The 230,686-nt window shown below is 42.8% G+C and carries 155 protein-coding genes and 1 tRNA gene (2 of these 156 only partly in view); 50 read left to right on the top strand and 106 right to left on the bottom strand.

Going from position 1 to position 230,686, the window contains the following annotated elements; translation table 11 throughout:
- Positions 1-1,497, top strand: partial view of a glycoside hydrolase family 31 protein gene (locus QE417_RS05250; protein ID WP_311948030.1) — the 3' portion only. The gene continues 915 nt to the left of window position 1, outside the view; only the last 1,497 of its 2,412 coding nucleotides appear in the window; the start codon falls outside the window, past its left edge; its stop codon occupies positions 1,495-1,497.
- A gap of 61 nt (positions 1,498-1,558) precedes the next feature.
- On the opposite strand, the gene QE417_RS05255 is transcribed toward QE417_RS05250, so the two are convergent.
- From QE417_RS05255 to QE417_RS05300, 10 genes are all read right to left on the bottom strand, one after another.
- Positions 1,559-3,505: a glycoside hydrolase family 97 protein gene (locus QE417_RS05255; protein ID WP_311948032.1), complete on the bottom strand. Its 1,947-nt coding sequence runs from the start codon at positions 3,503-3,505 to the stop codon at positions 1,559-1,561.
- A 143-nt stretch (positions 3,506-3,648) separates the two neighbouring features.
- Positions 3,649-5,040 (bottom strand): glycoside hydrolase family 43 protein, encoded by a 1,392-nt coding sequence (locus QE417_RS05260; RefSeq protein WP_311948036.1) that lies wholly within the window; start codon positions 5,038-5,040, stop codon positions 3,649-3,651.
- Between the two features lie 10 nt (positions 5,041-5,050).
- Positions 5,051-6,820 (bottom strand): family 43 glycosylhydrolase, encoded by a 1,770-nt coding sequence (locus QE417_RS05265; RefSeq protein WP_311948038.1) that lies wholly within the window; start codon positions 6,818-6,820, stop codon positions 5,051-5,053.
- A 53-nt stretch (positions 6,821-6,873) separates the two neighbouring features.
- On the bottom strand, positions 6,874-7,746 hold the full coding sequence (locus QE417_RS05270) for a sialate O-acetylesterase (RefSeq protein WP_311948039.1): 873 nt from the start codon (positions 7,744-7,746) through the stop codon (positions 6,874-6,876).
- On the bottom strand, positions 7,743-8,633 hold the full coding sequence (locus QE417_RS05275) for an alpha/beta hydrolase (RefSeq protein WP_311948041.1): 891 nt from the start codon (positions 8,631-8,633) through the stop codon (positions 7,743-7,745). Before QE417_RS05275 ends, QE417_RS05270 begins: the two co-directional genes overlap by 4 nt.
- A 26-nt stretch (positions 8,634-8,659) precedes the next feature.
- Positions 8,660-9,922 (bottom strand): glycosyl hydrolase family 8, encoded by a 1,263-nt coding sequence (locus tag QE417_RS05280; protein ID WP_311948042.1) that lies wholly within the window; start codon positions 9,920-9,922, stop codon positions 8,660-8,662.
- A 21-nt stretch (positions 9,923-9,943) separates the two neighbouring features.
- The gene (locus QE417_RS05285; RefSeq protein WP_311948044.1) at positions 9,944-11,887 is read right to left on the bottom strand and encodes a family 43 glycosylhydrolase; all 1,944 of its coding nucleotides are present in this window, start codon (positions 11,885-11,887) and stop codon (positions 9,944-9,946) included.
- Between the two features lie 351 nt (positions 11,888-12,238).
- A complete protein-coding gene (locus tag QE417_RS05290) occupies positions 12,239-14,389 on the bottom strand; it encodes an alpha-glucuronidase family glycosyl hydrolase (RefSeq protein WP_311948046.1) in 2,151 nt (716 codons plus the stop codon).
- A 321-nt stretch (positions 14,390-14,710) separates the two neighbouring features.
- Complete coding sequence (locus QE417_RS05295; protein ID WP_311948048.1) at positions 14,711-16,057, bottom strand: family 43 glycosylhydrolase; 1,347 nt, start codon at positions 16,055-16,057, stop codon at positions 14,711-14,713.
- A gap of 44 nt (positions 16,058-16,101) precedes the next feature.
- Complete coding sequence (locus QE417_RS05300; RefSeq protein WP_311948049.1) at positions 16,102-17,688, bottom strand: glycoside hydrolase family 43 protein; 1,587 nt, start codon at positions 17,686-17,688, stop codon at positions 16,102-16,104.
- Between the two features lie 392 nt (positions 17,689-18,080).
- On the opposite strand from QE417_RS05300, the gene QE417_RS05305 reads away from it, so the two are divergent.
- Positions 18,081-19,751 carry a glycoside hydrolase family 43 protein gene (locus QE417_RS05305; protein WP_311948051.1) on the top strand — a complete coding sequence of 557 codons (1,671 nt, stop codon included), beginning with the start codon at positions 18,081-18,083 and terminating at the stop codon, positions 19,749-19,751.
- A 103-nt stretch (positions 19,752-19,854) separates the two neighbouring features.
- Here QE417_RS05305 and QE417_RS05310 read toward each other — a convergent pair whose 3' ends face one another.
- Positions 19,855-24,018, bottom strand: a complete 4,164-nt coding sequence (locus tag QE417_RS05310; RefSeq protein ID WP_311948053.1) for a hybrid sensor histidine kinase/response regulator transcription factor — start codon at positions 24,016-24,018, stop codon at positions 19,855-19,857.
- A 441-nt stretch (positions 24,019-24,459) separates the two neighbouring features.
- Between QE417_RS05310 and QE417_RS05315 the strand changes: the two genes are divergently transcribed.
- Both QE417_RS05315 and QE417_RS05320 read left to right on the top strand, forming a co-directional pair.
- Positions 24,460-24,750, top strand: coding sequence for a GntR family transcriptional regulator (locus tag QE417_RS05315; RefSeq protein WP_311948054.1), 291 nt, complete (start codon positions 24,460-24,462; stop codon positions 24,748-24,750).
- An 85-nt stretch (positions 24,751-24,835) separates the two neighbouring features.
- Complete coding sequence (locus QE417_RS05320) at positions 24,836-27,466, top strand: glycoside hydrolase family 3 C-terminal domain-containing protein (RefSeq protein WP_311948055.1); 2,631 nt, start codon at positions 24,836-24,838, stop codon at positions 27,464-27,466.
- Between the two features lie 161 nt (positions 27,467-27,627).
- On the opposite strand, the gene QE417_RS05325 is transcribed toward QE417_RS05320, so the two are convergent.
- From QE417_RS05325 to QE417_RS05345, 5 genes are all read right to left on the bottom strand, one after another.
- On the bottom strand, positions 27,628-28,659 hold the full coding sequence (locus QE417_RS05325; protein ID WP_311948057.1) for a DUF5627 domain-containing protein: 1,032 nt from the start codon (positions 28,657-28,659) through the stop codon (positions 27,628-27,630).
- Positions 28,660-28,691: 32 nt separating this feature from the next.
- Positions 28,692-30,464 (bottom strand): RagB/SusD family nutrient uptake outer membrane protein, encoded by a 1,773-nt coding sequence (locus tag QE417_RS05330; protein WP_311948058.1) that lies wholly within the window; start codon positions 30,462-30,464, stop codon positions 28,692-28,694.
- 23 nt (positions 30,465-30,487) lie between these two features.
- Complete coding sequence (locus tag QE417_RS05335) at positions 30,488-33,298, bottom strand: SusC/RagA family TonB-linked outer membrane protein (protein WP_311948060.1); 2,811 nt, start codon at positions 33,296-33,298, stop codon at positions 30,488-30,490.
- 74 nt (positions 33,299-33,372) lie between these two features.
- Positions 33,373-35,268, bottom strand: a complete 1,896-nt coding sequence (locus QE417_RS05340; RefSeq protein WP_311948063.1) for a RagB/SusD family nutrient uptake outer membrane protein — start codon at positions 35,266-35,268, stop codon at positions 33,373-33,375.
- Between the two features lie 11 nt (positions 35,269-35,279).
- On the bottom strand, positions 35,280-38,438 hold the full coding sequence (locus QE417_RS05345; protein ID WP_311948065.1) for a SusC/RagA family TonB-linked outer membrane protein: 3,159 nt from the start codon (positions 38,436-38,438) through the stop codon (positions 35,280-35,282).
- Positions 38,439-39,417: 979 nt separating this feature from the next.
- On the opposite strand from QE417_RS05345, the gene QE417_RS05350 reads away from it, so the two are divergent.
- A complete protein-coding gene (locus QE417_RS05350; RefSeq protein WP_311948067.1) occupies positions 39,418-39,954 on the top strand; it encodes a DinB family protein in 537 nt (178 codons plus the stop codon).
- Between the two features lie 104 nt (positions 39,955-40,058).
- Here the strand turns inward: QE417_RS05350 and QE417_RS05355 are convergent, their stop codons facing one another.
- The 5 genes from QE417_RS05355 to QE417_RS05375 form a co-directional block, all read right to left on the bottom strand.
- Positions 40,059-41,153 carry an endo-1,4-beta-xylanase gene (locus QE417_RS05355; RefSeq protein WP_311948069.1) on the bottom strand — a complete coding sequence of 365 codons (1,095 nt, stop codon included), beginning with the start codon at positions 41,151-41,153 and terminating at the stop codon, positions 40,059-40,061.
- Positions 41,154-41,339: 186 nt separating this feature from the next.
- Complete coding sequence (locus QE417_RS05360) at positions 41,340-43,940, bottom strand: glycoside hydrolase family 31 protein (RefSeq protein ID WP_311948071.1); 2,601 nt, start codon at positions 43,938-43,940, stop codon at positions 41,340-41,342.
- A gap of 120 nt (positions 43,941-44,060) precedes the next feature.
- A complete protein-coding gene (locus QE417_RS05365) occupies positions 44,061-45,983 on the bottom strand; it encodes a RagB/SusD family nutrient uptake outer membrane protein (RefSeq protein ID WP_311948074.1) in 1,923 nt (640 codons plus the stop codon).
- A gap of 10 nt (positions 45,984-45,993) precedes the next feature.
- The gene (locus QE417_RS05370) at positions 45,994-49,077 is read right to left on the bottom strand and encodes a SusC/RagA family TonB-linked outer membrane protein (protein ID WP_311948076.1); all 3,084 of its coding nucleotides are present in this window, start codon (positions 49,075-49,077) and stop codon (positions 45,994-45,996) included.
- A gap of 491 nt (positions 49,078-49,568) precedes the next feature.
- Complete coding sequence (locus QE417_RS05375) at positions 49,569-50,528, bottom strand: glycoside hydrolase family 43 protein (RefSeq protein ID WP_311948078.1); 960 nt, start codon at positions 50,526-50,528, stop codon at positions 49,569-49,571.
- Between the two features lie 304 nt (positions 50,529-50,832).
- On the opposite strand from QE417_RS05375, the gene QE417_RS05380 reads away from it, so the two are divergent.
- Positions 50,833-51,750 (top strand): poly(ethylene terephthalate) hydrolase family protein, encoded by a 918-nt coding sequence (locus tag QE417_RS05380; RefSeq protein WP_311948082.1) that lies wholly within the window; start codon positions 50,833-50,835, stop codon positions 51,748-51,750.
- Between the two features lie 177 nt (positions 51,751-51,927).
- On the opposite strand, the gene QE417_RS05385 is transcribed toward QE417_RS05380, so the two are convergent.
- Both QE417_RS05385 and QE417_RS05390 read right to left on the bottom strand, forming a co-directional pair.
- Positions 51,928-52,176: a glyceraldehyde 3-phosphate dehydrogenase NAD-binding domain-containing protein gene (locus QE417_RS05385; protein ID WP_311948085.1), complete on the bottom strand. Its 249-nt coding sequence runs from the start codon at positions 52,174-52,176 to the stop codon at positions 51,928-51,930.
- Between the two features lie 63 nt (positions 52,177-52,239).
- Positions 52,240-54,576 carry a histidine kinase dimerization/phosphoacceptor domain -containing protein gene (locus QE417_RS05390; protein ID WP_311948087.1) on the bottom strand — a complete coding sequence of 779 codons (2,337 nt, stop codon included), beginning with the start codon at positions 54,574-54,576 and terminating at the stop codon, positions 52,240-52,242.
- Between the two features lie 539 nt (positions 54,577-55,115).
- Here QE417_RS05390 and QE417_RS05395 point away from each other — a divergent pair.
- Positions 55,116-57,416: a histidine kinase dimerization/phosphoacceptor domain -containing protein gene (locus QE417_RS05395; RefSeq protein ID WP_311948090.1), complete on the top strand. Its 2,301-nt coding sequence runs from the start codon at positions 55,116-55,118 to the stop codon at positions 57,414-57,416.
- Between the two features lie 158 nt (positions 57,417-57,574).
- On the opposite strand, the gene QE417_RS05400 is transcribed toward QE417_RS05395, so the two are convergent.
- The 3 genes from QE417_RS05400 to QE417_RS05410 all read right to left on the bottom strand — a co-directional run bounded on the left by QE417_RS05400 (position 57,575) and on the right by QE417_RS05410 (position 61,209).
- Entirely contained in the window at positions 57,575-58,720 is a 1,146-nt protein-coding gene (locus QE417_RS05400; RefSeq protein WP_311948093.1) for an IS481 family transposase, read from the bottom strand.
- A 317-nt stretch (positions 58,721-59,037) separates the two neighbouring features.
- Positions 59,038-59,910, bottom strand: coding sequence for an alpha/beta fold hydrolase (locus tag QE417_RS05405; RefSeq protein ID WP_311948095.1), 873 nt, complete (start codon positions 59,908-59,910; stop codon positions 59,038-59,040).
- A gap of 411 nt (positions 59,911-60,321) precedes the next feature.
- Positions 60,322-61,209 (bottom strand): alpha/beta fold hydrolase, encoded by an 888-nt coding sequence (locus QE417_RS05410; protein WP_311948098.1) that lies wholly within the window; start codon positions 61,207-61,209, stop codon positions 60,322-60,324.
- A gap of 448 nt (positions 61,210-61,657) precedes the next feature.
- Between QE417_RS05410 and QE417_RS05415 the strand changes: the two genes are divergently transcribed.
- The 4 genes from QE417_RS05415 to QE417_RS05430 all read left to right on the top strand — a co-directional run bounded on the left by QE417_RS05415 (position 61,658) and on the right by QE417_RS05430 (position 66,609).
- Positions 61,658-62,443 (top strand): sensor histidine kinase, encoded by a 786-nt coding sequence (locus QE417_RS05415; RefSeq protein ID WP_311948101.1) that lies wholly within the window; start codon positions 61,658-61,660, stop codon positions 62,441-62,443.
- Between the two features lie 35 nt (positions 62,444-62,478).
- Positions 62,479-64,422: a sigma 54-interacting response regulator gene (locus tag QE417_RS05420; protein WP_311948103.1), complete on the top strand. Its 1,944-nt coding sequence runs from the start codon at positions 62,479-62,481 to the stop codon at positions 64,420-64,422.
- A gap of 299 nt (positions 64,423-64,721) precedes the next feature.
- Positions 64,722-65,561: an alpha/beta hydrolase gene (locus QE417_RS05425; RefSeq protein ID WP_311948106.1), complete on the top strand. Its 840-nt coding sequence runs from the start codon at positions 64,722-64,724 to the stop codon at positions 65,559-65,561.
- Positions 65,562-65,682: 121 nt separating this feature from the next.
- Positions 65,683-66,609 carry a LysR family transcriptional regulator gene (locus tag QE417_RS05430; RefSeq protein ID WP_311948108.1) on the top strand — a complete coding sequence of 309 codons (927 nt, stop codon included), beginning with the start codon at positions 65,683-65,685 and terminating at the stop codon, positions 66,607-66,609.
- A 256-nt stretch (positions 66,610-66,865) separates the two neighbouring features.
- Here the strand turns inward: QE417_RS05430 and QE417_RS05435 are convergent, their stop codons facing one another.
- The 8 genes from QE417_RS05435 to QE417_RS05470 all read right to left on the bottom strand — a co-directional run bounded on the left by QE417_RS05435 (position 66,866) and on the right by QE417_RS05470 (position 72,605).
- Complete coding sequence (locus tag QE417_RS05435; protein ID WP_311948110.1) at positions 66,866-67,291, bottom strand: DUF983 domain-containing protein; 426 nt, start codon at positions 67,289-67,291, stop codon at positions 66,866-66,868.
- A 74-nt stretch (positions 67,292-67,365) separates the two neighbouring features.
- Complete coding sequence (locus QE417_RS05440) at positions 67,366-67,977, bottom strand: pyridoxamine 5'-phosphate oxidase family protein (RefSeq protein WP_311948113.1); 612 nt, start codon at positions 67,975-67,977, stop codon at positions 67,366-67,368.
- 21 nt (positions 67,978-67,998) lie between these two features.
- The gene (locus tag QE417_RS05445) at positions 67,999-68,409 is read right to left on the bottom strand and encodes a nuclear transport factor 2 family protein (RefSeq protein ID WP_311948116.1); all 411 of its coding nucleotides are present in this window, start codon (positions 68,407-68,409) and stop codon (positions 67,999-68,001) included.
- 48 nt (positions 68,410-68,457) lie between these two features.
- On the bottom strand, positions 68,458-68,733 hold the full coding sequence (locus QE417_RS05450) for a hypothetical protein (RefSeq protein ID WP_311948118.1): 276 nt from the start codon (positions 68,731-68,733) through the stop codon (positions 68,458-68,460).
- A gap of 196 nt (positions 68,734-68,929) precedes the next feature.
- On the bottom strand, positions 68,930-70,129 hold the full coding sequence (locus QE417_RS05455; RefSeq protein WP_311948120.1) for an MFS transporter: 1,200 nt from the start codon (positions 70,127-70,129) through the stop codon (positions 68,930-68,932).
- Between the two features lie 124 nt (positions 70,130-70,253).
- Positions 70,254-70,787: a DsbA family protein gene (locus tag QE417_RS05460; RefSeq protein WP_311948122.1), complete on the bottom strand. Its 534-nt coding sequence runs from the start codon at positions 70,785-70,787 to the stop codon at positions 70,254-70,256.
- A gap of 151 nt (positions 70,788-70,938) precedes the next feature.
- Positions 70,939-71,310 carry a response regulator gene (locus QE417_RS05465; RefSeq protein ID WP_311948125.1) on the bottom strand — a complete coding sequence of 124 codons (372 nt, stop codon included), beginning with the start codon at positions 71,308-71,310 and terminating at the stop codon, positions 70,939-70,941.
- A gap of 281 nt (positions 71,311-71,591) precedes the next feature.
- Entirely contained in the window at positions 71,592-72,605 is a 1,014-nt protein-coding gene (locus QE417_RS05470; protein WP_311948128.1) for a proline iminopeptidase-family hydrolase, read from the bottom strand.
- A 384-nt stretch (positions 72,606-72,989) separates the two neighbouring features.
- Here QE417_RS05470 and QE417_RS05475 point away from each other — a divergent pair, with 384 nt between their 5' ends.
- A complete protein-coding gene (locus QE417_RS05475; protein WP_311948131.1) occupies positions 72,990-73,799 on the top strand; it encodes an alpha/beta fold hydrolase in 810 nt (269 codons plus the stop codon).
- 489 nt (positions 73,800-74,288) lie between these two features.
- Positions 74,289-75,161: an alpha/beta fold hydrolase gene (locus QE417_RS05480; protein WP_311948133.1), complete on the top strand. Its 873-nt coding sequence runs from the start codon at positions 74,289-74,291 to the stop codon at positions 75,159-75,161.
- Positions 75,162-75,219: 58 nt separating this feature from the next.
- Here QE417_RS05480 and QE417_RS05485 read toward each other — a convergent pair whose 3' ends face one another.
- Both QE417_RS05485 and QE417_RS05490 read right to left on the bottom strand, forming a co-directional pair.
- Positions 75,220-75,681: a hypothetical protein gene (locus QE417_RS05485; protein WP_311948134.1), complete on the bottom strand. Its 462-nt coding sequence runs from the start codon at positions 75,679-75,681 to the stop codon at positions 75,220-75,222.
- 134 nt (positions 75,682-75,815) lie between these two features.
- Positions 75,816-76,640 (bottom strand): sialate O-acetylesterase, encoded by an 825-nt coding sequence (locus QE417_RS05490; RefSeq protein ID WP_311948137.1) that lies wholly within the window; start codon positions 76,638-76,640, stop codon positions 75,816-75,818.
- A gap of 536 nt (positions 76,641-77,176) precedes the next feature.
- Between QE417_RS05490 and QE417_RS05495 the strand changes: the two genes are divergently transcribed.
- Positions 77,177-77,554, top strand: coding sequence for a VOC family protein (locus QE417_RS05495; RefSeq protein ID WP_311948139.1), 378 nt, complete (start codon positions 77,177-77,179; stop codon positions 77,552-77,554).
- Between the two features lie 44 nt (positions 77,555-77,598).
- On the opposite strand, the gene QE417_RS05500 is transcribed toward QE417_RS05495, so the two are convergent.
- The 15 genes from QE417_RS05500 to QE417_RS05570 form a co-directional block, all read right to left on the bottom strand.
- Positions 77,599-78,819 carry an alpha/beta hydrolase family protein gene (locus QE417_RS05500; RefSeq protein WP_311948141.1) on the bottom strand — a complete coding sequence of 407 codons (1,221 nt, stop codon included), beginning with the start codon at positions 78,817-78,819 and terminating at the stop codon, positions 77,599-77,601.
- Between the two features lie 95 nt (positions 78,820-78,914).
- Complete coding sequence (locus QE417_RS05505; RefSeq protein ID WP_311948143.1) at positions 78,915-80,450, bottom strand: DUF4832 domain-containing protein; 1,536 nt, start codon at positions 80,448-80,450, stop codon at positions 78,915-78,917.
- A gap of 61 nt (positions 80,451-80,511) precedes the next feature.
- A complete protein-coding gene (locus QE417_RS05510; protein WP_311948146.1) occupies positions 80,512-81,693 on the bottom strand; it encodes a SusE domain-containing protein in 1,182 nt (393 codons plus the stop codon).
- A 55-nt stretch (positions 81,694-81,748) separates the two neighbouring features.
- Positions 81,749-83,395 carry a RagB/SusD family nutrient uptake outer membrane protein gene (locus tag QE417_RS05515; protein ID WP_311948149.1) on the bottom strand — a complete coding sequence of 549 codons (1,647 nt, stop codon included), beginning with the start codon at positions 83,393-83,395 and terminating at the stop codon, positions 81,749-81,751.
- 17 nt (positions 83,396-83,412) lie between these two features.
- Complete coding sequence (locus QE417_RS05520) at positions 83,413-86,436, bottom strand: SusC/RagA family TonB-linked outer membrane protein (protein WP_311948151.1); 3,024 nt, start codon at positions 86,434-86,436, stop codon at positions 83,413-83,415.
- Between the two features lie 619 nt (positions 86,437-87,055).
- Positions 87,056-89,212 carry an alpha-galactosidase gene (locus QE417_RS05525; RefSeq protein ID WP_311948153.1) on the bottom strand — a complete coding sequence of 719 codons (2,157 nt, stop codon included), beginning with the start codon at positions 89,210-89,212 and terminating at the stop codon, positions 87,056-87,058.
- A 23-nt stretch (positions 89,213-89,235) separates the two neighbouring features.
- Positions 89,236-90,849: a glycoside hydrolase family 2 TIM barrel-domain containing protein gene (locus tag QE417_RS05530; RefSeq protein WP_311948156.1), complete on the bottom strand. Its 1,614-nt coding sequence runs from the start codon at positions 90,847-90,849 to the stop codon at positions 89,236-89,238.
- On the bottom strand, positions 90,812-91,582 hold the full coding sequence (locus tag QE417_RS05535; protein WP_311948159.1) for a sugar-binding domain-containing protein: 771 nt from the start codon (positions 91,580-91,582) through the stop codon (positions 90,812-90,814). The genes QE417_RS05530 and QE417_RS05535 overlap by 38 nt, the downstream gene beginning before the upstream one ends.
- An 18-nt stretch (positions 91,583-91,600) precedes the next feature.
- On the bottom strand, positions 91,601-93,823 hold the full coding sequence (bglX, locus tag QE417_RS05540) for a beta-glucosidase BglX (RefSeq protein ID WP_311948161.1): 2,223 nt from the start codon (positions 93,821-93,823) through the stop codon (positions 91,601-91,603).
- A gap of 38 nt (positions 93,824-93,861) precedes the next feature.
- Complete coding sequence (locus QE417_RS05545) at positions 93,862-96,153, bottom strand: glycoside hydrolase family 3 C-terminal domain-containing protein (RefSeq protein WP_311948163.1); 2,292 nt, start codon at positions 96,151-96,153, stop codon at positions 93,862-93,864.
- 13 nt (positions 96,154-96,166) lie between these two features.
- A complete protein-coding gene (locus QE417_RS05550; RefSeq protein WP_311948166.1) occupies positions 96,167-97,825 on the bottom strand; it encodes a RagB/SusD family nutrient uptake outer membrane protein in 1,659 nt (552 codons plus the stop codon).
- A gap of 19 nt (positions 97,826-97,844) precedes the next feature.
- Positions 97,845-99,866, bottom strand: coding sequence for a SusC/RagA family TonB-linked outer membrane protein (locus tag QE417_RS05555; RefSeq protein ID WP_311948167.1), 2,022 nt, complete (start codon positions 99,864-99,866; stop codon positions 97,845-97,847).
- Positions 99,835-100,893, bottom strand: a complete 1,059-nt coding sequence (locus QE417_RS05560) for a TonB-dependent receptor plug domain-containing protein (protein ID WP_311948169.1) — start codon at positions 100,891-100,893, stop codon at positions 99,835-99,837. Before QE417_RS05560 ends, QE417_RS05555 begins: the two co-directional genes overlap by 32 nt.
- Before the next feature lie 26 nt (positions 100,894-100,919).
- The gene (locus tag QE417_RS05565; protein WP_311948171.1) at positions 100,920-102,596 is read right to left on the bottom strand and encodes a RagB/SusD family nutrient uptake outer membrane protein; all 1,677 of its coding nucleotides are present in this window, start codon (positions 102,594-102,596) and stop codon (positions 100,920-100,922) included.
- Between the two features lie 17 nt (positions 102,597-102,613).
- A complete protein-coding gene (locus tag QE417_RS05570) occupies positions 102,614-105,811 on the bottom strand; it encodes a SusC/RagA family TonB-linked outer membrane protein (protein WP_311948173.1) in 3,198 nt (1,065 codons plus the stop codon).
- Between the two features lie 667 nt (positions 105,812-106,478).
- On the opposite strand from QE417_RS05570, the gene QE417_RS05575 reads away from it, so the two are divergent.
- The 3 genes from QE417_RS05575 to QE417_RS05585 are packed head-to-tail and all read left to right on the top strand — an operon-like array spanning position 106,479 to position 109,618.
- Positions 106,479-107,645, top strand: coding sequence for a glycoside hydrolase family 43 protein (locus QE417_RS05575; protein ID WP_311948175.1), 1,167 nt, complete (start codon positions 106,479-106,481; stop codon positions 107,643-107,645).
- Positions 107,642-108,484, top strand: coding sequence for a glycoside hydrolase family 16 protein (locus QE417_RS05580; RefSeq protein WP_311948176.1), 843 nt, complete (start codon positions 107,642-107,644; stop codon positions 108,482-108,484). The genes QE417_RS05575 and QE417_RS05580 overlap by 4 nt, the downstream gene beginning before the upstream one ends.
- A gap of 21 nt (positions 108,485-108,505) precedes the next feature.
- Entirely contained in the window at positions 108,506-109,618 is a 1,113-nt protein-coding gene (locus tag QE417_RS05585; RefSeq protein ID WP_311948177.1) for a glycoside hydrolase family 88/105 protein, read from the top strand.
- Positions 109,619-109,733: 115 nt separating this feature from the next.
- Here QE417_RS05585 and QE417_RS05590 read toward each other — a convergent pair whose 3' ends face one another.
- From QE417_RS05590 to QE417_RS05610, 5 genes are all read right to left on the bottom strand, one after another.
- Positions 109,734-113,813, bottom strand: coding sequence for a hybrid sensor histidine kinase/response regulator (locus QE417_RS05590; protein WP_311948179.1), 4,080 nt, complete (start codon positions 113,811-113,813; stop codon positions 109,734-109,736).
- Between the two features lie 190 nt (positions 113,814-114,003).
- Positions 114,004-115,122 (bottom strand): alginate lyase family protein, encoded by a 1,119-nt coding sequence (locus tag QE417_RS05595; RefSeq protein WP_311948181.1) that lies wholly within the window; start codon positions 115,120-115,122, stop codon positions 114,004-114,006.
- A gap of 161 nt (positions 115,123-115,283) precedes the next feature.
- Positions 115,284-116,210 carry a DUF4886 domain-containing protein gene (locus tag QE417_RS05600; RefSeq protein WP_311948183.1) on the bottom strand — a complete coding sequence of 309 codons (927 nt, stop codon included), beginning with the start codon at positions 116,208-116,210 and terminating at the stop codon, positions 115,284-115,286.
- 35 nt (positions 116,211-116,245) lie between these two features.
- Complete coding sequence (locus QE417_RS05605; protein WP_311948184.1) at positions 116,246-118,048, bottom strand: glycoside hydrolase family 2 protein; 1,803 nt, start codon at positions 118,046-118,048, stop codon at positions 116,246-116,248.
- 141 nt (positions 118,049-118,189) lie between these two features.
- A complete protein-coding gene (locus tag QE417_RS05610; protein WP_311948186.1) occupies positions 118,190-120,184 on the bottom strand; it encodes a DUF4832 domain-containing protein in 1,995 nt (664 codons plus the stop codon).
- 683 nt (positions 120,185-120,867) lie between these two features.
- Between QE417_RS05610 and QE417_RS05620 the strand changes: the two genes are divergently transcribed.
- Positions 120,868-122,013, top strand: a complete 1,146-nt coding sequence (locus QE417_RS05620; protein ID WP_311948188.1) for an IS481 family transposase — start codon at positions 120,868-120,870, stop codon at positions 122,011-122,013.
- A gap of 86 nt (positions 122,014-122,099) precedes the next feature.
- Here the strand turns inward: QE417_RS05620 and QE417_RS05625 are convergent, their stop codons facing one another.
- Positions 122,100-123,368 carry a phage integrase SAM-like domain-containing protein gene (locus QE417_RS05625; protein ID WP_311948189.1) on the bottom strand — a complete coding sequence of 423 codons (1,269 nt, stop codon included), beginning with the start codon at positions 123,366-123,368 and terminating at the stop codon, positions 122,100-122,102.
- Between the two features lie 173 nt (positions 123,369-123,541).
- Positions 123,542-123,615: transfer RNA gene (locus tag QE417_RS05630), tRNA-His, on the bottom strand.
- Positions 123,616-123,725: 110 nt separating this feature from the next.
- Here QE417_RS05630 and rnhA point away from each other — a divergent pair.
- Positions 123,726-124,193, top strand: a complete 468-nt coding sequence (rnhA, locus tag QE417_RS05635) for a ribonuclease HI (protein ID WP_311948191.1) — start codon at positions 123,726-123,728, stop codon at positions 124,191-124,193.
- 5 nt (positions 124,194-124,198) lie between these two features.
- On the opposite strand, the gene fbp is transcribed toward rnhA, so the two are convergent.
- The 7 genes from fbp to QE417_RS05670 all read right to left on the bottom strand — a co-directional run bounded on the left by fbp (position 124,199) and on the right by QE417_RS05670 (position 131,225).
- A complete protein-coding gene (gene fbp / locus QE417_RS05640; protein ID WP_311948192.1) occupies positions 124,199-125,248 on the bottom strand; it encodes a class 1 fructose-bisphosphatase in 1,050 nt (349 codons plus the stop codon).
- Between the two features lie 16 nt (positions 125,249-125,264).
- A complete protein-coding gene (locus QE417_RS05645; RefSeq protein ID WP_311954598.1) occupies positions 125,265-125,762 on the bottom strand; it encodes a metallophosphoesterase family protein in 498 nt (165 codons plus the stop codon).
- Positions 125,763-125,990: 228 nt separating this feature from the next.
- Entirely contained in the window at positions 125,991-126,701 is a 711-nt protein-coding gene (locus QE417_RS05650) for a tRNA1(Val) (adenine(37)-N6)-methyltransferase (protein WP_311948194.1), read from the bottom strand.
- A gap of 168 nt (positions 126,702-126,869) precedes the next feature.
- Complete coding sequence (gloA2, locus tag QE417_RS05655) at positions 126,870-127,259, bottom strand: SMU1112c/YaeR family gloxylase I-like metalloprotein (protein WP_311948196.1); 390 nt, start codon at positions 127,257-127,259, stop codon at positions 126,870-126,872.
- The gene (gene purL / locus QE417_RS05660; protein WP_311948198.1) at positions 127,259-129,481 is read right to left on the bottom strand and encodes a phosphoribosylformylglycinamidine synthase subunit PurL; all 2,223 of its coding nucleotides are present in this window, start codon (positions 129,479-129,481) and stop codon (positions 127,259-127,261) included. The genes gloA2 and purL overlap by 1 nt, the downstream gene beginning before the upstream one ends.
- Positions 129,482-129,691: 210 nt before the next feature.
- The gene (locus tag QE417_RS05665; RefSeq protein WP_311948201.1) at positions 129,692-130,435 is read right to left on the bottom strand and encodes a trypsin-like serine protease; all 744 of its coding nucleotides are present in this window, start codon (positions 130,433-130,435) and stop codon (positions 129,692-129,694) included.
- A gap of 205 nt (positions 130,436-130,640) precedes the next feature.
- Complete coding sequence (locus QE417_RS05670; protein ID WP_311948203.1) at positions 130,641-131,225, bottom strand: hypothetical protein; 585 nt, start codon at positions 131,223-131,225, stop codon at positions 130,641-130,643.
- 433 nt (positions 131,226-131,658) lie between these two features.
- Here QE417_RS05670 and QE417_RS05675 point away from each other — a divergent pair, with 433 nt between their 5' ends.
- A complete protein-coding gene (locus QE417_RS05675) occupies positions 131,659-132,141 on the top strand; it encodes a tetratricopeptide repeat protein (protein ID WP_311948204.1) in 483 nt (160 codons plus the stop codon).
- A 116-nt stretch (positions 132,142-132,257) separates the two neighbouring features.
- Here the strand turns inward: QE417_RS05675 and glgB are convergent, their stop codons facing one another.
- A complete protein-coding gene (glgB, locus tag QE417_RS05680; RefSeq protein WP_311948206.1) occupies positions 132,258-134,588 on the bottom strand; it encodes a 1,4-alpha-glucan branching protein GlgB in 2,331 nt (776 codons plus the stop codon).
- Positions 134,589-135,100: 512 nt separating this feature from the next.
- Between glgB and QE417_RS05685 the strand changes: the two genes are divergently transcribed.
- Positions 135,101-137,572, top strand: a complete 2,472-nt coding sequence (locus QE417_RS05685) for a glycoside hydrolase family 31 protein (protein WP_311948207.1) — start codon at positions 135,101-135,103, stop codon at positions 137,570-137,572.
- Positions 137,573-137,665: 93 nt separating this feature from the next.
- Here QE417_RS05685 and QE417_RS05690 read toward each other — a convergent pair whose 3' ends face one another.
- Both QE417_RS05690 and QE417_RS05695 read right to left on the bottom strand, forming a co-directional pair.
- The gene (locus QE417_RS05690; protein ID WP_311948209.1) at positions 137,666-140,035 is read right to left on the bottom strand and encodes an endonuclease MutS2; all 2,370 of its coding nucleotides are present in this window, start codon (positions 140,033-140,035) and stop codon (positions 137,666-137,668) included.
- Positions 140,035-140,580 carry a DUF4296 domain-containing protein gene (locus tag QE417_RS05695; RefSeq protein WP_311948211.1) on the bottom strand — a complete coding sequence of 182 codons (546 nt, stop codon included), beginning with the start codon at positions 140,578-140,580 and terminating at the stop codon, positions 140,035-140,037. The genes QE417_RS05690 and QE417_RS05695 overlap by 1 nt, the downstream gene beginning before the upstream one ends.
- Before the next feature lie 130 nt (positions 140,581-140,710).
- Between QE417_RS05695 and QE417_RS05700 the strand changes: the two genes are divergently transcribed.
- From QE417_RS05700 to QE417_RS05715, 4 genes are read left to right on the top strand one after another with little or no spacing between them, the layout of a single operon-like run.
- Complete coding sequence (locus tag QE417_RS05700) at positions 140,711-141,454, top strand: YggS family pyridoxal phosphate-dependent enzyme (protein WP_311948213.1); 744 nt, start codon at positions 140,711-140,713, stop codon at positions 141,452-141,454.
- 8 nt (positions 141,455-141,462) lie between these two features.
- Complete coding sequence (locus QE417_RS05705) at positions 141,463-141,936, top strand: GNAT family N-acetyltransferase (RefSeq protein WP_311948215.1); 474 nt, start codon at positions 141,463-141,465, stop codon at positions 141,934-141,936.
- Positions 141,933-142,739: a DUF3298 and DUF4163 domain-containing protein gene (locus QE417_RS05710; protein ID WP_311948217.1), complete on the top strand. Its 807-nt coding sequence runs from the start codon at positions 141,933-141,935 to the stop codon at positions 142,737-142,739. Before QE417_RS05705 ends, QE417_RS05710 begins: the two co-directional genes overlap by 4 nt.
- Positions 142,740-144,002 carry an aspartate kinase gene (locus tag QE417_RS05715; protein ID WP_311948218.1) on the top strand — a complete coding sequence of 421 codons (1,263 nt, stop codon included), beginning with the start codon at positions 142,740-142,742 and terminating at the stop codon, positions 144,000-144,002.
- Here the strand turns inward: QE417_RS05715 and QE417_RS05720 are convergent.
- Together QE417_RS05720 and QE417_RS05725 are read right to left on the bottom strand one after the other, a co-directional pair.
- A complete protein-coding gene (locus QE417_RS05720; protein WP_311948220.1) occupies positions 143,999-146,035 on the bottom strand; it encodes a tetratricopeptide repeat-containing sensor histidine kinase in 2,037 nt (678 codons plus the stop codon). The two genes, QE417_RS05715 and QE417_RS05720, sit on opposite strands and share 4 nt — an antisense overlap.
- 181 nt (positions 146,036-146,216) lie before the next feature.
- Positions 146,217-146,393 (bottom strand): hypothetical protein, encoded by a 177-nt coding sequence (locus tag QE417_RS05725; RefSeq protein ID WP_311948222.1) that lies wholly within the window; start codon positions 146,391-146,393, stop codon positions 146,217-146,219.
- Between the two features lie 217 nt (positions 146,394-146,610).
- Here QE417_RS05725 and QE417_RS05730 point away from each other — a divergent pair, with 217 nt between their 5' ends.
- The 3 genes from QE417_RS05730 (at position 146,611) to QE417_RS05740 (ending at position 150,030) form a co-directional block, all read left to right on the top strand.
- Positions 146,611-147,966 carry a glutamine synthetase family protein gene (locus QE417_RS05730; RefSeq protein ID WP_311948224.1) on the top strand — a complete coding sequence of 452 codons (1,356 nt, stop codon included), beginning with the start codon at positions 146,611-146,613 and terminating at the stop codon, positions 147,964-147,966.
- Positions 147,967-148,004: 38 nt separating this feature from the next.
- Positions 148,005-149,051, top strand: coding sequence for a hypothetical protein (locus QE417_RS05735; RefSeq protein WP_311948225.1), 1,047 nt, complete (start codon positions 148,005-148,007; stop codon positions 149,049-149,051).
- Between the two features lie 121 nt (positions 149,052-149,172).
- On the top strand, positions 149,173-150,030 hold the full coding sequence (locus tag QE417_RS05740) for an HAD-IIA family hydrolase (RefSeq protein ID WP_311948228.1): 858 nt from the start codon (positions 149,173-149,175) through the stop codon (positions 150,028-150,030).
- Between the two features lie 2 nt (positions 150,031-150,032).
- Here the strand turns inward: QE417_RS05740 and QE417_RS05745 are convergent, their stop codons facing one another.
- From QE417_RS05745 to QE417_RS05755, 3 genes are read right to left on the bottom strand one after another with little or no spacing between them, the layout of a single operon-like run.
- Positions 150,033-150,974: a metallophosphatase gene (locus tag QE417_RS05745; protein WP_311948229.1), complete on the bottom strand. Its 942-nt coding sequence runs from the start codon at positions 150,972-150,974 to the stop codon at positions 150,033-150,035.
- A complete protein-coding gene (locus tag QE417_RS05750; RefSeq protein WP_311948230.1) occupies positions 150,952-151,701 on the bottom strand; it encodes a 5'-nucleotidase in 750 nt (249 codons plus the stop codon). The genes QE417_RS05745 and QE417_RS05750 overlap by 23 nt, the downstream gene beginning before the upstream one ends.
- Positions 151,688-152,593, bottom strand: coding sequence for an NAD(P)/FAD-dependent oxidoreductase (locus tag QE417_RS05755; protein WP_311948231.1), 906 nt, complete (start codon positions 152,591-152,593; stop codon positions 151,688-151,690). Before QE417_RS05755 ends, QE417_RS05750 begins: the two co-directional genes overlap by 14 nt.
- 90 nt (positions 152,594-152,683) lie before the next feature.
- Between QE417_RS05755 and QE417_RS05760 the strand changes: the two genes are divergently transcribed.
- Positions 152,684-153,103, top strand: a complete 420-nt coding sequence (locus QE417_RS05760; RefSeq protein WP_311948233.1) for a Fur family transcriptional regulator — start codon at positions 152,684-152,686, stop codon at positions 153,101-153,103.
- Here QE417_RS05760 and QE417_RS05765 read toward each other — a convergent pair.
- Complete coding sequence (locus QE417_RS05765; protein WP_311948235.1) at positions 153,100-154,701, bottom strand: Na+/H+ antiporter; 1,602 nt, start codon at positions 154,699-154,701, stop codon at positions 153,100-153,102. The two genes, QE417_RS05760 and QE417_RS05765, sit on opposite strands and share 4 nt — an antisense overlap.
- Before the next feature lie 98 nt (positions 154,702-154,799).
- Positions 154,800-155,630, bottom strand: coding sequence for an adenylate/guanylate cyclase domain-containing protein (locus QE417_RS05770; RefSeq protein ID WP_311948236.1), 831 nt, complete (start codon positions 155,628-155,630; stop codon positions 154,800-154,802).
- A 242-nt stretch (positions 155,631-155,872) separates the two neighbouring features.
- Here QE417_RS05770 and QE417_RS05775 point away from each other — a divergent pair, with 242 nt between their 5' ends.
- The gene (locus QE417_RS05775; protein ID WP_311948238.1) at positions 155,873-157,015 is read left to right on the top strand and encodes a putative sensor domain DACNV-containing protein; all 1,143 of its coding nucleotides are present in this window, start codon (positions 155,873-155,875) and stop codon (positions 157,013-157,015) included.
- A gap of 556 nt (positions 157,016-157,571) precedes the next feature.
- Here QE417_RS05775 and QE417_RS05780 read toward each other — a convergent pair.
- The 3 genes from QE417_RS05780 to QE417_RS05790 form a co-directional block, all read right to left on the bottom strand.
- Positions 157,572-158,444: an IS3 family transposase gene (locus QE417_RS05780; RefSeq protein ID WP_311954588.1), complete on the bottom strand. Its 873-nt coding sequence runs from the start codon at positions 158,442-158,444 to the stop codon at positions 157,572-157,574.
- 2 nt (positions 158,445-158,446) lie between these two features.
- The gene (locus QE417_RS05785) at positions 158,447-158,752 is read right to left on the bottom strand and encodes a hypothetical protein (RefSeq protein WP_311947754.1); all 306 of its coding nucleotides are present in this window, start codon (positions 158,750-158,752) and stop codon (positions 158,447-158,449) included.
- Between the two features lie 111 nt (positions 158,753-158,863).
- A complete protein-coding gene (locus tag QE417_RS05790; RefSeq protein WP_311948240.1) occupies positions 158,864-159,331 on the bottom strand; it encodes a very short patch repair endonuclease in 468 nt (155 codons plus the stop codon).
- A 97-nt stretch (positions 159,332-159,428) separates the two neighbouring features.
- Here QE417_RS05790 and dcm point away from each other — a divergent pair, with 97 nt between their 5' ends.
- Entirely contained in the window at positions 159,429-160,679 is a 1,251-nt protein-coding gene (dcm, locus tag QE417_RS05795) for a DNA (cytosine-5-)-methyltransferase (protein ID WP_311948242.1), read from the top strand.
- Positions 160,680-160,681: 2 nt separating this feature from the next.
- Here dcm and QE417_RS05800 read toward each other — a convergent pair whose 3' ends face one another.
- Complete coding sequence (locus QE417_RS05800; RefSeq protein WP_311948244.1) at positions 160,682-161,446, bottom strand: Eco47II family restriction endonuclease; 765 nt, start codon at positions 161,444-161,446, stop codon at positions 160,682-160,684.
- Between the two features lie 362 nt (positions 161,447-161,808).
- On the opposite strand from QE417_RS05800, the gene QE417_RS05805 reads away from it, so the two are divergent.
- Together QE417_RS05805 and QE417_RS05810 are read left to right on the top strand one after the other, a co-directional pair.
- Positions 161,809-164,172: a glycoside hydrolase family 127 protein gene (locus QE417_RS05805; protein ID WP_311948246.1), complete on the top strand. Its 2,364-nt coding sequence runs from the start codon at positions 161,809-161,811 to the stop codon at positions 164,170-164,172.
- Positions 164,173-164,271: 99 nt separating this feature from the next.
- Positions 164,272-165,249: a hypothetical protein gene (locus QE417_RS05810; RefSeq protein WP_311948247.1), complete on the top strand. Its 978-nt coding sequence runs from the start codon at positions 164,272-164,274 to the stop codon at positions 165,247-165,249.
- A gap of 94 nt (positions 165,250-165,343) precedes the next feature.
- Here QE417_RS05810 and QE417_RS05815 read toward each other — a convergent pair whose 3' ends face one another.
- The 5 genes from QE417_RS05815 to QE417_RS05835 all read right to left on the bottom strand — a co-directional run bounded on the left by QE417_RS05815 (position 165,344) and on the right by QE417_RS05835 (position 174,302).
- Positions 165,344-165,739, bottom strand: a complete 396-nt coding sequence (locus tag QE417_RS05815) for a (R)-mandelonitrile lyase (protein ID WP_311948249.1) — start codon at positions 165,737-165,739, stop codon at positions 165,344-165,346.
- Between the two features lie 531 nt (positions 165,740-166,270).
- Complete coding sequence (locus QE417_RS05820) at positions 166,271-167,674, bottom strand: glycoside hydrolase family 30 protein (protein WP_311948251.1); 1,404 nt, start codon at positions 167,672-167,674, stop codon at positions 166,271-166,273.
- Between the two features lie 9 nt (positions 167,675-167,683).
- Positions 167,684-169,144 (bottom strand): glycoside hydrolase family 30 protein, encoded by a 1,461-nt coding sequence (locus QE417_RS05825; protein ID WP_311948253.1) that lies wholly within the window; start codon positions 169,142-169,144, stop codon positions 167,684-167,686.
- Between the two features lie 104 nt (positions 169,145-169,248).
- Positions 169,249-171,126: a RagB/SusD family nutrient uptake outer membrane protein gene (locus tag QE417_RS05830; protein ID WP_311948256.1), complete on the bottom strand. Its 1,878-nt coding sequence runs from the start codon at positions 171,124-171,126 to the stop codon at positions 169,249-169,251.
- 23 nt (positions 171,127-171,149) lie between these two features.
- Positions 171,150-174,302: a SusC/RagA family TonB-linked outer membrane protein gene (locus QE417_RS05835; protein WP_311948258.1), complete on the bottom strand. Its 3,153-nt coding sequence runs from the start codon at positions 174,300-174,302 to the stop codon at positions 171,150-171,152.
- Positions 174,303-174,982: 680 nt separating this feature from the next.
- Here QE417_RS05835 and QE417_RS05840 point away from each other — a divergent pair.
- Positions 174,983-176,935: a 7TM diverse intracellular signaling domain-containing protein gene (locus QE417_RS05840; protein WP_311948259.1), complete on the top strand. Its 1,953-nt coding sequence runs from the start codon at positions 174,983-174,985 to the stop codon at positions 176,933-176,935.
- A 122-nt stretch (positions 176,936-177,057) separates the two neighbouring features.
- Here the strand turns inward: QE417_RS05840 and QE417_RS05845 are convergent, their stop codons facing one another.
- Entirely contained in the window at positions 177,058-177,597 is a 540-nt protein-coding gene (locus tag QE417_RS05845; protein ID WP_311948261.1) for a YhcH/YjgK/YiaL family protein, read from the bottom strand.
- A gap of 93 nt (positions 177,598-177,690) precedes the next feature.
- On the opposite strand from QE417_RS05845, the gene QE417_RS05850 reads away from it, so the two are divergent.
- The gene (locus tag QE417_RS05850; RefSeq protein WP_311948262.1) at positions 177,691-178,200 is read left to right on the top strand and encodes an SMI1/KNR4 family protein; all 510 of its coding nucleotides are present in this window, start codon (positions 177,691-177,693) and stop codon (positions 178,198-178,200) included.
- A 61-nt stretch (positions 178,201-178,261) separates the two neighbouring features.
- Here QE417_RS05850 and QE417_RS05855 read toward each other — a convergent pair whose 3' ends face one another.
- On the bottom strand, positions 178,262-179,299 hold the full coding sequence (locus QE417_RS05855; protein WP_311948264.1) for a hypothetical protein: 1,038 nt from the start codon (positions 179,297-179,299) through the stop codon (positions 178,262-178,264).
- A gap of 707 nt (positions 179,300-180,006) precedes the next feature.
- On the opposite strand from QE417_RS05855, the gene QE417_RS05860 reads away from it, so the two are divergent.
- From QE417_RS05860 to fucP, 7 genes are all read left to right on the top strand, one after another.
- Entirely contained in the window at positions 180,007-181,167 is a 1,161-nt protein-coding gene (locus QE417_RS05860; protein ID WP_311948265.1) for an ABC transporter substrate-binding protein, read from the top strand.
- A complete protein-coding gene (locus tag QE417_RS05865) occupies positions 181,160-182,314 on the top strand; it encodes a CaiB/BaiF CoA transferase family protein (RefSeq protein ID WP_311948267.1) in 1,155 nt (384 codons plus the stop codon). The genes QE417_RS05860 and QE417_RS05865 overlap by 8 nt, the downstream gene beginning before the upstream one ends.
- Positions 182,311-183,366 (top strand): CaiB/BaiF CoA transferase family protein, encoded by a 1,056-nt coding sequence (locus tag QE417_RS05870; RefSeq protein WP_311948268.1) that lies wholly within the window; start codon positions 182,311-182,313, stop codon positions 183,364-183,366. Before QE417_RS05865 ends, QE417_RS05870 begins: the two co-directional genes overlap by 4 nt.
- Before the next feature lie 85 nt (positions 183,367-183,451).
- Positions 183,452-184,717, top strand: a complete 1,266-nt coding sequence (locus tag QE417_RS05875; protein ID WP_311948271.1) for an extracellular solute-binding protein — start codon at positions 183,452-183,454, stop codon at positions 184,715-184,717.
- Positions 184,701-185,774, top strand: a complete 1,074-nt coding sequence (locus tag QE417_RS05880) for a Gfo/Idh/MocA family protein (protein WP_311948273.1) — start codon at positions 184,701-184,703, stop codon at positions 185,772-185,774. Before QE417_RS05875 ends, QE417_RS05880 begins: the two co-directional genes overlap by 17 nt.
- Before the next feature lie 211 nt (positions 185,775-185,985).
- Complete coding sequence (locus QE417_RS05885; protein WP_311948275.1) at positions 185,986-186,429, top strand: MaoC family dehydratase; 444 nt, start codon at positions 185,986-185,988, stop codon at positions 186,427-186,429.
- A gap of 22 nt (positions 186,430-186,451) precedes the next feature.
- Entirely contained in the window at positions 186,452-187,762 is a 1,311-nt protein-coding gene (gene fucP / locus QE417_RS05890; RefSeq protein ID WP_311948278.1) for an L-fucose:H+ symporter permease, read from the top strand.
- Positions 187,763-187,997: 235 nt separating this feature from the next.
- Here the strand turns inward: fucP and QE417_RS05895 are convergent, their stop codons facing one another.
- The 3 genes from QE417_RS05895 to QE417_RS05905 form a co-directional block, all read right to left on the bottom strand.
- Entirely contained in the window at positions 187,998-188,348 is a 351-nt protein-coding gene (locus QE417_RS05895; RefSeq protein WP_311948280.1) for a hypothetical protein, read from the bottom strand.
- 132 nt (positions 188,349-188,480) lie between these two features.
- The gene (locus QE417_RS05900; protein WP_311948281.1) at positions 188,481-192,512 is read right to left on the bottom strand and encodes an ATP-binding protein; all 4,032 of its coding nucleotides are present in this window, start codon (positions 192,510-192,512) and stop codon (positions 188,481-188,483) included.
- Between the two features lie 277 nt (positions 192,513-192,789).
- Entirely contained in the window at positions 192,790-192,966 is a 177-nt protein-coding gene (locus tag QE417_RS05905; RefSeq protein ID WP_311948282.1) for an ATP-binding protein, read from the bottom strand.
- Positions 192,967-193,243: 277 nt separating this feature from the next.
- Here QE417_RS05905 and QE417_RS05910 point away from each other — a divergent pair, with 277 nt between their 5' ends.
- The 4 genes from QE417_RS05910 to QE417_RS05925 all read left to right on the top strand — a co-directional run bounded on the left by QE417_RS05910 (position 193,244) and on the right by QE417_RS05925 (position 195,891).
- Entirely contained in the window at positions 193,244-194,059 is an 816-nt protein-coding gene (locus QE417_RS05910; protein WP_311948284.1) for a sensor histidine kinase, read from the top strand.
- Positions 194,052-194,720, top strand: coding sequence for a response regulator transcription factor (locus tag QE417_RS05915; protein WP_311948286.1), 669 nt, complete (start codon positions 194,052-194,054; stop codon positions 194,718-194,720). The genes QE417_RS05910 and QE417_RS05915 overlap by 8 nt, the downstream gene beginning before the upstream one ends.
- 97 nt (positions 194,721-194,817) lie before the next feature.
- Positions 194,818-195,069: a hypothetical protein gene (locus QE417_RS05920; RefSeq protein ID WP_311948287.1), complete on the top strand. Its 252-nt coding sequence runs from the start codon at positions 194,818-194,820 to the stop codon at positions 195,067-195,069.
- Between the two features lie 54 nt (positions 195,070-195,123).
- Complete coding sequence (locus tag QE417_RS05925; RefSeq protein WP_311948290.1) at positions 195,124-195,891, top strand: DUF72 domain-containing protein; 768 nt, start codon at positions 195,124-195,126, stop codon at positions 195,889-195,891.
- Between the two features lie 69 nt (positions 195,892-195,960).
- Here QE417_RS05925 and QE417_RS05930 read toward each other — a convergent pair whose 3' ends face one another.
- The 13 genes from QE417_RS05930 to QE417_RS05990 all read right to left on the bottom strand — a co-directional run bounded on the left by QE417_RS05930 (position 195,961) and on the right by QE417_RS05990 (position 221,485).
- Positions 195,961-197,217, bottom strand: coding sequence for a pectate lyase family protein (locus QE417_RS05930; protein ID WP_311948293.1), 1,257 nt, complete (start codon positions 197,215-197,217; stop codon positions 195,961-195,963).
- An 18-nt stretch (positions 197,218-197,235) separates the two neighbouring features.
- On the bottom strand, positions 197,236-198,927 hold the full coding sequence (locus QE417_RS05935; RefSeq protein ID WP_311948295.1) for a RagB/SusD family nutrient uptake outer membrane protein: 1,692 nt from the start codon (positions 198,925-198,927) through the stop codon (positions 197,236-197,238).
- Between the two features lie 18 nt (positions 198,928-198,945).
- On the bottom strand, positions 198,946-202,128 hold the full coding sequence (locus QE417_RS05940; RefSeq protein ID WP_311948297.1) for a SusC/RagA family TonB-linked outer membrane protein: 3,183 nt from the start codon (positions 202,126-202,128) through the stop codon (positions 198,946-198,948).
- 39 nt (positions 202,129-202,167) lie between these two features.
- On the bottom strand, positions 202,168-203,595 hold the full coding sequence (locus QE417_RS05945; protein WP_311948299.1) for a fasciclin domain-containing protein: 1,428 nt from the start codon (positions 203,593-203,595) through the stop codon (positions 202,168-202,170).
- A 17-nt stretch (positions 203,596-203,612) separates the two neighbouring features.
- Positions 203,613-205,373 (bottom strand): fasciclin domain-containing protein, encoded by a 1,761-nt coding sequence (locus QE417_RS05950; protein WP_311948302.1) that lies wholly within the window; start codon positions 205,371-205,373, stop codon positions 203,613-203,615.
- Between the two features lie 21 nt (positions 205,374-205,394).
- A complete protein-coding gene (locus QE417_RS05955; RefSeq protein ID WP_311948305.1) occupies positions 205,395-206,870 on the bottom strand; it encodes a RagB/SusD family nutrient uptake outer membrane protein in 1,476 nt (491 codons plus the stop codon).
- Positions 206,871-206,900: 30 nt separating this feature from the next.
- A complete protein-coding gene (locus QE417_RS05960) occupies positions 206,901-210,155 on the bottom strand; it encodes a SusC/RagA family TonB-linked outer membrane protein (protein WP_311948306.1) in 3,255 nt (1,084 codons plus the stop codon).
- 94 nt (positions 210,156-210,249) lie between these two features.
- Positions 210,250-212,442, bottom strand: coding sequence for a fasciclin domain-containing protein (locus tag QE417_RS05965; RefSeq protein WP_311948308.1), 2,193 nt, complete (start codon positions 212,440-212,442; stop codon positions 210,250-210,252).
- A 309-nt stretch (positions 212,443-212,751) separates the two neighbouring features.
- Entirely contained in the window at positions 212,752-217,155 is a 4,404-nt protein-coding gene (locus tag QE417_RS05970) for a two-component regulator propeller domain-containing protein (protein WP_311948310.1), read from the bottom strand.
- A gap of 195 nt (positions 217,156-217,350) precedes the next feature.
- Positions 217,351-218,067 (bottom strand): DUF4932 domain-containing protein, encoded by a 717-nt coding sequence (locus tag QE417_RS05975; RefSeq protein ID WP_311948312.1) that lies wholly within the window; start codon positions 218,065-218,067, stop codon positions 217,351-217,353.
- A 281-nt stretch (positions 218,068-218,348) separates the two neighbouring features.
- The gene (locus QE417_RS05980) at positions 218,349-219,284 is read right to left on the bottom strand and encodes a sensor histidine kinase (protein WP_311948314.1); all 936 of its coding nucleotides are present in this window, start codon (positions 219,282-219,284) and stop codon (positions 218,349-218,351) included.
- On the bottom strand, positions 219,253-220,185 hold the full coding sequence (locus QE417_RS05985) for a PAS domain S-box protein (protein ID WP_311948316.1): 933 nt from the start codon (positions 220,183-220,185) through the stop codon (positions 219,253-219,255). The genes QE417_RS05980 and QE417_RS05985 overlap by 32 nt, the downstream gene beginning before the upstream one ends.
- Positions 220,186-220,426: 241 nt before the next feature.
- Positions 220,427-221,485, bottom strand: coding sequence for a glycoside hydrolase family 43 protein (locus tag QE417_RS05990; RefSeq protein WP_311948317.1), 1,059 nt, complete (start codon positions 221,483-221,485; stop codon positions 220,427-220,429).
- A 309-nt stretch (positions 221,486-221,794) separates the two neighbouring features.
- Between QE417_RS05990 and QE417_RS05995 the strand changes: the two genes are divergently transcribed.
- From QE417_RS05995 to QE417_RS06010, 4 genes are all read left to right on the top strand, one after another.
- The gene (locus QE417_RS05995) at positions 221,795-222,616 is read left to right on the top strand and encodes an alpha/beta fold hydrolase (RefSeq protein ID WP_311948319.1); all 822 of its coding nucleotides are present in this window, start codon (positions 221,795-221,797) and stop codon (positions 222,614-222,616) included.
- Between the two features lie 198 nt (positions 222,617-222,814).
- Positions 222,815-225,286, top strand: coding sequence for a sensor histidine kinase (locus tag QE417_RS06000; RefSeq protein WP_311948320.1), 2,472 nt, complete (start codon positions 222,815-222,817; stop codon positions 225,284-225,286).
- A gap of 11 nt (positions 225,287-225,297) precedes the next feature.
- Complete coding sequence (locus QE417_RS06005; RefSeq protein WP_311948322.1) at positions 225,298-225,648, top strand: DUF1622 domain-containing protein; 351 nt, start codon at positions 225,298-225,300, stop codon at positions 225,646-225,648.
- 91 nt (positions 225,649-225,739) lie between these two features.
- Positions 225,740-227,347: a Na+/H+ antiporter gene (locus QE417_RS06010; protein WP_311948324.1), complete on the top strand. Its 1,608-nt coding sequence runs from the start codon at positions 225,740-225,742 to the stop codon at positions 227,345-227,347.
- A 1-nt stretch (position 227,348) separates the two neighbouring features.
- Here QE417_RS06010 and QE417_RS06015 read toward each other — a convergent pair whose 3' ends face one another.
- The 4 genes in view from QE417_RS06015 to QE417_RS06030 are tightly spaced (at most 57 nt apart) and all read right to left on the bottom strand, a layout consistent with a single transcriptional unit that may run on beyond the window.
- Complete coding sequence (locus QE417_RS06015; protein WP_311948326.1) at positions 227,349-229,286, bottom strand: sigma 54-interacting response regulator; 1,938 nt, start codon at positions 229,284-229,286, stop codon at positions 227,349-227,351.
- A 57-nt stretch (positions 229,287-229,343) separates the two neighbouring features.
- Positions 229,344-230,009: a YoaK family protein gene (locus tag QE417_RS06020; RefSeq protein ID WP_311948328.1), complete on the bottom strand. Its 666-nt coding sequence runs from the start codon at positions 230,007-230,009 to the stop codon at positions 229,344-229,346.
- A gap of 7 nt (positions 230,010-230,016) precedes the next feature.
- Complete coding sequence (locus QE417_RS06025; RefSeq protein WP_311948331.1) at positions 230,017-230,490, bottom strand: Dps family protein; 474 nt, start codon at positions 230,488-230,490, stop codon at positions 230,017-230,019.
- An 11-nt stretch (positions 230,491-230,501) separates the two neighbouring features.
- Positions 230,502-230,686: the final stretch of a DoxX family protein gene (locus QE417_RS06030; protein ID WP_311948334.1), read on the bottom strand. It continues 259 nt past the right edge of the window; the window shows 185 of its 444 coding nt (coding positions 260-444); the start codon falls outside the window, past its right edge — the gene reads right to left on this strand; it ends in the stop codon at positions 230,502-230,504.

Consider the following 230,686-nt stretch of genomic DNA (forward strand, 5'->3'; position numbering starts at 1 on the left):
AACAACCCTAAAAAGATGATCAAAGATGTGCATGATATGAATGCACACATGATCATTTCCATATGGTCGTCGTTTGGTCCGCAAACAATGCAGTTTAAGGAAATGGAGGCCAAGGGTATGTTAATGAATTTTCAAACTTGGCCACAATCAGGTTCAGAAATATGGCCCCCTGTTATGAAATACCCGTCAGGGGTGAAAGTATATGATGCCTACAACCCGGCAGCCCGCGATATTTACTGGAGCTATTTAAATAAAGGCATCTTCTCGCTTGGCATGGATGGCTGGTGGATGGATTCGACAGAGCCCGACCATCTTGATTTTAAACCATCAGACCTGGACAATAAAACCTACCTGGGTTCATTTCGTAAGGTACGCAACGCCTACCCTTTAATGACCGTGGGTGGAGTTTCACAACACCAGCGTGAAACCGATTCTAAAAAACGTGTTTTCATACTTACCCGTTCGGCATTTGCCGGGCAGCAGCGTTATGGAGCCAACACATGGTCGGGGGATATTACCTCCTCATGGCAAACGTTTAAAAATCAAATCCCGGCAGGACTGAACTTTTCATTAAGTGGTTTGCCTTATTGGAACAGCGATATTGGCGGCTTCTTTTTAGGAAAATTCAACAAACGGAAACTTGACGACCCTGAATACAAAGAGCTTTACACACGCTGGGTAGAGTTTGGTGCTTTTTGCCCTATGATGCGTTCGCACGGGACAGACGCACCAAGGGAAATTTATCAATTTGGTACAAAAGGTACCCGCTATTACGATGCCATTGCAAAATACATCAACCTGCGATATAGCTTGTTACCATACATATACTCCACCTCGTGGGATGTTACCGCCCATCAATCAAGCATGATGAGGGCTTTATACATGGATTTCCCGGCCGATAAAGCCACCTGGAATGTAAACCATGAATACATGTTTGGTAAATCGATTTTAGTTTGCCCGGTTACTGATGCGCAATACGTTAAAAAATCTGGAACCGGCAACGATGCGATAATGGTTGAAGATTTTAGTAGCACTAAAAACCGGGAAGTTTATTTGCCGGCCGGTATTGAGTGGTTCGACTTATGGTCGGGTAAAAAGTTTGCAGGCGGTAAGAATGTAAGCATGGAAACCCCTTTAGACATTCAACCTGTATTTGTTAAAGCCGGTTCCATACTTCCGTGGGGGCCACAAGTTCAGTACGCTACCGAAAAAAGCTGGGATAATCTTGAAATGAGAATTTATGCGGGCAAGGATGCAGATTTTACCCTATACGAAGACGAGAACGACAATTACAATTACGAAAAAGGGAAATACAGCGAAATTAAGTTTCATTGGAACGATAAAACCCGCACACTTACCATTGGCGAACGCTCGGGCAAATTTACTGGTATGCTTAATACCCGCAAGTTTAACCTGGTGCTAAACCCTGTGGGAATTGAGCCGTTAACAGGCAAAAGCATTACCTACAACGGAAAGAAAACAAGTATAAAATTATAACCTACAAAAAAGGGTTGCCATAATAGGCAACCCTTTTTCTTTTGATAAAGGAGCTTGGAGCTTAGCGTAGCACAAACCCTCCCCTGGGCTGAATTTCAACGCTTATATTTCCTTTTTTATCTATCTGAATTTCTTTAACAGATGATTTCCTGTCTTTATCATCGGCATAAAGATTTACTTTTTTACCTGCCAGCATAGGAACTTTTAAATTCAACTTCTTAACTTCCTTTTCGGCATTTACACCGGCTACATACCAGGTGTTTTTATGGCGGCGGGCTATTACGGTATATTTGCCCGGGTAACCATCTATAAAAATAGTTTCGTCCCAGGTGGTTGGCATGCCTTTCATAAAGTCAATTTCAAACGCCGAAACATCGGTGAGGTTATTTGGGGTAAGTCCGAACATTTGCACCGGGTTTTGAAACAATACGGCGGTTGCCAGTTGGAAAACATCGGTAGTCAACCGTTCGTTACCCTTTTGGTTGCCTTTGTTCAAGAACTTGTTAAGTAGTACACCGCCAAACTCCATGCTGCCTACACTGTTGCGGATAAAGGGGTGAAGGGTGGCGTAAAATGCTTCCGATTCTCTTACCTGTTGTGAGAACACCAACATCTCAGATGCTAAAACCGCTTCGCTGCCTACATAGTTAGGATACATCACTTCCCATCCACGCGGCAGTGTGGTGCCATGGAAAAATATCATGAGGCCATACTCATTGGCATCGGTTAAAATATCCTCGTACAAACGCATGGTCTCCTGCTTATCGCCACCAAAAAAGTCGACTTTTAAGCCTTTAACACCTGCATCGCGCAGCCATTTCATTTCTTTTTTTCGTTCAACCGAGGTATTCATCTTATTGCGCGGACCAACAGGAGCATCATTATAAGGACCATTTGAATTGTACCAAAGCAGCACATCAACCCCTTTTGATTTGGCGTATTGCACCAATTCTTTCATACGGTCCTTGCCAATATTGGTATCCCAAAGGGCATCCATCAATATGTATTCAAACTTCAGGGTTGCAGCCAAATCGATGAACGAAACCTGGTCTTTATAATTCATGCTGTTATCCTGCCATAGTATCCAGCTCCATGTGGCACGGCCAAACTGGTAATCTTTGCTCGGCTCATATAAAGGCTCAACCACGTCAAATGGCACGGTAGTTTCAACAATAGGTTTCAGGCTGTTACCTACGGTAATGGTTCGCCAGGGTGTGGCTGCGGGTAGTGCCATGGCCGCACCCGTACTGCCAAAGCCGTTATTTTGTTTTGGGTTTGGAAACTCAACGGTGTACAATCCGTCGCTGGTACCATTGCTCAGGTGCGATGCGCAATACAAACTGCTTACGCCGGTTTCTGAAAGCAGCACCCAACCGTTGTTGCCCACATGAAACAATCCCGGAAATACGTAGCCTTCTTTGTTCGGGCCATTTTTGCCCATCGGTGCATCGGCCTCATAGCCGCTCTCATAACTTGGTGCAGAACGGGCAAAACCACCCATTGGCCCCATCATTGGCGATAAGAATATAGTAGTAGCTGCCGGAAATTTAAAGCCGGTGGCCTCCTGTTGTACAACGCAGGTCATGCGCTTATCCCAGGTAGGAATTTCGTACCGGAACGCCACATCATTATTACTCACCTGAAACACCAGGTCGAACTTTTGCTGCTTGGCATTTTCAAAACTGCATACCACTTTATTGGCTTCGTAACGCACTTCCGACTTTTTAATTTTGGCCTGCGTGTACTGTTTATCAACTTTACTTTCGGCACTTTTTAAGTATTTTAATCCGGTCGACAGATCACCTTCATTAGTCACAAAACCCAAAGGGGATTTTTCGAGCATGGTTTTGCCATTGAGCATCACTTCGTAAACCGGTTTACCATCGGCAACTGAAATAACCACTTTTAATTGCTTATCGGGGCTTTGAACCTGTATTTGTTGTGAATGTGCCCTTTGTGAAAATATGGAGGCAAATAAGAAAAATGAAAGGTATAAACTTTTCTTCATGAGTATGGATTGTTAGTTGGTTAGTTTTCAGTATGTGATATGAAGTAATAATGTGAGTAAATATGCTAATTGCATTTGAAAGAAGACATGATTCTATAAAAAACGATCAGCATATATAGCTTTAAGCACAGTAATTAAAGCAGTTAAAGTTTTTTGTTAAACTTCCACCAATCAAAGTAAAACAAATCCTTCTCACCTTTAAAAACGAAGTATAAATCGTGCGTTCCTGTCATTGATCTAACCGGGGTTGTTATGGTCTTAAATAAGTCCCCTTCTCCTGATCTATCGATATTTATTGAGCCCAGTAAGGGGCCATTTAATTGATCAACATGTATTTCAATTTTGCCGCCGTGTAAAGCAGCTACATTTACCTCAACCGATGATACGCCTGATGAAAGATCAACGCCCTGTACTTTTAAATAATCGCCGTTATTGATCGAACTTACATACAACCTATCGGCAATTTTATTGCCCTTATTCCAGGATATGTTTCTTTCCCATTCGGTAGTTTTTTCGGTTTTCAGGCCTTCGCTGTAAGCAATGGTTTCGGCTTCAACACGGGTGTATGGGTTTAACTTTACCAGTTGTTTTACTCCGGCTACTGACCAAAACGGCAATTGCTGAATGGTGCCGTCGGCATTGTAAGTTATCTTCTCGATGCATATCGATCGCCTTTCGTAATGCTTGGCCATAGTTTGCTTCATGATATTATAATTGAAACCAAACAAGTACGAATTGCCTTTATAATCAACAATACCCGGATGGTTGCCCGATGAGCGCTTATCGCCATCCATAATGCTGCCTTTGTAAACCCATGGCCCGGTAGGATTATCGCTCATGGCGTAACCAATACCTTCGGGGCAGCATGTAGAAGCGTAGGCCATATAATATTTACCTTTACGCTTAAATGCCCACGGGCCTTCCTGGTAATGAAATGCATCGGGCTTACCCTCAACCTTCGCAATAGATGGGTCTTTGATGATCTCTCCTGAGTAGGAAATCATGTCTTGATTCAATTTAACATAAAACAAGTTCGGATTGCCCCAGTATAAGTAGGCTTGCCCATCATCGTCTATCAAAACGGTTGGGTCAATATCCTGGTTGTTTTGTTTAACTAACGGCTTGCCTATCGGGTCTTTAAACGGTCCGTACGGACTATCAGCTACCAGTACTCCTATACCAACGCCGTTGGGCATGGGGCAATACAGATAAAACTTGCCGTTTCGTTGTACACATTGTGGTGCCCAGGCACCATTATCGTAAGGCACCCATTTAAAATCTTTAAGCGATGCTATCTCGCCGTGCTCCGTCCAGTTCACCATATCGGTTGAGGTATAGAGCAGCCAGTTTTGCATTTTAAAGCCGAACGCATCATCCTCATCGTGACTCGTATATAAAAACACGGTATCATGGTAAACCAACGGTGCCGGATCGGCCGTGTATTTTGTTTGAATGACCGGGTTTTGAGCATGGGCTTTTGTAAATGCTATTATTATGAGTATAAAAGCAAATAAACCTTTCAATATACTGTTCATGTTCATCATCTTATTGTTTAAGCTGCCACCAATCAAAATTGAATAGCTGACCATCTCCCCCTTTGAAAACCAAATAAACATCATGCACGTCGGTTAATTTGGTGGTTTTGGTAGATGTATTAATCCATTTATTAGCAGCAGTAGCTTTGTTAATTTTACAGGTGCCCAATAGAGGCCCATTAAGTTCATCAGCGTGTATTTCAATCATGCCGCCGTTTATGGGGGCAACACCGGCAGTAAAGGATGAAGAGCCTTTTTTGAGATCAATGCTTCTTACTTTGATGTAATCACCGTTATGAATATCAGTCACATAAATGCCCCTACCAGTTAAACTATCCTGCACAGTTTCTATGCCTTGCTCCCAGGCAATAGTTTCTGCCTGTACGCGCTGGTAAGGGTTTACTTTGCCAACGGCTTGGGTGATGCCTTTGGTAGGTGTAATGCGCGCTATTGAACCATCGGCATTGAACATGCATTCGTCAACACATACCGAACGGTCAAAACCTCCACCACCGCGCAATGCCCCGTTATGATAAAAGAGGTATGATTTGCCTTTGTAATCTATCAACCCCGGATGGTTTGTAAAGGCTCCGCCTTGCTTGATCACATCCATAATGGTATCCCTGTATTTCCACGGACCAACAGGACTTGTACTTGTGGAATAAGCCAGATGTTCGGGCACACCACCGGCCGGGTACAGCAAATAAAACAGGCTTTTTCGTTTGTATAGCCAAGGTCCTTCTTCGTAAGTGGTGAACCTTTTTTCGGTAGAATTTACAGTACCCTTTATTTTACCGGCAAACCATTCTTTTTTATCAGCCGGTACCGGTCTTATACCAATGGTAGCATCAAACGACATCATATCGGGATGAAGCTTCACCTGCCACAGATCGGCTTGCCCCCAATTGAGCCATACCTGCTTATCGGCATCGGTAATTATGGTTGGGTTTATATGATCACCTTCGGCATGCTCGCTAATCAACGGTTTGCCTAAAACATCAGTAAATGGCCCATTTGCCTGATCGCCTATACCTACGCCAATTACTTTTTTGCCCGTTGCTTTTTCTGTAGCGCTTACATACCAGTAATATTTGCTGTTGGCTTCACTTTTAATACTGTGTGAGTTTAAGCCATCAATTTCTTTTGCCCACTTGAAAGTATTATGCGCATTATGAATGCGCAACTTAAATGCTTCATCGGTAAGCGGTACTTTTACGATGCCAACGCTCTGATCATAAGAGATCATGTCTTTATTCAATTTTACATAATATAAGTGCGGGTTACCCCAATAAAGATAGGCCTGCCCATCATCATCAACAAAAACCGATGGGTCGATGTATCCCCATCCACCTATGATCATGGGTTTATTCAAAGCATCTTTAAACGGTCCGGTAGGACTATCGCCAACAGCAACGCCTATTGACATTCCGCCGTTTTTGGCATTTACGGGTACATACCAATAAAACTTCCCGTTTCTTTCGATACACTGCCCGGCCCAGGCATCTTTATTAGCCCAGCTAAAGTTTTTTAACGACAAGCCAGCTCCCCTGTCTGTCCAGTTCACCATGTCGGTGGTGGAGTATATGTGCCAGTCTTTCATTACAAACCAGGTGGCTTTGTCCTCGTCGTGGCCGGTGTATAAAAAAAGGGTGTCTTTATAAACCAGTGGTGCAGGGTCGGCTGTGTATATGGTTTGGATGATAGGGTTTTGAGCAAACAGGCTATCCGCTGTTGAACACAAACCAATAATCAAAAACAATACTTTGTATAAATTCTTCATCTGCTAATTCAGGATATTTTATTTAATTGTAATCAGTTCTTAAAATAACCTCTTTATTCCGGCTCGGGAATATTATAGCCAAGCAAAGCCAGCATTTTGGCACCATACCGTTTCCCGAGCTTGCGGCAACCGGCAGCATCAAAATGCAGGTGATCGGTGGCACAAGTGCAGCCTGCCGATGAGATGATGAAAGAGTTGGGTACAACCTCGGGTAGCTTGCCTATGATCTTATTCATCGAAGCGCAAATGCCGCCTTGATCGGCGTTGACCACCTCTCCGGCCAGCAAAGGAATTTGCGTTGGGTTAAGCGATAGATCCTGTACCAGATTATTATACACTCCTTTTACCTTTTGCGTCCATAGCGTATCGTTAACATTTGATTCGCCCTGATGTAACAAGATCCCTTTAATTACACCTTGTTTTTGTGCCATTTTAGCCAGATCGACCAATTGCCCGTAAGGGTTGCCGCTATACTCAACAACCATATTTTTAAGCCATTGCGGTCCACCGGCCACGTACGATTGATAGTTTATCTTATCAAACACCTCGATTTTTGAACCTGCAACTGATACGTTAATTACTCCAACGGTTACATCTTCAGGTAAGTTGGCTAACAGTGTTCGTCCAAAATAATCAGCCGGGGTAAGCCCGGTATTACAGCGGCAAAGCGGTGGTTGGGCGGTATACCAATTGCCTTTACTCCTGCCCTTTTCGGTGCAATCAACAGCCTGTAAAACTTTAAAGCGTTTATCAACCGTGGTGTCCTGCGGTTCAAAACGGGCGTTACCTTCCATGTTTGATTGCCCCAGGCACAAGAATATGTAGAACTTTGAATCCTGGGCTGATGCGGTTATGGTTACCAGCACCAGCAAAACAGCAGCCCCCCACTTAGCAATGCTGCGCATTATTGTACCGGCAAACTTCATTTGTTATCTGCTGCTTTATTCAAAAATACAGAAGGTGGAACCGGCTTGAAAATGAGTTGCGAGAACATATACAAACCGTTTTTCCATACTTTAAAATCATGAACGCCCGGCTCAATAAAGTACACATGAGGAACGCCTTTTTGCTCCAGGTATTCATGTGTGCGTTTGCTGAAACTGAGCAGCCCATCGCTTTCACCGCATGATATAAATAATAATTTCAGTTGTTTTTTAGCAGCCTCCGCATCGGGTACTAACTCCTCGGGTTTGCGGGTGTTGGGTGCCGATGAAAAGCCACCAACCCAGGCAAACTTGTCAAGGTTGCCCAACCCGAAGTTTAACGATTGCCCACCTCCCATTGAAAGACCAGCAATGGCCCTATGCTCGCGGTCTTTATTAACCGGGTAGGTTTTCTCAATGTAAGGGATCAGGTCGATCAACAGATCCTTCTCAAAAGTTGCAAAGGCGGCAACCTTATCGGCAGCCATGATATTACCGGTTGGACGGTCATCTTTCATAGCGCGGCCGTTAGGCATCACAATGATCATGGGAACTGCTTTGCCCTGCGCATACAGGTTATCCATAATTACCTGCGGTTGCCCGCCATTTAGCCATTCTTTTTCATCGCCGCCAATGCCATGTAAAAGGTAAAGCACCGGGTACTTTTTCTTTGCCGAATAACCCGGAGGCGTATACACCAAAGCCTTCCTGGTAGTACCTACTGTGTTGGAAGTGTAGGTAATGGAATCGAGCTTACCGTGTGGAATATCGGCTTTGACCTTATCAAACCCTTCGGTAGCAGGTTGCAGTGCTCCTTGCGCCGATGCAGCAAGTGCCATTACCGATAGCAAACCTGCAAAAAGGTATGGCTTAAGAGAAATCTTTTTCATGGTCATAAAATTTAAGTTTTGAAATTCTATTTAGATGTTGTTGGTGTAATCAACTGATATTTACCGCTTAGGTGCATTAAACTGAAGAGATACATTAAGCCATCGTAATAAGGGTCAAAGTATCCATCCTCATAAGGCTCTAACTTGGCGTTCCACAAGGCTTTCACAAAATCGGTGCTTTTCGGCTCATTGTTTATTAATGATGCAGTGGCCGCAGTGGCTACCAAGCCTATAGAGTGCCTAAGTTTTTTTACATCACCTGCCTGTAATATAAAATCGGGGCGCGAACCATCAAGGTTGAATTGATCTTCGAAAGTATTAATGCCTTTAGACCGCAAGAAACCCTGGAATCGTCGGGCATAATCTTCCTGCCATGCGCGGTCTTTGCCAAACCAAATGTAGTCCATGGCAATATTCATAGGCACACGCCACGAGTCGTACCTGAAAGCGGGCGGCATCCACGGAGTTGGATGTGGCTTGCCGCTAAATTCGGTATAATCGGCATTTAATCCGGTCACCGGGTCACATGCCCTGTGCAAAAACGCTCTCGAGGTATCGGCACAATCTTTATAAAACTGTTCATGCCCATCTTTGGCATACCGCACCCATACTTCATAAAAAGCAGGCAAGTGGTATGATGGATCGGTCCATAAATAATTCCGGCCTTCCGGCACAAAAGTGATCTGCTTATGCTCGGTATTAATGAGATTAAAAATATTACCGGTGCCATCCTTTTTCCACATCGCATCAAGTATCCGGCGGGCTTCGGCATAATAATTTATCCCGGTGTTGTTGCCCCAGCGGTTGGCAGCAAAAAGCAGACTGGTAATGTAATAAAGCTCTCCATCGGATGCCGAACCTTCTGAATTACGTTTCAGCGTTTCGGGGTTTATGCTCCAGGCAAAGTAACCTTCGCGGGGTCCGTTTTGATGTTGCAGGTGTTTTTTCGACCACCTCCAGATGCGGTCAAACACGTCCTTTTTATTCAGCTGCACAGCAACCATCATTCCATACGAAAGCCCTTCGGTGCGTGCATCATGATTTTTCACGTCGGATACATAAGCCATGGTATCGCCCACTTCAAAATATACCCGTTTAGGCCCTTCAAAAACATCATAGTAGGCCTTGGCAACCTTTTTATCGATCTCTTTTTGACTATACCCAACTTCCTTAAAAAGATTGCGGTATTGATTGGTTTGTGCCGCAGGTTTCCGTTGCTGTGCTATAACAACAAACGGGCATAATAAAGCGGCGATAGTTAATGTTTGTAATCTCTTTATTAAATACACAATGCTATAAATTGATGGTAACTAATCAATGAACCTGATACTCTTAATGGAAACACTTTGAGCCGCGCCCGGCAAAAACCGTACAAATACATCATGCTGGCCGGTCGTCTTTTTAATGCTCCTTTGCGATAGTTTCCATTGAGAAGCTCCCTCACCTTTAAGGGAAAATGAAGCCAGCAACTTTCCCATTTCAATATCATCTGCCCATATTTCTAACTTTGCGCTACCTATGCCTGATGTGTTTATGGAGATGGCCGACGGCGATACATTTCCCATTTCCACACCCGAAAGCATGAACCAGCCGCCGTTATTGGTAGTGGTTGTTACTGTGCCATCTTTGCGTTCGACCCCATAATAGTTGCTGAAGCCTACGGCAGGCAGGTCCGATTTTCCATCTTTACAAATAAACAGATCGAATGAGGCAGGCTTACCTTCGGCAAATAAGCCAACGCTTGTGCCAACCCAACTGTTAAAATTTGGCTGCGCTTTATCAAGGTTTATAGCACTTATGGGTTGGCCGAGCGAGGTCCATATTTTACCATCGGCACTGCAATAGCCGGTAAGTTGGTGCTCGTTACGTTCTAATTTCAACCATACCACATCTCCAAAAGTGTTGGGTACCGACCGCACGGCCGTGTCCATTTTGAAGATGATCTTCTTGCCGCCATCATACCCCGAATAAAGTTTAACCGTAACTTTTTGATTGCCGTTACTCACGTAAAATCCGGCTTGCTCTGCCGGTGCCGATGCATTCAAGTCAACTTTGGTTACTGCAGAATACCAGTGATCGGTTTCCTTTTGCATAATGTGTGCACGACTGGTATCGGGTGTTAAAGTGATCCACCCTTTTTTTGTATTTAACGAATAGCTTTCGGCGGCTTTTTTTGTGAGGAAATGCCAAGGCAAACCTAAAGTTGATTCATCAAAATAATCCGATTCCACACTGCGCCAGCTAATGCCTCCCTGCGGTAGATTGGGCTTAACAACCGGCTGCGTGGTTGGTGCCATTCCCCATGGGCGATCGCCCTCCCATGTTACCGGGTATAAGGCAGTTTGGCGGCCAAGACCCGACCAATCATCATTATCATATTTTTCGTAGCTCTGTCCAATTGTCCACCAAGAGCCATCTTTGAGCTGCACAGGTGCCGCAATATGATTGGGTCTGCGAAAGCCTACTTTAGCATCGGTGATGGGCTTGAAGAAATTGCCTAATCGTTCCCATTTGGTAGAGTCGGCCGTTAACGCTGAAGCTTTTAATACGTACTGACCTCCCGAAACATCACCTGCGGGGAAATAGTAATAGATCCCATTGCGCTTACTCATCACAGGACCTTCGGCCCAGCTGTATTGCAGTTTGGCATTTATCCAGTCGAGGTTAATTACCTTGTCGGTAAGTTGCCCATCCTTACCCAGTGCCTGTAGCCTGTTTACTTTTTGGCCATTTTTAATAATCATGTAGGGTTTACCATCATTATCAACAAATATTGAGTTATCATACCCCAGCGGACCTGTCTCAGCATTGGTTTTAACTTGCACCGGTGCCGACCACGGTCCCTTTGGCGAATCAGCTTTACAAAACCACTGCCCTCCTGCCGAAAAGTATATCCAGTAAGAACCATAGAAATAGGTAATTGCCCCCTGCCAGATACCGGCCGAAGGACGATCGCTAACCCACTTTGCTGCCGGGGCGGTAAGCACCCTGCTTATTACTTCCCAATGCACCAGATCTTTTGAATGGTAAATGGGCAGGTAAGGGTTAAAATGAAATGTTGAACCACAATGATAAAAATCATCGCCAACTTTGAGCAATGTCGGGTCTGGATGATCGCCGGGTAAAACAGGGTTTGCATAGGTTTGAACCGATTGGTAAAATGCTTTATCGGCTTCGGGCTTAACTTGTGCCGTTGAACCCAAATAACATGATAATAAAATGCCTAATGCCCCCAGTGGGTATAATTTATTCATAGTAATTATATAACCCTTGGTAGGGCTGATTGAATTGGTTAGTAGTTTGAATTGACAGTGAACGAGAAGCCGTGATAAACTTGCATTATCTAAAGCGCTCTTATTTAAATTATCGCTTAACCCAAAACGTTTACCATTTTGAGTTAAGCGAAAGTAGGCCAATACCCCCTGCTAATAAATACTCAATTGTTCAAAAACAGGAGAAGTTTGTTTAAGCAAGGCAGCTATCATTCTATCAACCTGAAAACAACAATATCCTATACTAAAAACAGCAAAAACTACGCTTGAACAAATTTCTGTGATAGTTGAACGTATTTTTAAGACACCTATATTGAACATTTATATCATGTACTAATTTACTCCCAGCCCTGGTACGTTAGGGAATTTCAACGAGCGATAATATTGCAGATCATGCTCGGGTTTTGGATACTTGGGGTCGATAGGCATTTTAGAAAAAGTTTGGAAGTATAACACACAGGAGTTGCGCCAGCGTACAGCTTCTTCATATTGAACGGCCATCAATTGCTCCACCTCATTAAACCGTACCGGGTCAACATAGGGCTGCATGCCTTTCCAAACTTGCTGCATATCTTTTACGGCATCTACACCAGTGTAATATCTTGCAACCATCTCATTCCACAGCGTTTTGCCCGAACGCATTTTATAGTTCCACGGCAAATGATGAAACCAAAGCAAATACTCATCAGGACAATTTTCAAGCTTACCAAAGTAGTCCCTAACTTCAGGGTAGTACTGGGCTACGGCATTGCTACCTGTAGCCGTACGATCAAAACCCACGCCGAGGCTATCGGCCTTATGGTAGTATACTGCTGTCCAGTCTGCTCGCCCTATATTGTCTGTCCAGGGGCCGGGACCATAATGCCCGTTAGCGCCCATAATGTGATGTAAGCCAAGCGGTGTCATATAGTTCACCGCATTTTCACGCGAGCGCATCATCTGGTCTTTCATCGGTTTTATGAAACGCTCGTCGTTAGTAAAAGTCATGCGCAGCCAGTCGTCGGCAATTTGTGCGGCATCGGCCTGTGGGTTCCATGCAATCCGTCCAAAGCTGTACCAATTAGATTGGGCAAACGGATGCCCGCACCAGTTTACATCGGTACCAATGTTAGCTACACCGGCCATAGCGGTTAGCTTCTTAGGCAGGTATTTACCTTCTAATATATTAGCTACCGTGGTGCCCTCCCCTTTTGCATAGGTATCAGCATCAAGGCATTCTTTAAATAATGGAGCTTCGTATACCAGGTGTGTAGAAAAACCAAGATACTCCTGTGTAAGCTGCACTTCGAGCATTAAAGGTGTTTGAGATAATGCACCAAATAAGGGGTGGAAAGGCTCGCGGGGCTGAAAATCGATAGCGCCATTTTTAACCTGTACAATTACATTATCATTAAATTTACCATCCAGAGGCTTAAACTCGTTGTAAGCCTGTTTAGCACGGTCATCGGGCACATTATTATCGTAAACAAACGCACGCCACATTACAATTCCTTTGTGCGGAGCCAACGCCTCGCCCAGCATATTAGCACCATCGGCATGGTTTCGTCCGTAGGTTTGCGGGCCTGGTTGTCCTTCTGAATTTGCTTTAACCAGGAATCCTCCAAAATCGGGGATGGATTTGTATATCTCAGCAGCCTTGTCTTTCCACCATTTTTTCACGGTATCATCTAATGGGTCTGCTGTTTTTAAACCGCCTAACTCAACCGGACTGCTGAATTTTACCGACAGGTATACTTTAATGCCATAAGGCCTGAATGCGTCGGCCAGGGCTTTAGCTTTTTCAATATAAGCCGGCGTAAGCATAATAATATTGGCATTTACATTATTAAGCACCGTGCCATTAATGCCTACCGAGGCGTTAGCCCGGGCATAATCTATATACTTTTGATCGATATAACCCGGCAATTTGTGCCAGTTCCAGATAGAAAACCCGGCATAGCCACGCTCTACGGTACGATTAGGATTATCCCAGTGATTTAACACCCGTACCATAGTTTTTGGCCGCTCCGTAATGTTAAGCTGATCGATGTTTTTACCTGTTTGCATTTGTTTTAAAAAAGCAAACACGCCGTATAATACACCCAAATCAGTTTCGGCAGATACAACTACCACTTTACGGGTACCTTGAACTATGGTATTAATCACAAATCCGTCGTCCGATAGATCACCTGGTTGTACCAGTTTTCGCAACTCGCCTATTTGGTTAAGCTTTCCTATTACAAGGTTACCTTGCGCCAATGCCACTTGAGCCGGAACAATATTGAGCAAGCCTTTTGAACCCATCCATAGCTCCTGGTGAGCGGCTTTTAATTGCGGTGAGCCTGATGCAAAAAACACTTTGCTCAAAACCGTACGGTATTGTATTGCTACTTCAGTGTTTTGTACAGGCCTGTAGTTAAGCCACAGATCGTAATCACTTTGTGCATAAGCTCCGCTTAAACAAACTATAAAACCAATGGTGGCAATAATGTGTCGTAAATTCATAAGGAATAATTGGTAGTAAACTGCGTTACAAGTCTTCGCAATCGATTGTAAATATAATTACTAAATAATTCACTTTGACATTTTTGGTGTGATTTTATTGAAATGTACCCTTATAAAGAAACTAAAAAGGCGATTTTTATATTATTAAACCTCATTTTTCTCACACACTATCAACGTGACCCACGGTTTAATTTAATTGGTTTAGAAGGACAGCGCAAGGCTGTCCTTCATATTTTAAAAACCTATAATCGATCCGCTTTTTGCACATACCTTACTAAGTGCTTTATTGAAATATTGGGAATCAGATTTACACTCAATAATTTATTGAAATTTCAACCAATCAATATTTACAGGGGTGTTGCTTTCTGAAACAATAAATAAATCATGCATACCTTTTACCGGGTTGATAACCGGATGATTACTGAGTGTCCATTCTTTACTTTCCTTTAAACGAATGCGTGCTATTGGTTTACCTGTTGGTTTGCCCGAGTATATGGCCAACTGCGCACCTGCCGAACCCATCGCCATTATCGAAAGCTTTTTAGGATTGTTTTTAAAGTCAACTGTATTGTAACGCAACCAGGCACCCTTACCATTTAACATGGTCATCCAGCCATTAAATTTGTTGGCGGTATCAATAAAATCAACTTTTACGCCGTTGTTACTTATTGCATTGTAACGGTCGATCTGTATTTTACCTGATGCCTGAGTTATGCCTATTCCGCGCAGTGTAGGCATAACTTTGCGAATAGTGCCATCTTTTTCAAAAAACAAACTGTCGGCACGAATAGACCGGTTTTTATCAAATGAAGGCGACAAGTCTTTATCGTGATAAAACAAATACCACTGGTTTTTAAAGTTGATAATGGAATGGTGATTAGTCCAGCAACCACTGGCCGATTCATCCATAATTACCCCTTTAAATGTGAACGGACCAAGCGGCGAATTTGATGTAGCGTATTCTAAACGCTCAGTTTTATTGGCAACGTGCGGATAGGTTAAGTAATAAATACCCGCGCGTTCAAACATATATGGCCCCTCTTTTAGCCCTTTGTCGGGCAACTCTCCCAATGTTTTAGGTTCTGTGGCCAGTTCCAGCATGTTTTCTTTAAGCTTGGCACCGTAAATATTACCCTGCGACCAGTATAAATAAGCCTGTCCGTCTTTATCCATAAAAACGTTTGGATCAATACCACGTACACCCTGTATACCTTCGGCCTGTGGTTTAAACGGCCCGTAGGGCTTATCGGCAACTGCTACACCAATGCCAAAAGGCTTACGTTCACCCTCTCCTTTAACCGTGGCAGGGAAATAAAAATAATACTTTCCATTTCGAAAAACGCAATCGGGTGCCCACATGCTGTAAGCGGCAGGATCGGCCCAGGGCACCTGGGTTTGGCTAACGATCATGCCGTGGTCTGTCCAGTTTGTTAAATCGGCCGATGAAAACACATGATAGTCTTCCATGCAAAACCAACCTACCCTGCCTTTACCCGGTTGTGCACGAATATCATGCGACGGGTAAACATACACCCGGCCATCAAATACCCGTGCCGAAGGATCGGCGGTAAACTGATTGGTGATAAGCGGGTTTTGAGCTGAAGAACTTGCAGGAATGATGCAGATCAGCCCAATGCCAGTAAAAAGATGTAATAAATATTTTTTCATGAGAGGATGCAGTTGTATACTTCGAAGATGGATTTATAAAATGTTTAATTGTGCGAACTGATGCTATCGCTTATTCTGAAATAATCAACATCAACGTATCCGCCCACAGCTGCCGTAGCATAATTAAATATGCCAAAACGGTAGCCCATAAAATGTGGTATGGTGTAGGCCATTTGTAGAGTTGTACCTATTAGCGTCCAGGTATTACCATCCAAACTATAATAGAAATAGGCTTTATCGGTACGGTTTTTAAAATCACATTCGGCCTTTAGATAAATCTTATTTTGTGTAAGCGGCAAAGTAGCGGCTTCAACAGGAGTTTTGGTTTGCCCGTTAACCATGACGATGTGTTTTTTGCCATCCAGCATTTTCACACCTACCCATCCGTATCGTTGCTGCAAAAGTAGCAGTCCGGCACAGTCGCCATCTTTCATTTTTGAAACATCAATAGCTATTGACCCCGAACTTACCGGGCCAATGGTACGTTGCGTAAGCGTATTCCGGGCCAGCATAATGGATGTATCAATTCGTCCGGTTGTTAAACGCAGGTAGCCTGCACGGGCATTTACCGACCATAGTGTATTATCAGGGTTATGATTCCACTGCCAAATCAATGGCAAAGCCGCATCTCCCTTACGCCTCGAAAACTCATCGGATGCAACCAATGACGGGATGAGGCCTTTGCTTGCCGGTAAATCGAGCGTTTCGAGTACTTTACCATTTACACCCAAAACCGGCCAGCCGTTTTCCCAGGTAACAGGTACCATGTAAGGTATACGGCCTACCGCTCCATTATCCCTAAAAAGATATGCATACCATTTGTCTTCAGGTGTGCTAATCAATCCGCCCTGGGCTACACCTTTATCCTGCAAGGCAATGCGCCCTTCGTAAGGCCCTGTCAATTTATCGGCACGGTGAATTATAACCGTGCGCATACCTCCTTTTGGCCAGCTGATATTGAAAAGATAATACTTGCCTTTAACTTTGAACAGCTGCGACCCTTCGGCAGGTAAACCGCCATCGGTACCTGATATAGCTGTTGCATTTTCAATTATTGTCTGCGGTTTAAAATCGGGGTTAAGACCAGTTAAATCGCTGTTTAGCTGGGCCAGCATAATGCGCCCGCTGCCATAAAGCATATAAGCCTTGCCATCTTCATCAAAAAATAAAGAATGATCGTGTAATGCCGGTTTGAATGATGTTACCTTCCAGGGGCCATTTTCGATATTATTTGTACTGTAGATGTAAGTGGTGTTGGTAGTGCCTGAAAAGGTACTTACATAATACTTACCCTTATGCTCGCGCAAACTGCTCGCCCATGAACCGCGCCCGTAAGTGCTTTTGCCATTTATCAAATCCAGTTCGTTTGTGTGTGCCAGCGTATCATAAGCATAACCCACCATCGACCAATTTACCAGGTCTTTTGATTTCATGATGGGTAAACCCGGGCTCATGTGCATGGTAGTGCTGCTCATGTAATAAACATTACCCACCCTGATCATTGAAAGATCTGGAACATCAGCATAAACTGTTGGGTTTGATGCTTTTTGTGCAATCACATTATTAGTTACTCCTACGGCTATACCGAGTAAGCACAATGCGCCCAACGCACTTTTTTTAAAAATAAACATTTATAGGTCAATTGGTTAATGAACGTATTAGGTATTGTACATTTAAATAGCATGACCATGAATATCGGCAGGTAAGAGAGCTGACATTCATGGCTTTAAAAGCCTATGGTTACAAATGCTAATAAACATTAAAACACATCAAATTAACTATACAAATGTTCAATATGCTTGGCTAAATGTTCATTAATTAAATGAGAATGACTGCAACGCCATTTCAAAAGTATATTATTAAGTATTTTGAATAGTTGAGTTAGCAAATCTTTTGTGCTGTATTAGCTAAGCTTAAACATAACTACCTGTGATTTGAACATTTGAACAGCACGCTAACCTATTACTCAGGTAATTTTATAACCAAGACTAACTGATTATTTATCTTACTTATTTACTACAAAATGGTAAAATCTTTTTTTTGTATTGCTGCATTAATTTGTGGCTTACAGGCTGCTGTATTAGCTCAAGCGCAGGTTACAAACCCTATCCTATCCGGCTTTTACCCCGACCCAAGTATTGTTAGGGTTGATAAGGATTATTACCTCGTTAACTCCACATTTGCTTACTTCCCGGGTATACCGGTTTTTCATAGTAAGGACTTAAAAAACTGGGAACAAGTTGGCAACGTGATAGACAGACCGACACAGATGACCTTTATGGGCGACCGTGTTACCCGCGGACTATTTGCACCAGCCATTAATTACCATAAGGGTACTTATTATATCACCTGTACGCAAATTGACCAAAAAGGAAACTTTATAATGACGGCTAAAAATCCGGCTGGCCCATGGAGCGACCCAACATGGTTGCCTCAGGTACGCGGTATCGATCCATCATTGTTTTTTGACCAGGATAAAGCTTATGTAGTGTACAATGGAGATGCGCCGGATAATAAATCATTATACAGCGGGCATCGCACCATACGCATGTACGAGCTTGATCCAACAACTTTAAAGGTAACCGGCGAAAACCAGATACTGGTAAATGGCGGTGTTGACATTACTAAAAAACCGGTTTGGATTGAAGGCCCACATATTATGAAAGTAGGTAACTGGTATTATTTATATGCTGCCGAAGGCGGCACCTCGGTCAATCACTCTGAAGTAGTTTTTCGTAGTAAAACCGTAAACGGCCCATACGTACCTTATGAAAAAAACCCGATCTTAACGCAAAGAGATTTACCCGCTGACCGGAAAAATCCTATTACATCGGCGGGCCACGCCGAGTTTGTAACCGGGCCCGATGGTAAAACTTATGCTGTATTCTTGGCTGTGCGCCCTTACGAGGGTAATTATTATAACACTGGGCGTGAAACTTTTCTGGCTCCGGTAGCATGGAAAGATGAATGGCCGGTTATTAACCCCGATAGCAAAGAAATTCCATACAAATTCACGCTGCCTTATCCCGAGGTTAAACTTGCCAATCAAAAACCTCAAAGCGGTAACTTTGCGTACCAAACCAATTTTTCTAAAGGCATTGATGCATCGTTCCTGTTTTTGCGCACTCACGAACCAGGCTGGCTTACAACCAATAAAACCGGTGGCTTAACCATGCTTTTAAGCAAAGAAACCTGTATGGGTAAAGGCCATCCATCATTTGTAGGTAAACGTCAACAGCATATTAAGTGTGAGGCTACAACAACTTTAAAGTTCAATGCCAATAGCCAAAATGAAAAAGCCGGTTTGCTGGCATTTCAGGATGAGCGGCATTTTTATTTTGCCTGCCGCTCAAAAGACAGTGCAGGGCATGCCGTTGTACAGTTATATAAATCTTCAGCCACTGCTGAAAAAATGGAACTAATGGCCGAGCAGGTATTAAAACAGCCAAACGAAGACTTAAAACTAAGAGTTACAGCCAACGGCGATACATATGGTTTTGATTATGCAGAAGGAAAACAAAACTGGCAGGTTTTAAAAGACCAGGTTGATGGGAAGTTTTTGAGCACACAGGTAGCAGGTGGCTTTATTGGTACTTTGTTTGCACTATACGGCACCTCAGCAGGCTCGGAATCGAACAATAAGACTACATTTAAAGATCTTTCGTACAAAGGAGACGACGACATATATAAATAATTGCCTTTTACAATTCATTACAAAACAAAGGCCGCTTTGCAAAAAGTGGCCTTTGTTTTTACTTGTATTCTTAATTAAGAGTGGTAACCAGTAATAATTTTAACTAAGACGCCACATCTGTTTTAGAGCGTACAGGTTTTCTTTTTTGACTTACATATTCAGATGGTAGCATTTGGTATTTAGCCTTGAATGATTTGGCAAAGTAATTTGGCGTGGCAAATCCTACGGTGTACGCAATCTGGGCAATATTTAGATCGCTATTCTCCAACAGCATGGCGGCCTTTTCCAATTTAATGGATCTGATAAACTCTACTGGGGAAAGCCCCGTTATTTCCAGCAATTTATTGTACAGCGATCCCCGGCTCATGCCAATATGCCTGCTCAAATCTTCAACCGATAGCTGTGTATTAGTTAAATTCTCTTCGATGTACTTTAGTACCGATCTTAATAACCTTTCGTTACCCGATTCTACCTTAAGCTCGGTTGTGGCCAATTTAACCTGTTTGGTGTATGTGTTTTTTAAGGTACGGTTTAAGGTAAGCAAGTTTTTAATACGTACATTAAGTATATCAAAGCTAAAAGGCTTATTTAAATAATCGTTTGCGCCCGAAGCTAACCCTTTGAGTTGTTTCTCTTCGCCTGATGATGCAGTGAGCAGAATAACAGGAATATGACCTGTTCTTTTATCTCCTTTAATTTTCTGACTTAGCTCCAATCCATCCATGTATGGCATCATCACATCACTTACAACCAGTTCGGGGTGGCTGGCTAAGGTTTTTTGCCAACCTTCTTTACCGTTAGCTGCCTCAATAACCCTGTAATGCGATTTCAGGTTATCACGCAAGAAAAATCGAAAATCCTCATTGTCTTCCACTATCAATATCAATGGCAAATTATCATTTCCTAACACTTCATGTTCTGTTAACTCATTAGACAGGCGGACATCCGGTTTTAAATCTACCTCATCAATAGCGGGCTCCTTTGCAAGAGGTTCAGCCTCGATTAGTATATCAGGCTCAACCGTTTGGAACGGCAACTCAATCCTGAAAGTTGTTCCTACTCCCTCTGTGCTATTAACACTAATTTGCCCGCCATGCATTTGTACAAATTCGCGCACGATGGACAGGCCTATACCGCTACCCTGATCAGGTACTGCGCTTGAACTCTTACTTTGATAAAATCGCTCAAAAATTAATGCCTGGCTGTTCTTTTCTATCCCTACCCCGGTGTCGGAAACTTCAATAATAAGTGTGTTCTCTGTATCGCCCTCCAACGAATGTTGTAGGTATGTAACCAACATCACCTTGCCTCCCCCCGAACTAAATTTAAAGGCATTAGACAGCAGATTGAAAAGTATACGTTCCAGTTTATTAGGATCATAGGCCATATGCAATCGGTCAACCGAGGTATTGATAATGAATGCGATCTGCTTCTTCTCAGACAAGTCCTGAAATGACTCGCAAACCTCAAGGATAAATGAAATTACATCTCCCTTAATTAAATTCAGCTTCAATTCACGCTCTTCAATTTTCCTAAAATCAAGTAATTGATTAACCAGGTTAAGTAAGCGGCGTGTATTTCTTTTAACCACTTTTAATTGAATGATCGAATCGCCGTCCAAATTCTTCTGGTTCATCATTTTATCAACCGGACCCATAATTAATGAGATAGGTGTACGGAGATCGTGACTAAGATTTGTGAGAAATTTAATTTTTAACCGGTCTAACTCGTGCAGACGTTCGGCCTCTCTTTTGCTATGTTCCTGTGTAAACTCGCGTTTAAGTTTTTGAATGCCACGGTAACGGATAACTAACAGTGAAGATATAGCCAACCCAACATAAAAAAGGTAAGCCCATATGGTCATCCAGAAAGGCGGATCGATACGTATTTCTAATAAAGCCGGTTTATTGTTCCATATTCCGTCGTTATTACTCGCTTTAACCTCAAAAACATATGTGCCTGGACTTAAGTTAGTATAGTAAGCAGTTGTTTTTGTACCCGCGTTTATCCAGTCTTTATCAAATCCTTTTAACCGGTATTGGTAGCGGTTTTGCCGGGGACTGGTAAAATTTAATGCAACAAAACTAATAGAGAAGTTTTGCTTGTAAGTAAGCGTAGCGTTTTTAGCAACTGAAATATCCGCATCAAGCATAGTTGAATCTGTACCTGAAATAGTTTTATTGCCTACTTTAAGTTCGGTAAAAATAATTTCGGGCACACGCCTGTTAAATTTAATAGCCTGTGGGTCAATAAAGTTAAGCCCTTCCCCTCCTCCAAAATACAGTGTACCATTTTTTGCAAGCAAGCCTGCACCATTTTTAAAAGAACTAAACTGCAATCCGTTATAGTAGCTGTAATTTGTAATCCTACCGTTTGATGGGGTTAGCCAGCTTACGCCTTTGTTCGTGCTCATCCATATTCTGCCATTACGGTCTTGTAACAAGGCATGAATAACACCGTCGGCAAGCCCGTTTTTATCAGTAAGCAGCTCAATCTTCTTTAAACTTGCGTTTATTTTCATTAATCCATCGCCTGCGGTACCAACCCACATGTTGCCATTCTGGTCTTCAGCGAATGTATTGATTTTATTACTTGGCAATGCTCCGCTAAACTGGTTTAATGCTTCAAAATTTCGCTTACGCGGGTCATATACAGCTATTCCAGTACCATATGATCCAACCCACATACGGCCTTGCTTATCTTCTTCCAGTGCCCTTATATAACCATTCAAGGGTATAAACTGCATATTTTCACCTTCTATAGGCGGGCCATATTTTAAGAATGATTTTGTGCGTGGATCATAAACATTTACCCCACCACCATTGGTACCAACCCACATACGGCCTGCCTTGTCTTCCTTTAAGCAAAATACTTCATTGCTGTTCAAAGCCTGGTCGGTACTTCCTTTAGCAAAATGAGTTATACTTCCATTGGCAGGGTCGAGCCTGAAAAGTCCTGATTGATAAGTACCTATCCATAAACTACGGTCGCGGCTGCGTTCAAGTGCAAGTATTTTGAGGTTTGATGACTCAACCCCGGGCACATGTAATGGAATGTGTTCAAAAAGGCCGGTAGTGGGATGATAAATACTCAGGCCTCCACCATCGGTACCTACATATATATCACCATTATCTCCATAAGCCAATGAACTTACAAATGGAGCATTAAGGCCAAAAACATCATATGGGTTGCTTTTTTTTAAGCTAAAAAATGTTAGGTTTCTATCGTATTTATTAATACCTGCATCATATGTGCCTATCCAGGTAATACCGTCGCGGTCGTTCAAAATGCTCTTAACAACACGTCCGGATATGCTCGACACATCGCGCCCCACCGGAAAATAATGCCGCATGTTGCCTGTTTTTATATCCAGGATGTTCAGGCCATCTTCGGTGCCTATCCACAGGTTGTTTGCATTATCGGCACTTATTGTATAAATAGTATTATCGCTTAATGCGCGCGGCCCGTTACCAGTTGTTATGTTATTAAAATTATTGTTAACACGGCTATAATTGCTTAAGCCGCTGTTTGTACCAAACCATAAACTGCCCAATTTATCCTCAGTAATAGTTTTAACCAAATCTGAGCAAATGGTTTTTTCATCTCCGTTACGATGTTTGTAAGCAGTAAAATCTTTTCTATTTGCGTTGTGGCTAAACAAGCCATACTTTGTTCCGATCCATATCAACCCTGTTCTGTCTGCATAAACAGATAGAACCTCCCCGCGCCCAACTTGCCAAGGCACTTTTTTATCATTACCAAATTTAGTTACCTGGTTAGTGCGCGGATTAAGCATATTGAGCCCACCTAATGTGGCAACCCAAATATTGCCTTTATTATCGCTGCAAATGCCTTTTATGTTGCCGCTTGATAAACCGTCTCCAATTAAACTTTCCTTGTAATGGAAAAAATTATTCTTACGCCGGTCGTATAAATGCAGCCCTGCGCTGGTGCCTACCCATAGCCTGCCCTGCTTATCTTCATGTAAGCTCGAAACCTCGTTGCTACGGATGCTGGTTGAATCTTTAATATCATGCCGGTAGATCACAAAATTTAAACCGTTAAATTTTGTAAGCCCGTCTTCAGTAGCAAACCATAGCAGGCCGTAACTGTCTTTTAAAAATGCATTAATAGTATTTGAAGGCAAACCATCCTTTGATGTAATTGAAGTAAAGTGTAGTTCCTGTTGTTGAGCATGTAAGCTTTGCTGAAGCAAAAGCATGAATATTAAGCTCACTAATAGGCGGTAGTGTAATGGTCTTATCATAAAAGGTGTTAAAACACAGAGCTATGAGCTAAGATATTCTTTTTTCAAAACAACTTATAGTTTTAAAAACAAACACTTAACTGAAGAACTGATGCTTTTTTTAATTGGTTTAGCAAATATAGACTAAACCTATTCAATGCTCATGGAACTAATGTATTTTTTGATGCGACTATAGTTTAGTCAAAAGTTGCATACGCATAACCGATTTATTTATAAAATACAATAAGTCAAATACTTATACCAAACACTGCTTCTTTTTAATCGCAATAGATTTCAACATTTGTAATAATTATTGTTTAACTGAAAGAAAACGCTATAAACATTCTTTGCCTACTTATGCAGAAATGAATATTAGGTCATGGCCAGCATTTAATAGCTTTACTTATGTTTTAACACAGCAAGGCTTATTAGCTATTTGAGTAATTTCCTAACCAAAAAAGTATGTTACCTATAACCATGATCAATTGGATTCCCAATTACTTGTCAAACATGCCGCTACATTTGCAGCTGGCAAAATCAGTAAAGCAAAGAATTATTAATCAAACACTCCGGTATGGTCAAATCCTCCCTGCAACAAAAGATATTGGCATACGGCTTGGTATTTCTGCACAAATCATAAAATCTGCATATATTGAGTTGCAAAATGAAAGCCTTGGGTTATTACAGAACAACGGAACTTTTGCAATAACCATTAAAACCCAGGTAATGAAGATAAATACACTGCATTCCTGAAAAACCATTTAAAATTATAAACCAACCATTTAACACCCGGTGATTTGTACCGGCTTAACCTGTTACAACCAAAACTTATTGTAAAATGAGGAGATCGACTATTTTTTACTCACTAATTTTAATATCAGTAATGGGCTTATGCCTGGCATTTGATACTCCCCGTACCGGGGATTTAAAGTTTAGAAATCCGGCGCTTAGTATTGAAGAGCGTGTTAATGATTTAGTATCAAAACTAACTCTTGAAGAAAAGGTTGGGCAAATGCTTAATGCCGCGCCTGCCGTTGAGCGCTTGGGCATACCCGCCTACAACTGGTGGAACGAAAGCCTGCACGGTATTGCCCGCACGCCTTTTAAGGTAACCGTTTACCCGCAAGCTATTGCCATGGCAGCAACTTTTGATACCAATAGCATGCACCGCATGGCCGAGTATACTGCTGATGAAGGGCGTGCGGTTTATAACGAAAGCGTTAAGGCCGGACACCGTGGTATTTATCTGGGGTTAACTTACTGGACGCCCAATATCAACATTTTCAGAGATCCGCGCTGGGGACGTGGACAGGAAACTTATGGTGAAGACCCTTATTTAACTGCTAATATAGGTGCATCATTTGTGCGTGGTTTGCAAGGTACTGATCCGGTTTACCTTAAAGCGGCGGCATGTGCCAAGCATTATGCCGTTCACAGCGGACCAGAATCATCACGTCATGAGTTTAATGCAGAAGCTACCGATTACGACCTGTGGGATACTTACCTGCCTGCCTTTCATAAGTTAGTTGTTGATACCAAGGTGGCCGGCGTAATGTGTGCTTACAACGCTTTTAAAGGTCAGCCATGCTGCGGAAGCGATTTGCTTTTAAACAACATCCTTCGTAATAAATGGAAATTTACCGGTTACCTTACTTCTGATTGCGGTGGTATTGACGACTTTTACCAAAAACACAAAACCCATGCCTCGGCCGAAGACGCCGCTGCAGATGCCGTTTTACATGGCACCGATATTGAATGCGGTAACGTGACTTACAAATCTCTTTTAGGTGCAGTGCAGCATGGTAAAATTTCCGAAAAGCAACTTGATATTTCATTAAAACGCTTATTTACCATTCGTTTCAGATTGGGAATGTTTGATCCTCCGGCCAAAAATAAGTACGCCAAAATTGGTGCAGAAATGCTGGAGACGCCTGAGCATAAAGCCCACGCATTAAAAATGGCCCACCAGTCTATTGTATTACTCAAAAATCAAAACAATGTATTGCCCTTGAGCAAGCATTTAAAAAAAGTAGCAGTAATTGGCCCCAATGCCGATAACCCTATCAGTGTTTTAGGTAATTACAATGGTACACCATCTGAAATTAGTACACCATACAAAGCCATTAAAGCCAAATTGGGCAATAACGCCGAAGTTTATTATGATCAGGGCATAAGCTATACCAGCGAAAGTTACACCCGTAATATTGACTTAGGCGAGTTAGGCACCATAAACGGCCAAAAGGGTTTTAAGGCAGAATACTGGCAAAACGGAACATTAAACGGTCAGCCTGCCGTTACCCGCCAGGAAACGGCCATTAATTATATATGGCGCGATGGTACTTTTGTTGTGGGACAAGTAAGCCAAAAGAATTTTTCGGCTCGTTGGTCAACTAATTATGTTGCAGCAAGCAATGATGATATTAGTTTTGAACTTACAGGAAACAAGCCTTATAAACTTATAATAGATAACGAAGAGCGCACATTAAGCGGAGAGCCCGATGGTTTTGGCCCTAAAACTTATACCTTAAAAGCAAAAAAAGGCCAATCATACCAGGTTGTTATTGAGTACCGCCAAACCGAGGGACGGGCAACTTTTAGTTTCAAATCGGGCGTGGCCATTAAAGCGGATGTAAATGCAATTGCGCAAAGTGTTAAAGATGCAGATGCCATCATTTTCGTGGGCGGAATATCACCTCAACTCGAAGGTGAAGAAATGCGTGTAAATGAAAAAGGATTTAACGGCGGCGACAGGACTTCGATAGAGTTACCTAAGGTACAAACCGATTTACTTAAAGCGCTTCAATCAACTGGTAAGCCTGTTGTTTTTGTAATGATGACCGGCAGTGCCATCGCAGTGCCGTGGGAAGCAGAAAACGTACCGGCAATAGTAAACGCCTGGTACGGCGGTCAATCTGCCGGTACGGCATTGGCCGATGTGCTTTTTGGGGATTATAATCCTGCTGGCCGCTTACCGGTAACCTTTTACAGGAGCGATAAGGATCTACCTCCGTTTGAAGATTATACCATGAAGAACCGTACTTACCGTTACTTTACAGGTAAACCGCTTTATGCTTTTGGGCATGGCCTTAGCTATAGCAAATTCAACTATGGTTCGTTACAAATACCTGCCACTGCAGCGCATGGTAAAAATGTGCTTGTTAAGGTAAAGGTTACAAATACCAGTAAAATTGACGGCGAAGAGGTTACTCAATTATACATTACCCATCAGGGATTAAAAACACGTGTACCCATACGTGCACTTAAAGGCTTCCAACGTAACCTCGTTAAAGCCGGCGCAACTAAGGAAATATCATTTGTACTAAAACCTCAAGATCTCCTGATAACAGCACAAGATGGAGAACAGAAATTTATGCCGGGTACAATTACCATTAGTGTTGGCGGTAGCCAGCCAACTCAAGTATCAGCTTCAACCAGGCAAACCATTAGTAAATCTGTTTTACTTAGATAAATAATAACATCAACAAAAAGGCTTGAGCAATTGCTCAAGCCTTTTTGTTGAAAAATTACTGGCAATCGGGTTCAAATTAGCCCAATCATCATGTATCCATAACAAATCAGGCCTGATAATAAGTACAGGCCTGATTTGTTGTTGTTCTAATAATTTGTTACTTACTTCTTCTCAACGTCAAAGTATTCGGCTTTAATACCTCTGTCTCTTACAACTAAGGTATCTTTAGTAGCATATTTAATGTTCTGCACTTTATAATTTAGTGTGTAATCGAGATAAATGGCACTTCGAGCTGATCCACCTATACTGTTCTTTTCTCCGTTTGAAACAAATTTACCGGTTCCGGCAATGTCAAAATCGGTGGAATTGCCGGTTACGGTACAGGTTCCATTATCGGCAAAGGTTAAAACCAGAGTTACGTTCACATTAGTGCCCGATGTGTTTTTAATAGTAAGTGGCAGGTTCACACTTTTTAACGAGGTAGTAACTGCGTTAACCACCTGGTTATTTTCGACGTATTGGGCATGGCGAAGCGATGTACTTACTGTGCCATTAGCTTGGGTAATTTGGTCAACACCTCTACGTAAATAGTTTGCATGCCATGGGTTTACATATTTAACGCCATACAACACATAATCTTTAGGGGCTGGCGACCAATTTAACGCCACCACGCGCGACGGATTTGTAACCGTTGCTTTTCCACTCAATATAGAATCGGCTCCGGCAACTTTAGTCATTACCAAAGGGATAACATAATTGCGGGTTAACGCCTTGGGGTCAGCAAAAAAAGCATCTGTCAATTGTACCTCTACCCCACCTAAAATACTGCCTTTAGGTATGGTGATCTGATTGGATGCCAAACGATAGTATTGTGCAGGCATGGCTTCAATTTTAGAGCCGCCGCCACTGTAAAACAGATTAGTCAGCAGGCTTTCATCCACCCTAAAGTCGATCAGCACATCCTGTTTACTGTCATAAACTCCCCCTAAAGTGGCCTTAATAGAAATTTTGCGCTGATTGTCTAACGTATTATCTACAAACAAATCCTCTCCCAAAACAACGGTACGTAAAGGATACTGGCTGGCAAAATATACGGTTGAATAATCAAAATCAGGAAATACGGCATCCTTATTACATGATGCCAGTAAACCTGCCCCTAACACTAATCTCGTTAATATTCTATTGATTTTCATGTGATTTACAATTTTTAAATTAGATCAAATTATTATCTCCAGCCCTGATTTTGTATGAGCTGGTTGTACTTTAAAACTTCGGAGTTAGGGATTGGGCCATAGTACATATAGCTTTGGTAATTACGGGTTTCCACATTAAAAGGCGTGTATACCCCGGCATTTACATCAAGTCCACGAGTTATTTCGTTTAGCTTAGGCAAATCAACTTTCCAACGGCGAAGGTCCCAAAAACGGAAGCTCTCGAAACACAGTTCAATGCGACGTTCATTGCGTATCAATTCACGCATTTTAACCTGATCTGCCCGGCACTCTTCCAGGTATGGGTCGGTATTTAAGTTTAATGATCTTTTGCGTATTGCTTTGATGACATCATAGGCCGAGTAAGATCTTGTTCCGGTTCCAGATGGTCCATAAGCCTCATTAGCAGCTTCGGCATAATCAAGGTACATCTCGGTATAGCGAATGCGCGGATTGTAGTGATTTTTACCGGTTAAAGAATTGGGGTTACGGTTTACATCCATCCGCAACCGCTTTTTCATGTAATAGCCGGTACGGGTTGAGGTGCTCCTGGTATTAATACCGTTATCGGTACCCGAGAGGCTGCCTGTACGTATAACCGCGTTTGATACACCAGCAGTGCTTCCATCATAAATAATGTACCTGGCAAATCGTGGATCTCTGTTTGCATACGGTGCTGCAGCATTGTAATTTGCACTAACATGATTAATTGGATAACCGTTAGCCATAGGAAAGGCATCTACCAGGTTTTGTGTTGGATTCATGTTGCCACTACCAAACAAGGTTGGCGGAAAATGTAAACCCTCCTGCGTGCCATCATTGGTTACAATGTTCTCGCGCCAAAGCATTTCGGGTGGGTTAACGCCGCTTCCTACTGCATCAATTTCGGCAGTGTTGGTAAAGTATGTCCAGCCGTTTGCGGGCAAGCCGTTCACGCCGCCTTTATAATCAATTACTGCTCCTGCATAATCAGCCGCATTTGCCCAGGTAGTTGTGTTAGAGCTGTTTTGAAAAGCCGGACTTGCCGCCAACAGCGCCACTCTTGCCCTGAATGCCTTAGCAATCAATCCGTTGAACAACAGCCTGGCCGTTTGCCCCATTACGCGGTTGTAAGTTTCGCGATTTTGGGTATAAGGCTTAAAGCGATCGGGCACAGCTACGCCAGTGGCAATATCATTATATTCAACCGGCAAATAAAGCTCGGCGCTATCCAAATCCTTATGAATTTGCTTTACGCAGGCGTCAAAACTGGCACGGGGAATATTATAATTCGCTTGCCCGCTTTGGTATTCGGTAAGTATAGGCACTCCGGTAAGCTGCCCATTACTTGCAATACCGCCGTGGTTACGCAGCAAAAAGTACAAGTAGAGTGCCCGCAAGCCAAAAGCCTCTCCCCGCATGCGCAGGTTAAACAGCTTTGATGCCTCAGGGTCGGCCGCCCATTTTACTTTGTTTGAGTTTTCCAAAAACAGGTTGATGTACTGCGTTCCTTCGTATGACTGGTTCCATACCGAAGTTGGGTTATTAGATGCCGTCCATGAACCGGTGGCTATTTGTAAATACGTATTGTTAAGTAAGTTAGTTACGGCATCATCTGTGGCATAATCAGAGTTATCGTAATAAGTAGGTATGGTTCGGTAAGCATTCATCAGAAATCCTTGTGCAAAATTTGCATCGTTATACATCTGATCAAGCGTCTTGAGGTTCTCGGGCTCGGGGTCTAATATCTTCTTGCAACTTGCCATAGACAGCAGAGCCAATCCGAAAGTAATTATCTTAAGTTTCATAATAGTTATGCTTTACTTGGTCATTAAAATGAAGCTTTTGCGCCTATATTAAAAAATCGGGTTTGGGGTGCTGTACCTATGTTAGTTTCCATTAACTCGCGCTCTTTTGAGAACACAAACAGGTTATCACCCTGTACATACACGCTCAAGCCATGAACAAAAGATTTCAGGAACATCTCTGATTTAAAATCATAGGTAAGTTGTACCCTGCGCACATCAAACCGGTTGGTTTTATACATCCAATAAGTTGAATTGCGGAAGTTGTTGTTACTGGTTGTGGTTAAACGCGGATAAGTGGCTGAATTTTTAGTTGCCTCGGTCCAACGGCCTTGTACAATCTCAGAGTATTTAGTACTACCACCAACCCAATAGTATGAGCTGTTTTTGAAACCAATAGCACCCGTATTACCGGCACCTAACGCAAACAACGATAGGTTTTTCCATTTAACGGTAAGGTTAACCCCATAGTTGAAAGGTGCAGCTGCCCAGCCGTTGCGACCAAGGTCAACCTGGTCGCGGTTATCAATGGTGCCGTCGCCGTTAACATCTTTGTATTTAATGTCGCCGGGTTTTACCGCACCAAATGTTTGCCTTGGCGAATTATCAATTTCAGCCTGGCTCTGGAACAATCCTTCGCTAATGAAACCGAAATAAGCATCTAAAGGCTTACCTGTACGGGCCAGGTAGTCTTGTTCAGGCGTTTCGTCTCTTCTTACCACATTTGATTTGTAAAACATACCGGTAACACCAAGTGAGTAGTGCACCTGTCCAATTTTATTGTTCAGGTTTACTGCAAAATCAAAACCGGTATGTTTTTCTTTACCAAAGTTTATCCAGGGGCGAAAATCTCCCGAACCTGAAAAGTAAGACGGGTAAATGGTTAAACCGCGGGCAAGCAGCCCATCAGTAGTTTGCGAAAAATAATTGGCCTCTACCGAGATGAGGTTTTTAAATAACGACCCGTCAAATCCAAATCTGAACTCGTTACGCTTAATAAAGGTTAAATCCCTGTTATCTGCCTGGCCCGAAAGGGTTGTACGTCCACCGGCTACGTTATCGCGCCATTGGTACCAGCCGCCAAATGTGGCAGTGTTGCTGTAATAGCCTTGATACAGGTAATAATCAACCGGCTCGGCGGTGTTATTTGCACGATAGCCTGTAACATCTAAATCCTGATTAACGGAAGCGTATGAGCCGTTTATTTTAAAGTTATCTATAAATGATAGGTTATCCTTTACAAACTTCTCTTCGCTTATACGCCATCCGAGTGTTACTGTGGGTGATATGGCATCACGTTTGCCGGGAGGTAATTTGGCTGAATGTACCAGTGCGCCCGAAAAATCTACATAGTACTTTTTGCGGAAGTTATAGGTAGCCTGAAAACCTAAGTTGGTATTAAGGATGGGTTGATAGTCACTTCCCCCTTCATTATCAATATCACTGGAGAATTGGGTTTTATACCACCAACCCAACACGGTTGCCTTTACCTGATGGTCTTGTGCAAAAGTGCGGTCGTAATCAAACTGCGATTTGAACGACATGGTTTGTGTGTAGGTAGACCTGCCCACAAATTCGTTAGTGGAATTTTTATCTTCACCAAAACGTTCTAATGCTGTGATTATGTCCTGCCCGTTAACGGTTGACCATGTTGGCCGGTAGGTTGCATAAGGTAGTGTGTAGCCCTCCGAATATAAAGAGGAATAATCCATACTGGTACCGGTTTTAAAACTTAACCCTTTCAGTATCGAACCTAAATCGGCTTTTAAATTTAGGTTGTACAGGAATGTGCTTGATTTAGTTTTGATGTAACCTGCGGCCAGCATATCAGAAAATACGTTGGTTGGATTAGTGCTTTGACCACCAAGCAAAAACTTACCATCGATAATATGATTACTGTTGTTTACAATGGTTTGCAATGCCGGATTGTTAGGATCGAGCATGCTGATAGGAATGAGCGGCGAAAACCTGTTAAAATTTGGCGCTACTGTTGAAGTTGCCCCCCAAAAGTTGCCCCTGCCAACATAATTGCTTGTGCTTATGGCCACAGCATCGGCCGAGGCGCTTAACCATTTGGCAATGTTCATATCAACGTTTCCCCTTACATTAAAAGCAAAATCGTTATTGTTTTTTTGCTCTCCGTATTTTACCAGGCTGTTGTTATAAGTCAAACCAATATTGGTGTAGTAGCGCGCTACATCATTTCCACCTGATACTTCTGTGGTTAGATCTGACCGGAAATAGGTTTTCTTTAAATACTCCGAGCTAAAAAAATCAACATCAGGGTACCGGTACGGGTTAGTGCCTGCCCGGGTATTATTAATTACATCCTGGCTATATCCAGCGCCCGAGGTTGGTATACCGTCGTTAGTAAGGGCTTCGTTATACAAGGTCATATAATCGGCCGAGTTTAGGTATTTTGGATAGCCCTTAGGCACAAACAAACCCGTATTGGCGCGTACATCAATAGTTAAGGGTTTAATGCTGCCGCGTTTGGTGGTAATTAATACCGCTCCTTTTGCAGCGGTACTGCCATACAATACTACTGCGCTGGCACCTTTCAACACGGTAATAGATTGTACCTCAACCATACGTACATCGGTAGCGCGGCGAGGTATACCATCAACCAATATTAGCGGCGCCTGGCCCCAAATGTTGCCGGTATAACCGCTTACCAGGCTTTGCAAGTTATCTAAACTACCTACTGCATAGTTTTTCTTTAACAGTTCGGCTACGTTAACTGTTGATACACCGCCAAGCAGGTCATCTTTGGCTACCGTTCGGAATGCTACATTTACCAAACTGTCCTGTTTTTCCTGTGCGTGAGCTCCTGCCATGCTTAACAAAAAAGCAGCAGCCAGAACACAACAGGTTTTTATATTTTTATTCATCATTGTTTGTCGAATTTTAATTACCAACCTGGATTCTGTTTAAACTCCTTGTACATGTTCACATCCTCTAACCTGAACGGTAACCAGTAGTGCCTTTCACCCAATTGTCTTTCAAATAATACTACCTCCCTGTAGTTATTTACGCGTGCATTGCGCGGATCGGCGTATATCTGAGCGTTAGGCGTAGCCCTGTCAAACTCGATGGATTTTTTATAGGTATAAGGGCGTTGCGTTAAAAGCAACCAGCGGCGTAAGTCGTTAAAACGGTGGCCTTCAAACGCCAGTTCAACGGCACGCTCGCGGCGTAACTCGCTCATAAATTCGGTGGTTGAACCCTGGTATTTAGCAGCTATATTGGGTACACCGGCACGGTTACGAATTTTATTTACCGCTGCTAATGCAGTAAGCGTATAACCGGGGGCTATACTTTGAGGGGTACCGTATCCATTGGCCGTTGCCTCGGCATACATCAGGTACACATCAGCCAGTCGCATTAAGCTTAATATAAGTGTGTTGTTTTCGCGGTACCCGTCAAAATCATTCAGCAGTTTGGCTGTTAATTTGGAATTCATATAACCGGTCCAAACTTTTTTATTACCATCGGCCGTACGGAACAGGCCGCCGCTAAAAAGACTTGCATACTGCCTGAATTCGTTATTGTTAACACTTTGCGCGCCCGACACGCATTTTTCACCATCGATCATTATATCGTTATAAAAACGAGGGTCGCGGTTACGCCAAGGGTACGCCGGATCATAGCCGCTTTCAGGGTCAGCCTTTTCCGGGTCGGGAATAGGTAAGCCGTTGGCCATACCATAATAATCAACATAATTGGCTGTGGGGTAAACCTTTATACCATTTGGCAATATGGTAATAGGACGATAATCGGTCACCTGGTTCCAGCGCCAGCGTCCGGCTGCCTCGGTAAGGTTCTCCAGCATAATAGCTTCTTTCAGCCCCGGCGTTTTACCATTTTGGTTGAAGGTGTAAATTACGTCGCGTATTTGTGAATACGGCGCCAACTCATAACGTTGGGTTGATTCAATTAACTGAAGCATTTGGGCAAATACATCAGCTGCTTTCTTACAGTAATCTGCATTATAAGTGCTGCTACCGGTTGATTCCCTGTTCATTAAAGGGCTGCCTGCAAACAGGTAATTTTTGGCCAAAAAGCCCAAAGCCATTATTTTATTGATCCGCTGGTTGTTATTGCCGCTTGTTTGTTGCCCCACGGTGGTTAAATCCCAGTGTACGGGCAGCAAATCAGCTGCTTTCTTTAAATCGGCCGCCGCCCTGTCGGCAGTAGCCTGATAACTAAGACGTGATATTTTAATAACCTCGTCTGTAGGGAAAACCTGATCAACATATGGAAGCCCGCCCCAGTACTGCATTAAACAGAAGTGATAGAAGCCCCTGAAAAAGTACAATTGGCCGGCTATAAGGTCTTTTTCTTCCTGCGTGGCTTCGGTTAGCTTATCTAAATTGGCAAGCCCAACATTCGCTTTGCGTATGGCATACCATGATAAGCCCCACAAGTTTCCTTTGTTTCTGTGGGTATCTGTTCCTATGCCTACGGTAGGGTTACCTCCCGGCCCAAGGAAATTATATAAAGTACCAGTCCAGGCAAGATAATTGCCCTGGTCAATATGGTATGATATTAAACGGGTTTCGCCAAGTTCCCAAAACTCATCTTCGCCCAGGTTAAATGAGTTGTGAGACTGATTTACACTCAGTAGCGGAAGACAGTTATACAACTCCTCGGTAAAGCCCTGAAAATTGCGGAAGTTCTTATAGGGGTCGGTTTCCTCAATGTCGGCCAATGGCGATCTTTCGAGGTACTTTTTACATGAACTAAGTGAGCCGCTGCCCAATACGATGATAACAGGCAACAAAATTTTAGTTAAGATATTTTTCATCTTCTTATAAATTATAAGGTTATATCAAGACCCAGGTTGAAACGTCTGACAGTAGGATAAGCACCATTGCTCGAATCGCCGTTAGCAGAACTAAAGTTAGATTCGCGGTCATCGGGCATTTTTGTCCAAAGCAGGAGGTTATTTCCGTTTACATACAACCGGCAATTTTTTAAACCTATTTTGCTGACGAGTTTAGTTGGAAGCATGTAGCCAATTTCAGCGTTTTTTAAACGCACATAAGAGGCATCATAAAAATATCGGGTACCGTTACTGCCATGAGCATCTAACACTACATAACGAGAAGGTGGAACCTCGCCCCCGCCGTCTTGCAAGAACCAAAAAGGTTTTTCTACGAATATGAGGTTACTTTTTCCCTGGAAATTAGGAAACTGTATTTGTCGTGTTACATTGTTTACGGCATAGAACTGCACAAAAATGCTGAAGCGCTTCCATTCAAAACCCACATTTAGGTTATAGGTGTTTTGAGGATTACCGGTGTAACCAAAAGGTGCCCTGTCCTTGTCATCTATTAAACCGTCGCCATTAAAATCGATGATATTGTAATCACCCGGTAAACGGTTTTGGTTGTTGGCTAAACGGGTTGTGCTCCCGTAAATATCATCCCAACTTTGTAAAAAACCATTATCAATAAACGTACGGGTTTGGCCTATGGCATAACCTGCTAACTTTTGGTACGAAGGAGTTAACTCCGGATCATCGCGAAAGTTGGTAACGTTTTGAGCATGCGTAACAGCAGCATTAGCCCACATACGTGCATTTTTTCCTAACGGCTGATTGAAAGCGAGTTCTATTTCGTAACCCTTACTAACTACCTCCCCAAGGTTTGCGCTTGGGGCGCTTGGCAATTCAGGGGTACCAAAGCCATAAAACGAAGGTATAGCCCTGGCATTACCACCAATTACAATGTTGCTTCGTTTGTCTCTGAAAATATCTACGCTACCTGTAATCTTTCCTTTCAAAAAGCTGTAGTTAAAACCTAAGTTTCGCTTCTCCACCGTTTCCCATGAAAGGTTTGGATTACCCATTGTACCTACACGATAAATGGTGTAAGGTGAAGCCACTACCTGGTTACCAGCCTGTGAGGTGGTGCCGGAGTATTGATAAGAATCGCGGAATGGCCAACGTGGGCTATTAAAACCGTCATCACCTATCCGGCCCCAAGAGGCACGAACTTTCAGCAAGTCAACAAAAGTTAATTTGCTCATAAATTTTTCGTTGCTGATTACCCAGCCACCTGATACTGACGGAAAAAAAGCAAACCTATAATCGGGACCGAATTTTTCGGAGCCGTTATAAGCACCGTTTGCCTCAAACAAATACTTTGATTTAAAGGCATAGGTGGTACGAAACACCCAATCTTCGCGGTAATTAGCAAACACACTGCCACGCGCTGATTTTTGACGCTGTAAAAGCCCCATAGCGGTTACATCATGGTAACCAAAGGTACGGGCGTAGTTTAACTGTAACTGGTAGTTAGTATTACGGTAAGTAGCATTTTTATCTACCTCCCCAGGTGCAACACTCCAGGCTATGGCTTCGGTAAAATCAAACTGGGTACCGGTATTGCGGCTTTGCTCATAAGCGGTTAAACCCGATAAAGGGAAAATATATTTACGTTGGGCCGCATTGTTTTGATCGTTGATTCCGCGTCTTCTTTCTAAAAACGTATTATCGAGTGATACACTTGCTCTAAAGCTCAAGCCCTTTGTAAGCATATCCAGCTTTTGTTGCAAAATAAAATCGGTAGTAAGCTGCGTGCTTGTTCTTTTTTCGACACCTGAATAGGCTAACCAAAATGCCGCATTTGGCTGATCTTGCGTGGCGGTTGGGTAATAGCCGTATGTCCCATCTGAATAAATTGGTCTGAAGGTATCAGGCGCTGTACGATAGGCTGATGACCATATAGAGCCATCACCATCGGCCATGTTGTAAGGCAATTGCCTTACCCCGTTAGAGCCAAATAATTTGGTAGAAAACAGCGTTGTTTTGGTTAGGTTAAAATCGAGGTTACTGCGAACGTTGGTACGGTTGTATCCAAAGTTCGATTCGTAGCCCCTGTTATTAGGGAAAGTTTTAAACAAATCCCCTTCCCTAACCAAGTCAACTCCAGCAAAATATTTTACAAATTTAGAACCGCCCGATACATTTGCCGCTGTATTGTATGACATGGCATGGCTTTTAAAAAGCTCTTTTTCCCAATCAACGTTAGGGTACCGGTCCCACTCATCAGCATTTAAAGGGTTACGGTACTTATCAATCATTTCCTTGGGCATATAACCCGCCCAGGTATTAGGATCAACTATCGACTCTCTTTCAAAAATCTTGTTCCTGATCATTAAGGCGTCGTAAGAGTCATACTTTTCAGGCAGCCTTGAAGCAATTTTTGTGGTAACGTTAGATCTTACCTGCACCTGGGGTTTACCCTCCGCTCCTTGTTTAGTGGTTACCAATATTACGCCGTTGGCACCACGTACACCATACACCGCCGTGGCCGATGCATCTTTTAATACAGATACGCTTTCTACCGAAGAAATATCAATTGAACTGATAGAGCGCTCAATGCCGTCAACCAATATCAGCGGCGAACTATTATTCCATGAACTTTGCCCCCTGATGAGTATCTGTGGATCTTCGGCTCCGGGCATACCTGTTGATGAACTGGTTACTACACCCGGCAAATTACCGGTTAAAGCCATGCCAAGGTTGGTTACACCGCCTGTACGTTCTAAAACTTTGCCTGTGGTTTGTGTGATAGCACCTACCACGCTAATTTTTTTCTGCTGCCCGTAACCTACCACCACAACTTCGTTCATGGTTTTATTAGCATCTTCCAGGATGACCTTGTTATCAGAATCACTTGATATTTTGATTTCCTTGGTCACCAGGCCAACGTATGACACCACCACAATCACATTATCACCGGAAACTGTTAATGCAAATTTTCCGTTAATATCGGTAATGGTCTTTCGGGGGTTGTTGCCTTTGGTAGCAACGGTGGCACCAATTACAGGCTCTCCTGTTTTGTCGGTTACAGTACCTCTTAGTGTAACGGTGCTTTGCGCATGAGTAACCAAAGTATTGAAAAACAGAAGCAACGCCAGCAATGGAATTTTGCAGAGCTGCGTATTTTTATTTTTGATTATAATCATAAAAGGTTAATTATAAATAAGGTTATGCCATTGATATGGCTTATATATCTTACAGACATATGCTTTATAAGCAATGCCATTTATGGGTCAATTAAATTGCTTCATGATTCTTAGTAATCTGAAAGTCAATTCAATAATTAAGATTTGGGGTAGTTTGGTTGAGGAGAATTATTTCATACATTTGGTTAGTGTTGATATTTTGTTGATACTATGCAAAAAGAGCCCATTAACATCCTTCTAAAGGTGTTTTAACTTGTGTGAGAAACTTGCGGGCTTGAATTGATAACCGGTAGTACTGGAATACTGCCGGTTTTTTTATGTGTAACTATTTCTTCATTTCACTAATTGGGTTAGGTGTGTTTATAATGGTTTTTAACAATAACTACTTGCATACAATCGATTGTATACAAGTAGTTAGAGTTTATGGTATAATGCTTGAAAACATTGCAGATGTTAACTGTGATTTACTATTTAAATCACCTAAAATAACACGTGTATATACATCTGTCTGCATGGAGTAGTTAAGCAATTTGGTTTGTACAGGTTTATTCATAAGGTTTAAATCAGGTTTAGAAATAGCTTCAAAAGGTAAACTAATAACAGCTTACTATTTTGCCGCATGCGTTTTATAACTGGTTGATACAACGGGCAGACATTTGGATGGCTACGCGTATTGTTTTATAATTTAGTTAGTCAAAACTATGCTTACACAGTAATGAGCAATAGCACTATTGTATAAATTAATCACCATTATGTTTAATATTTTGTTGCATAGTTGATATGAAGCCAACTTTAATACATCATAAACCCTTAATAACTAATATATTATTACAAACACAACTTAATAACGAGCCTTTAAAAATTCATGATTGTATAAATGTTGTTTTATGAATATAATATCCATAAAACAACATTAGTGTAATTGCAAGTACAATTAAGCTACAGGCGGCGTAAAAATTAACAAATAAACACGAACACGATGAACAAACTAATAAACGACATTTTGTGGAACCAATTTGGTGCAAGCATTGACATGCTTATTAACGTGGTATCAAATTGTGATGACAATTATTTTCAAACCCATAAAAGGTTTTATTACATTACTTATCACAGTATTATTTTTTTAGACTATTATTTGAGTATTCCCCCAAGTGAGTTTTCTCCTATGCTTCCGTTTACTCAAAAAGAATTGGATGACCGGCCAGCGGAAGCAATTGATGACTTAATACCTGATAAAATTTATACAAAACAAGAGCTCTTAAACTATCTTGACCATAACCGGCAGAAATGTAATCAATTAATTTATTCGCTAAATGAGGGCAGCCTTCATGATAGATTTAAAGAAGGCGACCAGCCCGGTGATATGGATTACCCGGTTTTAGAAATTATACTCTATAATTTACGCCATACACAACATCACACTGCACAATTAAATATATTATTGAGGCAGGATTTAGATAAACATATGGAATGGTCATTTAGGGCAGGCGATTTAAAAACAAACTATAAGGATTAACTTTACTAATTAAACAACAATGGCCACTCTTTTAGAGTAGCCATTGTTAATCATGATTTTTGCCAATTATAGCAGCGTATGATGTTTAGGTTGCTATGAGATATTTATTTTGAAAAATTCACTACTTCCCAATACGCCTTTTTAGGTTGCAGATCGGCATCAAATAACAGCGGATAGTTTTTGCGTCCCCTGCCATTAAGCCAGGTGTAACGGTCAGATACATTCCAAAAAGTTACCCCGGTAATTTGCTTGCGGTACTGGCGAAACACGTCAAATATCATTTTATATTTTTCCATTTGCTGCTGTTCCATCTCAGGTGTAAATGTTGAATTAGCAACCTGCTCCTGGCCTTGAATTAGCTGTCCACCCTGTCTTCCTGCATAAACAGAGATATCCATCTCGGTAAACTGCACCTGCAAGCCCAAAGCCGAAAATTCTTTGATCGATTTTTCGAGTTCCTCACGGCTTGGGGTTGATACAGACCAGTGTGCCTGCAAACCCACCCCATGTATAGGTACTTTCTTGGCTAAAAGGCTTTTTAGCAATTTTAATATTTTATCACGTTTTGCTGGAATTTCAGTGTTATAATCGTTGTAGAAAAGTACAGCTTTAGGATCGGCTTCGTGCGCATATTCAAATGCTTTGGCAATAAAGTCCTCGCCGCATATCTGGTACCATTTTGATTTACGCAGGTAAGTTGAATCATCGGCAATAGCCTCATTAACTACATCCCAAGCATATATTTTGCCTTTGTAACGGGTAACTACCTCATGTATGTGATCGTGCAAACGTTTTAGTAATACTTCTTTACTAACATCTTTACCGGCAGTATCAACAAAAAGCCAGCGAGGGGTTTGTGCATGCCAGCATAAGGTATGCCCACGAACTTTTAAATTGTTGCGCTGTGCAAATGCAACTATACTATCCGCATCGTTCCAAAAAAAGCGATTCTCCTGCGGATGAATAGGCCCTATCTTCATCGCATTTTCGGGCGTTATGCTGGCAAATTCTTTTTGAATAAGGCCCGCCTCTTCACTTTTCAATTCCCGTGGCGTTACAGCAACACCTATTGGGAAATACTTTTTGTAAACATCTTTTAAGCCTTTTTCGCGCTCCTGAAATTTAATAGTTAGGGCTGTGGTTATTAAAGTTGTTATAGCCGCAATAGCGAGCAAGCTTTTTTGAGCAATTTTACTCATTATTTAAAATTGTTAAAATGGTTAAGCGGTGTGGTTTAGAATAATTAAAAAACAACTGATGATATTGGTTTATTAGTTCATCATCATAAACTGAACGAGGGCAAAATTATACTGTGCAACTACCCTAACAGTGTACAATTGTTTAAAATGCTGTTAAATATGTATGCATTTGTGTTGTAAAATACGCTATCTTCTATTGATGGTTAGTTTTTGCCCCTTATATGCAACCGTCTTAGGTTTATTTAGCCCTGATGAATTTTTATCATCTATCCAAACCACATTAAAAACATATTGAATTGGCGCACCATTATAACTTCCTTTCGCTTTATCAATTGTTAGGCTTTGGTTTCTCTCGTTCCAATGCAATCCTATTTGCCTGGATTTTCCTTTTTCATAATTGTAATTATCACCTTCATCATTATACAGGGTAAAGTTTCCATAAGCTCCGGTATAAATTCTTATTTCCAAAGTATCGGCCGGGGTTTGTGAGGCATACTGAATAACTTTTCCCATTGGTATTATTGAGCCCGATTTAACAAATAGCGGTATTTTATCTTGTGGTGAGGCAGCTACTACAGTTTGCCCACCTGGGTATGCTTTGCCGGTCCAAAAGTCAAACCATTTATAATCTTTAGGTAAATAAACGCTCCGCTCTTTTATGCCCGGCTCGGTAACAGGCGCCACAAGGAACGACCTCCCGAACATATATTCATAAGCCTGCCCCACCGCTGTTTGATCATTTTTAAAGTCCATTACCAACGGGCGCATTAATGTAGAACCGCTACTGGACACCTGCCAGCCCTCTGAATATATGTATGGTAATAAGCGGTAACGCAGGTTAAGCATAGTGCGCATGTTGGCTTCTACCTGTTCGCCGTATTTCCAGGGCTCGGTTTCAGTTTGATAACCGTGAATACGGAATATCGGATTAAACGCTCCCCACTGAAACCAACGGGTGAGTATATCGTGATATTTAGGATCGCTATACTGCGAAGCCCCCGGCCTGAAAAAACCGCCTATATCAGTAGTCCAATAAGGCATACCGGTTAGGGCATAGTTTAAGCCTGCAACTATTTGACGCTTATAAGTATCCCAGTCCCAACCAATATCGCCCGACCAGTTAATGGTGCCATAACGTTGCTGCCCCGGGTAGGCCGAACGCGTTAAAATTGCTACCCGTTTATTAGAATCGGTTGCCCGCTGACCATTGTATATAGCCTTGCTTACCAATAACGGATAAGTTAGCCTGTAAAAATCACCTAAACCATAATATGTTTTTTTACCGGCAAGCGCATCATTTTCAGGTTCGGTGGCATCCATCCACCATGAATCTACTCCATACTTAAATAAGTTTTCATTCAACGCGTTCCAATGCGTTTTACCGGTTTCGGGGTTAAAAATATCTATCCAAGGGCTATTAGGGATGTATAAGTTTTTATCTATATAAGGTTTAGCCACTTCCGAACGCTTATCCAGATTTTCCCATACCGATAGCGAAAAATGGGCGTTAAGATCGTGGAGCTTCTTAATAAATTTTTCTGGCTCAGGATAATGTGTTTCATCAAACTTAGGAACGCCCCAGCCATACTTGCCCCAGTATTGCCAATCTTGCACAATTACATCAACGGGTAGTTTTCGTCTTCTAAACTCTTCAATAGTATTAACCAAATGTTCACCAGATGTATAGCGCTCGCGGCATTGCCAAAAGCCATAAGCCCATTTAGGCAGCATTGGTACGTTGCCCGAAAGATTGCGGTAACTTTTTATAACCTCATCGGCGCTACTACCATAAAACACTACATAATCCAAATTCTGTGCGTTGGGCGAACTGAAAGTTGTTTGATTACCTGCCTTTTTAAATGATAATTTAGGCGTATTAGTTGCTTTACAAACCACCTGAACCGAATGCTCGCCTGCCTTTAGCTTTATTAATTTGCCAACTGCCGGAGGTAACCATTGGTTTGATTGGTCAATTTGTGGAACATCATCTATAATTACCAAATGGCGGTTATCCATATCTCCCAAATCGAGCATGAAGGAATACTCGCCATCGTGCTTTACTGTAAACTTACCTGTATACAGCGACTGTCGCTGCGATATACGCCGGGTTCCAGATGTAGTAGTTACATCTGCTTCCTTTTTGTCGGCAGATGCAGAATCTTTTTTTGTTAAGGTTATAACCTGGTCGGCAGGATTAAATTCAGTTAAACCATACTGATGCCATAATATACCAAAGCCCCTGCTTGAATATAGAAACGGTATACTGATTTGAGAATTGACCTGTATAAGCTTGCGACTGATATTTTTGAGGTTGTATTGACCGTCCTGAAATTGCCCAAGCCCAAACAGGTATTCATTAGCAGGTGAATCAAAACTTTGTTCAGCAATGTAGCAGGCTTCGCCGTGTATTGAACTTGTATCAAGCTTCCTCGAACCAGGCATCTCGCTAAGAAATGTCTTACCGTTTTTATCACTATATGCAATTTTACCAGTGGCCTTGTTAAATGTTACAGTAACAGCTATTGTACTTAGCGAAATTTGTGCAGGTGTTTCCTTAACTTTAAAATAAGGAACTGAGGGTTTATTCACAAATACCAATTCGCGCTCTTCCACTCTCGTTTTGATCCATTGTATTCTGATGGCCTTATCCAACATTGGAATAATTGACAATTTTCCGTTTCCTACATTAATTTCAAGCCTGTCTTTAAACACCATGTGTGCTTTGTACGACTGTGCATTTGTAAAAAGAGGAAATATCAGAAAGAATAACAGGAGCTTGATTTTCATACACGTTCTTAAAAAAATAATTAATCAATTAACGAGCAATCAACATAAATTATGCAGTAGCTCATAAAAAAGGCTGCCCTTACGGACAGCCTTACTACTACATATTAACTAAAGTAATCATTAATAACCAGGATTTTGGTAGGCAGCTTTTTCGGCAGCAGAGGCTACCATGTTATCTAACTGCCCTTGCGGTATAGGGCGCAGATATAAATGATTATCAATAACACGGGTTACCGTTACCGGAGTATGATCGCCAAACGTTGGACCACAAATTGTAAATGTTTTGGCAACTTGTCCCCAGGTTTGGGTACGTATTAAATCAAGCCAACGGCCACCTTCGCCATAATACTCACGTGAGCGCTCGGCCAAAATGTAATTTATATCGATAGTTGCAGGTGTTGCAGTAATCATTGCAGCGCTGTTATCTTCAACTTTAATAACATTTCCGTTGTTGCTAAAACGCCATTTTCCTGCTCTTGCACGTATAACGTTTATTAACTCACGTGCCGATTTACCAGCTTTTGGCACGGCACCTTTTACCGCAGCTTCGGCCGCAATAAAGTACAGCTCAGAAAATTTAGCAATTGGATAAGGACGGGTGCTACCAGCATTTGGCTGACCTAAACCAGTACCATTATCGGTACGGTAAGGACCCATTTTCCAAAGACCAGGATACATAATACGGCTTATACCGCTTGGGTTAACAACCCAATCAGCTCTTCCGGGCAATACACCTGCTCCCACATTACCGTTAGCCGCTGCATAAACTACTGCAGAGTTATCATTATCTAAAAATGACAGTACAGCGCTACCCGGGGTAATAGGCAATCCGTTTGCATTAGGCAAAGTTGCCGAGGTACTGCCGCCTTTTTGCCAGTTTCCGCGATATACGGTTGTAAATGTTCCGTCGTATCTTGAATCGTTGGTTTTATCGGCAAAGGTATTTTTAAATACTTCAATTGGTGGAGCCATACGTACCCATGGGCGGCCCAATGGCTGTTCGGCAGCACGTAACACTGAGTTTTCAGGACCACTTTTAAGTGTTGGATAATTCCAGGTCATCATCCAGCCCGCAAAGTTATCAGGCGCACCACCGCTACCAAATGTTAAACTGCCGCCGTTGTATTTCTCGCTGGCCTGAGTGTGGTCTGCGTATAATACAATTTCGCTGTTACGGTCGTTTGAACCAAGGTTAACATCATAATACGTTGGCTGCAGTTTAAAGAATGATCCAGGATCATCAATACCGGTGGTGGCTACATCATACGCCTGCTGAAAATACCAGTTGGCATCATGCGAGTCAGGATCGGTACGGTTTGCAGCCGGATAAGTTGGTATGCTGTTTGGGTTTTGTAACCACCAGCCATAAGTTAAATATGCTTTTGAAAGCATTAAGCGTGCTGCGGTTTTGGTTAAACCACCAGTTACGCGTCCAACTGCGGGCAAATCTTTAATGGCTTGCAACAAATCAGGAAATACAGCCTTGGTATATACTTCGGGCACGGTATTACGTTTTGAATTGGTTGAAGGATTGATATTGAACTTTAAATCACCCGAGCCCAAATCAAGCGGAACGCCGCCAAATGTTTGTACCAGCAAAAAGTAGTAATAAGCACGAAAGAATCTTGCTTCGGCAATTAAGGCGGGAGAAATACCTACAGTAGAAGCATTTTCAATTACCCCGCTGGCAGTGTTTATAGTAGGATATGATTCGCCCCATAATATACTGCTTGGGAAACTTGTTGACTGTATTATACCAACACCCGAGCAATCATAATCTTTAAAGTTACCGTCGGCGCTTTGGCCCCATGTAGCTTCATCGGTACCGGTAACGCCCGAGTTATAATAATAGGCCTGGCCGTATACATTACGTAAACGGGCATACATAGCTGTTAACCCGCCATTAACGCCCTGCTCAGTTTTAAAAAAATCAGGGGTGAATGTAGCTCTCGGTGTTTCATCGAGTATTTTGCTGCAACCTGCCGATAAAAAGAGGGCAAATAGCGCAGATCCTATAATGGTTTTAGTTTTTAAATTTTTCATCACTATTCACTTAAAATGACACATTCAGTCCAAGAATAAAATTACGGGTAGAAGGCGTGTTAGTGCCAATAGTTAACAAGCGGCGCTGCGATTGAGGAAGAGCCACGGCTGCATTCTCATTACCATAAGAGTTTGTTTCTGGGTCCATACCCGATTCTTTATGATAAGGCGAGAATAATACAAAGGCATTTTGCACGGTGAAATATGCACGTGCTCTAAATGTACTTACTTTAGGCATCAGCTTGTTTAAGTCATAACCTAATGTAATAGTACGTATTTTTAGATACGATGCATCAAAATAGCCCAGTGTACTACCATATTTAGGGTTATCGCCTGATAAAATGCCACCTGGCTTAGGGTATCTCGCACCGGTATTTGATGGCGTCCAATAATCAACATTAATATTGTTACGACGACCGGTAAGCAAGTTAAGGTAACCACCCGATCCGTAAAGCGTACTGTTTAAAATACCGCCACTTTTAAATACACCAACCATATTAAAATCAAAGCCTTTGTAAGCTAAGCGGGTATTAAAGCCACCTTGAAAATCAGGGTCGGTCTCAATAATCTGGCGGTCGGCTGCACCTATAGGTCGTACAGGCTGGCCGTTGGCATTGTAATCGCCAGTGTATTTAACTTTAATCATACCAACGTTACCGCCCGGTTCCAAAACGCTAAGGTATTGATCGCCCTGCTGCCATAAACCCTGGTATTGGTAATCAAAAATAGAGTTAATGTTATAACCTACAAACCAGCTGTTACCTTCGTTTCGGTCTTGACCTGAGGTAAGTGCCACCAATTTATTCCGGTTAAGATACAAGTTAACACCTAAGTCCCAAGTAAGGCCTTTGGGGTTATCCAGGATGGTTCCGTTTAAAGCTAACTCCACGCCTCTGTTTTGGCTACGGCCAACATTGGCAGTAATGGCGCTCACACCGGCTGTTGATGGCAAAGCCTGATCGAGAAGTAAGTTTTTGGTGTTAGTTAAGTAATACTCTACCCTACCAGTTAACCGGTGCTTAAGTACCGAAAAATCAATAGCCGCATTCCATGTATCTGAATATTCCCATCCTAAGGCGTCGTTAGGAGTGCGGGTAACATCATAACCAGTAGCAAAGTTTGAATCGCCGAAGTTGTATTGGCGAATACCTAAAGTACCCAAAGTTTGGTAAGGCCCCACTGCCTGGTTAGCAGTTTGGCCGTAACCGCCGGTAATTTTTAAGTTATCGAGGAATGAAATGCCTTTGGCAAACGATTCATTAGTTATATTCCAGCCTGCAGAAACAGCCGGGAACCTTTTCCATTTTTTACCTGGCGCTAAACGCGATGAACCATCAGCTCTTAAAGTAGCACTTAAAAAGTAACGGTTGTCGTATGCATATAACACACGTCCCATCCATGAATTTAAACCGGTAACCTGGTATACACCATCGCCAATAACCGGATCAACCAATGCCTGACCCAAATTATAAAACTGGAAAGCATCTGAAGGAATGTTACGGGCAGTCATGAATGAACTGTTGAATTTATTTTGCTCGGCCGAGTATAATGCCAATACGTTGATGCTATGTTTTTCAGCAAAAGTACGGTCATAGGTAAGCAGGTTTTCAACCGTCCAGTGGTAGTTGTGCGAGTTGTCTACACGACCTCTTGAAAGTTCGGTTACGTTGGTGCTGCCCACGCCCTGGCCGGTATAGCTACCGTAATTTGATTGCCTGTAATCTAAACCAAGGTTAAGGCGGTATTTTAAACCTTTAACACCCGGAATTTTCACTTCGCCATACATAGAATTGTAAGATGCAAAAGCCCTTGTTTCGTCAAGCCATTTGTCTTGCAGGCCCTCTACCACGCCACGGGTAAAAACATAGCTCTCATCAAGCGGCATTTTAATGGTTCTTTTTAAGCTACCATCGGCATTATAAGGGTTTGCCAGTGGCGAGTTGCTCAGGTTACCATAAATACCAACCTGGTTACCTTGGGTAAGGTTGTAATTGCTATTGTTTGTAAAACCAACTTTTACATATTGGCCTACTGCCTGATCAACCGAAGCACGGAATGTATAACGTGTGTAACGTTGTGTTGGAATAACGCCTTGGTTTTGATAATAGCCACCACCAAAATTGTAAGCGCCACCTTTGCTTCCGCCTGATACGCCTACATCGTGGCTGTTTACATACCCGGTTCTGTACAATAGGTCTTGCCAATCGGTGTTAACATTATCAGCCTCATCAATACCTGGTGTAGTATATAAATTGGCCGCTTTACGTAATGCTAAAAACTCCGGGCCGTTCATCATATCATAACGTGCAAACACTGTTTGTGCACCTGCATAAGCATTATAGGTAATTTTAGCATCTGCTCCGGCTTGCCCCCTATTGGTAGTAACCAAAATTACACCATTGGCACCACGCGAACCGTAAATAGCAGTTGCCGACGCATCTTTTAAGATGTCGATGCTTTTTACATCGTTAGGGTTAATGTCGCCGAGGTTACCCACAAACGGAATACCGTCTAGCACAATTAACGGGTCGTTGCTGGCAGTTAGCGAGCGCTGACCACGAATAAGGATCTGCATGTTAGCACCCGGCTTAGTATTGGTTTGGGTAAGCTCAACGCCTGGTAAGCGACCTTGCAATGCTTGCGAAATATTTGGCGCAGGCACATCGCGTAATTTTTCACCACCTATTGAGGCTACCGAACCGGTAACTGCTTCACGGCGTTGTGTGCCGTAACCTATTACTACAACCTCGGTTAGGTCTTTGCCACTTGCACGGCCTAAGGCAATAGCACCTACGTTAGCGGTTTCTGGGGTAATATTTTTAATTACATCGGTGTAGCCTATAAATGATATAGTAATACTCTTTGTTCCGTTCGGAACGTTTAAGGTAAAATTACCATCAACCGTGGCTGAAGTTGCGGTTGTTGTACCTGTGATGCTGACAGTAGCACCGGCCAGGGGCTCGTTTTTTTCATCAACCACTTTTCCTTTTACCGGAAAAGTTTGAGCATAAGTTGCTATAGAAATAATGTTCAGCAAAATAATCAGCGAACAATACTTCCAATATTTTATATTATTAAGTCGAATTTTTCTCATGTTTTATTGGATTTAAACTGTGCATTCAATTGGTTCATAGCTACGTGTCCTTGACAGCAGCAGGGAATGAAAAAGTTTATGTCTTCATCTCTATCAGGTAATTTATTTACCATTTCAATATAGCGTCTTGTTGAATTAGATTTCCTGCAATCGATTACAAAAAATCTTATAAATTAATAGGCTAAATCACAAATGGCAAAACGGCTTATAAAATTTAATTGGTTTATATTTTTAATTGGTGTTGAATGTAACAAAAAAGTTAACAAGCAACGGTGCTAATTTCAGTGATTTGATATTTGTGGAATATCTTTTTTGACTAAAATGATGGAATAATTGTTCAAATAAATGTTGCACATATATAACATTTGAGCAAAAATTAGCATAATGCAGCTATTTAAGAAGGTTTTTATCAAATCTCTTATAATCTTAATTAAGAAAAATAGACTTTCTAAAATTGGCTAATCATACCAATCCGGCACATGCCCTCATAATTATTTCGCAGGCTTTACCCCTTCAGTTGTCTGTACAATTTCTTTAATTGTTCCATCAGGATTATAATACATGTAATCAACACAAATTGACCGGCGATAACTGCCACCGGTTGGCAAGGAGCCATTATGATAGAAGAAATAGGATTTGCCTTTAAAATCAATTATACCCGGATGAGTGGTAAAACTATTAGGCACATTTTTTTGAATGATGCCTCGATAGGTCCAAGGACCAGCCGGATTAGTTGCCGTACAATACTCGATCATTTCGGGTTTAGTACCGGCACTGGCATATACAAGATAGTATAATTTTTCACGCTTATACACCCACGGACCTTCAATATAATTTTGTGGTTTGAATACTGAAATCTGTCCGTCCATCTCGATCATATTTTTCTTGAGTTTAACCCATTTACAACTGCCGTTGCCCCAAAATAAATAAGCTTGCCCGTCATCGTCAATAAATACAGTTGGATCAATATCTTTCCAGCCATGCTTGGTGTCGGTTGTCATTTCGTGGGTGATAAGGGCTTTGCCAATGGCATCTTTAAAAGGCCCGGTAGGACTATCGGAAACAGCAACTCCTATGGCTGAGCCACCTTTGCTATCGGCATTACTTTTATGAAAGGTAGAAACAAACCAATAAAACTTCCCATCGCGCTCAATACACTGTGCGGCATAAGCATCACCTGTAGCCCACGAAAAAGTTTGGGGGGAAAGCAAAACGCCATGATCTTTCCAGTTCACCATGTCTTTTGAAGAGAAAACATGCCAATCGGGCATTTTGTAATTAGTAGCCGTTACCGATGCAGTATCATGCCCGGTATATAAATAAACTGTTCCTTTGTGAACTATTGGAGCAGGGTCGGCAGTAAAAATGTCTTTAATAATTGGGTTTTGTGCTTTTAAGCTGAAACTAATAATCACTGTAAGTAACAGGGCTAATAAATTTTTCTTCATCATTATAATTGGTTTATGTTGGTGCCCTTCAAGGCAAGCATTTGCGGGCATGGTTTATAAGGTATACTTCAAAAATAGGCTCAAATCATAATCATCTGTGCGCTTATTGTATAAATATCAGCAATATATGTATAGTAGTTATATAATTTTATTATTGTCATAAGGTGTATGCAACCTGCGGTTTAAACATAAATCACACAAATTTTAACATCTGTGCAATAAACCATTTTACCAGCATGCTATATTTGATTAACCAATTAGTACACGCATAAAGTGTGGTTTTAAATTACATCACATACCTAAAATTATGATCAATTTATTAAAATCCGGCCTTAGAGTGGTTGCGTTTACATTATTCGCTGCTTCCCCTTTTGCGATTTACGCACAAGCCAACACTCCTGATAAAGCAACCTCACGGGTAATTGAAGATGGTGGCACAGGCGCATATAAAGCTATAATGCTACAAGAAAGCTCCTTACCAACCCACACTATTTTCCGGCCGCAGGATTTAAAACCATTTGGCCGTAAAGAAAAACTTCCAATTATTGCCTGGGGAAACGGGGCTTGTGCTAATTCGCCATGGGAACACCTCAACTTTTTATCGGAAGTAGCCTCGCACGGGTTCCTGGTGGTAGCCATTGGCCCTATGCCACAGGAGGGCGAAAAAGGCAGCGGTCGGTCGGTATCATCACAAATGACGGATGCTATTAACTGGACTATTGCACAAAACAGCGATAAAAGCAGTCCGTTATTTAACAAGCTGGATATAACAAAAATTGCAGTAAGTGGTATGTCATGTGGTGGATTGCAAACATTAGAAGTGGCACCCGATCCAAGAATTACTACTGCTGTTGTTTGCAATAGCGGCATTTTGGGTCAACCGGGTAGCGGGATGCCGGGCATGCCTGCCCTTACAAAAGATCAATTGCTAAAGTTACATACCCCTACCCTATACTTGTTAGGCGGAGAAAAAGATATTGCCTATAAAAACGGCATGGATGACTTTAAGCGTATTAACCACGTACCCGTGTTTGTGGCTAATTTAGATGTTGGCCACGGTGGAACATACAGCAAACCCCATGGAGGCGAATTTGCCAAAGTAGCAACAGCCTGGTACCAATGGCAGTTAAAGGGTGATAGAACTGCCGGTTTGTTGTTTAACGGAAATCCGGCAGGTATTTCCAAATACCCTCAATGGACTTCGGAAAAGAAAAACTTAGATTAACTCTCGCTAAACAATACACCATTAAACCTATAATATTTATTTCAAATATTCACTGTTGCACTGGCAACCGTTTTAACCTGCGGTACAAACAGGGCACAAACACCATCAACCAATATGGTAGATGACTTTAAGCTATATACCTTTAACCAACCGGAATAAGAGTATCTACTGGTAAATTCACAGCGATATGCCAGATTCCGCGTAAAAGCACCCCAAGCCGATAGTATACGGATAGGCATTGGCCTTGGCGGGCGGCACTAAACTTAGCCAGCGACCATAATTAGTGTCTACGGCAAATAATGCACCAAGTGTTTTCAGTTCCTTTACGTCTGCCACAGCATGCGGAACAAATATTTTTTTGTCAAGTGCTATCCTTAACAATTGCCGGCCAATACGGCCAAAGCCAAAAATGGTTATCTTTTTCATAAGCTTGATGGTTAATATATACTTGGTATTGAACTATATCTTTTTAGTTGATCTGTGATTGAATTAACAGTGATTGGTTTCCGCAATAGCAGTTACCATTGCCAAATCTGATAACAGCACAGGGAATTCGATGGAAATAGTCACGCCATCATCATCAATGATATTAAATGTGCCGTGAAGCTGCCCTGCGAGCCCCCTGATCAAAGTCATGCCCAGCGAATTAGCTTTTTCTAACACAAAGTTTACCGGCAGCCCAACTCCATTGTCACTGATGCAAATCTTGATCTGTTGTGCGATCTTTTTTACCGTTATAGTTATCTCACCGGTAAGGCCGTCAGGAAATGCATATTTAAATGCATTGGTAACTGCCTCGTTCAATATAATACCCACAGGAATTGCCTGTGACACGTCCAACATGATCGAATCAATATTAAGCCGAACTTTAACACTGTTCCCTTGCATATTTATAGCATAGTCAAGGGAATTTACCATTTCAGCTATATAGCATTTCAAGTCAATTTCCGTTACATTATCTGTTTTAAATAATTGATCATGTATCAGTGCAATTGACCTAACCCGGTTCTGTCCCTCTATTATGGCCTGCTGTGCACTATCATTAGCCATATATGCCGATTGTGATTGCAACAGGTTCATAACGATCTGCAAATTGTTCTTAACCCTATGGTTGACCTCTTTGATCAAAAGATCCTTATCATTTAAGAGCACATCTTTTTCCAGTAACAACTCATCTTTGTCGCCAATAAGGTGGTTCTTTTCATTAACCAGGTGCTGTAGTTCCATGTTCTGATGATTTATTTCCGATCTCTGCTCCAGCAACAGCGCATTGCTTCGCTGTTTGAGCCGGTACTGGCTGTAAACCAATGCAGTAATAATTGCCAGCATAATACACCCCACAATCACCACTTTCTGAATCAGTTGGTTTCGTTTCAATAAATTGTCTTTTACCAGTGCCTGTTTGTTCAATGCTTCAATCTTATCGTTTCTCTTTTCAGTATCGTTTTCTATATTTAGTAATGAAATCTGGTAGGCCTTAGTTACATTCAGCCCGGAATCGATTATTTTTTGAACCTGCTGATAATGTTTAAAAGCTGATCTGAAATCGCCTCTGATTGAATCCAAACTGTAGTAAACACGTTCTCTTGCCCTGTTATTAAGCGGTGTGCGGTTTACGGCCGGAATTGCCGCCTGCAGATCGGCGTAATGATAGGCCATATCGATTTGACGGGTATCCAAATAATAATTAGCAAGAATTCCGTAGTATACAACAAGTTCATTATAACTGTCTGGCGATAGTTCTGCTAAATCCTTTATTAATTTTTGCGCATATATTGCCGCTTTTTTATACTGTTTTGCCCATGTCAGGTTATTCAAATAGCATCCTGTTACCAACATTTTCCCATAACCTTCTGGGTAATATTTTTCCATCTCCGCTAACAGTGGCAAGGCTTTAGGAAATTTATTGAGGCGGGTGTGTTGAATGGCTAAAGCGTATGCCACCGTTGTAATGTAATCGGGGTCATTGTAACGCCTGGCAATCTTTAACGCCTTTAAAGAATAAGGAAGTGCCTGGCGATAGTTTGTCATATTCATATAAACTGTGGCCAAGTTGTGGTATATACTGCATAACTTAAGCGTTGAATCGCCTACAGCCTCTGCGGTTTTGATGGCTAAAAGACTGTATTTAACTGCATCTGGGTAATCTCCCAGGCCATTTGATGTACGTGCTATCATCCAGTAAATTCCATGAACGGCCTTATTGCCAAGAACTTTATTCACGTTCAAGGCTTCGAATAAAAGTTTAATGGCCTCTGTTTTTTTATTAGCGAGGAAACACATTTCGGCATCTATCTCCAGTGCTGCGGCAAGCCTTTGCATATTATTTTCCTGCCTGAAAATCGCAGTTGCATTACTGTAATAATATGTTTTTAGTCGCAGGCTATCTGGAATATGAACCGGGTAACATTCGGCAATCGCCATGTAAGCCTCGGCAATGCCATTTTTATTTTTTACTTTTTTTGAAAAAGCCAGTGCCACTTGTGCAAGCTTAAAACCCATAGCCGGTTTTCTTTTTTGACTAAAACATACAGATCTTAGTACCATAGCGTTGATAACGCCTTCCGTAAAATTAATTTTACGGCTTTCTCTTTCCGCCATAACGCCAAAGTTCATTGCCGAATCAATCGTTTCGGCTTTGTCTCCTGATCTGTATAAAATGGCACGCCCTAATGCCAGTTGAACCCTTATCATTTCAGGCCCCTCCTTACTACTGCTCAACTTTTCCCACAATCCGCTTTCCGGACCGTCATTGGGGTTATTTCTTTGGGCTGATACAGGTGTTGAAATCAGGACCAAAAAGATCAGTTGGTAAATTATCTTCATGCACTTTAAAAGACTTTTGGTTAGCATTTACCGAATTTTGAAGTGCCAATTTATTGCTGCTTTAGCACAATGGGTAATTACCTGTTTGATAACTCTTATAAGATTTCTGATAAAAAACCTCCTTTCTAAAAAACATCATTTAAGATTAAGATGAATGGCCTTAGCTACCACCTGGGCTGCGGGAATTGACCATCATTTTCTTATAGCTGTTTTACATGAAGCCCGACTGTCTTTGAGCTGATCCTTAATTCAAATCCAGTAATCTAAAATCCCTGGGGAAGTGATGGTTATACGGTCATCTATGGCAGGGTAAGGGGCGGATACCAGTCTTTTTTATCAGGAAATGATAACTGTTATTTGTATTTTTATAACGCATTAAGAGCAATCAGGCGCATTGCTAATTTTACAACGATCAATTGCATAATCTTTAGTCAGGGTTAGGACACGGGGTATGTGTGAGTTTATTCCTAAGTTGCTATTGTATTATATTTGGGCTTTAAATGTTCCCTACTTATTTAAACCTATCGTCAACACAATTCATGAAAAACGCATTTTTATGCATTTTCTTACTGCTAACTGCAATACCGGCACTGGCGCAAACCAGTAATCTGGATGAATTGCCCATGCCCGTCTTACGCCAAAAACTGGCGACAAGCACGAACGATACGAATAAAGTTCAGGTACAACTTGCCTTAGGTCATTTGATGCTTCAAAAGCCTGTTTCAGTTGAGCGAGATATTGATTCGGCGAGAAAATTCGCCTCCCAAGCTTCGGTTCTCAGCCGTCAACTTAACTATCATTTTGGAATAATCAATTCCATGTTGCTTAATTCAGAGATCGCTACCAATCAGGGCGATCGGGAAACAGGTTTAAAGATTGCCCAAAACGTATTAGCCTTTTCTCAAAAGCATCATAACAGCGATGGCGAGGCAAGATCTTATCATCTTATAGCACAGTGCTACCAGCGTTCGGATCCCGTAGAACTTCATAAACGGATATTTTACATTAATAAGTCCATAGCCATCTTCAGGAAGAACCGGAATGCCCTTTGGCTTTCTTATCTCCTGACCGCAAATGCGGACCTTTTATTTCAGGCAGGACGAACGACGGAAGGACTCAGATTATTGTTCGAGGCGCTGAATCTTGGAAAAGGTGTAAGCCGCAGAACTGTCGAGGGGATCTACTGGAACATCGGGAGGACATCGTTCAGGTTAGGAGATTACACTAATGCACTAAAATATAACTTATTAGCTCTCAGGACGGCGAGGGAGGTTAATGATACCACCTTGCAGATAAGCGTTATTAACCATTTTATTGCCTCGACATATATTAAAATGCAAGATTATGGCCGTGCAATTCCATACTCGCTCGAGGTGCTGAAATTGGCAAAACGCTACAACGACAGCGACTTTGTTAATACAGAGTTGCCGGTACTTGCATCAGAATATATGCACAACAAACAGGTTTCAAAAGCATTGAGCATACTCAATGAATTGAAAAGCCGTGCTCATAGTAATTTGGAAAATCTATCGGTAAGCGTAGATTTTCTAAATAATTTGATTTATGCCAAACGCCTGGTAGAGGCTGATCAATATGCACAGGAGGTTAAAAGGTTATTAGCGCTAATACCCCCTGATAATCTTAAAGAAGTTATGAATGCATATAATGCGCTTGCATCCTATTATTCCGAGACTGGTCAGGTTAAACAGGCCTATCATTATACAGAATTATACGCTAACATGGCACACAAGCTAAATTATATAGCAGGCATCAGAACAGCCGAATACCGTTACTACAAGCTGGTATCTTTAAAAGGCGATTTGAAGTCGGCCATGGCGCATTTACTTAAAGAACAGGAGATAAAGGACTCCATCGATAATGCTGAAAAAGCTTATCAGATCTCCCTGCTGCATATTGAAAATGAAACACTGGAAAAAAACAGGCATATCGACTCGCTTACCCGGCAGGCACAGATAAAAGACAGCAAACTGAAGCGAAATCAATTAATTCAGAATGTAACTATTGCCGGCGCTGTTATGCTGCTGACCATTACCGGTTTAATTTACAGTCGTTACAGATTAAAGCAACGCAGTAATAATTTACTTACGCTACAAAAATCGGAGATTGATGAGAAAAACACCGCCCTGCAGCACCTGGTAATAGACAAGAATGAGCTTTTGGAAGATAAAGACAGGTTATTACTGGAGAAAGATTTGCTGTTAAAAGAGGTTAACCATAGAGTAAAAAATAACTTGCAAATTGTGATGAACCTGCTGCATTCGCAATCTGTTTATCTGTCAAACGAAAGCGCACAACAAGCTATTCTGGAAAGCCAAAACAGGGTAAGGTCTATCGCTCTTATTCATGACCAACTTTACAAAACCGAACATATTTCACAGATCAATCTCTCGTCCTATATTAAAGAATTAATCCTTTCGCTGGACGATTCCTTGAATCAGAAAACCAACAATGTGGCCATTGTGTGCAATATTGAAAATATTGCCCTGGATGTGTCACAGGCCATTCCACTTGGTATCGTATTAAATGAGATGGTTACCAATGCACTTAAATACGCCTTTCCGAATGATAAAATCGGAAGCATTAAAATAGTAGTTAAACAAACCGGAAGTTTTATAGAGATGCAGATCAGTGATAATGGAGTAGGTTTGCCTGCAGACTTCGATTTAGAAAGTACAAAAACCCTTGGAATCACCCTATTAAAAGGACTAACGGCACAGTTAAAAGGAACGTTTGCTGCTGAAAACAATAACGGACTGACGATCACTTTAAGATTCCCTGTTGAAGTTCCCATTAATCAGGCACAATTGCTAAACACTTAATACACAAGCCTATTCAGTATTGCTGATCAGTATAATATCCTTTGGAGTATTATCCGTAATGCTCAGTTTTTCGATGATAACCTTATTTGTGTATTTAAAACCGTAAAAATAAAGGATAAACTGTAATAGCCACTACTTGATCTGACAGTTAGGTGGTTTTATAAGTTGTCAGCTGTGATTTGTGAATATAGCTTTTTCTCGTCTAAATGCATCGACTCAGATTCTTCTGAGCACTTTTTGTGGGGGCTCTGAAGAATCTGGTCTTCGGCGAGTCTCTCCAATAACTTTTCCTGCGCCAATGGAATGCTGTCGATCAGCGTTTGCATAGGTGTTTTGCCAAAGCAGTATTTTCCACTATGTGTCCGCTCATTATTGTAACCAGTCATCCACCTATCCAGATCTGCCTGCAATTCAGCAATGCTACGATAGATCTTTTTTCGGAAAGCAATAGCATAGAACTCATCCTGGATGGTGCGGTGAAAGCGCTCACAGATACCATTGGTTTGTGGACTTTTAGCCTTTGTTTTGGTGTGGTCTATATCTTCGATTGCCAGGTATAACTGGAACTCATGCTGCTCTCTTGCGCCACAATATTCTGTCCCTCTGTCGGTAAGTATCCGTAATAAGCGCAGGTCATGTTGTTCGTAAAACGGCACCACTTTATCATTGAGCATCTCTGCTGCTACGAGTGCATTCTTTCGGTCGTATAGCTTGGTAAAGGCTACTTTAGCGTAAGTGTCGATAAATGTTTGCTGGTAAATATGGCCAACACCTTTAATATTACCAACATAATAAGTATCCTGCGCACCGAGATAGCCAGGATGGTGTGTTTCTATTTCGCCATGCGCTTTCTTTTCTTCTTTAGCCTTCTCCAACGCAACTACCTGTGCTTCGGTTAATACCAACCCTTCTTGTGCCGACTTAGCTTCTAATGCCTTTAAACGAAGCTTAAAGGTTTGCAGATCGTGACGTAACCAAATACTTCTTACTCCCCCGGGAGATATTAATATGCCTTGCTTTTTAAGCTCGTTGGATACCCTTAACTGGCCTAAAGCAGGTTGGTCTATGGCCATTGTAACGACAGCCTTTTCTATATGCTCTTCTACCCGGTTCTTTAAGATCGGCTTCCGCCTGCTGATCTCTTGTAAGGCCAGTTCGCCACCCTGGTCATAAAGTTCCTTGAACCTGTAGAAGCTATCACGGGAATAGCCCATCACTTTACAGGCTTGTGATACGTTTCCTAAATGCTGGGCAAGCTCCAGTATGCCCATCTTGTTTTTGATGATCTTTGCTTGGGTTGTCATAATACTAATCTCTGTTACGTGTTTTAAATTATTGTAACTGTCAGATTAAATTGTGACTATCTCAGAAAACATAGGAGTTCCTCCTGTTGCCTCATTTATTAGGCTAACATACGCAGACTCTTTTTACTACAATTATTGGCCCGGCGTAAGCAAACCATGCAACTGGTTCCAGATATGATTTGGATAGATGAACTCATGGCTTGTAGCAGATGCTTAGGTGTGGCAACCTTCACAAACAATACAAGATCAGGTTTAAGAAGTCTCCCGCCATTTTTGCGGGAGAACTCCTTTTTATAGGTTGTTGTGAATTATACGGGTTATTTTTTAACCTTCCTATCCAGAAAATCTTTGATCTTTTCACCAATTTCATTGCCGTGGCTCTCCAGTGCGAAGTGACCGGCGTCAAACAGGTGATATTCCAGATTTTTGACATCTTTCTTGTAAGCTTCGGCACCGCTTACCGGAAAAATATAGTCGTTCTTTCCATAAACGATCAGCATTTCCGGGTTATGGTCGCGGAAGTATTGTTGCCACTCCGGATATTTAGGCGGATTGGTACCGTAATCGTAAAACATGTCGAGTTGTATCTGTCCGTTCTCCGGTCTTTCCAGGTGACGAAGGTCCATTTCCCAGTTATCAGGACTGATCACCGAGGTATCTGGCACGCCATGTGTATACTGCCATTTCAAACCATCCGGGTTGTGGAAAGTACTCAAGGTATGTTCGGCTTCTTTATCATTATGATCGGCCCAGTAAGCTTTGAACGGGTCCCAGAAAGTTTCAAGACCTTCTTCATAGGCACAACCATTTTGAACAATAAGCGTATCAATCCTTTCAGGGTGCTTCGAAGCAATTCTCCAGCCTACCGGAGCGCCATAGTCCATCAGGTACAAACTGTATTTGTTAATATTTAACTTGCTCAGCAACTCTTCAATAATTACTGCATAATTGTCAAAAGTATAGTCAAATTCAGCAATAGGAGGTTGTTCGCTTCTGCCGTAACCCGGGTAGTCGGCTGCAATTAAATGATACTTGTCAGATAACTGATCGATCAGGTTCCTGAACATAAAAGACGATGCGGGGTATCCGTGAAGTAGCACCAATGTTGGGGCATCTTTAGGTCCAGCTTCGCGGTAAAAGATGTTGACACCATTGACGTCAGTAAAGTGGTAAGTTGTTTGATTTTTCATGATTCGAAAAAATTTAAGGATTTAAGATTTTGGGGTAAAATTCTCACCGGATCATTGATCATCACCAGCGACATTTCAAAAGTAGACACCCCTTAACATTTTCGTATATCATGCTAATGATACATGTTATCATTAAATTGATACACACCATATAAACCTCACTTATAACCACTTACCACCACTAAAGCCATTTATAACCCCATGTTTAAAGGCAGATAAAAATCAATCCCATACAAGGGGCGGTTCATTTTTCAAATCAACCGCCAGCAAGTGTTTGCGCGGCAAAAAAATACCGCCGGGATAGCCGGCGGTATTAATTATCAAACGAAATCAGAGGTCTTTTTTTAGATATCAGGAATGCGTCTTCTACAGAACTTGTATTATCTCATTCGCTTACGTGCCAGGGTTACTTTACAGTTTTTCCTGCAAAAAAGACCGAATCAGCTGCGCAATCTCACTCCCATATTCTTCAAGCAAAAAATGTCCCCCGTCGAATAAATGTAGCTCTGCATCCGGCAACTCTTTTTGATAGGCCAAAGCCCCGGAACCCGGAAAGATAGTATCGTTTTTACCCCAGGCAATCAACACCGGCGGTTGGTGCTCGCGGAGATAGCTCTGCCATTCAGGATACCTGGGGAAATTGCTGCTGTAATTGGCAAACAGTATTTTTTGAACAGCTTTTTTACCCGGCTGTTCAAAAAAGAAATGATCCATATAGTAACTGTCCGGACTTATATTATCCGAATGCAGGGTACCTGAAACATATTGCTCTTTAATGCCTTCGAGCGACATCATATATTCGATTGCTGCATCTAAGCCTGCAAAGTCCTCAGCTGCTGTCATTGCACCAATTTTTTGCACATCCGGCCCAAGGCCTTCTAAAAATACATTAGCGTTTTGGATGATCAGGCTTTTTACCAGTTCGGGCCTTTTTTTTATAATCCGGAACCCGACCGGACCGCCGTAGTCCTGCATATAAAAGCTTAGATGTTGTAGTTTAAGCGTATCAATAAATTGCTCTATAATTTGTGCCAAATGGTCAAACGAATACTCAAATTCAGAAGGTTGCGGGCAACTGCTATAGCCAAAACCGGGATAGTCGGGCGCAATCAAGTGATACTCCGGCGAAAGCTGTTCGATCAGGTTGCGGAACATGTGAGATGATGACGGGAAACCGTGAAGCAATAAGATAGTGGGCTTCTGCGGATCACCGGCCTCCCGGTAAAACAGTTCTACGCCTTCAACCTCTACGGTTTTATAACGAACGCCAAGGGCATTGATTTGGTCAGCTATTTTCATTTGTTTTTTGTTTTGCTCCTGTGATTGACTTGCGGAAAGCAACCGGCTGATTAATATTAATTCAGGTCAAACCTAAGTCGATTTGCAGGTACTGGTATACCAGTTATATAGTAACTGGTATTAGTTTTATAATAAGCTGCCCTTCGAAAAACGATTTGTAGTTGCCTATAATTTTTATGATAACAGTTATAAGCTGTATGATGGACCCCATAAATTTTGAATAAAGCACGATTGGTACCTTTAGCCCTACATTTACTATGCAATGGAACACAACTATTTAGAAAAAATTTCGCGGCAATATGTCATTGCATATTACTGGTACCAACAGCATTACCGGCATTTATTGCTATGATTTCTACATACCACATCGATAGTCGAGGCGATAAAACAGATCGCGGCACTAAGCCAACTTTCTAAAAATTTATTCTTTCATCATGAAGTCACTCCTATGCTAACCGATATAAATTTAAAAATTGCGGGAGGAGCACTATTACTCATCATAATTGTACTTTTATTACAACTTTACCGTACCAGGCGCAACTACAAACGGTTGCTGCAAGCCGGGCAACGGGAACTTGATCAAAAAAACGTATTTATCGAAACGCTGAACAGCGATCATGACAAATTGCTCAAAGAAAAGGAATGGTTAATTAAGGAAGTACAACACCGGGTTAAGAACAGCCTTCAGGTGGTAACCAGCTTACTTTATTCACAGTCGCTTTATTTGGAAGATGGGGCGGCCATACAAGCCATTAAAGATAGTTTACGACGCATGCAGGCAATATCTCTAATGCATCAAAAACTTTACCAGGACAACAATACGAGCACCATTTTAATGCCGGAATACATAGATGAGCTGGTAGCCTATTTGCATGAAAGTTTTGACGCAGATGACCATATTGTTTTTGAATGCGCTATAGAGCCAATAGAGCTTGACGTATCGCAGGTGCTCCCTTTAGGACTTATCTTCACTGAGGGTATAGTGAATGCTATAAAGTATGCCTTTTTAAAGGGGCAACAGGGAATTGTGCGCCTGTACCTGCAACATGATGGCCCGGGACATTTGATGCTTAAAATATCGGATAACGGGATTGGTATACCGGCAGGCCTAAACACCATGGAACATAACTCGCTGGGGCTTGACCTGATCAAGGGTTTGTCAAAGCAATTGAAGGGCAACTTCCGGATAGAAAATAACAATGGTGTGCATATCACTGTGCGGTTTGCTGTTTAACAAACATGAAAGTTAATAAATTTGCATAAGCGAATATGAATAAGAAAATACTGATAGTTGAAGATGAGTTTGTGGTAGCGAATGCATTACGCCTTACTTTGGAACAGGCAGGCTATATGGTTTCCGGCATTGCCTCTTCAGCAGAAGAAGCTGATCAGTTGCTGCAAATTCAGAGACCAGACCTTGTGCTTTTGGATATTCAACTGAACGGAAAGCGCTCGGGCATAGACCTGGCCGCTAAGCTCAATGAAGATGATATCGCTTTCATCTATCTGTCTGCAAATTCCAGCCAAAAGATACTTGAAGAGGCCAAGGCCACTGATCCTTACGGGTTTTTGGTTAAACCATTCAGAGAAAAAGACATGCTGGTAACGCTCGATATTGCGTTATACCGGCAACGAAATGCCCTGGAATTCAGATTGCAGCAGGAAGTACTTTTGCAGAAACACCTGGCAGATATTGGTGATGAAATTTCGGATGCTAAGCAAAAGCTCTTGAAAGTTGCCCAGGCCATCAGGGTATTTATACCATTTGATATTGTTGTTGCTGGTAGTCGCCCGGCAAATGCCACCCAATTTACCGATTACGGATATTTAAGAATTGGATATGATGAATACCAGTATATACGTGAAAATGAATTAATGACCATTGCAGGCCTGAGCAGCAGCAGCCTTTCGGCAATACTCCAAGACAATTACCAGGCTATTGGTACCAGAGGTTACGAAGAAATATCAGACGAGCATACTGTATTTACGCCCTTACAAAAGATATGGCTTAATAGCTTCAAAATGAGTTCATCCCTCATGTTCTCGGTGATTACCCGCAACGGAACAATGGTAGATTATAGCTTTTATAGCCGTGAGCGCAATGTGTATAAGCAAAAACATGCAGCCGTATTAAAGCTTTTCAGAAAGTGTTTGACTAACGTAACCGACAAAATGAAGTTGTCGGGCACAAAACCTATCACTAACAGTGTTGCGCCCGGTGCAGAGCCGAACCTCCGGGAATTTAAAGGTATCATAGGCAAACATCCGCTCTTGCTGGCGGCTTTAGATCTTGCAACACAGGTAGCACCTTACAATACGTCTGTGTTAATACTGGGCGAAAGCGGAACAGGAAAAGAAAAGATAGCACATGCCATCCACGATCTGTCATCCAGAAAAAACGGCCCGTTCATTGAAGTTAATTGCGGCGCTATACCTCCTACGCTCATAGAATCAGAGTTGTTTGGTCACGAAAAAGGCGCATTTACAGGAGCTACTGAAAAACGAAAAGGAAGATTTGAGCAGGCCGAAGGAGGCACTGTTTTTTTGGATGAAATTGGAGAACTCCCTTTAGAAATGCAGGTTAAACTGTTACGCGTATTACAGGAAAAAGAAATAAATTACGTAGGGAGCAATACCCCAAAAAAGGTGGATGTACGTATAGTGGCCGCAACCAACCGTAACCTGGAGAAAGAAGTTGCTGATGGCAATTTCAGGCTTGACCTGTATTATCGTTTGAATGTATTTCCAATAACATTGCCGCCTTTGCGAGAGAGAAAAAGTGACATTTTAGATCTGAGCACCTTTTTTGCCCACAAATTCTGCAATAGTTTTCAAAAAGAGTTCAATGGTATTTCGGCATCAATGATAGATGCCATGCTGGCTTATGAGTGGCCGGGCAATATTCGGGAACTGGAGAACGTGTTGGAACGATCTGTTATACTCAACAGCGGAAATTCGGAATTGGAATTAAAGCAGCACCTTACCGGTGCCACCCCAAAACAGCCTGGCAATGCCGTTATTGAAACACTTGAAGATGTTAAAAACTCACAGCGCCAAACCGAAAAAGCATATCTCATTTCTATACTCAAAAAAACTGAGGGACGCATTCGGGGCAACAATGGCGCAGCAGAACTGCTTAACCTTAAACCCACCACCCTGGAATCAAGAATAGCTAAATTAGGTATTACGAAGGAAGACTATTCAGGCTCGTGAAAATTTAAATTCTGAGAAACATTACGAACACCTTTCATAGTAAAAGAACAATCTTCATTGGAATCTTAACAGTACAGGCTTCAGTTTGAAAGCCAAAAAGCTCATTCGGCATCGCTTAACTCCATTTTTTTCAGAGAACAATCCGAATCGCCTCCGAATTTTTCGGAGACGAGTAACACTTCATGGTTTTAATTAAACACACCATCATTTTAAAACATTGATTATTAATATTTTATAACATATAAAATTTAGACAGCCGAATATATTTTTTGTGGCACGTGTTTGACTATGGTATAGTCATGCAAACAACCAATCAACCAAAACCAGCAACATTCATCAATCAAAAAGGGCAGCAAGTTTATTATCGCAACTGGGTGCCCGAAGGTAAACCAAAAGGCATTGTGCTCATCATCCACGGGTTAAATTCACATGGTGGATATTACCAAAATTTTGCCGCCGAGCTGGTAGATAATGGATTTGAAGTTTACGCTATGGACCTTGCCGGCCGCGGTCGGTCGGAAGGAGAACGTTACTATATTGCCGATTATCACAATGTGTTTGCAGACATTGATGTATTGATGAATATCGCCAGCGCTGCGTGTCCTTCAAAACCTGTATTTCTGTTTGGTCACAGCGCAGGTGGCGTTTTTGCATCTGCTTATGCAATCGAAAACCAATTCAAGCTGCAGGGCCTTATTTCGGAAAGCTTTGCCTTTAAAATCCCGGCTCCTGCTTTCGCACTTGCGGCCATTAAATTTTTGGCGCGCATAATACCGCACACCAGGCTTGTTAAACTAAATAATAAAGATTTCTCGCGCGATAGTTCATTCGTGCTAAAAATGGATAAAGATCCGCTTTTGGACAACGAAAAACAGCCAGCCAAAACCATGCAGCAACTTTTGCTTGCGTCCGAATATCTAAAACAAGGAATGCCTGCAATTAAGCTTCCCATTTTAATACTTCACGGTACAGCAGATAAAGCCACTGAGCCTGCGGGAAGCGATTATTTCATGAAACATGCGTCGTCGGCCGAAAAGCAGCTTAAACTTTATGAAGGGCACTATCATGACTTGCTGAATGACAGGTATAACGGAATAGTTAGCAGGGATATCTTGCACTGGCTGAATCAAAGGGTTTAATTCTTTGATACCACTGTATATACGATACCTAAAAAGTGTATAAACACTCCTTGTGCCCGGTCACAAACATGGCCCAAGGTTCGCTCCCAATAAATATTAAAACCCTTAAATCCTATACTCTATGATCAATTTAGAATGGTTCAGAACCTTTAAAGTTATTTATGAAGCAGGAACGCTTTCAGCGGCAGCACAAACCTTATTTATTTCCCAGCCAGGCGTTAGTCTTCATCTCAGTTCGCTGGAATCCTATGCCGGGCATCGCCTTTTTGATCGTGATACCCGAAAAATGGTAGCAACAGAGCGTGGTACGATGCTTTATAACTTCATTATTGACCATATGAACAAGCTTGAAGAGGCAGAACATAATCTGCACCGGAAATCAAAAATAGAAAAACCAACCGTGAGTATAGGGATGTCTACCGGCATCTTCCAGTATATGCTCGAAGCTCACATTTCTGACCTGCCTTTCAACCTGGTGACCAGGTTTGGCGATTATGCTCAAATGCTTCAAGAACTAAACAACGGGACTTTAGACTTAATTTTGACCCCTCAAAAAGGCAATCAGCATAATCTTGATTATAAACCATTCGCCAAAGAAAGGTTTGTTCTGATATGTGGTAACCAAACGGACACCACTGCGTTTGATGAACTGCTATTAAAGGGTGACCGGCCCGCATTGAAGGATTGGCTTGCCATTCAAAACTGGTACACCACAGCTTCTGATCTGGAACACCTCAACCGCTTCTGGGCTGCAAGTTTTGCAACCTTACCAAGCTTCAGGCCCAAATATGTTTTACCATCACTTGGTTCAATTCTGCGTTGCATGGCAACAGGAAAGGGATTTGCCGTGGTTCCTGATTTTCTTTGCTGTAACGAGATGGCGGGTAATTCTATCAAAATAGCCTGGGAAGGAAGCCCGCCTGTAGAAGATACATTGTATTTTGGCAAACGTAAGAATACCGCTTACCCTGAAGAGATCAAATACCTGGAAGACATTTTAACAAAGAACTGGCCGAAATGCCCAGAAAAGTTAACCCCGGAAAATTGATATGCATCACAAACCAATAAACATCCGTTTAAACTCAATATAATACAGCAGAATTTTGGTTGAAGCCTTACCGCAAAGGCAACATGTTAGGCAACCGAAATTTTAGAATCTAAAGCGAATACCCAATGGCAAAATCATGCTTGTTTGCCGTTTACCCGGCAAGCAAGCAGATCTTCGAGATGTTTTATTAATTGCTGCCTCTTCAAGCACCGTTAACACTATTACCGTATTCCTAAATCTATAACCATCAATTGAGCTACGAAGTATGCTCCTTACGATAGTCGGGCCGGGCGCGTTCCTGCTCGAAGTTTACCCCGGGTGTTAACCAGAATAAAAGGATGATGCGTGAATATTGAAAAGTAAACGGCCAAAAGAGAAAAGCAGGAATTAACGTAGCTGCAATATATACCCAAGGGTTCCAACTATGGGTAACCAGGTAGGTGGTCATTGCAAATGTTAGCATAATAGCTACATTCATTGCATAGCTCACAAACATGGCTACATAAAAATACCCCGGCTCAATCTCAAACTGAAAGTTGCAATGCGGACACCTTTCATTCATTTTTTGACCAATGATAGTTGTAGGACTCGCCAAAAACATATTGCCCGTGCGGCATTTGGGACATTTGCCGTGCAGCGCTGCCTTAAATTCAGAATGCGTGTAACTGGGTTCAATATTCATTTTATTATCTTCCTTTCTATGGTGAGGGTTAATTTACAGTTGTTGGCAAACCGGTCAATTAATTCGCAGCGGGCTTAATCTGCTTGTGAGAGCCGTAAACGCTTGACCTCTTCCTCCAGGGATTTTATGTATCCATTTCTTTCCGCAAATGCTGCTTCTATTTCTTCCAAAGTGTATCTCGGGGTTATATGTTGCGGGCAATTCCAGTTGTAACCCTTTACCGTAAAAAGTAACATGCGTTCTGCTTTATGTTTATAGCCTGCCGGGTCAAGTTGCTCAAAAAGCTCCGGGTTCTCCGTAATCCCAACGATCTTTATATCTGCAAATAGCTTAAGCCGGGCACGTTGCGGGTAATCCATCATAATTAACGACACCTTAGGATTTTCGGCTGCATTTCCAACGGAGATGTATTGCCTGTTACCACTAAAATCAACCACACCAAGTGTTGACTCATCAATTACCCTGATGAAACCTTTTGGCCCTCCCCTGTGCTGTATGTAAGGGTAACCCGATTGACTGATACTGGCCATATAAAAGCTATCCCTGCTGCTGATGAATTGCTCTTCAGACTCCGTGAGGCCGCCTTCATGATACCCGTTTTCAATCCTTTCATAGGCTGTACGGCTCCCATACATTTCTTGTAATTTCTTTACCGCGTCGGTAAATGCAATTTGCTCATAGTTCATATGTCCGTACACTTATACAGTTTACAAAGTCTTTTCATTCTCACCAATAGCAAGATCATTGATGCTGGCATAGCGTTTCTGCATGAGGCCGTTTTCATCAAACTCCCAAAGTTCGTTACCATAGCTTCTGTACCATTGACCTGCAGCATCCTGCCATTCATAATAAAAACGTACGGCTATCCGGTTATCATGAAAACTCCAAAGTTCTTTCTTAAGCTTATAATGAAGTTCTTTTTGCCATTTGTTGGTTAAAAACGCTTTTATTTCTGCCCTGCCGTTAATAAATTCAGCGCGATTCCTCCATTCGGTATCAACAGTGTAAGCCAAGCAAACCCGCTCCGGGTCGCGGCTGTTCCAGGCATCTTCCGCCATTTGAACCTTTTGTAACGCTGTTTCTAAATTGAATGGCGGTAGTGGTGCTCTTTGTTCCATACAAGGGTATATATTATTATTTTATTCGGTAATAGCCAATCAGACTATTTATCCGTTGATTCCCTTAATTACCGGCTTAGCTTCCGGATCAAATTCATACTTGTCACAGCGGTCTTCATACCAATCCTTCACAAACTGCTCCTGGCTTTCCAGGTAAGTTTCTATGGCGGGTATACCTTCTGCATGGTTATCTCCGTCAACTAACCGCGGCGCGTTGATATTATTATTATCGATAATGAACTCGTACTTTAAAGAGGTTCGGTCCAGCCGCTCCTTCCAGCCGGTTATATCATGGCCTTTTTCGGGGTAAAATATTGTAATCATTTTGCTATTATTTTTTAATATCTGTACAGAATGTTTCCTACGCATTACAAGGTACATCATGGTTTGGCCAATAGCGTTAACTTTGTAAAAATGCGATTGTTAAGGTTAATCAAGCACCTTGAATGCGATGCAATGTAGATAGAAAACCCTCATTTATTCTTCATTTTAATATCAGATAAGTTATAAGCATTATCATTTAAATATTACTGAGAGGAATAACCGGTATAACTTTACTTACGCCTGCATTCCATACACGGCGCGAGGTGTACGCCAGCGCCAACACCAGTAAGATCAAAAACAACATTGCGGCCGCTAAATCAACACTGAGCAGTGCAAGCATTATTAGGGGACCTGTGCCATAACCAGCAAAAAGGATTGCTGACCCTTTTGCCACAGGCTCTATTGGTGATGAACCTACCCGGGGCAGTTTGAGTATACCGATAAATAAAGGCTGACTACAACCAAAACCAATTGACATAATGCCTAATAAGCATTCGGCCAACCACAAAGGCAAGCTTACCATTAATGCCAAAAGACCGGCAATGGTAACACCAAGTGAGGCGTAAAGGATAGTTATTACCTTTTTATCAAGCCGGTAAAAATACATAAGCAGGGTAACCACAAAGCCAGGCAAGCCGAAAATAAACAGATCAGTTGCTATTTGAAATTCATCTAACCCGTAATGAGTGGTGAAGTAATGACTGATCCAGACGAATACACCGGAGTGGAACACGCCCGTTAAATAAACAAAGCTGTAATTATACCTGCTTTTCCAATCAGATGGTGACCTGCCTGCAGCTTTTATTACAAATGGTTCTACTCCGTCATACCGCTCCCGCCTATCTTCCCATATATAAATCAATAAAAGTAAGGCTGCAAGCGTCCTGATGATCCTGTAAAGGCATCTCCATCCAATGAGTTCGTTCAACCATCCTCCCAAACTTGGCCCAAATGTCATACCTGTGGCTAATGCAAAAATGACCAGCACCATATATTTCAACGACCGCTTATGCTGATGAGGCCGTAGAGACAACAATATTGCCGAGGGCAGCATGGCACCGGTTGCAAGGCCTGTTAGTGCCCTGATCGTTAAAAAGCCAGTAGCAGAGGTGACTATACTAAGCAAATAGGTGCCGGCACACAGCGCAATTAGGGAAAAAACAAAATAGTCTCGCGGATTTATTGCGGGCTTTATAAAAATCATTGCACTTGCGGAGATGGCAAACGGAATAGCAAAGGCAGGTACAGCGAGATTAATTAACGACGAACTGAGATCAACCGACAGGCTGGGAGACAAAGGAGCAATGAGATAAGCCTGAAACATCAGCAGCATACATGCTGCGGCAGGGATAGCCTCAACCCATTGATAACCTTGTTTGATATGTTCTTGTTTCATACCTCTAATTTCGCCGGGAGAAGGCTTGAGTGCATATCATATTAATGATATGTGAAATAATCAAATTAATGCTACGGGCGCAATTAACAATGAAAGCTTATTCACTGAAACATAACTTTCACAGTCAATCCTCCAAAATAATGGAGATTAACACGTACAGATCAGCAGCACAACCATGGAACTGCTTTCCGTTGATAAAAAAGCCAGGCGTTGTAGTTAAGCCGCTTTCCGTTCCCAACTTAAAGTCCATATTGATTTTGGAGTGAACATCTTTACTGATGGAATCCGTTACGAATTTAATGTCATTAAGTCCCAGTTTTTCAGCAAGCTCCATGAAAAGATCATCATTTAATTTGCCCTGATTGCCCATTACAGCATGATGCATTTCCCAGTACTTCCCTTGTTTGCCTGCGGCCTCCACCGCACAAGCAGCATCAAAAGCATAGGGATGCAAATTGAGCAACGGATAATTGCGGAAGGTAAATGAAACTTGCTGCCCGTATTCACGCAAAAGCTCGAGCATAACAGGCCTGGCTGCCCGTGATAAAGGACATTGAAAATCTCCATATTGTATGATACGTATCTTCGGATTATCTGCACCAAGGAAATGCTCATCCATTGAAATAGTCTCTTTTAACAGTGCCATATCGATTTTCATTTATTTAACTTGTTTTACTTCTATGGTTCATAACCTTAACCATTCTCTTTCGAAGATCAACAGTAAGCCCAAGGATTGAAAATCATTTGCCTTATACATCTTATCATTATTTTTATAAAAACCGCTCAGACTACGTTAACCGATCGTCGCCTCAATCATACTGGTACAAAAGGTTGGTGTACTTGTCAACTGTTGCATAAAGATGTGCCAGATCAAAAGGCTTACAAATGCAGTCATCAAATCCGTGAGCATTATAAGTTTCGCCGATGTTATTACTACAACTCAAGGCAATTACGGGCAATGTGGGGTACAAACGTTTAATATGGCTGCACCATTTGATGCATAACTTGCCGGCATAAGCAAAATCTAAGAGGATCAGACCTGGTTTGTGATGCCCGATCAAAGCCATCATATCAATATTCAAATTATGGATACCTACTACAACAAAACCTTGCATTTCGAGGGAAAGACAAATAATTTCCAGTAAGTCGGGATCGGGATCAAATATCAGGATAGTTTTCATCGGTCAGGTAAGCAGGTATAGGTTACAAACAACTCTTCAAATTTCGTTTTGTATTGCCTAACCTAAAAATCAACACACTGATAAGTGCTATAAATGCGCTGATAGACACTTGTTGAATACATTAATCAGGAAATTTAAATCCTGTTATGTTTAAAAGTTACGCCACGCCAACATTCATTTTAATCTGTTCCAGGCAGTAATCTGCCATAATATCCTGATAATAAAAAAATCAAAAGCCCCGCACAACATGGTTATGCGGGGCTTTTAAGCTTTACTTTAATTTACTTTGCATCAGCTTTAAATTTGCCCTCGTCTACTTCTTTTAAAAATGTAGTAAGGCTATTAAAATAGCATTGCTGGTCGTCATACATAGCCATATGGCTACCTTCGGGGCATAGGTATGTACGGCTATTAGGCAATAAGCGCCCTTCTTTTTTCATACTTTCCGGATTCATTTCATCGTAAACCCCGCCAAGCACCAACGCGGGGATTTTTATATCGGCTAATTTGGACCAAAAATCCCAGTCCTTAAAATTCCCCGTAACATGAAATTCGTCCACACCCTGCATCTGAACATAAATTGTTTGATTTGCTTTTTTGAATGCCCGGGTCAATGGTTCCGGCCATTGGTCTATAGGCAGGCGGCAAATCACCTTTGTATAAAGCTTATCCATTAGCAGGTCTGTATACTTTGGTGTTGTGTAGGCTTTACGCCTGTCCAGCGAATCATATATAGCCCTGTCGCGGGCGGTAAACAACTTCTTTTTAAGCGTGGCCGAATAATCAACATAATCCCCAATACTTGCTGTCATGTTTGAAAACACGACACCCTTAACGTGAGACTGATATTTATGGAGGTATTCCATAGCTAACAAGGTACCCCATGAGTGCCCTACAATGTAAAAACCCTCTAAGCCCAACCCCTTGCGTACCTGCTCTACCTCTTCAACATAACGCTTAGTATTCCATAAGGAGGTATCAGCCGGCGCATCTGAGTTACCGCAACCTAATTGGTCATAGTAGTAAATTTCCATGCCTTCCTTAGGCAGGAAGTCGTCGAAGCACTCCATATAATCATGTGAAAAACCCGGCCCTCCGTGCAGCAGCAATACCTTAATCTTTCCATTGCCAACCTTCTTTGTCCATACCTTAAATTTCCCGTCAACACTAATTAGCCGGTTTCCCCCTGTTTTAATGCTGTCAGCAGTAGTGTTACCCATTGCAGGATCAGCTTGCTGCGGTTGTTTACAAGCGAGTAATGCGGCCATAACAACCAATAAAATTTGCCTTTTCATAAATAAATGTTAAAAATTAAAAGTACCAAAGCCTAATCTTCTTGTGTTAAACGGGATAATATTAACCGGCATTAACAACATGCATACGGTCGTACTGTAAACCTATAAAATACCGCCCGACAGGCGCATGGATACAAAGACTAAATAACTGATTAACCGTAGTTTTCTTTCATCATTTATCTAATGAGAGTTATTATCAGGGTGATGTCAAACAGTGCCTCAAGGTTATAAAAATCGAATACTTTCGTAAACGCTTTGTAAGACATCCTTTCGTTTACAAGCCGCTTATAGCAGGCCATGCAGGCATATAAAGTATACCCTGCCGGGCACACCCCATTAGAAAAGCACACTAAACATTATATACTTAATACTAATATTAAAATCATGAAAACAACAGTTTTTAAATCAGCTGCCATGAGCATATCGGCAATGATTATCCTGCTCTTATCCACCTCTCTTCCGGGAGTAGCGCAACAAAAACCGGCACTGAATGATGCTGAAAAACCGACCATAATTCTCGTTCACGGGGCTTTTGCCGATGGTTCTTCCTGGAATAAGGTTATACCCATCCTTCAAAAAAAGGGTTATCAGGCTATTGCCGTACAAAATCCGCTTACATCTTTAGGCGATGATGTAGCAGCGGTTGAACGTGCCATTTCAGAAGTAAAGGGCAAAGTAATTTTAGTGGGCCACTCGTGGGGCGGAGTGGTAATTACCCAGGCTGGTAACAATGACAAAGTTAAAGCGCTGGTGTATGTTGCCGCCTACGCGCCAAGCGAAGGCCAAAGTATTGACAGCATCAGTCGGGAAGCCTATGCCGAAAGAAAAATTCTGAATGTTCCTGGTTTTAACGATCCGGTAATTACCGATGGATATATTCGTTTAAAGGAAGATGCGATCATCAAATATTTTGCACAAGACCTCCCTTTACAGGAAGCTAAAAACATAGCCGCAGGCCAAGGCCGGTTTCATGTAAGTACATTAACGGCAAAAATTACTGTTCCCGCCTGGAAAAGTAAACCCAGCTTTTACGTGGTAGCAGATCATGATCAAATTATATCTCCGCAGGTTGAAGCTGAAATGGCTAAGAAAATACATGCCACCACCGTCCACATCCCTGCAAGCCATGTTGCCATGCTATCCAAACCCGCAGAGGTGGCAGAAGTTATATTCAAGGCCGCAGGTGTCAAATAAGCTTGTACTATAAACATAGGGAACTTACCGATTAGCTGCAGGCAGTAACATTGGTAAATATTGCTTGATCTTATTTATTAAGCAACCTATCATAAAAGCATTAAGCCGGCATCCAGTTGGCTTAATCCTTTTGCATATCAAAAATTCCACGCGTGAAAACGCCATCAGTTAGTTAATGGTAAATCCTAAAATTGCCTCTATCAGGTATAAAAAAAACGATTGCAAATAGAAAAGTTCAATCAATTTTGATTTATACTGTGGGTGAAAATTTCTAAAAAAGGCTACTGATAGATACCTTGAAGTAACATAAAATTGATAACTGTTATCACCCAGGTAATACTCACATGCTGTCAAGGCCAGATTAGTTAACTTTACCTTTGTAAGGTAAAGTTCAGATTCAACCCATGCGACAATTTTGAAAATCAGAAAACGGACCAGTTATGTTCCTAAGATGTAGTGTAATAAAAATAGTAGCGCATAATTTATATAATGCATAATAATACCACTTATAACTACATCGATATAGCCGGAGTTAATATTTTTTATCGTGAGGCCGGACCTAAAGATGCTCCTACCCTACTATTATTACATGGCTACCCCTCATCTTCTTTCATGTTCAAAAACCTGATCAGCGACCTTTGTGACCAATATCATTTGATCGCTCCTGATTATCCCGGTTTTGGCAAAAGCGAACAGCCAGCAGTTGCTGATTTTGATTATACATTTGACAATTATGCGTTTATAATTGAAGAGCTGCTGACCAAGTTGAATATTGACAAATACAGCTTGTACATGATGGATTATGGTGCGCCTTTGGGCTATCGTATAGCTGCAAAATATCCGGAAAGAATAGATACGTTAATTGTTCAGAATGGGTGCGCTTATGAAGAAGGCCTTGATACGTTTTGGGAACCCATCAAGGCTTACTGGCATGACAGAAATAATAAGGAAGCGGAAAACATACTCCGCAGTTTCATCCATCCTGACGGATTGAAGTGGCAGTATACACACGGTGTGCCCGACCATTCGGTTGTCAGTCCTGATAACTGGGAAATGGACCTCCGGCACCTCGAGAAACCAGGGAATGCGCAAATACAACTTGATCTGATCTATAATTACAGGACTAACCCGCCTAAATACCCCGAATGGCAACGATATTTTCAGGATCATAACCCGGAAATGCTGATCGTGTACGGTAAAAACGACTACATATTTCCGGCATCAGTTGCGGAGGCTTACAAGAAAGATGTAAAAAATTTAGAATGCCATTTGTTTGATACCGGGCATTTTGCGTTAGAAAGCCATGGTACACAAATTTCGGCAACGATCATTAACTTTCTGAAGCGGAAAATTATCCGATGAATCAATAGTGCTGCAATAAATACTTTTGCATACTGCATTTATTCAAATTATCTTCTTATTAATAATTGTCACGTATTTTTAAACTATCGGTTCTGAACGAGGATGCAGGGAATCCTTCAACGTTATATAACTCGCCAACAACCCACTCGTTAAAGGCATAGCGCACGTTTAAAGGTTCCTTTACCTGGTCGTTCCATACTTCTATGCCTTCGGCAGTAATTTTTGCCTTTGCGGGGTAAAATATGTTATCTGCACCGGCTATTTTAAAAGTGGTCAGGTCTTTTCCATGAGAGGTAAGGCCCAATTGTGCATTATCAAAATTTAAGATGATGTGACTGTTTTTGATAACTTTTGAATGATATACCGGACTGGCAAAAGGCAATCCTCTGATTTGATAGGCATTGGCCAGTGCCCAAAATGCTAATCGTTTGCCTACTGTTACCTTATCGGGCGGATGTATAAAGTACTCGGCACCCAAATCCATAGTTACAGCCATACCACTGTTGGGTATCAGTTTCATTACTTGTAATTGCGACTCGTGCAGGCGTTGCGGACCTTTGTTGTACTATCCCGGCCATAATGGTAGGGTGCAATTTGCACATAATAAAAAGGCAATTCTCCGCGGCCCCAATCCTTACGCCACCCGGCTACCATTTACGAAAAGAGGCTTTTATACCTATCTGCCGCATCTTTATTAGCCTCTCCCTGGTACCAAATAAACCCTTTAATGGCATAATTTCTTACCGGGAGTACCATACCGTTATACAATGCCGTAGGCGGCTGGCGATCGACGGTTGGGGGTGGAAGTTGCATTGGCAGTTCAATGTCGGGGTGTTGCATAATAGATGCCTTATCCATCCAGGCTTCTATCTTAGTACCTCCCCATGAGGAGAAAATTAGTCCTACGGGTACTTTAAGGCATTGCTGCAGCATCAACCCAAACTGGTATGCCACGGCACTAAAATTGCCTACACTTTCAGTATCTGCCTGTTTCCACTCACCTTGGCAAGTATTTAATGGCGTTAATGATGCGATGCGCGCTACGGTAAATAAGCGCATGTTAGGATTGTTAGCGTTCAATAATAGTTCTGCGGAATTTGTAACCGGCTGATTTTTCCATCCCCGCACGGGCATTTCCATATTTGATTGACCGGAACAAAACCATACCTCCCCAATCAACACGTTAGTGAGCGCAAGTTCTTCACCATCGCTAAGGCTTATGTTGTAAGGTCCTCCGGCAGCGGGAGTATTAATGATAATATGCCAAGTACAGTCTTTGTTTATAAGGGCTTTGTACTGCCTCTTGCTCCAGGATGTGATGAGCTGTACACTTCCCTTGCGAGTACTTTTACCCCAAAGCCTAACTTTAGCTTTTTGCTGCAGCACCATATCAGAACTTACCAGTGCAGGCAATATAATGCGCCCGTAACTGCATAATGCTATGAGCATGAACAATAAAAGCACAGGTAACCGTTTCATACAAATATGTGCAGATTCATTTTGACAATAATTACTTTGTGGCGTTCAGATTAGTCTTAAATAAGCCGTTGGGTATTTTAACATCCGAGTTTTCAATGTGTAGATGCTAACTCCGTGGTTCCGATAGATATCAGGACAGTTTAATTAAATTACAAAGCGCGCTACCTGGATATTCTCACTTTTAAGAAATAGATCATGTTAGCTTAGGAGTATCATGATTCCCCTCTCGTGAAGAACGTGCTATCTTGCTAAACGCTTACTTCAAATAGTCTTCGATTTAAATCCATTTACGATATCTATTCTAACTTCGAAAGTCACTCTCATAGTTATAAATTAATTGCCGGTCTACAAACAGACCTTTTTGACAGTTTATTATCCATCACAACCATGATCGAAAATCACCAGTATTTGTTTCAAAAAGTACCTAATCTGGCCAAGGATATTCCTGATCTACCTGCAATCTTCTGTACTTTAGCAGTCTGCAATCAATCTTTTATAAAATATTCGGTTTCGAACTGATACAATAACTTATGGATATGAAATTTACGCTGGACACGATCATCTTTTACGTTCAAAATGTAGACCAGTTAAAAGCTTTTTACAAGGAAACTTTCAATCTTGAAATAATTGAAGAATACCAATCGTTATGGGCGCTTTTAAATGCGGGGCCTTGCAAGTTAGGGCTTCATAAAATTGGTGAAAAGTATTTGAACGAACTAAAGACAGACGTTAAGTTTGAAAATAATACCAAAATCGTTTTTGAAATAAATGATGACATTAATAAAGTCAGGACGCTTTTTGTTGATCAGAACATTGTAATGAGAGAAATAAAAACTTTTGACAATTATGATTATTGGTTATGCGATGGAGAAGACCCTGAAGGCAATGTTTTCCAATTAAAGCAAAAAAAATAGTTGCAGGATTGAATGTACTTAAAGCAAACTCGCCAAACACTAATTTATTTCTTGTAATGATAGTCGGCAAAGCGTACGAAATTCTCCCAATCATACACGTTCAAATCATGAATACCTTTACGAAGATGATAACCAATGTTTGATTTTATTATTGGAGAGTCGGCAGGTGGCAGTTCGGGTGTTAGTGCTGTGTTTTTATTATACAATTTATAAACCGGGAGTGCATTAATTAGTGATAAGTAAGACCCACGCGGATCGGCCCACCTGTCGTCGACAGCGTTAGTAGTGTATACCGGGCGGGGTGCCATTAAGGCAATCAGCATATGTTGGTCTACGGGTAAATCATTCACCCGATTACTATATTGTTTGTAAGTATCGGCAAACCAGTATCCAAACTGTTTATTAATTAAACTTATGGTTTCGCCATATTGCCTGCGCGCTAATGAAGCGCCCGTACTCCCCGAACAGCTGCTGAAAACCAAGGCGAAACGCTGATCAAGCGCCCCGGCCCATAGCGAAGTTTTTCCTCCCCGTGAATGACCTACCAGGGCTACTTTATGTACATCAATATCTTTATCCGTTTCAAAATAATCCATAACCCTGCTGGCCGCCCATGCCCACGCGCCTATTGCTTTCATGCCGTCTTCCTGAGCTAATAATTCGGGGTAAAGCTGATCGAGCACACCATGCTGGTAAGCATCTTTTTTATCGGGTGCGGCATCGCCCACATGGAAGGCTGCAATGGCATACCCTTTTTCAACAAGCATTTCGGCGGGCCAAAAGTTGCTTTTTACCAGGCGCGTTGGGTCGGTGTTTCGTTTACTGCGGTTATTGATCAATAAAAACACCGGTGCGGGTTTTTTGCGGTTATTAGGCACAAACATAACGAAGGGTATATCAACCTGTTTCCCCTTATTCCAGATGTGAATGGTTACTTCTTTTAAGCTTGCGCGGCCGTCCATAGCATCGGGCATATGATTGGTTAATTCAAACCTTATGCTGTCAAAACCAGCAGGCGTTTGCCCATAAACATTTTTTTTGAATAACGATATTATCTCGGCCCTCCGCTCATTTTCCCAGTCTTTTTTACTTTTAACCGTTTTACCATTTAGCGTCAACAGTACATCGGGCAATGTGTAAGAAGGCACGGCCGCTTCATCATAATTTACTACTTCACCCATAAACGTGTCTGTTTTTTGAGCGTAAGCGAAGTCATTACCTATTAGATAAAGCAATGTGGTTAAAATCCAAAGTTTGTATTTCATTCAACGTTAAATAATTGTATTAATGAAAACTTGTACTTAAAGTAACAGCGCTATGGCCTGCAACCATAGCGCTGATTATTATATACTTTTGATAGTTATTGCACTTGCACATTTAACAATTTAAGCCACCCTGCAGCGGTTAAATCACCATTAACAGCAAGCTTAATACCGGGTTCTTTCTCCTTTTGGGTATCAACAATGGCAACAGCCCATGTGTATGTACCTGCGGGCAAATCTACTTTGGCTTTTAACTCGTAAGATGCCGGGGTATTTTTAAGCCAGGTTGAAGGCTCGGCCTTGTCATCAACAAAAATCTTTTTTACAACACCCGAAGCATCAAGCAAGGCGAAGGCAACTTTGTATTTGTAATTCCATTGCGGTATGTTGTTAGGAAAGTAGCCCCAGCCCATGTTACGCCAGCGGTGGGTAATGGTAGATTCTTCGCCGCTTTTAACGGTTTCGGGCAGATAAACCCTGTCAGGGTATAAGCGGTAACCACCCTCAGAGGTAAAGCGCTGCACTAACGAGAATGACTTGGTAAACCAGCTATCAATTTCACCAACCCTGAAATCCATCATGTTTACCGCAGCCTCTAACGATGCATCAAACTCCCCCTGGCGCACATCTTCGGGATGGTCTTGTCTGTATTTTTTGCTTGGGTCGGTCCAGTAGCTGTGTGTACCGGTGGTTATCCAGCCACCTTCCATAATAATGGGGCGTTTAAAGTTCCATGTTTTGGCAAACGCTTTTTCCCAGCTTTGGTAATAATCGGTCATACCAAAGGCATCCTGGCGCACGCTATAGCCTTTGTTAATGGCTTTAACCAGTAACCTATCGCTGTTTGCATTTGCCGAACCCCAGCTTGCCGGGTGACCAATTAAACGGTGGTAATTAATTACCAACGGAACTTTAGTGAACTGCTGGCTATACAAATCAGTAACCCAGTCAAACACTTCCTCTTTAAGCCTTTCGGTATTGGCAGTAACTGTGGCACCCACCTCCTCGTAAATTACGTTGTGTGCCTCGCCCCATTTACCTAAGCCATAGGCATCAATAAATGCCGTTTTTTTAGGGTCGTTAAAATCAGCAGCCAGTGCGGCAATAAACTTGGCGTAGTACTGTTTAAAAACAGCATCCTGCGGGTAAGGCGTTCTACGTAAGGGGAACGAAGCGTTTTCGAGGTAATATTTGGCCCCGGCATCAAAAACGAATTGGGGTGTATTAAGGCCTTGATCGCGCCCATCAACATTTATGCGGAAAGCAATAGGTACCCCGCGGCTCTCGGCTCCACTGATAAGTTTACCTAAGGCCGAGTTTGGGTCGCGCCAGGCATATACGCCATCGCTTGGGTTAAGCTTAGCCCAACTTGTACGTATATAGCAGGCCGAAGCATAATCAATTGCCTTAACGGTTTTACCTAAATCGGGCACGTAGTAAGTCATGTCCCAATAGCTTTCATTGTCTCCGCCGGCATACATCACCCAACCGTTCATTGGGTTACGAAACACCGTACTGCGGTTATAATTGGGCTTTACCAGCGTGCCTGATGTGGCAGCAGTATCTTTTTCCGAATCCTTTTTGCAGGATACAGACGCTACGCACAATAACGCAGTCACAATTTTTAAAAGCATTACTTTATAGTTTGAAGTTATCATTTTGAGCATCTTTTAGTATAAATTGATACTTGGTTATTTATCTCCTGTCGGCCTGTATGGTCATGTTCCGTAAATCGAAAACCACAATATTGGCCCCTGTGGGTATGGTGTAGTAAGAGTTGCGCTGTGCGCTGGTTGAACCACCTGAAAGCGGAGCAACTGTACCCAAAACAAGCGGAAGTTCCTGCTGCGTTCCGGTGGCAGTAAGCGGGCAACTGAATGCGTAGGCCAGATTCTTGTTGTTATCGTTACCTCCGTACACAATAAACTTGGTTTTGCCTACGCGGGCGCCACTGTACACCAGCACCTGCGGATCGGCGATGCTCACCGTACAATCCATTTTAATAGGTGTTCCAAAATTGTTGATAGCACCATGCATCCATAACTCCGAAATTGTGGTTGTAAAGGTGCTCCACTGTACCACTTTGGGGGCAAGTGCTTTTGCAGGCGAATAAATAGTTGCGGTATTTTTTTGCAGATTAATTACTACACGGTATTCACCGGCGGTTTCTATTTTCCAGGCAAATGGAGTTTCGGCTAATTTTACACCGGTCGCGGTTCCGTCTTTTAATGCGGTGCTTGCATCGGTGGCGGTCGCATAGAATGTTTTGCCGCTATTTTCCATAGTGATTTGCAGGTCGCCGGGTTGCAGGTTAAGTACAAAGGCATACTGGTTGAGGTCTTCCAGCGTTTTTTGCATTTCAATTCTGTTGGCACCTACGGCGCTGCCCCCTACCGATACTTTGGTTGGCACAACATTAATTTTAACGGTACGCACTTCCGGCGCTTCAAAGGTGGCGCCGCCTTCCCATTGGGCAGTTACCCTAAACTCCAGCGTAAACGGTTTATTGGTGGCAACTTTCCATTTTTGGTTTGCCCAGTTCATGAGTTGCTCCGAAGTAAAGCTTTTGCTGAAAACGCCATCGTCTTCATAGGTCATAATGGCGGTAGATGATCCAAAATTGTTGCCCACCACATCCAGCTTGGTAATGTAGGTTACCATGTGATCATCCGACTGCGACCGGGCTTTTTCCCAGTTAAACGTTAAAATGTTTTTGCCGCCGTTATTTTCATCCAACGAAATATTTTCGGCCGAAGCCTTGAGCGCCAATGTTTCCTGAGGTTTTTCAATATCATTGATTTCATGCTTGCAGGCACTAAAACAGGCAATTACGAGCATTAGACACCATGCGTTAAATAAATATTTAACTCTTTTCATACTACAATTTCTTTAAATCCTTGTGATTCATATTTGGGTTGATATTTTCGGCTGATTACTTTCCATACCCCGGGTTTTGCGGGAAAGGGGCGTCGCGGTTGGCATCAATAATTGATTGTGGTATTGGCCATAAAATATTGTTGGTTGTTATTTTACCGCTGATGGCCGTATTGTAGGTTTTCACCCTTTCAACCAGTTTATTGGTACGCACCAGTGTAAAGCGTCGGCTCTCCTCGCCCACCAGTTCGCGTATGCGCTCGTCGAGCAGGAAATCCATGGTCATTTGGCCTGCGTTGATAACCGATGCGCCGGCACGTTTACGCACCTCATTAACCGCATCGGCAGCCTTACCCGGATTGTTTTGACCAAGGTAAGCTTCGGCGAGCAACAGGTAAGTTTCGGCCAAACGGAACTTCATGCGGTCTTTATAGCTGCCGGTAAGGCTCAGGTTTTCGGCACGGCCATAAAAGAATTTAGTAATAGCCGGAAACAAGCTTTTGGTTGAGAACCAGGTTTGCTCGGTAATACTGGCTTTTTTACCAACCAATGCTGCCTCATTAGGATTGTTATAATACCAGTTGCGTTTGATGTTGTAATTAGAGTTACGAATGTCGGTCGACTCAAAAATACCTGCAACGTTGCCACTTGCAGTAGTGCCGGTAGTACCCACCCACCATTTCATAGGTGTTAATTGCGCCAAACCACGGCCTCCTAAGGTATCGGCCAGTACAAAACCTGTAATGTCAGGATATTTGGGAATCCATGCACGGCGTGTCCAGTCATCAGAGTTGGTGCCACCACCAATAACGTTAAATTCAAATTGTAATACCCAGATGCTTTCTTTGTTGCCGTTTTTGAGCCTGTTTTGGTTGTTCTCCACGAACAAATCGCTAAACACATCGCCGGCTTTATCCTTACTTGCGCCAAAACGGGTTTTCATGAGGCTGTAGTTGCCGCTGTTTATTACGGCTAAGGCTGCCTGTTCGGCTAATTGATACTGCCCTTGCATAAGGTACATTTCGCTCAGTAAATGACTGGCTGCCCATTTGGTTACTTTACCATCTTTAACCTGATCGGGATTAGCTGGCAGGTTTTCGGCAGCAAATTTCAGATCATCAACAATGTGGCCTAATACCTCGGCTTTAGGCGTACGGGTAAAGTTAAGTTTAAAATCGTACAAAATGGTTTCCACATAAGGCACATCGCCATATAAATAAACCAGCGTGCGATAGGCATATGCCCTAAAAAAACGCGCTTCTGCCTGGAAACGAACCTTATCGGTGGGCGAATCCCAGTTGGTGTTTTTCTCAGAATAAACCAACATTAAGTTGGCCGACGAAATAAGGCTGTAAGCCCAGTTCCAGTACGAACCTACAAAGCGCTCGGCCGGTGTTAGCGTTAAGTTGGCGAAGGCTGTTAATGAGGCATCGCTGTTAATTACATCGGCAATATCGGTAGCGGCCTGTAAGGCTTCATACGGACAAGCGCCATTGTGCAAGTATGCACCTCCCTCGCCAAAGGTATTATACTCTGAACGGGTAAGCGCGTACAAACCTGCGCTGCCCACTTCAAAGCCATAGGTACTGGTAAAAGTATTGGTTGGAGCCAGTTCGGTTTTAAGCTCTTCGGTTAAAAATTTTTTACACCCGCCTAATGAGATGAGTACAATAAGCGATAGGCTTGCTTTTATAATTTTTTTCATTTTTGCGTGGTTTTAAATTAGAAGTTTACGTTTAGGCCAAACACTAATAAGCGGGCAGTTGGGTAAGATGCCATCCAGGTATTATCATAGTTAAGCACCTGCCTTATATTAGAGAAAGTGTACAGGTTGTTTACGCTGAGGTTCATATCAACCGCGCTAACCCCAAGTTTGCGGGCAAAATTTGTGTTGAGTTTATAACCAAATGTTACATTCCTGATTTGTACATAATTTACCTTTTTGTAAAAGCCATGCCCAAACGTGTTGTTATAACCCGGCGATACGATGGTAGCTTCGGGGTTTTCGGGTGTCCAATAGTTAGCGTTATGCACGTAGTTGGTTATTCCGAAGGTCCATGAGCCAAGGTTGGCCATGTTGTCATCGCGCCAAACCCCAAAAGTTCCGGTTGCCAGGGCCGACATGTAAAAGTTTTTATAGCTCACCCGGTTAGCCAATGAGGCCGTATAACGAGGCATTTTTGAGCCTATGATCTTCCTGTCACTGGTATTAATAAAGCCGTTACCATCAACATCCTGCAATTTGGCCGAGCCGGGGGCTGCGCCGGTTTGCGCCTCGCGCTGATTTTCGCTGGCATCGGTATAAAAAAACTGGTCGCCACGTTGCCAAATGCCTACCATGTTGTAGTCGTAAAACACACGTAGCGGCTTGCCTATAAACCAGTTGTTGTTAATATCATCCAAACCGTCGCCACGCAGTTCAATAATCTTATCACGGTCGAACGAGAAAACCACTGTTGAGTTCCACTTAAAGTCTTTATGGCTGATGTTGGTGGTATTTAGCGTAACCTCTAAACCCTGGTTCTGGGTTTCGCCAACGTTGTCCCATATACGGCTGTAACCGTTCATGATTGGCACGGTGCGGGTCATGAGGAGGTCTTTGGTACGCGAGCGGTACATATCAACACTACCGCTAACCCGGTTGTTAAACAATTGAAAATCGATACCGATGTTACCTGTGTAGGTGGTTTCCCATTTCAGATTGGGGTTACCTACGCCGTCGCCGGCCAAATAAGCGGTGTTAACAGCGGTGCCACCATCGCCCCAAATGTATTTTACGCTTGAGTAAAGACGATCGAGCGTGCGGTATGGCGTAATGGCCTGGTTACCATTTGCACCGTACGACAGGCGTAGCTTTAGCATGCCTAACCAGTTTACCTTATTTTTCAGGAAGCTCTCCTCGCCAATATGCCAGGCCAATGCGGCCGACGGGAAGAAGGCATATTTATTATTTACCCCAAATACCGAAGCACCATCAGACCGGCCGGTAAACGTGGCTATATACCTGCCCTTGTAACCGTAATTTAAACGGCCCATGTATGATAGTAATGCTGTCTCTGAAAGACTTGAAGTGTTAGTGATGTTACGCGCAGCCGTATTCATCATAAAGTAGCTGGTATCGTCGGTTACAAAGCCTTCGGCGCTTTGAGAGGAGCCTACACTCTTGGTTTGCTGCACACTGAAGAGGCCGGTTGCATCAAAGCGGTGGTCGCCTATCTGACGTTCATATTTCAGAATGTTTTCCCAGGTATAATCATTGTAGTGGCTGTTGCTGATACTGGCACGGCCGCCTACTAATCCGGCCTGCTCGCGGCCGTCAAACGTATCGCGACCATAATAGGTGCCGGTAAAACCGCTACGGTAATTGTAGCCAAAGTTTGTGCGAGCCGATAAGCCTTTAAGCGGTAATTGGATATTGGCATAAGTTGACAGGAAAAAGTTACGGTTAATGCGATCCTGATCGGCATTTACGTTGCGCATTGGGTTTACAATGAGCGAGTACTCCATTGGCTCGGGCACATAATAACCGGCAGCATCTTTATAACTGCCGTAGGGGCTTTGCTTTATAGCATGCTCAATATTAGGCTGAACGCCGCCATCGCTGCGTTGTGTATATTGCGTACCAACGCCTATGGTTAACCACTTATTAAAGGTTTGGTCAATGTTAGCAGTCATATTCAGGCGGGTAAGGGTTGAGTTGTATACCACACCGTCCTGCTTTAAAGCCGCCACTGCCGCCATGTATTTGGTAGATTCGGTACCGCCCGAAATGCTGAGTTGATGATCGGTGGTTATTGCTTTTCTGAAAATATAGCTCTGCCAATCGTTTGTAATGCCTTTTACGTAATTACCGCGCTCGGTAACACTGATAATATTTCCGGCAACAGGATCGAGCTGATCGCCGGTGTAACCTTCTCGCAAACGGCCAATGTCTTGCTGAAAGCGGATAAACTCGTTTGGCCCCATTACATCAATACGTTGCATAGGTTCGGCTACTCCTAACTGACCGCGATAACTAACCTGCGGTTTGCCCAACATACCCCGTTTGGTTTGAATAAGGATAACGCCGTTTGAACCGCGCGAACCATAAATGGCCACTGCCGAAGCATCTTTTAGTACGGTAAGGTTTTCAACGTTATTGGGGTCAATATCAACCAGCGAACCGCTGTACGGAATACCATCTAACACAATTAAGGGTGAGTTATTGGCCGAAAGCGAGTTTTCGCCGCGAATGAGCAGCGATTGGTCTTGCCCCGGAGCAGCATTGGAGGTAGTAATGTTAAAACCGGCAACCTGGCCCACCAAACGGTCCATAAGGTTTGGGGTCGATACCATGCCCAATTGTTCTTTACCCACCACGGCAAGGCCGCCGGTTAGGTCTTTCTTTTTGGCAGTACCATAACCTACTACTACCAGTTGGTCGAGCACCTTGTCGCCACTCATGGTAATATTAATTACGCCCGACGATGGCACTTTTGCTTCCTGGGCATCAAAGCCCACGTATGTAAAAACAAGGGTAGCCGCGGGCGATGCCTGTATGTTAAAATTACCTTCAGAATTGGTTTGTGTACCCGTTGAAGATCCTTTAACCATTACCGATACGCCAACCAATGGTGCCTTACCCAAATCGGTAACCTTACCTGTAACTTTTATTGGGGTTTGTTGTGCGTAACTGTAATTTACGGCCAGCGCCAGCACAACGAGCAGTAGCCAGTTTTTAAAATTGATGTATACTTTTTTTCTCATTTAAAATTTGATATGGTGAGTATGTGTTTGCAATTTGTGGTCAATAGAAGTGCAGGCCACTACTAAAGCAGCTTTAATTGTGGAGAAAGCTTGCGCATGCCCCCGTAAATAATTTTTGATTTAAACCTTACCGGTGTTAGTTTGCAAAAGCTTAACTAAACCGTTTACAAAAACTATGTGGTTAACTGTACGATTGATGCTGCGCGCGATTTATATAAGCGGCACGAGCAAATAAAGACGGTGTAGATCTTTTGCCATAATTTAAGAGTTTGTTTGGTTTTGAATTAATTAACTGGTGAAGCAAATTTGTTGAGTAAATGCTCATCCGTAGCCCCATAAATCAATCATTTAGGGGGTACTTTTTCACCAAATGGTTAAAAATCACCCTTTTTATAAGATTATAGCGAGCAAAACACCCGAGTAATAACACTGTAAATCAACTATTTACATCACACAGCAGGCAGCTTTCTAATCAACGAAAAATATTTAACCTTGATAATGACATAGTTATGCCTGTATAATTATCTGCAATCAAGACGAACGTGCCAGGATCCCCGCTACAAACAAAAAAATGCGGGCACCACCGATGCCCGCACTTTAATAATAGCGTTAGTTTTTGCTATTGCGCCGTTATTTCGACAATTGAACTGGTAAGCGCTTTTAAATGCCAGCTGTTTAAATCGAGCCCAACCTTCATTAAAAAATCGCCGGTGTAAACGCGGCCATTATCAGGCAGGATGGGCTTGGCCCCTGTCATCATGTTTATTTCTTCTACCTTATATTTTTTATTGGCATCAAGTCCTGCCAGTTTTACGCGGTTAACAGTTTCACGTTCGCGAATATTGAGGTTGTAGTTGAATAATACAGCTTTTGATTTGACGCTATCCACATACATCAGCACCGCGCGATTTTCTTCATAGGGTGATATAAGGCGGTATAAATCACCATACCATATCACATTGCTTAAACGTTTGTAATTTTTAATGGCCAGCTTGCTGAATGTCAGCTCATCGGGCGTCATTTTCTTTACATCAATATCGTACCCCAGCTTGCCCATCATAGCTACATCGGTACGAAACTTAAGCGGCTGCTTACCCCACGAGGTAACGTGCGAAGCTATCACATTGGCCGGGTAAAAATTGCTGTACCCCCACTGCATGTACACCCGCTCCAACGGATCGGTATTGTCGCTGGCCCAAAACTCGGTGAAATATTTGAGTGCTTCATAGTCGATACGGCTGCCGCCACCCGAGCACAACATAATGGGTAAATGCGGGTGTTTTGCGCGTAAACGCGTGAAAACTTTGTACAAATTAAGAACGTAATCAACATACAGGTTCGATTGCTTGTCCTTTAAATACGGCGACCAGGTGTTGGTCATGATGCGGTTACAATCCCATTTAATAAACCCAAGGCCAGGATTTTTGCTGATGAGATCGTCCATAGTTTGATAAACAAAATCGGCCACTGCGGGGTTAGCCAAATCGAGCACCATTTGGTTGCGTTGCTCATTTTCGGCACGGTTTGGTAAACGCAAAACCCAGTCGGGGTGCTTTTCATAAAGCTCACTTTTAGGGTTCACCATTTCGGGTTCAATCCAAATACCAAATTTGGTTCCTTTGGCTTCGGCCTGTTTAATGAGGTTGCCTATGCCATTGGGGAGTTTGGTTTTGGTGGGCTGCCAATCGCCCAAACCCGCTTTATCATTACTACGCGGGTATTTGTTGCCAAACCAGCCATCGTCGAGCAAAAACAGATCAACACCGAGATTAACGGCATCGTCAAATAAGCCGCTTAGCTTTTGTTCATCGAAATTAAAAAAAGTTGTTTCCCAGTTATTAAGCAGCACCAGGCGGGGTTTGTTGCCGTCCATTACATCATGGTTACGTGCCCAGCTATGCAAATTACGACTGGCCTGCCCCCTGCCGCTGGCCGAATAGGTAAAGATAAATGCAGGCGTAGTAAACGTTTTACCCGCCGCCAACTTATAAGCCGAAGCATACGGATTTATACCCGAAATAACCCGCAATGCATTGTTTTGATCGGTTTCGAAATGAAATTTGAAGTTACCTGTCCAAGCCAGGGTGCCAGCAATTACCTCGCCGCTGGTTTCATCGGACTGTTTACCCAACGATAATAAAAACAGCGGGCTTTGGTACATGGCTGCACGCGTACCCAGCTTGCTATCAATTTCCTTAATACCACTGGTCAATTTCGATTCCTGCATTTTCATTTCGGCAGCCCAATCGCCGTGGTATTGGGTCAGCCAGTATTCGCGCGCATCAAAATGCAGCATGGATGAGGCGTAATCGTTGAGAGTTATTTCCCCTTTTTCACCGTTGATGATTTCGGTCCAGCTCTTTATTACATCCTCTTTAGTGTAGGCCTGGTAATGTAGCTTAACGGTAATGGGATATTTAGGATCTTTAAGCGTAACAATTGTTTCGGTACTACCCGAAGTAGATTGCTCGGTTTTTTGCTCAACAAATAACAGCTCGAGCGATGGGTTGCTATCGGTATGAGTTATGCGTATAGCCGGTTGAAACGAATCTTCCATACCGCCACCTATGTAGGCTTCCTTACCCTGTGGCAGGATGTTATTATCGGCGGCGTTGGCAAGCTTGGTGCTGAGATAGTTTTGATACACCCGGCCGTTTTTGCCCACGCTGAGCACCAATGAGGTATGGTTGGTTTCAATTACAATGCGCTGATTGGTTTGAGCCTGCAAACCGGAACACGCCAATAGCAGTGCAATAAAAATGTTATATTTCTTCATCAGGTATAATTCTTCAGGTATATTTAATTGGTGTTGAGGGTTAGTACCCCACTTTTTAGCCCAGTGCCCGATGCCTTTATTTGCACCTTACCGGCTGTACGTTTGCTACGCAAAACTAATAAACACCGGCCATCATTTACGCGGCGATGATTAGCAACAAAATGCTCATCGCCCATGCGGTTGTTATTGGCAACTCCTGCAATGGTGGCCGTGCCGTTCAGGTCAAATTTAATATCATTTGTGGCTTCCTGCACTACCAGGCCATTTTTGTCAACCACGGTTACGGTAATGTAGGCTAAGTCAATTCCGTTGGCATTAAAATGCGTAGAATCTGTTTGTAATATAATACGTTCGGGCTTGCCCGTGGTTTTTGCCTCGTCGGTAGCTATTGGCTTACCATTTTTACGGGCAATGGCCTTAATGGTACCTGGTTCGTAAGTTACCTCCCAACTTATTTTATGTTTGGGAAAATCCTTCATTTGCTTAACACCAACCGATTTATTATTGACGAACAGTTCCACTTCATCGCCCGTGGTAAAGGTATACAGGGTGAGTTTTTGGCCCGGTTTCCAATTCCAGCTATCACTTATTTTAATGGTGTTCATAAACACGTCATTCCAAACCCGCGACTCGCTTGCCGAAGCATCGAAGACGGCAATCTTAACCATCGGCTCTTCGGTGTAAAGGCTTTGAATGTAATAGGTAATCGGTTTCCAAAAGTCGCACCAGTCAATCAAGCCATTCCAACCTTTAGAGGGCCATTTGAATGATTCGCCAATGTAATCCGTTCCGCCCCAGTAAAACTGCCCGCAGGCGTAGCTGTGGTCGTAGTTAAAAAAGTTTTCGCCGCCGTTATCGGTGGTCATTTCACTTTCGAGGAATATGAGTTGCGGGAATTTAGGATGGTCGCGCTTATAAAATCTCGACATGTAATTATCGCTCATTACATCCATATGGAAAGCCATGGGCACCGGGCTGTCCTCATCGCGCGATGGATACAGGCCGCAGGTTACCTTGCGCGATGGGTCGGCCTGATGCACAAAATCAACCATTTTATTAATTAGTACTACAAATGCCGTGTCTTTGTATTCCTGCTTTACGGCAACCTCGTTGCCCACGCTCCAAATAAATACGCTGGGATGGTTGCGGTCGCGTTTAATAAACCAGGCTAAATCGGGTTGCCAGTGCTGTTTAAAGTCTTCGCCCGGGCCATAGTATTCGCTGCTCCATTTGTCAAATGCTTCATCGAAAACGAGTATGCCCAGTTCATCACACATATCCAATACCGACTTTGTGTATGGGTTATGCGCTAACCTGATGGCGTTTACACCCATTTTTTTCAACCCGAGCAAGCGGCGCTTATAACCTTTATCAAAAGCTGCTGCCCCCAACGGACCTAAATCATGGTGAATGTTTACACCATTCAAAAACACCTTCCGCCCGTTGAGCAGGAAACCCTGTTCGGGCGTAAAATCGACTGTACGGATACCGAAACGGCTATAATACACATCGCGCAGATTATTGCCCAAGCTTACATAGCTTTTAACGTGATAAAGTTTAGGTGTATTTATATCCCAAATAACAGGATTGCTAATGGTTTTATACTGCTGATAGTTGTAAGTTTGATGCGCACGCAAAAGGCACCGCGCTTAGCATTGAACCAACTTCTTTACCTTCGGACGAAATTATAACGGTTTTCAACGTAGCTAACACAGCGGTATCGGCCTTGTTAACTACTTCAGTTTGTACTGATATTTTTGCCTGGTTATTACTAATAAACGGTGTAGTTATGTAAGTCCCGTTTTCAACAATATGCAACGGGGCTTTAACATGCAGCCAAACGTTGCGGTAAATACCTTCACCTGTATACCAGCGCGAACTTTGTTTGTAAGTATTATCGTACCGTACGGCGATGGTATTAGTTTGGCCCGCAACCATGTGTTTGGTCACATCATATGTAAAGCCGGTATAACCGTTAAGGTGTTTGCCTAAATAAATACCATTCACCCAAACTTCGGCGGCACGGTATACGCCTTCAAACTCAATGCTTATAATTTTGCCTTTTGCACTGGCCGGTACAAACAATACTTTACGGTACCAACCAATATGTCGCGGGCGAAATCCGTTTTGGCGTGTGCCGCTTACGGTATCAAAACCACCGGCAATACTGCCATCATGAGGCAAGTGCACGGTTTGCCATTTGGTATCGGTAAACGTCTTTTCCTTTGCGGCTGGGTTGTCGCCAATAAAAAACTTCCAGTCGAAGTTAATGAGGCTATCTCTGTGTGAAATAGTTTGCGCGGAAAGTTTATGTATACCGACCGCAAATATCAAAGCAAACCCAACGAGTAATTTAGTGTAAATGTTCATAGTGATGGCTTTGAAGTGCTACTTGAGTTCAAAATCGGCCTGAAGTTTCAGATCGTCGGATGCGCCGCCAATCATCACTTTGAATTTGCCCGGTTCCGAGTCCCATTTCAGTTGTTGGTTATAAAACGACAACGTTTCGTTATCAATAGTAAAAGTGATAGATTTTGATTCGCCGGGGTTTAAGACCACTTTTTGGAAACCTTTTAACTTTTTGGTTGGCTGTACTACCGAAGCCACAGGGTCGTGAATGTATAATTGCACCACTTCTTCGCCTGCACGGCTGCCGGTGTTGGTCAGCGTAAAACCGGCGGTTATTTTGCCGTTTTTAGCCATAGTGGTTTTGTCGAGCTTTAAATCGGAGTACTTGAAGGTAGTATAACTTAAGCCGTACCCAAAGGCAAAGCGCGGCGCATTGGGTACATCAATATACCCTGTTTGATATTGGAAAACATTGGCATTATAAGGGTGACCAGTTTTATAATCATTATACGTTAACGGAATTTGCCCCACCGAGCGCGGGAAGGTTACCGGTAACTTTCCGGAAGGATTGACAGCGCCCGTCAATACATCAGCAATGGCATTACCGGCCTGGTCGCCCAGGAACCATGCATATAATACAGCATTAGCCTTATTGGCAATGTTATTAAATATAAGCGGACGACCAGCCATCAGCACAGCTACAACAGGTTTACCGGTTGACTGCACCGCTGTAAACAAATCATCCTGACTGCCGGGTAAACCAATTTCGGCACGCGAGCGCGATTCGCCGCTTTGGTCGTAAGCTTCGCCTAAAGCCATAATTACCAAATCGGCGTTTTTAGCTGCTTTCACAGCTTCGGCAAAGCCTGTGGTATCGTTGGTTTTTATAGGTGCTCCTTTAACATAAGTGATGCGTACATCTTGTCCAAGCTTTTGCTGTAAGCCTTTGAGCAGTGTAACTACCCTTTCGGCCTCGTTAGCACCGGCCCAGGCACCTTGCATATCGCGTTTCGAATCGGCAAGCGGACCAATAAGGGCAATGTTTTTAACCGTTTTTTGTATTGGCAAAACTGCATCCTGGTTCTTAAGCAGCACTATTGATTTTTGTGCAACTTTAAGCGTTGCCTTTACGTGTTCGGGGTTATTTAGCTCGGTTTTCTCACGTTCTTCGTTACAAAAACGGTAAGGGTCTTCAAATAATCCCAACTCAAATTTCTTAACCAAAATGCGTTTAACGGCATCATCAATTAATGTTATGCTTACCTGTTTGGTAGTTACAAGTTCCTTTAAATGTTCGAGATAGCTGTAGCTCATCATATCCATGTCGCACCCCGAAATGATGGCTTTCAACGCAGCATCTTTTTTATTGCCCACGTATCCCCACTTTATCATTTGGTCTATTGAACCCCAATCGCTCACCACAAACCCGCTGTACTTCCATTTACCTTTCAAAATATCGCGTTGCAGGTAATTGCTGGCGGCGGTAGGCACCCCATTAAGGGTATTAAACGAACTCATAAACGTGGCAGCCCCGGCATCAACCGCAGCCTTAAACGGCGGCAAATAGATTTCCCAAAGCTGGTGGTCGCTCATTTCCACATCATTATAATCGCGCCCCGATGATGAAGCACCATAAGCGGCAAAGTGTTTGGCACAAGCCATTACAGCATCTAAACCACCCAGTTTTTCGCCCTGAAAGCCCAGTACGCGGGCTTTAGCTATATAATTTCCTAAATAAGTATCTTCTCCGGCACCTTCCATAATACGGCCCCAGCGTGGGTCGCGGGCAATGTCAACCATGGGTGCAAAAGTCCAGTGCAGGCCAACGGCGGCCGCCTCTTTGGCGGCTATGTGTGCCGACAAGCGAATGAGATCCATATCCCACGTGGCCGACTCGGCCAGCGGTACCGGGAAAATGGTTTTATAGCCATGTATTACATCCATACCAAAAAGCAGCGGTATTTTAAGGCGCGATTGCATGGCCACCTCCTGCACATGGCGGGTGTTTTGCACACCCTGCACGTTAAGCATAGAGCCTACTTTGCCCAGTTTAATATCATTGAGCATATTGGCGTTTTGCTTAACCAACGGACCTGTTACCTCGCGGCCTGAGTATTGGTTGAGCTGACCTATTTTTTCATCGAGCGTCATGAGGCGTATAACCGAATCAACCCTTTGGTTGATGGTTTTACGCTGCGCAACGGCACTCCATTGTATACCCGCAAGCGCCAGGCTTATAATGCTTATTTTAACTTTGTACATTCAAATGTTGTTATTCGTATTATTAGTAGTAAAGGCGGTTAAGGTTTGATTACTTTGATTGGAGCCTGCGGATGCAAAACTGAATTTACCTTTTGGGTAATCACGGCTTTACCCATGCTGAAGTTAGCCGTTTGCTTAATTTGCCTTGACGAGCTCCCAATCTTGAAGGTATAAGTGCCAGCTTCGGCTACCCAGGCATTTTGGTTGTTATCAAAAGACGCTAAAGCGGAAACAGGTAGCTCAAAAGAGATGAGTTGCGATTCGCCCGGTTGTAAAAGCTTGGTTTTACTGAAAGCCTTGAGTTCCTGCATAGGCTTATCCATTGTTTTGGCAGGTGCCGAAATATAAAGCTGCACCACCTCTTTACCAGCAACCTTGCCTTTATTGGTTATAGTTAACGATGCCGAAACCTTGTCTTTTACAGCGTGGTTAATTTTTACTGAACCGAAGCTGAAAGTGGTGTACGACAAGCCATAGCCAAACTCGTAAGCAGGCTGAATTTTGAATGTATCAAAATAACGGTAGCCTACATAAATGCCTTCTTCATGTATAACATCGGTAGGGTTATCAACAGGCGTACCCGGGAAGTTTTTGGCCGATGGGATATCATCATAATTTTGCGCAAACGTATCAGGCAATTTACCCGATGGATTTACCTTACCGCTCAATACATCGGTAATAGCGTCGCCTCCTTCCATACCCGGTTGCCAGACCAATACAATGGCATCGGCTTTATCTTTCCAGCCTTTGATATCTATCGGGCTGCAAATATTGAGGACAATTATTAATTTTTTGTTTTGGCGATGAAATGCTTCGGATGTACGCTCAATAAGCGAAAGTTCGGTTGGCTTGAGGTAATAATCGTAATCAAGATCACGGTCTTTGGTTTCGCCGCTGTTACGGCCTATGGTAAGTACGGCAACTTCGCATTCATTTGCTTTTTTGTTGATGAGCTCATCTGATACAGGAAACTCTTTGTTCCAGTTACGGTAGTTTGAATTGTACTGCCCGTACGGGCCTGATATTTCTTTATCCAGTTCGTACCCGGCATTGGTTAAGCCCTTGGCCACTGATACAGTGTAGGCCTTATTTACATCGCCGCTACCCCATCCGCCTGCAATAAGTGCATAGCTGATGTTACCAAACAAGGCAACCTTACCTTGTTTTTTTTGCAATGGCAACGCTTCTTTATCATTCTTGAGCAGCACCAAACCCTCAGTTGCGGCCTCGCGCGATATTTGTGCGTGGGCTTTTAAATCGGGGTTATTGCTGAATTTATAGTTTGCAAAACTTGGCGTGCGCACAATGATATTTAGTATACGCTCCACGTTAGCATCAAGCAACTTTATGTCAAGCGAGTCGTTTTTTACGGCTGATATAATGCGCTGAATTTGCTTGTTGTTGCCCGGCATTATCATGTCATTTCCGGCTTTCATTTGCTCAACCCAGTTAGTGGCCTTGCCGCCCCAATCGGTCATTACGTAGCCTTTAAAGTTCCACTCGTTGCGAAGTAAAGTTGTGAGCAGATCTTTACGTTCAGACGTATGTGTGCCGTTAAGTAGGTTATAAGATGACATCACCGTCCATGGCGAAGACTTTTTGATAGCAATCTCGAAACCTTTGAGGTAGATCTCGCGCAGGGTACGTTCATCAATGTGGGCATTAACACCAGCACGATTGGCCTCCTGGTTATTGGCCACAAAGTGTTTTATGGATGTGCCTACCGCGTTAGATTGTATACCGTTAATGATACCCGCAGCAATTTCGCCGGTTAAAACCGGGTCTTCGGAGTAATACTCAAAATTACGCCCTCCCAGCGGGTTACGGTGAATGTTTACGCCGGGTGCCAGTATAATATCGGCTCCAAACTCTTTAACCTCGTTACCAAAGGCTTCGCCAACACGTTTAACTACTTCGGGGTTCCAGGTTGAGGCCAACGTGGTACCCGACGGAAAAGCGGTAGCAAAGTATTTATGCTCATCATTTTTGCGCTTCACATCCATGCGTACCCCGGCAGGGCCATCGGCCAAAACAATGGCCGGTATGCCTAAACGTGGTATGGCATTGGTTGTGCCGGCAGCTCCTGGAATACGGAAAGCGGTGTTACCCACCATCGATCCATCGGTAAATGCAGAGGGAGCGGCATCGCGCCCTCCCCCTATAACCATTAAAGCTTTTTCTTCGAGCGTCATGGCGGCAACCACTTCTTTAACAGAGTTTTTTCCCAGCTTAGGTGCTTTATCTTGGGCAACTGAAACTGTTATATTAAACAGGACAATGGCAACAAACGTACCTACAAGCTTTAACGACATGGAATTTTTATAGAACATTGATATAGGTTTATTAATTATAGCCGGGATTTTGCTTCAGCTTATCGGCTTTATCTATTTCGGATTGCTGTAACGGGTACAGGTAATTTTTAGCGCTAAATACCCTGTTTTCGATAACAAAAGGTGTGTAATTAAGCGTAGTGCCCGATTTGGTTATCTTCATACCGCGCACAGGGCCGTTAAAATAAGTTTCACCCTGTTTCCAGCGGCGTACATCATAAAAGCGCTGCTCTTCAAAACAAAGCTCCACACGGCGTTCGTTGCGTATACGCTCACGCATGTCTGTTTGGCTTAGTCCGGCTGGCAATGCAGGCATTTGTGCCCGTACACGCACCGCATTAACAGCATCATACACCGGCTGGGTTGGGCCCGATACTTCGTTCAGGGCTTCGGCATAAATTAATAAGGTTTCGGCATACCTGAAAAACACCCATGGGCGGCGTACGTTGGTTATGGTAGTCACATTATAGGTAGCATTACCGCTTAAAAACTTACGCAGGTAATAGCCCGATTTGGTACTGTTTACGTTAGTAAGCACATTATCTAATCCGCCGTCAAAAGTTTCCACGTTACGGGTTAAACTGCCGGTTTTAAATGAGGCACCGTTGTAAACAATAAATTGGTTTAGGCGGGTATCGCGGTTTAAATAAGGGTTTTGCGGGTTGTAGCCTGATGTTGGATCAGTTATGGGTTTACCGTTACGCATCTCGAAGGCATCAACCAAATCCTGCGTAGGGTTGGTACGGCCCAGGCCACCTGTAAAACCAATAGGTGCGTTATTAGACTCAATGGTATTAATTGATCCTGCCGGAGTAGCAAATATTACTTCCCTATTGTAAGATGTAGCCGTGTTGGTATAATCCCAAAGGTTAGGGTAATCAGTAGCGCTTAATAGCCCGTGCTTATTCAGGTCTATAAGTGCTTTGGCCGCATTGGCCGCATTTTGCCAACGGGTTAAATCATTAACGGTGTTGTAAAGCGGGCTGGCATATATCAACAGTGCTTTTGCTTTAAGCGCCATGCCGGCTGCTTTGGTAGCACGGCCGTAATTGGCGGCATCCCAATCGCGGGTTGAGGCAGCAGGTATTTGATTGATGGCCGAATCGCAATCGGTAGTTATCGATTTTACTACATCGTCAACCGAATTGCGGGGCAGGTTTAAATCCTCGCCCACCTCAAATGAACGGTTAGCCAGCACAATTTGCCCGTATCTTTTAAATAACTCAAAATGATACATGGCTCTCAGGAAAAATGCCTCGCCGCGTAAGCCCGTTAAATCGCTCACCGGGTAAATAGTACTCGTAGGCGATTTTTCTAAAAATACGTTGGCCACCCGCAAACCAGTATACAGGTTGGTATACTGCTCGTCAATGGTGCGCAACGGCCCCCAGGTGCCGTTGTTTATGATATTGATGCTGCTATTGAGGTTCGAGTTTACGGCCTCATCGCTTGCGCTGGCCAGCAAAGCCCCCGCATTGTCTACGTTATAGCGGCCAAGCAGGTAATTATATCCCTGGTTAAGATATTCGCGCACGCGGCGGTCTGTTATCCAAATGGATTCTTCGGTAATAGGGCCTTCGGTATATGATGGCTCAAAAAAGTCTTTGCTACAGCCCGAAAGCGCCATAAGCAGCAACATTGCGCCGTATATATGATGTAATTGCTTCTTCATAATGTATGAGCTTATTGGGTTAAAATTTTACATTAAGTCCCAGTGTATAGGTTTTGAGGTACGGATAATTGCCTGCCCTGCCTGCCATGGTGGTTTCAGGGTCGATGCCGTAATCTTTAAGTTTTGAGAATGTTAACAGGTTATAACCTCCCACAAAAAAGCGGGCACGTTGCATGTGCAATTTGTAGGTTAGCCTTTGTGGCAGCGTTACGCCAAGCTCTACCGTACGCAGTTTGATATAATTACCCGAGCGCAGCCAAAAATCGGAGCTGGCATTATTGTTAGCGTTGTCGCTTAAGGCCGTGCGCGGAAACTTCGCGGTTGCTGCAGTTGCGGGTGTCCATGCATCAAGTGATAGCTGGTTAAGCGCGTTTGGACCTGCATAAACTACCGGCCTAATGTCGACCGTGCGGCCAGACACTCCCTGAAACTGTGTGCTGATATCAAACAGCTTATAGCTGATGTTGAAGCCAAAACCGTAATATACATTAGGGATATCAGTATAATTGGTGGCAACGGCATCGCGGCTGTCAATGACATTATCGCCGTTTATGTCTTTGTATTTAATGTCTCCCGGTACTACCAAACCCGAAAGCGATTGTTTAGGACTGGCGTTTATTTCATCCTGCGACTGAAACAGGCCATCAGATACATAAAAGCGTTTAGTGCCTGATGAAGTAACGTTACCAATATTGTAACCCAGTGGTGATTGATAAGAAATAATTCCGGGTAACGACTGCTCCAACAGTTTGTTGGCTGCATAAGTAAAGTTACCATTAAGGCTTACATTCAGGCTTTTAAAGTTTTTTGTGTAGATAACATTCATATCAACACCCTTGCTGTTAACTTTGCCGGAGTTAACCGAACTTACCCCTACACCCAATATGCCCGGCAGGTTTGAACTGCCCAAAATATCGGTACGGGTTTCGTTAAAATAATCGGCAGAGAGGTTAATGGCATTATCAAAAAAGCCTAAATCGGCACCAACGTTAAGGCGGTTAATTTTTTCCCAGGTAGTTAAAGGGTTTCCTGTTGGGCTTACCTCGTAAGCAGTTGTGGTGCTTGAAAATGATGAACCTAAAATTGGTCCCGCGCCACGGGTAAATAACGCGCGGTAAGGCAAACGTACCAGATTACCATTGGCGTCATAAGTTGGGCCAATGTTGCCATTACGACCATAGGAGGCACGCAGCTTTAAATAACTGATAGCTTTTACGCTTTTAAAGAAATCCTCATCAGAGGCTAACCAACCTATTGTTCCGGCCGGGAAGAAACCAAACCGGCGGCCGGGTGCATAGTTTTCAGAACCCGAATAGCTGCCGGTAAAGCCTAAAAAGTAACGGTTTTTAAAGCCATAATCCACACGGCCAACATACAGGCGCTCGTTGTAATCAATACGATCAACCGCGGCACTGGTGCCCTGTTGTGCGCGGGCCGAAGCGTTTATTTTATGATCGCCTGTGGTACGGTCGTAATCAAACCCGGCCCACACCTCGTTATTTTTGGTGCTTGTACCAAAACCTGCAAACTGGTAAGCCAGTACCGCCGGTGTGCGGAAGGTTTGCGCAGGTGTTAAAGTTTGGTTTGTAACTGCATAGTTTTGGGTAAAGCCGTAAGTGTAGTTGCCATAGTTATCATAAGAAAAAAACACATTTGCCGACAAACCCGGAGTCACAAAATCGAGCTTTTGCTTAGCCGATATGGTTGCCTGTAATACGTTGGTTATAGCCTTGTACACACCACTATTTTGCAACTGCCCCAGCGGGTTGGTTTGGTAAACCGATGTACCGCCATAAGTGCCATCCTGGTTTAGTATAGGGAAAGCATTGGGCGGAAGCGTAAACAAACTGGTAAGCACCGCCGCCGAACCACCTCCGCCGCCACCTATAGGATCGGTACGGCGCTCGCTGCGCACACCGGCCAGTAATGAAAAGCTTAAGGTTTTAGTTACTTCATAATCAAGGTTTACCCTAAAGTTGTAACGCTTGTAATTGGTGTTTGAATTGTAATCATCGGTTTGGGGTATTCTTAAATAAGCCATTTTGGTCATAATAACTTATATTGGTAAAGTAGCGTATCTTTTCGCTGCCGCCACCTAATGATACGGCGTAACGTTGCACCGGCGCAGTTTTATTTAAAAACCTGTCGATGTAGTTATTATCAGGAAATAAATAAGGATTGCTTTGATTTTGATAAGCAGTAAGTGCTGCCTGATCATAAGCCGGGGCTTGACCGGCATTGGTTAATCCCTGATTGTACAGCGTAGCAAAATTGTACGAGTTTAACGGCTTAATCAGGTTTTCAACCTTTTGAAAGCCACCTTGAATATCAAAGTTTATAAAATTTTGGTTAGCCCTGCCATGGCGGGTGTTCACCAGTATTACGCCATTGCCGCCAATAAGGCCATACCAGTTTAACGCTGCCGCATCCTTTAGCACGGTTACGCTTTCAATTTCGTTGAGGTCCATATCGCTGAAATCGCGCTCAACACCATCAACCAACAACACCGGGTTTGAACCTTGAGCATATGATGATTTACCGCGCACCTGAAAAGTTAAATTTTCGGTGCCGGGCTGGCTGCCGGTTTGCTGCACCAGTAAACCACTGAAACGACCGGCCAGCATACTTGATAAATTGCTCACCGGTATTTTAGGAAAATCATCGGTTTTAAAGGCACTAACAGCATAATTAAGCTCGCGACGGGTGCGCTTGCCAAAGGGTATATCAACTATCTCATCATAATACCCGCTACCATTGGTACCTGTTAATACTACGTTCAAGTGCGGCTGATCTTTTACTGCTACATGCAATTCCTTGTAACCGTCTCTTTTGAAAACCAACGAGTCTTCGGCCATGCATTTAATGGCAAACTCACCACTCCTGTTCGAGCTTGCGCGTACGTTAGTGCCCATCACCGTAACTTCTACGGCGTCAACAGCAGCACCTTTGGTATTGGTAATTTTGCCGTCGTAAGTTTTAATGCTCAGGGTCTGGGCTTGTATCCCGAGGCTCATCAGCAGTACTGAGAGGCTCATGAACAAACCAAAACACTTTATATATCTTGTCATGTTATTTCTTTGTTTAATGTCACCAATTAATTCCAACCCGGATTTTGCTTCAAGGCACCCGAGGTTTTATTCATTTCAGCACGAGGGATGGGATACAGGTGCATAAAATCCTGAAACACCTTTTGGAAAGTGGGTAGTTCAACCACATTATAAGTGAAAGAATTATCGGCATTTTTAATCACCTTCATTCCTTTCATGGGTTGCGCTACCAGTTCGGGACCTTTCTTCCAGCGGAGTATATCCCACCAGCGCATATCCTCAAAAGCAAACTCAACGGCACGCTCGTTACGTATACGGTCGCGCATTTGTGCCTGGGTTAAGCCGGTTGGCAATTTGGGCATACCGGCACGCTGCCTGATGGCATCCACCGCATCGTAAACGGCTTGTACAGGGCCTTCGGCCTCGTTAAGCGCTTCGGCATAGTTAATCAGCACTTCTGCGTAGCGGTAATACACAAAGTTGAGCAAAGCACTGGCGGTTGAGCCGGAGCGTGATGTTTCGGGCCAAAGGCGTTTGAGGTAATAACTGGTTTTGGTGATGGAAATAGCCGTACCATTATCGGTGCCATAAGTAACGGTTCCGGATGCATTTGGATTGGTTTGCCAGGTTTGCACCGCCCTACCCTGCCAGGTAACGCCGTTATAAAGTATGTTTACATAAAAGCGCGGGTCGCGGTTGGTATATGGCGCTTGCGGATTATAGCCCGATGTTGGATCCGTTATAGCCTTACCGTTGTTCATCTCATACAAATCAACATGGTTTTGTGTAGGAGATAGATTAGACTGCTGACCACCATAACTGATAGGCACCAAAAAATCGCTGATGTAAGTACCAATGTACGAGCGACCGCCGCGTGGCCATATACGGATATACTCGCGTGACGACGATAACTGTAAGACGTTGGCATAGCTGGTTTCGAGCCCAAACTTGTTTAAATTAATAATGTCCAAAGCTGCATCGGCAGCTTTTTTCCACTTGGTTACATCATTGGCTGAGTTATTAAGCGGACTTGCAGCAAATAACAATACACGGGCTTTAAGTGCCATTGCAGCAGCACCGGTTGCGCGATTAGCTTGCGCTGCAGGGTTGGGCCAATCGGCGTTGGTTTGCGGTAATAACGTTATGGCCTGGTCTAAATCGCCCAGTATCTGGTTAAGAGTAGCGTCAAACGAGGCGCGTGGCTGGTCATCGGCAGCCTCGGTAAAATCCTGGGGTTTAGTAAGCAATACTACGCCACCGTAACGTTTAATCAGTTCCGAATAAAAGTAAGCACGCAGGTACAATTGCTCGCCTTTGATGTAATTGGCGTTAAAATCAGCCGTCCATGGTGTTTTATCCATATTGGCCAGCGTAACGTTCGCATTACGTATACCACGATACATTTGCGTGTAAATGCTGTTAACATCGGCTGCACCGCCATCCAAAAAAAGCCCGCGGTTCATCACCGCAACCTCGGTTTGGGCATTGTTGGCTATCGACTCGTCAGAAAACTGCGAGGTCATGCCCTTATAGCCGCTCAAACGGCCGTAATCATTTATGCTGAAAGTGTAGCTGTTATCGGCATAGCGTGATGCCAGCAGCGGGTCTTGAAAAACCTTCTCAATATCGGTTTGAATGCCTACGTCGCGTTGCAAAAAGTCTTTTTTACAAGCAGTGGCCGATATGACGAATATAGCAAGCAGTGATAGCTTTAAAGTTTTCATGTTCAATGTTTTAGGATTTAAAATGATAGGTTTAATCCAAAATTGACAATCTTGGTAGTTGGGATAACCGTAGTTGCATAGTTGTAAGTACCTCCCACTATATTATTTTCCGGGTCTACGCCATAAAACTTGGTCCAGGTAATGAGGTTTTGCCCGCTCACAATTACGGTGAGGTTGGTTAACTTCAGTTTATCTGTAATTTTTTTAGGTAAACTGTATGCCAATTGTATGTTACGCAATTTGATGTACGAAGCATCCTGCAAAAAGAAGTCATTAAGCGTTTCGTTAGGATTGGGAGCCAATCCGGGACGCATGGCCGGCCATGTGGGGTTGGGGTTGGTTGGTGTCCAGCGGCCTAACATAGGTTTGTAGTATTGGTTTAAGCCACCTCCGTAAAAAATAACATTTGAGCTTACATTATCAACCGCGTTAAACTGAACAGATAACTGGAACCCCTTGTAACCTGCCTGCAGGTTTAAACCAGCGTTATATTCAGGAATGTTAGGGTGCCCGATAGGCATTTGGTCTAAACTGGTGATTTGTCCGTCGCCGTTAACGTCGTCATACTTCAAATCGCCGGGAATTGATTTTACACTGGTCAAATTATTCACCGGGCTTTTATCAATATCGGCTTGGTTAGCATAATAACCTAAAACGTGGTAACCATAGTAGGTGCCAATAGGCGTACCTGTATTTCGGAGGTTTGCAAGCTGTCCGGGAGCTTCATCTAATACCTTGCGGGTATTGCGGGCAAAGCTAAAGTTACCTGATATTGAATAGGTTATCTTATTATCGCGATTTTGGTACATGGCAGATAGCTCATAACCATGGTTAGTGTTTACACCGTAATTGGTGTTTGGCACAGTTGCACCGTAAGTACCAAAACTGGTATTGTTACGGCTAATCAGTATATCTGAACGGCGGTCGTCAAAAATATCGGCGGTAAAATTCAGCTTATCTTTAAACAACGAGATATCTAAACCCAGGTTGCGTTTGAGCGAAATTTCGAAACTAACCATAGGGTTACCATATTGCGTTTGGATGTAGGTGGGAGCACTAAACACACTGCTCGGATTTCCGAAGGGTACCGATGTGCCCGCACCAAAGTTATCCTGGTAATAAAAGCGCCCGGTTCCGGGGCTGGGTATACCTACCCTACCAATTGATCCACGTATTTTAAGCAACGTGAGCCACTCCACCTTTTTCATGAAATCCTCATTGGCAATGTTATAGCCAATAGTTGCCGCCGGGAAAAAACCATACCTGTAGCCTTTTGCATAGTTTTCGGAGCCATTGTAGGTAGCATTACCGGTGAAAAAGTACTTGCCGGCATAATTATAAGTCACCTGTGATATGATGCCCTGGTTAGCAAACGGTGCACTGGCATTAACCGAGCTTTGCAGCTCGCGCTGGCCAATTACGTTAGCGCTTACTGCATGTTGGCCAAATGAGCGGTTGTAATTCAAAAATAACTGCAAATTGGTTTTGGTGAAACCGGTACGCGTATAAGCCGGAGCGCCTAAGAAATCGTTATATGACGTTGAATAAGGTGTAAGTGCCAGCGTATTACGGTTAAGTTCGTAATAGCCTACACTGCCGCGCTGTAACTTTCCGGTATTAAAGGTGGCATCATATCCAAACTGTGCTTTAAATGATAGACCCTTAGTTACAAAATCGAGCTTTTGGTTGAAGGTAAAAATACTTTCAGACACGTTGATATCAGTAAAAGCGTAGCCATTGTAGGTTAGAAATGCATAAGGGTTTACACTATTGGTACCCAGCAAATTCATATTTACAATGTGATTGTAGGTATTATCGAGCGTGAGAATACGTGGATCGGTGGAGTTGGTATACTCTGGAAAGAAAGGTAAACCCCACGATGCAATTTTTAACGAACGGCCAACTAACCCTTCAATACCATTGGCAACAACACCGCTTGGCTCGTTTGATTCGCTCATACCTGCCGGGCTGTAGCGGTGCTCGTTACGGCCGGCAAGGTTAACCTCAAAATTGGTGGTACTTGTAATATCAAAATTCACCCTTGCCCTAAAGTTATAGCGGTTGTAGCTGGGCGTAGTGCTGTAATTTAAGGGTGTTTTAAACTTTTTAAAGTTACCGTCTTCAAACTGGTGACCGAAGGATGTAAAATACTTGATTTTTTGCGTACCGCCCGAAACGGTTAAGTTTTGCTGATTCTGTGTCCAGGCATTGCGCACCAGTTCCGAGTACCAGTCCACATCAGGGTATAATAATGGGTTACCGGTGCCGTCTTTAAATTTCTGCAAATCTGCATCTGTAAAAGTGCGGGGTTCGCCTACGTTGATTTGGCCTTCTGTATAAACTAAAGCACTTTCGTAAGCGCGTAAAATCTCCGGCCGGGCAGTTGGGCTTACAATACCGGCATTGGCGGTAAAGGTAACTTTGGCAGGTCCTTCTTTACCGCGTTTGGTGGTCACCACAATTACACCGTTAGCACCTTTTAAACCATACAACGCTGTGGACGCTGCGTCTTTCAGGATGTTGATATTTTCAATTTCATTCGGGTCAATGTCTCCAAAGGAAGTGCGTTCCACCCCGTCTACAATAATCAGGGCTGTTGCCGTTGGCGATACACGCCCCCTGATATATAAATTGGCACTGTTAAAACCCGGGCGACCCTGCGATTGCTGCACGATAAGTCCCGGTACCGCACCGGCCAAAGCCTGAGTTACGTTGGTTACCGGGGCTTTTAGTATTTCCTTTCCTGATATGGTACTAATGGCGGCCGTTACATCGCTGCGGCGTTGCGAGGTGTAGCCGTTTACAACCACCTCGGTTAATGAGTTTTGCTTTGATGCGAGCGTGATGCTAAGCTGAAGGCTATTGCCAATGGCTACTTCCTTATTGCCAAAGCCCAAACTCGTAACCACAAGTACAGCGCCCTTAGGTACATTTAAGGTAAACTGGCCCGTAGCATCTGTTTGAGTACCGGTATTGGTACCTTTTATTTTAACATTTGCCCCTACTATGGGCTGGCCACTTTCATCTCTAACGGTTCCTTTTACAGGAGTGCCCGCCTGAAAAAAAGCAGCATGAGTAAGCGTGGTTTTGTTATGCACAGCATTGCCTGCCGAAGCCTGACCATGCGCGCACAACAGCAACGCTATTGCCGAGATTATGGCCGTTGCCTGCCTGGTTATTAAATAGCGCGTGCTTTTAAATTGATTTGAGTACATCTTCTTATCATAAGTTTAAATTGGTTAATAGAGTAACTGCTGCGCAAGCACAGACCAGCTTAAGGCCACAATATTTTTTACTTACTGGAGCGCCTATGAAGAGACAAAGTATTAGCCCGGGTTTAAACCCTTGCAAAGTTGGGCAGTGCCGACGTTGCCGTGTAGCATGCTTCACCATACCGGCTTGTTAAGCGGGGAGCATTCAATGCAAGTAAAAATGCTTGCGTAGACCATAGGTTGGAGGCCGTAGAAATTTGATGTAGATCTTCTACCATAATTTAGGATTTGTTTGGTTTTTTAATAATTGATTGGTGAAGCAAATTTGTTGAGTAAATGCACAACCGTAGCGCCTCAAATCAACCATTTAGGGGGTACTTTTTCGTCAATTAGTTAAAATCATTGTTTTAACGCCCCTACCTTACAGTGTAAACCAGTAAGAGTAAACTGCAGGAGCCGGTTTTACATATACAAGGCAATGTATACACCGCTAACTTAAGGCGGGTTTACTTACGCGCCAAACAATAAAATCAGTTAAAATTTAACCAACTGGTTTGTAATAACATTTATTTATGCAGGCTGCTTAAAATTTAGCACTTATCTGATGGATTTGCCCCCCATGTGTTCGGGCTATTGGTTACAAATTGGAGTTCTCAAATTATTCTGATTTATGAACCTATCAAGAAGGAAAAAATCACATCTGTTTCCTGTTTTAATGGCAGCAAGCTTGCTGTTTGGAGTTTTACCAAAGGCTTACTCCCAGGCAACCAATTTTAAACCAGGAGCCATTTGGCCCGATAATAAAGGCGTACACATTAACGCGCACGGTGGCGGTATTTTATACCAAAATGGCACTTATTACTGGTTTGGAGAACACAAAGTTGGTGGCGAAGCGGGTAACGTTGCCCAGGTTGGTGTTCACGCCTATTCATCAAGAGATTTGTACAACTGGACCGATGAAGGCATTGCCCTGAAAGTATCTGATGATAAAACCAGCGATATTGCCAAAGGCTGTATTTTAGAAAGGCCCAAAGTGGTTTACAATACTAAAACTAAAAAGTATGTAATGTGGTTTCACCTGGAGTTGTTAGGAAAAGGTTACGGTGCCGCCCGCACAGGCGTTGCCATAGCCGATAAAGTTACCGGCCCTTTTAAATTTTTACGCAGCTACCGCCCAAATGCAGGACGTATGCCCTATTACCCTGCCGGCACACCTGCTGCCGCACAAATTAACGCACAGCATCCTGCCAACAAAAGCGACGTTATTTTTATGCGCGATTTCCCTGGCGGACAAATGGCCCGCGACATGACCGTTTTTGTTGACGACGACGGCAAAGCATACCACGTTTTTTCATCCGAAGAAAACAACACCCTTCACCTTGCCGAGCTTAGTGATGATTACACCAGCCATACCGGTAAATTTGTGCGCATATACATAGGCCAGCAAACCGAGGCGCCTGCCTTATTTAAAAACAACGGTAAATACTACATGATAGGCTCGGGCTGTACAGGCTGGGCGCCTAACCCGGCGCGCTGGTTTACAGCAACCTCTATTTGGGGACCATGGACGTTTGAAGGCAATCCATGTGTTGGCGCTGGCGCGCAAAAAACTTTCGGCGGTCAAAGTACACACGTATTACCCGTTTCCGGTAAAAAAAATGCTTTTATCTTCATGGCCGATAAATGGGCTCCTAAAGATGCCATTGACGGCCGTCATATATGGTTGCCCATTGTTTTTAATGGTAACAATATTGAAATTAACTGGCTTGATGAATGGAACCTTGACTATTTTGACAAGCAGCCAACCCAAACTCAACCATCCGAAAAAAGCAAATGATATATAAATACCTGCTGCCTTTTATGGTGTTAGCAACATTAAAAACAACTGCTCAAACCGTTAACCCTGATACAGCTGGGGGATATAAACTGGTATGGGCGGATGAATTTAACCAAAACGGCGCACCCGACAGCAATAACTGGAGCTACGAGCGGGGTTTTGAACGCAATGAAGAACATCAATGGTATCAGCCGGATAATGCCTGGTGTGACAACGGTTTGCTTATTATTGAGGCTCGCCGCGAAACAAAGGATAATCCCAATTATGAAGCCGGTAGCAGCGAATGGCGTAGAAATCGCCCGAAAGCGTACTATACTTCATCAAGCCTTAAAAGCAGGGGAAAGCAGTCGTGGCAATACGGGCGCTTTGTAATGCGAGGCAAAATTGACATTAGCAATGGTATGTGGCCCGCCTGGTGGACTTTGGGCATCAAAGGCCGTTGGCCTGCAACGGGTGAAATAGATATTATGGAGTTTTACCGTAAAAAACTGTTAGCCAACATGGTGCATCTTGGAGCCGACCAAAAGGACGAGTGGTTTAGCAAAACCCGCAATATTGATTCACTGGGGGGCCAAAAATGGGCTTCGCAATTTCATATATGGCGCATGGACTGGGACGAGAAAGCAATTGCGCTATATGTTGATGATATGCTGATGGTTAAAGTTGAAACCGAAAAGCTGGTTAATAAAGATGGATTGGGGACAAACCCGTTTAAGCAGCCGCACTATATGCTGCTCAACCTTGCCATTGGCGGCCAGCAAGGTGGCGACCCGTCAAAAACTCAGTTTCCTAAACGTTTTGAGGTAGATTATGTACGTGTTTACCAAAAAAACCAATAACATACCAACCAATTTATTTAAATGAAATTTTCAAAAAACATATTAACCGTCGCCATATTTATCCTTGCAGGATTTAACGCCTTCTCGCAAAAAAACACAAAGGCTAAAGCGGCTGAAGTGGTAAAAGAAATGCAGCGCGTAGCCGACTGGCAGGTAAACAAATGGAATACCGACGGCTTTAAATACCACAAAGCCGACTGGACCTTGGGTGCCTGCTACACCGGAATATTTGCATTGGGTGCCTTGCCCGGCAACGAAAAGTACCTGGATGTATTAGTAAAAATTGGCAACGATTTAAGCTGGAACACCGGCCGCAGGCGCTTTTATGCCGATGATTACTGCGTGGCACAAACCTACTCGCAATTATATTTAAAATACAAGGAGCCTAAAATGATCGCTCCTTTCACGGCGTTGGCCGATAGTATAGTGGTTAAACCACATACCGAGCCATTAAACTGGAAGAATAATATAGCCATGCGCGAGTGGGCCTGGTGCGATGCCTTATTTATGGGTCCGCCGGCTTTAAGCTATTTGAGCGTTGCCACGGGCGATGAAAAGTACACCAACACCGCCATTAAATTATGGTGGAAAACCACAGAGTTTTTGTACGACCCGGCTGAGAAACTGTATTTCCGCGATGAAACTTTTTTAAATAAGAAGGAAAAGAACGGGCAAAAAGTATTTTGGTCGAGAGGCAATGGCTGGGTAATGGCCGGCCTGGTACGTTTGCTTGAGGGTACGCCTGCTAATCATCCTGATCGTAAAAAGCTTGAAAATCTTTATAAGGATATGGCCGCGCGCATTGTTTCATTACAACAACCTGACGGCAGCTGGCATGCCTCGCTCCTCGACCCTGAAAGTTATCCTATTAAAGAAATGAGCGGTACCGGGTTTTACTGCTATTCGTTAGCGTGGGGAGTTAACCATGGCCTGCTTAATAAGAAAACTTATTGGCCCGCTGTTGAAAAAGCCTGGACAGCACTAAAATCGGCTGTACAACCCGATGGCATGTTAGGTTACGTGCAGCCCATAGGTGCAAGCCCCGATAAGGTTGATTCTACCAGCACCGAAGTTTACGGTGTTGGCGCATTCCTGCTTAGCGGCAGCGAGATTTATAAGAACATTTTAAAATAACACCACACCCAACCTCAATCTTATACAGTACGCCCCTTGCTTAAATATGAGCAAGGGGCTTTTATTTTGTGGATGTTCCAAGTTGCAAAGGAAAGATGTAATGAAAAGAAATTAACTACAGATTTACCTTAACCCTCTTTTTAAATACTTTACGGTTACGTTTGGCAAAATCGGATGGCGTCATCTCAAACAGCTTAACAAACTGCATCCTGAAATACTTAGCATTGTTAAAGCCGGTTTCGAAGGCGACCTCATTTATGTTGTATTCGGTATTAATGAGTAGTTCGGCAGCTTTGCGCAACCTTATTAAGCGGATAAAACCGTTGATGGTATACCCCGACATCGACTTTACCTTTCGGTATAAATTGGAATGGCTCATACCAATTTCTGAAGCCAGCACTTTAATGCTAAAATTAGGGTTGGTAATGTGCTTTTCAACTATGGTGATACACTTCTGCAAAAAGTCTTTATACTCTTCGGATATGGCCACATTGTTTGATTGCAGCGTAACCTCGTTATAAAAATAGCTGCGCAAATTATTACGTGTGTTAAGCAGGTTGGCTACACGTGCCAGCAGCAGTTCTTTTTCAAACGGCTTGCTAATGTAATCGTCGGCACCGCAATCAAGCCCTTTCAACTTATTTTCGGATGATGAACTTGCGGTGAGCAATATTACCGGTATGTAGCTGAGCGATACATCCTGCCGGAGCCAATCGCACCACTCAATACCCGTCATGCCCGACATCATTACGTCGCACAGCACCAAATCGGGTAGTTTATCTTTCACCATATCCATGGCTTCCTCGCCGCTTGCGGCTTCGTAAACAATATACTGCGGACTAAACACCGAGCGGATGTAGCTCCTGATCTCAGCATCGTCATCTATAGTTAAAATGGCTTTTCGGTCGGTAAAAATATTTTCGGCCTTAAACTCTTCTTCGGGTTGCACTTCAGCTGTAAGAACATGGTCGTCTGTTACCAATTCGTTTATAAACAAGGCTTCGGGCTGATGGGTGGACACAATTATGTCGGGAGCAAAATGCTCTTTACCATTTAAAAGGGCCAGTGTGAACGTGGTGCCTTTATTCAGTTCGCTATTATAAGTAAGGCTGCCCTGGTGCTCATCGGCAAACTGGCGTGCCAAATACAGGCCGATACCGAAACCTGCTTTAACCGGCCGTCCTTCTGAGCGCGACTGATAGTATTTTTCGAACAAGCGTTCACCTTCCTGTTGTGGTATACCACAGCCGGTATCGGTTACCGCTATTTCTACGCCTGCGGTTGTTTCGGTTATAGCAATGGTAACTTTACCAGCCGGCGGTGTAAATTTTATAGCGTTTGATATCAAGTTGAACAAAATGATCTCCAACTTTTCACTGTCGGCATATATCATCAGTTCTTTATCTTCCTGAGCTAAAAACTCATACTCGAGCCCGGCCGATTTTGCCTGCTGCTTAAAGCATAAATAAACCTCGTTGCACAAACGGTAAATATTTACCGGCGATACACGCAACTGCACCGTACCCGAATCGGCCTTGCGGAAGAGCAATAACTGATCGACCAAACTTAGCAAACGCCTTGCGTTACGATGAACAGTGTTTAGGCCTTTATCATCAGTATTCAGGCGCAGCATATCACGTATTGGGTTGATAATAAGCGATATTGGTGTACGAAACTCGTGCGATATGCTGGTAAAAAACTCCAGTCGCTTCTCGTTAATTTCCCGCTCTTTTTCCTGTATAATTTTTTGTTTTTTGGCATCGGCAACGGCCAGCTTAACTTCGTACTTTAAACGGGTTTGTTTAACACGGTATGAAACAAAAATATAAACCAATGTTGCAAAAATAAGCACGTAGGCCACATAAGCCCACCAACTTAAGTACCAGGGCGGTAAAACAATGAGGTGTATAGCCACCTGCTTTTTCACCCAGCTTCCATCACGGTTGGTGCAGTTAATTTTAAAAGTATAGTTGCCGGGAGCCAGGTTAGTGTATGTGGCACTCCTAACGTTGCCTGCGTTGATCCAGCCCCTGTCCCACCCTTCCATTTTGTAGCGGTAGTTTATGCGCTCGGCGTAAGGATAATCAATAGCGGTAAAATCAAACGTAAAAACAGCCTTATCATAAGGCACCTTAAGCTCAGTTGCCTCGTTGTTGGTACGTTTGGTTATAAACTGTGGCGATTGCGCAATGGGTTGGTTATTTACCTTTAAGCCAGAGAGCACAATATTAGGATCGGACCGTGTTTGCGATATATTTTGCGGATTAAATATGCATAAGCCCTTAATACTGCCGAAGGCAAGTTCGCCCGAGTGCAGCGCTAAGGACGCATTAAAGTTAAATTCGTTAGATGGCAAGCCATTAGCCTGAGAGTAGGTATTAAATTTTCGTGTTTTAATGTTAAAACACGAAAGGCCGTTATAAGTACTTATCCATAAATTACCGGCTTTATCTTCCTCAATGTTAAGCACATGATTATTGCCCAGGCCATCGTCGGTAGTGTATTTTTTGATGATGCGTTTATTTTTGCGGTCAAACAAAATAAGCCCGGCCTCGGTACCTACCCAAAAATCGCCCATGCTATCCTCAAAAACCGAACGTACCGGTTTGTCCATTCCAAAGCGTTCGTATTTCTTATGATCTAAATCAATCCGTATCAGGTTCCACCAGTCGCCACCCCAGTACTGCCCGCTCTTATCGGCTTTAAGCACCAGCAGGTTGTTTAGTTTTTCTTCATAAAGCTCAAACCGGTTTGCAGCCGTGTTAAATACGTATAAACCGTTTTGTATAGAACCCGCCCAAAGCCGTCCCTGTTTATCAGTTTCGAGCAGCCAAAAAGTATATGAAGTACGATTATTTGCTGGGTTTATACCTTCGTATTTTATAAAGCGGCCGTTAGCGTACCTGCCAATGCCACCATCATACGATGCCACCCATATATTACCTTTAGCATCCTTTTTAATGCTGGTAATAAAATTACCCGGAAGCGAAGCATTATCGCCAGCGCGGTGAGTAAAATTGGTAAATTGGTTGGCAGGCCTATCCCATATACTGAGCCCTCCGCCGTCAGTACCTATCCAAAGCCTTTGGGGCGATTCTTCGAGCAACGATAACACGAAGTTGTTTACCAGGCTGTTTGAAGATGACGAGTTATAAGATATGTTTTTGAAGTTAGCAATGTGCGGGTCGAGAATATTGATACCGCCGCGCAAGGTGCCTACCCACTTCCTTGATTCTTTATCGCAATACAAAGCAGCTACAGCATTGCTTGTTAAATAATGCGAACCATTGCCGTTGGTAAGATAACTAAACTTGCCCGTGGTGGTATTAAGTATATTAACCCCACCCCCATCCGTGGCCACCCATAACTCATTGGTCCCGCCCTTTATCATGCTGGTAAACCTTTGGGAGGTAAGCTGGCCGGTTATTACGGTGTAATGATTTTGGGTTGTTTTGGCTGCAACTTTATAACTACTTAAACCCGCCGAGTTGGCTATCCAAAGGGTTTGTGCATCAAACAACATGCAATAAGCCGAATGTATGCGTGCATCAACAAGCTTAATTTTTTGCAGCTTTTTATCGTAAATGCATAACCCAATGTTTTCAATTATTAACCAAAGATCATGGTTAGTATCAATGGCCAATGAGGAGATATTATAATGGCTTGCTAAAGGAGTGTTAATAAGCCTGCCAATGCTTTTGCTATCATGCTTGTATAAAATGAGGCCTTTTTGCTCTACCGATACAAATACATTGCCCGATAGGTCGGCCTTAATTTCTTTGATGTTGCCCCTTACCGGTACAACTGTATTATTAACTTTATATTTAGCAGCTATGAACCTGCCCGATGCCGGGTTATATATGCTCAGGCCTTGTTGTGTGCCTACCCATAGCCGGTATTGCGCATCTTCGGCAATGCAGTTTACCCAATTATGTACGAGTGTACTGGTATCTCCGCTACGGTTTCTGAATATTTTAAACTCATAGCCATCATAACGGTTAAGCCCGTCATAAGTACCAAACCACATAAAACCGTTATGGTCCTGAAATATGCTTCTGACCGCGCTGTTTGATAAGCCATTTTCGATGCCGAGATAGTTTATAACCTGCTTTTGCTGCGCGACTGAAGAACATACGGTCAACGTAACAAAAAAGCTTAGCAACCACACGGTCCTCACAACATTTAATAGCCTCATAACCCCCGAAAGTATAATAATTGGTTGGTGCAGCAATAATCAATAGCTTACCGTTATGACTACTCATAACTTAACAGAAACAGGAGAGCTTTGCCGTTGGTTTATAATGCTGAACGCACTGCCAATATATAAAATATTTGCTTAATGCATCATTAAAGGCATAATTTGATTATTTAAGGCAACCAACCTTTTACTGTTTATAGCCATCAAGTTTAACGGGTAGCAGCGTGGGGAAAGTCCAGGCGAAATCATGGCGGGCGTATACAATTGGGCGGTGAGGTGATACATAGGCATCATACTCCGGGTTAGGGTATATGAAGTGCATAGCCTCGAGCAAATTGGCGGGCCAAAAATCAACAGCAGGGTTTGTAGACTTACCGATGTTTGGATTTTTAAACCAAGTCCATTCATCAGGGTGTTGGTTATAGTATAACAAGTAATCGATAGCTTTTTTTACCGATGCTCCATCTTTTTCGAGCATAAACATATTATCGCCGGTGGTATTGTATATTACCCACATAGAGGCTGTTAAAGGAGCAAGTGAAAAATAGGCGTACCAAATACCGTTGGCTCCGCGCTTTACTTCTTCAACCATGTGCCCGTCGGGGGCTATTTTATTAAACAGATCGGCTTTGATCATTGCCGTTGTTTTTTTAATATCGTCTGTATCGCCAATAAAACAATCCCCTAAAACAGTGGCCAAACGCGCCCAATCGCCCGAGTTGTTGTTGCGGTAACGAATGCTGTGCGCAGCATGTATGAATACGTTTTTTACCCATCCGGTAAATTTGTCTTTATCTGCAGGTTTCCAATCCTTGTATGGTTTCATCAGCTCGGCAGCCATTAACAATGCCGATCCCGAATAGCTCATCACCAGCGAGCCATCAAGCTCTGAATAGGTTTTGTTGATGCCAGCCCAACTGTTTAAAAAGTAAAGAGCTTTTTGAGCATAAACTTTTTTGCCTGTAAACTGCCACGCTAAGGCACAGCTGTAAGCACTAAAAGCATCTGTTTGCAAGGCTAACGATTTCCCCTGGTGCTCCTGTTTTTGCTGGTAAAAACCGGGCACTTTAAAATCTTCGACGGCATGATGATTTACCAACAGGGCGCTATCTGCTTTTTGAATGAGTTGGTTGTAGGCCGATAGGTAAGGCTCCTTTTTGGCTTTAATTTGTTGTTTCACAAAATCGAGCTGGGCTTTAGGGTGCATGCCAGAAGGCTCATCAAACGCAAAGCAATGAACGGTAATTACAGAAAAGTAAACAACGAGGCTCCATTTTATAAATTGGCGAAGCGAAGAAAATCTCATAATTTAAAACGGTTTGATTTTTTTAGCACATACTTACAGGTATGGCATTTACTGGTTCTCAAAACTAACCAGTATAAGGTTACTTCAGGCACGCTTAACCGCATTTGCCGAATTTACTTCCCTCAATTGACGATTTTACCACCGCAAAGCTTTTTGAGCGATCATTGCTTTCCCCCCTTTACAGCGGCTGTTGCTGCGGCTTTAAGTTGTGCAGCAAATTCGTCAGACACGCTTTGGGGCTTAAATTTCATTTGAGTTACCGGTTTATTAAATAATACGGCGTACCACACTAACCCGCCTAAGTATTTGCCGGCATCATTAGCATGGTGCGAATCAAAATTAAGTTTACCGTTACTCCAGCTGTAACCTGCATGTAATGAATTTTGCTCATGCGGCAATGCCGGGTAAACAGCCTTTAACGGGTCGAAACTTTCATCCTTTTTAAAAGATGTTTTAGGGTTGCTGCCAATCAACCAAAACGCATCGCCGGTTGGAATGATGTTTAAGTTGAGCTCCCTGGCCATAAGATGGTAAGCAGCGCGCGACTTTTCATACATTTCCTTTTCGGTTTGTGCCAGCTTACCGTTATCAACCTCTCCAAAAGACTTTGAATCGGACCGATAAGCCCACGTTTGATGTAATAAAATACGTGCCTTGGGCTGATATTGCCTGATTAGCGCATACAGTTGCTGTGCATAAGGTTTATAAGTATTTAAATTGCCCGACAACATGGAGTACTGCTGCATGGTTATTACATCCCACTCACTATCAGACAAAAGCATGCGCAACGATTTGTCGCCTTCGTAAGGCTTACCTTTGGGGTTTTCAGGTTCGGCACTATTAAGCTCGGCAAGCTGCCAGTGCCTTTGTAACGGACACCCCGGAAGTTCGGCATGCCCGAATACTATGTTGTTCCCATCATCCTTAGCTATTTGCGGTAGAAAAGTTGATGCATTTTGCGAGAAACTATTGCCGATGAGTAATACCCGTAACGTTTTTTTTGATGAAATGCTACCGGTTTGTGCGTTGCTAACCAAGCCGGTTACTACCAATACAACGCTTAAAAACCATTTAAAAAATTGCCTCATATATATGTTTTTATAATTAAGTTATTGATGATTATTTAATTTTGCGTCGCCTTTAAATCCTGCTTTTGTTTTTGCTCATAAAACCGGCGCATTACATACCATGCTTTCTTTTTAAAGCCCTTGTCGGATAATAGTCCCTTGCGGTTCCACCCTTCCTGAAATTGTGCGTGCATGCGGCCGGGGGCTCTAAAATCGGCCAGTATCCAGGGGCAGGTACCCCGCAAAAAAGGTATCTTTTTAAACATCTCGATGTTGTCTTTATACAGTTGTTCCTGGTGTTCTTCGGTCCATAAACTGGCGGTGTCTTTAGAGCCGTGATTGCCATACATGGCTTCGCTGCCAAACTCCGAAAAGATAAGCGGCTTGTTAAAGTTACTTTTCCATATTACGTTACCCGGCCCGGCAGGCCAGCTTTGATACCAGCCCATATACTTGTTTACGGCCAGCACATCTAAACTTTCGCTCAAGGGGTCGTCGATCACTATCTCGTTCCTGCTGTTCTTAAAATGGTCATAGGCCGACGAAATCAATCTTGATGGATCGGCCTTGCGGGCATCGGCAGCCATTTGTTTAAGGGTGGCATTACGTGCGGGAGATGGAGCCGTTTCGTTCGATAAACTCCAGATGATAATACCGCAGCGGTTTTTATCACGATCAATCATTTCCCCAAGCATCATATTGGCTTTACCTAATATTTCGGGATTGGTAAATTGGATACCCTGCCATACAGGTATTTCTTCCCACATCATAAATCCCATTTCTTCGGCCAGGCGAACGGTTTGCTCGCTTTGCGGATAGTGGGCCAAACGTATAAAGTTGCAACCAAGCTCTTTAGCCCAGGTTAACAACATACGCGAATCCGTTTCGGACGATGCCCTTCCCTGCCGCTGCGGAACCTCTTCATGAAAACTGATGCCACGCAAAAAAACCGGCCTGCCGTTCAGTACTATATCCCTTCCCTTAACTTCAATGCTGCGGAAACCTATCTTATCTTCTACCGTATCGGCACTGCTGCTTATTTTTACCTTGTAAAGCTTTGGCTTTGCGGGCGACCATAATACCAGCTTTGCATTCAAATTAATTAAAGCACGGCCGTTAGTATCAGTTTTGAAAGTCTTATCAATTCCCGCTCCAGGTATTGCAAGTTTAATATGTTGCGGCTTCCTGCTGCTGTTTTGTACCCAGCCTTGTATTTGGTTCGGGGAACCTTTTTGCAACTGAATAAAATAATCGGTTATATAATCTTCGGGGGTTTCGGCAATGTTTACGCTGCGGGTTATGCCGCCATAGTTCCACCAATCAAATTTACGTGCAGGAATAGCATCCGCCCGGCGTTCGTTATTCGCTTTAACTACTAACAGGTTGAGGCCGCTTTTTATCTGATCGGTAACTTCAAAATTAAAAGAATTAAAGCCGCCTTCGTGGCTGCCTATTTTTTGTCCGTTGAGGTATATGTCGCTACGGTAGCTTACTGCGCCGAAGCTCAGGAAAACGTGCTTGCCCGGCTTTTTTGTGTAATTAAAATCGCGTTTGTACCAAATGGTGCCTTCATAATATTTAAGTTCGGCCCTTTGTGAGTTCCAGTCGCCGGGTACGTTAAGCGTTTGGCTGTTATCAAAAGAAAACTCAGTAAAGTCGGTTGCCCCCGCGGGTTTTTTATTTGCGCTTATGGCCGTTGCGCTACCGCTGTCATACCAGTCAATAATCACGTTCCACTTGCCGTCGAGGTTTTGAACGTTGCGGCCGGTTAAATTTACATTACTGTTTTGTGCATAGCCGCTGATGCCTGATAAAACCAGCATTAAAAAAACATAGTACTTTATTTCACTAACTCTCATAATATTATCCGGAGTGTTGCAATGAGCTATAATATCCCTTTGGTTTTCAAATTATATAGGTAATAAAAAATGCTACCAGGCCTAATATACATGTAAGGCCTGGTAGCTCAATTAACTTAGTGAGTTGATTAATAATAGTATTTAATTTAGCGTGAAGGTTTCCCAGCCGCTAATGGTTGCGCGGTTACACTTCATTACCGATTGCCCGTCTTCAGAAGAAATATAATTACCATTATTTCCTCTAAGTGAAATTCTACCGTTTGCGTTTACAATCCAATCGAATTTCTCCCAATCACTAATGGTAGTTCGTTTACAGGTGATGCCGGTAGTTGCCCCGTTTTCAGATGACACGTACTTGTCCATACTTTTAAGTGCAACTTTTCCTCCGCCTGCGTCAACAATGGTAAAGGTTTCCCAGGTTGATGCTGATGTACGGTTACACATCATGGACGACTGGCCGTTTTCGCCGGATGCAAAAAGGTTGTTAGAGCCCCGCAGTTTAATGCTTTGACCAACTGGAGGTGCGGTAACTGCAGTTTGCACCTGTAGGCTGCCAAGTTTAAGCCAGCCGTTAGACACGTCACCGGTAACTGCCAGCGATATACCTGGTTTATTAGCATCAGTTTTATCGATAATGGCTATGGCCCATGTGTAGGTGCCGGGAGCTAAATCAACCGATGTTGTGGTAAGGTTGTAAGTAGTCGGCGCACCTTTAATCCACTTAGAGGGGTCGCTGTTATTATCAATAAAAAGCTTTTTTACTACGTTGGAGCCATCCAAAATGGCGAAGGCCACTTTGTATTTATAATTCCATTGCGGAATATTATTAGGGCAATACCCCCATCCCATATTTACCCACCTGTGGCTAAGCGAAGCCGTTGCACCGGCGGTAACGGTTTCAGGCAATGATACTTCATCAGGGTATAAGCGGTAGCCACCCTCTGTAATAAAGCGCTGCACAAGCGGAAAGCTGGTTTGAAACCACGAGGCTGCTTCGCCAACCCTGAAATCCATCATGTTTACCGCTGCCACCTGTGATGCATTAAACTCGCCAAGGCGTACATCTTCAGGATGTCCTTCGCGGTAATTGCCGCTCGGATCAATCCAATAGCGGTGCGTACCGGTGGTTATCCAGCCACCCTCCATAATAATGGGGCGTTTATGCTTCCATGTTGCTGCAAAGGCACGTTCCCAGCTTTGATAGTAGTCGGTCATGCCAAATGCATCCTGCCTAAGGCTGTAACCTTTATTAATGGCACTTTCGAGCAAAGCCGTGGTATTTGCATTAGGCGCTCCCCAGCTTGCTGGGTGGCCAACCAAACGGTGGTAATTAATTACTAAAGGCACTTTAGTAAACTGCTGGGTGTATAAGGTGGTAATCCAATCCAAAACCTGTGCTTTTAGCGTTTCGGTATTGCTGCCATTTGAGGTGGCCGGGTCTTCGTAAATAGTGTTGTGCGCTTCGCCCCATTTGCCCAAACCGTAGGCATCAATGAATGCCGTTTTTTTAGGGTCGTTAAAATCACTGGCTAACGCGGCGATGAACTTGGTATAGTATTGTTTAAAAACAGGATCTTGCGGGTAAGGTGTACGCCTTAACGGAAAGGATGCGTTTTCGAGGTAATATTGTGCACCTGCATCAAACACAAATTGTGGCGTGTTAAGTCCCTGGTCGCGCCCGTCAACCACAATACGAAAGGCAATAGGTAATCCCCGGGTTGCGGCTCCTTTTATTAAGTTACCTAATGTTGAATTTGGATCGCGCCAGGCATACACCCCGTCGGCCGGGTTAAGTTTAGCCCAACTGGTGCGAATGTAGCAGGCCGAAGCATAATCAATAGCCTTAACAGGGTTAGCCACCCCGGGCACGGTATAGGTCTTGTCCCAGTAAGTTTGATCACTGTTGCCCCCTGCATAAAGTACCCAGCCGTTCATCGGATTGCGGAGGATCGCTGTACTGTTGTAAGCAGGCATTAGCACCATATTGCCGGCAATAGCGGCTACGCTTTTCCCGGCCACTTTACTATTAACATCGGGGTCGCCTTCGGCAAGCCTTTTAGAGCAGGCAACTGAATACAGGCTAAGGTATGCCATAACAGCAAGCCTGCCCAGCTTTTTAAAGTTTAGTTTTCTCATGGTTAAAAAAATTTAGATTTATTGGTTTTAATTGGCGAACAGAAATCAACAAAACTTTAGCCCTTGAGCCGGAAAAAAATTGGTTTAAAACTTAGTACGCCTGCACTGTTGCAAGTGGAATGAAATGTAAAAAAGGTTTACAGAAGCGTAATGCACACCGGATATACACAGGAAGACATACTTAATAAGTACAAACTTAAAGACTACCCTTGAGGTGAAGCATCCACAAATTCATCAATTAGAGGCTACATTTTCGGCATGTAGCGTTTGAAAGTCAGAGGAGAAGATTTTAAAAGGTTTCTTTTTAGAGCTTGGCAAATACCACCATGATAATTATTCTGGGATCAGAATAACGCAATAATTGGAGAGTAATGGGTGTACTGATTTAGCAGTTTTTAATGTTAATAAAACGCATTAGTTTACAACAAATAAGGGATCAGTCCGAATTATTGGGGGGGGGATACATTTTCAGGCATAGATATTAGCGAGTCTGAACAGGAAGAAAGTAGTGTCTCTAACGCCTCTTGAAGTAGCCCTGAAAGCTTTGATCTTGGCGTTGAATGATTCCCGATGCGTTTGTGCTGCGGTTATCAAAGAAGTTCAGGATAGATTCATAATGTGAGATAGTCACAATTTAATCTGACAGTTACAATAATTTAAAACACGTAACAGAGATTAGTATTATGACAACCCAAGCAAAGATCATCAAAAACAAGATGGGCATATTGGAGCTTGCCCAGCATTTAGGAAACGTATCACAGGCCTGTAAAGTGATGGGCTACTCACGTGATAGCTTCTACAGGTTCAAGGAACTTTATGACCAGGGCGGCGAACTTGCCCTTCAGGAAATCAGCAGACGGAAGCCGATCTTAAAGAACCGTGTAGAAGAGCATGTAGAGCAAGCTGTTGTTGCAATGGCCATAGATCAACCGGCTTTAGGCCAGTTAAGGGTGTCCAATGAGCTTAAAAAGCAAGGCATATTAATATCTCCCGGGGGAGTAAGAAGTATCTGGTTGCGCCACGATCTGCAAACCTTTAAGCTTCGTTTAAAGGCATTAGAAGCCAAATCGGCACAGGAAGGATTGGTGTTAACCGAAGCACAGGTAGTTGCTTTAGAAAAGGCTAAAGAAGAAAAGAAAGCACATGGTGAAATAGAAACACACCATCCCGGCTATCTGGGTGCACAGGACACTTACTATGTCGGCAACATCAAAGGTGTTGGCCATATTTACCAGCAAACATTTATTGATACTTATGCTAAAGTGGCCTTTACTAAACTATATGACAGAAAGAATGCACTGGTAGCAGCAGAGATGCTCAATGATAAAGTGGTGCCGTTTTACGAGCAACATGACCTGCGTTTATTACGGATACTTACCGACACAGGGACAGAATATTGCGGCTCAAGAGAGCAGCATGAGTTCCAGTTATACCTGGCCATTGAAGATATAGACCATACTAAAACAAAAGCTAAAAGTCCACAAACCAATGGGATCTGCGAGCGGTTTCACCGCACTATTCAGGATGAGTTCTATGCTATTGCTTTCCGAAAAAAGATCTATCGTAGCATTGCTGAATTGCAGGCAGATCTGGATAGGTGGATGACTGGTTACAATAATGAGCGGACACATAGTGGAAAATACTGCTTTGGCAAAACACCAATGCAAACATTTACTGATAGCATTCCGATGGCACAGGAAAAGTTATTGGAGAGACTCGCCGAAGACCAGATTCTTCAGAGCCCCCACAAAAAGCGCTCAGAAGAATCTGAGTCGATGCCGTTAGACGAGAAAAAGCTATATTCACAAATCACATCTGACAACTTATAAAACCACCTAACTGTCAGATCAAGTAGTGGCTATTACACTTAAAGCATTTTTAAGTTGCAATTAAATGTTCATAGATTTCCCCATAATTAATCGACATTATTATTATCCTGCATTTTAATAATTCTTGTGACTGCTAGCTGTACCTCGTCTATAATTTTCCAATCAGGCTTAATGTATATATCAGTAGTCCTTGTACTTTGATCAATGTGGTTTAGCGCAAAACCAACGTCATCTTTTGAAAAACGGCATTCATTTCTTGCGATGCTACCGAATGAATGACGAGCACAATACAAAGTCAATGAATGAATACCTAAAGCCTCACCAATTTCTTTCAATCCCTTATTCAATGCTTTGTTAAAATTATTGGATTCGGAGTATCTATCTTGCAAGCGGTCGATATATCTGAACAATAGTGGGGATGCCTCTGAAATAATTTTTATGCTTATAAAAGCACTATCTTTTCGTCTTGTGCTTGTTTTTGATCTATTATAGTTAACCCTGCTTTTTATAATGTTCGACTTACGAAGGTTATAAATATCTTTAGCATTCATACCGCACAGGTAAAACGACAAAAGAAAAATATCCTTTGCTAATTCTGCACGGGAACCTGGAACACATTCAAACTCACGAATTTTAAAGAGTTGCTCAATAGTTAGCGCACGTTTTGCAGTCATCGGAGCCTCGATCACCTTGTGTTTTTTGAATGGGTAATACTTGATCCTGATTATTCCACGGTCTTCATCATTAAATCTATCCCTTGCTGCATTAAATAATGTTCTAAGATCTCGCATATGGTTATGAAGCCCAGAATCAGATAAACCCTTGCTTATGTAATTGACTTCGTTACCAAGTTGATTTCTGCGTTTAAATCTTCTCTCCTTTCGCAGATACTTTTCATAGTCGGGTAACATTAGAGCATTTATCCTATCGATCTCGACCTTCTGACTTCCGAAATAATCACATAAGCTATTCGTAACTGTTAAAATAGGATAGGCATTACCTTTCCTTCCTTGGGCTATCAACTCCGCTATGTATTGCCTGGCAAAAGCAATTATATCAATTACATTATTTTCTTCGACCTGGGTAAGACAGTTTGCTAACTCTTTTACATCATAATGGATAAGCCGACTATCAAGCTCTAACAATCTCATTCGATATTTAGCGATTTCCGTGGATATCACGGAGAGCAGAAATTTATCCTTAATGGAAAGATTTTTTTTAAGCTGCCTTTCGTGGGCAAAATGATTGGTGTTGATGTAAGTGACCTTGCGGTTGTGAGTTAATCGGTACTTAATATTGTAAGTGCCGTCTTCCTTTTTGTGGTGTTTGAGGACCATTTCCTTAATGGTAGCCATAATGACGAATTACGTTGTAAAACATTTGTAAAACATTTTCGTCAAGTTGGGCAGTTTTTCGTGTTTAACACAACGCATCAGGTTTAATCCTGACGAACATGTTTTTATTGAAAAACTGCCCTTAGGGCATAAAAAAAGCCCTTTTACTACTGTAAAAAGACTTTTTAGAAATGGGTAAATGATGGGGCTCGAACCCACGACCCTCGGTACCACAAACCGATGCTCTAACCAACTGAGCTACATCTACCGTGTTAGCGGGTACAAAAATAGAAATCTTTATGCAGTTTGCAAACCCTTTTTTTAAATAATTATTAAAGGCTTCAAAACGGGCATTTTAACTATTTTTGCAGCCTATTTATGATCGAGATTTTTACAGATGGCGCTTCGAGCGGTAACCCCGGACCGGGTGGATATGGCGTAGTATTGCGTGCAGGCCAGCATTACAAAGAACTTTCAGAAGGCTTTCGCAAAACCACTAATAACCGTATGGAACTGCTTGCTGTTATTAAAGGCCTCGAAGCCTTGAAAGCTCCCGGACAGCAGGTAACTGTTTTCTCTGATTCGAAATACGTGATAGACTCTATTGAAAAGCGCTGGCTTAATGGCTGGGTTGCTAAAGGCTTTGCTGGTAAAAAAAACAAAGACCTGTGGTTGCGCTACCTCGACATAAGCAAATTGCACAAGGTGCGCTTTGTATGGGTTAAGGGCCACGCCGGCCACCCCGAAAACGAAAGATGCGACCAACTTGCAGTGGCCGCATCTAAACAAAAAGAATTATTAATCGACTCAGTATTTGAGGTAGAGAACGCGAGAGGCAACTCTTAACAACATTATTGAATTACAACTTCTCCCTCAAAGTTGCGCTTGGTAATTTGTGGCGAAAAGCAGGCCAGCATTTCTTCGGCCTTGTTTACCATATTTGTAGATCCTATGATTATGGCCGAACGCTGATGCAACTCTTTTACCTCAAGCTCTAAAATACGCTCATAGCCGTTGGTTGCCTTCCCTCCTGCCTGCTCAACTATAAATGCAATAGGGTTACACTCGTACACCAGGCGCAGTTTACCATTGGGTGCCTGGGCTGTAATTGGGTACATAAATATACCGCCTTTAATAAGCGTACGGTGAATATCGGCCACCATGGAGCCGGTATATCGAGAGGTGTACGGACGATGGGTTGCATCATCTTCCACCTGGCAGTATTTAATGTATTTTTTTATACCATCGGGAAAATGTGCATAGTAGCCCTCGTTTATTGAATAAATATTGCCATCCTTAGGCACGGTCATATCCGGGTGCGACAGGCAAAACTCACCAATTGAAGGATCGAGCGTGAAACCGTTTACGCCTTTACCGGTGGTATATACCAGCATGGTCGACGATCCGTATACCACATATCCGGCTGCAATTTGCTCTACTCCACGCTGTAAAACATCAACCATGGTAGCCTTTCCCTCGGTTGATTTACGGCGATAGATAGAGAAGATAGTACCCACCCCTACGTTCACATCAATGTTAGATGAACCGTCCAGAGGGTCGATTGCCACAATGTATTTAGCGTTTTTTGATATTTCGGAGTCAATGTATATATATTCGTCATTTTCTTCAGATACCACGATGCAGCATTCGCCGCCACTTTGCAGGGCTGCTATAAACTGTTCGTTGGCGTAAACATCCAGTTTCTTCTGGCCTTCTCCCTGTATGTTGGTCGTTCCGGCTTCCCCTAAAATATCAACCAAACCGGCCTTGTTAATTTCGCGGTTAACTATTTTGGCCGCAATGGCTATGTCTCGCAGCAAGCGCGACAACTCTCCTTTGGCAAAAGGGAAGTCGGCCTGTTTTTCTATAATAAATTGTCCTAACGTTTTTGCTGCTTTCATAGGCTTAGTGTATTAATTACATATTATTTTTAAGTTCCACGACTTCCAAGTTATGAATATTTTTCGAGGAAACACAAAATTTCATCAATGTTTTAACTTTATGCCAACCTTGTTTTCCGGCCGCCCCGGGGTTTAAATGCAAACAATTGATTTTTTTATCGAAAATAACTTTCAATATATGAGAGTGTCCGCTAATAAATAATCCAGGAGGGTTAGTGTAAATAATACGCTTTACATCGGGGCTGTATTTATCAGGATATCCGCCAATATGCGTCATCCAAACATCAAGGTCTTCGCACATAAAACGCATATGTTCCGGGAACGTCTGGCGTATTTCTTTACCATCAATATTACCATAAACCCCCTTCAAGGGTTTAAACGCCGCCAACTGATCTACAAGTTCTATGGTACCAAAATCGCCTGCGTGCCAAATTTCATCACAATCGGCAAAATGTTTAAATACGGCATCATCCAGATAGCCGTGAGTATCAGATAGTAAACCTATACGGGTCATAAGCTTAATTGTAAGGTAGTTAAATAGTTTGAGGCGGCTTGTCATGTACTGGCATGGGGCGGTGCCCCACTCATCTCGGCCACGTCATTGCGAGGAACGAAGCAATCTCTGAACTTTGCATTAACATCTTGCATCCGCAGAGGTTGCTTCGTTCCTCGCTATGACGGGTTTTTGATTTAAAAAATCGTCAAAAAGTTTCCGCCGTTGGCTGTGTCATCACAGTAAGTCTTAAAATATCGTCAAAAAATCTTTAAGCAATTCACGATATTCATCTGTGTAAACCTTAGGCTCGCTGTAAATACTGTAACGCTGGTATTTAATATTAGTTTGATGTCTGCCAAAAGCCAGTATCTCACGGTGCGCATCATAATGCGGGTATGAGTGAATGCTGACAACCTGCTGTAAGAACAATCCATACAGGTTGGCCAGTTGCTTTACCAGTTTAGCAGTAGCCAAAGGCAGGATAAGCCATAAAACACCATTATTGCTTAAATGCTGTGCGCTGGTGCTAACCAATTCCTCAAAAAAGCTATCATCAGCGTGTTTTGCCAAGGTTTTATGCGCTCCCACAGATGGTAATGATTGTATGTAGAATGGTGGATTGGAAACGATCATATCGAACCGCTTGTCAGCATTACCAGCAAAATATTGCTGAAACGATTGCCCGTAAACTTTAACTCTGTCTGCAAAATCCGAAGCAGCAAAGTTCATTTCGGCGGTTTTCGCGGCAGTAGCATCCATTTCTACCGCACTAATACGGGCTTGCTCAAAACGCTGTGCCAGCATTAATGCAATTACGCCTGTGCCCGTTCCTATGTCCAATATTTTTTCAGCATGGCTTGCATTTGCAATGGCGCCCAGCAGTACGCCGTCGGTATTCACCTTCATGGCGCAACCGCTTTGATCGATGCTGAATTTTTTAAAATGGAATATGGACATGGGGCTTATATTCAATTCCCCCCTCTTGAGAGGGGGCGCGTATGACAGTGCGAGGGAAGGGGTGTGTAATTAGAGGATTTTTAAACTGGAAGGACACACCCCTGCCCCTCTCAAGAGGGGAATCCTTCGCTCATGCCTATGGCCTCACTCACTCACTCACTCACTCACTCACTCTTCGTATAACTCCAGCGGCAGGCCATCAGGGTCGGCAAAAAAGGTGAAGCGGCGGCCGGTGTATTCATCTATCCTTATATCTTCGGTGTCTATGCCGTAACTATTTAAATGCGATACCGATGCTTCTATATCCTCAACCGCAAAGGCCAGGTGGCGTAAACCTGCTGCCTCGGGGCGTGATGGCCTGGGAGCCGGGTTAGGGAACGAAAAAAGCTCGATCTGGTATTGCCCTGCAACAGCCAGATCGAGCTTGTATGATTGCCTTTCGGCACGGTAAATTTCCTGCACTAAGGTTAAGCCCAATATCTCTACATAAAACCGTTTACTTTGCTCATAATTAGTGCAAATAATGGCAATATGGTGTATGTGCTTTAATCCAAGCATTATTCGCCCAGTGCTACGTGCAATACGTTATCGTATACTAATTTAATATCGGTAATGTGGCCGTAAAGCTCTTCGTCAACATTTAATGCGCCGTTGGTTACGGTACCCAGGAGGGTGTATTCCACTTCGCTGGTAGCCATTAGTTCGGTAAAGCGGTCTTGCTCTTCGGGAGAAACACTCACTACCACCCTGCCCTGTGCCTCACCAAACAGGAAAGCATCCTTACGGAAATCGGTATCGGTAGCAATATCAAAACCTAAGCCCAGCGACATCGACGATTCTAACAGCGCCACATACAAACCACCATCGGCCACATCATGTGCCGATTGGATAGCCTTGCTCAAGATCAGTTGCTTGATCACCTGCTGCATGTTATACTCTTCATCTAAATCGAAATAAGGGGCTGGTGATGCCGATATTTTATGGTACGAGGCAAGGTATTGAGACGACGCAATATCGTTTTGCGATTGGCCAATAAGGTAAACAAAGTCGCCCGGCTGTTTAAAGTCGGCCGTCATGATGTTATCCTTATCATCCAGCACGCCCAGCATACCAATAGTTGGCGTAGGGAACACCGGCCCTTCATCGCTCGATTGGTTATAGAAACTCACGTTACCACCGGTTACCGGGGTTTCAAATTTGCGGCAGGCTTCGCCCATACCTTTAATGGCGCCCACAAACTGCCAGAAAACCTCGGGCACGTAAGGATTACCAAAGTTTAAGCAGTTGGTAATAGCCACCGGCTCACCACCCGAACACACAATGTTACGTGCAGCCTCGGCTACGGCAATAGCACAACCTTTTTGCGGGTCGGCGTTTACGTAGCGTGAGTTACAATCAACCGTTAAGGCGATAGCCTTGTTAGTGCCTTTAACAGCTACCACAGCGGCATCGCTCGGGCGGTTGGTGGTCATGGTTGATGTACCTACCATGCTGTCATATTGGTCGGTTACCCAACGTTTTGAGGCAATATTTGGGTGAGCAATTAAATGCTCAGCAACATCTACTAAATTTTCGGGAACAGGTACGCTGTTTATGTCGAACTTTTGATATTCGGCATAATAAGCAGGCTCACGATACTCGCGTTCGTAAACCGGGGCACCGCCGCCCAATACCAAATCGTCGGCAGGTACGTCGGCTACTTTTTCGCCGTTCATAAAGTACTCCAGGCGCTTGGTATCGGTAACTTCACCTATCTGCACACAGTTCAGATCCCACTTATCAAACACGGCTTGTACAGCAGCCTCGCGGCCTTTTTGCACCACGATAAGCATACGCTCCTGCGATTCTGATAACAGGATCTCGAACGGTTTCATATTTTCCTGGCGGGTTGGCACTTTATCCAGCCAAATTACCATACCATGCTCGCCCTTGGCCGACATTTCAGAATTTGAACAGATAATACCTGCCGCACCCATATCCTGCATACCTATTACGGCACCGGTTTTAATTACTTCTAACGAAGCCTCGAGTAATAATTTCTCCTGGAACGGATCGCCCACCTGCACGGCAGGTAAATCATTCACCGAATCTTCGGTTATATTTTTAGAGGCAAAAGCAGCCCCGTGTATACCGTCTTTACCGGTTGACGAACCCACGATGTAAACCGGGTTACCCACACCATATGATGTAGCCGAAACCATATCGCCAGCCATTAATATACCGGCCGACATGGCGTTTACCAACGGGTTAACGTTATAGCATTCATCAAAAAACAGCTCGCCGCCTACGGTTGGAATACCGAAAGCGTTACCGTAATCGCCAATACCTTTCACCACACCTTTAACCAACCATTTGGTACGGTCGAGGCTAAGATCGCCAAAACGAAGCGAATTTAACTGTGCTATTGGACGAGCACCCATGGTAAAAATATCGCGGTTAATACCGCCCACACCCGTTGCCGCACCTTGATAAGGCTCCAAAGCCGAAGGGTGATTGTGCGACTCAATTTTGAAGGCACAGCCAATGCCATCGCCCAAATCTACCACACCGGCATTTTCTTCACCTGCTTTGGCCAGCATGCGACTGCCATCACGTGGTAAAGTTTTAAGCCATTTAATGGAGTTTTTGTATGAGCAGTGCTCGCTCCACATTACCGAAAATATAGACAGTTCGGTAAAGTTGGGAACGCGGCCCAGTATTTCTTTTATACGCTCAAACTCTTCGGGTAAGAGGCCAAGATCTTTGGCCGTGTCAACAGTAGTAAGTTGGTCTTGCTCCACTATATTGTGTTTTGATGGATGAAAACGCAAAATTAGAAAAATGAAGGGAAACGTGGCATTTAAATTTCGATTTATACTTACAAAGCAGTTTCCATCCTGACGGACGTTAAGTAGGGATCAATAAAGCGGTTACACATGTTCAATTTAACAGGCATAAGCAGCCATCACACATACTTATGCCATGTAGGAGAAAATAACCTAAATCAATGGTTACTTGTTTTTTGGCAATTCTGCCACAAATTTTGCCAGGCCATCAATAGAGCATGGAGAAAAATACTTTTTATTTGTAGTGGGGTCAAGTGTTGCTCCGGAAACTATACCAACCACTAATCCTTGTTTATCAATTACCGGTGCGCCGCTCAATCCTCCAAATTGTTCTGGCACAATAATGTCTTTTAACAAAAGGCGATTTCCTATCGATTTATAATATTCAAATTCATACACCCGTTGACTTCCCTCTTCCATTTTTCGGGTCCAGCCAATTACATACATTTTTTCTCCCGGAGTTAACGGTGTTGTTCGCACCTCTAAAGGTTTTACGTTTGAATGATTTGTTTTTATGGAAAATAAGAGCCAGTCTTCCTGATAAATGGATGCATCATTGAGCTTCGCCGAGTGATCTTCATTTAACAGTTTATCAGTAACTACTAACTGTTCTTTTTTATCTAAAGGATATAAGCTCCAGTTTTTAATTTGATTACTAAATATTAGTGTTTTCATTTCATCTGTTTTAATAAATTTTACCAGATGTTTGGCAGTTACAGCAAAGGTATCTGCGTTAAATTTAATCAAAAAGCCACAACTAAACCTCGGTTGATCGTATTTGGAATGAACAAAATCAATTTTGTTGGTGAGCGCAATATCTGCGAATTTTTCTTTCGACGATCTGTTCTGGGCACATCCTGATGTTGACAGTAATAAAAGAATTAATAGGTATCTGTTTGTAAACTGCATGTGGTAAGATTTGATAAATTAAATATATGCAATTTAACTAAGCTTTATCTTTTGCAAACATTTACTTCTATATCTGCAAGTTGCTAAAAATGAGCAAAGGCATTATGAAGGAATTTCAACCGTTAAAAGCTTAAATTTATACAAAGTAAAAAGCCGCTTCCCAATCAGGAAACGGCTCAAATATTATTCACCCTTCAGGCAGGGGTTATATCCCTTCGGTACCCGGCTCATGCCCTATCATACGACCGGTTGTACGGCCTTGCGGGCGTGAACTAAAATCGGTTTTAGGATTACCCTCAGCCGGAAACTCGTGCGTGCGCGGTGGGGTAACATCAGTTTGCTCGCTGTACGAGGCGTCATTACCTTCTTGCGGCTGGCGCACTTCCTGCTCACTTGGATAGCCTAATTTTTCGTCGGCAGCTTCCTCGCGCTCAGGCAATTCATCTGGGTCATTGGCATCAAAAGATTGCTCGTTCACATCCTCAAACTCTTCATCTTCCTCCTCTAACTCAGCCCTCAATGGCTCATCAAGATCTTCATCATCTTCGTCATCTAAAGCAGGTTCGTAGCCTGGCACCACGTCCTCGTCTAAATCCTCTTCTTCATCATCCAGGCCTAAATCCTCGTCCTCTTCATCCAAATCCAGATCATCATCATAATCGTCTTCATCCGGGTCAGGCGTTTCGGCTCTTAACAGCCTGTCGCGATCCATTTCATCACGGTCAAACCTGCCGTGCTGGGTTGCTGTTTCCTGTTCCGTAGTCCAGGTATCTTGATCAAATGCTAACATAGGTTCTCTTGTTTATGGTGTTATGTAATAAACTTGCAAGTCCGATGCTTTGTTTTAATTAATAAGAAAAAGTAAATAAATATTGGTTTGTAGAAAGTTCAAAAATAGCATTACATCAAGTCACTGTCTTTTTTTTACATGATACACTTTGTTGGCCATATAAAACAGCAGCAAAACAGATAATAAATAAACAAAAGCATTACGATAATTCACTGCCGGCTACTCGGCACAATTTGAATTATTACCAATATCAGCCACATTATACCACCAATAAGGTACACGTGTAAGAGTATGAAACTTATATTTTGAAAGGTTTACAGCATTAATTGTTTAACCTGTGCTAAGCAATTAATGTTTTATTTTGAAGTTATAATATGGCGGGTTTCGGCAATTATGTATATTGCCTTTTTACACCCTATTAATTATAAAAGCCATGCAAAACTGGGAAGATATTTATTTAGAGGCCGAAGAAGCCATACGTAACGCTAATTACTTGCAGGCTAAACAATTGTTGGAGAACATCATATTAGATGAACCATCAACCGCACAGGCGCACAACTCGCTGGGATGGCTGTACCGTACCCAGTTTGATGATTATGCCCGTGCCGAAAATCATTACAAGGCTGCCATTAAAAGCAACCCGCAATATCCGCATGCTTATATTAATTTGATTGTGTTGTACACCAACCTTGAGCAGTGGGATAAAGCCCGCGATATTGCCGCCACGGCCATATTACGTCCGCTGGTTGATAAGGCGCTGATTAGCTACCGCCTGGGTATACTCGAGGAGTACAATCAAAACTTTGAAGAAGCCATTAACTATTACAAAAAGGCCATAAAATTGTGCCTCAACTTTGACTCGATTGAGGATTATAAGCGGGCCATTACTAATTGCGAGTATAAAGCGACTTTGTAAAGCCCCAGAGACAAGAAACAAGAGCCAGGAACCAAAACTTTACTAAAAGTTTCTTGATTCCTGGCTCTTTAATTTTATTCCTTTTTTTCTTGGCTTTTGGTTCTTAGCTCTTGTCTCTATACTAAAGCCATCACCACTGCTCCCAGCGGTGGAATAGTTACCTTGATCGAATCTTCCTTACCGTGCCATTTTTTCTTTTCGGAGGTTAGCGGGTATGGATTGTTTACGCCGCTGCCCCAATACTCTTTAGCATCGGAGTTGAATATTTCATGCCACTGGCCTTCTTGAGGCACGCCTATGCGGAAATCATAGTGTACGTTTGGTGTCATGTTGAGTACAACTACCAGGTTATGTTCTACATAATGGCCTTTACGTACATACACCAATATCGAATCATTGGCATTGCCGCCGTCTATCCACTCAAAACCTTCGGGGCTAAATGCTTTTTCGTAAAGTGCGGGCTGGGTGCGGTACAGGTTGTTTAAGCTTTTTACGGCTTCCTGCATACCCGAGTGTGGCGCAAACTGGGTTACCCACCAATCTAACGATTTGCCGAACGCCCATTCGGAGTTTTGTCCAAATTCGCCCCCCATAAACAGCAGCTTGGCACCGGGATGGGTAAACATATAGCTGTATAGTAAACGCAGGTTGGCATAGCGCTGCCACTCATCGCCCGGCATTTTGCACAGCATCGATTGTTTGCCGTATACCACTTCATCGTGCGAGAAAGGCAGCATGAAGTTCTCGGTAAAGGAGTATATCAAACTAAACGTAATTTCGTTATGATGATGCTTGCGGTATATGGGGTCGAGTTGGAAATAGTCCAAACTATCGTGCATCCAGCCCATCATCCATTTCATGCCAAAGCCTAAACCACCTGTATAAACAGGTTTGGTTACGCCACTAAAAGAGGTTGACTCTTCGGCAATGGTTTGCACATCAGGAAAATGGCTGTAAACCGCCATGTTAAACTCTTTCAAAAAGTCGATAGCCTCGAGGTTGTGGTTGCCACCAAAATAGTTAGGCTCCCACTCGCCGTGCTTGCGCGAATAATCGAGATAGAGCATAGATGCCACACCATCAACACGCAAACCATCGGCATGATAACGCTCAAGCCAAAAAATGGCGCTGCTAATGAGGAATGATTTCACCTCATTGCGGCCATAATTAAATATATAGGAAGTCCAGTCGGGGTGGTAACCTTTGCGTACATCTTCGTGCTCGTAAAGGTGTGTACCATCAAAATGGTACAGGGCGTGGGCATCGCCCGGGAAGTGCGACGGTACCCAATCCAAAATTACACCGATCCCCTCCTCATGAAAACGCTCAATTAAATGCATCAATTGCTGCGGCGAACCATAGCGCGATGTAGCGGCAAAATAGCCTATTACCTGGTAGCCCCAGCTGGGATAAAACGGATGCTCCATTATAGGCATAAACTCCACGTGAGTAAAACCCATTTTTTTAACGTACGGCACCAGGCGGTCGGCCAGTTGGTCGTAGGTTAAAAAACTGTCCGGACTTTCAGTACTGCGCGCCCACGAACCTAAGTGCACCTCGTAAACCGAATATGGCTTGTCCAGCGCATTGTGAGAGTACCGGTTTTGCATCCAGTTTTGGTCTTTCCACTCATAATAGGTATTGGCCACTACCGATGCCGTTTGAGGCGGCTGCTCTAATTGCAGAGCGTATGGATCGGCCTTCTCCAGCTTTTCACCGTTGTGCGAGTGGATAAAATATTTATACACCTCACCATTGCCAATATTCGGAATAAAACCTTCCCAAATACCTGAACCATCCCAACGGTGGTTAAGGCCGTGGCTGCCTTTGTTCCAGCCGTTAAAATTACCTGTTACCGATACGTATTGTGCATTAGGCGCCCAAACGGCAAAATAGGTACCCACCACATTTTTGTGAGTAACCACGTGCGAACCCAGTTTTTCGTACAGTTTAAAGTGCTTACCGCCTTTAAAAAGGTCAATATCAAAATCGGTAAAACGGCTGTATGGCTCAACCGCATTTAGCGTTTCGGGTACGGCATCAGTACTCTGCGTGTTGGGTATTACAGGTAACAATGTTTTTTTTGACTTGGTAGCGGCCTTTTGCTTTTTTTCTTCAACTGCCGTTTTAATCTCGGCAATTGAGATTTCTTGTACCAAAGGCTCTCCCTTTTGCTTTTTAGGCTTGGCTTCCTTTATAGCTACGGGTTCCGGTGATGCTTCTGCCGGTTTTGGAGCCTTAGTAGCTTTGGGCTTCACGGTTTTAACCGGTTCTGATTCGGGAAAGGCTTGGACAGGTTGTTCGGCCTTAGTTTTTTTTGATTTGGCAGCCTTTACCGGCTTACTTTCAGGAAAGGTAGCTATACCGGCTTCGGGCTGTGGTACAATAGTAGCTTTGCTACCGGCTTTAGTGGTTGCAGGTTTAGTTTTATCAAATTTCTTTGCCATAGTAGATTGGTCCTTGCAGACGATAGTTCATAGTAAATACGCACAACACAAATCTTTTTCGAAATTATAACGGTTTTACTCTTTAAAGTTGAACACGGCAATTCGCGCCTTGTTTTACCTGTTTACAATACTAATGAATTTTATTAAACAAGAGCCTGCAAGCAAAAAATATAAGCATTATATAACACAAATAATATATAGCTTAAATCTTGATTACAAAACACTTTTCACAATCAAAACTTAATTAAAATTTAACATTAACCACAAACATCCAAATTTCAAAATCTAATAAATTCCCAAACGATGTAATTTTCCAACATAAACCGCAAAATCATCCTCAAAAAACAAAAAATTTAAACGGTTGACGATTTTTCTTTTTACTTTTCGGTCTGTTTTAGCACATAAGCAAGCGTTAGTATATTGTTGCCCTGCATTGCGGCTTAATTATTGGTAAATTTTACACTTAAGCATCGCAGCAGGCAAGTATTATCAACAAACACTAATTATTTTAAATGGAAGATAATATCCCCCCTATAGAGCCGATTCCCGAATCGCCTGCCGTTAAATTAATTGAGCAGGAAGAAGAAGTTTTTCAGCACGTAAATAACCCGGTACTGGGTTTAAAACCTATTGTAAAAAAATACCTGGCCGCTCCTACCGGTGTGGTACAAAAAGGGAATAAATTCTTTATTACCGATGGTGAGGCTACCGTAGAAATTACCGTTGTAACCGATGAGATCATCCGCGTGCGTTTAGCGCCTCACAGCGTTTTCCTCGAAGAGTTTTCGTACGCCGTGCCCAAGCTCGAGAGCAAGGTTTCGGTTTTCCATTTGTATGATGAAGAGGCAGAATACCGCATATCAACCAGTACGGTTAATTGCCACATTAGTAAAAAAGACTTCTTCGTATCATTCTCTGACAGCCAAAACCACGTAACCAGTGCCGATGCTGTGCCTATGCACTGGGAAGAAAACATTCAGTTTGGCGGATATTATGTTTTCGGCACCAAGGTTTGCCACACTGAGGAAGCATTTTTTGGTTTGGGCGATAAACCTACCGACCTTAACCTGCGCGGCAAACGCTTTGTAAACTGGAACACCGATGCTTACTCTTTTGCCTGGAACCAGGACCCTATTTACCGTAGCATACCTTTTTACATCAGCTTAAACGAAGGCATCGCACACGGTATTTTCTTTGATAATACCTTTAAAGCGCACTTTGATTTTGGCTCAGAGGACCGTGATAAAACCAGTTTTTGGGCCGATGGCGGCGAGCTGCAATACTATTATATACACGGCCCTAACATGATGGATGTGGTAAAACGCTACCATTTGTTAACCGGTACACATCCTATGCCGCCGCTTTGGGCACTGGGCTATCATCAATGCCGCTGGAGCTATTACCCCGAATCGAAGGTAATGAAGGTGGCCAAAGGCTTCCGCGAAAACCAAATCCCGTGTGATGGTATCTACCTCGACATTGACTACATGGACGGCTACCGTTGCTTTACCTGGAACCGCAAGTATTTTCCTGATCCTAAAAAGATGATCAAAGAGCTTGCCGCCGATGGTTTTAAAACCGTGGTAATTATTGACCCGGGTATACGTGTAGATGATAATTACTGGGTATTTAAAGAGGGTAAGGAGAAACGCTATTTTTGCCGCCGTTGCGATGATTACTTTATGGAGGGCCATGTATGGCCGGGCCGTTGCCAGTTCCCCGATTTTACCAACCCCGAGGTACGCGAATGGTGGGGAACCCTGTTTGACGAATTGGTACAATTAGGCGTTGCCGGTGTTTGGAACGATATGAACGAACCTGCCGTTTTCGGTGCAGGAACCTTCCCTGATGATGTGCGCCACCAGTACGATGGTTACCGTGGCTCGCACCGTAAGGCACACAATATATACGGTATGCAAATGGTACGCGCCACCTACGAGGGTATGCGCAAGCTAATGAAAAACAAGCGTCCGTTTACCATTACCCGTGCTGGTTACTCGGGCGTACAGCGCTTTACCTCGGTTTGGACGGGCGATAACGTGGCCTCGTGGGAACACCTGCGTTTGGGTAACGTGCAGTGCCAGCGCCTATCTATGTCGGGCATACCGTTTTGCGGTACCGATATTGGCGGCTTCAGTGGCGAGCCCGATGGCGAACTGTTTACCCGATGGATACAAATGGGCACTTTTTCGCCGTTTATGCGTGCGCACTCGGCCGGTGATACCAAGGAGCGCGAGCCGTGGAGCTTTGGTGAACCATATACCGCCATTAACCGTAAATTTATTGAGCTGCGCTACAAACTGATACCATACCTGTACTCTACTTTTTGGGAGCATCACCGCTATGGTTTTCCTATACTGCGCCCGGTGGTAATGCAGGAGCAGGACGAAATTAACAACCAGGCCCGCCAGGATGAATTTACCTACGGCGATAAAATTTTGGTTTGCCCGGTAATGGAACCTGGTCAAATTAGCCGTAATGTTTATTTGCCTAAAGGCAACTGGTTTGGGTACTGGGACAACGAACCGATTGAAGGCGGCCGGGAAATTGAAGTTTCCACCCCGTTAGAAACTATTCCGCTGTTTGTAAAAGCAGGTTCGGTTATACCCGAATACCCCGTAATGCAATACGTGGGCGAAAAGGAAATTGAAGAGGTTAAACTGAACGTTTATTACAGCGAGGCTATTGCCAACTCCTTCTTTTTTGAAGATTACGGCGAAACCTTTGCCTACGAGCAAGACATTTACTCCGAAAAGAAATTTGTAGTAAGCGGCAAGCCCACCAGCATGACCATTGAGCAAAGCATGGAAGGCCTTTATACCCCACGTTACGAAAACTATCATTTCAACGTTGCCGGCTTACCATTCAAGCCCACAAAAATTATAGCCGACGGTAAGGAAGTAACCGACTTTACTTTTGACGACACGCTAAAATTACTCGACTTTAAGTTTACCAAAAACTTTAAGCATATTGAAATAGCGTAGAGTTTTTGGCATTTGGCACAAAAAAAGCAGCAAACCTAAAATAGGGATGCTGCTTTTTTTATGCTATTATTATCCGGTTTATTTAAAATATCTCTATTTCAAATAAACATAGGTAATACCATCACCACCCCTGTCCGGGTGCTCGTCTTCCATATGGCTTACTTCGTTGTATTTTTTTAGATAGCCGCGTATTAGTTTTCGTAAAATGCCATCGCCTTTGCCATGGATGATCCTCAGATTACCAAAACTCATCATTATAGCGCGGTCTAAAAGTTTTTCAATAGCATGAATGGCATCTTCTCCGCGCATACCGCGCACATCAATTTCAGGGCTAAAACCTGCCATATCACTGGTTGATGATGCACTTGTGCCGGCACGTCGAATTTCCTTCGGAACTTCTTTACGCGATACCTTTTCTACTCGTTTGCGCTTGGCTACAGTACGTAAATCGCCAATGGCTATAATGATATTGTCTTTTGCAATTTCAATTACCTGACCCGTGGTACTCGTGTCGGTTAGCTTTACCCAATCGCCTACTTTTATTTCTTCATCGGCGGCTTGTTTGGCAGCGGTGGTTTCTGTTTTAATCGTATTCTTCTGTACCTCTCGGCTAAGGTTTTCGCGTAGAGCACGGGTCTTCTCTTTATCGGCCTGATTGCTTTTTATTTCGGCAATGGTATTTTCAACCAGCTTGTTGGCATTGATGATTATATCCTTAGCCTGCTGTTTGGCATCTTTAATAAGAGCGCGTTGATTTTCTTCGAGGTAGTTTTTAAGCTTTTCGTTTTCGGCCAACAGGTCATCAACACGCTTTTGCTGGCGGTTAAGTTGTACTTTGGTGTCGTATATCTCCTTTTTCTCGCGCTCTAAATCAATCAAAAGAGTATCTACCTTTTTCTGGCCATCACTAATTTTATTTTTAGCCAAACTAAGTACCTGCGGCGGCAAACCAATTTTCTGTGCAATTTCAAATGCATACGAACTGCCCGGCTTACCCACCTCTAATTGGTAAAGCGGTTTCATCTGCACGTTATCAAACAGCATCGAAGCATTCTCGATACCCTCTGTATTACTCGAAAATATTTTAAGGTTTGAGTAGTGTGTAGTTACCATGCCCCTTACCTTTTTATGGTTGAGCGATTCGAGTACGGCTTCGGCAATTGGGCCGCCAAACTGCGGGTCGGTACCGGTACCAAACTCATCTATCAGGATCATGGTTTTGCCGTTGGCCATCTCTACAAAGTGCTTCATTTTACTCAAATGTGCACTGTATGTACTTAAATCACTCTCGATAGACTGGTCGTCGCCTATATCTACAAACAATTGCTTAAATACCCCTGCAGTACTACTTGGATCAGCCGGGATAAGCAAGCCGGCCTGTACCATCATTTGCAATAACCCCACGGTTTTCATACAAACCGATTTACCACCGGCATTAGGCCCCGATACAGTTATGATGCGCACCCCCTCATCAATGCGCACGTTAAGCGGTACAACCGATTTTTGCTCTTTCTTAAAGCTCAGGAACAATAACGGGTGACGGGCATTAATTAAATTAAATCGGGCTTCGTTAACCACCGCTGGCATACCCGCCTCAATATCAATTGCAAACAGAGCTTTTGCACGTACAAAATCAAGCTTGGTTAGCAAGCCGTGGTACGATAGCAACAGCGGCACATACGGGCGTAGTTCGTCGGTTAGCTGGGTGAGTATTTTAACAATTTCGCGGCGGCGCTCAAACTCCAGATCGCGGATGCGGTTGTTGAGCGTAAAAACCTCCTCGGGCTCCATGTAAACGGTTTGCCCCGTGGCCGATTCATCATGGATAAAACCTTTGAGTTTACGCTTGTTTTCGGCCAGTAAAGGAATACACAAACGGCCGTCGCGTATGGTTAATGATCCGTCGGCCGTCCAGCCGTTTGAACTGGCGCTTTTAAATATTTGGTCAATTTTGCGACGGGCTTCTTGCTCGGCTTTACTCATGCCCGAAGTAATTTCCTGCAACTCGCGCGATGCATTGGGGCGTATCTTGCCCTTAGCATCCAACACCATATCTATCTTTTTGAGGATAGTTTTCTCGATAGGCAAGTGTTCAAACAGGGCTTCGAGGTTAGTGTATTGGCCTTCGCGCTCGTTAAAGTAGCCTATTACCGCAAATACGGTAGTTAGTGAGGTTTGTATCTGGAAAAATTCTTCTTCACTTAAAAAAGCCCCCTCCAACCTAACTTTGTTGGCCAGAGTTTTTATATCATAAAAATTATTGATGGGCAGCGCCGCATCATTTAGCAGTATATTCTTAAACTCGTTTGCCTGACTCAGAAACTTGTGTATCTGGTCGTAATTATTCATCACCTGAATTTTATCAACCATTTGCTGGCCCATAACGCTCAGGCAGTGCGCTTTTATCAGTTCCTTTACTTCGGTAAAACCTAACTTATCAGCACTATTATCAGGATATAACATTATATAACTTTCGTTTTTTGTTTTTTGGCGACACTATCTGTCTTCAGCTTTTTACGTATCAAGTCGGCCTTTCCTTTGCTGGTTTTGGCAATCGAATCATTTTTACGCTTCTCGGCCTTCTTTACCGAGTCGGCCATTTTTTTAGCCTTGGCCGCCATAATTTTAGTTTGCTTAACCCGCTCTAACGAATCCGCTTTAGCTATCACTTTTAACGACGAGTCGCTTTTGGCTTTCAATATGTCAGTTACTTTTACATAAACTTCGTACAGTTGGTCGGGCTCGTTTGCGTACCAGGCAAAGCTCTTTTTAAATTGAACACTATCGGTTTTATGCTGCTTAAACACGGCATCATACTGGTTGAAACCATATTTAAATAAACTATCGGGCATTTGAGCCACATTAGCCAGGTTTCCATCAACCAAATGCACATCAACTAACAGGGGCACCATTTGCTTTGGACTGAGTATACCATCGGGCCTGCCGGGTTTACATGCTGCCAGCAAAATAACGGGCACTAAAAAAAACAAGACTTTATATATACGCATTCTGTAATTTAGCAGGCTCAAAGGCCCCACCCCGGCCCTCCCCGTAAGGGAGGGTGCAGATACACCTCTTTTTGGAGATGTTAAGTGTTGCTTATGATTCTTTATTTTAATGAGCAAATTTACGCAATAAATGAGCATTACCGATAATATTAATAGTGTTAAACGCGAACTTGATAAGGTTAGTGTAACCCTGGTTGCAGTGTCTAAAACCAAGCCAGTAAGTGACATCCAAGAGGCTTACAATGCAGGTCAGCGCATTTTTGGCGAAAACCAGGTGCAGGAGTTGGTAGAAAAGCATGAAGCCTTACCTAAAGACATTGAATGGCATTTGGTTGGGCACCTGCAAACCAATAAGGTTAAATACATAGCACCTTTCATCAGTCTAATTCAGTCGGTTGATAGTTTGAAATTGCTTCAGGAGATCAATAAACATGCTGAGAAAAATAAACGGGTAATTGACTGCCTGTTACAGGTTTATATTGCCGACGAAGAAACTAAATACGGCTTAGGATTTGATGAGGTGATTGAACTTTTACGCTCGGAAGAATTTGCCCAGTTGAAAAACATTCGCCTACGCGGCCTTATGGGTATTGCCACTAATACTGATAGTGAAAAGCAGATTAAAGAAGAGTTTTATGAATTAGATACATTTTTTGACGGCATTACGCAAAGCTATTTCAGGAAAGAGGATAGTTTTGACACGCTATCGATGGGTATGTCGAGCGACTATAGAATTGCCATTGAGCAAGGCAGCACCATGGTGCGTTTAGGTAGCACAATTTTTGGCGACCGGGTATACGCAGCACCTGCGCACATTAAAGGAGATAAGTTTACCAAGTCTTCAAACGAAGAAAATAATCAGGAAGAGGCCTAAACTTAGTTATGAAAGCACATTTAAGAGTAGCCCGCAAGCAAGATTGCCCGCGTTTACTGGAATTGATAAAAGAGTTGGCAATATTTGAACGTGCCCCGCAGGAAGTAACCGTTTCCCTTGAGCATTTTGAGGAAGCTGGCTTTGGTGCCAAACCAGTTTGGAAAGCATTTGTTGTAGAGGTTGATAATTTTATAGTTGGCTTTGCGCTGTATTATGTTCGTTACTCAACATGGAAAGGCAGCCGTCTTTACCTGGAAGACCTTATTGTGACCGAGGTAATGCGAGGAAGAGGCATAGGCAAAATGTTGTTTAACCGAATGATACAGGAGGCCCGCGAATTAGGCTATAACGGTATGACCTGGCAGGTACTTGACTGGAACGAACCAGCTATAAAATTTTATAAAAAGTACGAAGCAGGTTTAGAGGCCGGTTGGCTCAATGCTTCATTAACAACCGAGCAGATACTTAATTATAAGTTATGAACGCAAAACATTTATTACTGATAGCCGCAATTGGAGCAAGTGTGACCGCCTGTACAAATGGTAAGAGTACCTCACTAAAACCCGATGTGTGGCAAGACACCCTCACCTATCAGTTTAAAACGGTAAACGCAAAAGCCGATGATTGTGCGGGCAAGCCCGATAGCGCCTGTACCACGATAAAATTTAAATATCCTGCGTTTGATAACCAGCCCCTGCTTAATGATACTGTGGTTAATGGTTTGGCTACATTACTCGATAAGCAAAAAGGCATTGCCGGTTTACAGCGTTTAGCCTGGCAGTTTTTACAGGATTATAAAGACTTTAAAAAGCAAAATCCAACATCTCCTGCGTTTTTTGAGTTAGATAGTAAAGTAAATATTATACGCCAGGATAGCAGCTTAATTGGCTTAGAGTATAATGGCTACCAATATACCGGTGGAGCACATGGCGCTACCTTAATACGCTACCTTAACTGGGATGTTACGGCTAAAAAGAAGCTATTACTGAACGATATTTTTAAACCCGGTTACGAGGCAGAGATTAATAAAATTGCCGAAAAAATATTCCGTAAGCAGGAAAACCTGAGTGAGACTGCTTCACTGGCTGATAATTACTTCTTTAAAGATGCAAAGTTCAGCCTTAATCAGAACTTTTTGATTACGCCCATAGGTATTAAGTTTTTGTACAACCAGTATGAAATTAAGCCCTATGCCGCAGGTCAAACCAGTTTAGAGATCCCTTACGAACAAATTAAAACATTGCTGAAACCCGGAACGGTTACAGCCCGATATACTCAAGAATAAATGCTGGTATTTAAGTTTGGAGGCGCATCAGTTAAAGATGCTGCCGGAGTTGCCAATTTAGCCCATGTGGTGCAAAAGTATGCGCATGAGCAATTGCTCATTGTGGTATCGGCCATGGGTAAAACCACCAACGCGTTAGAAAAACTGGCTAAAGCATATTTCAACCATGCTGATGATGTGCATGAACTTTACGAAGAAGTAAAGCAATATCACTACACCATTATGCACCAACTGTTTGAAGATGGGCACCCGGTGTTTGATGAAGTGAACAATACTTTTGTGGAGATTGACTGGATGCTGGAGGATGAGCCGGTTGATACGTATGATTTTATTTATGACCAGCTGGTATCAGTAGGTGAATTACTTTCAACCCGAATAGTTAACGCTTACCTGGCACAAACCGGGCTTAACAGCAAATGGCTGGATGTACGTGGCTATATTCACACCGATAATACCTACCGCGAGGGCACCGTGGATTGGGATAAAACCAGCGCCAACATTCAGGCCGAAATTCCGGGCATGCTGAGCAAAAACATCGTGGTAACACAAGGTTTTTTAGGCGGAACATCTGAAAACTTTACCACCACGCTGGGACGTGAAGGTTCGGACTACACGGCATCTATATTTGCAGCATGTTTACAAGCCCAATCTGTTACCACCTGGAAAGATGTTCCCGGTGTACTGAATGCCGATCCTAAAATTTTTCAAGATACCGTAAAATTCGACGAGCTATCGTACACCGAGGCTATGGAGATGACCTACTATGGAGCTACGGTTATTCACCCGAAAACCATAAAACCGTTGCAAAATGCAGGTATACCGCTACTGGTAAAACCATTTGGCAATCCTGATGCACCCGGGACCCGTATTTGTGAAACGGCTAATCAGCAGTTTGCAAAAGCAATTATCATTATTAAGCAAAATCAGGTATTGGTATCAGTATCGTCTAAAGACCATTCCTTTATTTCTGAAAACATCCTAAGCAAGGTATATCAACTGTTTGCTCAAAATCAGGTAAAAATAAACCTACTGCAAACATCGGCCCTAAGCCTGTCGGTGTGCTTTGATTTAGTTGAGGAACGGTTTGAAAAACTTTTAAGTCAGCTTAACCAGGAGTTTAACGTAAAATACAATAGCGCGCTCGAATTGATTACCTTGCGCCACTACGAACCAGAAGTGCTTAAACAATTAACTGAAGGCAAGAAGGTTTTGTTAGAACAAACCAGCCGAAATACGGCTCAGGTAGTGGTAGCTATAAATTAAATATTGGCGCTGCTTGCCTTAGCATCGGGTAAATTGACAGGTAAGCCCGGTACGGTAACTTTAAATAGAGGGAGCGCAAAATAGAAGGTTGAACCTTTGTTCACTTCACTTTCTACCCAAATACAGCCCTTATTAAGGTCGATAAATTCTTTACACATTACCAGGCCTAAACTGGTACCCGTTTCATTATGGGTACCTTTAGTACTGGCATTACCAACATTAAAAAGCCTTGCAATACGCTCAGGCTTTATGCCCACTCCATTATCAGTAATCGAAAATATCACCTCCGATGCTTTATAACTAACCTCAGCATCAATAATCACCACACCTCCCGACGCCGTAAATTTAACCGCATTGGCAAGCAGGTTACGCACTATAAACTCAAAATGATTAGGGTCCACAGTGATAGCCATATTATCAACAACTTTATCAAGAATGGTTATCCGCTTTTTATCGGCATTAGCGGTTATCAGGTCCACAACGCGTGCTATGGCTTGCTTAGGTTCCACGATCATGCTGTTAAGGCGTACACCATTTAGCTGCATTTCGCCCCATTTAAGTAACATATTCAGGGTTTCTAATGATACGTTGCTGGCAGCAGTAATTTTTTTAACCAGCATAATTCGTTCGGCTGGCTCAATGTCTTCATCCTCCAGTAAAAACATTAAATCTATCACAGATGCAAATGGGGTACGCAAATCGTGCGCTAAAACCGAAAATAGTTTATCCTTAACATTATTTGACTCTTCCAAACTGTTGTTAGCCTGGTTAAGCAATCTGTTAAGTTTGCGGCTACGATAAAAGTTGTAGCCAACCACCCCTATTATTAATACACAGGCAGCACTTAACCCTACATAAATTTTAGATTCAAGCTTTTGGCGGGTGTTTTCTAATTTAAGGGCACTAACACGTGCATTTGATTTATAAAGCTCATAATCAGATTGTAAGCTAACTACTTGCTTAGCCATGTTCTTATAAAAGAAACTATCTGCTAACGCATTTTGCTGCTCTTTCATGAGCAATGCTGCTTCAAAATTACGTTGAGATTTATAAAGGTCGGCCAGGCGGCTTAAAACTTCAATTTCCTGCTTATGGGCACCTTTTTCTCGCACTAACTCCAATGCCTGTTTAAAGTAGTATATGGCTTGTTTGGCGTTTAAGGCTCCGTAGGTATCGCCCAAACCGGTAAGGGTTTGAAACTCGCGCAAATAGTTCTGTATTTTGCGGGCTTTAGTTAACGCTTCTTTTTGCAGTTGGATGGACTTGTTTTTATTGCCTTCCTTATTATAAACCTTAGCCAGGTTATTAGTTAGCGTAATATTTAGTCCCTGATATTGTGGCACATCGCTTAGCGCAATACCTTTTTCAAGGTAAGCTTTTGCCTTTTCGTCTATACCCAACTCGCGGTAAATGATACCGTAATTGTTGTAAATATTGAGAGAAAGATTTGAAAACGGAATAGTTTGATTAATGCCTTCGGCAATATTGAGGTATTTTAAAGCAACATCAAATTTGCGTTGGCCAACATATCCCTCGGCAACTGTAAGGTAAGCCTCCATTTTGCCCGGCATATTGTTACTGCGTTCGGCAACTTCTAAAGAGCGAAGAAAATAGCCTATTGCTTTATCATAATTTCCTTTACGTAGCTCTACCACGCCCAAACGAATGATGATAGCAGCTTCGCCTACTGCATTCTTCTTTTTGCGGTACATTGCTAACGCTTCCATATACTTCAATTTCGAAGCATCAAATTCGCCCAGGTTATCATCAATCATGCCCAAATGATTAAGCATCATGGCATAGCCATTTAAATCATTAGTTTTTTGAGCGAGAGCGATAGCTTGTTTAGCAAAAAAAGTAGCCGAATCGGGTTTGGAGTACCTATACCGTTTTACCAGTTTATCGTAATCAGCAATGGTGAGGGCATTATTGTGCGATACTGCCGGCAAAGAAGCGGCAGGTTGTGCTTTTACCGAACCATAAGTAAGGTTAAGCACCAGTAAAATCAATAGCACAAATCTCAACAGGGGCATTGCTGCAGTACCGTAAATATAGGGTAATAACTACTTGCTTTTACGTATACCATTTAAATTTGTTGTAACCGTAAATGTTATTTCGGCAACATCAAATCTCGTCAACAAATTTAATTAAAAATAAAGTACAAACAAAAAAGCCATCCTGAAGATGGCTTTTTTATTAAATTATAAGCATTGCTTATGATTTTTTTCCGCGTTGTCCACGGTCGTTATCTTTGTTTGAGGTTACAAATGATGGTTGTCCACCGCTGTTACTAACACCTTTTGATTTTTGCACTTCGCGTTGGTTGGCAAATTTACGGTCGGCAGTTGAAGAACCTTGTCCGTTGTTGTTTACATTTTCTTGATTTTTCATGATAGTTTCATTTTTAGATTTACAATATCATTTTGAAGAAACTCTGTTGCTTTTTTAAAACAGCCAAGCATCTTCATCACTATTAAAACAATAACCATACCGATAATTAACCTTAATTTTAAAAAATCACCATACCAATAAAAGCAACAGCATTAAATCTTTTGGCTATATTACTACGTATACTTAAATTGCGTTTAAGCGTAACCTTACACCCATTATGGATAAACAGCAGATACTCCAGTATTTAAGCCAAAATAATATACACCATATCAAATTTGCTTTTGCCGATATAGACGGTATTTTACGCGGAAAAGTAATTCACCGTAAAAAGTTTGAAGCGGGCTTAACCGATGGCTACGGCTTTTGTGATGTAGTTTTTGGCTGGGACAGTGATGATGAAGGTTATGATAATGTGCAGGTAACCGGCTGGCATACCGGCTACCCTGATAAACCCTGCCGTATTGATTTATCTACTTTTCGCACCATACCCTGGCAAAATAGTATCCCATTCTTTTTGGGAGATTTTAGTGGAGACGGCAACGAACAGGTTCCATGCCCGCGCACATTGCTCAAGCACATAGCTCAACAATGTACCGATATGGGCTACCACCCTGAGTTTGCGCAGGAATTTGAATGGTTCAACTTTAGCGAAACGCCCAAATCATTAGAGCAAAAAGGCTTTACCAATATGGAACCGCTTACGCCGGGCATGTTCGGCTATTCTATGCTTCGTTTATCGCAGCAAAGCGATTTTTATTTCGATTTGATAAACCTGCTCGAAGAATTTGGTATTCCCATTGAAGGTTTGCATACCGAAACAGGTCCCGGGGTATACGAAGCGGCCATTATACACGACCATGTTGTTGCCGCTGCTGACAAAGCCGCCTTATTAAAAAATGCAATTAAAGAAATTGCATCTAAACACGGTATAGTGGCCACCTTCATGGCCAAATGGAGCCACAATTTACCCGGATGCAGCGGACATGTACATCAAAGCTTATGGGACATGAACAAAACTACCAACTTATTTTACAACGAGGCCGATGAGCACAACATGAGCGATTTGATGAAGCATTACCTGGCCGGTCAGCTTTATTGTCTGCCACACATTATACCCATGTACGCACCTACAATTAACAGCTACAAACGTTTAGTTGAGGGAGCCTGGGCACCAACCACTATTACCTGGGGAATTGATAACCGCACAACGGCACTACGCGTATTAAACCACTCGCATGATTATACCCGATTGGAAACCCGCATACCTGGAGCGGATAGTAATCCCTATTTGGCATTATCGGCCGCACTGGCATCAGGTTTGTATGGTATAAAACATAAATTACCCTTAACATTGCCGCCCGTTGATGGAAATGGCTACAATTATAAAAGCAACGGTAGTATAGCCGCCAACCTTTATGAAGCAGCCACAACCATGAAAAACTCGGCGGTGGCTAAGGAGTTGTTTGGCGATGTTTTTACCGAGCATTTTACCAACACCCGCATTTGGGAATGGCGTCAGTTTAGCCGCCACGTTACCGACTGGGAGTTGAAACGTTATTTTGAAATTATATGATGATTTGCTGCTGACCACAGCAAATTTTAAAACCAATTATGGACCACGAATTAAGCAGGCAAATCGTAAGAAAAGCATGGGAAGGATACGATGCCTCAAAAATTATCCGCAGCATTGACGACATCAGCGCCAATGTATCAACCAATTTAGTATTCAGGCTAACTTTTGAAGATGATGATATTGTAATTGCCAAGCTATCGAGCTTTGGCAAGTACGATTACTTTAAAGAAGATCACCGTATTATACACAGCCTGAGTAATAACCTGTTGTATCCGTACGAAAACTTCCTGGCTAAATCGTTACTCAAAAATAACCGGGTTTACATTTATCGCCATCGTGGTGGAGGTATGGATGCATGGGTTGTGTTTTACAATCCAACCCGTATTATGGAACGCCTGCCACGCCGTTTAGAGGACAACCATATTAAAAAATTTGCGCAGCAAACAGCCAAGTTTCATAAGGCTTGTGCAAGGGCCAGCAAGGTGATTCCCAAATCATCGAAAACGATGCGGACGGATATTAATAACCTGCTCGATCAGATTAATGAAGATGAAAGCAGGTTTGGCACCCGCAGCCAGGTTGACCAACTACGCTACCATTGCGATAAATACCTGAAAGGCCGTGCTAAATACGCCGCCAATACTTTTGAAACTATACCGGTATTTATTGACTGGAACATTGGCAATTTTTCGGTAACGCACAAACAGGAACTCTACTCGCGCTGGGATTACGATTGGTTCAGGATGACTAACCGTATCATGGATTTTTACTTTTTCAGCCGTGTGATATCTGATGTGGGCGACCGTACCGTATTTAGCTATTACATTACCACGTTAACAGAGAAGCGTTTCATACAGTTTTTGGAAGAATACCACAAGCATAACCCGCTTACCGTTAACGAAGTATATTTTATGAAAGAAGCATATCGCTTTTTTATATTAAATTACGTTATAAAAGATGGCAAGCACTTTTTTCATGAGCAGTATGCGGTAAAACTACAGCAGGAAGCCTATGATATTTACCTGCCATCGGTAGAACGCGATTTTGATGCCGAAGTGATACTGAAGGCGTTGAAGTTGAAGTGATAATTACTCCAAATTGTCATCTCGTACGATAGTGAGAGATCTTTTAGAACCGATCAGCTAATCGCTTTGAAAAGATTTCTCGTTCCTCGAAATAACAGTTTTGGTTTTGCAGCTCATACCTATGATAAAAACTACTGATTTTAAAAGCATAGCCGATCGTTACAAAGTAATTTTTTTCGACTCATTTGGGGTAATTAAAAACTACTGGGGACTGGTACCAGGCATGCGCGATACGTTTGATTATCTCGAAGCCAATCAAAAGGAATACTACATTGTAACTAACGATGCCTCGCGTAGTCCGCAGCAGCTGGCAGCTTCGTTTGTAAAGCTGGGTTTAGAGATGATCACAGCCGATAAAATCATATCATCGGGTATGCTGGCTAAAGAGTATCTCGATTTAAAGGTGGATGGCGGTAGCGTAGCATTTTTAGGAACCGATGATTCGGCTCACTATATTGAAAATGCGGGATTGCATACTATACCCGTACGTGATATTACAGATGAAAACATCAATCAGGTAAACGGTTTAGTATTTATGGATGATGAAGGTTTTAACTGGTTTAGCGATCTGAACAAAGCGGTTAACCTGTTGCGCAAAAGAAATATTCCGGCTATAGTGGCCAATACCGATTTTGCCTATCCGCTCAACATGAACGATGTAGCTATAGCCGTGGGCGCGTTAGCTAATATGATCGAACATGTGGTGGGTAAAAGATTCATTCGCTTTGGCAAGCCCGATTCACAGATGTTTATGTTTGCTTACGATTTGGTGCGCGAAAAGATGGAGATCAGCAAAAAGGACATCCTTATGGTGGGTGACACTCTTCATACCGATATTTTGGGTGGCAACAAATTTGGCTTAGATACCGTTCTGGTGTTTTCGGGCAATGTTAAACCCGAAGATGCCGAAACAGCCATATCTTCCACAGGTATTGTGCCCACCTACATTTGCGATACAGCAGTTATCAAAATTGACTAAAATTAAATAGTATTCGTAATTTGATATTGCGAAGCTTGCTTAGTTTTCTTACCGCTACGTTTCTCAAAATAATAATCTATACGGCCTAAATTAATACCGGCCCAGCCTACCTGGCTTATGGTAGTTATTTGCCCGTCGAGATTTTTAATATCCGCAGGCTGGTCTAAAAACGTATGCGTATGGCCACCAATAACAAGGTCGATATTGCGGGTTTGAGCTGCCAGTACTTTATCTGATACCTTATTTTCTTTGTACGAGTAACCTAAATGCGAAAGGCATATCACCAAATCGCAATTCAATTCATTCTTAAGTATCGATGCCGTTTCATTACCCTTTTTTATAGGATCGAGGTATACGGTTTCTTTGTAGTTGCGTGGGTCAACTAACCCGGCCAGTTCAATGCCTAAACCAAACACACCTACCTTTAAACCTTTTTTATTGAAAACTTTGTAAGGCAGAGTTGATTTGTTCATTACGGTATTACTGAAATCATAATTGCTCAATAATATCGGGAAGTTAGCATTGGGCAGTTGCTTGTAAAAACCTTCAATACCGTTGTCAAAATCATGGTTACCCATTGTGGCTGCATCATAGCCCATCTCGCTCATCAGCTTCAGTTCTAATTCACCGCCAAAAAGGTTAAAATATGGCGTTCCCTGAAATATATCACCGGCATCCAGCAAGAGCACGTTATCCTGCTCGAAACGTATCTTTTTGATTAATGCCGAACGCCTTGCAGCGCCGCCTAAGCCCTGAAACTTCGAACCATCCATCGGGAACGGTTCAATGCGGCTATGCACATCATTGGTATGCAAAATGGTTAAACGCTGCACATCACCTGCCGCCAAAGCATCTAACGAATAAGCGCTCAATGCCGCCGAGGCCGCAATTATGCTACCGGCTTTTATAAACTGCCTGCGGTTAGTTTTTTGTAATTCTTCCATCTAATTGCACATTTATAGTTTTACCGGCTGCGGTTTGTTGTTTTACGTAGTTAATTAGCGCATCGCGCACGCGCAAACCAATATTTTTGCGTTCAACAGGCGTTGCCATGCCTTTGGTATTATCGCCACCATTGGCCAGGTAATCTGATGTAAGTACAGTGTAGGTTCTATTTGGGTTAAAGAGGCTGCCGTTGATGATAATTTCGGCAGGTTGCCTGTTTTTAATTGTCATTCGTAAACCGTTTACCGGCTGGCCCCCACTGGCCGCAATAAAATTGAGCAATTGCTGTACATCAGTACCTTTGAGTTTGAGCAACACCAGTTCATTTTCAAAAGGCATCAGCTCAAATATATTATCCAGCGTAACATTCCCTTTAGGTATAGCATAACGCAAACCACCTTTGGTGGTAGGTATAGCAAAATCAAAGCTCGCTATTTTACGTGCCTCGGCTGCTGTGGCATCCGCATAAAAATTGCCTAAATAGGTCTCGGCCGAATCACTTTTGGGCATTGCAATAGCACTTTGGCCTAAAACAGCGTTCATTTGGGCTTCCATTTTCTGCTTGTAAGGCAAATAAGTTTTTATTACTCCCGAATCAACTGCTAACGTACTATCCATATGGTACTCCCCCCTCCCCGATTTTACCAGCGCGTAATGCGACTGGCAACCGGCAAAAGCAGCAAGCAGTATTAATATTAAAAGAGCCTTTAAATTAAAAATCTTCATTAATCAATTCTTTATTAATAAACGCGGCCGCTGCCATTCCGCCACGCACCGCACTGGCCACCGAACGTAACGGGTCAACACAATCTCCCGCGGCATACACACCATTAACATTGGTTTTGCCAAAGCCATCGTTTTTAATGTGACCACTTTCGGTCAATTCGCAACCTAATAACATGGGCAGTTCGCAGTGTTGCTTAAATGGCAAATGTGCATATAAAGCAGCTAAAGGCAGTTTGCTACCATCGGCTAATTTTACATTAGTTATTATGCCATTTTGATGCACAACTTCGGCAACAGGTGTTTCTATAATGTTAATTTGGTGTGATTTTAGCTTAGATGTTTGTTCATCTGTTAAGGTTGATGCACCGTTGGTAAATAACGTTACCCCGCCTGCCCAGTGGCTAATCATTTTCACGTATTCGTACCCTCCATCACCATTGCCAAAAACACCGGTTGCTTGTCCGCGAACCTCGTAGCCATGACAATAAGGGCAGTGGATAACCGTAATTCCCCAACATTCGACGAAGCCTTTAATATTAGGCATCACATCGGCAATTCCGGTTGCAAACAATAGCTTCCTTGCATTGAATTTACGGCCAAATATAGTGCTAATCTCAAACAAATCTGCGTTTTTAACAGCGCTGCTTGCTGTGTCTTCTAAAAATTCTAATGTAGGATATGCAGCCAGTTGCGCTTTAGCCTCGGCCGCTATTTGAGCCGGGGTATGTCCATCGTGTGTTAAAAAATTATGCGAGTGTGGCGTTTGACGGTTACATGGTTTACCGCCGTCAACCACTAATACTTTACGTAGCGAACGTCCCAGCGTCATAGCGGCCTGCAAACCGGCATAGCTTCCACCTATAATAATTACATCGTGTGTAGTTGATTCCATATGTGTAAATGTTTGACAGCAAAATTACACAAACGCAACTTAGTTGCATTTGAAATTTCTATCTTTGTTTTGTCATAAATCAATACTGCTTTGGAAAACAAATTTGCAGGCATACTTTCAAAACATGAGCTCAAGGTGACTCAAGCCAGGTTGCTGGTGCTTGGTATAATTTCAAAAGCAAAGTCGGCCGTGTCGCAACCTCAGATAGAAAACCATTTAAATGGAAAAGTGGACCGGGTGACATTGTATCGCATATTAAGCGCGTTTGAGCAAAAAGGGATTTTGCACAAGGTAATAGATCTCAACGGAACTGCGAATTATGCCATGTGTTCCTCAAAATGTACCAAACATGCACATCACGATAAACACTTTCATTTTAACTGCACACAATGCTTTAAAGTGTATTGCATGAATGATTTTAGTTTACCCCCTGTTCAGCTGCCTGCGGGTTTCGCAGCACAAGACATCAATTTGACTATAACAGGTGTTTGTAAGGAATGTAATGCTTAAAGTTCAAACTGCTGGCGCAATTTTTCTTCTTCTAAATCTAACTGTGCAACATATTTTTTTATCACCTCTTCTTCAAACTCAGGTTTAAGGTTAAGTTCTTGAAGTTTATGACGCTGCACCTCAATCACGTGCTTAAATGCATCATGAAATTTAGTCTTGTTTTTCAGTGCTTCTTCTTCGCTGCGCTCGTGCCTGCCATCAACATATTCTAACTCATTTGATAGGCGGGCTTTTAGTTCTTTTAAAAGCTGATTATTAATCATGTCATCCTGATATTCCTTTTCCAGCAAAGCTAAAGCAACATTTTTCATTGCTGATTTTACCTGCGCCTCCTGCTCGTGCTCCGGGATGAGGTAGTCGCGCTCGGGTTCGCCAAACTTGCGGATAACCCAAGGCAAGGTTAATCCTTGGAAAACCAGCGTTACCAGTATCACAATAAAAGTAATAAAAATAATAAGCTCGCGATGAGGGAAAGGCTGCCCACTTTTTAAAACCAGCGGAATAGATAAGGCCGATGCCAGCGATACTACACCCCGCATACCCGCCCAGCCAAAAACTATAGGTCCGCGCCAGCCCGGCCTGCTATCGGCCGTTTGAATAAACCGACTCATGAACATGGTAAATACCGATGCCCCAAGCGTACTCAGCAAACGTATTACAATAACTGCTGCCGATATAATGAGTCCGTATTTAACGGCATCGCTTACATTATTGCTAACAGCCTTTACAACCGTAGTAAATCCCAGGCCAATGAGTAAAAACACAAACCCATTAAACAAAAAGCCTATGGTTTGCCAAACGTTCACACTTTGTAACCGGCTTACATTATTAAGTATAACATGGCTTCGGTTTGATAAATACAGCCCCCCGGTTACCACTGCCAACACTCCCGAAAAATGAAAATGCTCGGCAACTATGTACATAATGTACGGTTCTACAAAGGTTAGCACAGTATCGATACTTGCCGTGGTGGGCATCCAGCGGTGCAAGGCATAAAACACTAAGCCAATAATTAAACCAATGGCTATGCCCATAACCACTACTTCCAAAAATTTGAGCGAGGCCTCTCCTACCGAGAAACTCCCGGTAAGTACGGCTACCAACGCAAAACGGTATACAATTAAACTCGACGCATCGTTCAACAAACTTTCGCCCTCAATAATGGCTTGCGCGCGTTTTGTCACTTTAACTTCTTTTAATATTGAGGTGGCCGAAACCGCATCGGGAGGTGAAATTATTCCACCTAATAAAAACCCTAAGGCTAATGTAAAACCGGGTATAAGTTGATGCGATATTACTGCTATTACAGCCGATGTGATGATTACAATAGGAAAGGCAAATGAGGCGATAACCCGGCGCCATTTCCAAAAATCTTTCCACGAAGTTTGCCAGGCCGCATCATAAAGTAATGGCGGCAGGAAGATGAGAAAAATGAGTTCAGGATCGATATTGATAGCGGGCAGCGACGGTATAAAACTTAAGCCCAAACCTCCTAAAACCAATACAATAGGATAAGAAACCTTTATCTTTTGTGCCAGCATTACCAGCAGCATAATAACGAGCAACAGGCATAGGTAAAAGAAAAAGTGTTGGTGCATAAGTTTTCGCCTAAAACAGTATCATGCTAAAAATAAGAAATTAATAAGAGAATTGTTTGCTGCTGCACGCTTAACCTGTATAACAAAAAAGGCAGGTGTTAACCTGCCATTGCTATAAAGTAGTCCATCATATCATCGCCGCTTGGCTTTTGGTTATAAGGTTGCCCCATTAAGCGCACCTGTACAGGTTCAGATATTCCTTTGAGTTTGATGTGACGGCTTTCAATGTCGCCGCCGGGCATATTGAGTAAACGATAGGCATCTTCCGAGATCAGCAGGTCGTTATTTAAATCTTTTGTTTTTGATTGCAGGCGTGATGCAATGTTAACCGGCAAACCCATTATGGTAAGGTGGTCGTTGTAATCAATATCATACATACCCACCAATACATTGCCCTGATGTAAACCGATGCCTATTTCAAAATTCAAATTAAAGTATGGTTGGGCATACGTAGCATTAAATACCTCTAAATCATGAAATATAGCCATCGATGCATCAACAGACGCTTTAACGGCAAATTCAACGTCCGAATTTAAACCAAAGGCTGCGTATATGCTATCGCCCTGGGTTTCGATAATACGTCCGCCTGCTTCACGAATGGAATCGTTAAATAGCGCAAACAGCTTACGGATCACATAAATTACATCATAAGCCGAGCGCTGCTCCATAAACGGGGTAAAGTTGCGTATGTCTAAAAACATGAGAGCCAACTGCTTTTCTTCGCCGGCTACGTTGTTTTGCTGAACGTAATCGGTGTAAAACGGCTTGGCAAATTCAGTTTGGCTCTGCTCATTTAGCGTATTGCTAACCTGAACCGGCGTATTAACGTTATTTATTTCGGGAATTGTGATATTGGCCTTTACCGGCAAAGCCGCAGTATGGCGTAAAGTATCACGATGTTTTTTGCAGATAGGTATATTTAGTTTCATTAGTTGCTTGTTTTAAGTAATACAAATGTAGCCCGGTAAATAAGGCGTCCGTTTGCAATATTCGAACGAATAATTGCAAAATTCAAAGATTGTAACCGATTATGTATTAAGTATGACGAACCCATACCAAACAAACATTAACCCGACAATTGCCCGATTTTTGATGATGTAATTCATCTATTTTTACATCAATATTGCGCTGTTGTTACAGCGTAATGCTATCATTGTAAAAACACGCACCTATGTTCTCCGAACCGTCTTATCTGGCTGCACGCATGGTGGCCGAAACCATTGAAACGCACTTTGCCGACCACCTGGCCGCCGCCCGCCTGCTTGGCGAAACCGACCTTGCTACAGCATGCAGCTCCAATATTATTGAAGCGGTAATTGATGTGGCATTTTGGGCAAGTTTGCGCCGTGAGGAAGGGCATTCGGTAAGTATATCAATGGCTGTTTTACAGCCCGAACAGGCCGGTAAACCTTTGGTGTTTGGGCAGCGGCTAAGGCTTACGCCCTATAACCTGGTTAAGTTGGCCCCGGCGGTTGAGCAACCCGGCATACACCTGGGCATATGGCACGAGAACGACGAACTTTACATTTGGGGAACCACCCACAGCGTACCAGGCATATGCTTTGTATTAGAGGTTGTTGAACCTGGTTTGCTGGTTATTAAGCACCGCCGTTTGGCCGGTTTTGGCAAGTTTGTAAACATTGCTGTTTTGCAGGGCGACCAGATCAAAGTTCTCGACGAAAAATCGATGGGGATTGCGGAGTGCCCTGCCCTGCATGCCTCACTCATGAACATGGCGTTACCCTCGTTTATGGGCGAAACATTTAACATTTTGCTCCAGCTATCATCGGCCATGAGGCTGCACCGGAGGGGTGGTTTGGTGCTCATTGTTCCGCGCAATACGGAGGGCTGGAAAGACTCGATAGTACACCCCATTAAGTACGAAGTTACCCCGCCCTATACCGTTATTGCCGATTTAATGCTGCACACGGAGCAGGAGCGCAATAAGTTTGAGTGGCAGGAATCACTCTTACAGGCCCTTGATATTATAGGCGGGTTTACCGCGGTAGATGGCGCCACCGTGATTACACAACAATATGATTTACTGGCTTTTGGAGCCAAAATAGCCCGTGCCGCCACCAGCATACCGGTCGAACAGGTGATTATCACCGAACCCGTATCGGGCGTACAGGCTACCCGTATACACCCTGCCCAAAACGGCGGAACCCGGCATTTGGCCGCCGCCCAGTTTGTGCACGATCAACATGATTCGGTAGCTTTGGTGGCCTCGCAGGATGGCCAATTTACAGTTTTTGCATGGTCGGAAAAGTTGCAGATGGTGCATGCGCACCGGATAGACGTGCTGTTGATGTGATTGAGGAGCGGGGGTTTAGGAGCGGGGAGCGGGTTTGTCAAAATCACAATCAATTGATTATGAGTGTATTTTATAAAATATCAAACCCCACAATACAAACACACAAGCCCAGGCTCAGGTAATAACCCATAAATTTACATGCGTTGATTGGGTTGTACGATGCACTTAATTCCCTCCCCCGGGAGGGTTAGGGAGGGGTTTATACAATTTGCTTAACTCATAAACCCCTGCCCGCACTACACTTTCCTTCACGCCCCTGCCCAGGGAGGGCGTATGTACAATGGTAGGCTTTTACGCTCGCCGACCGCTCCAAAAGCCTCGCTCCCCCTGCCCGCTATTTGCACCTGAAAACCTTGAAATCACCCCGTGGTTTCCCGTTTTTGCCGGTTTTTTGCGGGGTGTTTAATTTAGTGTTTCATAGAAATATATTTAACACCTTGAACGCTGTTGAACGGGTTGAACACCTTGAACACTGACCCGTCCTGAAAAAAGTTTACACTTTGTGTGGTTAATACTGTTATTGATTTACACTTTAAAGGTACGTACTAAAATAAGTTTACACAACATCCGCATACTGTTGCTTTACCGGGTAGTAATTCTGCCACCTTCGTTTGATCGGCCCTGTCAGCCTGTGGGCTTGTTCAGGTGTCATCATATCCAGGCTACTGTGCGGGCGCAGGGTATTATAGATAATAACAGCCTGCCTGATGCTTTGCCTGGCACTGCTGATATCTGCGTATCTTTCCTGCAATAGTTCCATCTTGAGGATCCCGTTAACCCGTTCTGCAATGGCATTGTCGCGCGGGTTACCACTTTGCGTCATGCTGATAGAGATCCCATTTTGCTTTAATAACTCCGTATATGCCCCGCTGCAGTATTGTATGCCCCGGTCCGAATGATGCACCAGGGGATGGTTTCCTTCCCGTTGCTTCAGTGCCATCTTTAAAGCCTGCAGGCAATTGTCCGTAGAAAGGTCATGGCTCATTGAAAAGCCAATGACCTTTCGGCTGTAAGCATCTGTTACCAGGCTCAGATAGGCAAAGCCTTCCCCCATGCGGATATAGGTAATATCGCTCACCCAAAGCTGGCCCGGACGGTCTATAACCATCTCTTTTACCAGGTCCGGGTACTTCCTGAAGCGGTGGTAGGAAAACGTGGTGCGTGCATGACGGCGCTTCTGCCGCACCAGCAGCCCGCTTTCCCGTAACAACACAAAGAATGCATCACGGCCTATAGCCGGCTGCAGCAGTGAAAACAGCTTCCTCGTCCCTATACGGGGTTGCTCCCTGCGGTAAGCCAGTACCTGCTGGACGAGCTCTTCCTGGCCGAAGCTCCGACGTTCCGTTGCTTTTAAATACTGATAATAAGCTTGTGTGCTGTAACCAAGCAGTCCGCACAGTTCACGCAAGCCACGTGAATGTGCCGTTATACTTACTCCGACCGCCTGATGCCAGACTTTTTTCTGATGTTAGTGCCCAGCTCCTGATCTGCTATATCGATGATATTGTTCAACAGTTCGTTCCTTAAACGCTCCTTGCGCAGCAGCTCTCTGAGCTGTGCTACATCATCAGGCATGGACGTGTCCTGCTCTTCCTGGGTTTTTTTAATGGGGTGCTCTTTTTTCACAATTCGATGGATAGTAGCCGCAGAGGTACTATACTTTTTGGCTAAGCTACGAAAACTTAGCCCGTGCGTGATCCGGTCATGAAGGATCTTCGCTATCTGGCTCTTGTTCATGGTTACACTTTCTGTTTTTATTGTGTAAACCTTAGCCAGGACAAGTCACACTGACAGGATTGTGCGGGTAGTTATGAGTTAAGAAGTATATTTTTGAGTTTGGAATTCCAATCACACTCCTTCCATTTTTTCAGAGACAACTTTAACACACCCCAATACATCCTTCTTTATTTGCTTCTCCCAAAATCTTATAACTGTATACCCCATTAATTTAAGTTTAAGATTATTTGCTTCATCTCTTTGCATATTACGCTCAATTTTCGCAATCCAAAACTCTCTGTTGGACTTGATTTTCGCCCGCTTTTTATCCCATTCGTATCCGTGCCAGAACTCGCCATCTATAAAAACAATTATTTTATACTTGTTGATTACGATGTCTGGATTACCAGGAAGTGCTTTATTATGAAGTCTAAAGCGTATACCGGATGCCCAAAGTGCTTTTCTAAAGAGAATTTCTGGCCGTGTATTTTTAGACTTTATTTTAGACATTAAAATACTCCGAGATTTGGTAGTATAAAATCCGTTCACCTCATTAAAACGAGGAACCTTGATTATTTCTTTATCCTCGTAATTAACCATTATTAAAATTGTGGAAAACTAATTTTATTAGCATAGCAAAAACAATTTTACTTATAATATATTTGTAACCATGTGTAAGGTTGTTTAACATGGTTATATGAAAAAAGTTTATACAATTTCAGAAGCAGCAGATATTCTTGGTAAAAGTAAGGAAACACTTAGAAGATGGGATAAAAGCGGCAAACTATGCGCTGTAAGAGAACCCATGAGTAATTATAGAGTTTACAAAAAGGAGCAACTAATGATTTTTGACGAATTTGAGCAATCGTACAAAAGAGAAGTAAAAGAAATACAACCAACTGATAATTACACAGTTCTTGAACTATTTGCTGGAGCAGGCGGCCTTGCAATCGGGCTTGAACAAGCAGGATTAAAATGTGTCGCCTTAAACGAACTTGACCATTGGGCTGCAGAAACACTAAGAGTTAACAGGCCTAATTGGAATGTTATTGAAGGAGATATAAGGAACCTGTCATTCTCTCATTTACGTAATAAAGTTGATGTTGTAACAGGCGGTTTCCCTTGCCAGGCATTTAGTTATGCTGGAAAAAAATTAGGGCTACAAGATGCAAGGGGAACATTATTTTATGAATTTGCACGTGTAGTACAAGAAACCTCCCCCGCAATATGTATAGGTGAGAACGTAAGAGGCCTCTTGAACCATGATAGTGGCCGTACCTTAAAAGGGATGATATCAATTCTAGATGAAATTGGGTATCGGGTTTTAGAACCAAAAATCCTGAAAGCCATATATTATAATGTACCACAAAAGAGGGAAAGACTTATTTTAGTTGGTGTAAGAAAAGATATCACTGTTGATTTTGAATATCCGCAGAGTAACAATAAGATATACACTTTAAAAGATGCCTTAAAAAAAGGGGAACTTTTTAATTGCGATGTCCCTGATTCCGCTGGAAGTAAATATCCAATTAGTAAACAAAACATTTTGGACTTAGTACCAGCAGGGGGCTATTGGAGAGACTTACCATTAGAGCTTCAAAAAAAGTATATGCAAAAAAGCTTCTATTTAGGAGGAGGGAAAACAGGTATTGCAAGACGTATAAGCTGGGATGAACCTTGCTTAACTCTTACTTGTAGTCCCGCTCAAAAACAAACTGAGAGGTGTCATCCTGAGGAAACAAGGCCTTTTACAGTACGAGAGTATGCCCGGATTCAAACATTCCCAGATGATTGGAGATTTACCGGGGCTGTAAATCAACAATATAAACAAATTGGAAATGCAGTACCAGTTAATTTAGCAAAAGCGATAGGAATATCCATAGTAAATTTTCTTAATGAGAAAAAAATGTCAGACACTCACACCCATGCTGAAGTTATGCAGGCATAGCATTACAATTTATCCACCCCTAAATAATATGTAAAATTTTCAAACGTGATTTGGTCAAGGATTGAACGCTGTGATTTATCTGCACGACTTTTTATTTCAGATAATGCAGAATGTTCAATCACTTTGTCTTGTTTTTCAATTGTAGATAAATAGTCTTTTATTGCAAAGGGTAAAGCTTTATATAATTGTATCAAAGCATCATCTTCACCTGATAGCATATTATAAAACTGGTCTCCTGAAATCATAAATACACGGGTATGATTATACTCCCTACCATTAATATTACCCGACCAATTTTTGTTAAAACTTCCTTTGGCTAAAACTTGCACCCAGTAACATTTTGCTTTTTTGTAAGTATCGGCATACTTTGCAAGCTTTTGATATAAGCTTTCAGCAGCGCTACTATTCATCGTATTATGCTTGTTTTTAATATCGGCAAACAACGAATTGTCAACAGCCTTTATGTCAAATCCACTCAGTTTTCCAACCTCATAACCATTTATTCCTCCCAGAATTTGTTCATGAAAAGTACCAATCGAATTATTTATAGATTTATCAATTTGTCTTAATATCTCGGTATCAACTAAATCATCTTGGTCAATTTCATTAAAATTACTATCAAATGTTAGTTTAATTGTATCTACTTTATTTGCATAAAACCTTCCACTACTTATACTGTTTTTAGCCTTAATATAAGATTGGTGAAGACCTGAAATACATTTTAACAAATGTTCATCTGATATATAATTGAGATACTTATTTTTCATGAGAATATGACAATATAAAACACAAAGTAAATAGTTAAATTTATTAAACAAACATTTTTGATATTTTCCTTTACTTCAACTAAGCTTTTGAAAATCCTTTCTTCCCAACATAATCCTATATAATAATAAGCACCGGACGGAATTACACATGCCAGTAACACCTTCCAAAGGTGGTTTTAATTTCCAGACTTGCTTACTCCTATTGAAGATGAAACGAATGAACAGAGGCATGAGTTAAATAAATGCAGCCTTTTACCCCATCCCCCGCCCCTATTATTTTCACAATCGGTTGCAAATATCGTGCAGGTTGCTTACAATTGTATAATTGACATTTATAAACCGTCTTCTATTTCTTGTTACCCATGTTTACTAAAAATTGGATTTGTGCGTTGTCGTTTGTGGCTTGCCATGCGCCTGGTTTTGCGCAGGTGAAAAGTACGGCTGTTTTGGAATCGTTTCCGTTATCGTCGGTACGGTTGCTATCCAGTCCGTTTAAGGAGGCGCAACAAACCGATATGAAGTACATGCTGTCGCTCAACCCCGACCGTTTGCTGGCACCATACCTGCGCGAAGCCGGGTTGAAGCCCAAAGCAGAAAGCTACGGCAACTGGGAAAACACGGGTTTAGATGGTCATATTGGCGGGCATTACGTGTCGGCCCTATCGCTTATGTATGCTTCTACCGGCAATGCCGAAGTTAAGCAACGGCTCGATTACATGATTGCCGAACTTAAACGCTGCCAGGATGCCAACGGCAATGGTTATGTGGGAGGCATACCAGGCGGCAAAGCCATGTGGGCTGATATTGAGAAGGGCAAAATAGATGCATCGACCTTTGGCATGAACGGCAAATGGGTTCCGTTGTACAACATTCATAAACTGTTTGCAGGTTTATACGATGCCTATGCCGTAGCCGGTAACGCCGACGCCAAAACCATGCTCATTAAACTTACCGACTGGTTTGAGGGCATTACCCATAACCTAACCAACGAGCAGGCGCAGCAAATGATGCGCAGCGAACATGGCGGCCTGAACGAAGTATTTGCCAATGTGTACAGCATCACCGGTAATCAAAAATATTTAGACCTGGCCCGCAAGTTTTCGCACCAGGCCATACTCAACCCGCTTTTGCAGGATCAGGATAAATTAACCGGCATACACGCCAATACACAAATACCTAAGGTAATTGGTTTTGAACGTATTGCGCAGCTAAGTAATGATACCCAATGGGACAACGCCGCCAACTACTTTTGGAACAACGTGGTTAGCAAACGCACCATTGCCTTTGGGGGCAACAGCGTAAGGGAGCATTTTAACGCTACGGATAATTTTATGCCCATGCTCGAATCGCGCGAGGGGCCCGAAACCTGTAACTCTTACAATATGCTTAAGCTGAGTAAGGAACTGTTTTTAAATCATGCCGAGGGCAAGTATATTGATTATTATGAGCGTACGTTGTACAACCATATCCTGTCATCGCAGCGGCCAGAGGGTGGTTTTGTGTACTTTACACCTATCCGGCCGGGGCATTACCGCGCTTACTCGCAGCCGCAGGAAGGCTTTTGGTGCTGCGTGGGTTCGGGGCTGGAAAACCATGGCAAGTATGGCGAACTCATTTATGCGCATAACAATAACGACCTGTTTGTAAACCTGTTCATCGCATCATCGCTCAACTGGAAACAAAAGCAACTGACCTTAACGCAGGAGACCGCTTTCCCATATACCGAAACCTCGAAGCTTACACTTAAATTGGCTAAAGCCAGTAATTTTGCGCTGCATTTCCGCTATCCGGCGTGGGTTGAAAAAGGCAAAATGCGCATTACCGTTAATGGCAAACCGCAAATTATCAAAACCGATGCTGAGGGCTACGCGGGTATTGAACGCACCTGGAAAACCGGCGATGCGGTAACCGTTACACTGCCTATGCACACCAGCGCCGAGTTTTTGCCCGATGGCTCAAACTGGGTTGCCTTTTTACACGGACCAATTGTGCTGGCTGCCGATTTGGGTAAAAAAGACTTAATTGGCCAAACGGCCGATGGTAGTCGCATGGGGCACATAGCGGCTGGTCCGCTGATGCCATTGGACGAAGCCCCGATGGTAGTGGCTGCCAACAAAGACTTACAAAACGAAATTGAACCCGGCAAAGCGCCCATGAATTATTCGGCCGCCAAACTCATTTACCGGGACAAGTATAAGTACCTTAAACTGGTGCCATTTTACACCCTGCAAGACACCCGCTACATTATGTACTGGCCCTACACCAGTACCGAAAAGCTGCCCGCCGTGCTGGCAACCCTAAAAGAAAAAGAGGCCGCCAAACAAGCTTTAGATGCCCAAACCATTGACCTCGTAAATACCGGCGAACAGCAACCCGAAAACGACCACAACTTTAAAGGCGAAAACACCGACAACGGCCTCTTTGCCGAACGCCATTTCCGCAACGCCAAGGGCTGGTTTAGCTACGTACTTAAAAATCCATCGGCACCGGCCACCAAACTACGCCTCACCTACCACGGCCGCGAACGCAACCGCGAATTTAGTGTGTTAGTAAATGGTGTTCTGTTAAGCCATGTAAAACTGGATGGCTCGGGCGGTGATAAGTTTGTAGATGCAGAGTACCCGCTGCCTGCTGATGCGGCTAAGGCTGCTTCTTTAGAAGTGAAGTTTGTAGCAAGTCAAGGTTCGGCTGTGGGGAATGTTTTTGAGGTGAGGTTGATGAGGTAGAGGGATGATCGATAATAATACCAATAATAGATTATGAACAAAATATTATAAGTGTTGAATTTTAAACTAAAAACACATTACATCAACTTGTAAATACCCATGTTTATTACACGAAAAGACCGAAGAATAGTAGATAATTGTCGTGCAAAAGCGCGTAAAGCAACAAAATTATGCTATTCGCCTGGGTGTAATAAAAATGCGATCATGTCTCATATTCAACAGGCAGAGGGCCCTTTAAGACTAATTGCTAAAGAAGGAAAAGTAATGCAACTAATGCTTAATAATTCTTTTGAGATTAATCCATGGCGTTTTCAAAAGGCAGGTATCAGAGAGGGCGATATATTACGGTTTTGGGGCTTCTGCAAAGAATGTGATTCCAACTTATTTAAGGATGTCGAAACTACAGATGTTGATTATTATGATTATAGAAATTTGTTATTGTTGAGTTATCGCGCGTTATGTAATGAATTATACAAAAAGGAATATAACCTAAAGCAATTTGATAAGATTTTAAAATCTACAGAAATTTCTTCGGCGTGCAGAGAGCAGTTTGAATATAAAAAATTATTAACACGTGTTGGAATACACCATACTCATCAAGAAAAAAAACTTATCGAAGAGAATTTAATTAACTTTAACGATAAACATTATGATTTTTTAATCTTTAAAATTGGAGAAATCAATATTTGTGGATCAATATATTTTTCGCTTCCTGAAGCCTTTAATTTGCAACGCGCCTTGGCTGATTTAACAAATTGCCAGCGCCGAGAAGGCTCATATTTTGTACAATTAATACCAACAAAAGAAACAACATTCTTTATAATTGGCCGTAGAAAACAGATGACACATGGATATTATAATTTTTCAACTCTGGCTATTGCGAATGAAGCTTATATATTCGAAGTAATCAATGAAATATTACTCAAATTTTCGGAATCTTGGTGTATGTCTATTGAGTATTACGATCAACTTCAAAATAAAGGAATAATTCAACTTATTTTATCTACAATGAAACAATATTCGCGGCCTGAAATGAAACTTGAAGCAATGACATTCAATATGTTTAATTACAAATAATCACAAACTTTTCTCGCTAACTTTAAGTTTTGGCAATTATTTAAATACTTGCAGATTCTAACTAATTGTGCTCGTTATAAACGAGCACAATTCATCAGCCCAAATAATCTTCATCACTCACCTGCTCTAACCAATCAACCGGCGAACCGTTTAATTTTTCTTGTATAGCAATGTGGCTCATGGCGTTGGTGGCGGTTGCACCGTGCCAGTGCTTTTCGTTGGGTTCAAAGTAAATCACATCACCTGCATGTATTTCCTGGCGTTCGTCTCCTTCACGCTGTACCCAGCCGGTGCCGGAGGTTACAATTAAGGTTTGACCAAGCGGATGGGTGTGCCATGCAGTACGCGCGCCGGGCTCGAAGGTAACTTGAGCCATAGCCACGCGTGCCGGGTCGGGCGGATTGAACAATGGATCGATGCGGACTGAACCGGTAAAATAGTCTTCGGGTCCTTTTGCTGATGGCTGCGAGCCGGTACGGATAATTTGCATAGAGTATTTTTTTCGAAATATAGTGTTAATTGTAAATATCAGTATAGCATCGCTTGTAATCACATCGTAGAGAAAATTCCTTTATCATTGAAATGAAAACAAGGAGGATGTGGTAAAGCAATACACTAACATTACCTTTTTTCGCGGCATCAGGAATGTTGCGGTAAACACAACCGGAAGTTAAACCACAACCTGTAGTAGCAACAGGACGTAGCCGCAAGTTTCTTCTTTGGTTCATTTCTTCTTTGTGTAAAGAAGAAAGAACATCCACAGGCGGGTGTAAAACCATTTTACCTGTGCTAACAAGGTTCTGTATTGAATCAATGCACAAACCCAATTTCAGAAGATAATCACCCCCTCCTCCCTTACTACTAATGAATATATCACTTCGAAAAGATTTCTCTCTATCGTTCGAAATGACAACATTGTTATAAAAACTGCTATACAAAAAACGCGGAGCTTCTTTCGAAAACTCCGCGTAACAGAATAGAAGAATGGATTTACAAAAAGCGGAAAGTCAGGTTTGTAAAATCAATTTAAAACGTAAGTGGCCACCGAACCTGCATTTAACGAGGCAGCAGCAATACGGCCATTAAAGGCCACGTTAAAGTTTTTTGCAGCTTCGCCGGTGTTCATTACAATCAGCACCATTTTTCCTTCCGGCGTTTTAAAGGCAACGTTAGGCAAACCACTCAATAGGTTTGATGCAATACGCACCGAACCGGGCCTTACAAACTTTGCAGCGTGGGCTGCCACATAATAAGCCGGGTTGCGGGTAATCTTGTCGCCATCAATGGTTATGCCGCCCATGCAGCGGTCGCAGCCGCCACGGTCGGTATGGGGGTTGCTGGCAGGATCTGCAGCCAGGTTCCACTCAATTACGGTGCGGCTCCAGTTGCGGGTTGCGCCTATGGTGAGTTTGGTAATGTGTTCTTTTACATCGCGCTTAAAGTTGGCCGGGGCACCCATCCATTGTTCGGTGAAGTAAACGTTGCGATCGGGATGGGCATTGTGTACCTCGCTCATGGCTTCAATTTTGCCACCATACAGGTGAAACGCCGAGCCATCAATGTACTTTTTGGCTTCGGCATCGTTCAGGATAGATATAGGGTATTCGGGTTTGTCGCAATTATGATCGTAGATAATAATTTTGGTTTTGATGCCATGCTTTTTAAAAGTAGGGCCTAAGTTTTGGCTTACAAATTTAGCCTGATCGGGTGCCAGCATCAGCATGCTGGGGTTATTGCCGGGGTGCAGGGGTTCGTTTTGTACGGTAATGGCATCAATGGCAATGCCCTCCTTCTTCATCGTTTGAATGTACTTGGCCAGATAGCGGGCATATACCTCAAAGTATTCGGGTTTGAGGCTACCGCCACGGGTATCGCCGTTATCCTTCATCCACACCGGGGCCGACCATGGCGAACCCAATATTTTAATCTTTGGATTTACTGCCAGTATTTCTTTTAATACGGGTACTGCATCCTTTTTGTCCTGCGCTAAATCAAACTTAGCCAGGCTCATATCGGTTTCGCCTTTGGGCAAATCATCGTATGAAAATACAAATTCGTTTAAGTCCGACGCGCCGATGCTCACCCGCAGGTAACTGATGCCGATATTATTGCCATCAGTAGCAAACAGTTCCTTGATTAATGCCTTACGTGCCGGTGCCGACATACGCATCATCAACTGGGCACTGCCTCCGGTTAGGGTGAATCCAAACCCATCAATAGTTTGATAGGGTTGACGGGGGTTGACGGTGATTGTGGAATCGGCATTACGCCCCTGCCCAAAAACCAACCCTTTAGCCTGTTTTTGAAACAAGGCAGATTGATCGGCATTGGTAAGCCATATCTCCCCTGCTTGCTTTTGTTGTAATGTAAGTGCCGTTGCCGAAATGAGTATTACCCCGGCTGCTAAAATGTATTTAAGTTTCATAAGCTGCTTTTAGTCGATTACAAGGGTGGCAATGGAGTGAGGCAAGCTTGTTAGTGCGGCAGCCTTACCTTTTATCCAAACACTGTATTTTATTTCGGCATCATTGGGGTTCATTACCACTACGGCAATTTTACCATCGGGGTTTTGGTAGGCGGTGGTTAGCAGCTTATCGCGGCTCGATGAGCTGACGATGCGCTTGGCACCCGGTTTTATGTATTTGCTAAAATGGCCTATATAATAATACTCGCTGGTGTAGTGCAGGCTGCCATCGCGCGTATCGGCGTGGATGGGTGCGAAGCAAAAATTACCCACGTGGTTTGGGCCACCCTTTTCGTCAAGGAGTACGTTCCAGTCGGTCCAGGCTACGGTGCCCGCGTTAAAATCATTGATCATGGAGGTGCCGTAACGTTCACCTAACGACCAGTCATCTAACCGGTTAAAGTCAAATTTTTCTATACAGCCTTCGGTAAATACCAAATTAAAATTAGGAAAAGCCTCGTGCACGCGGCGTGTACTTTCAAACTGCATACCGCCGCCTGTCCAGGTTTCATACCAATGAAAACCTATGCCCCAAACATATTTGGCAGCTTCGGGATCTTCTAACACCGTGCTGGCACGTTGGTATAATAAATCGCGGTTATGATCCCATATAATGAGTTTTTTACTTCCTAAGCCTTCTTTTTTTAAGGTTGGGCCAAGGTATTGCCTTACAAAGTCGCGCTCTTCATCAGCAGTAAAAATGCACGATTCCCATTTTTGCTTAGCCATAGGTTCGTTTTGCACGCTGAGCCCCCAAATGGGGATACCCTCTTTTTCATAGCTTTTAATAAACTTCGTATAAAAAGTTGCCCAGTTTTGGCGGTATTCCGGCTTTAACTTTCCGCCGTGCAGCATGTCGTTATTATCCTTCATCCAGGCCGGCGGGCTCCATGGACTAACAAATAGATTAAACTTGCCTCCTGCTGCCTGCTGAGCCTGTTTAATAAAGGGTATGCGGTATTGCTTATCATGACTAATGTCAAAAGTTTTGAGCGCCGCATCACCCTCCTTCACATAACTGTAAGTCTCACTGCTAAAATCGCAGCTTTGTATATGGGTGCGGGCAAAGGTGTAGCCTATCCCCTTTTCCTTATCATAATATGCGGTTAAAAACTCCTTTTGCTTAGCTGGGGATAGCTTGGCAAAGGTTTCGGCTGCGGCATCGGTTAATGCCCCGCCTATGCCTACCATGGTTTGGAAGGTTTTAGCCGGATCGACAAATAGGGCTACCTCCGTTTCAACAGGCTGCGGCTTGGCAACCATAGTGAGCGTTTGCGTTGATTTTAAACGCAACCCGGTGCCTTTGGCCGTGGTGTAAACCGTTACATGGCTCCCAATTTTTGAAGCCGTTTTTTTAATAGCTGTTTTGGTTTGGGCAGTAGCCGCCGATACTAAACCTAAAATAAGCGGCAGTGTAAGATATTTATTCATAGAAAGTATTAAAGTGTTTGCACAACTGTAAGCGCAAAAAGAAAGCGTATGCAGCTTATGATGCCGCATACGCTTTAAGATGTTATTGTGATAACATTTAGGAGTTATTGTATTTTGTCCAGAGCCGGCACATTAAGCTCGGCACCCGAGTAACCTTTATTTTGGTTGATACGACCTTTAATGTTCAAATCAATTTCGCGTTGTGGTATTGGCCATAATACGTGGTACGGCGAAATAACGTAACGGTTGTTAGAGTTGGTAATAACGGCCGGATTTTTATAAAAATCGTTTTTCTCCATTACCCTGTCGTACAAAAAGTTATTGGTTGAAAAATTGGCTACGTTATACGTTTTGCCATTGTAAGCAGGCAAGCCGGTTTGAGCAAAAATGTAAGCCATACGGGTGATCTCCGTTTTACGAGGCTCCTCCCAATACAGTTCGCGTTGACGCTCATCCAAAATGGTTCCGATGTTTACGGCACTTGGATCGGTTAATAATTGTGCTTGTGCACGGCCCCTTACCTGGTTTAAATCGGCCATGGCCAGTGCGGTCTGTCCTTTCCAAACGTATGCTTCGGCACGTAACAGGTAGGTTTCGGCTAATCGGAACACATACCAGTCGGTATTGGTACCACGCGGCGGGCTCCAGTATTTATCGGCAGCAAACTGGCTCGAACCAATGAACACTTTGTAATGCGGCCAGCTAAACCATGCACGTATGGTATCGCGCGGACCATTGTTAAACCTGGAAGCCACATTATCTGCAGTGTACTGCTCCAGCTTTTTGCCATACCAGGTTGGATCGGCATTGTTACCGCTTTTTAAACCCGGGTTATTGTAAACCAAATCCGTCATATTCATCCAGTTGCCTGGTGCATGGCGTAAATCGGTATTATCGGTCCATATGTACTTGGTGGCATAGGGTGTACCGCGCATACGGCCAATACCACGACCATACAGCAATGTTAAAGGAAACTCCGCACTAACGGCATCGCTCATACCCGGTTTACGTAAACCCGGAGTAAGGATGGTACCATTATGCCACATTGGGCAGCAGTTGCGCATAATTTGCGAACCGTTTGGCGTAGCACCTTCAAGCGTTTCGCGGTCGAGCACTACGTATAACGCCTCAGCATTTGCACCCGATGCTTTGTTTTCGGGGCGGTGTAAATCCCAGATCACGTTACGCGATGCATCAGTAGCCACAATTCCAAAACGGTTGGTCATTAAACGGTAAGGACCATTGATAGCTACATTACAGGCGGCGATGGCCTCATCAAATAAACCTAAGGATAAATCAACCTTAGCCAATAAGTGAGCTGCAGCACCCTTTGATACATTACCTTTAGCATTTGCATCGTTAAGGTTAGCAACGGCAAACTCCAGGTCGGTTTTCATTTTTTGTAAAATAACCGTACGCTGGGTAGAAAAATAGCCGTTATTGACCTCCTGTTCTTCTTTTAACACCAGGGGCACATCGCCAAACTCATGCACCAAACGGTAATAACGGTATGCTCGATGAAAGTAAGCGGTGGCCAGTGTTAAGTTCTTTTGCGCAGGTGTAGGCCAAATAATGCCATCAATACGAGATATAATTACATTGGCATCTTTAATACCCGAATACCAGGCATACCAGTAACGGCCAATTTTATTAAAATCATCGCTATCGAGGTTAGCTGTTGGAGTAATACTGGCATTAAGGTTTTGAGCCGGGGTAGTTTTATCGGTTGTGCCATCAACAGCAGCATCGGTAAAAAGAGATTCGGTTAATAACGGGGCCGAATCGCCGAAGAACTCAAAACGCACGCTTGCATTAAGTGCGCTAAGTGCATTTGCAAATGCAACAGGCGATGTTAAGGTAACATCGGGAGTAAATTTAGATGGAGCTTCAGGCACCAGTTCGCTGCGCTTGGTACAACCAGCTGCCACAAATACGGCGGTAACTGCAATACCTGCTATTATATTTTTATTAAACTTTTTCATATATCACAAATTCTTTAATCCGGTTAAAAATTCACGTTAAAGCCAGCAGCCAGAAATCTTGGGGTTGGACCGTCATTTTGCGGGTCCCAAAACTGCCATCCGGTTAACACATATGGATTGGTGGCATTAATAAACACTTTTGCACTTTGTATACCGAAGCGTTTAATAACATCCTGAGGAATTGTATAGCCTAAGGATATATTTTGAATACGTACAAAAGATGCTTTGCGCCATACGTTAACCGAAGTACCCGATTGGCCAGAGCTTAAACGTGCATAATCATTAATTGGATTATCGGGAGTCCAGTAGGGCTGTACGTAAGAGTTCATACGCAGGAAGCCTACACTGCCCGGATTGTTTACCGCTTGGTTGTACTGCCTTAACTGCCCTATGTTAGAGATCAGCATTAACGAAAAATCGAAGTTTTTGAGGAAATTGATATCGTTACGGAGAGACCAGGTAAATTTAGGATTGGTTGAACCCAAAAACTGTTTATCGTTGTTGTCCCAGCGCTGATCGCCGTTTACGTCTTCCAGTTTAAAGTCGCCCGGACGAAGACCAATGTTGTATCTCGTATTAATGGCTGCAATTTCGGCAGCATCACTTTGTTGCCATACACCCAATATTTTGTAATCCCAAACGGCATTAATATCATGGCCTATAAACCAGCCGTTACCAATGTCGTCGTTTTCACGGGTAATGGTATTACCTGCTGCATCTTTGGTTTGGTATTCACCATAAAGATGTTTGATTTTGTTGCGGTTAAGGAAAAACGTTCCGGTTGCACTCCAGTTAAAATCGCGGCTTTTGATGATCTTACCATCCAACGAAACCTCGATACCTTTGTTATTTACCTCACCAATATTGGTAGATACCCTGGAGTTATTGCCACTTCCGCCTACCTGGATGTTGTTACCATTGTTGTAACCCTGTACCCACAATAATTCCTGCCTAACCAGCAAATCATTCGTTCTACGGTTATAAACATCAATACTACCACTTAAGCGATTGTTAAGCACGGTAAAATCCAAACCTATGTTAGTACCTGTAGTGCGCTCCCACTTTAATTGCGGGTTTTGCAAAGTACTTACGTATAGTGCAGTATTGTTAGTTACGTTACCGGCCGCATCTTGTGTTGGATATTTGTTAAGGTTTAACGTTGCCAAAGCCAATGACGGATCGGCAGTACCTGATGGGAAGCGGTTACCGTTAGTACCATAAGTTACACGTAACTTACCGTAATTAAGCCATTTAAAGCTATCGGTTTTCATAAACTTTTCGTCGCTGAACACCCATGCAAAAGCGCCCGAAGGATAATAGCCATAAGGGTGATTAAGACCAAAAACAGAGAAACCATCGCGACGGAAAGTTCCGGTTAAAATATAACGCCCCATAAAGGTGTAGTTTAAGCGGCCCATCAAACCGCTGGCGTTGTAAACACGGTCATCGCTGCTTTCAACAGGCAAGGCGCCTGCGCCAATATTGTGGTAACCTAAAACATCGGTTGGGCTAAACTGGCTGTTATTAGTACGGGTGTACCAGGTGTTATACTTTTCCTTGTTTAACAGCATGGTAACATCAAAATTGTGCTGACCAAAAGTTTTGTTCCAGGTAAGAATGTTATCTAAATTGTAACGGTAACGGTTCTCCATAGCGCGGTAAGCTGTACCACTCAAACCATTAACCGCAATTTCGTTGGGGTTACGGCCCGGACGGAAAAAAAAGTCACGATAAGACTCAATTTGCGGTGAAAAATTGAGATTATACTTTATGCCGAAAGGAAGATCGACCCGGGCAAAAAGATTGGAAAATAAAACGTTCTGTATGTTTGAATTATCATTGTAAACCATGCCCAAAAATGGGTTGCGCTGATTTAAACCACTATCATCGGTTGCTATACGGCGCAAGCTGCCATCCGCATTATACACATCGCCATAAGGAGAAGAGTTAATTATTTGTCCCCAGTCGGCCTCATGACGATCGAGCGCACCAAGCCCCAACGGGTTGCTGTCGGTAGTTAAAGCACTTTCATCGCGGCTTGAGAATTGGCTGTTTGCACCAATTGTTAAAAACTTGGCAGCTTTACCTTCAAGGTTAACCCGTATGCGGCCGTCTTTAAAATAACCACCGTTAATGAGGTTTTGATTTTTAGTGTAGTTACCCGAAATGTAGTATTTAACGCTTTCACTGGCGCCTGATAAACTGGCCGTATAATCCTGGCGAATGCCGTTACGGAAGATCAGTTTAGACCAATCGGTTACCTTACCGTTTTTGTAATTATTGATCTCGTTGTTAAAAAGCCCTAAACGGGTTAACCATACGGTTGTTGGGTCGCCGGTTGATGTACCCATGAACTGAGCCAGTGAAACACCCTCAGGCAGTGCATTAGGGTTACTATAAAAGTAATACGGGTTGTTAGTATTAGCACTCCGGGCTGCATCGGCACGCCAGTTTAAAAAACCCTCGCCTTGATAAAATTTTTGATTTTTTGCTAACTGAGCAATACCCAAGTTAGCGTTTAAGGTAATGCGCGGAGCTCCAGAACGGCCTTTTTTGGTAGTAATAGCAACCACACCACCGGCAGATTGTGCACCGTACACCGCCAATGCACTTGGATCGCGCAGTACATCAATACGGTCAATGTCATTAGGATTAATGTCGGCCAGTTGACCAAAGTAAATTACCCCGTCTAATACAATTAACGGCTGTACGTTTCCGGATAAGCTTGCTTTACCACGCACTTGTAAATCACCTGTACCACCGCCCTTGGCCGATGTATTTAAGGCAACCGATACACCCGGTATATTACCTCTGATGATGTCGGTAACACTGGTTGGATTTTCGTTCTCTAACCTATCGGCCTTTATGCTCGATATGGCTCCGGTAACATCTTTAACCGCACGTGTACCGTAACCAATTACTACAACATCATTAAGGTTATTAGCACTTGGCGCAAGCCTAACATCAATGGTTGGGTTAGCACCCACAGTTATAGTTTGGCTGGTGAAACCTACATATGTAAATGTTAATGTATTTCCCTGCGCAGCGGCAACTGAGTAAACGCCATTTACGTCGGTTTGGGTTGATGCATTGGTTTGGCTAACCTTAACGGTTACACCTGGCAATGGAAGCCCGGTATTATCAAGCACCTTACCCTTAATATTGGTTTGCGCCATGATATATGAGCACATTCCTAAGAGCAAGAAAGTTAACAGAGTAAAAAATTTTTCTCATAAAGTTTTTATTAAAAATTGAAGAAGGTTAGTTTTTGGCAACGCTTTGCGCCGCTCAATAATTAATGGCAAACGGCACAATTAGCCATACGCTGTTAAATAATTCATATGCTTATACATTTTTGGTTTTATTGGTTTGTAATTTATGTTAGCAGCCTGGGAAGCACCAATCACGAGTTACGGTGTCAAAAGTATTGAAATGCTGGTGAATAAAACAAGAGATAAATACATAATTAACTGAAAATAAATACATTACAAACTTTTCAATACGCTTAATGCACATAATGAAAAAACTTATTTGCATTGATTATTAGCACAATAAGAGTATTTAAGTATTTAACGCCATCAAGGGCAATACGGTTAAATAACTAAGAAATATTTTTACACATTTCAGTGTTTTTTCACTTAAATAAAGGAAACACATATTATAGGAAAATTTAAAGCAAAAGCGTCATTCTGACGCTTATATGCATATTTTAGGTTTTTTTTACAATGCGCAATTTTTATTGCTTCAAGCTATTTTTAATACCTATATTTAACATATAAGATATTAATTTGCACCCGAATAATCACTTCCTGTGATTTTGCAACCAATTAAAAACACACTAATACAGCACTGATATATGATTAGACTTTTTACTAATCTTACCTTTATTATATGCATGGTATTGAGCCATATTGCACTGGCTCAAACACCCGTAAACATTAATAACAAAGTTGAGCAACATATTTTTGGACGCAGAGAAATAGAGTTTTTAAAAGACGAAAAAGGTAAACTTACATTTACAGATGTGAAGAAGGCCGATGTGCAAAACCGCTTCAGCATTAACAAAAAATACTATCCTGATCATACACCAGGCATTACATACTGGTACAAAATTAAGGTAAACGTTAATAATGAATTGAACGAGCGCGATGCTATAATTGAGTTTTTTGACCAAACTACGAATCAAATTACTGCCTATCTGCCAACTGGTGAAGGGCAATATGTTACACAATATTCAGGAGCCGATCAGGCCTTTAAAACCCGCCTGTATCAGCATAAAAACTTTGAATTTAGCCTTACACACCTACCTAAAGGTACTTACACCTGTTATTTTAAGGTACGTGCGCGCGATGGTATCAATGTAATAATTGTATATCGTACGGTTACCTACTTTATAAAATACGCCCTAACTGAGTACCTCACTTACGGGTTGTTTTACGGCATCATCCTCATTTTCAGCTTTCATAACCTGCTCATGTTTATGGCCATGAAGCGTCGTGAATACCTATACTATGTGCTCTATATTTTAAGTGTAGGCTTATTTGAAATGTGTACCGATGGCATTGCCTTTCAATACCTGTGGCCTAACGCTCCGGATTGGAACCAATATGCTTATGGGGTTACACTATTTGCCATGAGCATTTTTGCACTTGAGTTTACCAAATCGCTGTTACATGTGCATATGCTACCAAGGCTTAACCGCTTAATTAATGGCGTTATTGCATTAAGAACAGCTTACTTTGTATACTGCCTGCTGTTTAACAAAGGGCTTTTTTACTACAAGTTTGTAGAATTTATACCGCTATCGGTTGCCTTTGGTGCAGGCATCATTATATGGCAAAAAGGTTACAAGCCGGCGCGTTTCTTTGTACTGGGTTACACCTTCCTGTTTTCGGGCTTTGTAATTAAAGCATTATCAGTGTTGGGGTTGGCCGAGTTTATACCCGGCGTGATTACCAATTATGTAAACGGCATTAGCTTTGTACTCGAAATGCTGTTCCTGTCCTTTTCTATTGGCGATCAGGTACGACTACTTCGCCGCGAAAAAGAGGCAGCCCATGAGGCCACCATCCGCCAGATGAATATCAACTTTGAACTCAAAGATTCGCTGAATAAAGAACTTGAGGTAAAGGTAGAAGAACGCACCCGAGAGGTTGTTGAAAAATCAAAAGAGATATTCAGCCAAGCTCATACCATTGAAGAACAGAACAAGGAACTGGTAACCATTAATACCCAATTAGAACAGCAGGCAGCCGAAATTTCGCGCATGAACGTGCTCCTCGAAAAAGACAATACTGAGCTTAAAACCAATATTGAAAAGGTTACCGATGCCCGCGCGCTCTCGAAAGAACTATCATTCGAAGAGTTCAGCCTGCAATATCCCGATCAGGAAAAATGCAACAAGTTTCTCTCCGAAATAAAATGGGAAAAGGGCTATACGTGCATTAAATGCGGTCACGAGGCTTATAAAAACGGGCGTGCCCCGTATAGCCGACGCTGCGGTAAGTGCAATTATGAAGAGTCGGTATTGTATAACACCATATTTCAAAACAACCGTATACCTATAAATAAAGCATTTTATATTGTATACCTGATATACACCACCAAGGGAGCCATATCATCATACCAACTATCAGATAAACTGAGCATACGCCAAAGTACCTGCTGGCAGTATGCCATGCGTATAAAAAAAGTATTAGAAGACCACAAAGGCCGCAGCAAAAAAGAAACCCGACAGGGCTGGAGCAAACTGATCTTAGATAAAGCGCCGCCCGTTCAGAGGTCGGTGGTGGTGAGGATGGAGGATTAATATTTTCTTATTAGCCCACAAAATGTCATTTCGACTTTAGGAGAAATCTTTTCGAGGCGATGAGCTTATCAGTTCGAAAAGATCTCCTCCGCCTAAGGCGGATCGAAATTACATAGTTTATTTTAGTCTTTGTAAAAAAGCTTAATTACGATCTTTTTGCTCCCCGAAAAACCATCAGCTTTAATCATAGGCTGATGTGCGTCATTCGGAAAAAACAGGAAAAACTTCTCGGGCGTAGCCAGGTATACCGGGCCTTCGGCTTCATAAAAAGCAACGTCTTTCTCTTCATCATAGGGTACAGTCACTGTAGTTTTGCTTAACGGGGTTACTCCCATTCGCTCCCCTCCTGCTATTACATATTGAATATCGATAGCTTTACGATGCGATTCCCATCGGGCATCTTGGATGTCTTTATTGTCGCTTTCGCTAACAGCTATGTACAAATCGCTACCCTCCAATGCGTGGCGGCCTATGGGCAGTACAGTTAAATCAGTATTTTTCAAGTAGGCAAATGCTTGATCCCACTGCTTTTTATTAGCTACATACTGGCGTGCAAATTCGGCTACATCAGTTGATTCATGCGGCGGTATTTCAAAACCATTCAAGTAAACGCGCGATTCAAACCATTCTTTCGGATTAGCTATTGCAGATGTATTTTTCATTGAGATATAATTGTAGCAGCGGCAAGATAGGATGTATTTTTAATTTAGCTACACCCAAATATAACTTTACTATATTTATACTGCTCAGGAATTATGAACATATCACAACTTAAAGAAATATCTGCTATTGCAATTCAGCATAACCCCGATCATTTTACTGATGAACAGCGAAAGTTAGGCTGGCTTGGTTACCAACCGGCAACCACAGAAGCTATTGAAGCAGCAGAACAAAAACTCGGCGTAGCATTACCTGGAGATTATAAACAGTTTTTATTGATAACAAACGGGTTCTTTACTACAAGTGATAGTACAGAACTAACTTTTGCACCAGTTGAAGAAATTGATTACCTGAAAAATATAGATGATTTCATTGTAGAAGTTTGGTCAGACCCAGCAATAATAGATGTAGGTGAACAGTTGATACGAAGCATTATAATTGGAGGCATTAATGATGAACAGTATTTTCTGTTAATTCCAAATGACAATGAGAGTATAGAATGGACGTACTGGAAATTTGCAAGTTGGATTCCGGGTGCACACCCTTACAAAAACCTCGATGATTATTTTACTTCAACTTTAGAATTTTTAAAGAAAGAATGTTAACACAAAAGGCCATCCACACAGGGACGGCCTTCAGCTTGTTTGATAAGGTTGTAATGCTTTATTAATTGAAATTCAGGTTTACCGAACCGCTTGAGGCATGGGCAACAACCGGGATGCCACCGCCGTTCAATTTACCTTCCACACGGTCTTTTTCTTTAGTGCCCGAAAAATTGCTTAATGAGGCATTTACGCGATTGCCCTTCAAATCAAGGTCGAGGCCTTTAGGGGTTGGCATTGTGATGGTAATGCCGCCTGCACTAGTTGAAAACCTCACGTACTTACCCAGGCTTTTAAAATCCGCATGAATGCTACCACCGCTGGTTGAGCCCTCTACGCTACAAGCCAGTTGAGTAAGATTAACGCTTCCGCCACTTGTTGAAGTTATAAATTCACCTGCAATATCATCGCCATGAATGCTTCCACCGCTGGTAGTTGCGTTAATGTCGCCGCTTAATTTATTCAACTTTAACGAACCGCCACTGGTTACCAGTCTTATGGTTCCCTGGCAATTGCTGGCCGTAATACTACCTCCGCTGGTGGTGAGGTCAATATCTTGTTTAGCATCAACTACATTAATGCTACCGCCACTGGTACGGCCTTTAATTTTACCGCTCACATTGCTCACTTTTAAACTGCCGCCACTGGTAGCAAAGTTTTGTGCGCCGGTTAAATCGGCAATATTAATGCTGCCACCACTGGTACGCAGATTGGTTGCAACCGCCTTAGGCACATATATTTTAAACGAAATGCTTACTGTTTTGCGCCAGTTTAAGTTAAAGCCTTTGCTTTTGGCGGTTACGTGCAATTCGTGGTCGGCATCGGTAATTTCGAGTTTGTAGTTATCCTCCAAACGCTGTTTAACTTCCTCTTTGCTTATATCATCGTTACTGTTATTGGGCGATACATAAACCTCAATTCGCGCTTCGGATGCAGCCACCCCGGCAACGGTAATGCTACCGCCCGACGTTTCGGCAAATACATCTTTAATACCGGCCGATGACAGGCTTTTGGTTAAATATGGTTCGGTATGCCATTTATTTTGAGCCATGGCTACGGTGCCGCCCAGTAGCATAAATGCCATTATGGTAAACTTTTTCATAAGCAGTTTAATTTTGATAAGTTGTTAAGTGCAATATTCCTGATAAGAATACTTTATAAAACTACAAAACAATACCAAAAATGCAAGTACCAAATTTTCAAATACTTACCTAAAAGTTCATTTACATTTATGTGCGGGTGTGCAACAGCAGGTGTACGGTTTCGATACAGTTTTAATACTCTCAAACTTTGTGAGATGTATTGTCCCGCATTCGTCGCCTCCCAGCTTCGGGGCGAAGGCCGGGCAGCACTGATGGGCTGTGTGGTGGGCAAGGGCCTTTTAGATTTTGCCGAAGCGTAGACCAGCGGGAACGAAGTGGGGCAAAAGATAACCAGCCCGTGGTGTTGCCGGGGTTTGCAGCATGGGCATGTGCGACAAACGAAGCATAGAGAGGTGACTTGATTTTGGTTCTTTCATCAAGGAAAGAACAAAGAGCCTCCGCGGCTCAGAAGCGGTAATGAAGCGACAATCCTGCAAATTGGTAATCCTCAAATAACTCACAAACATAAAGTCTCTACCTAATGCTAACATTTTATAATTCCTTGCATATATAGTATAAGTAAATTCGAGCTCAGGCCAATACATTTGCTATTGTACCAATAAATCTAAGTCTGGTTTATAGCATACTATCTATATAAATTCAAGCTATTGAAAAGCTAACCGAACTTTATTGAGATATTGCGTTGCTCAACCGTTTATATACGTCTATGTCTGAACAAATTATACTCAAAGGAATTACCTGGAACCACAGCCGCGGCTTTGTACCCATGACCGCCACTGCCCAGCGTTTCAGCGAATTGAACCCCGGCATTGAAATTACCTGGGAAAAACGTTCGCTTCAGCAATTTGCCGATCTATCAATCGAACAATTGGCCGCCCGTTATGACCTGCTGGTTATCGACCACCCCTGGGCTGGTTTTGCAGCCAATACACGCACCATTTTACCGTTCGACGAGTTTTTATCTCCCGAGTTTTTAAAAGACCAGGAGTTTAACAGCGTAGGTCAATCTTACGAAAGCTATAATTTTTTAGGCCAGCAATGGGCTTTGCCTATTGATGCCGCTACACCGGTAGCCTCAAGCCGTCAGGATATTTTGCAGGAACATGGTACCGATTTACCATCAACCTACGACGAGTTAATCGACTTAGCCAAACGCGGACTGGTAGCCTGCCCGTTAATCCCTATCGATTCGCTCATGACCTTCTATACCTTCTGCTGCTCACTGGGCGAAGACCCTTTCCAGGGCGAAGAAGTAGTTAGCCGCGAAATCGGCATACAGGCATTGCAAATGTACCGTCAGCTGGCTCAACTGGTCGATCCGAAATGCTTTGACTACAACCCCATTAAAGTATACGAGCGCATGACGCTTACCGATGATATTGCTTATTGCCCGTTTGCTTACGGTTATTCTAATTACTCGCGCGTGGGCTATGCCCGTCGCTTGCTACATTTTCATGACATGGTTACGCTTGATGGTAAAACCAACCTGCGTTCTACTTTGGGCGGTACCGGCTTGGCCGTTTCATCGCAAAGCAAACACATTGATGTAGCCATGAAATATGCTGAGTTCGTAGCTTCGCCAGATTGCCAGGCCGGTTTGTTTACCGATAACGGCGGTCAGCCCGGCCATTTACAGGCTTGGACCAGCGAACATACCAATGCCATCAGTACCGATTATTTCAGCAATACCCTGCCTGCTTTGCAGCGTGCATTTTTGCGCCCGCGCTATAATGGTTCGATGTATTTTCAGGATCATGGCGGTGATATTGTGCGCAATTACCTGATGAACGGCGGCAGCGAAACCGAAGTGCTGGATACTTTAGATAAACTTTTCCGCGAATCTAAAACCCAGGGTCAGCATGTTTAAGCCGTTAGAAGGGTTGGTAGTGCTGGAGTTCAGCCAGTTTATGGCTGGGCCAACGGCAGGCCTTCGCCTGGCCGATTTAGGTGCTCGTGTCATCAAAATTGAACGCCCCGTAAAAGGCGAAGCCGGGCGTCAAATTGCCATCCGCAATATATTTGTTAATGGCGATAGCTTGGTGTTTCATACCATCAACCGCAACAAGGAATCGTACGCAGCCGACCTTAAAAACCCTGAGGACTTGGAGCGTGTAAAAAAACTCATTGCCCAAGCCGATGTAATGACGCACAATTTTCGCCCCGGTGTAATGGAAAAAATCGGGTTGGATTATGAGACCGTGCAAAGCATCAACCCTAAAATTATTTATGGCGTGGTTACCGGTTACGGTGCTAAAGGCCCATGGGCATCACGTCCAGGTCAGGATCTGCTCATCCAATCTTTATCAGGCTTAACTTATTTGTCCGACACACAGGATACAGGCCCGGTTCCTTTTGGCTTGGCCGTGGCCGATATTATGTGCGGTGCGCACTTTGTACAAGGTATTTTAGCAGCCTTAATTAAACGCGCCAAAACACAAAAAAGCGTTTTGGTTGAAGTGAGCCTGCTCGAGTCGGTGCTCGATTTGCAATTTGAGTTCCTCACCACGCATTTAAACGATGGCGAAAAGCTGCCGCAGCGCAGCAAGGTAAAAGGTACCGGTCACCCCTATTTGAGTGCGCCTTACGGCATTTACCGTACTGCCGATGCCTATTTAGCTTTAGCCATGGGCGATTTGCACAACATAGGCAAAGCGTTAGGTGTGGATTTAAGCACTTATGCTACAAAATCTTCATGGTTTGATAATCGTGATAAAATTATGGAATTGATAGCCGCGCAGCTTCAAACCAAAACAACGGCCGAATGGCTGGCCATTTTAGAGCCTTTGGACATTTGGTGCAGCGAAGTTTTAAGCTATGCCGAAAGCTTACAGCACGAAGCATTTACGGCCATGGGTATACAACAACACGTTATTTTGCCCGATGGCAGCCAACTCAATACTACCCGCTGCCCTATCCGTATCGACCATACACGGCTTTACTCGTCATTAGCGGCACCGCGACCGGGGGTTAGTACCGAATTAATTAACCAACAATTTAATTTAACCGAAGCATGAAGCCTTTAGAAGATTATTTAGTGGTTGATTTCAGCCAGTTCCTTTCGGGACCATCGGCTGGTTTACGTTTGGCCGATTTGGGTGCTCGTGTTATCAAAATTGAACGCCCCGAAACGGGCGATATTTGCCGCCACCTGTATACATCGAACGTGATCATGAATGGCGAATCGTCGGTTTTTCATGCCATTAACCGCAACAAGGAAAGCTTTACTGCCGACCTGAAAAATGAGGCCGACAAACTAACCGTTTGGGAATTGGTGAAAAAAGCCGACGTGGTAATGCACAACTACCGCCCCGGCGTTATGGAGCGTTTAGGTTTCGATTACGAAAGTGTAAAAGCCGTTAATCCTAATGTGATCTACGGTGAAATATCGGGCTACGGCAACGTTGGTCCGTGGAAAGATAAACCGGGACAGGATTTGCTATTGCAATCATTAACCGGCCTTACCTGGCTCACCGGCAACGCTGGTGGACCTGTGCCTATGGGCTTATCTATTATAGATATGCTCGCCGGAACGCACTTGGCCCAAGGCATACTGGCTTGCTTAGTCCGCCGTACCATTAAAAATGAAGGCGCGCTGGTACAGGTGAGCATGCTCGAATCGGCATATGATCTGCAGTTTGAGGCCGTTACCACGTATTATTACGACGGTAAACTGCCCGAACGTTCTGAAAAGAACAACGCCCACGCTTATTTAGGCGCTCCTTATGGAGTTTATAAAACGGCAAACGGTTACATGGCTTTGGCTATGGGGTCTATCCCGCAATTGGGTCAGTTACTTCAATGTGATGATTTATTAGCTTATACCGATGTTGCACAGGCGTTCCACCAACGCGACGAAATTAAAGCTATACTGGCCGCCCACCTGCAAACCGGCACTACCGAAAGCTGGTTAAATGTATTGTTAGCCGCGGATATTTGGTGTGCCGAAGTGTTAAGCTGGGACATCCTCATGCAGCAGGAAGGCTTTAAAGCGCTGAATATGATACAGGAAGTAACCATGACTGATGGTTACAGCTACCGTACTACCGCGCTGCCCTATCCGTATTGATGGCGAGATATTTACATCGGCTAAGGGCTCGCCTGCTTTGGGCGAAAATACCGGGACCATTTTACAGGAGTTTAAAGCATAAGCCATGAGTGAGCAAGACACCATCAGGATAGCAGTTCGCAAATTTGGTCCTTTTGAAAGCGCCCTGCAAAAGATATGGGACAGCTTTTGTGCCGAAACCGGCTGCACGCTCAAAGCCGAAATGGTGCCCATGGACCTGGAACTGCTTTACGACAGCATCATTGAACAAAAAGGACTGCAAAACGGCGATTGGGACATAGCCCATGTGGTAACCGATTGGCTTTACGAAGCCTGGACCACCGGGGCCCTGCAAGACCTGCAACCCTACATCGCTCAAAATCCGCCCGAGGATTTTCCTTCGGGATGGAGCCAATCGCTTTTGGCGGCACAGCAGTTTGGCGACAGCATTGCCGGGTTACCATTTCATGATGGCCCGGAGTGTTTTATCTACAGAAAAGATCTTTTTGAAGATAGCCGCGAACAACAAGCCTATTTCGATAAACATGGCACTCCCCTGCGCGTGCCGCAAACCTGGGACGAGTTTCAAACCGTGGCGCGTTTCTTTAACCGCCCTGAGCAAAACCAGTACGGCACCGTGTTTGCCGGTTACCCCGATGGCCACAATACCGTATTCGATTTTGTATTACAGCTTTGGACGCGCGGCGGTCAGTTAACTGATGCCAATGGCGAAGTGAATATTGACTCACTACAGGCCGTTGAAGCACTGGAATTTTACAAGCAACTATTCCTCGATAAAACAGCCGTACACCCCGGGTCTGTAAATTACGAATCGGTACAGATGGGCATGGCCTTTGCCCGTGGCGAGGCGGCCATGATGGTAAACTGGTTCGGCTTTGCGTCCATGTGCGAGGTAATTGCCGAGTCGGCCGTTAAAGGTAAGGTTGATGTGGCCAAACTGCCCGCAGCGCCGGGTTCTGAATCGGCCTCGCTTAATGTTTATTGGTTATACACCATTGGTTCGGGAAGCAAGCAAAAGCAAGTGGCTTATGACTTTTTGCGCTTTGCCGTAAATCAGCGTAACGATAAATTGCTTACCCTTGAAGGTGGCATAGGCTGCCGTATTTCAACCTGGAACCACGGTGGCGTGAATGCTATTATTCCCTACTATCACAAACTGGAGGAGCTGCACACCGTAGCCCGCATGTTGCCGCAAAAAAGCAACTGGGCACAAATAGCTCATATTATTGATGAGGCTGTTTTGGCCGCTGTTAATACCGATACTGCTGTTGCGCAAATATTAAAAATCGCGCAGCAAAAAATTGAACAATTGACTACTACTACCCACGAAAAACATGCAAATACCCTATAAACCCATACTACCGCAAAACCCGCTGCCCATCATCATCATTGGTGCAGGCGGTATTGTGGCCGATGCGCATTTGCCAGCTTATAAAAAGGCCGGTTTCAGCGTTGTGGGCATAACTAACCGTACCCGTGCCCGCGCCGAAAAACTGGCTACCGAATGGGGTATCCCAAATGTATACGATACCGTTGCCGATGCCGTTGCCAATGCTCCGGCCAATGCCGTTTACGATATCACCATTATGCCCGAAAAGTTTGTAGAAACTTTAGAGCAATTACCCGATGGTTGCGGCGTGATCATCCAAAAACCCATGGGCGATTACTTTTGGCAAACCAAAGAAATACTGGAAGTTTGCCGCCGCAAAAAGCTGAATGCTGCCATCAACTGCCAGCTGCGTTTTGCGCCTTATGTAAGCGCCGCCCGCTACATGATTGAGCATGGCCTTATTGGAGAGCTTTACGATATGGAAGTGCGCGTAACCCTCGAAACACCTTGGGAACTGTTCCCGTTTGTAATGGTGCACCCTCGTTTAGAGATTCAGTATCACAGCATTCATTATATCGATTTGATGCGCTCGTTTTTGGGCGACCCGCAGAGTGTGTATGCCAAAACGCTGAAACATCCGGCTAAAAAGCTGTCATCGTCGAGGTCGACCATTTTGTTCGATTATGGCGATACCATGCACGCGGTAATTAACACCAACCATGACCACTCGTTCGGGCCGCATAACCAGGAAAGCTTTATTAAGTGGGAAGGTACCAAAGGCGCTATTAAAGCCCGCATGGGTTTGCTGATGGACTATCCGCATGGCGTACCCGATAAGTTTGAGTACTGCATTGTGGAAGAAGGCAAACAACCCGAATGGAAGGAAATTGAGCTGGAAGGCTCGTGGTTCCCCGATGCATTCATCGGCACTATGTCGAGCTTGATGCGCTACCAAAACGGCGAAACCGATGTGCTGTCAACGCATGTAGAAGATGTAATTAAAACTATGGCCGTGGTAGAGAGTGCTTATCAAAGCAGCGACACCGGCGGCGTTGTGGTGAGTGAGAAATTAGTCTGAAATCAGAATTTACTGAATTATAGAATTAACAGAATAGAACCTGAACTTTATTGTAAAAACAACACCAACCCCGTCATTGCGAGGTATGAAGCAATCTCTGAACTTTGCATGAACGCCTTGCATACGCAGGGATTGCTTCGTACCTCGCAATGACGATTGAGGTCAGAAAAAAAAAATCCGAAATCGAACATCCGAAACCCGAAATAAGAATATGTACTTTAAATCAACTTTTTTTGAAGATTATACCGTAGGCGATAAACGTGTAACCTTGGGCCGTACCATTACCGAAACCGACTTTGTGGTGCATGCCGGGCACACGGGCGACTTTTTTCCGCACCATTTAGATGCCGAATGGTGCGCAACCCAACCATTTAAACAGCGTATAGCGCATGGCACCATGATATTTGCCATTGGCATTGGTTTAACAGCTTCTGAAATAAATCCTGAGGCTTTTTCAAAAGGTTATGATAAATTGCGCTTCGTAAAGCCCGTGTTTATTGGCGACACTATTCACTCCGAGGTAACCATCTCTGAGAAAACAGACGCTAAGAAACCGGAATATGGAACCGTTACCGAACATGTGGACGTAATTAATCAGCACGGAGAAGTTGTGCTGGCTTGCGACCACCTGCTCCTGACGAAGCGCAAAAATTAACCAAACAACCAAATTTAAACTAATGGCATTAATTACCGACCAGGATGCAGGCCTGGTAACCGAAAACAACACCCAGGGCAAAAGTTACACGTTACCTTTCATTTTAATTGTAAGCCTCTTCTTTTTGTGGGGAATGGCCCATAATCTGGACTCGATACTTATCCCCCATTTACGCAAAGCCTGCCAGCTAAAAAATTGGCAATCAACCCTTATTGATACCTCTGTTTTTGCGGCTTACTTTCTGATGGCTATTCCGGCAGGTATGCTGCTAAAAAAGTTCGGTTACAAAAACAGCATAATTATAGGCTTAACCCTGTTTGCCGGTGGTGCTTTCCTATTTGTTCCGGCAGCAAACACACTTAGCTACCCTATATTTTTAGGTGCATTATTCATAATAGGTTGCGGTTTAGCAACGTTAGAAACTGCCGCAAATCCTTATGCCACTGTTTTAGGTGACCCAGCAGGTGCTACAACCCGTATTAACCTTGCTGCATCATTTAATGGCCTTGCCACCATCGTAGGGCCCTATTTGGGCACGATATTCATTCTATCAGGCAAAGAGTATACAGAAGCACAACTGGCAGCAATGGGCGCTGTTGAAAGAGCAAATTACTTTGCAGGCGAAGCGGCATCAGTTAAAATACCTTATATTATTTTAGCTTGTGTACTCATCGCAGTAGCGCTTCTTTTTAAGGTGAGTAATTTGCCCGAAATAAAAAGTACAGCTAAAGAAGAAACATCAGGCGGTAGCTTTTTAGGAGCCCTGCGTCACCGCCACTTGCTTTGGGCTGTAATTGCTCAATTTTTTTATGTAGGTGCGCAGGTATGTGTAACCAGTTTTTTCATTCGTATGGCACACCAAGGTGCACACTTTGATGAAAAAACTGCTGGTACTTATTTAAGCTGGCTTTACGGCGGCTTATTTGTTGCCGGGCGTTTTATTGGCACCTTCTTACTTAAATTCATAAGGCCGAACGTTTTATTATCCGTGTTTGCAGTATTAGCTACACTCCTTTGTTTAGTAGCCATATTAGGCGAAGGTGGATATGTAATTTATGCTTTAGGAGGTGTAGGATTCTTCATGTCGATTATGTTCCCTACCATATTTGCCCTGGGAGTAGAAGGTTTAGGTGACGATACAAAACCTGGCTCATCTTGGTTAATTATGTCAATTGTTGGTGGAGCTATACTTCCTGTTATTATGGGGCTTATCATCGATAGCAATGCCGACAATGTACAATCAGGCTATATAGTACCATTACTTTGCTTCCTTGTTATCCTGTACTTTGGCCTAAACGGTTATAAAATCAAAAAACAACTTATTACCACATAAATTTTATCGAAAGAATTACCGGCAATATTACATCGAAAGCTTTGGCAATTAGCCTGGGTTGAACAGATACACGTTAACGATATTCAAAACATATTCTGAGGACTCAGCCGATTCGGTAAAAAACCAAAAGGGCAAGCTGTGAAGCTTGCCCTTTACATTTAACTGCTTTCCCCTGCATTAACTAATTTAAGAGCCTATTGCAATACAGTAAATGTGATTGGAGGGTGATTGAGGTTTAGGTATATTTTTTATCGGCAACAGGTTTAGCCAGATAGCTTTGCATGCGCTGGTTACACAATTCAAGTTCACGGTCAATGCGGTCGCGTTTTTTATGTGTTCTTCTTAATGCGTTTTCTTCTATTTCTACGTATGTTACTTTCTTGTAGTTTTTTTTTCCCGACTGCATAAAGCCGAAAACGATAAGGCCTAATAATGCTGATAATGGTATAATTAACAGCAACGAACTTGGGCCAAAGCCTTCTTCGTCTACCATTACCGGGCCATAATCACCAGCCAATGCCGGTTGCGCCATAAACAGGCCGGTTAAAATAATTATGATAAGGTTTAGGATGAATTTTAAATTCATTTTGATAAGGTAAAGGATCTACTAAAACTATTCTTATAAGTACTGAAAACAGCGGTAAAAGAACAGCACAAAAATGCATTCAACTCAGCCTCGGAAACTATAAAACCTGTTTCAAAAACTATAATATTTGTTTCAATTTTGTTCAGAATGCTGCTTTACGAACTCCAGAGGCGATAAATTATAAACCTCGCGGAAACATTTTGAGAAATAAGCCGGACTGGTAAACCCGGTACGGTATGCAGCATCAGAACTGTTATATCCCTGTTGTAAAAATTGTGATGCCCGTTTTAATCTATAGTTGCGCAACAACTCGGTGGTTGACATACCGGCAATGGCTTTCACCTTACGGTGTAAACTGGTACGGCTCATGTGGGTAAGGTCAATCATCTGGTCTACGCCAAATTGGGTATCATCCAAATGCTCTTCAATAATATGGTAAAGACGGTTAATAAAAGCATCCTGTACTACGTTTACAGGGTTGGCATCAATTGTGTCTCCCGCAATAGCTAATCCATTACGTACATGCTCCTTTAACTTTTGCTGGCGTTTAAGCATGTTTTGTATCCGCAGCAATAGCTCCGTAACCTCAAATGGTTTGGCCAAATAATCATCGGCTCCTTGCTCAAGCCCTTCAATACGGTTTTCAAAGGTTGAACGGGCCGTTAGCAGTACTACCGGAATATGGCTTGTACGTTCATCATCTTTTAATTGCTTACACAGCATTAAGCCATCCATTACCGGCATCAGCACATCACTTATAACAAGATCGGGCATTAAATCAACAGCCATCATAGTGCCCTGCAAGCCGTTCCAGGCATGTTCTACCCGATAATTATCGGTGAGGCTGGTTGTGATAAATGATGCCAGATCGGCATTATCTTCTACCAATAAGATGAGCGGCAATGCACCATCTTCATCGGCTGTTAACTCATTGGTTATAGTTTCAACAACATCATCTTGCATAACGGCATCGACCTCTCCAGCTTTTTTATAAGGCAGATACACGATAAAAGTTGAGCCCGATGGTTCTGTGGAGCCGGTGTCAACGCTTTTTGCATTGATGGTTCCATTTTGTAATTCCACCATTTCTTTAACCAAACTCAAGCCTATACCTGTACCCTCAGGTTTGGTATTACTCGCTGCTGTATCAACCACCTGTTCGGCCTGATAAAAACGGTTGAATATGTGCGGCAACTTTTCGGGCGGAATACCTATGCCGGTATCGGTCACGGTTAATTTTATACCTTCCGTTTGGGCATCCAGCACAATATCAATTCTCCCCCCTGCGTACGTATATTTAATGGCATTCCCTACCAGATTGTAAACTGTATGCCCCAACATATCTGGCGCAAAAATATAATTGCTTCCGTTTGTATGATCTTTAAAATCAAGCGCAATATTATTGGAATTCACTTGCTCTCTAAAAGATTCAATAATGGCATTAATGGTAACAGCCGGACTACCCACACCCTCACGCGGCTTCATTGCTTTGGCTTCCAGCTTGGCCATATCCATCAGCTGGTTAATCAGTCTCAATAAATGGCGTGCATTAGTTTCAATAGTTTCGGCCAGTTTGCCTTGCTCATTTTCTTTGGCTTGCCCGTTTTTAATGCGTTCTGCCGGCCCCAGTATTAGTGTAAGCGGTGTACGAAACTCGTGTGTAATATTGGAGAAAAAGCGCGTTTTTACCTCATCCATTTCGCGCAACTGGCGCGCCTCAACAGCCTTGAGCTCCACTTCTTTGTTCAATAATTCCTGCCGAACACGGTAGCGTGTATAGGCCCAAATCAACGCTGCTATAATAATACCATACACTATAAAAGCAGGCCAGTTAAGCCACCACGGAGGTGTGATCTTGATTTGTAAATATTTTACATAATTGCTCCATTCGCCCGATGTATTGCTGGCATTTACCTTAAAAAGATAAGTACCCGGCGGAATTTTAGTATAATTAGCTACCGGCAAGTTACCCGATTGTACCCAATGATCATCATAACCAACCAGGCGGTAACGGTACTTTAAATCTTTAGGCTGATTGTATTGCAAACCGGCAAATTGAAACATAAGCGAGTTTTGCTCATACGATAGGTTAAGCTTATTTAGCTCATATAGCGGCGCAGGTAATATGCCGTTTTTACCCCAGCCCACGCTTTCGTTATTGATCTTAAGCTCAGTAAGTGCTACGCGGGGTTTAAAATCATCGTTACCAATGTTAAGAGGATTAAACAATGTCCATCCATCCGGCCCGCCGAAAGCCAGGCAGCCATCGGGCATAGTAAGGTGATGGAAGCGGTTAAATTCGTCGCCGGGCAAACCATAAGTACTTTGAAACACCCGTACATGTTTATTTTTAGTGTTAAAACGGCACAATCCCTTATTGGTACTCAGCCATAAATATCCCTTACTATCGGTTTGTATGGAGTAAACGGTATTATCGGGCAGCCCTTGTTTTAGCGAAAAGACTTCGCATTCGAGCGTTTTTTTATTAAGACAAATAAGACCTTCATAGCCGCCAATCCACAATACATCGCTGCGTTTTGGATCGGGCGTTATGCCGAGTAATTTGTTGGTGGGTAATGAGCCTACAACAGCACGGTATTTAAGCTGTTGCATTTTTTTAGTGCTACGGTCAATTACCAGCAAACCGTCACCATCGGTAGTTATCCATAGCTGCTGGCCATCGTCATAAATATCACGTGGAATGAGCCATGTGCCAAAGGTATTACGTATCAGCCCGGCATCAATAAATGGCAGCCACTGTTGAGTTTTGGCATCAAACTCCAGTATTTGTCCGTTATAACAAATAACCATAGGTTGCCCCGATGGATTTATTGTAATACCCTGAATGCCTACACCTTGGTCTTTTTGCACCCGTATTAGTGGTATTAGGGGCAGCTTTTGTACTTGCCTGGTTTTAACATTGTACCTGCAAACTGTCTTTTTAAGCGCCAGCCACAGGTTGTGCTGCGCATCATAAACCGATCTGAAATGATAGCTTGATGCAGCCTTTGGTCCATCAGATGTGTACCAATCAAAAAGCTGGTCGGTGGGTAAGTTTAAAACCTGTTTGAGCAAATCATAATGAAAGCTCACTTTATACGAATATGATTTAAAGTAAGGTGTATTTAACGAAATTTGCTGGATACCCTCGGCGTTAGTACCAACCCATATTAGTCCTGAGCGGTCAACCATAAACGAGTACGCATCAAAGGGTTTGTCTTCGTTCTTTTTTACCAGGAGTTTTAAACCTTTCTTGCTGGTATACTCATAAATCTCACCACCATTTTCAAAATAGTCTTTACCATCAGTACCGGTACGAATCCATCGCACTCCATGTGTATTGGCTTTAGGCATGGCTACGGTTCTAAACTGATGCGTTTCGGGGTTAAAAAAGAAAAGTTTGCTGCGGTCGCCCCAAATTAGCTCGCCGTTGAGGCGTTGGTGCAGATCTACTATTTCTTTCTGCGACTCAAAATAATTATTGTAGTCTTGTTTTATGGGGGTATTAAAGTTGACAAATCCCTTGCTTGCAGATACATACCGACTTAAACCTTGCTGCGTTAGCACCCAAACGTTCTTTTCCCTGTCCTGTAACAGCCCACGAAGGGTATCGGTAGGTAACGTGGCCGCCTTTGATGAATACCAACTTAATTTGTTTTGAGACATGTCAAAACAGGTTAAAGTACCGTTGTGCCCAATTGCCCAAAAGCGTTCCTTGTCATCAACAATCCATCCGCGACGGACGAAGTTTATACCCAGCCTCTTGAAGCCTTTCTTTTCAGAGATGTGCTCAATGGCTTCGGTATTTACATTGAGCTTATCCACCTCGCCCGATTCATGCTCGATCCATAGGTTCTGCTTACGGTCGAGCGCAGTCCAGATGATGAGGTTTGAGGCCAGCGTGGCGGGGTTGTATATATCGTGCTGAAACGTTTTAAACTCTATGCCGTCATATCGGGCAAGTCCGTTACGGGTGGCTATCCAAACAAAATCGTTATCATCCTGCACCAGTCCTGATACTACCGACTGCGGTAAGCCATCTTTGGTGGAAATAATTTTTACAGCCTGTGCACGAGAAAAGTTGGGTACAAAAAAAGATAATATTAGTACAAATACCGCACAATGTTGACGTAAAAAATTAAGTGCGTATAAGCGGCTGTGCATAATTGGCAGATGCGGAAAAACAAATACAGTTGTCAAAAATACAAATAATATCAATTATGTAATGATGCGAAGTTCCTGTTTATCAAAGGCCTGTAAAAATTAAAATCCTCTGTGCCTTGCGCCAGAGGATTTTACCCTTACCTAAATAAAACTATATTCTAACAAAAACTTGGCGTAAATTGCGGCTTGTGCTTGAATTAACGCTAAGTTAAATGATATGTACTGTAAAAAAACACGTACTTATACGTGATTTCAATTGCAGGTAAATACCACCACTTCACTTCTTAGTTATGCGAGGTTCTACTTTAAATTCGGCACCGGCATTAGACTGGCTTTGCACCGTTATAGAGCCACCTAAGCGTTCAACCTGCATTTTTACGATATACAGGCTCATTCCTTTGCCTTCCACGCTACGGTCAAAAACGTTTAAAGGCCAAATAAGCTTCGCCCACATTTTGCAAGGTCGATGCCTTTTACCTGATTTAATAAACGCGGGTTAATACGTATTAGCAGCACAACAAACTGGTCAAAATATAATTTACTGTATAACAGGCAATCAACAATAAAAAGAATACAGAAGTGACTTTTTAGTACAATAAAGGCTATATTAACGCATTTTTACTATACTTCTGTTTATGTACAATTACAGTACGGTCACCATCTGTATGGTTTTTAGGCCCTATTCAAATGTGAGTAAGTTAGTTAATCGTTTAAAGGCAAGTGCATAAGCAATGCAAGTAACCGGCGATAACCTGCTTGTATTATTAGCCATAGGTACCTTAGGGATGCTTACACTGGCTATATCGGTTATATTTATGCATGTACGCAATCAAAACAGGCTGCTTAAACAAAAAGAAATTGCGCAGGAAGCCGAGCTTAAGCATCAGCGGGTATTGCTAAACGCAGTTATTACTTCGCAAGAGGCCGAACGCAAGCGAATTGGGCAGGATTTGCATGATGATATTGGCGCCTCACTTTCGGGCTTAAGGTTGATGATCGATGTTTACCAGCCCGCTAATACCGAGGAACAATCGTTTAAACAGTTCCGTAGCAATACAAAAGAAACCATTGATACTATTGTTGCCGAACTACGGCATATTGCGCACCATTTATCGCCATCGTTACTTACGTTGCATGGCTTACATGCGGCGTTAAATAAGCAACTTGAGTTTATTAACCGCACCAATTATTTGCAAGGCTCCATAGTTAATGATGCTCCCGAAGTAATTAATAGCCTGGAGATAGAAACATCAACAGCCATATATCGTGTGTTGGAAGAATTATTAAATAATACGATAAAACATGCCAAAGCAACCAACATACAAATTAACTTTGCAATGCAAGATGATAATTTAATGATACGTTACACCGATGACGGTATTGGCTTGCCTTCGCAATCGGTTATCAATGGCAAGGGTATGGGAATGCAAAACATCGAAAGCCGCTTGTCAATTATCGATGCCACATATCAAATTAATAACAACCCCGGCAACGGGTTCAGGATAGATATTACTTATCCTGTAAAAAAGAATACCACTAATGAATAAAATAAAAGTAGCAATTGCCGACGATCACAAAATATTTGGCCAAAGTTTAGGGATGCTTATCCAGGCTGTAAGTGATTTCGAATTGTTATTTGTAGCCGAAAACGGGCTCGATTTCCTGGAAAAGCTGAAAGCTGCTCCTGCCCCGCCCGATGTAGCCCTGCTTGATATAGATATGCCCGGCATGAACGGCATTGAATTGAACAGGCAATTGCACCGCAATAAGAGCGATATTAAAGTTATTATGCTATCGGTACACCTGGAAGAAGAACTGATAACCCAGGTAATAGATGATGGTGCCGCATCATACTTAGCCAAAAACTGCGACAAGGACGATTTGATCAAAGCTGTGCGGATGGTTTACGAAGAAGGATTTTACATAAATCAGCTTACCTTACGTGCGCTCACACTGGCAGCCAAAAACCGCAACAAATCACCTAAAAAGTTAAAGCCCGTACACGAAACCTTAACCGATCGTGAGCGCGATATATTGGATTTAATTTGCAAAGAGTACAACAATACTGAGATCGCCCAGATACTTTTCATCAGCGTACGCACAGTTGAAGGGCATCGTAACAACCTGTTAGCCAAAACTAACAGCCGTAATACTGCCGGATTGGTGTTATTTGCTATCAGGCACGAATTATTTGAAATGCCTACCTAAAACAGGTATTTATACGTGGTTTTTAAGTCGGGTAGTTATACCCTTGAATTTAAGTATGGGGCTATACTATATTTGTAATGACCCATATTTACGACTTATGAACATCAGCCTCCTTGTCAAACAACAAATTCTTCAAATTTGCGACGGCCCGGTGCATGTACCCGAGAAACTTCCGGATAATGTGCCGCTTTCACATTTAGGCTATGATGAAGACGCATCGTTATGCCGGGCGTTAGAGGCTGAGCTAAAAAAACTGATTTATAAAAAAGGCAGCAAAAAAAATATTGAGAGCGGACTCATCTCTGAGGATATGACCGTGAGCGAATGTATTCAATTAGTAGCGTCCTGAATATTAAAGTAAATTCACTGCCAACATCGTTTCTGCTAATTGGTTACTTATAATGTGAGTAATCAATCAAATCATAAAGCAGGCATATATACGGGTACCAGTAACGTTGTATTGCCGGTGCCCAATAAGCAGTCCTACCCTCCCGAATATCAAAACAAAAACCGTTTGTGTTACTATGGTTCCTTGTTTAATAGCGTTGAAGTTAACAGTACCTTTTATAAACTCCCTTTAGCCCGTACCATAACGCGTTGGGCCGAAGAAGTTCCTGAAAATTTCAGGTTTACGTTTAAGTTGTGGCAGGAAATTACACATCAAAAAGGATTAGCCTTTAATCCTGAGGACGTGCACCGCTTTATGAATATTACTAACCATGCAGGTGATAAAAAAGGCTGCCTATTGGTTCAAATGCCACCCAGCACTACTGTAAACACTTTCCAACTCAATCATCTTATCAATACTATTAAACAAGCCGATGAAAGCGGGATATGGCCTATAGCCATCGAGTTTCGTAACCGTTCGTGGTATGATGAATCGGTTTACGATTTATTAGATGAACAATGTGTGAGTATGGTATTGCATGATTTACCAGCCTCGGCAGCACCTATGCGTTTGGGCGAAAGTAATTGTATATACCTGCGCTTTCATGGCCCTCAAGGTGGTTACAGAGGAAGCTATGCAGATGATTTTTTGCATGAATATGCCCTATATGTAAACGAATGGGCAGCAGATGGCAAAACGGTTTATGCCTATTTTAATAACACAATGGGCGAAGCCGTTAAAAACCTGATGACCTTTAATGATTATGTAGCCGCTAAACAATAAAAAGCCGGGCATCGTCGCAACGCCCGGCTTAAACCAACTAAAAAATGCAAACGTAGTTTACAAAGTTTTTTATTTAAGCTTAATTATTGCATTCAGATATTTTTCTAACCGGGTATAACCTTCTCCATTTGCGTTATTAGCCTGAAATTTCGCATCCCATTTATCAGGTATGCCATCGTTATTGCTATCCACTAATTTTTCAACTACAGGTAACTCGGGTTGGCCGCCGGCATCTGCTTCTGTTTTAAAAATTTGCCCTGCTTTGCCTAAACTTTTCAGGTAGCCTATAATGCGGGCATCTACCGCATCGCGCTGTAACGATGCTCCTGCGCTTTCAACTACTTTTTTGTAGGCATCGGCGGCGTTATCAATACTTACAACAGGCATATATGTAGGTGCTTTAAGTAGCGTAACTCCTTTTTGCACAAAGTCCGAATCAACAAGCAAACGGCCGTTTAACTTACCGTCTTTGTTCATATCAACATAATTCCCTTTATGGAAAACCTTATCGGTTGCCGAAAACATGCCCATGTAAGCTTTACCAGAATTTGGGCCCGCAATAAAATAATTGTTAACTATATCCTGCGTGTGATCAGCACCTGAATGCCCTCCAACAAAGCCGTTGGTTCCCCAGTTATAGATCACGTTGTTAATATATTCTATACCTGCCTTAGCTTTAGGGTTACGGCTCGAGTTATCTATCCATAGGCTATGATGCACAGTTACATTGGTAGGGTTTTCAAACAAAGCACCAAAACGCTGCGGGTCGATGGATTCGCCAATGAGGCAGTATTGCAGGGTAATGTTATTGCTGTTTTTAATGTGCAGGTTATCCCAGCGGCCCCAGGCAATACTCACATGGTCAAATATTACATCCTTGCAATCATCGGCCACAACAGTGCAGGCACCCCGAGGCATATTAATGCTTCCTCTAAAACGCATGTAGCGGATAATGCTGCTATCGGCAAATGACACTCCGTTGCCATACACCACAATACCCTGCCCCGGAGCAGTTTGACCCGCAATGGTAATTTTGGGTGCAGCCTTAATTTTATCAACTATTTTAATAACCCCGGTTACATCAAAAACAATGGTTCGGTTGGGCTTGCTCACCGCATCCCGAAACGAGCCGTAGCCGGTATCGTTTAAATTGGTGACATGGTAAACCTCCCCGCCTCTGCCTCCGGTGGCAAAGCGCCCAAAGCCTTCGGCTCCCGGAAAAGCCAATTGCTGTGCATTTGCCTTTGTGGCAAAACCCAAAGCTGTTATGGCAAAGGCATTACGCAGCGCTTTATAATATTTTATGAGAGGTGTTGTAGTACGCATATGGGGTATTTATCATTTTTATTTAAACGGCAGAAACCAGTTTGCCTTGTTCATGAGACGTGAACGTACTGCGGCCGCGGCCGGGTTACCGTCTTTAAGTAATTTATTGTAAACCTTATCAGCCAAAAAAGCCGGATCATTACGGCGCATAGCTATGCGCATGAGGTCTTGCCAGCGATTGCCCTCGTAAGCCAATTCAAGCGCTCCCTCGTCGATCAGCTTGTCTTCCATGCCCGTCATATCGGTTTGCAGGGCAACGTTAAGGTTGGTGGTGCCCACCCTTGCGCGTATACCCAGGTTACGGTGGTATTTACCTCTAATGGTTGGGGCATCCAGCTTACGGGCATCAAACATATAAGGCTCGGGCAGGTTGGTAATGCGGCGTTTGGTAGCATCAGGTTCGGCCGTATTATCATAAGCACCTTTTATACCGGCATTAACCAGCGCCCATGCTATTTTAGTTTGCCCATCGCGGTTAGCGGCTTCGGCGTAGCGCAGGTGAAGGGTTGGCGTGCGGTATAAAAACCAGCGACCGTTTTTCTCCAATGCATTTACAGGTAAACCGGTTGTGGTGTTTAGGTAGTTATAAAGGAATTTAACAATAACCGGCTGACCGTTAATGATCTTATAGGTATTGTTAGGGCCACGCAAATCAAACGGTGTACCATCATTTTGTATTTGGGCATTCCAGTTATCAATAGCGGTTTGCGATGGCTTAACAAGGTAGCTTCCGCCCGAATTGGCGAACAAGTCAACAAACGGATTTTCGGGTGCAAATGATTTATCAAATACCATCGACCATATCCACTCGGTTTGAAATTCCCTGTCCTGCATCGATCTTGACAGGAACCCCTGCCACGCGCTGGTGGTAACGGCATCGTTATCGGTACCGCTGTTTAAAGTGTAAGTATTAAAGTAATTATAGCTGTCGCCCGGGCCGTTTGGGGTCGAGGTTTCGAGCACTTCTTTGTAAACCGTAGCAGCTTTGCGGTACTCATTATTCCATAAATACAGATCGCCTAAAAGGCATTTTTTGTTCACAAAGAACAATTTTGACGGATAACCATCAATTTGAGTAACCATGCTGTTTGCAGCCGGATAAGGCAGCTTATAAGGCAAAGCCTCTAAAAATGCAATAAGCGTTTTTACCAAAGCATCCAAAGTTAAACGCGGGTATTTACTTTGATCTTTTACATCATTGGCGTTGGTTAATGCCTCGGTTACGTAAGGTACCTCACCAAAATGGAGCCCTAACTGGAAGTATAACCACGAACGCAATGCCGCCACATCGCTCCAGCGTTGGTTATAATCGTTGGCGGTGAGCTTATTGGTGTCGTACATTATTTTCAGGTTCTTCATTACATCGTTACAGCTGAGTATAACCGCATAAAAAGGCTTGGGGTCGGCGTAGCTGTTGCCATCAAGCACGTTGTGCGTGTTTATCTGCTGCAATTCGGCACCGGCATTGGGGGTAACTTCCATCAGGTCGGCACGGAGCTCGTTGAGTACTTCATACTGTTTGGCCAGGCCCAAAAGTTTACCATAAATACCCACCACGGCTGCATCGGCATCGTAAATATTTTGAAACATATTTTTGGCATCTACTTGGTTTTTGGGTTCTACATCGTACATATTGCGGCATGAGTACGAACCCGACAGCATGATAACCAGCGCGGCACTTTTTATAAATGGAGATATTTTAAATTTCATGTTGCTCTGCATTAATTATTATAAACCTATACGTAACCCTAACTGTGCCGAGCGGAATTGCGGCTCGAGCGCAGTATCAATTCCTTGTGTTAGCGGGCTTCCGTTAGCACTAAACTCCGGATCGTAACCGAGGTATTTGGTAACGGTGAACAGGTTATCGGCGGTTAAATAAATAGTGGCGTATTTAAGTAATTTTGGTTTAACAGGCAGGTTGTAGTTAATAGCCAGCGTACGTAAACGCAGGTACGAGCCGTTCTCAATAAACCTGTCGCTAAAGCGGGCATTGCCCATCGGGTCGCCGTATGAGGCACGCGGAACATCAGTTAACTGGCCGTCAAACCTCCAGCGGTTTACAATGTTGCCAAACTGGTTGGCCGGAGATGATAACGACTGCAATATTGCACGCGGACCATTGTACACATCATTACCGCTGCTAAAGGTAAATATGGCCGTTAACGAAAAGTTTTTATAACTCATTTTACCGTTAAAGCTACCCACAAAGTCAGGGTTTGGATTACCAATGATCTGGCGGTCGTTGGCATCAATAACTTTATCGCCGTTGGTATCAACAAAACGCATATCACCCCCTCTGAACGGGATGAGACCACCATCAGTACCCCTGATGTTTAACCCGGCTTGTGCCGCCTCGGCATTTGAAGTGTATACACCGTTGGTTTTGTAACCGTAGAACATAGCAGTGGGCTGCCCAATACGGGTAATCATGGTAGCACCCGAGTAATTGGTGATCAAGTTATCAGATGGCAAGGCCGTTATACGGTTGCTATAAGTTGATACATTTACCCCTACATCTAATTTAAAAGTATTGTTAATGATGCGGCTGTTCAGGCTAAGGTCTAAACCATTAGTGCGCATGCCGCCACTGTTGGCTACTACATATTGCATACCTGCGGCGGTATTAACCGGATCGAGGGTTAGCATTTTAGACGTTACGTTGTGGTAAGCATCAATGCTGAATGATACGCGCTCGTTAAATAAGGCTACATCCAAACCTATATTGGCTTTTTTGCTCAGTTCCCACTGTAATTGGGAGTTGGCAATATTACCCAGTACCAGGCCTTGCGTACCTAAAAGGTTTTGCGGACGATAGTATGAGCGGCTGTTATAATTACCAATATCATCGTTACCGGTTAAACCATAGCTGGCGCGAAGTTTCAGCAGGTCGATCGACTGCATATTGGCTAAAAATTTCTCTGAAGAAATAAGCCAGCTTGCCGCTACCGATGGCAATACCGCATATTTGTTACCGGCAATTGTTAATGCTCCCGGTATGTCTTTACCGAAGCGCGAAGAACCATCGGCCGAAAGATTGGCTGACAAATAGTACTTACTTTTAAAGCTGTAATTAAGCGCCATATAGGTATTTAACCACTTCCATTTGCCGTAATCGCCGCTCAAACGGCGCAGGTTGGTTACACCGTTGCCAATACTCACAAAATCATCGGTTGGTGAGTTAAAACCTTGTGCGTAGTCCTGCTCGCTCTCGCTGTCGTGGTAACGGAAACCGGCATTAAATAACAGATCGTGCTCACCGGTAAAGGTGCGTTTGTATGAGTACCAGGTATCGTTATAAAAAGAATTATAGCGTTGTATTGATGCACCTAAGCGGCTGTATGCAATAGCATTACTCAAAATAACAGGCACTACGCCCATGCGTGGGATAAACGTATTTTCCCTCACCTTATCATACACCAAACCGGTTAATGAGCTTACGCTATGATGTTTATTGAACTGGTAATTAAACTTAACCGAGCCAAAGAAGCGGTAATACTTATTGGTTTGCTGTGCGTTACGGATTAGCGCAACCGGGTTACTTACGTTAAAAATATCGACATCGGCCAGATTGGGCGATTGCACGCCGGTTTCGGATATTTGGTTTACCGACAAAAACGGCGCTTTAATTAAACTAATTAACGTTGGGTTTGCTGTGGTTAAGCCCTGATCGCGCAGTATTTGCTCTGACGATGAAAACGACAGGTTGGTATTAGCGGTTAACTTTTGAGTTAAATTTAAATCGGCGTTAAAGCGGGTGCTGTAACGTTTCAGGTTGGTACTATCGGTAATACCATCATTATTTAAGTATCCTACCGACAGGGCGTATTTGGCAATATTATCGCCCCCGGTTACTTTGAGGTAATAGTTTTGGCTGTAGCTACTGCTAAATACCTTATCCTGCCAGTTGGTGTTATTGTGGTATTGGTAGTATGCAGGGTTGGTCGACTGATTATCGTTCATGTACGGCTGCGCCTGAGTTTGGGCATCGGTTTGGCCTGCGCTGCGCAGTACATCAGAAAGGTATAAGCGATAATCGGTAGTGTTTAATAACGGGATTTGCTTGGGCGTAAAGTTCATGCCACCATAGGCTGCAAAATCAATACGGGTTGATAGCTCTTTGGCATGAGCCGTGTTAATTAAAATAACGCCATTGGCACCACGGCTGCCATAGTATGATGCACCGTCTTTAATTACGGTTATATTATCAATATCCTTAATATCGATGTTCGACAGTGGGTTGGTAACATGCCCGTTAATAATAGAGCGCCCGTAGCTATTGGCATCATATATCATCCCATCAATTACATACAGCGGCTGATTGCTTCCGTTAAGGGAATTAAAACCATGCAGAAAAACTTCGGCACCCACACCCGGCGTACCCGAACGGCGCACTACATTTAGCCCGGCCACCTGGCCTTGTAAAAAGTTATCGGGCGTTTCCTTAGGGCGGTTCCAGCTGCCATCAGTATTTACCGATGCAACCGAGTAGCTGATCTGCGATTTTGGAGCCTGGCGGAAAGGCAGCGAAACCAAATCGTACATAGAGTTAAAACTATCCTCATAAAGGGCAGCGTTAACTATGGTACGACCGTTTACAGCCACATCCTTATACTGAAAGCCTTGTCCTGAAAATTGCAGCACACTGGTTTTTGAGGGCACCGTAATTTTAAAGTTGCCCTTATCATCGGTAATGGCGGCGGCAACATCCTGCACCACCACGTTTATACCCGGTATAGGTTTTTTAGCAGCAGCATCGGTAACCTGGCCGGTTACCTGGTAGCCGTTCTTAATTTTATTTGCAGTCGTAACGGCGGTTTGCGTGCTATCATTTTGCTGGGCGTTAGCAGCCGTGCAAAAACATATGCTTCCGCAAATAGCCAATACGTGTATAGGGGTAAAAATGCGCATGTTTATAGGTTATATAATTGCTTCATCAGGTTTAAAAAATCAGGGTAGTTGCGGTACCAGCACAAAGTAGTCGATGTTGATAGAGTTGGTACCATCTACACCATTGTTGGCCGCAACCACATAGGCCGTTATGCCGCCAAACTTGGCCGGGGTGTAGTCGCCCACAAAAACCTGGTTATAGTTTTTAAGCGGAACATCGGTTTCGGCAAAAGAGGTCGACTGTGGGTCGTTAACGGCAAAGCGTTGTTTAAAGGTTAGCGTTTGCACATCATTAGGTGCCACCCAGTAAACTTTATATGGCACAGTGTAAAGCTCTGGTAGGTTGTACCTTACATTAAACAGTGGTATTTTGTGGTTAAAAATATAAATGTCGTTAAACTGCTGATTGGTGTTGGGATTAAGCCTTAAACGATAGGCAATGTTGCCGCTTTTATCGGTGCGGCTAAAGCCACTGGGCTGTTCTCCCTCACGTTTTATAGGGCGAATTTTATCGATGAGTTTTACATTGGCAGCACTCATTACATACACCATACCATTGCTGGTGGCGCGCGATTCGATGATGGCAGTTTTATCGATAGGCACGGTAACACCATCTGCAGATACCAGCGTGGCAGGCAGATCGGCCTGGGCATATGAGCCTTTGATAACCAGGTCTTTAATAACATGAAGTGAACTCAACCGGTCGGTTTCATCAGTATTGGCTCCCTGCACATATGGGCGTATCTTGGTGCGTTCGGCATCAACAGCGGCATCAGTTAACAGGATGAAAGTATACTCCTGGTCTTCGTTGCGCAAATCTCCTACCCTGTCGTACAGGTAGTTTTTGGTAACCAGGCCTGTTCCGGGTTGATAGATGGGTTTGCCGGTAACCGGATCTAAACCAATTTGGGTGGCTTTAGATGAGTCGATAGCCTGGTAATCCAAACTGTTAATGTAAGTTTTCTCTTTATAAGTAGTGCTGCTCACGTATTCCCAAACATTTTGCTTAGGCATTACTACTTTATTGATGGTATGCAGTACACCATTGCTTACATATTTATTGGCAGATGTAAGGCCGGCATCTTCAAACTGGGTTGCAGTAAACTTAATGTATTTACCATTAAGCGTTTTGATGCGTAAGGTTGGATTGGGTGTATTGGTATAATAATTAAGGTTAACTATGTGATTACCTACAAACTGTTTCAAACGATCGGCATCATTAACAACGGCTGCGTCAAGCGTTTGCAGGGTTTGATTATCAGGCGCCCAAACGGTATACATTTTTGAGCCTTCGAGCACCTTATCGTAGCCGGTTTTTATAAGCAATTCGTTAAAACGGCTCAGTGTTGGCGTTTCTTTAATTAGCTGCGCAAGCGTTTGCTTTAAGGCAGCATCTTTCACATCGGTTTCGTCGGCATATTTGTTGCAACCCAGCAGAGCTGCAACTATGCCAACAAACATTATAATTCGGTTATATTTAATAGTCATGATGGGTTTTCAGGGGTTTATTGTGGTTTTTGTATTACAGACCCATCAGGGTTAAATTTAGGATACAACTGGTCCATGTTTTCAGGGATAAAATGTATCATGTCTATCTGTATATCGCCAGAGGCATCGGCCACGGCTTGCAGCCTGAGCGTGTGCCTGTCGGTTTTCTGCACATCAATGCTACCTGCCAATAATCCATAGCTATCGCGATAGTATTCGATGGTTTGCGCCGGGTTATTATAAAAAGGCACACTCGGACCACCAAAAACCATCTTTTTACCTAAAGCTTCCAATGATTCAGGCGTTGTACCGGCAGGATAGGTCCAGCGGTTACCAACCAGCACCTGGGCAGGTAAACTCTCGGTAAGGTTCAACACGCGAGATAGCGGCTCGCCATTAAACATAACCGAAACACCTTTACCACCACCACGACGGATGAAGCATACCCACACCTTGTAGCGGCCTTTAACCAGTAATGGCGTTTTAAATTCTATCCAACTGTTGGCTGTTGCCGCGGTACGCAGGGCCGCAATAAACAGATAATCGTTATTGTAAACATAAAACTGGCGGGCTTCAGGAGCTACACGGTAGCTTACCGAACCTGTTTGCCATTTAATATCCTGTAAATCGCCGGTTGAATAGCTTGGGCTGTTTTTGTTAGTTACACGGTATATACCGGTTAGGCGTTTAAATTCAGGCTGCTCGGTAACTTCCCAATAAACAGGTATAGGGAAGCGTACTTTAATAGCATAATGAGCTGCCATATCATGTAATACACCGTTTGCTGTAGTAATATCGCTACCTGCACGGTTTATTTGTGCGCCGGGCTCATACTTGCCATCAAAAGTATCATCGTTAACCAAAATTTGCTGATTAACCAATTTGGTGGTAATTACATCAAGCGGAGCTAAAGTAACGTGCGATGATGCATTGAAAACATCAGGTAAATATTTAAGACCCGGCAAAATATGATAGGCCATAAACAGGTGCAAACTATCGTTAATCAATTTAGGATTGCCTGTTTTTGAATACTTTGCTTTTAAAGCCGCATAAGAGCTAAATCCGGCAGAAGCCAGCACCGCATTCGATTCTGCCAGTACGGTTTGGAAACGCTTATTGGTATCGGGAGCATTAATTGGCAACACGTTTAAGCTATCATAAAAACCTGTTTCTTTAAGTGCTTGAGTGAATACACTATAGTTAGGATTTTGCTCGATAGCCTGTGCCAGGGTTAGTTTTGATGGTTTTAAAACCCTGTCGATAACATGTATAATACCGTTACCTGTGCGGATATTACCTTTTAACAAGGTAGCCTGCCGGTTAATGGTAAGCGTAGTTACACCGTTAATATTTTGTGCACCGGTAAGTATTGATTGCCCGTACATGGTGTTTGTACGCAGTTTACCATCGGTAAATTTATCGGTAGTAATGGTGTCGCGCACCAAATGGAAACGAACCAGATCCTTCAGTTCCTCCACTCCAATTTGATCAATTGAAGTTTTGCCAACTTCGGTAAGATACTTTGCAAACGCATCGTTGGTTGGGGCAAATAAGGTATAGGTTCCGTACCCCCCTAATGAGTTATCGCTGCCTGTAATTTGCAGCACCTTTGATAAGGTAGAGAACTGACCGGCATCTTTTTGTAAATACTCCGTAATATTCACATCGCCGGTAGTGGTTTCGGTAAACTCCTCGCGTTTACAGCCACTTAAAACTATGATCAATACCATGATACAGGTTATTGATGCAAGCCATTTGTTTGAGTTTAAGATTTTCATAAACACTTATTTAAATGGTACTTATTGATAAAATGGATTTTGAACCAATGCTTTATTTGTTTGCAGCTCATATAAGAATATGGGGAAGTAATGGCTGCGTTTATCGCGCAATTTTACAATAGCTGCTTGCTGATACTCATCGGCGGTGGTGGTTGGCACCACATCGAGTATCAGGTCAAGCCGTTCGTAGTTGTTACGACGGGCGTTGCGTAACAGGTCATACCAACGTTTACCTTCAAAGGCAAATTCGCGGGCACGCTCAGCTAATAAGTAATCGGTAACACCATTTTTATCGGTAGGATCAACCACCATGGCCGAGCCTGGTAATGCATTGGCGCGTGTACGAAGGGTTTCTATTACATTTAAGGCCGCCTGACCGTTACCTTGCTGATTTTGAGCTTCGGCTTTCATTAACAATACTTCAGGATAGCGATACACGAACCAGTGTGCAATTGAGGCTCCCTGAGGACGCGATGAGGTAGCATTTATGCCTTGATATTTATATATGGTACCATCATTAAATTTCAAAGAGGCATCATTACCACGTATGTCAAAGTTTGTTATATCAAAGAAATCCTGGGTAAATACTTCGGCTGTAACCCTTAAAGCGGCCCTGAACCTTTTGGTACCAATGAGCATGTCATAAAACGGATTTTGCTTATTCTGATTGAATTGAAGCTCAAACAAGCTCTCGTTAGAATTGCCTTGATAGTATAGTGTGCCGAACCAGTTGCTATCGCCCGGAACTAAAACAAATTGATTTGAATTGATAATGTAATCGCAGGCTTTTATACAATCATCATACTTGTCAAGCCATAAGTAAACATCGGCTAAAATGGCATTAACAGTGTAGCGGGTTATACGTCCTTTATCATCGTTACGGTTACCGTAGGTAGTAAAGGTGTACTGCTCGGCCTGTTTAAGATCTTTAATTATCTGGTCAAACACCTGTTGCTGGGTGCTTTTGGGTATTTCCAGGTTTTCATCATCACTACTGGTTGAGGTAAGTTTTAAAGGAACATCACCAAAGCTGCGGGCCAGGTAAAAGTACAGTAACCCGCGTAGTGCCAGGGCTTCGCCCAGATAACCATTTAAAACTGATTGGGTAAGTGTATTGTCGTACTTTAATACATCCGGACCAAAATCAAGCACAGTATTGCAATTGTTTATCGCTTTATAGATGATAGACCAATCGGCGATGGTGTTGGTTGAGGCGATGTTTACGTTAATTACATTGAGCTCTGCATTTCGTACAAATGTTCCCGCGGTTAGCATATCTCCCCGCAATTCGCCCCACAAAAACAAGTTTTCCACCAACGGATCGGCCAGCATACCGGCATAGCAACCGTTTACGGCGGCTTTTAACTGTTCTTTTGTTTTCCAGAAATTCTGCCTTATAATACCATCCTGCGGCTCAAGCGACAGGTACTTGTTACACGATGTTGAACAAAGTGTAACCAGCAGCAGTACAACCGAGAATTTTACTTTTATATTCATATAAATACTATTCTGTAATTCACTTAATTATTAAAAACCTACTACCATACCCAACACCAGGTTGCGCGTTGGTGGCGTCATCGAGTTATCAGTCGCCACGCGGAACGGATCGCTACCCCTCACCGAAACCTCGGGGTCTTGCCCGGTATATTTGGTAAAGGTTAACAGGTTTTCGGCGGTTACGTATACGCTTGCGCTACGGATGCCTACGCGGCTCAACAGGCGTTTAGTTAAATTGTACCGGGCGGTAACCGAACGCAAACGGATGAAAGAACCGTTTTCTACATAACGGTCAGACCCTAACCAGTTAAAGCCATCATTCCATACCGCACGCGGTACATCGGTTACGTCACCCTCGTTACGCCATCTTTTTAACACCTCGGTACTTTGGTTATTAAAGCCATACATATTGCTGGTTTGCATGCGGGTGCCGTTAACCAGCTGGTAGCCATACCTGAAGGTGAAGAAGGTATTAATTTTAAGATTACCATTGAAAGTGATGGTTGGCCCAAAACCGCCTGTGAATTTTGGATTGCCATTGCCCAGGTAAACCACGTCTTTGTAATCAATATTACCATCGTGATTTATGTCTTCATAAGCTGCATCGCCGGGTTTAAACAAATAATTGGTTGCCGGGTAGTTAAAGCGCATTTGCAGTGGCACACCATCCAACCCAACAATAGGTTGCCCGTTGGCATTGGTGGCTACTGTAGCCGCCTGGTCTTTGTACACTCCCTTAAAGCGGAAGCCATAAAACGAACCAAACGGGTTGTTTACCTGTAAAATAGTGCGGTAACTACCGTTGGTGGTAATATCACCTTTGGTACTTGGATAGTAAGGAGATATCTCGCGAATAATATTGGTGTTATTGGCAATGTTGAAATTCATTTCCACCATCAACTTTTTGGTTTTAACCGCTACTGCGTTTAAGTTTATCTCCCAACCCTGGTTATCCATGGTACCCACATTCATACTTATTTTGCTGAAGCCCGAGATACCCGGCAATTGCAGATCATTGAAAAATAAGTCGGTTGTACGGTTGCGGTATATATCTACGTCAACATTAATGCGGCTTTTAAACATGGATAAAGTCAAACCAAGGTCTTGCCCGGTAACGGTCTCCCATTTAAGGTTGCGCAGCTCCATATTTTGTGAATAAACTGCCGATGAGCCTAAGTAATCGTAAGTGTAGTTACCGTAGATATTGTAAAAAGTATAGTTGTTTTTAGGTTCGTTACCGCTTTTACCATAGCTGGCACGTAAGCTCAAATCATCAAAAAATGTTACTTTTTTCATGAATGGCTCACCCGATACACGCCAGCGCGAAGAAACCGACGGGAATAATCCCCAGCGGTGAGCCGGGCCAAATTTAGAGTTACCATCGGCACGTAAAGCAAAGTTTACGATGTACCTGTCTAACAAACCGTACTGGGCATTGAATACCGCAGCAACACTACGGGTTTGCCCAAATGATGACCTGAGGTTTAAAATACGACTATTAATTGATGGATCTTGAAGTAGCACCGAGCCTGAGTTTGATGACTCGCTTTGTAAAACCGTGGCCTTGCTATCATTAGTTATAAATGATACCAGCCCCATTAAACTATGCTTTTCGTTAAGCTTGGGGGTATAAATAAAATTGGTTTTGGTTTGAATGCTAAACTGGTCTACATCGCCATCAAATGCCCGGTTAACGTTTTGGTTGCTTACCGGTAAGCCTGTTGCAATTTGAGGTAAAAAGGTGCGGTTTTTAGTGTTGTTAATATCAAACTGCACATCGGCAGTTGCACGGAACAAGCTTGGAACAATATCATACTGTAATGTAAAGTGCGGTACAATACGCTCGCCAATTACATTGTTAATGCCTGAGTTAAGCATGGCTACCGGGTTAAAAGTACCCGGGTATGCGCCCTGAATATTTTGCACCGGCGACAGATAAACACCGGTATTGTTACCAAAGCTGTTTATTTCGTAAATGCTCATGTTGGGCATTTTTTGGTATGCTATGCTTCGGGCGTCATCGTTATATACCTTATCGGTATTGGAGTGCGTGTATGATACGTCGGTACGGAACTTGATACGATCCGACACGTTGTAATCGAGGTTTATACGAGTTGTTACCCTGCTTAAAGCCGTACCCAAAGTAGTACCCCGCTGGTTAAGGTAACTCAAAGATGAAAAGTAACGAGCTTTTTCACCACCGCCCGATAAGGAGAGGTTATGGTCGTGCATTATGCCTGTGCGGGTAATGGCACCGATCCAATCGGTGTTATTGCTGTAATTGTTGAAGTAATAACGGTCACTGGGGTCATACAAAAACTCTTTTACTGTTTGTGTATTTAACGGAGTACCGGTACGGTTCATCACCTCTTCGGGAATGAGTTGTGAGTACTGGTCGCCAGTAAGCATAGGTATTGCATTAGGTTGCCTTGAGGCAGTGGCACGCATGGTATAAGTAACCTGCGGCGAACCTAAACGACCACGCTTGGTATTAATAATTAATACCCCATTGGCTGCCCTTGAACCCCAAACTGCCGTTGCAGCAGCATCTTTAAGTACCGATATATCCTGAATATCGGCCGGGGCAATATTCAATAGCGAGGCATAACCCTGTTCATCGGCTGTACCAAAGTTAAAATCGGTTGGAATATTGGTTTCATAAGGCATACCATCTAACACAATAAGCGGGTTAGTTGAACCATTGATGGTTGATGTACCGCGAATACGTATTTGCATACCGGCACCAGGGTCGCCAGAATTGGCTGCAATATCAACACCGGGCAAGCGACCTTGTATAGCCTGGTCAATTGATGAGGCTGAAAGTTCTTCAATATCTTTAGCGCTGATTTTTGCAACAGCCGTAGTTGAATTACGGGCATCAATTTGCAACAAGCCGTTACTTGATGTTTTATTGGCAGTAACCATCACATCGGTAAGGGTATTGGAGCTTTGCTCCATAGTTGCATTAATGGTGGCACGGTCGTTAATATCCACAACCACGGTTTTGTAGCCAATTAGCGATACGGAAATTTTATTTTGACGATTTTTAATGCGGAGCGCGTAATTACCATCAATATCGGTTGATACACCGCCAACAATACGTTTCTCTTTATCGATCTCCACAACGGTAACACCCACCAACGGGGCTTTATCCTTTCTATCGGTTATTTTACCGCGAATGGTGGCAACTGGTGCAGTAGTGGTTTGCGCCTGCACAAACATAGACAGCCCGGCAAGTACAAGTGTTAAACAGCAGAAAAAAAGATGGGTATATATTTTTTTCATTAATCAGGTTTTTATTCGGTTTATAAGTTGCCGGGTGGTTAGCCCGGCAACATTACCTTTTGTGTGTTTGGTTTGGGTATGTTATGCTTTAATACTAATTGGCATTAAACTTCAGGAAGTTGTCAAGCAGGTGTATTACCGTACGGTTTGACAGGTTGTTGCTGCTTGCCGCTACCACATTTACTGTATTGCCAAGCATATCACGCACCTGCATGTTGTTAACTCCCGTATTAGTCACATTTACGGCGGTTGTAGTGCCGTTGGCAGTTTGCAGCAGTGTTAAAAATCCACCGGCTTTTTTTCCGTCGGGTACTACGGTTGCTTTTTGTATGATGTGGTACCTGATGAAGTTAGCCACCTTATCGCGACCGATTTGGTCGGTTGGGGCGGTTGTAGCAGGCAGGTAGCCTTGGGCTATAGCCGCATCAATAGCAGTATTAGTAGGTGCCAATACTGTGTAAAATGAACCAGCAGTTACACCCAAGATTTCACCGTTTGAGGTGTTGTAAATGGTAGATGCCTTTACATAGTCAACAAACTTTTTGTAAGGTGAATTGGCCTGTGCCGATAGTGCCTCCAGGTGTTTACCTACCGACAGGCTTGGCTCTGACAGTAAACCATCAATATAATATACCGTACCGTTTTGAGTAGTGCGAGAACTGGTTGCATTGATGGTTAAGTTGGCATCGCGGGTACCGGCCGAGTATACAGTGTTGTTGCTGTAACGAATGTATTCGCCGTCGTAAGTTTCTAATATGCCGCTACCTTGAAGACTTGTAACATCGGCACGTACAACCTGGGTGTTGATAATACGATTAAGTTTATCTAAAGCCGATGAACCTGATAGCGCGGTACCTCCACCCGGTGGGGTATAGCGCCAGGTATTGGCATCTAAGTCATAGTTAAATCCTAATGCCCGCATGGTAGCATCCGAAGTTAAAAACAACGTATACTTTAAACTGGTATTAATAATATTGGCTTTAAGGTTTGCAGTTAAAGCCCGGGTCATTAATGAGTAATTAGGATTTAAATAAGCACGGCCAAACACAGTACTGAATACGTTGGCATTTTGTACCTTATTGGTACCATAAAATACACCGTTGCTTAGTAATTTCTTATCAACCACATCAGAAGCCGGATTAAATAAGGCTCCCTGCCCCTGTCCGTTAATGGTGGTGGCAAATTTGCTTGGCCAAACGGTGGTTAAAAACATATGTGCATTCAGGAAATCGTACATAATTTCCTTAGGCAGCGCATCAAGCGATGGATAATATTCTAACAGCACATTATTGATGTAATCATTCAGGGCCGTGTTAGTAGGTGCAAACATGGAGTAACCTTCGGCTTGCCCGTCGTTATCGTCCAGTTTCTGATAGTTTTCGTTATTAGGCGAGTAAGCCAAACCGGCATCATACAGTTTTACATAAATGTCCTTTTGCACGCCGGTATTTTCTAAATTTTTGGCGGTAGCCTCCGGACTTAATATGTACGATACCATATACTTATCAAACAGCGATTTAAAAACACTGTACTGGTTATTAGTACCCATATATTGGTCGATGCTTGGCAATGGAAGCAATACGCGGTTAACCTCGTGTATTACACCATTTTCGGCAATGATGTTGCTGTTTACTACCTGCGCATCGGCCACATTAAATCCTGTGTAAGGGTTTGCGGTATTGAAGTAATTGTAATCTGCCGGGGTAAGATTTTTTGGGGTCAAAAATCTGTCGAGTATATAAGGTATATACTTGTTATTATTATCACTTACGGTAAAGTAAGTGGTTCCTCCCCTATTGTTACGATTTGAATTTACATACGTAATATCTTTACCATTGTAATTAACAACCTGTGCCCCGTCATAATAAGCCGTGCGACGTTTAAAAGCCATATTAGGCACCCAACCGGTAAGTGATTGATAGTCGGGCAAACGATCGGTCTTAAAGGCATTGAATACCAGGCAATATTTAACAATTTTTTGAGCAGTTGCTGCATCAATATCGGCGGCGCTGTTAATTCCCTTTTCTTTAAAATAGGCGGCAAAAGCAGCATCGTTAGGCGCAAACATGGTCCAAAAACCAGCCTTGCCTAAAATGTCTTTATAGCCTGCCTTCTCAATACAGGTTAGTAAGCTTTTAAAGTTACCACGCTGTTCCAGTTGCTGGTAAATAGGGTCGGCCAGGTTATCGGGACGCTCGTAACGCTCGTTAAATTCCTTTTTGGCGCATCCTGTTATTAACAACAGGCCCAATAAAAACAAAAAAGCACTTTGTAAAATTCTCCTCATATAAATGCACAAAGTATTACACTGTATGCTATGTAGGCATGCAGCTTTTAGGTTTATTACTTTTAAAATTGGTTAACATTTAGCTCCGGATATTGTAGTTTGCATAGTGGTTGGCTATGCTTATTAAGAACAATCTTTTTTTAAATACCGGAAATATTTGCTGTTTATAATTGTACAGCAAACATAGTGTGGGAAGAGCTTTTGGAGGTTTTAAAAATTGACGAAATGTTTTTAAAAATTGTTAAAAACATGCTTTAAGCGCTAAAAAATCGATTTCAACAAAAAATACGACTTGCGTATACAATAATATCAGGAATGAATTTCTTTTAAAGATTTCAAATATTGAGAGGGCGATTGTCCATACTTTTCTTTAAAACAGGTGCTGAAATAACCCGAACTGCTAAAGCCTACCATGTACGATATTTCGGAGATATTATACTCGCCCGAATCGATGAGTTGTTTGCCTCGTTTAAGGCGCATTTCTTTTACAAACTCAACCGGGGCTAAACCGGTAAGGCTTTTTAGTTTTTTATAGAATGTGGTTCGACCTAAGCCTATGCCACTGGCTACATCGTCTATATTAAAATCAGGATCGGTCATGCCGGTTTCAACCGTTTCCATAACCTGTTTAAGCAGTTGCTCGTCTTTTGAGGTAATAAGTATTTCGCCGGGCGATAGCTGTACCAGGTTTTTGCTACCCAATAGATTATTAAATAACTGCTTGCGCTGTTTAATCAGGCTCTCTACCAACACCAGTACATACTCGGTATTAAACGGCTTGGTAACATAAAAATCGGCCCCGTAACGCATACCTTCCATCTGATTTTCAACCGACGACTTTGCCGTAAGCAACACAACTGGGATATGGCTGGTGTTCATATGCTGTTTTAAAGCGTCGAGCATGGCAATACCATCCATATTAGGCATCATTACATCGCTAATAATAAGCTCGGGTACAAGCTCTATAGCTTTTTGCACGCCTATGGCACCATCGGCAGCCATTTCTACCCTGTAATAAACGCTTAATTGTTCGCCCAAAAACTTACGCAGTTCGCTGTTGTCTTCAACAATTAGCACCAATGGTTTTTCGGCGTTATAGTCAATAACCGTCAATTCAGGCCTTATATTCTCTATCTCATTAACCTGCTCAACTCTGGCTACTTCTGTTTGCAATGGCGCTACAAAATCAACCTCATCGTTCAGGTAATGATTTTTGCCCGCTTTTAACTGAACGGTAAACGTCATTCCGCCGATTGCATTATTTGCAGCAGTTATATCACCATGATGAGCATCAATCAACTCTTTTGAAAACGCAAGCCCTATACCGGTACCTTTGGTGACTTTTTTATTTGAAGAAGTGTAATAAAGCTCAAATATTTCCTTTAGTTTATCCTCGGGCACTCCAATACCCTCATCAATAACTTTTATTTCAATATCACTATCGCGGGCACAAACCGAAACCATAATACTTTTATTAGCGGAAGTATATTTAAAAGCGTTTGCTAACAGATTGTATATCACTATATCGATCTTTTCCTCATCAACCGAGGCGTAAATAGATTCCACGTTTGCCTTAAAGCTAAAGTTGATATGATTTTCAATGGCAACCTCGGTGAAATAACTGGTTGTGTTTTTTACTAATGCAATGATATCGGTTTCAGCAATCTTCAAACGGGTTTTACCGCTTTGCAGCTTCCTGAAATCGAGCAACTGATTGATGAACCTAACCATACGGTCGGCATTTTTATTGGCGAGGTTGATGTGTTCGCGGCCTTTAACCGATAGTTCTTCATTTTGCGAAATTTGTTTAAGCGGATTTACAATGAGTGTTAAAGGCGTACGTAACTCATGCGATATATTGGTAAAGAAATCTACCTTCATTTCGGCAATCTTGCGTTCAACAGCAACACGATGTTTCAGCCTGATCATGGTAAAAATTATCCGGCGCGCAACCTCTAAAGCTGCAATTACAAGAATTACGTAAATAAGATATGCCCACCAAGTTTTCCACCAAGGCGGAAGTATGGTTATTGTAATGCTTTTTGACGGATTGTTTTTAAACAAGTAATTACTGGTGGTACGCACGGTAAATGTGTAAGTACCTGGTGGCACGTTGGTATAGGTTGCCTGCCTGGTGTTTTTAACGTGGTTCCATTGTTTATCAAAACCTTCTAATTTGTACGCATACCATACTTTATGCCCTATTTTGTAATTAAGAGCCGTGTAATCTATATTAAAAAGGTTCTGATTATGCTTTAGCGTGATTTGAGGAGTTTGGTCGATCGCGTATTGCAAAATGGAATCGGCTCCGCCCGGAGTAATAGTTTTATTTGAAACCTGGAAATTAGTGAAAGCAATATTGGCATATTGTTTTCTGCTGCTTATTCTTACCGGGTTAAAGCTCACAAAGCCCTTTGTACAGCCCAGTACCAGGTTACCATCAGCCGTTTTCACAAAAGCCGATTCTGAGAATTGTGCCGGTGGCAAACCATCATCGGTATTGTAATTTTTGAATGCTTCAGTTGCCGGATTAAATTCTGAGAGGCCATTTTCAGTAGCGATCCATAAACGATTTTGGTTATCATTTACCATGCTCAATATAATATCGTTAGGCAAACCATTTGCCATGGTATACACCTTAAAGTGTATCTTTTGAGTAAGATCGAAATTGGTTATGGCTTTTTGTAATCCACCGCCAAAAATCCCCAGCCACATTACATTGCTTTTATCGCGCAGGATATATTGTACATCATTGCCTCCTAACGAGGTTTCATCGCCCCTCACTTTAGTATAACGGTGGAATTTGAATTGATCAATACCCTCATCAGGGTTAAATATTACCAAGCCATTAGTAGTGGCCATCCAAATATTGCCTTTAGCATCTTCCTGTAAATGCCTTACGCCATTGGCCCGTGCAGAGGCATAGTTTTTAAATGAGTTGTGTTGATTTTTAAATATGGTTGTGTTGCCTTGCCGTACCAACAGGTTTAGTCCACCGGCAAAGGTGCCAATCCATATGCGGCCGCGCAGGTCTTCCATAATGGTGTACACCATGTTGCTGTTTATACTGTTGGGGTTTGCAGCATCGGCAACGTGCTTTACAGCTTTGTAATGTTGCGGATCTCCGGGGATCGGTGTAGCCTCAATTAAACCATTTCCTTTAGTGCCCAGCCATATGGTGTGATTTTTAGCTTCATAAATGCTGTAAACTTTGCCCAGTTCTTGCGGTTGCAGGTTAACAAAAGGGTTACCTAACTTAATCCCGTTTTTATAAAGAATTACTTGCCCAGCCTTGGTGCCCACCCACAAACGCCCGGCATGGTCCTGGCATAAGGCACGTACCTCGTTCACCGTTTTGGCAGAAGCGCTGTTATCAATTACCTCATGTTTAAATACATCCGGGTGCAAAACAACCTTATTAATTCCCCTATCATACCCGCTGAACCAAAGTACGCCGGTTGGGTCGGGGTACATGGCCGTAATTACGTTTGAAAATTGTTGAACGGGTGTTCCAGGTTCGTTATGAAAGTAATTGAGTTGGTCGGCAGTACGATCATAATATCCAAATCCTCCCCCGGCCATACACGCCCATAATACGCCGTATGCATCCTCAAAAATCTGGAAGGTTGTATGAATGGTAAGGGCCTCAGCATCCTTTTTTTGAGTAAATAATTTATGGGTTTGCTTAACCGGATCAAACTTAATTACCCCGTTTGATGGCTCGATCCAAAGCAAGCCATGACTATCCTGAGATAGGCGTTTGAGCGAAGCAAATTCCTGAAGATAATGCTTTACTTGCTGCGCAGATTGATCGTACTCAACTAATCCTTTACCTTTTGTAGTGAGATAGATTTTTTGCTTATCCACCACTAAAGCATTGATGGTAGTACCGGGTACAATATTCAGTGTTTTAACGGATTGCCTGGCCGGATCATAAACAAATACGACACCCTGCTGCGTGCCTATGTACAATAGATTGCCATATTGCTTTATACAGGTGAACGAATAGCTGGCATTTAATACAGACCGGGTATTTTTAAAATCAACGCTTTCGTAATCACCCGATGCGGTTTTCCTTAAGCAGTTTATTCCGGCTTGGGTACCAATCCATATATTATTCAGATAGTCTTCGAGCAAGAACTTAATTTGATTATTAGCTATTCTGAACTTGCCTTTATCAGTATATGCTTTAATTACCGGAACCCCGCGACCGCTGGTTTGCGCGTAAGCGCACAAGGCACCTTGCTTTTGGCTCAAAAGCCATACATCACCGTTTGATATGGGTACAATACGGTCAACCAGCACGTTTTTAATAAACTGCGGAGCTTCTTTACCTTGTATAGCCAAAAAGCCCTCCGTTTTTTTATCAAAACGATATATTTTATTGTCGAATGTTTTTACCCACAGGTATCCCTGTTTATCCTCGTTTATTAGTCTTATCTTATTATTTTCGAGGTTTGAGCTATCGCCGGCCCTGCCCTTGTACGATACAAAGTTATAACCATCGAAACGGTTAAGCCCATCCCATGTGCCAAACCACATAAAGCCTTCGCGGTCTTTTGCAATACATGAGATACGATCGTGCGAGAGACCGTCGGTTGTAGTGTAATGCTTTAAATTATATTTTGGTTGAGCATAAACGGAAGTAAAAGCCAGTATAATGCCAGCAAAAAGGCAATAACATATGTTATACGTTTTACTCCGTTTAATCATCAGTATAATACTGTTTTGCAACAGTCAGTAAAAGGGGGAATATTAATTAATTGGTTTACATTGGTAAATATCGCTATTTATTATTTAAACAGCATCATGGTTTTAAAACTAATACATGCAAAAGAGGCCGCTTTATGGGCGGCCTCTAACATTGATATTATTTGAGTTAATCAGGGGAATTCAGGGAGTTTTAAATTATTCTCTGCTGGCTAAAACCTGGGCAGGAGTGTTTTGAGTTTTTTCGGCTTTGATACCTGCAAATATCACACCTTCGGTATAAGCATGGCCTTTGATAGCCATAGTGGTAGTGCCTTTAGCTAAAGGAGATACAATGATGTGAAAACCTTGCGCATTAACAGCTTTTTGAGCAGCGGTTAAAGTAAATTCGTTATTAGCTTTAGCAACCATTTCATTGTACATACCTTCGTGCTGCATGTAAAAGTTGTGGAAAGCAGCTTCTTTGTAGAAATTTTCTAACAAAGCACCGTAACGTTTAAAGTCAATTTTGTTTAAGTCTATGCGGTAATCAGACTTTAAACCGAAACGGCCGTTATTCATCTGGAAAGCATATAAACCTTCCACATAGCTTTTAGCTAAAGATGGGTTGCGGCTTAACTGGGCATTTAACTGCTGAACACCTTTTGAGTTTTTTAAAGCAGAAAACTTATTCATTACCTCAGCATAGTAAGCTGAGGTATGATCAACAATATTGGTATCGTTTTGAGCAAAGTTGGTTAAGGCTAACATGGCATAACCTAATTCAACAGTTTCTGATGACTGGGCGTATACTTTACCTGCGTTTGCTTTAGCGTATTTAGAAGTAAAGCGGGAAGCAACATTTTGAGTTTGGCAGCTGGTAAAGAAAGCAGCAGCGAAAAGGATGATGGCGGCGAAGGTAAAGTTAGTTTTCATATCGATCAGGGGGTATTAATGAGTTGTTGAATTTAATTTGTTGTTGTTTGATAAGTAATAGGCAACTGTTATACCATCAACTAAACAAAAACAACAAATAAACCAAAAACAGCCTTTACGCTATCAAAAACACACATTCTGCCTCGTGCCAAAACCTCAAACAACAATCAGCGAGTATTATGCGATGGTTAATATTTCCCCAACTTTACCCGTTTGGTGGGGAAATGCTCCCCGGCCATATAAAGATGGAGCATTAACGCCATAAGAAAGAATTACAATACTTAGAATTTGACGCTAAAGGTTGTACCAATACCAGGCTCACTATCCACATCAATTGTACCGCCCATTACTTCTATTTGATTTTTAATCATAAACAGGCCTATGCCACGGGCATTTTTATTGCCGTGAAAAGTCTTATACATACCAAACAGCTTAACACGGTGAATATTAAGGTCAATGCCCAATCCGTTATCAGCTACGATTAGTTGCACGTCATCACCAATCTTAAAGGCATTAATAGTAACCTGAAGCAATCTTTCAGGACTACGGTATTTTATGCAATTTGATACCAGGTTTAGTAAAATACTATCCAGATAGGCAGGCGGATAGTTTACTTCGAGCTCATTAGGTATATTAATTTCAGCAAAAGCTTTAGCTTCCTTAATAGATTCAGAAAGGGTTTCAAACACCTTCAAAACCTCTGCCTTCAAATACATTTGCTTTACTTGCTTATCGCGCCCGCTTTGAATATCCACTACCTCGCTCAGGTGTCGCAAAGTATTATAAAGATTGATTGAATTGATCTTCATCATATTCATCAGCGTGCGCTGCTCATCGGCATCTTCTTCTTGTGTATAAACATCCAACAGCATATTCATATTACCCGAGTGCGACAGCAGATTGTGTGAAACAATATGCGCAAAGTTGGTTAGCCGCTCGTTTTGAAAACGCAGTTGCTTTGTAACTTCCCTACGCTCCTGCTCCTGGGTTTTTCGTTCGTTTATATCGGCAAAGGTGCCCAACATACGCAAAACCTTTTTACTATCCGACCAGCCAATCACCCTACCTCTTATTTCAACCCATATCCAATAACCATTTTTGTGCTGCATGCGGCATTCACAAAAGTAATGGTCATGTTTACGGGCAAAGCAAGCTTCAAACTCCTTCTCAAAATTCAGTTTATCATCAGCATGTACACGGTTTAACCAATTGCTCATGGGCGCTAAACCTATTTTCACGAAATGTAAAGCCAAAAATTTCCATGGCTCGCTGGTTGGCGTAAACAGTATCAGCCTCAATATCCCACTCCCAGGTGCCTACGCGGGTGCTTTTAATGATATTGTCTAATCTTTGCCTTTCCTTTAACAAAGCGTCGATGTATTTGCGCCGCTCGGTAATATCCTTAAGTTGAGAAATAAAGTATAATGGCCTATCCAGGCTATCTCTTACCAAAGTCACATTTAACTGTACCCAAATAAGTTTTCCATTTTTATGGTAATACCTTTTTTCTAACGAATAAGAACCAATTTCGCCATTAAGCAATTGGTTCATCATACTTAAATCGGCATCCAAATCTTCGTGAAAGGTAATTTCCTGAAAGGTATGATTCATAAACTCATCGGGCTCATAACCAAATAAGCTGCATATACTCTGGTTAACACGTATCCATTCCCCTTTTGTTGATACAATGGCCATGCCTATGGGTGCATAATCAAAAGCCTGGTGAAAGCTTTCTTCACGCTCGGCCAAACGTATATGCAGGTTATGATGCTCAGTTATATCTTCAAGCGTTCCATATAACCTTACACATTCATTGTTTTCAAATGCAGCATTAACACGGGTTTTTACCCATCGGGCACTCCCATTAGCCGTTACTATTTCCAATTGTGCTTCCTGGGGTTGGTGAGTGCTAATGGCTTCTATAACCATGAGCTCCAACTTATGCGGCTCCATGTAAAACTTGAGTGAATTTCTTAGATCCGGAACAAAATCCGGGGCTTCGTAAATATCAAAAACTGCATCGTTCCAGTAAACTTTGCCGGTTACAAGATCGCGCTCCCAAATGCCAAGCTGTGCCAGGGCTAACACATCCCGGTAAAATTCTATGTTCCCGTGCATTGTAAAATAATAGTCGTAGTGGCTCTAATGATTCTAATATAAGTAAAAAATACCCCTAACTACATTATGAATATTTTTTTTACCTATAAGGGGCAACGTTCAAACCTTTGGTTAATCAACTTACTTATTCACTAAATTTATACGGAAAAACAGCCATTAAAGTTATTGACTAAAAACTAATCAAAAAAAAGCACCGTATATATTACAGCGCATTTTTTACATATTATTTTAAAATGAATATTTAAAATTTCATATTCATACCCCAGCTATCAGCCAGCTTTTGCGCTTCCTTACGTGTAAGCTGAATTACTGCCGGATGCTTTGGTATTGAAAAGTTGGTTGATTTCATTACCCCATCATTAAAGCGGCCAAGATTTTTAAAATTCACAAAATCGGATGTTTCACTAAAACCAAAATTATGCGGATTGATGCGGTAAATATCATAAATCAATATCCACTTGTTTTGCCCAATAAGTTTGTAAACCGTTGGTGCCTCACAGCCAACAGGTTCCGGGTCGTACCATTTAGCATCATACACATAGCCGGTGTTTACCGAATCGGACACCGCTTGTTTAACGCCCGACGTACCATCGTGCGATGCATAAAACATATGGTATTTGTTGCCAACCTTAGTTATATCGGCATCTATGTAAGCAACGTCTTTAGGATATTCAAACAGCACTTTAGGCAAAGTTTCCATTTGTGTGAAAGCATTGTTCATGTAGGTATAGTACACTTTTTCTTTACCGTTACCAAAACGCATGCTAAAATATAACATAGGCTTCTTTTTTACCTCATCAAAAATCATTTCAGGAGCCCAGGCGCAGCCAATATCGGCCAGTTCAGGAAACGCTTTATCAACCCGTAACACCGTGTGCGACCAATGCACTAAATCGGCCGATTTCATGAGCACCAATCCGCGGTTATTACCCCAGCCATATTGCTTGCCATCGCGCTCCCACTCGGTGGTACGATAGCCTGCTTTTTGCCCATATATGTGCAAATCGGTTAATGCCATATAAAACATTCCATCGTTGCCACGGTAAATGTACGGGTCGCGTATACCTTTTTGCTCGGCAATGGTATCGCCGGCTATAATGGGCTTAGCATTGTTTACATCGGTAAAGCTATATCCATCTTTGCTGAGCGCCATATACAGCCCGTGCGTATCATCTTTAAAGTAAACCATCAGGTAAGCGCCCATATCTTTTTCTTTAGGAACTTTACCCTTTTTTTGAGCATAAACACTTGTTGTGCTCATAAGCAGCAGCACTAAAGCTTTAACATAACCTGATACCATTTTATACGAGAGTTATAATTGGGATGTAATTGAATATTGTCAAAATTAATATTAATATTAATTGTCAAATCAATAATTATACATTGTATTACAACAAGTAATCAATTATATTGAATAACTCAGTTCATGATCACGGTGTTATCCATGTAATTCATACAAACTATCCAACATCGTAAAATGGCGAAATACAGTTAAACCAAATACACGAAAACTATAATAACTACTTGATAATAAATACCTTAATATAAGGTATAATTATGGTTAACCTAAGTTCAAAATCATTAAACTAAAAACTAATTACTATCAATCATGAAAATTACAGTAACCGACGGAACCGAAATTTATTACAAAGACTGGGGCACAGGACAACCTATCGTATTTCATCATGGCTGGCCACTTTCGAGCGACGACTGGGATGCACAAATGATGTTCTTCGTTCAGCATGGCTATCGCGTAATAGCGCATGACCGCCGTGGCCATGGCCGTTCAACACAAACATCAGAAGGCAATAACATGGAAACCTATGTTGAAGATGTAAAACAACTGATGGATGCACTTGAAATTAAAAATGCCATTCACATTGGTCACTCTACCGGCGGAGGTGAGGTGATAAAGTATGTGGCTAAATACGGTGGTGAAGGCCGTGTTGCCAAAGCCGTACTTATTAGTGCAGTTACACCAATTATGGTTAAAAATGATAAAAACCCAAACGGTGTGCCAATAGAGATATTTGACGAGATACGTGAAAATACGGCTACTAACCGTCCACAATACTTTCAAGATTTCACCATCCCGTTTTTTGGTTACAACCGCGAGGGTGCAAAAGTATTACAAGGTGTTAAAGATAATTGGTGGCGCCAGGGCATGATGGGTGGTATAAAAGCCCATTACGATTGTGTGGCTGCGTTTTCTGAAAGCGACTTTACCGAAGATTTAAAAAATGCCGAAGTGCCCGTATTGGTGTTACATGGCGAAGACGACCAAATCGTTCCATTTGAAACAACAGGTAAAGTAGCAGTAACATTGCTAAAAAACGGAAAACTTATTTCATATCCCGGCTTTCCGCATGGTATGCCTACAACGCAAGCTGCAACCATCAATGCAGATCTGCTGGCGTTTATTAAGGAGTAACCCTACATCTGCATAATCATATATTAAAAGGGTGGTTATCAAATACCGCCCTTTTATTTTTATATTAAGAAGTAACTTGATATAAAACTGCTTGATACATAGCATAAAGATTACCAATCAATTATATCATCGAGCTAAATTGATTATCTTTTTATTTATTTTGAAAGGATTTAATAAGCCTTTCGTTAATTGTACTACATGGCCGGCTATTTACACAGCAATCATTTAAAATTTGCTTTTATATTACTGTTTTTAATTCACAGTGTTAAGGCCATTGCCCAGGTTGATTACAAAAACTCATTGCCTGAACTCTACAATCAATTAAAAAATACCAATAACGATACCAATACATTTAAGCTGGCCCTCACCATTTGCAGCTTTTACCAAACCAATAAAGGTATTGCAACAGCAAATGTTGATTCGGCAAAAAAATACCTTGCCTTAGCCGAACGTATTAGCCAAACACTTAGCTATAAAGGTGCGGATGATGCTACAATTATGCGAGTGCGCTTATTGCTGCGAAACAAGGGGTTTGCAGCCGTGCGTACAATAACGGCAAAAGCCACAGGAGCAATGTATTGCCGCATTAATATTGAAACCGGCCGGTATTACCTCGAAAAAGGAGGTGAAGACAAAGCCGACCTTGAAATAGCGGCTAAACACTTTGCTATTGCCGAAGCCTATGCATTGCAACATCATATGCCGGTATTATATAACACGGCACGCTTATATAAATACCCACTGATGTGCGAACAGCGTATTGCGCCTGAAAAATGTGAAGAAGAGTTTGAACACCTCGTTGCACTCTCTAAAAGCTTTCACAATAAGCATATCGAAGCGCAGGCATTTTATCTTAAAGCTCTTTACCTTGAAGATGATAGCCTTTCAAAAATATGGTTTAATAAGACAATACCTTTAGCCGAAGCCACTAAAAATATTGGTTTGGCAATACATATACGTAAAGAAATTGCCGATCGGAATATTCGGCTGGGTAATCTTAACGAGGCCGAAACAGAGCTATTAGATGTCCTAAAGCGCTATAAGTTGGCAGGATACCGCAATCTGCAGTTTACTTATGATTTGCTAACAGCAGTTAACATAACCAAAGCTAATTTTGAGGCAGCCATGCGATACGGTTTACAAACCATTCGGTACGCCGACTCAACAGGTACAGAAAGCAGCTTGAATATTTTTCAGTTCAGGCTGGCCAATATTTGCCGCGATATGGGGCTTAAGAAGGAAAGCCTGAAATGGAGCCGTGCATGCCTAAATAGCACCATTAGGCTCGAAAACAGGTTTCCGTACCTTGTATACCGCGAGTTGGCTACCGATATGATTAAAGAAGGCAAAGCTGAACAAGTGTTACAGGTTTTGGCCTACAACGAAAAGAAATATCCTCCTGAATATCAAGGCAAATTTTTTCTTCCCCTACTTAGGGCCGATTGTTACACGGCTCTTAATAAACCCCGCCTTGCCGAGCAAAATTATCTTAAAACACTCCGTTTATTTGAAGGCAATAACATGCGAACCAGTTATTATTATTTATGCTGTAAAAGCCTGGCGCAGTTTTATATTAACCAAAAGCTTTATGCCAAAGCTGAACCATTGTTACATGCTATTTTAAACAAGCCCTATCCGGTATTTTCAATGAATGATTTGGCCTCGGCACATTTGCTGCAGTTTAAGCTTGATTCGGCAAAAGGTTATTATCCTTTGGCAATAAAACACTTAAAAAGATCAAAGGCAATCACCGATTCTATTTTTAATTTTGAAAGGTTAAAGCAATCAGAGCAATTGCAGCTTCAGTTTGATATGTCGCAACGCGAGCATGAAAACCTTACTCTGCGCAGTAAAAATAGTCTCCAACAAAGCGAGTTAGAAAAAGAAGCTCTTAGTCGCAAACTCATCTCACTCGCTTTGTGTGGTTCGGTTATTATAACAGCGCTTATGCTTTATTTGTATAGGGCCAAGCAAAAAAGCAACAATTTGCTTAAAACAACGCAAGATGAAATTAATGTTAAAAACGACCGGCTAAACCAGCTATTAGTTGAAAAGGAATGGCTGATGAAAGAGATACATCACCGTGTTAAAAACAACCTGCAAATTATATCCAGTTTGCTTAACACGCAATCATCTTACTTAAATGATGAAGAGGCTTTGTCAGCCATACGCGATAGCCAGAACAGGATGCAGGCCATATCAATAGTACATCAAAAATTATATCAGTCTGATGATATATCAACTATAAGCTTTGCAAAATACCTTCGCGAACTCTCCCGCAGCATTCAGGACTCGTTTAACGTAGCTGCAAACATCAGGTTTGTTTTCGATGTAAAAGACACTAAACTTAACACTGCCGATACTGTACCATTAGGCTTAATACTTAACGAAGCTATAACCAACAGCATTAAATATGCTTTTAAAAACCAAAGCAATGGCACCATCACCATTTCAGCACTTGATACGGCCAACGGATATTTTCAACTTTTAATTCAGGATAACGGTAAAGGATTGCCTGAAGGCTTTGATATTGACCACTGTACCACCTTGGGCATGAACCTGATGAAAGGCCTTACCGAACAACTGAATGGTGAGTTTAAAATACACTCCAAAGAGGGTGTTACAATTACAGTCACATTCAAACCATCGGCCGTTGAATTAACTATTTGATTGTAGAGATAATGAATATAGAACTTTCCATATCAACACTGGTACATGCCCTGCGTTTAGCAGTTGAAATTATGGGCGCCGTGACCATAGCAGCAGGATCGGTTTCGGCTTTTATAAAGTTTTGTGTTGCATTGGTAAAAAACCGTCATGCCGATTTTAATACTGTCAGGCTTACCCTTGCCCGTTATCTTGCCCTTGCCCTGGAGTTTCAGTTAGGAGCCGATATTATATCAACGGCTATAGCGCCCGGTTGGGAAGAAATTGGCAAACTGGGGGCTATAGCGATTATACGTACCGGCTTAAATTACTTTTTAACCAAAGAACTTGCCGAAGAAAAGGCTGCTTCGCATCTCAAAAGTTAATAGTTATCCATATATTCACGCTTCATTAAAAACATGTTAATTGGTTATTTTCGCTGTAAAATGCGTTGATTAACAACAACCTGTCCTTCCTATGCATAATTCTTTACTACAATACCTCATTTTACTATCAGCCGCATTTTTGCTCATTTTACTGGCTAAGCGTTTAAAAATTGCCTATCCCATATTTTTAGTTTTGGCCGGCCTTGGCGTTAGCAACTTACCCGGAATGCCCGTTATTAATATTGAGCCCGACTTGATATTCCTGATATTTTTACCCCCGCTGCTTTACGAAGCGGCCTGGTGGACATCATGGAACGAGTTTTGGAAATGGAAGCGACCCATATCCCTGCTTGCATTTGGTTTGGTTTTTCTAACTTCATTTGTAGTTGCTTACACAGTATCGGCATTTATACCCGGGTTTACTTTGGCCACCGGCTTTTTGCTGGGTGGTATTATATCGCCGCCTGATGCTATTGCTGCTGCTTCGGTTTTAAAAACCATACGTGTTCCAAAACGCATTCTGACCATTTTAGAGGGAGAAAGCTTAGTTAATGATGCTTCGAGCTTAACCGTGTTCCGTTTTGCTTTAAGCACAGTTATGGCAGGCGTTTTTTCGTTGCATGAAGCTTCTGTAAGTTTTGTTAGCGTCACAATAATGGGGATAGTAGTGGGTTTGGTAGTTGCACATGTTTTTTACCTTATACACCGCTTTTTACCAACTACAGCCAGTATTGATTCGGCTTTCTCACTTATATCACCTTATGTTATGTACCTGGGGGCTGAGCACTTTCATTACTCGGGTGTTATGGCTGTAGTAAGCGGGGGACTTTTCCTATCCTACCGTTCACACGAAATTTTTACCGATGGTCAAAGCCGCTTGCAAACCATCAATGTATGGTCAACTATATCTATCATTCTCAATGGTTTGGTATTTATGATGATAGGCTTAGGGTTGCCAAGTATTGTTGCCGGCCTGGAAGGTTACTCACTTATGCAGGCTTCGGTGTATGGTTTATTGGTTAGTGCGCTTGTTATCATCATCAGGATGGCTTGGATATATCCGGCCACTTTTATACCCCGCTGGTTATTTAAGCATGTGCGCGATAAAGAACCTCATCCCGGCTGGAAAGGACCTTTTATTATTGGCTGGGCGGGTATGCGTGGGGTGGTATCATTAGCCGCAGCACTTTCTTTACCACTTACACTTGAAAACGGACAAATGCTGCCCGAGCGTAACCTAATTATTTACATCACTTTCGTGGTAATTTTGGTAACACTGGTCTTTCAGGGATTAACGCTTCCCTTTATTATTAAAGCACTTAAAATAGAGGAAATGGATATTGCCATGCCTTTGGAACAACAGGAAGCTGAAATTAGGGTACGTTTAACAGAAATTGCTTTGAAACGTTTAGATACCGAATATAAAGCCGATTTGGCAAATAACAGCCTTTTGTTAGCTGTAAAAGCCGAATTCGAAAGTGATCTCGGTCATACTAAACAAAAACTGGTGTGCATGGAGTGTGCTGAAAATGGACTGCGGGAGTTAGTAGTGTACAGGCGGGTAATAAAAGATATTTACAAGGTTCAACGCCGCGAACTTTACCAGTTACGCAAGCATAAGCTATTCTCTGACGAGGCCATACGCAAAGAAGAAATGCAGGTAGATATATCAGAACTTAGGATTACCACCCTGCAATAACTCATTTTACGTACTCATACTTAATACCTAATTTTTTAATTTTGGAATTTAGCGTTGTTGATGGAATGTTCAGCATTTCGGCAGCGCCGCCAGTGCCGAATATTTTGCCTTTGCATAATTTTAAAATATTGAGGATATGTTCGCGCTCCATTTCTTCGAGCGTACGCACTTTAAAACCGCCTTCAACATCACCTGAACCTGCAATATGGCCTTGCGGAATATCAATTTGTGTAATTATTTCATCAGTACTTAACAGTAGGCTACGCTCTACCAGGTGTTCCAACTCGCGTATGTTTCCCGGCCAGTCATAGTCAAGCAATGCCTGCATGGCCTCTTCGCTAAAACCAGTGACAACCCGGCCGGTCTTTTTCGCAAACCTATCCAAAAAGTAATTCGCCAATAACGGAATATCCTCTTTACGCTGGCGCAAAGCAGGTAAGTTTATAGGGAAAACATTCAACCGGTAATACAAATCGAGCCTGAAACGGCCTTCGGCAACTTCCTTCTCTAAATTACGATTGGTAGCGGCAATAACACGCACGTTTACTTTTCGTGTTCCATTTCCGCCTAAACGTTCAATTTCCCGCTCCTGTAAAACTCTTAATAGTTTTACCTGGGCCTCTAAAGGCAGTTCGCCGATCTCATCTAAAAATATAGTTCCGCCATCTGCCTGTTCAAACTTGCCGGTACGTTTATCAGTTGCGCCGGTAAACGCCCCCCTTTCATGGCCAAAGAGTTCGCTTTCAATGAGGTTGATGGGTAAAGCTGCGCAATTTACAATAATCAGCGGCTTGCTTTTACGGGGCGATAGTTTATGAATAATTTGTGCTATCCGCTCTTTACCCGTTCCACTCTCGCCGGTAATTATTACCGAAGCATCATCGGCTGCCACAATGTTCACCTTATCAAAAACGGCTTTTAGTAACTTGCTTTCGCCTATAATTCCATTAAAGTTTATATCCGTTGAGGTAAAATTGGTAACGGCCGGGCTTGCCTTTATTACACGTGGAGCAATAATACCTTCATCCTTCTTCTTTACAATATTATTGATGAAGCTTTGGAGCGCATCCTGGTTTCTTTGGAGCAAATCGAGTTGTAAGTTGTTGTAACCATCTGCCTCTTTGCTAAAAAAAGTAAGCCGGTAAGTATATCCGTCTTCATCGGCTACATCAATACTTAAAGCCGATTGGTAGGTAAAATGATCGCCAAAAACTTTTAGCCACGGACTATCCATTTTTAATCTTCGAAATTCAAAATTACTGAAAAACTGATCTTTCATTTCATTACCTATAGGCTTCCATGAGCGATAATCGCGCTGCGAAACTCCGGTTATCTCCAGCAATTCGTTATGTGCAAAGGGTTGAAAAATATTCAACGCATTTTTCGATAAATAGAACGGTTCGGTATTCGCACCATCATTTTTGGCAATGCTCATACAATCGAAAGGAACAACGCCTTGCAGCATGGTAGCCATCTGCTTTAATTTCTCATTCTTCGATTCGGCTTTGGCGGCAATTTGCTCAACCTGTTGCAATAAAGTTAGCGATGCATATCTACTGAACTTTTTACTTTGCGAATGCCTGTACATAGCAATATCCAGCATTACCAGCAAATCTTTCTCACGAAAGGGCTTCACCAAAAAACCATATGGTTCGGTAGCCCTGGCAGCTTCCAATATAGCCTGATTGGTGTTAGCCGATATATAAATGAACGGAATACCCATGCAGGTAAGTTGCCCGGCCAGATCAATACCCGTTTTAGTACCCTGTAAAAATATATCGAGCAAAACCCATTCCGGCTGTTTGGCCTTAAGCAACTCCAATGCCTTGGCTACTGATGGGGCAATGCCACATACCGTATATCCTGCTTTTTGCAGCATAATGCGCAAATCATTCGCTACAATAAACTCGTCTTCAACAATTAAAATATTCTCTTTCATTTTATACGGCAAAGCGCCATGGCAGGCAATACCAGCTATGGCGCATGTAAATGCAAATTACTTACTGCTACCGTTACTAAGGTAGCAAACAATCAGGCCAATACCCGGCAATAATAATACGCTCAATCCAAACATTTTAGCAGTTAAAGCACCAGCTAAACAACCTAACAAAAAGCCACCTATAATTACACCTTGCTTGCGCAGGCTTTCTTTTGATAAGTTATCGTTAAAAGCCGAAGCTATTGAACTGCCTAAATCAAGTGATGCCTGGGTTACATTTCCCGTCATCATGGTAGTTGGGCCAAAGGTTTCTTTAGCATATAATTTACCAAAGGCATTTTGCAATCCCATAGCAAAAACGGCCATCATTACCACCACATAGCTTAGCCAGTTAAGTCCGGGTATACGTAAAAACACTACCGATACCAGCCCACTCAGCAAAAGTATCATTCCTTCCACTAAAAGTAATTTGTAAGGATTAGCCGTTTTCAACGCAATGCGCCCACCAACAATTACCGATATAATAAATACCGGAAATGTAAGCAGTTTGACCCAGGCCTGCAATTCGCTGCCTTTTATAAGCTGGTATGCAAATACAATAAAGTTACCTGTAACATGAGCCGAAAAAATGGAGCCGGCCGAAACAAATGTAACCGTATCACAATAACCCGCCACTGCCGATAAAAGCAAGGAAACCATCCATATTTTATTTTGATTTTCCATAAACTTGTTACCTTAAGTGCGAACGCAGCATCCAGGCCATTTTCTCATGGTTTTCCATTAAACCGGTTACATAGTCACTTGTGCCCAAATCTTTCAATTCATTTGCAAAATAATTTATTTGTTCGCGCAAACGAATGATCAGGCTTTCATGATCGTTAAGTAGTTCTTTAAAAAAGCCCTCGCCGCTGTTATTTTCATGCAATACCTCTGATAAGTGAGTAAGCGACAAGAAGCTTTTTAGGGTTGCAGGAGCATAATGCCCTAATGAACGAATGCGCTCGGCAACGCTGTCCATAATTTCGTCTAACTGCTCATATTGCGACTCAAAAAACAAGTGATTACTGTGAAAATTAGCTCCTTCCACATTCCAGTGTGCATTTCGGGTTTTGGTGTACAATACAAATTCATCTGCCAGGATACTATTCAAAGAATGTGCAACCTGTGCGAGATGTTCGGGTGTAATTCCAATGTTAGGTTTCATAAGTTTTTATTTTAAAAGGTGAAAAAGTGATTTAATAAATAATGGTCGATAGATAAAGTCCCGGCCCCGGTAACCAGTAAAAAGAGGAAACACAGGGTGTACATATAAGGAACATCGCGTACTTCAATCGAATCTTTACGATGAACCACAAAGTAACCAATGGCGGTAACTCCAATAACGGGTAGTATAACCAACC

This window comes from Mucilaginibacter terrae (assembly GCF_031951985.1).
GTDB classification, from domain to species: domain Bacteria; phylum Bacteroidota; class Bacteroidia; order Sphingobacteriales; family Sphingobacteriaceae; genus Mucilaginibacter; species Mucilaginibacter terrae_A.

Bases quoted from the DNA above. Each gene is read 5' to 3' on its own strand.
- fucP (WP_311948278.1), top strand. From the start codon at position 186,452: ATGGCATTAATTACCGACCAGGATGCAGGCCTGGTAACCGAAAACAAC.
- QE417_RS05750 (WP_311948230.1), bottom strand. From the start codon at position 151,701: ATGAAGATTTTTAATTTAAAGGCTCTTTTAATATTAATACTGCTTGCT.
- QE417_RS05430 (WP_311948108.1), top strand. From the start codon at position 65,683: ATGATCAATTTAGAATGGTTCAGAACCTTTAAAGTTATTTATGAAGCA.
- QE417_RS05895 (WP_311948280.1), bottom strand. From the start codon at position 188,348: ATGAATTTAAAATTCATCCTAAACCTTATCATAATTATTTTAACCGGC.
- QE417_RS05885 (WP_311948275.1), top strand. From the start codon at position 185,986: ATGTACTTTAAATCAACTTTTTTTGAAGATTATACCGTAGGCGATAAA.
- QE417_RS05325 (WP_311948057.1), bottom strand. From the start codon at position 28,659: ATGAAAATCAATAGAATATTAACGAGATTAGTGTTAGGGGCAGGTTTA.
- QE417_RS05575 (WP_311948175.1), top strand. From the start codon at position 106,479: ATGAACCTATCAAGAAGGAAAAAATCACATCTGTTTCCTGTTTTAATG.
- QE417_RS05600 (WP_311948183.1), bottom strand. From the start codon at position 116,210: ATGAGGCAATTTTTTAAATGGTTTTTAAGCGTTGTATTGGTAGTAACC.
- gloA2 (WP_311948196.1), bottom strand. From the start codon at position 127,259: ATGCTTGGATTAAAGCACATACACCATATTGCCATTATTTGCACTAAT.
- rnhA (WP_311948191.1), top strand. From the start codon at position 123,726: ATGATCGAGATTTTTACAGATGGCGCTTCGAGCGGTAACCCCGGACCG.
- QE417_RS05520 (WP_311948151.1), bottom strand. From the start codon at position 86,436: ATGAGAAAAAAAGTATACATCAATTTTAAAAACTGGCTACTGCTCGTT.
- QE417_RS05345 (WP_311948065.1), bottom strand. From the start codon at position 38,438: ATGATTATAATCAAAAATAAAAATACGCAGCTCTGCAAAATTCCATTG.
- QE417_RS05605 (WP_311948184.1), bottom strand. From the start codon at position 118,048: ATGAGAGTTAGTGAAATAAAGTACTATGTTTTTTTAATGCTGGTTTTA.
- QE417_RS05980 (WP_311948314.1), bottom strand. From the start codon at position 219,284: ATGAGCAATTGGTTAAACCGTGTACATGCTGATGATAAACTGAATTTT.
- QE417_RS05505 (WP_311948143.1), bottom strand. From the start codon at position 80,450: ATGCTTTTAAAAATTGTGACTGCGTTATTGTGCGTAGCGTCTGTATCC.
- bglX (WP_311948161.1), bottom strand. From the start codon at position 93,823: ATGTACAAAGTTAAAATAAGCATTATAAGCCTGGCGCTTGCGGGTATA.
- QE417_RS05270 (WP_311948039.1), bottom strand. From the start codon at position 7,746: ATGAAGTTTGCCGGTACAATAATGCGCAGCATTGCTAAGTGGGGGGCT.
- QE417_RS05670 (WP_311948203.1), bottom strand. From the start codon at position 131,225: ATGTTAGCATTTGATCAAGATACCTGGACTACGGAACAGGAAACAGCA.
- QE417_RS06015 (WP_311948326.1), bottom strand. From the start codon at position 229,286: ATGAAAGAGAATATTTTAATTGTTGAAGACGAGTTTATTGTAGCGAAT.
- QE417_RS05990 (WP_311948317.1), bottom strand. From the start codon at position 221,485: ATGGTATCAGGTTATGTTAAAGCTTTAGTGCTGCTGCTTATGAGCACA.
- QE417_RS05790 (WP_311948240.1), bottom strand. From the start codon at position 159,331: ATGGTTAATTACGAGGATAAAGAAATAATCAAGGTTCCTCGTTTTAAT.
- QE417_RS05315 (WP_311948054.1), top strand. From the start codon at position 24,460: ATGTTACCTATAACCATGATCAATTGGATTCCCAATTACTTGTCAAAC.
- QE417_RS05335 (WP_311948060.1), bottom strand. From the start codon at position 33,298: ATGGCAGGAGCTCACGCACAGGAAAAACAGGACAGTTTGGTAAATGTA.
- QE417_RS05785 (WP_311947754.1), bottom strand. From the start codon at position 158,752: ATGAACAAGAGCCAGATAGCGAAGATCCTTCATGACCGGATCACGCAC.
- QE417_RS05870 (WP_311948268.1), top strand. From the start codon at position 182,311: ATGAAGCCTTTAGAAGATTATTTAGTGGTTGATTTCAGCCAGTTCCTT.
- QE417_RS05255 (WP_311948032.1), bottom strand. From the start codon at position 3,505: ATGAAGAAAAGTTTATACCTTTCATTTTTCTTATTTGCCTCCATATTT.
- QE417_RS05950 (WP_311948302.1), bottom strand. From the start codon at position 205,373: ATGAAAATCTTAAACTCAAACAAATGGCTTGCATCAATAACCTGTATC.
- QE417_RS05920 (WP_311948287.1), top strand. From the start codon at position 194,818: ATGAACATCAGCCTCCTTGTCAAACAACAAATTCTTCAAATTTGCGAC.
- QE417_RS05365 (WP_311948074.1), bottom strand. From the start codon at position 45,983: ATGAAAAATTTAAAAACTAAAACCATTATAGGATCTGCGCTATTTGCC.
- QE417_RS05625 (WP_311948189.1), bottom strand. From the start codon at position 123,368: ATGGCTACCATTAAGGAAATGGTCCTCAAACACCACAAAAAGGAAGAC.
- QE417_RS05265 (WP_311948038.1), bottom strand. From the start codon at position 6,820: ATGAAGAATTTATACAAAGTATTGTTTTTGATTATTGGTTTGTGTTCA.
- QE417_RS05825 (WP_311948253.1), bottom strand. From the start codon at position 169,144: ATGAATAAATATCTTACACTGCCGCTTATTTTAGGTTTAGTATCGGCG.
- QE417_RS05570 (WP_311948173.1), bottom strand. From the start codon at position 105,811: ATGTACTCAAATCAATTTAAAAGCACGCGCTATTTAATAACCAGGCAG.
- QE417_RS05535 (WP_311948159.1), bottom strand. From the start codon at position 91,582: ATGAACATTTACACTAAATTACTCGTTGGGTTTGCTTTGATATTTGCG.
- QE417_RS05995 (WP_311948319.1), top strand. From the start codon at position 221,795: ATGAAAATTACAGTAACCGACGGAACCGAAATTTATTACAAAGACTGG.
- QE417_RS05725 (WP_311948222.1), bottom strand. From the start codon at position 146,393: ATGAAAAATCAAGAAAATGTAAACAACAACGGACAAGGTTCTTCAACT.
- QE417_RS05905 (WP_311948282.1), bottom strand. From the start codon at position 192,966: ATGTGGGCGAAGCTTATTTGGCCTTTAAACGTTTTTGACCGTAGCGTG.
- QE417_RS06010 (WP_311948324.1), top strand. From the start codon at position 225,740: ATGCATAATTCTTTACTACAATACCTCATTTTACTATCAGCCGCATTT.
- QE417_RS05435 (WP_311948110.1), bottom strand. From the start codon at position 67,291: ATGAATATTGAACCCAGTTACACGCATTCTGAATTTAAGGCAGCGCTG.
- QE417_RS05595 (WP_311948181.1), bottom strand. From the start codon at position 115,122: ATGAGATTTTCTTCGCTTCGCCAATTTATAAAATGGAGCCTCGTTGTT.
- QE417_RS05515 (WP_311948149.1), bottom strand. From the start codon at position 83,395: ATGAAAAAAATTATAAAAGCAAGCCTATCGCTTATTGTACTCATCTCA.
- QE417_RS05840 (WP_311948259.1), top strand. From the start codon at position 174,983: ATGATTAGACTTTTTACTAATCTTACCTTTATTATATGCATGGTATTG.
- QE417_RS05375 (WP_311948078.1), bottom strand. From the start codon at position 50,528: ATGATGAAGAAAAATTTATTAGCCCTGTTACTTACAGTGATTATTAGT.
- glgB (WP_311948206.1), bottom strand. From the start codon at position 134,588: ATGGCAAAGAAATTTGATAAAACTAAACCTGCAACCACTAAAGCCGGT.
- QE417_RS05830 (WP_311948256.1), bottom strand. From the start codon at position 171,126: ATGAAAAAGTTTAATAAAAATATAATAGCAGGTATTGCAGTTACCGCC.
- QE417_RS05740 (WP_311948228.1), top strand. From the start codon at position 149,173: ATGATAAAAACTACTGATTTTAAAAGCATAGCCGATCGTTACAAAGTA.
- QE417_RS05650 (WP_311948194.1), bottom strand. From the start codon at position 126,701: ATGTCCATATTCCATTTTAAAAAATTCAGCATCGATCAAAGCGGTTGC.
- QE417_RS05550 (WP_311948166.1), bottom strand. From the start codon at position 97,825: ATGAAGAAGCAATTACATCATATATACGGCGCAATGTTGCTGCTTATG.
- QE417_RS05360 (WP_311948071.1), bottom strand. From the start codon at position 43,940: ATGAAAATCAAGCTCCTGTTATTCTTTCTGATATTTCCTCTTTTTACA.
- QE417_RS05685 (WP_311948207.1), top strand. From the start codon at position 135,101: ATGGAAGATAATATCCCCCCTATAGAGCCGATTCCCGAATCGCCTGCC.
- QE417_RS05875 (WP_311948271.1), top strand. From the start codon at position 183,452: ATGAGTGAGCAAGACACCATCAGGATAGCAGTTCGCAAATTTGGTCCT.
- QE417_RS05965 (WP_311948308.1), bottom strand. From the start codon at position 212,442: ATGAGGAGAATTTTACAAAGTGCTTTTTTGTTTTTATTGGGCCTGTTG.
- QE417_RS05675 (WP_311948204.1), top strand. From the start codon at position 131,659: ATGCAAAACTGGGAAGATATTTATTTAGAGGCCGAAGAAGCCATACGT.
- QE417_RS05755 (WP_311948231.1), bottom strand. From the start codon at position 152,593: ATGGAATCAACTACACACGATGTAATTATTATAGGTGGAAGCTATGCC.
- QE417_RS05855 (WP_311948264.1), bottom strand. From the start codon at position 179,299: ATGAAAAAGTTTACCATAATGGCATTTATGCTACTGGGCGGCACCGTA.
- QE417_RS05715 (WP_311948218.1), top strand. From the start codon at position 142,740: ATGCTGGTATTTAAGTTTGGAGGCGCATCAGTTAAAGATGCTGCCGGA.
- QE417_RS05305 (WP_311948051.1), top strand. From the start codon at position 18,081: ATGGTAAAATCTTTTTTTTGTATTGCTGCATTAATTTGTGGCTTACAG.
- QE417_RS05400 (WP_311948093.1), bottom strand. From the start codon at position 58,720: ATGACAACCCAAGCAAAGATCATCAAAAACAAGATGGGCATACTGGAG.
- QE417_RS06005 (WP_311948322.1), top strand. From the start codon at position 225,298: ATGAATATAGAACTTTCCATATCAACACTGGTACATGCCCTGCGTTTA.
- QE417_RS05945 (WP_311948299.1), bottom strand. From the start codon at position 203,595: ATGACTATTAAATATAACCGAATTATAATGTTTGTTGGCATAGTTGCA.
- QE417_RS05700 (WP_311948213.1), top strand. From the start codon at position 140,711: ATGAGCATTACCGATAATATTAATAGTGTTAAACGCGAACTTGATAAG.
- QE417_RS05355 (WP_311948069.1), bottom strand. From the start codon at position 41,153: ATGAGTAAAATTGCTCAAAAAAGCTTGCTCGCTATTGCGGCTATAACA.
- QE417_RS05745 (WP_311948229.1), bottom strand. From the start codon at position 150,974: ATGGAAGAATTACAAAAAACTAACCGCAGGCAGTTTATAAAAGCCGGT.
- QE417_RS05300 (WP_311948049.1), bottom strand. From the start codon at position 17,688: ATGTTTATTTTTAAAAAAAGTGCGTTGGGCGCATTGTGCTTACTCGGT.
- QE417_RS05690 (WP_311948209.1), bottom strand. From the start codon at position 140,035: ATGTTATATCCTGATAATAGTGCTGATAAGTTAGGTTTTACCGAAGTA.
- QE417_RS05815 (WP_311948249.1), bottom strand. From the start codon at position 165,739: ATGCAAATTATCCGTACCGGCTCGCAGCCATCAGCAAAAGGACCCGAA.
- QE417_RS05380 (WP_311948082.1), top strand. From the start codon at position 50,833: ATGATCAATTTATTAAAATCCGGCCTTAGAGTGGTTGCGTTTACATTA.
- QE417_RS05835 (WP_311948258.1), bottom strand. From the start codon at position 174,302: ATGGCGCAAACCAATATTAAGGGTAAGGTGCTTGATAATACCGGGCTT.
- QE417_RS05810 (WP_311948247.1), top strand. From the start codon at position 164,272: ATGTTTATTACACGAAAAGACCGAAGAATAGTAGATAATTGTCGTGCA.
- QE417_RS05475 (WP_311948131.1), top strand. From the start codon at position 72,990: ATGAAAACAACAGTTTTTAAATCAGCTGCCATGAGCATATCGGCAATG.
- QE417_RS05960 (WP_311948306.1), bottom strand. From the start codon at position 210,155: ATGAAAAAAATATATACCCATCTTTTTTTCTGCTGTTTAACACTTGTA.
- QE417_RS05420 (WP_311948103.1), top strand. From the start codon at position 62,479: ATGAATAAGAAAATACTGATAGTTGAAGATGAGTTTGTGGTAGCGAAT.
- dcm (WP_311948242.1), top strand. From the start codon at position 159,429: ATGAAAAAAGTTTATACAATTTCAGAAGCAGCAGATATTCTTGGTAAA.
- QE417_RS05930 (WP_311948293.1), bottom strand. From the start codon at position 197,217: ATGCGTACTACAACACCTCTCATAAAATATTATAAAGCGCTGCGTAAT.
- QE417_RS05340 (WP_311948063.1), bottom strand. From the start codon at position 35,268: ATGAAAAATATCTTAACTAAAATTTTGTTGCCTGTTATCATCGTATTG.
- QE417_RS05390 (WP_311948087.1), bottom strand. From the start codon at position 54,576: ATGAAGATAATTTACCAACTGATCTTTTTGGTCCTGATTTCAACACCT.
- QE417_RS05910 (WP_311948284.1), top strand. From the start codon at position 193,244: ATGCAAGTAACCGGCGATAACCTGCTTGTATTATTAGCCATAGGTACC.
- QE417_RS05565 (WP_311948171.1), bottom strand. From the start codon at position 102,596: ATGAAAACTTTAAAGCTATCACTGCTTGCTATATTCGTCATATCGGCC.
- QE417_RS05590 (WP_311948179.1), bottom strand. From the start codon at position 113,813: ATGAGGCTATTAAATGTTGTGAGGACCGTGTGGTTGCTAAGCTTTTTT.
- QE417_RS05510 (WP_311948146.1), bottom strand. From the start codon at position 81,693: ATGAAAAGAGTTAAATATTTATTTAACGCATGGTGTCTAATGCTCGTA.
- QE417_RS05290 (WP_311948046.1), bottom strand. From the start codon at position 14,389: ATGAATTTACGACACATTATTGCCACCATTGGTTTTATAGTTTGTTTA.
- QE417_RS05935 (WP_311948295.1), bottom strand. From the start codon at position 198,927: ATGAAATTTAAAATATCTCCATTTATAAAAAGTGCCGCGCTGGTTATC.
- QE417_RS05285 (WP_311948044.1), bottom strand. From the start codon at position 11,887: ATGAATAAATTATACCCACTGGGGGCATTAGGCATTTTATTATCATGT.
- QE417_RS05735 (WP_311948225.1), top strand. From the start codon at position 148,005: ATGGACCACGAATTAAGCAGGCAAATCGTAAGAAAAGCATGGGAAGGA.
- QE417_RS05350 (WP_311948067.1), top strand. From the start codon at position 39,418: ATGAACAAACTAATAAACGACATTTTGTGGAACCAATTTGGTGCAAGC.
- QE417_RS05915 (WP_311948286.1), top strand. From the start codon at position 194,052: ATGAATAAAATAAAAGTAGCAATTGCCGACGATCACAAAATATTTGGC.
- QE417_RS05985 (WP_311948316.1), bottom strand. From the start codon at position 220,185: ATGCACGGGAACATAGAATTTTACCGGGATGTGTTAGCCCTGGCACAG.
- QE417_RS05800 (WP_311948244.1), bottom strand. From the start codon at position 161,446: ATGAAAAATAAGTATCTCAATTATATATCAGATGAACATTTGTTAAAA.
- QE417_RS05415 (WP_311948101.1), top strand. From the start codon at position 61,658: ATGCTAACCGATATAAATTTAAAAATTGCGGGAGGAGCACTATTACTC.
- QE417_RS05970 (WP_311948310.1), bottom strand. From the start codon at position 217,155: ATGATTAAACGGAGTAAAACGTATAACATATGTTATTGCCTTTTTGCT.
- QE417_RS05425 (WP_311948106.1), top strand. From the start codon at position 64,722: ATGCAAACAACCAATCAACCAAAACCAGCAACATTCATCAATCAAAAA.
- QE417_RS05620 (WP_311948188.1), top strand. From the start codon at position 120,868: ATGACAACCCAAGCAAAGATCATCAAAAACAAGATGGGCATATTGGAG.
- QE417_RS05585 (WP_311948177.1), top strand. From the start codon at position 108,506: ATGAAATTTTCAAAAAACATATTAACCGTCGCCATATTTATCCTTGCA.
- QE417_RS05765 (WP_311948235.1), bottom strand. From the start codon at position 154,701: ATGCACCAACACTTTTTCTTTTACCTATGCCTGTTGCTCGTTATTATG.
- QE417_RS05845 (WP_311948261.1), bottom strand. From the start codon at position 177,597: ATGAAAAATACATCTGCAATAGCTAATCCGAAAGAATGGTTTGAATCG.
- QE417_RS05665 (WP_311948201.1), bottom strand. From the start codon at position 130,435: ATGCAGTTTACAAACAGATACCTATTAATTCTTTTATTACTGTCAACA.
- QE417_RS05865 (WP_311948267.1), top strand. From the start codon at position 181,160: ATGTTTAAGCCGTTAGAAGGGTTGGTAGTGCTGGAGTTCAGCCAGTTT.
- QE417_RS05405 (WP_311948095.1), bottom strand. From the start codon at position 59,910: ATGAAAAATCAAACAACTTACCACTTTACTGACGTCAATGGTGTCAAC.
- QE417_RS05860 (WP_311948265.1), top strand. From the start codon at position 180,007: ATGTCTGAACAAATTATACTCAAAGGAATTACCTGGAACCACAGCCGC.
- QE417_RS05495 (WP_311948139.1), top strand. From the start codon at position 77,177: ATGAAATTTACGCTGGACACGATCATCTTTTACGTTCAAAATGTAGAC.
- QE417_RS05820 (WP_311948251.1), bottom strand. From the start codon at position 167,674: ATGAAACTTAAATACATTTTAGCAGCCGGGGTAATACTCATTTCGGCA.
- QE417_RS05310 (WP_311948053.1), bottom strand. From the start codon at position 24,018: ATGATAAGACCATTACACTACCGCCTATTAGTGAGCTTAATATTCATG.
- QE417_RS05455 (WP_311948120.1), bottom strand. From the start codon at position 70,129: ATGAAACAAGAACATATCAAACAAGGTTATCAATGGGTTGAGGCTATC.
- QE417_RS05525 (WP_311948153.1), bottom strand. From the start codon at position 89,212: ATGAAGAAATATAACATTTTTATTGCACTGCTATTGGCGTGTTCCGGT.
- QE417_RS05710 (WP_311948217.1), top strand. From the start codon at position 141,933: ATGAACGCAAAACATTTATTACTGATAGCCGCAATTGGAGCAAGTGTG.
- QE417_RS05645 (WP_311954598.1), bottom strand. From the start codon at position 125,762: ATGACCCGTATAGGTTTACTATCTGATACTCACGGCTATCTGGATGAT.
- QE417_RS05805 (WP_311948246.1), top strand. From the start codon at position 161,809: ATGTTTACTAAAAATTGGATTTGTGCGTTGTCGTTTGTGGCTTGCCAT.
- QE417_RS05500 (WP_311948141.1), bottom strand. From the start codon at position 78,819: ATGAAATACAAACTTTGGATTTTAACCACATTGCTTTATCTAATAGGT.
- QE417_RS05770 (WP_311948236.1), bottom strand. From the start codon at position 155,630: ATGAAACTAAATATACCTATCTGCAAAAAACATCGTGATACTTTACGC.
- QE417_RS05610 (WP_311948186.1), bottom strand. From the start codon at position 120,184: ATGAGAAAACTAAACTTTAAAAAGCTGGGCAGGCTTGCTGTTATGGCA.
- QE417_RS05480 (WP_311948133.1), top strand. From the start codon at position 74,289: ATGCATAATAATACCACTTATAACTACATCGATATAGCCGGAGTTAAT.
- QE417_RS05880 (WP_311948273.1), top strand. From the start codon at position 184,701: ATGCAAATACCCTATAAACCCATACTACCGCAAAACCCGCTGCCCATC.
- QE417_RS05485 (WP_311948134.1), bottom strand. From the start codon at position 75,681: ATGAAACTGATACCCAACAGTGGTATGGCTGTAACTATGGATTTGGGT.
- QE417_RS05260 (WP_311948036.1), bottom strand. From the start codon at position 5,040: ATGAACAGTATATTGAAAGGTTTATTTGCTTTTATACTCATAATAATA.
- QE417_RS05850 (WP_311948262.1), top strand. From the start codon at position 177,691: ATGAACATATCACAACTTAAAGAAATATCTGCTATTGCAATTCAGCAT.
- QE417_RS05275 (WP_311948041.1), bottom strand. From the start codon at position 8,633: ATGAAAAAGATTTCTCTTAAGCCATACCTTTTTGCAGGTTTGCTATCG.
- QE417_RS05330 (WP_311948058.1), bottom strand. From the start codon at position 30,464: ATGAAACTTAAGATAATTACTTTCGGATTGGCTCTGCTGTCTATGGCA.
- QE417_RS05900 (WP_311948281.1), bottom strand. From the start codon at position 192,512: ATGCACAGCCGCTTATACGCACTTAATTTTTTACGTCAACATTGTGCG.
- QE417_RS05555 (WP_311948167.1), bottom strand. From the start codon at position 99,866: ATGGCTTATTTAAGAATACCCCAAACCGATGATTACAATTCAAACACC.
- QE417_RS05730 (WP_311948224.1), top strand. From the start codon at position 146,611: ATGGATAAACAGCAGATACTCCAGTATTTAAGCCAAAATAATATACAC.
- QE417_RS05705 (WP_311948215.1), top strand. From the start codon at position 141,463: ATGAAAGCACATTTAAGAGTAGCCCGCAAGCAAGATTGCCCGCGTTTA.
- QE417_RS05385 (WP_311948085.1), bottom strand. From the start codon at position 52,176: ATGAAAAAGATAACCATTTTTGGCTTTGGCCGTATTGGCCGGCAATTG.
- QE417_RS05470 (WP_311948128.1), bottom strand. From the start codon at position 72,605: ATGAAAAGGCAAATTTTATTGGTTGTTATGGCCGCATTACTCGCTTGT.
- QE417_RS05370 (WP_311948076.1), bottom strand. From the start codon at position 49,077: ATGAGAAAAATTCGACTTAATAATATAAAATATTGGAAGTATTGTTCG.
- QE417_RS05295 (WP_311948048.1), bottom strand. From the start codon at position 16,057: ATGAAAAAATATTTATTACATCTTTTTACTGGCATTGGGCTGATCTGC.
- QE417_RS05545 (WP_311948163.1), bottom strand. From the start codon at position 96,153: ATGTTCTATAAAAATTCCATGTCGTTAAAGCTTGTAGGTACGTTTGTT.
- QE417_RS06020 (WP_311948328.1), bottom strand. From the start codon at position 230,009: ATGGAAAATCAAAATAAAATATGGATGGTTTCCTTGCTTTTATCGGCA.
- QE417_RS05445 (WP_311948116.1), bottom strand. From the start codon at position 68,409: ATGGAACAAAGAGCACCACTACCGCCATTCAATTTAGAAACAGCGTTA.
- QE417_RS05560 (WP_311948169.1), bottom strand. From the start codon at position 100,893: ATGACAAGATATATAAAGTGTTTTGGTTTGTTCATGAGCCTCTCAGTA.
- QE417_RS05940 (WP_311948297.1), bottom strand. From the start codon at position 202,128: ATGCGCATTTTTACCCCTATACACGTATTGGCTATTTGCGGAAGCATA.
- QE417_RS05955 (WP_311948305.1), bottom strand. From the start codon at position 206,870: ATGAATATAAAAGTAAAATTCTCGGTTGTACTGCTGCTGGTTACACTT.
- QE417_RS05580 (WP_311948176.1), top strand. From the start codon at position 107,642: ATGATATATAAATACCTGCTGCCTTTTATGGTGTTAGCAACATTAAAA.
- QE417_RS06000 (WP_311948320.1), top strand. From the start codon at position 222,815: ATGGCCGGCTATTTACACAGCAATCATTTAAAATTTGCTTTTATATTA.
- QE417_RS05395 (WP_311948090.1), top strand. From the start codon at position 55,116: ATGAAAAACGCATTTTTATGCATTTTCTTACTGCTAACTGCAATACCG.
- QE417_RS05490 (WP_311948137.1), bottom strand. From the start codon at position 76,640: ATGAAACGGTTACCTGTGCTTTTATTGTTCATGCTCATAGCATTATGC.
- QE417_RS05410 (WP_311948098.1), bottom strand. From the start codon at position 61,209: ATGAAAATAGCTGACCAAATCAATGCCCTTGGCGTTCGTTATAAAACC.
- QE417_RS05465 (WP_311948125.1), bottom strand. From the start codon at position 71,310: ATGAAAACTATCCTGATATTTGATCCCGATCCCGACTTACTGGAAATT.
- QE417_RS05460 (WP_311948122.1), bottom strand. From the start codon at position 70,787: ATGAAAATCGATATGGCACTGTTAAAAGAGACTATTTCAATGGATGAG.
- QE417_RS05320 (WP_311948055.1), top strand. From the start codon at position 24,836: ATGAGGAGATCGACTATTTTTTACTCACTAATTTTAATATCAGTAATG.
- QE417_RS05720 (WP_311948220.1), bottom strand. From the start codon at position 146,035: ATGCCCCTGTTGAGATTTGTGCTATTGATTTTACTGGTGCTTAACCTT.
- QE417_RS05695 (WP_311948211.1), bottom strand. From the start codon at position 140,580: ATGCGTATATATAAAGTCTTGTTTTTTTTAGTGCCCGTTATTTTGCTG.
- QE417_RS05450 (WP_311948118.1), bottom strand. From the start codon at position 68,733: ATGATTACAATATTTTACCCCGAAAAAGGCCATGATATAACCGGCTGG.
- QE417_RS05975 (WP_311948312.1), bottom strand. From the start codon at position 218,067: ATGAAAACTAACTTTACCTTCGCCGCCATCATCCTTTTCGCTGCTGCT.
- QE417_RS05440 (WP_311948113.1), bottom strand. From the start codon at position 67,977: ATGAACTATGAGCAAATTGCATTTACCGACGCGGTAAAGAAATTACAA.
- fbp (WP_311948192.1), bottom strand. From the start codon at position 125,248: ATGAAAGCAGCAAAAACGTTAGGACAATTTATTATAGAAAAACAGGCC.
- QE417_RS05775 (WP_311948238.1), top strand. From the start codon at position 155,873: ATGTTCTCCGAACCGTCTTATCTGGCTGCACGCATGGTGGCCGAAACC.
- QE417_RS06025 (WP_311948331.1), bottom strand. From the start codon at position 230,490: ATGAAACCTAACATTGGAATTACACCCGAACATCTCGCACAGGTTGCA.